This window comes from Stutzerimonas stutzeri, from assembly GCF_002909485.1.
In the GTDB taxonomy this organism is placed as follows: domain Bacteria; phylum Pseudomonadota; class Gammaproteobacteria; order Pseudomonadales; family Pseudomonadaceae; genus Stutzerimonas; species Stutzerimonas stutzeri_AH.
In genome coordinates this window covers 55,245-283,996 of record NZ_PPXG01000002.1, presented here as the reverse complement: position 1 = coordinate 283,996, position 228,752 = coordinate 55,245, and the positions used below count along the sequence as shown (strand labels likewise).

214 protein-coding genes and 1 riboswitch (2 of these 215 cut by a window edge) are annotated in these 228,752 nt (G+C 62.9%); of the genes, 93 read left to right on the top strand and 121 right to left on the bottom strand.

The features are described 5' to 3' along the window. From CXK91_RS04905 to CXK91_RS04885, 5 genes are all read left to right on the top strand, one after another. Window positions 1–1,139, top strand: the 3' portion of a protein-coding gene (locus CXK91_RS04905) for an RNA polymerase factor sigma-54 (protein ID WP_103455203.1). Its footprint begins 370 nt before the window's first position; the window shows 1,139 of its 1,509 coding nt (coding positions 371–1,509); its start codon lies beyond the left edge, outside the window; its stop codon occupies window positions 1,137–1,139. Between the two features lie 74 nt (window positions 1,140–1,213). Further along, the gene (gene hpf / locus CXK91_RS04900; protein WP_003281235.1) at window positions 1,214–1,522 is read left to right on the top strand and encodes a ribosome hibernation-promoting factor, HPF/YfiA family; all 309 of its coding nucleotides are present in this window, start codon (window positions 1,214–1,216) and stop codon (window positions 1,520–1,522) included. A gap of 6 nt (window positions 1,523–1,528) precedes the next feature. Next, window positions 1,529–1,993: a PTS IIA-like nitrogen regulatory protein PtsN gene (gene ptsN / locus CXK91_RS04895; RefSeq protein WP_003281236.1), complete on the top strand. Its 465-nt coding sequence runs from the start codon at window positions 1,529–1,531 to the stop codon at window positions 1,991–1,993. 15 nt (window positions 1,994–2,008) lie between these two features. Further along, window positions 2,009–2,866 carry an RNase adapter RapZ gene (rapZ, locus tag CXK91_RS04890; RefSeq protein ID WP_003281238.1) on the top strand — a complete coding sequence of 286 codons (858 nt, stop codon included), beginning with the start codon at window positions 2,009–2,011 and terminating at the stop codon, window positions 2,864–2,866. Window positions 2,867–2,880: 14 nt separating this feature from the next. Continuing rightward, entirely contained in the window at window positions 2,881–3,153 is a 273-nt protein-coding gene (locus CXK91_RS04885) for an HPr family phosphocarrier protein (protein ID WP_003281240.1), read from the top strand. Window positions 3,154–3,205: 52 nt separating this feature from the next. Here CXK91_RS04885 and pmbA read toward each other — a convergent pair whose 3' ends face one another. After that, the gene (gene pmbA / locus CXK91_RS04880; RefSeq protein ID WP_103455202.1) at window positions 3,206–4,552 is read right to left on the bottom strand and encodes a metalloprotease PmbA; all 1,347 of its coding nucleotides are present in this window, start codon (window positions 4,550–4,552) and stop codon (window positions 3,206–3,208) included. A gap of 112 nt (window positions 4,553–4,664) precedes the next feature. Between pmbA and yjgA the strand changes: the two genes are divergently transcribed. Beyond that, the gene (gene yjgA, locus CXK91_RS04875; protein WP_003281243.1) at window positions 4,665–5,186 is read left to right on the top strand and encodes a ribosome biogenesis factor YjgA; all 522 of its coding nucleotides are present in this window, start codon (window positions 4,665–4,667) and stop codon (window positions 5,184–5,186) included. A gap of 84 nt (window positions 5,187–5,270) precedes the next feature. Here yjgA and tldD read toward each other — a convergent pair whose 3' ends face one another. The 9 genes from tldD to mreB all read right to left on the bottom strand — a co-directional run bounded on the left by tldD (window position 5,271) and on the right by mreB (window position 17,647). After that, window positions 5,271–6,713 (bottom strand): metalloprotease TldD, encoded by a 1,443-nt coding sequence (gene tldD / locus CXK91_RS04870; protein ID WP_003281244.1) that lies wholly within the window; start codon window positions 6,711–6,713, stop codon window positions 5,271–5,273. A 2-nt stretch (window positions 6,714–6,715) separates the two neighbouring features. Continuing rightward, the gene (locus tag CXK91_RS04865) at window positions 6,716–7,561 is read right to left on the bottom strand and encodes a carbon-nitrogen hydrolase family protein (protein ID WP_103455201.1); all 846 of its coding nucleotides are present in this window, start codon (window positions 7,559–7,561) and stop codon (window positions 6,716–6,718) included. A gap of 44 nt (window positions 7,562–7,605) precedes the next feature. Continuing rightward, window positions 7,606–11,409: a YhdP family protein gene (locus CXK91_RS04860; RefSeq protein WP_103455200.1), complete on the bottom strand. Its 3,804-nt coding sequence runs from the start codon at window positions 11,407–11,409 to the stop codon at window positions 7,606–7,608. A gap of 49 nt (window positions 11,410–11,458) precedes the next feature. Further along, window positions 11,459–12,916, bottom strand: a complete 1,458-nt coding sequence (gene rng / locus CXK91_RS04855; protein ID WP_003281248.1) for a ribonuclease G — start codon at window positions 12,914–12,916, stop codon at window positions 11,459–11,461. An 86-nt stretch (window positions 12,917–13,002) separates the two neighbouring features. Then, the gene (locus CXK91_RS04850) at window positions 13,003–13,593 is read right to left on the bottom strand and encodes a Maf family protein (protein ID WP_003281250.1); all 591 of its coding nucleotides are present in this window, start codon (window positions 13,591–13,593) and stop codon (window positions 13,003–13,005) included. A 98-nt stretch (window positions 13,594–13,691) separates the two neighbouring features. Next, window positions 13,692–14,837: a PEGA domain-containing protein gene (locus tag CXK91_RS04845; RefSeq protein WP_103455199.1), complete on the bottom strand. Its 1,146-nt coding sequence runs from the start codon at window positions 14,835–14,837 to the stop codon at window positions 13,692–13,694. Between the two features lie 194 nt (window positions 14,838–15,031). Further along, window positions 15,032–15,520 carry a rod shape-determining protein MreD gene (gene mreD, locus CXK91_RS04840; protein ID WP_003281254.1) on the bottom strand — a complete coding sequence of 163 codons (489 nt, stop codon included), beginning with the start codon at window positions 15,518–15,520 and terminating at the stop codon, window positions 15,032–15,034. Continuing rightward, a complete protein-coding gene (mreC, locus tag CXK91_RS04835) occupies window positions 15,517–16,509 on the bottom strand; it encodes a rod shape-determining protein MreC (RefSeq protein ID WP_103455198.1) in 993 nt (330 codons plus the stop codon). Before mreC ends, mreD begins: the two co-directional genes overlap by 4 nt. Window positions 16,510–16,609: 100 nt before the next feature. Beyond that, window positions 16,610–17,647, bottom strand: a complete 1,038-nt coding sequence (gene mreB / locus CXK91_RS04830) for a rod shape-determining protein MreB (RefSeq protein ID WP_003281256.1) — start codon at window positions 17,645–17,647, stop codon at window positions 16,610–16,612. Between the two features lie 315 nt (window positions 17,648–17,962). Between mreB and gatC the strand changes: the two genes are divergently transcribed. The 6 genes from gatC (at window position 17,963) to CXK91_RS04800 (ending at window position 23,991) form a co-directional block, all read left to right on the top strand. After that, entirely contained in the window at window positions 17,963–18,250 is a 288-nt protein-coding gene (gene gatC / locus CXK91_RS04825; protein ID WP_003281258.1) for an Asp-tRNA(Asn)/Glu-tRNA(Gln) amidotransferase subunit GatC, read from the top strand. Window positions 18,251–18,264: 14 nt separating this feature from the next. Further along, window positions 18,265–19,716, top strand: coding sequence for an Asp-tRNA(Asn)/Glu-tRNA(Gln) amidotransferase subunit GatA (gene gatA, locus CXK91_RS04820; protein ID WP_103455528.1), 1,452 nt, complete (start codon window positions 18,265–18,267; stop codon window positions 19,714–19,716). 11 nt (window positions 19,717–19,727) lie between these two features. Further along, complete coding sequence (gatB, locus tag CXK91_RS04815) at window positions 19,728–21,173, top strand: Asp-tRNA(Asn)/Glu-tRNA(Gln) amidotransferase subunit GatB (protein WP_103455197.1); 1,446 nt, start codon at window positions 19,728–19,730, stop codon at window positions 21,171–21,173. A gap of 141 nt (window positions 21,174–21,314) precedes the next feature. Continuing rightward, window positions 21,315–21,719, top strand: a complete 405-nt coding sequence (locus tag CXK91_RS04810) for a septal ring lytic transglycosylase RlpA family protein (protein WP_103455196.1) — start codon at window positions 21,315–21,317, stop codon at window positions 21,717–21,719. Window positions 21,720–21,782: 63 nt separating this feature from the next. Continuing rightward, window positions 21,783–22,868, top strand: coding sequence for a calcium/sodium antiporter (locus tag CXK91_RS04805; protein WP_103455195.1), 1,086 nt, complete (start codon window positions 21,783–21,785; stop codon window positions 22,866–22,868). Window positions 22,869–22,905: 37 nt separating this feature from the next. Further along, entirely contained in the window at window positions 22,906–23,991 is a 1,086-nt protein-coding gene (locus CXK91_RS04800) for a calcium/sodium antiporter (protein ID WP_103455194.1), read from the top strand. 39 nt (window positions 23,992–24,030) lie between these two features. Here the strand turns inward: CXK91_RS04800 and CXK91_RS04795 are convergent, their stop codons facing one another. The 6 genes from CXK91_RS04795 to CXK91_RS04770 all read right to left on the bottom strand — a co-directional run bounded on the left by CXK91_RS04795 (window position 24,031) and on the right by CXK91_RS04770 (window position 28,886). After that, window positions 24,031–24,456 (bottom strand): bactofilin family protein, encoded by a 426-nt coding sequence (locus tag CXK91_RS04795; protein WP_103455193.1) that lies wholly within the window; start codon window positions 24,454–24,456, stop codon window positions 24,031–24,033. Between the two features lie 16 nt (window positions 24,457–24,472). Further along, window positions 24,473–24,829: a hypothetical protein gene (locus CXK91_RS04790; RefSeq protein ID WP_103455192.1), complete on the bottom strand. Its 357-nt coding sequence runs from the start codon at window positions 24,827–24,829 to the stop codon at window positions 24,473–24,475. Further along, on the bottom strand, window positions 24,810–25,793 hold the full coding sequence (locus tag CXK91_RS04785) for a M23 family metallopeptidase (RefSeq protein ID WP_103455191.1): 984 nt from the start codon (window positions 25,791–25,793) through the stop codon (window positions 24,810–24,812). The genes CXK91_RS04790 and CXK91_RS04785 overlap by 20 nt, the downstream gene beginning before the upstream one ends. Window positions 25,794–25,988: 195 nt before the next feature. Then, window positions 25,989–26,930, bottom strand: coding sequence for an AEC family transporter (locus tag CXK91_RS04780; protein WP_103455190.1), 942 nt, complete (start codon window positions 26,928–26,930; stop codon window positions 25,989–25,991). 108 nt (window positions 26,931–27,038) lie between these two features. Further along, on the bottom strand, window positions 27,039–27,599 hold the full coding sequence (locus CXK91_RS04775; protein ID WP_014821408.1) for a response regulator transcription factor: 561 nt from the start codon (window positions 27,597–27,599) through the stop codon (window positions 27,039–27,041). Window positions 27,600–27,632: 33 nt separating this feature from the next. Then, entirely contained in the window at window positions 27,633–28,886 is a 1,254-nt protein-coding gene (locus tag CXK91_RS04770; protein ID WP_103455189.1) for an ATP-binding protein, read from the bottom strand. A gap of 156 nt (window positions 28,887–29,042) precedes the next feature. Between CXK91_RS04770 and CXK91_RS04765 the strand changes: the two genes are divergently transcribed. The 6 genes from CXK91_RS04765 to CXK91_RS04740 all read left to right on the top strand — a co-directional run bounded on the left by CXK91_RS04765 (window position 29,043) and on the right by CXK91_RS04740 (window position 35,994). Beyond that, the gene (locus CXK91_RS04765) at window positions 29,043–29,747 is read left to right on the top strand and encodes an SIMPL domain-containing protein (RefSeq protein WP_103455188.1); all 705 of its coding nucleotides are present in this window, start codon (window positions 29,043–29,045) and stop codon (window positions 29,745–29,747) included. A 203-nt stretch (window positions 29,748–29,950) separates the two neighbouring features. After that, on the top strand, window positions 29,951–32,182 hold the full coding sequence (locus tag CXK91_RS04760) for a TonB-dependent receptor domain-containing protein (RefSeq protein ID WP_103455187.1): 2,232 nt from the start codon (window positions 29,951–29,953) through the stop codon (window positions 32,180–32,182). A 161-nt stretch (window positions 32,183–32,343) separates the two neighbouring features. After that, a complete protein-coding gene (locus tag CXK91_RS04755; RefSeq protein ID WP_103455186.1) occupies window positions 32,344–32,937 on the top strand; it encodes a PepSY-associated TM helix domain-containing protein in 594 nt (197 codons plus the stop codon). A 9-nt stretch (window positions 32,938–32,946) separates the two neighbouring features. Continuing rightward, window positions 32,947–33,456, top strand: a complete 510-nt coding sequence (locus CXK91_RS04750) for a DUF2271 domain-containing protein (RefSeq protein WP_103455185.1) — start codon at window positions 32,947–32,949, stop codon at window positions 33,454–33,456. Window positions 33,457–33,470: 14 nt separating this feature from the next. After that, entirely contained in the window at window positions 33,471–34,343 is an 873-nt protein-coding gene (locus CXK91_RS04745; protein ID WP_103455184.1) for a DUF4198 domain-containing protein, read from the top strand. A gap of 88 nt (window positions 34,344–34,431) precedes the next feature. Further along, the gene (locus CXK91_RS04740) at window positions 34,432–35,994 is read left to right on the top strand and encodes a sulfite reductase subunit alpha (protein WP_103455183.1); all 1,563 of its coding nucleotides are present in this window, start codon (window positions 34,432–34,434) and stop codon (window positions 35,992–35,994) included. Window positions 35,995–36,096: 102 nt separating this feature from the next. Here CXK91_RS04740 and CXK91_RS04735 read toward each other — a convergent pair whose 3' ends face one another. The 7 genes from CXK91_RS04735 to CXK91_RS04705 all read right to left on the bottom strand — a co-directional run bounded on the left by CXK91_RS04735 (window position 36,097) and on the right by CXK91_RS04705 (window position 46,672). Beyond that, window positions 36,097–37,194: an alpha-hydroxy acid oxidase gene (locus CXK91_RS04735; protein ID WP_336439608.1), complete on the bottom strand. Its 1,098-nt coding sequence runs from the start codon at window positions 37,192–37,194 to the stop codon at window positions 36,097–36,099. 2 nt (window positions 37,195–37,196) lie between these two features. Beyond that, window positions 37,197–37,874 carry a Fe2+-dependent dioxygenase gene (locus CXK91_RS04730; RefSeq protein WP_103455182.1) on the bottom strand — a complete coding sequence of 226 codons (678 nt, stop codon included), beginning with the start codon at window positions 37,872–37,874 and terminating at the stop codon, window positions 37,197–37,199. Between the two features lie 68 nt (window positions 37,875–37,942). Next, the gene (locus tag CXK91_RS04725) at window positions 37,943–40,228 is read right to left on the bottom strand and encodes a catecholate siderophore receptor Fiu (RefSeq protein ID WP_103455181.1); all 2,286 of its coding nucleotides are present in this window, start codon (window positions 40,226–40,228) and stop codon (window positions 37,943–37,945) included. Window positions 40,229–40,699: 471 nt separating this feature from the next. Then, window positions 40,700–42,082, bottom strand: coding sequence for an efflux transporter outer membrane subunit (locus CXK91_RS04720; protein WP_103455180.1), 1,383 nt, complete (start codon window positions 42,080–42,082; stop codon window positions 40,700–40,702). Window positions 42,083–42,093: 11 nt separating this feature from the next. Then, window positions 42,094–44,031, bottom strand: coding sequence for a MacB family efflux pump subunit (locus CXK91_RS04715; protein ID WP_103455179.1), 1,938 nt, complete (start codon window positions 44,029–44,031; stop codon window positions 42,094–42,096). Window positions 44,032–44,041: 10 nt separating this feature from the next. After that, the gene (locus tag CXK91_RS04710; protein WP_103455178.1) at window positions 44,042–45,247 is read right to left on the bottom strand and encodes an efflux RND transporter periplasmic adaptor subunit; all 1,206 of its coding nucleotides are present in this window, start codon (window positions 45,245–45,247) and stop codon (window positions 44,042–44,044) included. Window positions 45,248–45,508: 261 nt separating this feature from the next. Next, on the bottom strand, window positions 45,509–46,672 hold the full coding sequence (locus CXK91_RS04705; protein ID WP_103455177.1) for a type III PLP-dependent enzyme: 1,164 nt from the start codon (window positions 46,670–46,672) through the stop codon (window positions 45,509–45,511). 405 nt (window positions 46,673–47,077) lie between these two features. On the opposite strand from CXK91_RS04705, the gene CXK91_RS04700 reads away from it, so the two are divergent. Then, window positions 47,078–48,661, top strand: a complete 1,584-nt coding sequence (locus tag CXK91_RS04700; protein WP_103455176.1) for a peptide chain release factor 3 — start codon at window positions 47,078–47,080, stop codon at window positions 48,659–48,661. Between the two features lie 117 nt (window positions 48,662–48,778). Then, the gene (locus tag CXK91_RS04695) at window positions 48,779–49,174 is read left to right on the top strand and encodes an endonuclease domain-containing protein (RefSeq protein ID WP_103455175.1); all 396 of its coding nucleotides are present in this window, start codon (window positions 48,779–48,781) and stop codon (window positions 49,172–49,174) included. 252 nt (window positions 49,175–49,426) lie between these two features. On the opposite strand, the gene CXK91_RS04690 is transcribed toward CXK91_RS04695, so the two are convergent. The 4 genes from CXK91_RS04690 to ptsP all read right to left on the bottom strand — a co-directional run bounded on the left by CXK91_RS04690 (window position 49,427) and on the right by ptsP (window position 57,527). Next, the gene (locus tag CXK91_RS04690; protein WP_103455174.1) at window positions 49,427–51,820 is read right to left on the bottom strand and encodes a membrane-bound PQQ-dependent dehydrogenase, glucose/quinate/shikimate family; all 2,394 of its coding nucleotides are present in this window, start codon (window positions 51,818–51,820) and stop codon (window positions 49,427–49,429) included. A gap of 129 nt (window positions 51,821–51,949) precedes the next feature. Then, window positions 51,950–53,689 (bottom strand): PTS fructose-like transporter subunit IIB, encoded by a 1,740-nt coding sequence (locus CXK91_RS04685; RefSeq protein WP_103455173.1) that lies wholly within the window; start codon window positions 53,687–53,689, stop codon window positions 51,950–51,952. 20 nt (window positions 53,690–53,709) lie between these two features. Further along, window positions 53,710–54,648: a 1-phosphofructokinase gene (gene pfkB, locus CXK91_RS04680; RefSeq protein ID WP_103455172.1), complete on the bottom strand. Its 939-nt coding sequence runs from the start codon at window positions 54,646–54,648 to the stop codon at window positions 53,710–53,712. Next, a complete protein-coding gene (ptsP, locus tag CXK91_RS04675) occupies window positions 54,648–57,527 on the bottom strand; it encodes a phosphoenolpyruvate--protein phosphotransferase (protein ID WP_103455171.1) in 2,880 nt (959 codons plus the stop codon). Before ptsP ends, pfkB begins: the two co-directional genes overlap by 1 nt. 194 nt (window positions 57,528–57,721) lie before the next feature. Here ptsP and cra point away from each other — a divergent pair, with 194 nt between their 5' ends. The 6 genes from cra to CXK91_RS04645 all read left to right on the top strand — a co-directional run bounded on the left by cra (window position 57,722) and on the right by CXK91_RS04645 (window position 61,626). Continuing rightward, the gene (gene cra, locus CXK91_RS04670) at window positions 57,722–58,711 is read left to right on the top strand and encodes a catabolite repressor/activator (protein ID WP_103455170.1); all 990 of its coding nucleotides are present in this window, start codon (window positions 57,722–57,724) and stop codon (window positions 58,709–58,711) included. Window positions 58,712–58,777: 66 nt separating this feature from the next. Then, window positions 58,778–59,083 carry a nucleotide pyrophosphohydrolase gene (locus CXK91_RS04665; protein ID WP_003302193.1) on the top strand — a complete coding sequence of 102 codons (306 nt, stop codon included), beginning with the start codon at window positions 58,778–58,780 and terminating at the stop codon, window positions 59,081–59,083. Continuing rightward, entirely contained in the window at window positions 59,080–59,829 is a 750-nt protein-coding gene (locus CXK91_RS04660; protein ID WP_103455169.1) for a methyltransferase domain-containing protein, read from the top strand. The genes CXK91_RS04665 and CXK91_RS04660 overlap by 4 nt, the downstream gene beginning before the upstream one ends. 20 nt (window positions 59,830–59,849) lie before the next feature. Then, a complete protein-coding gene (locus CXK91_RS04655) occupies window positions 59,850–60,458 on the top strand; it encodes a DUF4136 domain-containing protein (protein WP_103455168.1) in 609 nt (202 codons plus the stop codon). A 73-nt stretch (window positions 60,459–60,531) separates the two neighbouring features. Further along, window positions 60,532–61,089 (top strand): DUF4136 domain-containing protein, encoded by a 558-nt coding sequence (locus CXK91_RS04650; RefSeq protein ID WP_103455167.1) that lies wholly within the window; start codon window positions 60,532–60,534, stop codon window positions 61,087–61,089. A gap of 87 nt (window positions 61,090–61,176) precedes the next feature. Next, complete coding sequence (locus tag CXK91_RS04645) at window positions 61,177–61,626, top strand: DMT family transporter (protein WP_003281530.1); 450 nt, start codon at window positions 61,177–61,179, stop codon at window positions 61,624–61,626. 19 nt (window positions 61,627–61,645) lie between these two features. Here the strand turns inward: CXK91_RS04645 and CXK91_RS04640 are convergent, their stop codons facing one another. After that, on the bottom strand, window positions 61,646–62,578 hold the full coding sequence (locus tag CXK91_RS04640; protein ID WP_103455526.1) for an SdiA-regulated domain-containing protein: 933 nt from the start codon (window positions 62,576–62,578) through the stop codon (window positions 61,646–61,648). A gap of 230 nt (window positions 62,579–62,808) precedes the next feature. On the opposite strand from CXK91_RS04640, the gene CXK91_RS04635 reads away from it, so the two are divergent. The 3 genes from CXK91_RS04635 (at window position 62,809) to CXK91_RS04625 (ending at window position 65,054) form a co-directional block, all read left to right on the top strand. Then, the gene (locus CXK91_RS04635; protein WP_103455166.1) at window positions 62,809–63,102 is read left to right on the top strand and encodes a hypothetical protein; all 294 of its coding nucleotides are present in this window, start codon (window positions 62,809–62,811) and stop codon (window positions 63,100–63,102) included. Between the two features lie 114 nt (window positions 63,103–63,216). Next, window positions 63,217–64,593 carry an MATE family efflux transporter gene (locus CXK91_RS04630; RefSeq protein ID WP_103455165.1) on the top strand — a complete coding sequence of 459 codons (1,377 nt, stop codon included), beginning with the start codon at window positions 63,217–63,219 and terminating at the stop codon, window positions 64,591–64,593. Window positions 64,594–64,595: 2 nt separating this feature from the next. After that, window positions 64,596–65,054 carry a DUF2214 family protein gene (locus CXK91_RS04625; protein WP_103455164.1) on the top strand — a complete coding sequence of 153 codons (459 nt, stop codon included), beginning with the start codon at window positions 64,596–64,598 and terminating at the stop codon, window positions 65,052–65,054. Window positions 65,055–65,071: 17 nt separating this feature from the next. On the opposite strand, the gene speA is transcribed toward CXK91_RS04625, so the two are convergent. The 3 genes from speA to thiO form a co-directional block, all read right to left on the bottom strand. Then, window positions 65,072–66,985: an arginine decarboxylase gene (speA, locus tag CXK91_RS04620; RefSeq protein WP_103455163.1), complete on the bottom strand. Its 1,914-nt coding sequence runs from the start codon at window positions 66,983–66,985 to the stop codon at window positions 65,072–65,074. A gap of 123 nt (window positions 66,986–67,108) precedes the next feature. Then, complete coding sequence (locus CXK91_RS04615; RefSeq protein ID WP_103455162.1) at window positions 67,109–67,480, bottom strand: translation initiation factor Sui1; 372 nt, start codon at window positions 67,478–67,480, stop codon at window positions 67,109–67,111. A gap of 149 nt (window positions 67,481–67,629) precedes the next feature. Next, the gene (thiO, locus tag CXK91_RS04610; RefSeq protein WP_103455161.1) at window positions 67,630–68,739 is read right to left on the bottom strand and encodes a glycine oxidase ThiO; all 1,110 of its coding nucleotides are present in this window, start codon (window positions 68,737–68,739) and stop codon (window positions 67,630–67,632) included. A gap of 154 nt (window positions 68,740–68,893) precedes the next feature. Between thiO and CXK91_RS04605 the strand changes: the two genes are divergently transcribed. The 7 genes from CXK91_RS04605 (at window position 68,894) to CXK91_RS04575 (ending at window position 76,249) form a co-directional block, all read left to right on the top strand. After that, window positions 68,894–69,412, top strand: coding sequence for a GspH/FimT family pseudopilin (locus CXK91_RS04605; RefSeq protein WP_181003913.1), 519 nt, complete (start codon window positions 68,894–68,896; stop codon window positions 69,410–69,412). Window positions 69,413–69,511: 99 nt separating this feature from the next. After that, window positions 69,512–70,003 carry a GspH/FimT family pseudopilin gene (locus CXK91_RS04600; RefSeq protein ID WP_103455159.1) on the top strand — a complete coding sequence of 164 codons (492 nt, stop codon included), beginning with the start codon at window positions 69,512–69,514 and terminating at the stop codon, window positions 70,001–70,003. Continuing rightward, window positions 70,000–70,470 carry a type IV pilus modification protein PilV gene (gene pilV / locus CXK91_RS04595; RefSeq protein ID WP_103455158.1) on the top strand — a complete coding sequence of 157 codons (471 nt, stop codon included), beginning with the start codon at window positions 70,000–70,002 and terminating at the stop codon, window positions 70,468–70,470. The genes CXK91_RS04600 and pilV overlap by 4 nt, the downstream gene beginning before the upstream one ends. Beyond that, window positions 70,467–71,516, top strand: a complete 1,050-nt coding sequence (locus tag CXK91_RS04590; protein ID WP_103455157.1) for a PilW family protein — start codon at window positions 70,467–70,469, stop codon at window positions 71,514–71,516. Before pilV ends, CXK91_RS04590 begins: the two co-directional genes overlap by 4 nt. Further along, window positions 71,513–72,040: a pilus assembly PilX family protein gene (locus CXK91_RS04585; RefSeq protein WP_103455156.1), complete on the top strand. Its 528-nt coding sequence runs from the start codon at window positions 71,513–71,515 to the stop codon at window positions 72,038–72,040. The genes CXK91_RS04590 and CXK91_RS04585 overlap by 4 nt, the downstream gene beginning before the upstream one ends. Before the next feature lies 1 nt (window position 72,041). Then, a complete protein-coding gene (locus CXK91_RS22870; RefSeq protein WP_256055736.1) occupies window positions 72,042–75,806 on the top strand; it encodes a pilus assembly protein in 3,765 nt (1,254 codons plus the stop codon). Then, window positions 75,803–76,249 carry a type IV pilin protein gene (locus tag CXK91_RS04575; RefSeq protein WP_103455155.1) on the top strand — a complete coding sequence of 149 codons (447 nt, stop codon included), beginning with the start codon at window positions 75,803–75,805 and terminating at the stop codon, window positions 76,247–76,249. Before CXK91_RS22870 ends, CXK91_RS04575 begins: the two co-directional genes overlap by 4 nt. A gap of 56 nt (window positions 76,250–76,305) precedes the next feature. Here the strand turns inward: CXK91_RS04575 and ispH are convergent, their stop codons facing one another. The 6 genes from ispH to murJ all read right to left on the bottom strand — a co-directional run bounded on the left by ispH (window position 76,306) and on the right by murJ (window position 83,828). Continuing rightward, window positions 76,306–77,250 carry a 4-hydroxy-3-methylbut-2-enyl diphosphate reductase gene (ispH, locus tag CXK91_RS04570; protein ID WP_103455154.1) on the bottom strand — a complete coding sequence of 315 codons (945 nt, stop codon included), beginning with the start codon at window positions 77,248–77,250 and terminating at the stop codon, window positions 76,306–76,308. 108 nt (window positions 77,251–77,358) lie between these two features. After that, window positions 77,359–77,796 carry an FKBP-type peptidyl-prolyl cis-trans isomerase gene (locus CXK91_RS04565; RefSeq protein ID WP_103455153.1) on the bottom strand — a complete coding sequence of 146 codons (438 nt, stop codon included), beginning with the start codon at window positions 77,794–77,796 and terminating at the stop codon, window positions 77,359–77,361. Then, window positions 77,789–78,292 (bottom strand): signal peptidase II, encoded by a 504-nt coding sequence (gene lspA / locus CXK91_RS04560; RefSeq protein WP_103455152.1) that lies wholly within the window; start codon window positions 78,290–78,292, stop codon window positions 77,789–77,791. The genes CXK91_RS04565 and lspA overlap by 8 nt, the downstream gene beginning before the upstream one ends. A 117-nt stretch (window positions 78,293–78,409) precedes the next feature. Further along, window positions 78,410–81,244, bottom strand: coding sequence for an isoleucine--tRNA ligase (ileS, locus tag CXK91_RS04555; RefSeq protein WP_103455151.1), 2,835 nt, complete (start codon window positions 81,242–81,244; stop codon window positions 78,410–78,412). A gap of 1 nt (window position 81,245) precedes the next feature. Continuing rightward, entirely contained in the window at window positions 81,246–82,196 is a 951-nt protein-coding gene (ribF, locus tag CXK91_RS04550) for a bifunctional riboflavin kinase/FAD synthetase (protein WP_103455150.1), read from the bottom strand. A gap of 84 nt (window positions 82,197–82,280) precedes the next feature. Further along, window positions 82,281–83,828 (bottom strand): murein biosynthesis integral membrane protein MurJ, encoded by a 1,548-nt coding sequence (gene murJ, locus CXK91_RS04545; RefSeq protein WP_103455149.1) that lies wholly within the window; start codon window positions 83,826–83,828, stop codon window positions 82,281–82,283. Window positions 83,829–84,050: 222 nt separating this feature from the next. On the opposite strand from murJ, the gene rpsT reads away from it, so the two are divergent. Next, window positions 84,051–84,329 carry a 30S ribosomal protein S20 gene (gene rpsT, locus CXK91_RS04540; RefSeq protein WP_003281567.1) on the top strand — a complete coding sequence of 93 codons (279 nt, stop codon included), beginning with the start codon at window positions 84,051–84,053 and terminating at the stop codon, window positions 84,327–84,329. An 86-nt stretch (window positions 84,330–84,415) separates the two neighbouring features. Here rpsT and CXK91_RS04535 read toward each other — a convergent pair whose 3' ends face one another. The 5 genes from CXK91_RS04535 to rplU form a co-directional block, all read right to left on the bottom strand. Beyond that, window positions 84,416–84,880, bottom strand: a complete 465-nt coding sequence (locus CXK91_RS04535; RefSeq protein WP_103455524.1) for a CreA family protein — start codon at window positions 84,878–84,880, stop codon at window positions 84,416–84,418. A gap of 7 nt (window positions 84,881–84,887) precedes the next feature. Beyond that, on the bottom strand, window positions 84,888–86,006 hold the full coding sequence (proB, locus tag CXK91_RS04530; RefSeq protein WP_103455148.1) for a glutamate 5-kinase: 1,119 nt from the start codon (window positions 86,004–86,006) through the stop codon (window positions 84,888–84,890). 98 nt (window positions 86,007–86,104) lie between these two features. Beyond that, window positions 86,105–87,322, bottom strand: coding sequence for an Obg family GTPase CgtA (gene cgtA / locus CXK91_RS04525; protein WP_103455147.1), 1,218 nt, complete (start codon window positions 87,320–87,322; stop codon window positions 86,105–86,107). Window positions 87,323–87,492: 170 nt separating this feature from the next. Beyond that, on the bottom strand, window positions 87,493–87,750 hold the full coding sequence (gene rpmA, locus CXK91_RS04520) for a 50S ribosomal protein L27 (protein ID WP_003281574.1): 258 nt from the start codon (window positions 87,748–87,750) through the stop codon (window positions 87,493–87,495). Between the two features lie 36 nt (window positions 87,751–87,786). Next, complete coding sequence (rplU, locus tag CXK91_RS04515; RefSeq protein ID WP_003281576.1) at window positions 87,787–88,098, bottom strand: 50S ribosomal protein L21; 312 nt, start codon at window positions 88,096–88,098, stop codon at window positions 87,787–87,789. A 242-nt stretch (window positions 88,099–88,340) separates the two neighbouring features. On the opposite strand from rplU, the gene CXK91_RS04510 reads away from it, so the two are divergent. Next, the gene (locus CXK91_RS04510) at window positions 88,341–89,309 is read left to right on the top strand and encodes a polyprenyl synthetase family protein (protein WP_003281578.1); all 969 of its coding nucleotides are present in this window, start codon (window positions 88,341–88,343) and stop codon (window positions 89,307–89,309) included. 167 nt (window positions 89,310–89,476) lie between these two features. Beyond that, window positions 89,477–89,704 carry a hypothetical protein gene (locus tag CXK91_RS04505; RefSeq protein ID WP_003281581.1) on the top strand — a complete coding sequence of 76 codons (228 nt, stop codon included), beginning with the start codon at window positions 89,477–89,479 and terminating at the stop codon, window positions 89,702–89,704. A 43-nt stretch (window positions 89,705–89,747) separates the two neighbouring features. Here the strand turns inward: CXK91_RS04505 and CXK91_RS04500 are convergent, their stop codons facing one another. From CXK91_RS04500 to CXK91_RS04470, 7 genes are all read right to left on the bottom strand, one after another. After that, a complete protein-coding gene (locus CXK91_RS04500) occupies window positions 89,748–90,365 on the bottom strand; it encodes an FKBP-type peptidyl-prolyl cis-trans isomerase (protein WP_003281583.1) in 618 nt (205 codons plus the stop codon). Between the two features lie 77 nt (window positions 90,366–90,442). Then, window positions 90,443–90,607, bottom strand: a complete 165-nt coding sequence (locus tag CXK91_RS04495; RefSeq protein WP_102820550.1) for a DUF2256 domain-containing protein — start codon at window positions 90,605–90,607, stop codon at window positions 90,443–90,445. Further along, window positions 90,604–92,139: a cryptochrome/photolyase family protein gene (locus CXK91_RS04490; protein WP_103455146.1), complete on the bottom strand. Its 1,536-nt coding sequence runs from the start codon at window positions 92,137–92,139 to the stop codon at window positions 90,604–90,606. Before CXK91_RS04490 ends, CXK91_RS04495 begins: the two co-directional genes overlap by 4 nt. A gap of 49 nt (window positions 92,140–92,188) precedes the next feature. Continuing rightward, window positions 92,189–92,494, bottom strand: a complete 306-nt coding sequence (locus tag CXK91_RS04485; protein ID WP_058063828.1) for a DUF6482 family protein — start codon at window positions 92,492–92,494, stop codon at window positions 92,189–92,191. A 115-nt stretch (window positions 92,495–92,609) separates the two neighbouring features. Further along, entirely contained in the window at window positions 92,610–93,098 is a 489-nt protein-coding gene (locus CXK91_RS04480) for a TIGR00645 family protein (RefSeq protein WP_003281590.1), read from the bottom strand. Between the two features lie 164 nt (window positions 93,099–93,262). After that, window positions 93,263–93,598: a hypothetical protein gene (locus CXK91_RS04475; RefSeq protein WP_003281592.1), complete on the bottom strand. Its 336-nt coding sequence runs from the start codon at window positions 93,596–93,598 to the stop codon at window positions 93,263–93,265. 175 nt (window positions 93,599–93,773) lie between these two features. Next, a complete protein-coding gene (locus CXK91_RS04470) occupies window positions 93,774–96,215 on the bottom strand; it encodes a Lon protease family protein (RefSeq protein WP_103455145.1) in 2,442 nt (813 codons plus the stop codon). A gap of 281 nt (window positions 96,216–96,496) precedes the next feature. On the opposite strand from CXK91_RS04470, the gene CXK91_RS04465 reads away from it, so the two are divergent. Next, a complete protein-coding gene (locus CXK91_RS04465) occupies window positions 96,497–97,525 on the top strand; it encodes a cytochrome-c peroxidase (RefSeq protein WP_103455144.1) in 1,029 nt (342 codons plus the stop codon). 63 nt (window positions 97,526–97,588) lie between these two features. Here CXK91_RS04465 and mscL read toward each other — a convergent pair whose 3' ends face one another. Continuing rightward, a complete protein-coding gene (gene mscL, locus CXK91_RS04460) occupies window positions 97,589–97,999 on the bottom strand; it encodes a large-conductance mechanosensitive channel protein MscL (RefSeq protein ID WP_003281598.1) in 411 nt (136 codons plus the stop codon). A gap of 222 nt (window positions 98,000–98,221) precedes the next feature. On the opposite strand from mscL, the gene CXK91_RS04455 reads away from it, so the two are divergent. Beyond that, window positions 98,222–98,491 (top strand): YdcH family protein, encoded by a 270-nt coding sequence (locus CXK91_RS04455; RefSeq protein WP_102821049.1) that lies wholly within the window; start codon window positions 98,222–98,224, stop codon window positions 98,489–98,491. A gap of 56 nt (window positions 98,492–98,547) precedes the next feature. On the opposite strand, the gene CXK91_RS04450 is transcribed toward CXK91_RS04455, so the two are convergent. Then, entirely contained in the window at window positions 98,548–98,982 is a 435-nt protein-coding gene (locus CXK91_RS04450) for a CopD family protein (RefSeq protein ID WP_102821050.1), read from the bottom strand. Window positions 98,983–99,098: 116 nt separating this feature from the next. Here CXK91_RS04450 and radA point away from each other — a divergent pair, with 116 nt between their 5' ends. After that, window positions 99,099–100,460 (top strand): DNA repair protein RadA, encoded by a 1,362-nt coding sequence (gene radA, locus CXK91_RS04445; protein WP_103455143.1) that lies wholly within the window; start codon window positions 99,099–99,101, stop codon window positions 100,458–100,460. Between the two features lie 3 nt (window positions 100,461–100,463). On the opposite strand, the gene CXK91_RS04440 is transcribed toward radA, so the two are convergent. The 3 genes from CXK91_RS04440 to glyA form a co-directional block, all read right to left on the bottom strand. Continuing rightward, entirely contained in the window at window positions 100,464–100,832 is a 369-nt protein-coding gene (locus CXK91_RS04440) for a PilZ domain-containing protein (protein WP_003281609.1), read from the bottom strand. Between the two features lie 57 nt (window positions 100,833–100,889). Then, complete coding sequence (locus CXK91_RS04435) at window positions 100,890–101,351, bottom strand: methyltransferase family protein (RefSeq protein ID WP_103455142.1); 462 nt, start codon at window positions 101,349–101,351, stop codon at window positions 100,890–100,892. Window positions 101,352–101,494: 143 nt separating this feature from the next. Further along, on the bottom strand, window positions 101,495–102,748 hold the full coding sequence (gene glyA / locus CXK91_RS04430) for a serine hydroxymethyltransferase (RefSeq protein WP_058063825.1): 1,254 nt from the start codon (window positions 102,746–102,748) through the stop codon (window positions 101,495–101,497). Between the two features lie 251 nt (window positions 102,749–102,999). On the opposite strand from glyA, the gene ettA reads away from it, so the two are divergent. From ettA to gdhA, 6 genes are all read left to right on the top strand, one after another. Beyond that, complete coding sequence (gene ettA / locus CXK91_RS04420; RefSeq protein WP_003281615.1) at window positions 103,000–104,664, top strand: energy-dependent translational throttle protein EttA; 1,665 nt, start codon at window positions 103,000–103,002, stop codon at window positions 104,662–104,664. A 159-nt stretch (window positions 104,665–104,823) separates the two neighbouring features. After that, complete coding sequence (gene siaA, locus CXK91_RS04415; RefSeq protein WP_103455141.1) at window positions 104,824–106,815, top strand: biofilm regulation protein phosphatase SiaA; 1,992 nt, start codon at window positions 104,824–104,826, stop codon at window positions 106,813–106,815. A 15-nt stretch (window positions 106,816–106,830) separates the two neighbouring features. Further along, on the top strand, window positions 106,831–107,373 hold the full coding sequence (siaB, locus tag CXK91_RS04410) for a biofilm regulation protein kinase SiaB (RefSeq protein WP_103455140.1): 543 nt from the start codon (window positions 106,831–106,833) through the stop codon (window positions 107,371–107,373). Between the two features lie 16 nt (window positions 107,374–107,389). Further along, entirely contained in the window at window positions 107,390–107,767 is a 378-nt protein-coding gene (gene siaC, locus CXK91_RS04405; RefSeq protein ID WP_103455139.1) for a biofilm regulation phosphoprotein SiaC, read from the top strand. 12 nt (window positions 107,768–107,779) lie between these two features. After that, window positions 107,780–108,565 carry a biofilm regulation diguanylate cyclase SiaD gene (siaD, locus tag CXK91_RS04400; RefSeq protein ID WP_103455138.1) on the top strand — a complete coding sequence of 262 codons (786 nt, stop codon included), beginning with the start codon at window positions 107,780–107,782 and terminating at the stop codon, window positions 108,563–108,565. Between the two features lie 278 nt (window positions 108,566–108,843). Then, window positions 108,844–110,181: an NADP-specific glutamate dehydrogenase gene (gdhA, locus tag CXK91_RS04395; RefSeq protein ID WP_103455137.1), complete on the top strand. Its 1,338-nt coding sequence runs from the start codon at window positions 108,844–108,846 to the stop codon at window positions 110,179–110,181. 278 nt (window positions 110,182–110,459) lie between these two features. Here gdhA and CXK91_RS04390 read toward each other — a convergent pair whose 3' ends face one another. Then, window positions 110,460–111,236, bottom strand: a complete 777-nt coding sequence (locus tag CXK91_RS04390; RefSeq protein ID WP_103455136.1) for a ferredoxin--NADP reductase — start codon at window positions 111,234–111,236, stop codon at window positions 110,460–110,462. Between the two features lie 97 nt (window positions 111,237–111,333). On the opposite strand from CXK91_RS04390, the gene CXK91_RS04385 reads away from it, so the two are divergent. From CXK91_RS04385 to CXK91_RS04375, 3 genes are read left to right on the top strand one after another with little or no spacing between them, the layout of a single operon-like run. Further along, entirely contained in the window at window positions 111,334–112,461 is a 1,128-nt protein-coding gene (locus CXK91_RS04385) for a methyltransferase (RefSeq protein ID WP_103455135.1), read from the top strand. After that, a complete protein-coding gene (locus CXK91_RS04380) occupies window positions 112,458–112,835 on the top strand; it encodes a MerR family transcriptional regulator (protein ID WP_103455134.1) in 378 nt (125 codons plus the stop codon). The genes CXK91_RS04385 and CXK91_RS04380 overlap by 4 nt, the downstream gene beginning before the upstream one ends. A gap of 56 nt (window positions 112,836–112,891) precedes the next feature. Then, entirely contained in the window at window positions 112,892–113,308 is a 417-nt protein-coding gene (locus CXK91_RS04375) for a carboxymuconolactone decarboxylase family protein (protein WP_103455133.1), read from the top strand. Between the two features lie 62 nt (window positions 113,309–113,370). On the opposite strand, the gene CXK91_RS04370 is transcribed toward CXK91_RS04375, so the two are convergent. Together CXK91_RS04370 and CXK91_RS04365 are read right to left on the bottom strand one after the other, a co-directional pair. Beyond that, complete coding sequence (locus tag CXK91_RS04370; protein ID WP_181003911.1) at window positions 113,371–114,423, bottom strand: serine hydrolase; 1,053 nt, start codon at window positions 114,421–114,423, stop codon at window positions 113,371–113,373. Further along, window positions 114,420–115,508 (bottom strand): serine hydrolase, encoded by a 1,089-nt coding sequence (locus CXK91_RS04365; RefSeq protein ID WP_103455132.1) that lies wholly within the window; start codon window positions 115,506–115,508, stop codon window positions 114,420–114,422. Before CXK91_RS04365 ends, CXK91_RS04370 begins: the two co-directional genes overlap by 4 nt. A 163-nt stretch (window positions 115,509–115,671) precedes the next feature. Here CXK91_RS04365 and CXK91_RS04360 point away from each other — a divergent pair, with 163 nt between their 5' ends. Then, complete coding sequence (locus tag CXK91_RS04360; RefSeq protein WP_103455131.1) at window positions 115,672–116,910, top strand: acyltransferase family protein; 1,239 nt, start codon at window positions 115,672–115,674, stop codon at window positions 116,908–116,910. Window positions 116,911–117,077: 167 nt separating this feature from the next. On the opposite strand, the gene CXK91_RS04355 is transcribed toward CXK91_RS04360, so the two are convergent. The 11 genes from CXK91_RS04355 to CXK91_RS04305 all read right to left on the bottom strand — a co-directional run bounded on the left by CXK91_RS04355 (window position 117,078) and on the right by CXK91_RS04305 (window position 128,604). Beyond that, window positions 117,078–117,830: an ABC transporter permease gene (locus CXK91_RS04355; protein WP_103455130.1), complete on the bottom strand. Its 753-nt coding sequence runs from the start codon at window positions 117,828–117,830 to the stop codon at window positions 117,078–117,080. Further along, window positions 117,830–119,032 (bottom strand): ABC transporter substrate-binding protein, encoded by a 1,203-nt coding sequence (locus tag CXK91_RS04350; protein ID WP_103455129.1) that lies wholly within the window; start codon window positions 119,030–119,032, stop codon window positions 117,830–117,832. The genes CXK91_RS04355 and CXK91_RS04350 overlap by 1 nt, the downstream gene beginning before the upstream one ends. A gap of 15 nt (window positions 119,033–119,047) precedes the next feature. Continuing rightward, the gene (locus tag CXK91_RS04345) at window positions 119,048–119,839 is read right to left on the bottom strand and encodes an ABC transporter ATP-binding protein (protein ID WP_103455128.1); all 792 of its coding nucleotides are present in this window, start codon (window positions 119,837–119,839) and stop codon (window positions 119,048–119,050) included. After that, window positions 119,836–120,906: an acyl-CoA dehydrogenase family protein gene (locus tag CXK91_RS04340; RefSeq protein ID WP_103455127.1), complete on the bottom strand. Its 1,071-nt coding sequence runs from the start codon at window positions 120,904–120,906 to the stop codon at window positions 119,836–119,838. The genes CXK91_RS04345 and CXK91_RS04340 overlap by 4 nt, the downstream gene beginning before the upstream one ends. Before the next feature lie 229 nt (window positions 120,907–121,135). After that, entirely contained in the window at window positions 121,136–122,140 is a 1,005-nt protein-coding gene (locus tag CXK91_RS04335) for an alpha/beta hydrolase (RefSeq protein WP_103455126.1), read from the bottom strand. 373 nt (window positions 122,141–122,513) lie between these two features. Continuing rightward, window positions 122,514–124,715, bottom strand: a complete 2,202-nt coding sequence (locus tag CXK91_RS04330; RefSeq protein ID WP_103455125.1) for a xanthine dehydrogenase family protein molybdopterin-binding subunit — start codon at window positions 124,713–124,715, stop codon at window positions 122,514–122,516. Further along, the gene (locus CXK91_RS04325; RefSeq protein ID WP_103455124.1) at window positions 124,712–125,698 is read right to left on the bottom strand and encodes an FAD binding domain-containing protein; all 987 of its coding nucleotides are present in this window, start codon (window positions 125,696–125,698) and stop codon (window positions 124,712–124,714) included. Before CXK91_RS04325 ends, CXK91_RS04330 begins: the two co-directional genes overlap by 4 nt. Next, window positions 125,695–126,207, bottom strand: coding sequence for a (2Fe-2S)-binding protein (locus CXK91_RS04320; protein ID WP_042927739.1), 513 nt, complete (start codon window positions 126,205–126,207; stop codon window positions 125,695–125,697). Before CXK91_RS04320 ends, CXK91_RS04325 begins: the two co-directional genes overlap by 4 nt. Before the next feature lie 197 nt (window positions 126,208–126,404). Next, on the bottom strand, window positions 126,405–126,995 hold the full coding sequence (locus CXK91_RS04315; RefSeq protein WP_103455123.1) for a nucleotidyltransferase family protein: 591 nt from the start codon (window positions 126,993–126,995) through the stop codon (window positions 126,405–126,407). After that, a complete protein-coding gene (locus tag CXK91_RS04310; RefSeq protein WP_103455122.1) occupies window positions 126,988–127,965 on the bottom strand; it encodes an XdhC family protein in 978 nt (325 codons plus the stop codon). Before CXK91_RS04310 ends, CXK91_RS04315 begins: the two co-directional genes overlap by 8 nt. 72 nt (window positions 127,966–128,037) lie before the next feature. Then, on the bottom strand, window positions 128,038–128,604 hold the full coding sequence (locus CXK91_RS04305) for a DJ-1 family glyoxalase III (RefSeq protein WP_015278160.1): 567 nt from the start codon (window positions 128,602–128,604) through the stop codon (window positions 128,038–128,040). A 131-nt stretch (window positions 128,605–128,735) separates the two neighbouring features. Here CXK91_RS04305 and CXK91_RS04300 point away from each other — a divergent pair, with 131 nt between their 5' ends. Continuing rightward, entirely contained in the window at window positions 128,736–130,031 is a 1,296-nt protein-coding gene (locus CXK91_RS04300) for an NCS2 family permease (RefSeq protein WP_103455121.1), read from the top strand. 122 nt (window positions 130,032–130,153) lie between these two features. Next, entirely contained in the window at window positions 130,154–131,242 is a 1,089-nt protein-coding gene (gene trmA, locus CXK91_RS04295; protein WP_103455120.1) for a tRNA (uridine(54)-C5)-methyltransferase TrmA, read from the top strand. A gap of 177 nt (window positions 131,243–131,419) precedes the next feature. On the opposite strand, the gene CXK91_RS04290 is transcribed toward trmA, so the two are convergent. After that, window positions 131,420–133,018 carry a 2Fe-2S iron-sulfur cluster-binding protein gene (locus CXK91_RS04290; RefSeq protein ID WP_103455119.1) on the bottom strand — a complete coding sequence of 533 codons (1,599 nt, stop codon included), beginning with the start codon at window positions 133,016–133,018 and terminating at the stop codon, window positions 131,420–131,422. Window positions 133,019–133,158: 140 nt separating this feature from the next. Here CXK91_RS04290 and CXK91_RS04285 point away from each other — a divergent pair, with 140 nt between their 5' ends. The 6 genes from CXK91_RS04285 to CXK91_RS04260 all read left to right on the top strand — a co-directional run bounded on the left by CXK91_RS04285 (window position 133,159) and on the right by CXK91_RS04260 (window position 136,268). Beyond that, window positions 133,159–133,566, top strand: coding sequence for a DUF1924 domain-containing protein (locus CXK91_RS04285; protein WP_103455118.1), 408 nt, complete (start codon window positions 133,159–133,161; stop codon window positions 133,564–133,566). Between the two features lie 10 nt (window positions 133,567–133,576). Continuing rightward, window positions 133,577–134,101, top strand: coding sequence for a diheme cytochrome c (locus CXK91_RS04280; protein WP_103455117.1), 525 nt, complete (start codon window positions 133,577–133,579; stop codon window positions 134,099–134,101). Window positions 134,102–134,250: 149 nt separating this feature from the next. Continuing rightward, window positions 134,251–134,811, top strand: coding sequence for an RNA polymerase sigma factor (locus CXK91_RS04275; RefSeq protein WP_103455116.1), 561 nt, complete (start codon window positions 134,251–134,253; stop codon window positions 134,809–134,811). After that, window positions 134,804–135,232, top strand: a complete 429-nt coding sequence (locus CXK91_RS04270) for an anti-sigma factor family protein (RefSeq protein WP_103455115.1) — start codon at window positions 134,804–134,806, stop codon at window positions 135,230–135,232. Before CXK91_RS04275 ends, CXK91_RS04270 begins: the two co-directional genes overlap by 8 nt. Next, complete coding sequence (locus CXK91_RS04265) at window positions 135,229–135,693, top strand: periplasmic heavy metal sensor (RefSeq protein WP_064481056.1); 465 nt, start codon at window positions 135,229–135,231, stop codon at window positions 135,691–135,693. The genes CXK91_RS04270 and CXK91_RS04265 overlap by 4 nt, the downstream gene beginning before the upstream one ends. Window positions 135,694–135,785: 92 nt before the next feature. Next, window positions 135,786–136,268 carry a hypothetical protein gene (locus CXK91_RS04260; RefSeq protein WP_034064863.1) on the top strand — a complete coding sequence of 161 codons (483 nt, stop codon included), beginning with the start codon at window positions 135,786–135,788 and terminating at the stop codon, window positions 136,266–136,268. Between the two features lie 13 nt (window positions 136,269–136,281). Here CXK91_RS04260 and CXK91_RS04255 read toward each other — a convergent pair whose 3' ends face one another. From CXK91_RS04255 to CXK91_RS04230, 6 genes are all read right to left on the bottom strand, one after another. After that, window positions 136,282–138,432, bottom strand: a complete 2,151-nt coding sequence (locus CXK91_RS04255) for an LTA synthase family protein (protein ID WP_103455114.1) — start codon at window positions 138,430–138,432, stop codon at window positions 136,282–136,284. A gap of 10 nt (window positions 138,433–138,442) precedes the next feature. Next, window positions 138,443–138,871 (bottom strand): diacylglycerol kinase, encoded by a 429-nt coding sequence (locus CXK91_RS04250; protein WP_256055734.1) that lies wholly within the window; start codon window positions 138,869–138,871, stop codon window positions 138,443–138,445. Beyond that, the gene (locus tag CXK91_RS04245; protein WP_103455113.1) at window positions 138,861–139,580 is read right to left on the bottom strand and encodes a lipopolysaccharide kinase InaA family protein; all 720 of its coding nucleotides are present in this window, start codon (window positions 139,578–139,580) and stop codon (window positions 138,861–138,863) included. The genes CXK91_RS04250 and CXK91_RS04245 overlap by 11 nt, the downstream gene beginning before the upstream one ends. A 2-nt stretch (window positions 139,581–139,582) precedes the next feature. After that, complete coding sequence (locus CXK91_RS04240) at window positions 139,583–140,260, bottom strand: class I SAM-dependent methyltransferase (RefSeq protein ID WP_103455112.1); 678 nt, start codon at window positions 140,258–140,260, stop codon at window positions 139,583–139,585. A gap of 81 nt (window positions 140,261–140,341) precedes the next feature. Beyond that, window positions 140,342–141,619 carry a sensor histidine kinase gene (locus CXK91_RS04235; RefSeq protein WP_103455111.1) on the bottom strand — a complete coding sequence of 426 codons (1,278 nt, stop codon included), beginning with the start codon at window positions 141,617–141,619 and terminating at the stop codon, window positions 140,342–140,344. Then, window positions 141,609–142,292 carry a response regulator transcription factor gene (locus tag CXK91_RS04230; RefSeq protein WP_003302056.1) on the bottom strand — a complete coding sequence of 228 codons (684 nt, stop codon included), beginning with the start codon at window positions 142,290–142,292 and terminating at the stop codon, window positions 141,609–141,611. The genes CXK91_RS04235 and CXK91_RS04230 overlap by 11 nt, the downstream gene beginning before the upstream one ends. A 192-nt stretch (window positions 142,293–142,484) precedes the next feature. Between CXK91_RS04230 and CXK91_RS04225 the strand changes: the two genes are divergently transcribed. The 8 genes from CXK91_RS04225 (at window position 142,485) to CXK91_RS04190 (ending at window position 149,570) form a co-directional block, all read left to right on the top strand. Beyond that, window positions 142,485–143,174, top strand: coding sequence for a thermostable hemolysin (locus tag CXK91_RS04225; protein WP_103455110.1), 690 nt, complete (start codon window positions 142,485–142,487; stop codon window positions 143,172–143,174). After that, entirely contained in the window at window positions 143,158–144,603 is a 1,446-nt protein-coding gene (locus CXK91_RS04220) for an AMP-binding protein (protein WP_103455109.1), read from the top strand. The genes CXK91_RS04225 and CXK91_RS04220 overlap by 17 nt, the downstream gene beginning before the upstream one ends. Window positions 144,604–144,618: 15 nt before the next feature. Further along, window positions 144,619–145,290, top strand: coding sequence for a TenA family transcriptional regulator (locus CXK91_RS04215; protein WP_014821500.1), 672 nt, complete (start codon window positions 144,619–144,621; stop codon window positions 145,288–145,290). Further along, the gene (locus CXK91_RS04210; RefSeq protein ID WP_103455108.1) at window positions 145,277–146,113 is read left to right on the top strand and encodes an SDR family oxidoreductase; all 837 of its coding nucleotides are present in this window, start codon (window positions 145,277–145,279) and stop codon (window positions 146,111–146,113) included. The genes CXK91_RS04215 and CXK91_RS04210 overlap by 14 nt, the downstream gene beginning before the upstream one ends. After that, a complete protein-coding gene (locus CXK91_RS04205) occupies window positions 146,110–146,760 on the top strand; it encodes a tetratricopeptide repeat protein (protein WP_103455107.1) in 651 nt (216 codons plus the stop codon). The genes CXK91_RS04210 and CXK91_RS04205 overlap by 4 nt, the downstream gene beginning before the upstream one ends. A 62-nt stretch (window positions 146,761–146,822) precedes the next feature. Continuing rightward, window positions 146,823–147,482, top strand: coding sequence for a response regulator (locus CXK91_RS04200; protein WP_103455106.1), 660 nt, complete (start codon window positions 146,823–146,825; stop codon window positions 147,480–147,482). Beyond that, window positions 147,476–148,897, top strand: coding sequence for an ATP-binding protein (locus tag CXK91_RS04195; protein WP_065983052.1), 1,422 nt, complete (start codon window positions 147,476–147,478; stop codon window positions 148,895–148,897). The genes CXK91_RS04200 and CXK91_RS04195 overlap by 7 nt, the downstream gene beginning before the upstream one ends. 121 nt (window positions 148,898–149,018) lie before the next feature. Further along, on the top strand, window positions 149,019–149,570 hold the full coding sequence (locus tag CXK91_RS04190) for a cytochrome b (RefSeq protein ID WP_023445707.1): 552 nt from the start codon (window positions 149,019–149,021) through the stop codon (window positions 149,568–149,570). A gap of 55 nt (window positions 149,571–149,625) precedes the next feature. Here CXK91_RS04190 and glp read toward each other — a convergent pair whose 3' ends face one another. The 11 genes from glp to CXK91_RS04135 all read right to left on the bottom strand — a co-directional run bounded on the left by glp (window position 149,626) and on the right by CXK91_RS04135 (window position 164,312). After that, window positions 149,626–150,858, bottom strand: coding sequence for a gephyrin-like molybdotransferase Glp (gene glp, locus CXK91_RS04185; RefSeq protein WP_103455105.1), 1,233 nt, complete (start codon window positions 150,856–150,858; stop codon window positions 149,626–149,628). After that, window positions 150,855–151,400 carry a molybdenum cofactor biosynthesis protein B gene (gene moaB, locus CXK91_RS04180; RefSeq protein ID WP_014821507.1) on the bottom strand — a complete coding sequence of 182 codons (546 nt, stop codon included), beginning with the start codon at window positions 151,398–151,400 and terminating at the stop codon, window positions 150,855–150,857. The genes glp and moaB overlap by 4 nt, the downstream gene beginning before the upstream one ends. Before the next feature lie 244 nt (window positions 151,401–151,644). Next, the gene (gene moaA / locus CXK91_RS04175; RefSeq protein ID WP_041015009.1) at window positions 151,645–152,634 is read right to left on the bottom strand and encodes a GTP 3',8-cyclase MoaA; all 990 of its coding nucleotides are present in this window, start codon (window positions 152,632–152,634) and stop codon (window positions 151,645–151,647) included. 108 nt (window positions 152,635–152,742) lie between these two features. Next, a complete protein-coding gene (locus CXK91_RS04170) occupies window positions 152,743–153,702 on the bottom strand; it encodes a peptidylprolyl isomerase (protein ID WP_103455104.1) in 960 nt (319 codons plus the stop codon). An 81-nt stretch (window positions 153,703–153,783) separates the two neighbouring features. After that, window positions 153,784–154,575, bottom strand: a complete 792-nt coding sequence (narI, locus tag CXK91_RS04165; RefSeq protein ID WP_003281657.1) for a respiratory nitrate reductase subunit gamma — start codon at window positions 154,573–154,575, stop codon at window positions 153,784–153,786. After that, window positions 154,568–155,323 carry a nitrate reductase molybdenum cofactor assembly chaperone gene (narJ, locus tag CXK91_RS04160; protein WP_041014930.1) on the bottom strand — a complete coding sequence of 252 codons (756 nt, stop codon included), beginning with the start codon at window positions 155,321–155,323 and terminating at the stop codon, window positions 154,568–154,570. The genes narI and narJ overlap by 8 nt, the downstream gene beginning before the upstream one ends. A 3-nt stretch (window positions 155,324–155,326) precedes the next feature. Further along, on the bottom strand, window positions 155,327–156,865 hold the full coding sequence (gene narH / locus CXK91_RS04155; RefSeq protein ID WP_103455103.1) for a nitrate reductase subunit beta: 1,539 nt from the start codon (window positions 156,863–156,865) through the stop codon (window positions 155,327–155,329). 10 nt (window positions 156,866–156,875) lie between these two features. Beyond that, complete coding sequence (locus CXK91_RS04150) at window positions 156,876–160,631, bottom strand: nitrate reductase subunit alpha (protein WP_103455102.1); 3,756 nt, start codon at window positions 160,629–160,631, stop codon at window positions 156,876–156,878. 104 nt (window positions 160,632–160,735) lie between these two features. After that, on the bottom strand, window positions 160,736–162,223 hold the full coding sequence (locus CXK91_RS04145; RefSeq protein WP_103455101.1) for an MFS transporter: 1,488 nt from the start codon (window positions 162,221–162,223) through the stop codon (window positions 160,736–160,738). Window positions 162,224–162,237: 14 nt separating this feature from the next. Then, window positions 162,238–162,696, bottom strand: coding sequence for a universal stress protein (locus CXK91_RS04140; protein ID WP_003281670.1), 459 nt, complete (start codon window positions 162,694–162,696; stop codon window positions 162,238–162,240). 14 nt (window positions 162,697–162,710) lie between these two features. Further along, complete coding sequence (locus tag CXK91_RS04135) at window positions 162,711–164,312, bottom strand: NarK/NasA family nitrate transporter (RefSeq protein ID WP_103455100.1); 1,602 nt, start codon at window positions 164,310–164,312, stop codon at window positions 162,711–162,713. Between the two features lie 326 nt (window positions 164,313–164,638). Between CXK91_RS04135 and CXK91_RS04130 the strand changes: the two genes are divergently transcribed. The 4 genes from CXK91_RS04130 (at window position 164,639) to CXK91_RS04115 (ending at window position 168,880) form a co-directional block, all read left to right on the top strand. Continuing rightward, window positions 164,639–166,558 (top strand): ATP-binding protein, encoded by a 1,920-nt coding sequence (locus CXK91_RS04130; protein ID WP_256055733.1) that lies wholly within the window; start codon window positions 164,639–164,641, stop codon window positions 166,556–166,558. Next, entirely contained in the window at window positions 166,536–167,144 is a 609-nt protein-coding gene (narL, locus tag CXK91_RS04125; RefSeq protein ID WP_256055738.1) for a two-component system response regulator NarL, read from the top strand. The genes CXK91_RS04130 and narL overlap by 23 nt, the downstream gene beginning before the upstream one ends. Before the next feature lie 174 nt (window positions 167,145–167,318). After that, complete coding sequence (locus tag CXK91_RS04120) at window positions 167,319–168,104, top strand: type IV pili methyl-accepting chemotaxis transducer N-terminal domain-containing protein (RefSeq protein WP_103455097.1); 786 nt, start codon at window positions 167,319–167,321, stop codon at window positions 168,102–168,104. 80 nt (window positions 168,105–168,184) lie between these two features. Beyond that, window positions 168,185–168,880, top strand: a complete 696-nt coding sequence (locus CXK91_RS04115) for a Crp/Fnr family transcriptional regulator (RefSeq protein ID WP_103455096.1) — start codon at window positions 168,185–168,187, stop codon at window positions 168,878–168,880. A gap of 6 nt (window positions 168,881–168,886) precedes the next feature. On the opposite strand, the gene CXK91_RS04110 is transcribed toward CXK91_RS04115, so the two are convergent. After that, window positions 168,887–169,426 carry a DUF4345 domain-containing protein gene (locus CXK91_RS04110; RefSeq protein WP_103455095.1) on the bottom strand — a complete coding sequence of 180 codons (540 nt, stop codon included), beginning with the start codon at window positions 169,424–169,426 and terminating at the stop codon, window positions 168,887–168,889. 192 nt (window positions 169,427–169,618) lie between these two features. On the opposite strand from CXK91_RS04110, the gene CXK91_RS04105 reads away from it, so the two are divergent. Both CXK91_RS04105 and ypfJ read left to right on the top strand, forming a co-directional pair. Continuing rightward, window positions 169,619–170,053: a DUF411 domain-containing protein gene (locus CXK91_RS04105; protein ID WP_103455094.1), complete on the top strand. Its 435-nt coding sequence runs from the start codon at window positions 169,619–169,621 to the stop codon at window positions 170,051–170,053. Between the two features lie 119 nt (window positions 170,054–170,172). Continuing rightward, the gene (ypfJ, locus tag CXK91_RS04100) at window positions 170,173–171,030 is read left to right on the top strand and encodes a KPN_02809 family neutral zinc metallopeptidase (RefSeq protein ID WP_103455093.1); all 858 of its coding nucleotides are present in this window, start codon (window positions 170,173–170,175) and stop codon (window positions 171,028–171,030) included. Between the two features lie 147 nt (window positions 171,031–171,177). Here ypfJ and CXK91_RS04095 read toward each other — a convergent pair whose 3' ends face one another. From CXK91_RS04095 to CXK91_RS04085, 3 genes are all read right to left on the bottom strand, one after another. After that, window positions 171,178–171,768 carry an HAD family hydrolase gene (locus CXK91_RS04095; RefSeq protein ID WP_103455092.1) on the bottom strand — a complete coding sequence of 197 codons (591 nt, stop codon included), beginning with the start codon at window positions 171,766–171,768 and terminating at the stop codon, window positions 171,178–171,180. Further along, window positions 171,765–172,634, bottom strand: a complete 870-nt coding sequence (tesB, locus tag CXK91_RS04090; RefSeq protein WP_103455091.1) for an acyl-CoA thioesterase II — start codon at window positions 172,632–172,634, stop codon at window positions 171,765–171,767. The genes CXK91_RS04095 and tesB overlap by 4 nt, the downstream gene beginning before the upstream one ends. Window positions 172,635–172,709: 75 nt before the next feature. After that, window positions 172,710–173,264: a GNAT family N-acetyltransferase gene (locus tag CXK91_RS04085; protein ID WP_103455090.1), complete on the bottom strand. Its 555-nt coding sequence runs from the start codon at window positions 173,262–173,264 to the stop codon at window positions 172,710–172,712. 71 nt (window positions 173,265–173,335) lie between these two features. On the opposite strand from CXK91_RS04085, the gene CXK91_RS04080 reads away from it, so the two are divergent. After that, a complete protein-coding gene (locus CXK91_RS04080; protein WP_103455089.1) occupies window positions 173,336–174,256 on the top strand; it encodes a histone deacetylase family protein in 921 nt (306 codons plus the stop codon). 53 nt (window positions 174,257–174,309) lie between these two features. Then, window positions 174,310–175,563, top strand: coding sequence for a TIGR03862 family flavoprotein (locus tag CXK91_RS04075; RefSeq protein WP_103455088.1), 1,254 nt, complete (start codon window positions 174,310–174,312; stop codon window positions 175,561–175,563). A 43-nt stretch (window positions 175,564–175,606) separates the two neighbouring features. On the opposite strand, the gene adhP is transcribed toward CXK91_RS04075, so the two are convergent. From adhP to CXK91_RS04060, 3 genes are all read right to left on the bottom strand, one after another. Next, window positions 175,607–176,629: an alcohol dehydrogenase AdhP gene (gene adhP / locus CXK91_RS04070; RefSeq protein WP_103455087.1), complete on the bottom strand. Its 1,023-nt coding sequence runs from the start codon at window positions 176,627–176,629 to the stop codon at window positions 175,607–175,609. 280 nt (window positions 176,630–176,909) lie between these two features. Next, on the bottom strand, window positions 176,910–177,215 hold the full coding sequence (locus CXK91_RS04065; protein ID WP_102856731.1) for a DUF2845 domain-containing protein: 306 nt from the start codon (window positions 177,213–177,215) through the stop codon (window positions 176,910–176,912). Window positions 177,216–177,285: 70 nt separating this feature from the next. After that, on the bottom strand, window positions 177,286–178,611 hold the full coding sequence (locus CXK91_RS04060; protein WP_103455086.1) for a DEAD/DEAH box helicase: 1,326 nt from the start codon (window positions 178,609–178,611) through the stop codon (window positions 177,286–177,288). Window positions 178,612–178,823: 212 nt separating this feature from the next. Between CXK91_RS04060 and CXK91_RS04055 the strand changes: the two genes are divergently transcribed. Together CXK91_RS04055 and CXK91_RS04050 are read left to right on the top strand one after the other, a co-directional pair. Continuing rightward, window positions 178,824–180,512, top strand: a complete 1,689-nt coding sequence (locus CXK91_RS04055) for a cation:proton antiporter (RefSeq protein WP_103455085.1) — start codon at window positions 178,824–178,826, stop codon at window positions 180,510–180,512. A 99-nt stretch (window positions 180,513–180,611) separates the two neighbouring features. After that, on the top strand, window positions 180,612–181,424 hold the full coding sequence (locus tag CXK91_RS04050) for an EAL domain-containing protein (RefSeq protein ID WP_103455084.1): 813 nt from the start codon (window positions 180,612–180,614) through the stop codon (window positions 181,422–181,424). 5 nt (window positions 181,425–181,429) lie between these two features. On the opposite strand, the gene CXK91_RS04045 is transcribed toward CXK91_RS04050, so the two are convergent. From CXK91_RS04045 to CXK91_RS04000, 10 genes are all read right to left on the bottom strand, one after another. Further along, window positions 181,430–182,113, bottom strand: a complete 684-nt coding sequence (locus CXK91_RS04045) for a type 1 glutamine amidotransferase domain-containing protein (RefSeq protein ID WP_103455083.1) — start codon at window positions 182,111–182,113, stop codon at window positions 181,430–181,432. A 122-nt stretch (window positions 182,114–182,235) separates the two neighbouring features. After that, entirely contained in the window at window positions 182,236–184,125 is a 1,890-nt protein-coding gene (locus CXK91_RS04040) for a methyl-accepting chemotaxis protein (protein ID WP_103455082.1), read from the bottom strand. A 186-nt stretch (window positions 184,126–184,311) separates the two neighbouring features. After that, on the bottom strand, window positions 184,312–185,772 hold the full coding sequence (locus CXK91_RS04035) for a sodium-dependent transporter (RefSeq protein ID WP_103455081.1): 1,461 nt from the start codon (window positions 185,770–185,772) through the stop codon (window positions 184,312–184,314). 82 nt (window positions 185,773–185,854) lie between these two features. Beyond that, window positions 185,855–186,514, bottom strand: coding sequence for a maleylacetoacetate isomerase (gene maiA / locus CXK91_RS04030; RefSeq protein ID WP_103455080.1), 660 nt, complete (start codon window positions 186,512–186,514; stop codon window positions 185,855–185,857). Further along, on the bottom strand, window positions 186,504–187,487 hold the full coding sequence (locus tag CXK91_RS04025; RefSeq protein WP_103455079.1) for a fumarylacetoacetate hydrolase family protein: 984 nt from the start codon (window positions 187,485–187,487) through the stop codon (window positions 186,504–186,506). Before CXK91_RS04025 ends, maiA begins: the two co-directional genes overlap by 11 nt. Continuing rightward, on the bottom strand, window positions 187,487–188,626 hold the full coding sequence (locus CXK91_RS04020) for a homogentisate 1,2-dioxygenase (protein ID WP_103455078.1): 1,140 nt from the start codon (window positions 188,624–188,626) through the stop codon (window positions 187,487–187,489). Before CXK91_RS04020 ends, CXK91_RS04025 begins: the two co-directional genes overlap by 1 nt. 206 nt (window positions 188,627–188,832) lie before the next feature. Then, window positions 188,833–189,918 (bottom strand): 4-hydroxyphenylpyruvate dioxygenase, encoded by a 1,086-nt coding sequence (gene hppD / locus CXK91_RS04015; protein WP_103455077.1) that lies wholly within the window; start codon window positions 189,916–189,918, stop codon window positions 188,833–188,835. A gap of 412 nt (window positions 189,919–190,330) precedes the next feature. Then, entirely contained in the window at window positions 190,331–191,740 is a 1,410-nt protein-coding gene (locus tag CXK91_RS04010; RefSeq protein ID WP_103455076.1) for a sodium-dependent transporter, read from the bottom strand. 128 nt (window positions 191,741–191,868) lie between these two features. Next, window positions 191,869–192,963 (bottom strand): Glu/Leu/Phe/Val dehydrogenase dimerization domain-containing protein, encoded by a 1,095-nt coding sequence (locus CXK91_RS04005; protein WP_103455075.1) that lies wholly within the window; start codon window positions 192,961–192,963, stop codon window positions 191,869–191,871. Between the two features lie 273 nt (window positions 192,964–193,236). Then, window positions 193,237–196,707 (bottom strand): indolepyruvate ferredoxin oxidoreductase family protein, encoded by a 3,471-nt coding sequence (locus tag CXK91_RS04000; RefSeq protein ID WP_103455074.1) that lies wholly within the window; start codon window positions 196,705–196,707, stop codon window positions 193,237–193,239. Window positions 196,708–196,949: 242 nt separating this feature from the next. Here CXK91_RS04000 and CXK91_RS03995 point away from each other — a divergent pair, with 242 nt between their 5' ends. Next, a complete protein-coding gene (locus CXK91_RS03995; RefSeq protein WP_003281718.1) occupies window positions 196,950–197,420 on the top strand; it encodes an Lrp/AsnC family transcriptional regulator in 471 nt (156 codons plus the stop codon). Between the two features lie 972 nt (window positions 197,421–198,392). Here CXK91_RS03995 and CXK91_RS03990 read toward each other — a convergent pair. Beyond that, a complete protein-coding gene (locus tag CXK91_RS03990) occupies window positions 198,393–198,809 on the bottom strand; it encodes a DUF192 domain-containing protein (protein WP_103455073.1) in 417 nt (138 codons plus the stop codon). Between the two features lie 112 nt (window positions 198,810–198,921). Between CXK91_RS03990 and CXK91_RS03985 the strand changes: the two genes are divergently transcribed. The 3 genes from CXK91_RS03985 (at window position 198,922) to CXK91_RS03975 (ending at window position 202,812) form a co-directional block, all read left to right on the top strand. Continuing rightward, entirely contained in the window at window positions 198,922–200,262 is a 1,341-nt protein-coding gene (locus CXK91_RS03985) for a short-chain fatty acid transporter (RefSeq protein ID WP_103455072.1), read from the top strand. A gap of 272 nt (window positions 200,263–200,534) precedes the next feature. Beyond that, window positions 200,535–201,926 carry a GntP family permease gene (locus tag CXK91_RS03980; protein ID WP_044314918.1) on the top strand — a complete coding sequence of 464 codons (1,392 nt, stop codon included), beginning with the start codon at window positions 200,535–200,537 and terminating at the stop codon, window positions 201,924–201,926. Between the two features lie 115 nt (window positions 201,927–202,041). Then, the gene (locus CXK91_RS03975; protein ID WP_103455071.1) at window positions 202,042–202,812 is read left to right on the top strand and encodes a 3-hydroxybutyrate dehydrogenase; all 771 of its coding nucleotides are present in this window, start codon (window positions 202,042–202,044) and stop codon (window positions 202,810–202,812) included. A gap of 198 nt (window positions 202,813–203,010) precedes the next feature. Here the strand turns inward: CXK91_RS03975 and CXK91_RS03970 are convergent, their stop codons facing one another. The 4 genes from CXK91_RS03970 to CXK91_RS03955 form a co-directional block, all read right to left on the bottom strand. Further along, on the bottom strand, window positions 203,011–203,793 hold the full coding sequence (locus tag CXK91_RS03970; RefSeq protein WP_103455070.1) for a DNA-formamidopyrimidine glycosylase family protein: 783 nt from the start codon (window positions 203,791–203,793) through the stop codon (window positions 203,011–203,013). Between the two features lie 66 nt (window positions 203,794–203,859). Beyond that, complete coding sequence (locus tag CXK91_RS03965) at window positions 203,860–204,744, bottom strand: RluA family pseudouridine synthase (RefSeq protein WP_103455069.1); 885 nt, start codon at window positions 204,742–204,744, stop codon at window positions 203,860–203,862. A gap of 158 nt (window positions 204,745–204,902) precedes the next feature. Further along, window positions 204,903–205,166 (bottom strand): PepSY domain-containing protein, encoded by a 264-nt coding sequence (locus CXK91_RS03960; RefSeq protein WP_103455068.1) that lies wholly within the window; start codon window positions 205,164–205,166, stop codon window positions 204,903–204,905. A 113-nt stretch (window positions 205,167–205,279) separates the two neighbouring features. Continuing rightward, window positions 205,280–205,636, bottom strand: coding sequence for a copper-binding protein (locus CXK91_RS03955; protein WP_103455067.1), 357 nt, complete (start codon window positions 205,634–205,636; stop codon window positions 205,280–205,282). A gap of 171 nt (window positions 205,637–205,807) precedes the next feature. On the opposite strand from CXK91_RS03955, the gene CXK91_RS03950 reads away from it, so the two are divergent. Genes CXK91_RS03950 through CXK91_RS03935 form a run of 4 tightly spaced genes read left to right on the top strand, consistent with a single transcriptional unit; the run spans window position 205,808 to window position 208,408 of the window. Beyond that, window positions 205,808–206,116, top strand: coding sequence for a PepSY domain-containing protein (locus tag CXK91_RS03950; RefSeq protein WP_103455066.1), 309 nt, complete (start codon window positions 205,808–205,810; stop codon window positions 206,114–206,116). Window positions 206,117–206,124: 8 nt separating this feature from the next. Next, window positions 206,125–206,430, top strand: coding sequence for a PepSY domain-containing protein (locus tag CXK91_RS03945; RefSeq protein ID WP_103455065.1), 306 nt, complete (start codon window positions 206,125–206,127; stop codon window positions 206,428–206,430). Beyond that, entirely contained in the window at window positions 206,430–207,095 is a 666-nt protein-coding gene (locus CXK91_RS03940; protein ID WP_103455064.1) for a response regulator transcription factor, read from the top strand. Before CXK91_RS03945 ends, CXK91_RS03940 begins: the two co-directional genes overlap by 1 nt. Further along, entirely contained in the window at window positions 207,092–208,408 is a 1,317-nt protein-coding gene (locus CXK91_RS03935; RefSeq protein ID WP_103455063.1) for a sensor histidine kinase, read from the top strand. The genes CXK91_RS03940 and CXK91_RS03935 overlap by 4 nt, the downstream gene beginning before the upstream one ends. A gap of 3 nt (window positions 208,409–208,411) precedes the next feature. Here the strand turns inward: CXK91_RS03935 and CXK91_RS03930 are convergent, their stop codons facing one another. Next, window positions 208,412–208,627: a hypothetical protein gene (locus tag CXK91_RS03930; RefSeq protein WP_103455062.1), complete on the bottom strand. Its 216-nt coding sequence runs from the start codon at window positions 208,625–208,627 to the stop codon at window positions 208,412–208,414. 325 nt (window positions 208,628–208,952) lie between these two features. On the opposite strand from CXK91_RS03930, the gene CXK91_RS03925 reads away from it, so the two are divergent. The 4 genes from CXK91_RS03925 to CXK91_RS03905 all read left to right on the top strand — a co-directional run bounded on the left by CXK91_RS03925 (window position 208,953) and on the right by CXK91_RS03905 (window position 218,256). Then, window positions 208,953–209,825 carry a helix-turn-helix transcriptional regulator gene (locus CXK91_RS03925; RefSeq protein ID WP_103455061.1) on the top strand — a complete coding sequence of 291 codons (873 nt, stop codon included), beginning with the start codon at window positions 208,953–208,955 and terminating at the stop codon, window positions 209,823–209,825. 1,041 nt (window positions 209,826–210,866) lie between these two features. Beyond that, window positions 210,867–212,102, top strand: a complete 1,236-nt coding sequence (locus tag CXK91_RS03915; RefSeq protein ID WP_103455059.1) for an exonuclease SbcCD subunit D C-terminal domain-containing protein — start codon at window positions 210,867–210,869, stop codon at window positions 212,100–212,102. Then, a complete protein-coding gene (locus CXK91_RS03910) occupies window positions 212,099–215,752 on the top strand; it encodes an AAA family ATPase (protein ID WP_103455058.1) in 3,654 nt (1,217 codons plus the stop codon). The genes CXK91_RS03915 and CXK91_RS03910 overlap by 4 nt, the downstream gene beginning before the upstream one ends. A 340-nt stretch (window positions 215,753–216,092) precedes the next feature. Then, window positions 216,093–216,308: riboswitch (cobalamin riboswitch) on the top strand. Between the two features lie 97 nt (window positions 216,309–216,405). Next, window positions 216,406–218,256 carry a TonB-dependent receptor domain-containing protein gene (locus CXK91_RS03905; RefSeq protein ID WP_103455057.1) on the top strand — a complete coding sequence of 617 codons (1,851 nt, stop codon included), beginning with the start codon at window positions 216,406–216,408 and terminating at the stop codon, window positions 218,254–218,256. 22 nt (window positions 218,257–218,278) lie between these two features. Here the strand turns inward: CXK91_RS03905 and CXK91_RS03900 are convergent, their stop codons facing one another. From CXK91_RS03900 to nrdR, 12 genes are all read right to left on the bottom strand, one after another. Next, entirely contained in the window at window positions 218,279–219,079 is an 801-nt protein-coding gene (locus tag CXK91_RS03900; RefSeq protein ID WP_103455056.1) for a cobalamin-binding protein, read from the bottom strand. Beyond that, window positions 219,079–219,486, bottom strand: a complete 408-nt coding sequence (locus CXK91_RS03895) for a hypothetical protein (protein WP_103455055.1) — start codon at window positions 219,484–219,486, stop codon at window positions 219,079–219,081. The genes CXK91_RS03900 and CXK91_RS03895 overlap by 1 nt, the downstream gene beginning before the upstream one ends. Then, on the bottom strand, window positions 219,483–220,100 hold the full coding sequence (gene ribA, locus CXK91_RS03890) for a GTP cyclohydrolase II (protein WP_103455054.1): 618 nt from the start codon (window positions 220,098–220,100) through the stop codon (window positions 219,483–219,485). Before ribA ends, CXK91_RS03895 begins: the two co-directional genes overlap by 4 nt. A 114-nt stretch (window positions 220,101–220,214) precedes the next feature. After that, window positions 220,215–220,859 (bottom strand): retropepsin-like aspartic protease family protein, encoded by a 645-nt coding sequence (locus tag CXK91_RS03885; RefSeq protein ID WP_103455521.1) that lies wholly within the window; start codon window positions 220,857–220,859, stop codon window positions 220,215–220,217. Between the two features lie 89 nt (window positions 220,860–220,948). Continuing rightward, entirely contained in the window at window positions 220,949–221,446 is a 498-nt protein-coding gene (locus CXK91_RS03880) for a phosphatidylglycerophosphatase A family protein (RefSeq protein WP_103455053.1), read from the bottom strand. Window positions 221,447–221,496: 50 nt separating this feature from the next. Continuing rightward, window positions 221,497–222,459 carry a thiamine-phosphate kinase gene (thiL, locus tag CXK91_RS03875; RefSeq protein WP_103455052.1) on the bottom strand — a complete coding sequence of 321 codons (963 nt, stop codon included), beginning with the start codon at window positions 222,457–222,459 and terminating at the stop codon, window positions 221,497–221,499. A 12-nt stretch (window positions 222,460–222,471) separates the two neighbouring features. After that, window positions 222,472–222,957: a transcription antitermination factor NusB gene (gene nusB, locus CXK91_RS03870; protein WP_003281759.1), complete on the bottom strand. Its 486-nt coding sequence runs from the start codon at window positions 222,955–222,957 to the stop codon at window positions 222,472–222,474. Beyond that, window positions 222,954–223,430: a 6,7-dimethyl-8-ribityllumazine synthase gene (gene ribE, locus CXK91_RS03865; protein ID WP_003289143.1), complete on the bottom strand. Its 477-nt coding sequence runs from the start codon at window positions 223,428–223,430 to the stop codon at window positions 222,954–222,956. The genes nusB and ribE overlap by 4 nt, the downstream gene beginning before the upstream one ends. Window positions 223,431–223,489: 59 nt before the next feature. Next, window positions 223,490–224,569 carry a bifunctional 3,4-dihydroxy-2-butanone-4-phosphate synthase/GTP cyclohydrolase II gene (ribBA, locus tag CXK91_RS03860; protein WP_103455051.1) on the bottom strand — a complete coding sequence of 360 codons (1,080 nt, stop codon included), beginning with the start codon at window positions 224,567–224,569 and terminating at the stop codon, window positions 223,490–223,492. Between the two features lie 11 nt (window positions 224,570–224,580). After that, window positions 224,581–225,243, bottom strand: coding sequence for a riboflavin synthase (locus CXK91_RS03855; RefSeq protein WP_103455050.1), 663 nt, complete (start codon window positions 225,241–225,243; stop codon window positions 224,581–224,583). A 522-nt stretch (window positions 225,244–225,765) separates the two neighbouring features. Continuing rightward, window positions 225,766–226,866, bottom strand: coding sequence for a bifunctional diaminohydroxyphosphoribosylaminopyrimidine deaminase/5-amino-6-(5-phosphoribosylamino)uracil reductase RibD (gene ribD / locus CXK91_RS03850; protein WP_103455049.1), 1,101 nt, complete (start codon window positions 226,864–226,866; stop codon window positions 225,766–225,768). Next, entirely contained in the window at window positions 226,863–227,330 is a 468-nt protein-coding gene (gene nrdR / locus CXK91_RS03845) for a transcriptional regulator NrdR (RefSeq protein ID WP_103455048.1), read from the bottom strand. The genes ribD and nrdR overlap by 4 nt, the downstream gene beginning before the upstream one ends. A 114-nt stretch (window positions 227,331–227,444) precedes the next feature. Between nrdR and CXK91_RS03840 the strand changes: the two genes are divergently transcribed. The 3 genes in view from CXK91_RS03840 to thpR are tightly spaced (at most 16 nt apart) and all read left to right on the top strand, a layout consistent with a single transcriptional unit that may run on beyond the window. Further along, window positions 227,445–227,870: a YbaY family lipoprotein gene (locus CXK91_RS03840; protein WP_103455047.1), complete on the top strand. Its 426-nt coding sequence runs from the start codon at window positions 227,445–227,447 to the stop codon at window positions 227,868–227,870. Beyond that, on the top strand, window positions 227,867–228,520 hold the full coding sequence (locus CXK91_RS03835; protein WP_103455046.1) for a class I SAM-dependent methyltransferase: 654 nt from the start codon (window positions 227,867–227,869) through the stop codon (window positions 228,518–228,520). The genes CXK91_RS03840 and CXK91_RS03835 overlap by 4 nt, the downstream gene beginning before the upstream one ends. A gap of 16 nt (window positions 228,521–228,536) precedes the next feature. After that, window positions 228,537–228,752, top strand: partial view of an RNA 2',3'-cyclic phosphodiesterase gene (gene thpR / locus CXK91_RS03830; RefSeq protein ID WP_103455045.1) — the start only. The gene runs 306 nt beyond the window's last position; the window shows 216 of its 522 coding nt (coding positions 1–216); the start codon lies at window positions 228,537–228,539; its stop codon lies beyond the right edge, outside the window.

The window sequence follows — 228,752 nt, the reverse complement described above, 5'->3', positions numbered from 1 at the left end:
TACCCAGCAACGATGACGACGAGTGGGACTTCACCAGCCGCACGTCGACTGGCATCAGCCTGCAAAGCCACCTGCTGTGGCAGCTCAACCTCGCGCCAATGAGCGATACCGACCGCCTGATCGCGGCCACCCTGATCGACTGCATCAACGATCAGGGCTATCTCGAAGAGACACTGCAGGAAATCGTCGACTCCTTCGACCCGGAGCTGGAAATCGAGCTCGACGAGGTCGAGGTCGTCTTGCGGCGCATTCAGCAGTTCGAACCAGCCGGCATCGGCGCGCGCGACCTGCGCGAGTGCCTGCTGCTGCAACTGCGTCAGCTCCCCGAGCGAACCGCCTGGTTGAGCGAGGCGCAGCGGCTGGTCAGTGATCATCTGGACATACTCGGCAGCCGTGACTACGGCCTGCTGATGCGCCGAATGAAGATCAAGGAAGACGAGCTGCGCCAGGTCATCGAGCTGATTCAGAGCCTGAACCCCCGCCCCGGCTCGCAGATCGAGGCGAGCGAACCGGAATACGTGGTGCCCGATGTGATCGTGCGCAAGCACAATGATCGTTGGCTAGTTGAGCTGAATCAGGAGGCGATGCCGAAACTACGCGTCAATGCGCAGTACGCCGGCTTCGTCAAACGCGCCGACTCCAGCGCCGACAACACCTTCATGCGCAACCAGCTGCAGGAAGCGCGCTGGTTCATCAAAAGCCTGCTCAGCCGCAACGAAACGCTGATGAAGGTCGCCACCCAGATCGTCGAGCACCAGCGCGCATTCCTCGAGCACGGCGACGAGGCGATGAAGCCGCTGGTGCTGCATGACATCGCCGAGGCGGTGGGTATGCACGAGTCGACCATTTCTCGCGTGACTACGCAGAAATACATGCACACGCCGCGCGGTATCTACGAACTCAAGTACTTCTTTTCCAGCCACGTCAGCACCGCCGAAGGTGGCGAGTGTTCATCTACTGCGATTCGCGCAATCATCAAGAAGCTGGTCGCCGCGGAAAACCAGAAAAAGCCGTTGAGCGACAGCAAGATCGCTGGTTTACTGGAAGCGCAGGGCATCCAGGTGGCCCGTCGTACCGTTGCAAAGTATCGGGAGTCACTCGGTATCGCACCGTCCAGCGAGCGCAAACGATTGCTGTGATCGGCCACTGGTCCAACTGTCCCGGCGGCAGGCCTACCAACCTGCTCTTCGCACTAGGCAAAGGAGATAGCAGTATGCAAGTCAAGATCAGCGGTGTTCATCTGGAAGTAACCGACGCCCTGCGTGACTACATCGAGGAGAAATTCGAGCGTCTTGCCCGTCATTTCGACCGCATCATCAGTGTCCAGGTGATTCTCCAGGTCGAGAAGCTCAAGCAGAAAGCCGAAGCAACCCTGCACGTCGCCGGCCGCGAAGTAGTGGCCATCGCCGAACACGAAGACATGTACGCTGCCATCGACCTGCTCGCCGACAAGCTTGATCGTCAGCTGATCAAGCACAAGGAAAAGCAGCTCGACCACACTCAGGGCGCCGTCACCCGCTGACTCACTATGATCCGACTCGAAAACATCCTGACCCCCGGACGTTCACTGGTGAACGTCCCGGGCGGTAGCAAGAAACGCGTCCTGGAGCAGATCGCCAAGGTGATCGCCCAGGACCTCATCGACCTCGATTCCCAGACCATCTTCGAAAGCCTGATTGCCCGCGAGAAGCTCGGTTCCACCGGCTTCGGCAACGGCATTGCCATCCCGCACTGCCGCATGGTCGGCTGCAACGCACCGCTGAGCGCCGTCCTGCGTCTGGAAACCCCGGTGGATTTCGATGCCATCGACGGCGCGCCGGTGGATTTGCTATTCGTGCTGCTGGTCCCAGAGGCAGCTACAGACGAGCACCTCGAACTGCTACGCCAGATCGCCAGCATGCTCGACCGCGAAGACGTACGCCAACGGCTGCGCCAGGCGACGAGCAATCAGCACCTCTACCAGGTAGTGGTTGACGTGCAGAATGGGGCTTAGCGCAATGGGCACCAGATGCGGCTGATCATCGTCAGTGGACGCTCGGGCTCAGGCAAAAGCACCGCGCTGAACGTGCTCGAGGACAATGGCTTCTATTGCATCGATAACCTGCCCGCCGGGTTGCTACCCGAGCTCGCCGAACGCGCCCTGCTGCATACCGAGTTATTGCACCCGCAGGTCGCCGTATCGATCGATGCGCGCAACCTTCCCAGCCAGCTGCAGCGATTCCCGGAACTACTCGCGGAGGTGCGTGCGAAGCACATCCTGTGCGACGTGCTTTATCTGGACGCCGACGACGAAACCTTGCTCAAGCGTTTTTCGGAAACCCGCCGGCGCCACCCGCTGACCAACGAGAACCGCTCTCTGGCCGAAGCGATCCATGACGAAGAGTTGTTGCTGGCGACGATCATCGATCATGCCGACTTGAAGATCGATACCACGCACCTGAACCTGTATCAGCTTCGCGACATGCTAAAGCTGCGCCTGCTCAACAAGCCCGAACCGGGCACAGCCTTTCTCATCGAGTCGTTCGGCTTCAAACGAGGCATGCCTGTGGACGCCGACCTGGTATTCGACGTGCGCTGTCTGCCGAATCCGTACTGGAAGGCCGAGCTGCGCGACTTCTCCGGGCTCGACCAGCCTGTCGTCGACTATCTGGCTGCTCAGCCTGACGTGGAGGAGATGTTTCAGGACATCCACGGCTATCTAAGCAAATGGTTGCCGCGCTTTGCCGCCAGCAACCGGGCCTACGTCACCATCGCCATCGGCTGCACCGGGGGCCATCATCGCTCGGTCTACCTGGCTGAACGCCTGGGTCAGGCGCTAAAAGAGCCGCTGAAGAACTTGCAGGTCCGCCACCGGGACCTCGCTTAGGAATACCTGCACCCATGCCCGCCCGCGAAGTCACCATCATCAATAAACTCGGCCTGCACGCCCGCGCAGCCGCCAAGTTCGTCGGTGTCGCCAATCAGTACCCGTGCACCATCCGCGTAGGTCGCTGCCCGGCGACGCTGGTGGACGGCAAGAGCATCATGGCCGTCATGATGCTGGCTGCGAGCAAAGGCAGCACGGTGCATCTACACACAGAAGGTGAGCAGGAAGACGATGCACTCAATGCATTGGTCGCGCTGATCGACGATTACTTCGAAGAAGGCGAGTAAGCACCTCACCACGCCGGCGCAGACCGTCTCCGGTCGCGCCGCGCGGTATGCGTCACTTGCCCGCGACCATCATCCGCTCGATCAGCACCGAGCCGGTACGCACGTTGCTGCGCGTCTCGATATCACAGCCGACAGCGACAATCTGGCGGAACATGTCGCGCAGGTTGCCGGCGATGGTCACCTCCTGCACCGGGAACTGGATTTCGCCGTTTTCTACCCAGTAGCCGCCAGCACCGCGGGAGTAATCACCAGTCACCAAATTCAACCCCTGCCCCATCAACTCGGTGACCAGCAACCCCCGCCCCATGCGACGAATCAGAGCAGCCTGATCCTCATCGCCATGGCTGACGTGCAGGTTGTGTACCCCCCCGGCATTGGCCGTACTCGGCATGCCCAACTTGCGCCCCGAATAGGTCGATAGCACATAGGACAGCAAACGGCCGTTCTCCACGAACGGCTTGGCATAGGTCGCCAGGCCGTCTCCGTCATAGCCAGCGCTACCAAGTGCACGAGGAATGTGCGGACGCTCGTCCAGGCTTAGCCATTCAGGAAATAGCGTCTGCCCAAGGGCGTCCTCCAGGTAGGAGGATTTACGGTATAGGTTGCCGCCGGATATGGCCGCAATGAAATGACCGAACAGGCCAGTCGCAAGCTCGGAGGCAAAAAGCACCGGCACGTCGCAGGTAGGTATCGGGCGTGCGCCCAAGCGCCGCACGGCACGTTCGGCCGCGCGGCGACCGATAGCCTGGGGATCAAGCAGCGCCTCACCGATTCGATTCACGTCATAGAAGTAATCGCGCTGCATCTGGCCATCGCTCTCGGCAATCATCACGCAACTCAAGCTATGCCGGCTGCTGCTGTAGCCACCGATGAATCCGTTGCTGTTGCCATAGGCGCGACAGCCTTGATGTGTATTGAGGCTGGTACCATCGGCATTACGGATACGCTGATCGACCTCGAAGGCGGCGCTTTCACAGCTAAGCGCCTGCTCGATCGCCTGCTCGGGCGTGATGGCCCAGGGGTGGTAGAGGTCCAGATCGGGCAGTTCGCGAGCCATCAGGGCCGCATCGGCAAGCCCCGCGAACTCGTCTTCTGAGGCGTGCTTGGCAATGGCCAGCGCCGCTGCCACGGTTTCACGTATGGCATCGTCGCCGCTGCCTGTCGTGCTCGCCGTTCCTTTGCTCTGACCGACATAGAGCGTGATGCCAAATCCCTGGTCGCGGTTGAACTCGACAGTCTCCACCTCGCCTTGGCGCACCGTGGTCGACAATCCCTGCTCCATGGAGACCGAAACCTCACTGGCGCTGGCGCCCTGCCGACGCGCTTCCTCGATGATGCGCTCGACCTTCTCGCGCAAACCGGGCAGCGCGTGCGGGCCGATGCCCTCTACTTCACTCATAAGCACTCCCAAACCACTGCAATCGAATCAAGTTGCAACCTGGCGCCGCTCCTCTGGAGCCTGCTGCCAGGGCTGCTGTTATCATGGCGGCATCTCCTAGTGGACCACCCCCATGTCTGAACACTCCGACGCCGAAGATTTCGACGAAAAAAGCAAAACCCAGGTCAAGCGCGAGCTGCATGCTCTACAGGAGCTCGGTGAGCGCCTGACCACGCTCAAGCCTGACCTGATTGCCCGCCTGCCGCTGAGCGATGCGCTGCAAAAAGCATTGGCCGACGCGCCGAAGCACAAGGCACACATCGCCCGCAAACGACACATCCAGTACATCGGCAAGCTGATGCGCGACCAGGATGTCGATGCCATCCTGGCGCTGGTCGATCAGCTCGACGCATCGACACGCCAGTACAACGAACGCTTCCACGCACTAGAACGCTGGCGCGACCGCCTCATCGGAGGCGACGACGCCACCCTCGAAGCTTTCGTTGCCGAATACTCCGAGACCGACCGCCAGCACCTACGCGGGCTGATCCGTCACGCCCAGCACGAGGCGGCACGTAACAAACCGCCAGCTGCGAGCCGCAAAATCTTCAAGTACATCCGCGAGCTGGACGAAGCCAAACGCGGACTGCGCTGACGCTAACGCCGCCACAAGCTACAAGAGTGAATAAGGATCCCCCTGCTTCCTCTTGGCGCTTGCGGCCTGGCGTCTGCCGATGCTTCAAGCACCCGTTCCGCCTACGGTAATCTCGTCGATCTTCAGCGTTGGCTGGCCAACACCAACCGGCACTGACTGCCCATCCTTGCCGCAGGTACCGACACCGCTATCCAGGGCGAGGTCGTTACCGACCATCGAGACCCGGTTCATCACCTCGGGCCCGTTACCGATCAGCGTCGCCCCTTTGACCGGCGCAGTGATCTTGCCATCCTCGATCAGATACGCCTCGCTGGTGGAAAACACGAACTTGCCGCTGGTGATATCGACCTGACCACCACCTAGGCTGGCGCAGTAGATGCCCTTTTTCACCGAACGAATGATTTCTTGCGGATCGCTTTCGCCGGCCAGCATGTAAGTGTTGGTCATGCGCGGCATCGGTAGATGCGCGTAAGACTCGCGGCGGCCGTTACCGGTCGGCGCGACGCCCATCAGCCGGGCGTTTAGCTTGTCTTGGATGTAACCCTTGAGAATGCCGTTCTCGATTAGCGTGGTGCATTGGGTCGGTGTGCCTTCGTCATCGACGCTGAGCGAGCCCCGTCGATCCGCCAGGGTGCCATCATCAACAATAGTGCAAAGCTTGGACGCCACTTGCTGGCCTATCTGTCCACTGTAAGCCGAGCTGCCCTTGCGATTGAAATCGCCTTCCAGGCCATGGCCAACTGCCTCGTGCAGCAATACACCGGACCAACCGGGGCCGAGCACCACAGGCAAGGAGCCTGCAGGCGCGGGGACCGCCTCGAGATTGACCAGCGCCTGGCGCAGCGCCTCGCGCGCATAGCCCATCGCCCGGTCTTCGCTGAGAAAGTGCTGATAGCCAGTACGACCACCGCCACCATGCCCGCCGCGCTCACGCCGACCGTTCTGCTCGACGATCACGCTGACGTTGAAGCGCACCAGCGGACGGATATCTGTCGCCATGCCGCCATCCATACCGGCAACCAGAATGTGTTCCCAGACGCCGGCCAGGCTCACAGTGACTTGTTTTATGCGAGGGTCCAACGCGCGCGTGGCAACGTCGATGCGCTTTAGCAGCTCGACCTTTTCGGCACGGGTTAACCCGTCGAGCGGATTATCCTGGCTATACAGCGGCGCGAACGCCGCTCTGGACAGCACCTTGACCTCGCCTTGCTGACCACTGCGCGCGATCGAGCGCGCAGCCTGGGCCGCCTGGCGCAACGCATCGGCAGTGATGGCATTGCTATAGGCGAAGCCGGTCTTCTCGCCGGACAGCGCGCGAACACCGACGCCCTGCTCCAGGTGGAAGCCACCTTCCTTGACGATGCCATCTTCCAGCACCCAGGACTCGGAGACCTGATCCTGAAAGTACAGGTCCGCCGCATCTACGCCGGGGCCAGCCAGTTCTCCCAGCAGGCCAGGTAGATCATCGATACCCAGGCCGCCGGGGGTCAGCAGTCGCTCGGTGACGGGTAACAACAGTTCACTCATATTCACTCCAAACGGTCCGTGACCAGGCACGGTACGGAAAATCGGCGGTGACGCTGCACCGGCATGCGCTGCCGGATGGCAGCCTGTTCGTCCGCATCTCGCAGTGCAACCAAGCTCGCTTCGCCGGTTGCCTGCTCACATAACAACCGACCCCATGGGTCCACGATAGACGAATGGCCGTAGGTGAGGCGACTGCCGGGATGCTCGCCGCCCTGTGCGGCGGCCAGGATATAGCATTGTGTCTCGATGGCACGGGCACGAATCAGGATCTCCCAATGCGCTTCACCGGTCACCGTGGTGAACGCCGACGGCACGCTGATCAACTCTGCACCCGCTGTGCGTAGCGCCGTATATAGCTCGGCGAAGCGCAGGTCATAGCACACGGTCAGACCGAGTCGACCGACCGGTGTGTCGGCTACAACCAATTGCTGCCCCGCCGCATAGTCATCGGACTCGCGGTAATGGGCGCGGCTGTCGGCTACGTCCGCATCGAACAGATGCAACTTGTCATAACGCGCGACCCGCTGCCCTTGATCATCGAACAGCAGCGAGCAGGCATTCGGCCTGCCCTGCGGATTGTCTTCGGGCGGTAACGGGATGGTGCCGGCGACTATCCATAACCTGAGGTCACGGGCAGTGCGTTTCAACCAAGGCAGAATCGGTCCCTCGCCTGTCGCCTCAGTGCGCCCGAGTAGCGCCGGATCTTTATGGCCAATTGCAGCAAAGTTTTCTGGCAGCACGGCCAACCGTGCGCCTGTCTCTGCGGCCTGCTCGAGCAGGTGCCGTGCACGGCGCAAGTTAAGTGCAACATCAGTCTGACTGACCATCTGGATCACGGCTAAGGACATGCAATCCCCACTGGTAAAAGGCAAGGTCCGAGGACAATCATGGATCAGTTGGGCTTCTCGAATGGCTTGTCGAAGCTGATCTTTGGCGACTGCCATGGGCCCTTGACGTCGTACTGCACGGTAGCGAAACGCGCTACTCGGTCGCCAAGCAGCTTATCCGCAATGAACAGCGCCCCACCGATGGCGGGTGCACCGACGATCAGGGCTGCCAGAGGCAGGTTGTTGCTGATTGGCAGTGTCACAAGCAACTTGGCGTCGACCTCGTCGCGCGCCATATCCAGCTTGCCATTGAGCTCCAGATTGCTGGACGGCCCGCTGACGGTAATCGGCTCACCTGTTATGAATACGCCAGCATTGCCCTTCAGGCTCCCATCCAGCCGGTCATAGCTGAAGCCCTTGCTGAACAGATCGGAAAAATCCAGCCGCAAGCGGCGCCCGATCGAATTGAAATTCAGCACGCCGAACACGCGCAGGGCCTGGCTGCTACCATCGATCTCGACGAACTGCCCCTTGCGCAACCGTGGCTGCATGCTGCCGGTATAGCGTGCCATGGCGAACGAGGCCGGCGAACCTGGCCACCGCCCATCCACGTCCAAGCGGAAGCTATCGCTGGTGACCGATGGTGCGAAGCCCCATGCAAGCAACACGTCCGCCAGGTTGCGGCCCTCCAGGCGGCCCTTGTACCAGGTTGAGCCGTCCTGCCAGCCGCCGTTGCCGCCGACCTTCAGCCCCTTGAGGTCGAGTGCAATATCGCGGAACTCCACACCCGCACTGGTTGGGCGTAGCTTTAACGCCCCTGCACCGAGAAGGTCGTCGCCCCGGAAGACTTGCCTGATAGCGATATCCATCGATGGCAGACTCTGCGGGTCCACATCGGCCAGTGGATCGACATGCGCAGATGGCGCTGCTTCGCCGGCCTTCGCAGCAGGCAAGCGCAGCAGCGCCAGATCCGCGACGATGGTAGCGCCTGCAGCGTCTGGCAGACGCACCGCACCATTGATGGTCGTACTGCGCAAGCCCAGTTCCCAGGCACCAGTGATGCGCTGCAGATTTACGCCCAGATCAGCAACGCGGGTGCCGAAACCATTGAAACGGTCGATATCGACTTGCACCTGGCGCAGTAAGGATCCAGTGGCCTGCTGTGGGTCGCCGCTGCCGTACCGGTCCAGCACTGCCTGCCAGGCTTTCCAGTCGAGTTCAGGCAGACGCCCCCTCACATACAATCCCGCACGCCCGGGAAGATTGGCCGCGCCGCCTCCAAGACGTAGCTCACCGCGCCCTTGCGCCATGGCCCCTGGAGGCGCCGCGAAAGCTAGAGCGGCAAGCTCACCGTGCCTGACGCCATAGCGCCGCTCCGTACCCTGCAGGGACATGCGCAATGTGGTGTCACGGCGTACGCTGGCCGCCTTGCCGAACGGTGCGGGCAGATCGATACGCAGCCCCTGTAACGAGGAGTCGATCTGCAGCTGACTGCTCTCACCCGCCAGATCCAGGCGCAGCTGATAGGGCAGCTCGCCGCTGGCAGGCAAAGGCTGCTCAGCCTCCAGCCACTCAACCAGGCGCTTTAGCCCCACGGCGCCGCGCGCTTCTATGCGTGAGGCCGGCTTGCCTGCCGACCCCGTCGCCACGGCCTTGCCTCTCACGGGACGGCCGAACAGGCGTCCCTGAATATCCTCTGCACTCAACCCTCGCGCAGTGTCGTAGCGAAATTTACCGCTGAGCCCTTCCAGATCGAGCAACGGCTCCAGGATCCGCAGCGATGCGCCGTCGCTGGAGAAATCCACTGCCACTCGCGGCGTGCCCTTGCCCAGCGGAATCTGTAGATCCAGCGCGCCCTGCAGACTCCCCTGCCCCTGCCAGCCGGCAAAGATTTCATCGGTGCCTATAGGCGCTTCCTGCAACAGCTTCAGCGCGTCGGCAAGGCTGCTAGAGACCTGCCCTTTCACCGCCAATATCGGCACCTTGTCGCTACCTGCACGGGGGATGTCCGCAGTCGCGTCATATACGCGGCTATCCAGAATCCGACCCTCGGCAAGTCGTACGCGAACGCCGCTGTCCTCAATCAAGACCTCGCCGCGCCCCTGCCGCAGCACCGGCCAGCCTGGCTGGAAGGCCAACTCGGCATCACGCACTTTGAAGTACAGGCTCAGGCTGCGCGCGCTGTCTGAAGCGTTCTTGTTCAGTGCTCCCTGGTACTGGAAGTAACCCTGTTCGACGGTACCGCCGCGAATCGCCTCTTTTAGCCAGGTAGTCAGCGCGGGGCTCAAAGCCGGCGAGCGTGTCGGCAGGTATTTTTCGGTGTAGCGTGCATCACCCTCGCTCAAGCCGACGCGCAGGTCCATATAGTCTTCTGCCGTCGGATCACGCGGCAGGCGGATCAGGAAATCCCCTGCGATCCGGCCTTCCTCGCCATCGACGCGCAGATAGGGCGCTGCCAAGGTGAAGGCCTGCTCGTCAAGCTTCCAGGTCAGGCGACCTGCACCGTGCCGATATTGCCAGGGCTCGGGATACAACGGCGCCAGCTGCAGGCTGAAATCCTTGCTGTCCAAGCGTAGTTCGCCACTGCCCAGATCGCCCTGAATGCTGCCACTGGCATTGCCTACCGCCGGAATCCAGTTGTGTGCCCCGAAGCTGATGCGATCCAGATTGGCCGCAAACTGCAGTTGCTGAGGCGATGCCATCTCGCGGTAGTAGTCCAACCGAAGATTGCGCACTGTTCCGCTGGGCCGCAGTGCCGCCAGCGCCTCGCCTGCTGCCGGCGGTAGCGGCGCAAGCGCACGAACGAGCGTGGCGATCGGCGCGACACCCAACCGGTCAGCCTGCAATTGCCAGTGTTGCCGGGCCTGATCCTGCTGCAACTGAATTCGCGCATCGCCCCAGCGCTCGCCATCAAGATCGAAGGCCAGCCCATCGAACAGCAATCGGTAGCCTTGCTCGGCATGATCGACGTACGCCTCGACTGCCAGATCCTCGACCTGTAAAGGGGCGCGATCGGCATAGGTCGCGCTTAACAGCGGAGCGTTCAAACGCAGCACGGCGCGCTCAAGCCGCTGTTTGCTCCAGCGCCCCCAAACCTCGCCGCCCATTTGCAACGTTTGCAAATGCCAGTCGGCCGTCAACCGTCGCGGCAACCATGCAGCCCAATCACTCTGCGGCAGACTGAGGTAAATCTGCGCCTCGGCCTGCTGCCAATGCCGCGGCTGCACACGGACCTGCATACGACCAGCCAACGGCTGTCCATCGGGTAGCACACTGCGCCCATCAAGCCTCAGTCGCTCGCCGTCAACGCGCAGATTCAGATTGGTGTAGCTCAGGGTCAGCGGCGTCTCAGCAAAGGGTTCCAAAGTGATCTGACTATCATGCAAAGCCAGCCCCCGCACCTGTTGCAGTGCGGCAAGAATCTTCTGCGGATCGGGCGGCGGTTGTTCGGCTCGCTCCGGCAGCCCCTTCACCCGCCATTTGCCTTCTGCGTCCTCGACCAGCGACAGATGCACACCGCCGAACTCGAGCGAGTCCAGCCGCAGCTCACGGGCCCAGAGGCTGGCGGCAAGATCGGGCTTGAGCGCGATCTGGTCCAGTCGCATTGCGCTATCGCCCTCACCGAGCAATACATCGTGCGCCAGCAGGCGCGGGGCAAAGCCCTGCCATTCGCCTTCGAGGCGGCCCAGAGTCACTGGCATATCGAGAGCCTGACGCGCCTTGTCCTCGACGTCTGCACGGTACTCGGCAACCAGAGGTACCAATTGCCGCCCTAGGCTGACGTACAACGCGGCTAAAATCAGCCCAAGCGCGCCCATCCAGAGCAACTGGCGCGACAGCGTAACGAGGAAGGCAGCGAGACGATTCATGTGGAGGCGCTCCGGTCATCCCGGCACTTGCGGCCTGGTCTACCTCTGTTCAGAGCAACACCACGTCGTACTGTTCCTGCGAGTACATGCTTTCCACCTGAAACTTGATCGAGCGACCGATGAAGGCCTCCAGATCCGCGACGTTGCCCGACTCCTCGTCCAGCAGACGATCGATCACTTTCTGGTTCGCCAGCACCCGATAGCCCTCAGCCTGATAAGCCCGGGCCTCGCGCAGGATTTCCCGGAAGATCTCGTAGCAAACGGTTTCCGGAGTCTTCAGTTTGCCCCGCCCCTGGCAGCACATGCACGGCTCGCACAGTATCTGTTCAAGGCTCTCGCGGGTGCGCTTGCGGGTCATCTGCACCAGACCGAGTTCGGTGATGCCGATGATATTGGTCTTGGCGTGATCGCGTTCGAGCTGCTTTTCCAGCGTGCGCAGGACCTGCCGACGGTGCTCTTCGTCTTCCATGTCGATGAAGTCGATGATGATGATACCGCCCAGATTGCGCAGCCTGAGCTGCCGGGCAATGGCGGTGGCCGACTCGAGGTTGGTCTTGAAAATGGTTTCTTCCAGCGTGCGGTGGCCGACGAAAGCACCGGTGTTGACGTCGATGGTGGTCATCGCCTCGGCCGGGTCGATGATCAGATACCCGCCCGACTTGAGCATGACCTTGCGATCAAGGGCCTTTTGAATCTCATCCTCGACGCCATAGAGATCGAAGATCGGGCGCTCGCCCGGATAGTGCTCCAGGCGATCGCCCAGCTCCGGCATGAGTTCGCCGACAAACTGCGTGACCTTCTGGAAATTCTCACGTGAATCGATGCGGATCTTCTCGATTCGTGGGTTGACCAGATCGCGCAAGGTGCGCATCGCCAACGACAAGTCTTCGTAGATTACCGTCGGCGCTGCGACAGTCTTTATCTGGCTCGCGATCTGTTCCCACAAACGGCGCAGATAGCGGATATCCATGAGAATTTCATCGCTACCAGCGCCCTCTGCCGCGGTACGCAGAATAAAACCACCGGCTTCCTGGATGCCTTCTGCCGCCACGCATTCGGCCACTACCTGCTTGAGTCGCTCGCGCTCGGCTTCATCCTCGATACGCAGGGAGATTCCGACATGGCTGGTGCGCGGCATGTAGACCAGGTAGCGCGACGGGATCGACAGCTGTGTAGTCAGCCGCGCGCCCTTGGTGCCGATGGGGTCTTTGGTGACTTGTACCACCAGGCTTTGCCCTTCATGCACCAGGGCGTTGATCGGCTCGACGGCATTGCCTTCGCGGGAAGAAATCTCCGAAGCATGGATAAACGCAGCGCGATCCAGCCCGATATCGACGAACGCCGCTTGCATACCGGGCAGCACCCTGACCACCTTGCCTTTGTAAATGTTGCCGACGATGCCGCGGCGCTGCGTACGCTCGACGTGCACCTCCTGCAGAACACCGTTCTCCACCACCGCCACCCGCGACTCCATGGGGGTGATGTTCATCAGGATTTCTTCGCTCATTATTGTTCTCGGCGGTGGCTTGATGTGCAGCGCTAGCTGATCGTTGGGGTCGATTCTAACCGGCAAGCGTGCCGAAGCCACAGGCTCTAGCGTGAGCCTTTGGTCCAACGCGGCAGGCCGAACGCGTCGACGAGCTGCGCTGTTTCACACAGCGGCAGGCCAACCACTGCCGAATAGCTGCCGTGTAACTGGCTGACGAACACCGCGCCCCAGCCCTGAATGGCGTAACCGCCCGCCTTGTCCTGCGGCTCGCCACTGTCCCAATAACGTTCTGCCTCGGCCTCTTCGATGGTGCGGAACGTCACTTCGCTGATGACCACGCGCACCTCGCACGCCGTCCGGCTAGCCAGCGCTACTGCAGTCATGACTCGATGCGTACGTCCGGACAAGGCAGCCAGCATGGCCAATCCATCTGCACGATCCACCGGCTTGCCAAGAATGCGCTGGTCCAGCACCACGCTGGTATCGGCGCCCAGCACATAACTGTCGCCCTCGCCTATGCCCGCCAGACCAGCAAGTGCCTTGTCCCGGGCAACGCGCTCGACGTATGCCTCAGGGGACTCGGTCGGCGACGGCGTCTCGTCGACTGATACGTCAAGCAGGGAAAAAGGGACGCCTATCTGCGCAAGCAGTTCGCGGCGACGGGGTGAAGCCGAGGCAAGAAACAATGCGCCCATGGCCGATCCTCAACGAAAAATAAACGACAGCGTCGCATATCCGGGCACGTCGAGGAAGGCACAAAGGTCGGGCGCGCAAGAGACGCCAGACCATAGGATCAGAACTTGAAGTTGAGCACCTGGTCACCCTTGAGCGACAGCGTACGCTTCTGCGTCACGCCACCGGAGGTGACCTGAATATCGTAAACGCCGCTATCGAGCACCAGCGACACCGGCGTTGCACCGTGCTCCTGGTCATTGATGCGGACCTGATCGTCGTACTTGTTGCTGCGCACGATCAGCGAATGCGTCTTGCTGTCGCATTGCTCATAGGGCACATCGAGAATCGCGCACGGCATCATCTTTTTCGCGGTGATGGTGGCTTCGACATTCATCTGCGCGTTTACGGTGCCATCCAGGCTCATGCTGGCCTGCGCGAAGTCTGTGCGGGTTCGGAAACGGTACCAAGCGGTATCCAGCGCAAGATCGGCAACCTGCTCACGAATATCCTCGGCCAGCTCGCGCTGGTAGTTGTCCAGCACCCATTGCGACATCTGCCCCTGACTACCGTGCTCGGCCAGACAAGCTGCAAGGCTCTTGCTGGCCGAGCAACGGAACGAGATGGCCTGCTCGAAGCGGATGGTCTTGTCCAACTTGCGGGCAATGGCCTGGATTTTCTTGCTGTTGCTCTCGCGAATCTCGGCAGCCAGTTGAGACTTGAGGCGCTCGACATCGCGAGCGGCGAGCGAGAACTTCAAGTGCTGACTACCCAAGTCCTTTTCCAGTACATCGACACGCTCGCTGACGGCTGCGGCGGCATCGGCGCTGCGCTTGTGCTCATCCAGCAGATCATCGAGTCGCTTGCGCTCGGCACTCTGTCCGAGAAAGTCGTCGACTTCCAGCCGAATCAGTTTCTTGGTGTTTGCAAGCTGTAACTCAATGGCAGCCAGCTCGCTCTTCTCAACACGCAATGCATCCTCAAGCTTGTGCTTCTCCAGAAGAATGGCATCGAGCTCAGCGATCTTGTTTGCCAGTTGTTCGGCGCGAGGCGAATCGACAGGCGCTTCTGCAGCCCCGGAAGTGGCGAGCGGGTCGGGAGACGATAATTTAGCCAGCCGAGGTGTTTGGGGAGCGCTATCAGCCTGTGAATAGGCACTACCGATGAGCAGCGTTACCAACAACGATCCGAGGGCGCCAGCAGCTACCACTGCCCGAGCACTACGAGAGCCTTGCGGCGTGGAAAAAATCGAGATGCCAGCTTCCATACTCATCGCCCGTGCTGTTGTGCTTATCGTTTTCTGAAACAGAAACCAGTAATGGCTGAAGGCCATGCTGGCAACATGATTTCAGAAACAGCTCGGAGCATCAAGGCGCAAGCCGTGCCGGGCCACACAAAACCACACTAGCGAAAAGGTCTTATAGACGAAATTTAGAGGGCGACACGCTGGCCGAAAAAAGCTCAGTAAACGGCGAATCGCTGGCGCAGCCCCTGCAGCGCAACGAATACCCATGGCCAAAGCAGGGCACTGACAGGAACCGGCACCAGAAAAAGCAGCGTCGGCGGCCGATTGCCGGTCAAGGTATTGAGCCAAAGCTGAACCAGCTGCGCGAGGCCGAGAATCACCAGCAGCACCATGCTCTGTTGCCACAATGGAAACATGCGCAGACGCTGCTGCAGGCTCAACACCAGGAAGGCAATCAGGATCAAAGGCAGAGCGCTCTGGCCGAACAACGTACCGGCAAGTACGTCCTGAGCGAGCCCGAAACAAAAGGCAGCGCCTAAGCCACCCCGATGCGGGAGCGAAAGGGACCAGAACGCAATGACCAAGCCCAGCCACAGCGGACGAGCGAGCTCCGCATTGCCGGGCATTGGCGCAACGCTGAGCAGCAAGGCAACCGTCAGGCTGAACCAGATAACCCAACCATTGTTCGAGCGACCGCTGATCATTGCACCACCTCCGAGGTCGGCGCTTGCGGCGCGACAGCGGGCGACTGACCCGCGTCATCGACTTCAGCCCCAGCAGGCGGCGTGGTCACGCCTGTGCCCTCTGAAGCAGCCTTCTGATCCGCATCGGCCTGCGCTTCTGCTGCTGCAGCCGCCCGCTCTTCCGGCGTCCGCGAGTCGCTGAACACCAACATCAGATAACGGCTGCGATTGAGCATGGCCGTCGGCACCGCGCGAACAATGGCAAACGGCTGCCCGGAGCCATGTACCACTTCGGTCACTTGAGCGACCGGATAACCGCTGGGGAAACGCTGACCGAGTCCGGAGCTGACCAGCAGGTCGCCGGCCTTGACGTCGGCGGTTTCAGCAACGTGGCGCAGCTCCAGATAATCCGGATTCCCGGTACCCACGGCGATCGCGCGCAGGCCATTACGCGTGACCTGGACCGGAATGCTATGGGTGACGTCGGTCAGCAGCAGCACGCGGGCAGCGTAAGGCAACACCTCGACCACCTGCCCCATCAAACCGCTGGCATCTAGCACCGGCTGCCCCATGAAAACGCCGTCCTTTTCGCCCTTATCGATCAGGATGCGATGGGTGAAAGGATTCGGATCCAGGCCGATCAGCTCAGAGACGATCACCTTATCGTCGACCAGAGCCGCCGAATTGAGCAGCTCGCGCAACCGTACGTTCTGCTCGGTAAGCATGGCGAGACGCTGTAAGCGGCGCTGCATCAAAAGCGCCTCGGCCTTTAGCTTCTCGTTTTCAGCCATCAAGCTGTTGCTGCTGGCGATCTGCTCGGTCGCCATTCTCCATATGCGCCCTGGCATCTCGCCCACCAAGTAGAAGGGGGTCAGCACCAGGCCCATCTGGCTGCGTACCGTCTTCAGCGCCTCGAAACGCGCATCCACCACCATCAGCACGACACAAAGCACGACGAACACCAACAGGCGAACACCGAGTAAAGGTCCTTTGGCAAATAGCGGCTTGATTGCAACGTCCTCACGACTGAAAGCTACAGACTAAACGCGACAAGCCGAAAGCCGGCGCTACCGGATCTTTCGGCTTGTGATGAGCACTTGAGCGTCACGCTCACTCTGTGGACAGCAAGTCCATCGCATGACGATCCATCATTTCCAGAGCACGGCCGCCACCACGGGCGACACAGGTCAGCGGCTCTTCGGCAACGATAACCGGCAGGCCTGTTTCCTGTGCCAGCAGCTTATCCAGATCGCGCAAAAGCGCGCCGCCCCCGGTCAGCACCAGGCCACGCTCAGCGATATCGGAGGCCAGCTCCGGCGGCGATTGCTCCAGCGCGCTCTTGACCGCCTGAACGATGGTCGCCAGCGATTCCTGCAGCGCTTCCAGCACCTCGTTGGAGTTCAACGTGAACGCACGAGGCACGCCTTCGGCCAGGTTACGACCGCGGACATCCACCTCACGAATTTCGCCACCAGGGAACGCGGTGCCGATTTCCTGCTTGATGCGCTCAGCGGTGGACTCACCGATCAGGCTGCCATAGTTGCGGCGCACGTAGGTCACGATGGACTCATCGAAGCGATCGCCACCCACCCGCACGGATTCGGCGTAGACAACCCCATTGAGAGAAATCAGCGCGATCTCGGTGGTACCACCGCCGATGTCCACCACCATCGAACCACGCGCTTCGTCGACCGGCAGGCCGGCACCGATTGCGGCGGCCATTGGCTCTTCGATCAAAAACACTTCGCGAGCACCAGCACCTAAGGCGGATTCACGAATGGCGCGGCGCTCGACCTGCGTCGACTTGCAAGGCACGCAGATCAGCACTCGCGGGCTGGGCTGCAGAAAGCTGTTTTCGTGCACCTTGTTGATGAAGTACTGCAGCATCTTCTCGCAGACGCTGAAATCGGCGATCACACCGTCCTTCATGGGACGAATGGCGTTGATGTTGCCTGGAGTACGGCCCAGCATGCGCTTGGCCTCGGTGCCTACAGCGACAACACTTTTCTGATTGCCGTGGGTACGAATGGCAACAACCGAAGGTTCGTCGAGGACAATGCCGCGATCGCGCACATAAATAAGGGTATTGGCAGTGCCCAGGTCGATCGACAGATCACTGGAAAACATGCCACGCAGTTTCTTGAACATGGGAAAAGGGCCCTGGGGCAAACGCGTGGGGAAAAAAGTGCCGCAAACTCTAACAATGGTGCGAAGTTAGGGCAAGGCGCGAGTCCGCCCGCGTAGCGCCAGACGTGAGCCATTACGCGTCAGGCCGGAATACAAGCCAACTCCGAGCAGAGGCACGCGGGCCGCGTGTACGCTACCGATTAACGCTTCGGGCATGTAAGATTGGCGGCTTTTCCGGGCTCTAATGCCCATTGCCACGGCTCGTCCCGTGTCGCCATGTGCCCCCGTCCAGTCGACGGAAGGTGCAACCGATTCGCTTTCCGCTGGAGATACCCGATGGCGCTTGAACGCACCGAGGTGGAAAAGATCGCTCACCTGGCCCGCCTGGGCCTGTCTGAAGCCGACCTGCCCCGCACTACCGAGACCCTCAACAATATCCTCGGCTTGATCGATCGCATGCAAGCGGTCGACACCACCGGCATCGAGCCGCTGGCTCACCCGCTGGAAACCACCCAGCGCCTGCGCGCCGACGTGGTCACCGAAACCAACCAGCGCGAAGCCTTCCAGGCCATCGCACCCGCCGTGGAAGAAGGCCTTTATCTGGTCCCGCGAGTGATCGAGTGATGAAGGACAACGACATGCACAACCTGACGCTTGCCGAGATCGCCCGCAACCTTGCCGAAAAGCGTTTCTCCGCCGAGGAACTGACGCGCACCCTGCTGACTCGCATCGCGCAGCTCGACCCGCAGCTCAACGCCTTCATCAGCGTCACCGATGAACTCGCCATCGAGCAGGCCAAAGCAGCCGACGCACGTCGTGCCGCTGGCGAGAACGGCGCGTTACTCGGTGCACCTATCGGCCACAAGGACCTGTTCTGCACCCAGGGCATTCGCACCAGCTGCGGCTCGAAAATTCTCGACAGCTTCAAAGCCCCGTACGACGCAACCGTGGTTGAAAAGCTCGGCGCCGCCGGCATGGTCACCCTGGGCAAGTTGAACATGGACGAATTCGCCATGGGCTCGGCCAACGAGTCGAGCTATTACGGCCCAGTGAAGAACCCCTGGGACCTGTCCCGCGTACCCGGCGGTTCCTCCGGTGGTTCCGCCGCAGCCATCGCCGCACGACTGCTGCCTGCCGCGACCGGCACCGACACTGGCGGCTCGATCCGCCAGCCTGCCGCGCTGACCAACCTCACCGGCCTCAAGCCCACCTACGGCCGCGTATCGCGCTGGGGCATGGTGGCCTACGCCTCGAGTCTCGATCAGGGCGGCCCGATGGCACGCACGGCCGAAGACTGCGCGCTGCTGCTGTCGGCAATGGCCGGCTTCGATGCCAAGGACTCCACCAGCGTCGACCAGCCGCTGGACGACTACCTCACCGCCCTTAGCCAACCGCTCACTGGCCTGCGCATCGGTCTGCCGAAGGAGTATTTCGGCGCCGGCCTCGATCCGAAGATCGCTGACGCCGTCATGGCATCCGTCGAGGAGCTGAAGAAGCTCGGCGCCACGGTCAAGGAAATCAGCCTGCCGAACATGCAGCATGCGATCCCTTCCTATTACGTGATCGCGCCGGCCGAGGCCTCTTCCAACCTCTCGCGTTTCGATGGCGTGCGCTTCGGCTATCGCTGCGAGAACCCGGTCGACCTCACCGATCTCTACAAGCGCTCGCGGGCCGAAGGCTTCGGCGACGAGGTCAAGCGACGCATCATGGTGGGCACCTATGCGCTGTCGGCCGGCTACTACGATGCCTACTATCTGAAGGCGCAGAAAATCCGTCGCCTGATCAAGCAGGACTTCGTCGCGGCCTTCGAGCAGGTCGACGTGATCCTCGGCCCGACCACGCCGAACCTGGCCTGGAAGCTGGGCGAGAAGAACGCCGATCCGGTTTCCGCCTACCTGGAAGACATCTACACCATCACCGCCAACCTGGCGGGCATTCCGGGCCTGTCGATGCCGGCCGGCTTCATCGATGGCCTGCCGGTGGGCGTGCAACTGTTGGCGCCGTACTTCCAGGAAGCGCGCCTGCTCAATGTGGCGCACCAGTATCAACAAGTCACCGATTGGCACATGCGCGCCCCGACCGGATTCTGAGGAGATTGAAGATGCAATGGGAAACCGTGATCGGGCTGGAGATTCACGCACAGCTCGCGACCCAGTCGAAGATCTTTTCCGGCAGCGCCACCACCTTTGGTGCCGAGCCCAACACCCAGGCCAGCCTGGTCGACCTCGGCATGCCCGGCACCCTGCCGGTGCTCAACGCCGAAGCCGTTCGGATGGCCTGCAAGTTCGGCCTGGCGATCGACGCCGAGATCGCGCCGAAGAACGTCTTCGCGCGCAAGAACTACTTCTACCCTGACCTGCCCAAGGGTTACCAGACCAGCCAGATGGATCATCCCATCGTCGGCAAGGGTCATCTGGACATCACCCTGGAAGATGGCAGCACCCGCCGCATCGGCATCACCCGCGCGCACCTGGAAGAGGACGCCGGCAAGAGCCTGCACGAAGACTTCCACGGCATGAGCGGTATCGACCTGAACCGCGCCGGCACCCCGCTGCTGGAGATCGTCTCCGAGCCGGACATCCGCTCGGCCAAGGAAGCGGTCGCCTACGTCAAGGCGGTCCACGCCCTGGTGCGCTACCTCGGCATCTGCGACGGCAACATGGCCGAAGGCTCGTTGCGCTGCGACTGCAACGTCTCGGTGCGGCCGAAAGGCCAGGCGGAGTTTGGTACCCGTGCCGAGATCAAGAACGTCAACTCGTTCCGCTTCATCGAAAAGGCGATCAACCATGAGGTACAGCGGCAGATCGAGCTGATCGAAGATGGCGGCAAAGTGGTACAGGAAACGCGTCTGTACGACCCGAACAAGGACGAGACGCGCTCCATGCGCAGCAAGGAAGAAGCCAACGACTATCGCTACTTCCCCTGCCCTGACCTGCTGCCGGTGGTGATCGAGCAGAGCTTCCTCGACGAAGTGCGCGCCAGCCTGTCGGAGCTGCCGGTACAGAAGCGCGAACGCTTCGAGCGCGAGTTCGGCCTGTCGGCCTATGACGCCACGGTGCTGGCCGCCAGTCGCGAGATGGCCGACTACTTCGAACAGGTCAATGCCACCTGCGGCGATGCCAAGCTGGCCGCCAACTGGGTAATGGGCGAGCTGTCCAGCCTGCTCAACAAGGAAGGGCTGGAAATCGAACAGTCGCCGGTGTCTGCCGAGCAGCTGGGCGGCATGATCCTGCGCATCAAGGACGACACCATCAGCGGCAAGATCGCCAAGATGGTCTTCGAGGCCATGGCCGCTGGTGAAGGCTCTGCCGACGAGATCATTGAGCAGAAAGGCCTCAAGCAGGTCACCGACTCCGGCGCCATCGAGGCAATGCTGGACGAAGTGCTGGCAGCGAATGCCGAGCAAGTCGAACAGTATCGTGCCAGCGACGAAGCCAAACGCGGCAAGATGTTCGGCTTCTTCGTCGGCCAGGCGATGAAGGCGTCCAAGGGCAAGGCCAACCCCGGCCAGGTGAACCAACTGCTGAAGAAAAAGCTCGAAGGCTAAGCTGAACGATGGCCCTGCGCGGTTGCAGATTACTGCAACCGCGAACATCGCCACTCCACTGCTCTCGGCACTGCCAGAACTGCGCAACCTCTGCCGCGGGCCATCGCCGACTCAGCGATCGACCCAACGGAAGGATTGTTCATGCGCCTGACACGCCTCACTGCCCTGCTGTTTCTGACCCTTATCGTCAGCGGCTGCGCCGATCGCCAAGCGACGCAGCCAACCAAGGCACCTCCTACCACTCAGGATCGTTTCAGTCAGAGCGGCAAGGCTTCCTATTACGCGCGAATGCACCACGGCCAACGCACCGCAAATGGCGAAACCCATGATCAGAACGCGCTGGTCGCAGCCCATCGCAGCCTGCCATTCGGTACCCGTGTTCGGGTAACCAACGAGCAAAATGGCAAGCAAGTGGTGGTACGAATCAACGACCGGGGGCCATTTCGTCGCGGTCGTATCATCGATCTCTCCCGCGCAGCGGCGGCACAACTGGACATGCTCCAGAGTGGCGTGGCCCGGGTACGAATTGAAACCCTCCATGAATGAGCAGGCACCAACAGTGAAGGCCCGAGTCGCGCGCGGCGCTACAGCACCAACAGGATCGCCCGCATGTCGCTGATTACGTTCGCCTACCTTATCGGCGGCCTGGTTTTACTCGTCGTCGGTGCCGAAGCGCTGGTGCGCGGTGCCGCTAAACTGGCCAGCCGCTTCGGTATCCCACCCCTGATCATCGGGCTGACGGTGGTCGCCTTCGGCACCAGCGCACCGGAAACAGCCGTCAGCGTGCAGGCGTCGCTGAATGGCAGCGGTGACATAGCTGTTGGTAATGTGATCGGCAGCAACATTGCCAATATCCTGCTGATCCTCGGCCTTTCCGCGCTTATCGCACCACTGGTGGTATCCCGACAGCTGATACGCCTGGACGTCCCGGTAATGATTGGTGCCGGCCTACTGTGCTACGGCCTGGCCTGGAATGGCAGTATCAGCCGACTGGACGGCATCCTGTTGCTTGTCGCCCTGCTTGGCTACACGCTGTTTCTGGTAATCGCCAGCAAGCGCGAACAACCGGGGCCAGGTGTCGACGAGTTCGATACCGAGTTCGGACCGGACCCTGCCGCCAAGCCCTATGCCTGGGTGCTTCAGCTGTTGCTGATCGTACTGGGCCTAGGCCTTTTGGTTGGCGGCTCAAACCTGCTGATCGAAGGTGCGGTTGGCCTGGCCCGAGCACTGGGACTGTCAGAGCTGGTTATCGGCCTTACAGTGGTAGCGATCGGCACTTCGATGCCGGAGCTGGCGACCTCGGTTCTAGCCGTGATCAGGGGCGAGCGCGACATTGCGGTCGGCAACATCGTCGGCAGCTGTATATTCAATCTACTGCTCGTTTTGGGGGCAGGTGCCGCGGTGGCTGCGGAGGGGCTGTCCATCTCGCCGAACGCCCAGTCTTTCGACTTCCCGGTGATGTTGGCCGTGTTCGTCGCCTGCCTGCCGATTTTCTTTTCCGGCTACTGCATTCAACGCTGGGAAGGCCTGCTGTTCTTCGCCTACTACCTGGCCTACACACTGTATCTGGTGATGTTCGCCACAGGGCTGGGCGCCATCGAGTTGCTGCGCGACGCAATGCTCTGGTTCGCGTTCCCCTTGACGGCTGTCACGCTTTTGGTGATCTTCCTGCGCGCCTGGCAACGCCAGCGCTAACCACCCCCTATTACTCCCCCTTCCGGAGCGACACATCGTGACCCTGATGACATTCGTTTACCTCATTGCCGGCCTTGTGCTACTCGTCGCTGGTGCGGAGGTGCTGGTGCGCGGCGCGGGCAAGCTAGCGGCCCAGTTTGGTATCTCGCCTCTGGTCATCGGCCTTACCGTAGTCGCCTTCGGTACCAGCGCGCCGGAAACAGCGGTCAGCGTACAGGCCTCGCTTAATGGCAGCGGCGACATCGCAATTGGCAACGTGCTGGGTAGCAACATCGCCAACGTGCTGCTGATTCTCGGCATGACGGCGCTGGTTGCACCCCTGGTGGTGTCGCGTCAGCTGATCCGCCTGGACGTGCCGATCATGATCGGCGCCAGCCTGGTCACCTTTGCGCTGGCCTGGGACGGCGAGCTAAGCCGCTTCGATGGCGCATTGCTGTTCACGGCTGTAGTGGTCTACACGCTGTTTCTGATCATCAGCAGCCGCCGTGAGAAAGCGGCCGATGCTGACGACGAATTCGCCAAGGAGTTCGGCCTGAACGAGCCCGCCAAGCCGTATGCAGGGCTGATCAATGCCGGGCTAGTGCTAGGCGGCCTCGTGCTGCTGGTGGTGGGCTCCAACTTCCTTGTCGAGGGCGCTGTATCATTGGCCCGCGCGCTCGGCCTGTCGGAGCTGGTCATTGGTCTGACCGTTATCGCTATCGGCACATCACTGCCGGAATTGGCCACCTCGATCATGGCGGCGTTTCGTGGCGAGCGCGACATCGCCGTGGGCAATATCGTCGGCAGCAACATTTTCAACCTGCTCTGCGTACTTGGCCTGGCTTCGCTCGTATCACCGCAGGCTATCGCCATATCGCCCAATGCACTGGCATTCGACTTCCCAGTGATGATTGCAGTGGCGTTTGCCTGCCTGCCGATCTTCTTCGCCGGCTACAGCATCAATCGTTGGGAAGGCGCACTGTTCGTGGCCTATTACGTGGCGTATACGCTTTACCTCGTGCTCGCCAGCACCGGTCGACCATTCGCCGAAACCTTCGGCGACGCGATGCTGGGCTACGCGCTGCCGCTTACCGCAATCACGCTGTTGGTCATTACCGGTAGCGCCTGGAAAACTCAGCGCTAAGTGACTCAGGGGCGGGCCTTACTGGCTCCCCCCTGCACTTCAGCCCTCGCACACCTGCGGGCGTGGCAACTCGAACACCTGGGCGGTCTCTTCTTCGTCACTCATACGATTGAGGGCGCCGTCGACCACTGCGCCATTTTCCATGCTTAGTTGGCGATAGCGGATATTGCCGCGCACGCGCGCATTGGAATGCAGCTCAAGAAGGTGTTCGACCACCAGATCCCCAACGATGGTGCCGTCGATCAGCGCATCGTAGCTGGTGACATTTCCTTCGATCCTTCCCTCGGCACTCAGCGCTAGCAGGCTGTGAGTGCCTGGCTTGTGGCAGACGTTGCCGCACACTTCGCCGCTGACCTTGAGCCCTTCCTCGAAGGTGACATCCCCCACCAGCGACAGATTTCCGGAGATCAAGCTGGAAAACTGATCGATGGTGACGCCAGACACCTGCTTCTTCTTGTTGAACATCATCTACTCCAAAAAATTAACGGGCTTTCTTCTGCTGCCGGAAGAAGGCCAGGTCGGTCTGCAGCCGCTCGACTTGTGCTGAAAGCGTGGCGATACGCCTGAGCAACTGCTCCTCAGTGGCCTGGGTTTCCTGACGCTGCAGGCGGCTGTGCTCCAATGCAGCCTTGAGCGTCGATGTCTCGCGAGCCATTGCTTCGAGCCGCTGCACATGATCACTGCGCTCGTGGTCGCGCAGATAAAGCAGTGCACCAATCACACAGAGCAGCCCCACGATGATCCAGTGTCCAGTGCGTGCACGGCGGCCAGCTTGCAAGCGGTGTTCGGCGCGAACCAGCTCACGGGTGGAGGGGCGCTTAGTCCTCAGCCAAGTCATCGCCGACGCGCTCCAGATCCCCCAGGGCGAGGAAGCGCTGCGGGTCGACGAAACGCCCCTTGTGCAGCACTTCGAAATGCAGATGTGGCCCGGTGGACCGCCCCGTGGAGCCCACTGTCCCGATCCGCTGCTCCGGCGTCACCACGTCGCCCTGGCGCACATCCAGTCGCGACAGGTGTGCGTAGCGGGTGACCAGACGATTGCCGTGATCGATTTCCACCAGATTGCCGTAGGCACCGCGGTAGCCGGCAAAACGCACCCGGCCTCCCGCTGCAGCGACAACATCCGAGCCACTCTTCAGCGCGAAGTCGACTCCCGAATGGAACGCTAGCTGCTTACGAAACGGATCGATGCGGTTGCCAAATGCCGACCCCAGCCGAGCCTCGCCCACGGGCCGCCGGGAGGGGATCGCCATGAGCGCCGCATTACGCTCGGCGACTCGCTGCATCAAACTATCCAGCATCACGCGCATGCAGCGCGCTGAGCTCTCGCTATGCTGCAGGTCTGCAAGTGTCGCAGACCCGGCGTCTACCAACAGCTCCCCCGAACACCCTCTGGGCGGCAACAGGGCGCCGCCCTGCCCCGCACCAGTGCGTGCAACCCGGTCTGGCGCCAGGACCGGCAGCAGCGTTGGATCCAGCGCTGACAGCTGGCCATGCAGGACGCGCTGGTCGTCCATCATCTGTTGTAGCGCGAGCAAATCGGACTCAAGGGATTTCAAGCGACCTACCACCTCACCAACGCGAGCGATGGCAAACCGGCCCTCTTCTTCAAACGCCGTTGCGTCCTCATGGGTAGCTGTAGGCTGGCCACGCAGATCGCTACCGACCCAGACACCCCCAGCGAAACTACCCAAACTCAGTACCAGCACCAGAGCAAAACCCGGCGCCGCGAGCCGACGCAGGTTGACGACGCGAATGTCGTCACGCGTCAGCGAGCGGCTCGAAGGTGTGAAAAATGCCATGAGTGATTCCCTAGAACACAGAGCGGCTGCCTCACAGGCAAGCCGTTGATCGTCCAGGGCAATGTGACCGAAACGGACTTTTTTTTCTGAGGCCTGATGACCGATTACGACCATCGCGCTCCCATTCTTAAGCCGCAAAGCCGATTTCGATCACATTGGCGACGAACGGCAGGGACCTGCTAGCAGCCCCCTGAGCTAGATCCAGCCCAACCAACCCAGCAGGAACAGGCCGGCGTTGATGCTCAGTGCCGCCATCAGCGTGGTGATGACGATGATTGTGGCGGCAAGCTGATGGTTTGAATTGACCGCACGCGCCATGACGAAGCTAGCAGCGGCCGTTGGGCTGGCAAAGTAGAGAAAGAGAATACCCAACTCTGCATCCCGAAAGCCGAAAGCCCAAGCCCCCAGAGTCGCGAGGGCGGGCAACCAGACCATCTTCATCAGGCTAGAACTTAGCGCGCTGCCACTGCTCTTGCGCAACGCATCCAGTGATAGCGTGGCGCCGATGCAAATCAGCGCCAGCGGCAGGGTCATTTGCGCGAAGTACTGACCCGAGGTCATCAGCCAACCCGGCAAGGCGATTTCCCAGTAGGCAAATGGCACAGCCGCCACAACACCGATGATCAACGGATTGCGCAAAATGCTGAGCAGAATGTCCTTCGCTCCAACCTGTCCATCTGGACTGTAGATGGCGAGCACCATTGCCGACAGGCTGTTGTAGACCAGAATCACCACGCCCGCGAGCACACCGCCAACCGACAGACCGTAGTCACCGTAGAGGCTGGTGGCCAGCGCCAGACCGACGATTCCGTTATTGCCACGAAAAGCGCCCTGAACATACACGCCGCGGTCGGATGCCGGGCAGCGCCATAGGGACCAGAGCCAGGCCACGATGAAGGTTGCTATCGTGGCAAGAACGAAATAGAGCAGCAGCGCAGGTTGCAGGGCCGTAGTCAGGTCGGCCTTGATGATGGAGATGAACAGCAGCGTGGGCATGGTGCCCTTGAACACTAGCGATGAGGCAGTGTGGACGAACGCCGAGTCGATCCAGCGTAGGCGCATGAGCGCAACGCCGAGAAAAAGCATGGCAAACACTGGCGCGGTCACGCTCAGGGTCTGCAGTACTAGGGGGAGCATGAAAAAACGCCTGCAACTACGGGAGACGCAAGCATAAAGCATGAGCCGCGCGAGGGCTCAACCGCCGTGTCAGTACGGCGCTCGGCCCCGCGAAACCATACCGCAGCCCTAGCGTCTTACCGGACGTTTCTGCAGCTTGCGCTGCAACGTCCGCCGGTGCATGCCCAGGGCACGCGCGGTAGCGGAAATGTTGCCATCGTGCTCGCTGAGCACCCGCTGGATGTGTTCCCACTGCAGGCGATCGACAGACATCGGATTTTCCGGCACCAGGCTGTCAAGATCGGCATGCTGCGACAGCAGCGCCGCCAGCACATCATCGGCGTCAGCAGGCTTGCACAGGTAATTGCAAGCACCACGCTTGATCGCTTCCACCGCGGTGGCGATGCTGGAGTAGCCGGTCAGGATCAACACGCGCATCTCCGGATCCAGTTCAAGCAGCTTGGGCAGCAGCACCAGGCCCGAGTCACCCTCCATTTTAAGATCAAGCACTGCATAGTCGGGGATATCCTGCTTGGCCAGGGCCAGGCCCTCCTCGGCCGAACCGGCGATGCTGACCTGCAGGCCACGGCGGCTCATGGCACGAGCCATCACCCGGGTGAACGTCGGATCGTCATCCACCAACAGCAGATGAGGTTGTTCTTCGCCCTCTTGCTGCAACTCGTCGGTCATCTGTGCATTTCCTCGCATTGTTCACGATCGGGATCAGGGGCGCACCGAGCCATGCGGCAGGCGCAGTTCGGTCAGTGTGCCACCTTCTTCGTGATTGTAGAGCTTCACTGTGCCACCAGCGCGCGTGACGCTGGCTTGACTGAGAAACAGACCAAGGCCGAAACCTTTGCCTTTGGTGGTGATGAAGGGTCTGCCGATCTGTTCGGCAATGGCCAGCGGCACCCCAGCCCCGTGGTCGCGAATGGTCAGCCTGATCCACTGCGCGTCCCAGTCGAGGCGTATATCCAGATCCTCGGGACTGGCGTCGGTGGCATTGTTCAACAGGTTGAGCAACGACTGACTGAGGTCAGCTGGCGGCATCAAACGGGGCGGGCTACCTAAACCGACGCAATGAAAACGGAAAGTCGCCTCCGGGCGCATCAGGTGCCAGCGCTGCAGCACCGAGTCGACCCACTCGCGAGCAGTCTGCTCGACCACCGCTTGGCGACGATCAGCCTCGGCAGCGCGGACCAGCTGTCGCAAGCTCTCCTTGCACAGCTGGACCTGCGACTGCAACAGGCCGAGATCCTCGCTCAGCTGCGGATCCTTGTATTCCTGGCGCAACTCCTTGAGCAGCACACTCATGGTTGCCAACGGAGTACCCAGCTCATGCGCGGCGCCGGCAGCTTGCGTAGCCACGGCGAGCAGTTGCTGATCGCGCATGCTTTCCTCGCGGCGCTGGGCCTGCTGCTGTTCCTGACGGCGCAGCTGTTCGGCCATGCGCGCGACGAAGAACGTGATCAGCGCGGCCGCCAGCGCGAAACTCAGCCACATGCCGTAGACCTGCAGCGTCGCTCGCTCGAAGGGCGGCAGAGTAAGTGGGTCGTACCAGACCAGCATCAGCGTGTAACCCAGTAGCGCCAAGCCGGAGAGCACGATGGAATACAGCCACGGAAGGGTTGCTGCGGCGATGGTGAGCGGCACGAGGTAATAGGAGACGAAGGGGTTGGTCGAGCCACCCGAGTAATACAGCAGCGCGCTGTGGATCATCAGATCGCAGCCCAAATGGACGGCATACTCAAGCTCGGTAACGGGCCAAGGGCCACGCAACCGCAACGCGGTGCCCAGACAAAGCACAGCCGAAACGGCCAGCGTAATGCCCAGCGCGAGCCACGGCAGCGTCAACAACTTGGTTGCATAAGCCACGCCCACGGCGCCGGACTGCGCAGCCAGCACCACGATGCGTATAAGAGTCAGAAGCCGAAGGTTCTGCCGGCTGGCAGACAACAGCGGGACGGATGCGTACATGGAGTCTCCAACAATTCGGCGGAGTATAACCAAGCCGTTTGCCGACCTGCCTGAAATGCGGCAACTCGACGCACAGACAGCTGCACACATTCGCCGTCGCGATGTAGAGTCTTGCGCTATCGCACCGTACCGGTGCCGTCGCCAAGGACCTCCTTTATGCAGCACTCTTTCTTCCGCAGCGCCGCCTTTCTGGTAATTGCTGCGAGCCTCACCAGCCTGAACGCCCTCGCCGAGGATGCCCGCTACAACCAGGTCGCCCTGCGCGCCGAGGTCAGCACCGAAGTTGCCCATGACCGGATGCACGTCACGCTTTATAGCGAAGCACAGCACAGCGACCCTTCCCAGCTCGCAGCACAGACGACCAACACACTGAACCAGGCGCTGCAAAGCGCCCGCCAGAACAAGGACGTGATCATCAGCCAGGGCAGCCGCAACAGCTATCCGGTCTATGACGATAAAGGCCAGCAGATCACCGGCTGGCGAGAGCGCGCCGAATTGCGCCTCGAAAGCAGCAACTTCGCCAGCCTGTCGAAGCTCACCGCCGAGCTGATGAAAAGCCTGAAAATGAGCAGCATGCATTTCAGCGTCTCCGATCCGATCCGCAAACAGAACGAGGACGCCTTGCTCAAGGAAGCAGTCGCTGCATTCCAGGCTCGCGCCCAGCTTGCTACCGAAGCGCTTGGCGGCAGCGGCTACAAGCTGGTGAGCCTGAACCTCAACGGCGGCGGCTTTCAGCCCGTCATGCGTCAAAGCGCGATGAAAATGGACATGATGGAATCGGCACCCATTCCGGAAATCGAGGCCGGCAGCCGCCAGGTTACGATCAGCGCCGATGGCGTCATCGAAGTGCAGATGCGCTGATCTAGCTATTTGGGGCCGTAGCGGCTGCAAATCGCAGCTGCGCACGGCCTTGAAATATATTCTTACAACACCGCGAGCCAAGCGGCATAAGGCCTTGCGCCCATTTCACCTGACGATATGAGAAGCAACTGAAGAGAAACATAAATTCTCGTTTACGAATGATTATCATGCGGGCGCCAACGAGACGGCCACAAGGAGCCCGCATGTCTATCCCCTTCGCACGTACCGCACTGTCCTGCGCCATGATTGGCTGCAGTTTTACGGCTTTCGCTCAGACTGAACCGGTCGCACTTCAGAACATGGTCGTCAGTGCCTCTGGCTTCGAACAGAAGATCACCGAGGCGCCTGCCAGCATCAGTGTCATCAGCCAGCAGGATATGCAGCAGAAGCGCTATAGCAATCTGGCGCAGGCATTGGACGACGTGGAAGGCATCGATATCCGCCAGGGCACAGGCAAGACCGGCGGGCTGAATATCAGCATTCGTGGCATGCCTAGCGACTATACATTGATCCTGATTGACGGGCGTCGGCAGAACACCGCTGGCAACGTCACCCCTAACGGCTTCAACGAAACGTCCACGAGTTTCATGCCCCCGATGTCGGCCATTGAACGGATCGAAGTAATCCGCGGCCCAATGTCGACCCTCTACGGGTCGGATGCGATGGGCGGCGTGGTCAATATCATTACCAAGAAAGTCGCGAAAGAATGGGGCGCGTCGGTCAGCCTGGACCATACTTTCCAGGAAAATCGAGATTACGGCGACACCAGCAACACTAGCCTTTATGCCAGCGGCCCTCTCATTGACAACTTGCTCGGACTCGCTGTTCGGGGCAGTTTGTATGATCGCGCCGAGTCTGATTTGTCTTTCGATAATGACAGCCCTGTCAGCAAGCGTGGGGCCTCACCTGTAGAGGGGCGCAACCATGTGCTCGGCGCCCGCCTAACGCTTACCCCTGACGAAGCGCATGACATCTCCCTGGATTTCGAGCGCGGCCGTCAGGTTTACAATAACGACGACTGTCAGTTAGGAAATCTCGACGGTAAAAACGGCGGCAGCGCCACTGATGGCTGCACCGTAGACGCACCGACCAAAGCCAACGGATATGCTGACGAACTGCGCTTCGAGCGCGACCAGTTTGCCCTTAGCCACACGGGGCGCTTCAGTTTCGGCACTCTGGATAGCAGCCTGACGCACACCACCACCGAAACCATCGGCCGCACGATTCCTGGTACGCCTATCGGCAACTCCTACACCGGCTACCCATCGATCGTCATCGGCGATGACCGCGAGCTGAAATCCACCGACCTGATCCTCGATACCAAACTGGTCAGCCCGGTTGGGGAGTCGCACATACTCACTGTTGGGGGGCAATACTGGGATGCCAAGGTCACGGACGGCATTGCCGACGACGATTTCCAGCAGAAGTCCTGGGCGATGTTCGTCGAAGACGAGTGGCGTCTACGTCATGACCTGGCTTTGACGCTGGGCGCTCGCTATGAAGACCATGAGGCGTTCGGTGGCCACATCAGTCCACGCGCTTATCTGGTCTGGAATACCAATGACAATTGGACGATGAAAGGTGGCGTCAGCCGCGGATACAAAACGCCAACGCTGAATCAGCTTCACGACGGTATCAGCGGCGTCACCAGCCAGGGCGCGGTCATCACGGTTGGCAGCCCGGATCTGGATCCGGAAATCACCACCAATACCGAACTCGGCGTCTACTTCGACAACCTCAGCGGCTTCAGTGCAAACGCGACCGTGTTCCATAACAAGTTCGACGACAAGATCGATGATGGAACGCCGATCGCTAACTGCTTCTCTGCAACCAATCCCAACCAGCCGGGTTGCGTCAGCTTCGGCAGCGGTTTTACGCAAGATTCCTTCGCCCAAAGCGTAAATGTCGACGAAGCCGTTACCCAAGGCCTTGAACTGGCGGGGCGCTGGGAGTTCGCACCGGCCTGGGCGCTGGCCATGAACTACACCTACACCGATAGCGAACAAAAGAGTGGTGCAAACAAAGGCGCCCCGCTGACAAACACACCAGAACATATGCTTCATGCACGGCTCAGCTGGCAGACCACAGACCGTCTGAACCTATGGTTCAAGGGTGAGTACCGGGACGAGCGGACGCGCTTCACTGATCGCTACGAAAACCTGACGGCAGCAAACCAGGCACTTTATGACGCTGCAGGAGATTTGAAAGCGTACGAAGTGTTCCACCTTGGCGGCTCATTCAAAGCCTCGGAAAACGTCACCTTCAACGCAACTATCTACAACCTTTTCGACAAGGACTTTACCGAGGGCACTTACTACACCACCAACACAGGCACGACGGGGTGGGCCTCCGACTACATCCAGTCGGCGGCTGCCACCAGCGGCACCCTGGAAGAAGGTCGTCGCCTCTGGCTCTCCGCCAACTTCACCTTCTAATCCGTAGGCGCCCAAACGAGCCGGGAGTATCCCGGCTTCGTTGTTTCTCGCACATTGCGGATCGCGAGCAAAACGCGAATGTATGCTGTTTGTAAATCTTTAGCATCGCCGCCGTCAGGCACCCTAGAATTCGCCCACCCCACAGCACGACAAGGACCACCATGCATTTCTGGCTCGGCACTCTGCGCCAATGGCACTGGATCAGTTCTGCCCTGTGCCTGGTCGGCATGCTGTTGTTCTCGGTAACCGGCATCACGCTCAACCATGCTGGGCAGATCGAAAGCAAACCGCTGGTGGAAACCCGCGGCGGACAGTTGCCCGAGTCGTTGCTCAGCCGTTTGCAGGCCGACGCCCCAGAGGACGGCTTGCCTGCCGAGCTGCAGCAATGGCTGGAACATACCCTGGACCAACGACTGGCCGGTCGTGACGCCGAGTGGAGCGATGGCGAACTCTATGTCGCCCTGCCCCGTCCCGGCGGCGACGCCTGGCTGAGCCTGAGCCTGGAAAGCGGCGAGTTGGAATACGAATCGACCGACCGCGGGTGGATCGCCTATTTCAACGACCTGCACAAAGGCCGCCATACCGGCGAAGCCTGGAGCTGGTTCATCGACTTCTTTGCCGTTGCCTGTGTGGTGTTCAGCCTCACCGGTCTGCTGCTTCTGCATCGTCACGCCAGCAATCGTCCCACTACCTGGCCGCTGGTTGGCCTGGGGCTGGTGATTCCGCTGCTGCTGGCGCTGCTTTTCATTCATTAAGGACTGCCCATGCGTAAACGCCTGTTGTTGCCCCTCACCCTGCTTAGCGCCCCGCTATACGCGGCGGACATGCAGCTGGATGTGGAAATTCCCCGTTTGGATGTCGCCGAGTACCACCGCCCCTACGTCGCCATCTGGCTGGAGCGCCCGGATCAGAGCCATGTTGCCAACCTGGCGGTGTGGTACGACACCAAGCTCAAGGACAAGGAAGGTGAGAAATGGCTCAAGGACCTGCGCCAATGGTGGCGCCGTAGCGGCCGCAGCCTGGAAATGCCGGTCGATGGCGTCAGCGGCGCCACCCGCGCTGTAGGCAGCCACTCGCTGAAGTTCTCGGATCAGCAGGCGCCCCTGAAGACGCTGGAAGCTGGCGAATACCGCCTGGTGGTCGAAGCGGCCCGCGAAGTCGGCGGCCGCGAGCTGCTGCGCGTTCCGTTCAGCTGGCCTCCCACGCAGAACACCAACCATCAAGCCCAGGGCAAGAGTGAGCTGGGCGCAATCACCCTCACCCTGACCCAATGAACAGGAAGCACGCCATGAAACCCGTCATCAAATGGACCGCACTGGCCCTCGCCGTCTGCCTGCCGCTTTCGGCTCAGGCCCACCGCGCCTGGATGCTGCCCTCGGCAACGGTGCTATCCGGTGAAGAGCCTTGGATCACCGTCGACGCCGCCGTCTCCAACGACTTGTTCTACTTCGAGCACGTTCCGATGCGCCTCAAGGGCATCGGCGAAGCGGCTCAGGCACCTGCGGGCGGCCCGCCAGGCATGCGCCGCCCAACGCCGGAGTTGCAGATCATCGCGCCGGACGGCTCGAAGGCATCCGCCCAGAACGGCGCTGTTGGCCGTTACCGCAGCACCTTCGACGTGCAGCTGAGCCAGAAGGGAACGTACAAGCTGGCGGTCGCAAACAGCGGTCTGTTTGCCAGCTGGAAGGAAAAGGGCGAGACACGCCGCTGGATGGGTTCCGCCGAAAGCTTTGCCAAGGACGTCCCGGCCAAGGCAGAAGGTCTCAAGGTCAGCCAGACCAACAGCCGCATGGAAGTATTCGTGACCTCCGGCGCGCCCACTACCGAAGTCCTCGCACCGACCGGCGTGGGTCTGGAGCTCAAGCCTGTCACCCACCCCAACGACCTGTTTGCGGGTGAGGCGGCCGAGTTCATTTTCCTGCTCGACGGCAAACCGGCTGCGGATATCGAGATCAGCGTCATCCCGGGCGGCAACCGCTATCGCGACGAACTGGGCGAGATCAACGCCAAGACCGATGCCGACGGCAAGGTCAGCATCACCTGGCCTGAAGCCGGCATGTACTGGCTGGAGGCCGAACTGACTACCGACAAGGGCGTGAGCAAGCCGGCCACCGAGCGCCGCGCAAGCTACAGCGCCACTCTGGAAGTGCTGGCACCCTGAGCCTTGCACCTGTAACTCGATGCAGTCTGGAGATGGTCGTCGCGACCATTCCGGACTGCATCCGAGCTACAGCTGATTGCTGGATACCATGACACCCTCACCCACCCCACTCTTTCAGCGCTACTGGCCCGTGCTCGCCTGCCTGGTGCTGGCTGGCGCGCTGCTGTGGCTGCAACCTCCACGGGAGATCAGCGCTGGCCTGACCGTACTCGCCTGGCTGGGCGTCTGCTTTCTCAGTCGCAAGCCACGTGCGGACTTCAGCCAAACCGGCGAACTCTGGGTCGCTTACGCCAGCCAGGGCGGCCAGGCGCGCGAAATCGCCGAACGCAGCGCGGGCCAGCTCCGCATGGCAGGTATTGAAGCCCAGGCCGTGCCAATCGACACACTGACGTCGGAGCGACTCGCCAAGCGCCAGCGCTTGTTGTTGGTGGCCAGCACCTATGGAGAAGGCGAAGCGCCAGACCATGCCGCCCGCTTCCAACGCTGGCTGGACGGCGTTCGCATTGATCTGGGCCAGATCGACTACGCCCTGCTGGGTCTAGGCGACAGCCATTACCCGCAGTTCTGCGGTTTCGCCCATCGCCTGGACAGCCAGCTGCAGCGTCTCGGCGCTCGACCGCTGTTCGACCGCCTCGAGGCCGACCGTTGCGATCCCACCGTACTGCGCCAGTGGCAGCAGCAGCTCGGCCTGTTGGCGGGTCAGCGAGACTTCGCCGATTGGCAGGCGCCGGCCTACCAGAGCTGGCGCCTGGAGGCACGGCATTGCCTGAACCCCGGCAGTCAGGGGCGCCCGGCTTTCCACCTGCAGCTGCGCCCCCCGGCCGATGTGCCACTGCCCAACTGGCAGGCCGGCGATATCGCGGAAATAGGCCCCTGCCAGCCGCCTGAGAAGGTCGCCGCGCTGCTACGAGCGCTCGAACTGGAAGGCCAACAAATCCTCAGCGAGGGTCAATCGCTGATCGAGCAGCTGGCGCGCTGCCGGCTACCGGATGATCCGGGGCCCCTGCACGGGCTGAACGCCGATGCCCTTCTGCAAGCGCTGCCGCGCCTGCCCCATCGCGACTATTCGATCGCCTCGCTACCCGCGGACGGCGCGCTTGAGCTACTGGTACGCCTGCAGCAGGATGCCGTGGGCAATCTCGGTCTGGGTTCCGGCTGGCTTTGCCAGCACGCGACGCTGGGTGCTGCTATTGACCTGCGCATCCGCGCCAACCCGGCCTTTCGCCTGGAGGCCGACAGTGGTCCACTGATCCTGATCGGTAACGGCACCGGTCTGGCCGGCCTGCGCGCCCACCTGCACGAGCGCCAGCAGTTGGGGCAGCATGGCCACTGGCTGCTGTTCGGCGAACGCAGTGCCGCCTGTGACATGTTCTTCGAGAGCGAACTATGCGCCTGGCAGCGTAGCGGCCATCTGGCCCGCCTCGACCTGGCCTTTTCCCGAGATCAGGCTCAGCCTGTCTACGTGCAGCATCTGCTACGCGACGCGGCCGATGAGTTGCGCAGTTGGATCGAGGGGGGAGCAAGCCTGCTTGTATGCGGTAGCCTCAAGGGCATGGGTGAGGACGTCGACGCGCTACTGCACGGCCTGCTCGGTCAAAAGCAGGTCGCCGCGCTGCGTGAAGCCGGCCGCTACCGGCGCGATCTATATTGAGCCGCGTGCCCATCCACCACCGCTAATGATCGCGGCTGTGTGGAATCCTCGAGCGCTCCAGCGCGCCGCAATGGGTATTACACAGCCCCGCTGGAGGCATGCCTATACTCGCCGCAGCGCCTCCGGGGTGACGCTGGCGAGATCTCGGCACCCGCATAGCGCCATGGTCACTTCCAACTCCTCACGCAGCAGCCTGAGCAGGTGCGCCACGCCGAGCGCGCCGGCCGTGGCCAGTGCGTGGACGTAGGGTCGCCCGATCAATACCGCATCAGCTCCAAGGGCCAACGCCTTGAACACATCACTGCCACGGCGAATGCCGCCATCCACCAACACAGGTACGTCCGCGCCCAACTCGGCGCGGATCGCCGTTAGCGACTTGATCGCCGGCCAGTTCGAGTCCAGCACGCGACCGCCATGATTTGAGACGATCACTCCGGTCGCTCCGGCTTGCACCGCCAGACGTGCATCCTCGACATGCAGAATGCCCTTGAGCACCACAGGCAGGCGGCTGCGCTCGCACAGCCAGGCGACGTCCTCCCACCTCGGCGCCACGGCCATCAACCCATCGAACACCGCACTGCCGCCATCTGCCACCGAGGGCAAGTGCACCGCCGGCTCGACATTGATCGCGCGGATTTCTGCCGGCAACCGGAACCCCGCCCGCTGCTCGCGATTACGTACCCCGGAAACCGGCGCGTCCACGGTCAGCACCAGCGCTCGGTAACCGACCGCTTCGGCACGCTGCGCCAACGCCAGGGTATCCGGGCCGTTGCCCTGCCAGTAGAGCTGGAACCACAACGGCCCCTGCCCCACCTCAGCCACATCTTCCAGGCGACTGGAGGCGAAGGAGCTGAGCACTGCCGCGCCGCCCATCACGCCAGCGGCCAACGCACTGGCTCGCTCGCCTTCATCGTGGAACAGGTGCTGGTAGGCAATCGGCGCCAGCACAATGGGGTGCTGCAACAAGTCGCCGAGTAGCTGGCAACGGGTATGACCACCGCGCAGGTCGCGCAGCATCCGGGGAATCAGCGCCCAGTCCTGCCATGCCTGCAAGTTGGCCTGGCAGGTCAGCTCATCGGCGGCGCCGCCCTGCAGGTAGGCCAGGGCATTGGCATCCAACCGGGACTCGGCATAGCGCTGGTAATCGCAAGCTGCGACCAGATCGGCAGGTATTTCGCTCAGCGGCGGCAGGCGCATCATGCTCACTCGCTCCATTGACGCAGCAGATTGTGATAGGTGCTGGTCAGGCCGAGAACCTCCTCGCTATCACCCAGCTGGGTGCGCAACTTGAGGATGTTCATGTCCAGTTCGAACAACAGCTTACGTTGCCAGGCGTCGCGCACCCAGCTCTGCGTCCAAAGAAACGAAGCGATACGCGCGCCCTGGGTGACCGGCTCAACGCGGTGCAGACTGGTGGCCGGATAGACGATGGCATCGCCGGCCGCAAGCTTCACCTCGTGTTCGCCATAGGTGTCCTCGACGATCAGCTCACCGCCTTCGTATTCCTCCGGCTCACTGAGGAATACCGTCGTAGAAACGTCCGTGCGCACCTGTAAGCCGCTGAAACGATCGCGCTGCAGGGCGTTGTCGACGTGATTACCGTAGCGTCCGCCGGCGCTGTAGCAATTGAACATCGGCGGAAGTACGTGGCGCGGCAGCACCGCCGAGACGAACAACGGATGGCGGCCCAAGGCACCAGCGACGCGCTGGGAGAGTCCGGCGAACGCAGGTGACTCGACAGGGAACTGTAAGTTGTCCTTTAAGGCTGCGGCCTGCGCGCCAGAGCTTTGCCCGCCATCGACCCAGTCGTGAGCCGCGAGCTCGGCACGTAACGCAGCGACTTCCTGCTTGCTCAATACTTGCGGGATATGCAGCAACATCTGAAATCTCCTGCGTTGAACGCAAGAAGCCCGCGCAATGCGCAGGCCTCCGGCGACACGGATGCAGATTAGAAGGTGAACTCTGTGGTGAGCATCGCCGAACGCGGCGTACCGAGGCGAGCGCGGGCACCACTGTTGTTCAGGGATTCGATGTACTCCTTGTCGAACAGGTTGTACACGTTCAGCCGTAGATTGACGTTCTTGTTCAGACGGTATGCGGCCATGGCGTCCGCCACCCAGTAGGACGGGATTTCCGGCATGTTCTGGGTATTGCGATCAACCCCAGAGGCGATTACCCGATCCTGCTCGGAGACATAGCGTGCACCGCCACCCAAAGTGAGATCGCCCAGCGTATAGGAGGTCCAGAGGGTTGCAGTCAGGTCAGGCGACCAGCGCACGCCGGTGTTCTCGGTCACTCCGTTGGTAGCACTGAAGCTGGCCTGATCGATCTGCTTGGTTTTCATATGGGCGATGCCAGCGGAAACCTGCCAGAAATTGCTCAACTGGCCGACTACGCCCAGCTCTATGCCGTCAACTCGGGTTTTGCCTTCCTGAAAATATTGGGCAGTGAAGGAGTCGTAGCTGACCTGGTTTTCGTTCTCGGTGCGATAGGCTGCCAGAGTCAGTGCCAGACGCTGATCGAGCAGATCCCATTTGGTGCCAAGTTCAACGTGGCGTGTTTCCTGCGGCTCCAGGCCGACCTGCTCGTTGGACGACGAGGTCGCTGTATTGGCGACCAGGTTGAAGTTGCCACTACCCGGCGGCGTCATCGAGTTGGCGTAGGACAGATAGATACTGCCGTTTTCAAGTGGCTTAAACACTACTCCGGTGTTCCAGCTGGTCAGGTCGCCCGACTCGTAACCGTTGCCCGGCACGCGGGAGCCGGCGGTGATGGCGACGCTGTCGGTCTCGGTACGGAAGTGTTCGAAACGCACACCGCCGTTGAGCGCCCATTGCTGGTTCAGGTGCAGGGTGTCGAAGACATACAGTGCTGCCGTCTTGGTCTGGCCATCGGTATAAGCCCCAGTCTTGTATGGATCACCCAATGCGTCGTGGGCGCTCGGATCGTACAGATTCGCCGGTGGGACCGGCACGGCCGGATACGCCACACCATCGATAGTCTGGGCGGCGGTAGCGTAGCTACGATTGAGCTGCTTTTCGCTCATCAGCTCAAGCCCCGCAGCCAGCTCGTTGCGTAAGCCAAAAGTATCGAACTCGGCGTTCAGGCTAGTCTGGTTGGCGAGAATCTCGTTTTCCTGATCGATCACCTGACGCGAGCGAGACACCGTCCAGCTGCCTGGATCGGCTGTGGGCGCAGCCATGGCATTGATACCGGTAAGGACGCGATCATTGTTGCTGCGTCCCCAACGCGACAGGTTGCGTACGGTCAGAGCGTCGTTGACGTCGTGCTCGATCTTGATGGTGAACATGTCGCCATCGATACGCTCATAGTCGCCCTTGGCGCCGTAGTAGTTCTCGCTATCTACCTTGCCGCCAGCGTTCAGCCGCGCGGCCTGGGTAGCGTTGGAAAGGGTGCTGTGGAAGCCGTTCATGCCAATGGTCGGGATCCCGCCATCCGGCGTGTTGTCCTGGCGCACGTGCTGCGAGTAAAGATATACGCGAGTAGGTGTATCGAGGCCGAAAGCCAGCGAGGGCGCCACGCCATAGCTGCTGTTATCCACATAGTCCCGGCCGTCCACATCGCCGTCGCGGCGCATCAGGTTCAGCCGGAAGGCCGAGCTGTCGCCCAACTGTCGGTTGATGTCGGCGGTAAGGTTGCTCTTGTCCGACGTACCGTAGCCGACAGTGGCGAATATTTCGTCGGTCAGTGTCGGCAGCTTGGAGATGAGATTGATGTAGCCGGAGGAAGCACCACGACCGATGTCGGAGCCGGCCGCGCCCTTGACTACCTCGACCTGCTCCAGATTGAACACATCGCGGCTCACTGCCCCCAGGTCACGCACGCCATCGACGAAGGTCGACTGCTGAGTGGAAAAGCCGCGCATCATGAAGGTGTCGCCGGCGGCGGTATTGCCGTTTTCACCGAGCTGCATGGTGATGCCGGGGGTATTGCGCAACGCCTCCATCAGGCTATTGGCACCCTGCTCGCGCAGCATCTCCTTCTTGATCACTTGTACCGTCTTGGGCGTATCCAGCAGCGGCTGGGTCAGTTTGGTGTTGGCGCTCTTGCTGGCCTTGTAGGGCGCTTCGGCTTTGGACGTCACGACCATTTCAGGAAGATCCACCCCCTTTTCGCCCTCGCTCGCTTGCGCAACGGCCAATGCCGGTAGGGTCGCCGCGATCAACGCGGCCAGATGATTGACGTGATGGTGCTTGCGACTACGAATTGTCATTGTTATCCCCAAGTAAGAAAGCTCGCGTCCATTAGCGCGCAGCACGCAACAGAACGTTACACATGCAAAGCGGCGCGGATGCTAATCATTCTTATACGCAATAGCAATAAGATGTCTTTACATCTTTTACACCACCTTGGCCGCCCGCTTTCTCCGAGCACTGGTGGGCCCGTGAAGATGCCCGTTTTTGCAGCTCCATCGCGCTCCACGGCACGACCAAGCCCCCGCTGCGATGACCCGGCCTAAATGCAAAAACCCGCTCAGGGCGGGTCTCGGGTATCAAACACATCGGTACGGTAAGGAAGGCGTTGAACGCACCCGCAGGCAGCGCGTTCAACGATTGCTGGCAGCACGCTACCTGAACATCGCATACGGGCCTTCTGCTACGCGGCGCCGTGTCTGTTCCTGCACCCAGCAACCCCCATCAGCCATGACAAGCCTGCGGGTATGCCAGTAATTGATCCGGCCGTTTCATCCAGCCCCGAAGCCGCCACCAAGCACCTTGTACAGCTGCACATGGTTTTGCAGTTGCGTCGAACGGCTCTGCTGCAGCGAATCACGGGCAGAGAAGAAGCTCTGCTGAGCGCTGAGTACGGTGAGAATGTCCGCGGCGCCAGCACGATACTGCGCCTCGGCAAGTTGGAATGCCCGCTCGGCATGAGCCAGCACCCGCGCCTGGCTTTCACTCTGCTGTTGGCCCTCGCGCACGGCAATCAGCGCATCCTCGACCTCTCGCAGGGCAATCAACACCGTCAACCGATAGCTTTCCGTCAATTCCTGATAGCGCGCCTCGCTAAGCTGAACCTGCCCGCGCAGGGCGCCGCCACGGAAGATCGGCTGCAACAGCGAGGCACCGACCGAATTGGCCAGATTGCTGGAGGAGAACAGGTTGGAGAAAACGTCCGCGCTGTAGCCGCTGGAGCCACTCAGCGACAAGCTCGGCAACAGCGCTGCACGGGCCACGCCGATATCGGCATTGGCTGCTCGCAAGCGCGACTCGCTGACGCGGATATCCGGGCGACGCAGTAGTAGCTCGCTTGGCAGGCCGGTCACGATGGCCTCGGGTAGTTGCAAGGGATCCAGGCTGGTGCCCTGAATCTGCGCGGCGAAGCCCTGTGGCGCCTCACCGAGTAGCAACGCCAGGGCATTTTCCGCGGTTTGGCGCTGCTGTCGCAGGCCAGGTATGGCCGCTCGACGCTGTTCGACCAGGGTCAGCTGCTGCAATAAATCGAGTTCGCTGCCAGCACCCAGGCGCACCCGCGCTTCAACCACCTGCAACACCTCTTCCGCGTTGGCCAGGTTGTCGACGGCAATGCGCTCACGCTCGCGTAGTTCCAGCAGTTTGAAGTAGCTGGTCGCCACCGCACCCGATAAGGTCAGGGCCACGCCGTCGCGGTCATAGGCAGTGGCCACCGCCCCCAGCTCAGCACTTTCTACGCTGTTGCGCTTGCTCCCCCAGATATCCAACTCGTAGCTGATCGACAGGCCGGATGAGAAGCCTTGGCTAACGCCACCACCGGCAGCGTCAGCGGCGAAGTTGCGGTTGCCGCCAAGACTGGCATTGACCGTTGGTAACAACGGCGCGCCGGCGATACGTGCCTGTATATCGGCCTGACGCACTCGGCTCATAGCCATCGCCAGATCCAGATTGCCGGACTCGGCACGCTGGACTAGCGTCGTCAATTCTGCGCTGCCGAACACTTGCCACCAGTCGGCGGCGGGCCATTGCCCGACGGTCTGGGCCTGTTCCCAGGCATCCGGAAGGTCGCCCTGAGGGGGCTGGTAATGTGGCGCCAGGCTGCAACCGCTGAGCAACAGCGCTGCACCCACAAGCAGGTAAAGGTTCTTGTGCATGACGGTTTGCCTCAATCGGATGCCAGGGCGATTACGGGGTCCAGATGTGCCGCCTTGCGCGCCGGCATAAGGCCGAACAGCAAACCGGTAGCGAAGGCGCAACCAAAGGCCAGCAGCACCGGGGCCAGGGTGAACTGCACAGAAGTGCCCAGCGCCTGGATCAGCCAGGCTGCGGCCAACCCGAGCAGCACGCCGAGCAGTCCGCCGATGGCCGACACTACCAGTGCCTCGGTGATGAACTGTTGAAGGATATTGCCGGTACGCGCCCCGGTGGCCATGCGAATGCCGATCTCTCGGGTACGCTCGGTCACGTTGACCAGCATGATATTCATCACCCCTATGCCACCCACCAATAGAGAGATCGCGGCGATAGAGCCAAGTAACACGGTCAGGGTGTCCTGGGTTGCGGTCATAGCATCGAGCAAGGATGCCGTGTTACGAATCTGGAAATCCTCCACACCGTTATGTCGATCGAGCAACAATTGGCGAATGGTGGCTTCGGTCTCGTCGATGCGACCGATATCGTCGATATAGGCGGTAATGCTCTGCACGTAGCGCTGCCCGAACAACCGCAGGCTGCCCGTGGGGAACGGCACCAGCGCGACGTCATCCTGATCCTGGCCCCAGGGCGTGGCGCCCTTGGCAGCCATCACGCCGATGACCTGGAACGGTACGTTCTGGATAAGCAGGTAGCGCCCCACCGGGTTCTCACCGGGGAAGAGGTTCTTCGCCACGGTTTGGCCGATCACTGTCACGGGCTGGTACGACCGCTCGTCCTCAGCGGTGAAGAATGCTCCCTGAGCCACGGGCCATTCGCGCACTTGGGGCATGCCGGCATTGGTAGCGGTGACACTGGTCTTGTAGTCGATATTGCCGCTGCGCAGGGTGACGCTGCCCTGCAGTTCACCCAGGGCGTCGCGTACGTTGTCCAGCTCAGCCAGCGCCCCGGCGTCTTCGGCGGTCAAGGTGGCGGTCACCCCATCGGCCGAGCGCGGCATGTTCGGCGCGCCGGGACGAATCGAAAGCAGGTTGGTGCCCATGGCGCTGATACGCTCGACCACATCCTGGCGGGCGCCATTGCCTACGGCCAGCATGGCAACCACCGACGCCACACCAATGACGATGCCGAGCAGCGTCAGCACGGTTCGGAACAGGTTGGCCCGCAGCGCCCGTCCGGCCATGCGTACGGCCTCTCCGACATCCGCCAGCCAAGCCCTCGGCGGGGTGGTGTCGGCTCTGACAACCAGGGGTTCTCCGCGGCTCGCGCAGGCACCGCTGTCGGCGACGATACGTCCGTCGCGAATTTCGACCAGACGCTCGGCGTGTGCCGCCACATCGCGGTCGTGGGTAATGATGATCACCGTCTTGCCGGCAGCGCTGAGCTCCTTGAGCAGCTCCAACACCTCGCGCCCACTCTTGCTGTCGAGCGCCCCTGTGGGTTCGTCGGCAAGGATCACCTCGGCGTCGTTCATCAGCGCTCGGGCAATCGATACCCGCTGCTGCTGGCCACCGGATAACTGGCTGGGACGATTGCGCAAACGCTCGCCAAGGCCCAGGCGCGTCAGCAAGGCTGCAGCGCGGGCATGCCGCTCGGCGCTTGGCGTACCGGCGTAGATGGCGGGGATTTCTACGTTCTCCAAGGCATTGGCATTGGCGATCAGGTTGTAGCTCTGGAACACGAAGCCGAATGCCTCGCGGCGCAGAGCAGCGAGTTCATCGGTGCCCAACTCGTCCACGGCCCGTCCGGCAAAACGGTAATCACCACTGCTCGGCCGATCCAGACAGCCAAGAATGTTCATCAGGGTGGTCTTGCCGGAGCCGGAGGCGCCCATGATGGCGACGAACTCGCCACGCTGGATGTTCAGCGACACTCCATGCAGCACCTGAATCGCCAGCTCCCCACTGTTGTAGGAGCGACAGATATCGCGCAACTCGATCAACGCACTCATGTCGGCATCCTCAGAACCGTGGCCCGCCCGCAGGCCCCATACGCCGCGGTCCCTGTCCAGTGCCCTGTTGCCCTTGGGCGTTGGCCGGCCGGGACGGCGCAACAGCAGAAACAAGCCGATCCCCCTCGCTCAACCCGTCGAGTACCTGAGCGCTGACCCGGTCACGCAATCCGATCAGCACTTCGCGCTCCTCTGGCTTGCCATTGGCCAGCACCTGCAGGCGGAACAGCCGCCCCTCATCTGCGGGACGACCACGCATGCCCTGCAACAGACTGGCCGGCACAGTCAGCACGTTGTCGGCCTTGGCGTTGACGAAGAACACCTGAGCCGTCATTTGCGTCATCAGGGCGCCGTCGGGGTTGTCCACATCGAATTGGGCGTTGTACAGCACCACGTTATTGGTCACCGTCGGCGTCGGCAGGATCTGGCGCAGACTCGCCTGCCAGCGCTGCTCATGCCCCAGGGTGGTGAAATACACCGGCATGCCGGCACGCAGACGCCCGACATCGGCCTCGGAAACCTGGGTGTCGACGGTCATCCGGCTCAAGTTGGCAACCTGCACGATTACCGGAGCCTGCTGGTTGGCGTTGAGGGTTTGCCCCTGCTTGGCCGATTGCGATACCACGGTGCCGCTCATTGGCGCGTAGATCTTGGTGTATTCGAGATTGGTTCGATCTTCCTCAAGGCTCGCCTCGGTCTGCGCGATCTGCGCCTGCAGCGCCTCAATCTGCGCCTCACGCACCTGCACTTCGGCCTCGGCGCTCTGCAGCGCTTCCTCACTGGTGGCCTTCTCGCGGAACAGGGCCTGTTGCCTGCGGTACTGCAGCTGGGCAAGACGCAGCTGGGCCTGAGCCTGCTTGAGCTGGGCGCGCTGATTGGTCAGTTGTGCTTCGCTGGCCAGCACCTTGGCCTGAAACAGGCGCGGGTCTATCTCTGCGAGCAGCTGCCCCTCTTCCACCTCGTCTCCCAGCGCCACGTGCAGCTTGAGCAGTTGCCCGGAAACCTGAGTGCCGACATCCACGTAGTCGAGTGGCTGCAAAGTCCCAAGGGCCGTGATGCTGTCCTCGATGTTGCCGTAACCGACCGTAAGCGCAGATACACTGCTGGCCGCACGCGCATCCTGCTGCTGCAGCCAGTAGGCACTGCCGCCTCCCGCCAAGATCAACAGCAGAGCGATGGGAATGATGCGACGTTTACGGAAGAACGGAGCTGGCATTACGGATGACTCGCATGAGCAAGGGGTTCAGGACGCTCATGCTAGGTAGCCATCATTCAGGGAAAAAGCAGGTAGAGGGTAAAGGTCCGGTAAAGACCTTGAGCTGCGCAGCTTTCGAATATTTTTCCGGCCAATCGCCGCCCGATCACAACAATCCAAAGGCCATTGCCACATCCGGCTCACCACGTTGCATCCAATATCAGCCCGCCCAAAAACGCAAAAAACCCGCCGGAAAGGCGGGTTTCTTGAATGACGCGAGGCTTAGATGTAGTAAGCCTTCAGCGGCGGGAAGCCGTTGAACTCCACTGCGCTGTAGCTGGTGGTGTAAGCACCGGTGGACAGCCAGTACAGGCGGTCACCAATGGCCAGGTTCAGCGGCAGGCCGTACTTGTAGTTCTCGTACATGATGTCCGCGCTGTCGCAGGTCGGACCCGCGATTACCACTTCCTCCACTTCGCCCTTCTTCTCGGAGTAGATCGGGAACTTGATGGACTCATCCATGGTTTCGATCAGGCCACTGAACTTGCCCACATCGACATACACCCAGCGCTCAACGGCGGTGCGCGACTTACGCGCCACCAGCACCACTTCGCTGACCAAGATGCCGGCGTTAGCGATCAGCGAACGGCCTGGCTCGAGAATGATTTCTGGCAGCTCATCACCGAAGTCTTCCTTGAGGAAGCGAATGATTTCTTCAGCATAGGTTTCAAGGCTGTTGGTGCGGGTGATGTAATTGGCCGGGAAGCCGCCACCCATGTTGATCATCTTCAGCTCGATGCCGTCTTCTTCCTTCAGACGCTCGAAGATCACCTTGACCTTGGCGATGGCTGCGTCCCATACGGAAATGTCGCGCTGCTGCGAGCCGACGTGGAACGAGATGCCGTAGGGTTCCAGCTTCAGCTGACGGGCGAGGATCAACAGATCCATGGCCATGTCGGTCTGGCAGCCGAACTTGCGCGACAGCGGCCAGTCGGCGGTGGTCGAGCCTTCGGTCAGGATCCGTACATAGACTTTCGAGCCCGGAGCAGCCTTGGCGATATTGCGCAGGTCAGCCTCGGAGTCGGTGGCGAACATGCGCACGCCCTTCTCGTAGAAGTAGCGAATGTCTTTGGATTTCTTGATGGTGTTGCCGTAGCTGATGCGCTCCGGACCGACGCCACGGGACATGACCTTGTCCAGCTCGTAGATCGAGGCGATGTCGAAGTTCGAGCCCTTGTCACGCAGCAGGTCGATGATTTCCACCGCAGGGTTGGCCTTGACGGCGTAGTACACGCTGGCAAATTCGAAACCGGCACGCAGGTCGTCGTAGGCCTTGCTGATGGTTTCGGTATCGATCACCACGAAGGGAGTTTCGTGCTGGTCGGCGAACGCCTTCATCTTCTGGAAGGTGGCGCGGGGGTAATAGTCTTCGATCTTGACCGTCATGCGTGGGACTCCAAAAAACGGGAAACAAAAGTCGGATGAGGGATGGAGGGCATCAGCCCTGACAAGAACGCCTGATCAGTTTCCCCACTTTGGTTCGCCTACTTCCCAAGGCATGTCGCCGAGTATCACGGGGATCTCTCGTCGTCAGTACTTGAGCCGGATGGATCGTTGCCAGCATGGACGTTCGGGCGCGAACTTTAGGACCAAGGGGGGCATAGATCAATCAAAAAAACGTCCCTGGGTTGCATCCGTTTCGAGATGTTGTCGATTCAAAACAAAGCGTCACGGAAACTGCACAAATCGGCGATTTCCGCTGCCGTGCGAGCCGCAGCGAAATTCATTTACCGCTATAATCGCCGCCTTTTTTGACAGACCGACTACTCGTCGACGGGTTCCTTAATTCCGATGACCACTCAGGCCGCCGAAGTCGCGAAGCGCCGTACCTTCGCCATCATCTCGCACCCCGATGCGGGCAAGACCACCATCACCGAGAAGCTGCTGCTGATGGGTAAGGCGATCGCGATCGCCGGCACCGTGAAGTCGCGAAAATCCGACCGCCATGCCACCTCCGACTGGATGGAAATGGAGAAGCAGCGCGGCATCTCCATCACCACCTCGGTGATGCAGTTCCCCTACCGCGATCATATGATCAACCTGCTCGACACTCCCGGCCACGAAGACTTCTCGGAAGACACCTACCGCACCCTGACCGCGGTGGACAGTGCACTGATGGTGCTCGACGGCGGCAAGGGTGTCGAACCGCGAACCATCGCGCTGATGGACGTCTGCCGCCTGCGCGACACGCCCATCGTCAGCTTTATCAACAAGCTCGACCGCGACATCCGCGATCCTATCGAACTGCTCGACGAAATCGAGGCGGTGCTCAAGATCAAGGCCGCGCCGATCACCTGGCCGATCGGCTGCTACCGCGATTTCAAAGGCGTATACCACCTCAAGGATGACTACATCATCGTCTACACGCCGGGCCACGGGCATGAGCGCACCGACGTCAAGATCATCCAGAATCTGGATTCCGACGAAGCACGCCTGCACATCGGCGACGACTACGACCGCTTCGTCGAGCAGCTGGAGCTGGTCCAGGGCGCCTGCCATGAGTTCGACCAGGACGAATTCCTCAGCGGTCAGCTGACCCCCGTGTTCTTCGGTACCGCACTTGGCAACTTTGGCGTGGATCATGTGCTCGACGCCGTCGTCGACTGGGCGCCGCGTCCGCTGGCGCGTGCAGCCAACGAGCGGGTGGTCGAGCCGGTCGAGGAAAAATTCACCGGCTTCGTGTTCAAGATCCAGGCGAACATGGACCCCAAGCACCGCGACCGCATCGCCTTCATGCGCATCTGCTCGGGCAAGTATGAGAAAGGCATGAAGCTTCGCCATGCGCGCATCGGCAAAGACATCCGCATCGCCGACGCCCTGACCTTCTTCTCCAGCGAGCGCGAGATGCTGGAGGAAGCCTACGCCGGCGACATCATCGGCCTGCACAACCACGGCACCATCCAGATCGGCGACACCTTCACCGAAGGCGAGAACCTCGGTTTTACCGGTATCCCGCACTTCGCCCCGGAGCTGTTCCGCCGCGTGCGATTGAAGGACCCGCTGAAGTCCAAGCAGCTGCGCCAGGGTCTGCAGGAACTCGCCGAGGAAGGCGCGACCCAGGTGTTCTTCCCCGAGCGCAACAACGACATCATTCTCGGCGCGGTCGGCGTGCTGCAGTTCGACGTCGTCGCCAGCCGCCTGAAAGAGGAATACAAGGTCGAGTGTGCCTATGAGGCGATCAACGTCTGGTCGGCGCGCTGGATCGAGTGCGATGACAAGAAGAAACTCGAAGACTTCACCAACAAAGCCTACGAGAACCTCGCCATCGACGGCGGCGGCCACCTGACTTACCTGGCGCCGACCCGGGTGAACCTGAGCCTGATGGAAGAGCGCTGGCCGGATGTGAAATTCAGGGCGACGCGCGAGCATCACTAATGCCGGAAATGCGGCTGCTGCGTATAGCGGGCGCATTTGATAGGGCACCGCCGCGAGGCTGCGCCCACTGGACCTCTTGCAAGGATGCGAGAGCCCCGCTTTCCACAAGGAAGTGATATGCCCACCGAACGCCGCTCTGCGCAACAGCTCCAGTTCGCCAGAAGTCTTCGAGGCCAACTCACTGATTGCGAGCGCCTGCTGTGGCGACGGCTGCGCAATCGGGGTTTAGCCGGATTCAAATTTCGCCGGCAGCATCCGTGCCCACCCTATGTCCTGGACTTCTACTGTGCAGAGTTGCGGCTTGTAGTTGAACTCGATGGCGGTCAGCACTTCGACGAAGCTGGCCTGGCGAAGGACCGTTTGCGCACGGCCTACCTGCAGCACCACGGGCTGGAGGTTCTACGCTTCAGCAATCTGGATGTGATACGGAATCTAGAGGGTGTCCTGGCTGAAATCTTGAGCTGGATTGAGACCCATACCCCTCTCCCCAATGGGGAGAGGGAGCCGGATTGAGGCGGCCGGATCACTTGTATTCATGCAGACGTTGCAGAGCAAGCGAGGGGCGTGAGCACGGGCTGCCCATCAAGCAGTTGCAACAACCCTCAGCACGCTCTCATCCCAGCGCCCAATCCTGGCGTTAGCCGATCCACCAAGCTGAAATCCAACCCGGTCCAGTCCCCTCTCCCCTCTGGGGAGAGGGCTAGGGTGAGGGGCTGGTGGCTATGTCGAGCGCCGCGGTCGACGTCGCCACCTGCCCCGCTTCACCTACTCCTCAAGCGTCCACGCCATCAGTGAATCACCGAGCTTGGTGCCGAACGAACCATGCCCACCGGCCATCTGCACCACGTACTGCTTGCCGCTTTTCTCGGACACGTAGGTCATCGGTGTGGCCTGGCCACCCGCGGGCAGGCGCCCCTTCCAGAGCTCCTTACCGGTCTGCAGGTCATAGGCGCGCAGGTAGTAATCCAGCGTACCGCTCATGAAGCCTACGCCACCGGCCGTGATGATCGGGCCGCCCAACGCTGGCGTGCCAACCGGGAACGGAATGCCCAGTGGGGCACTGTCGCGGCTGGTGCCATTCTTGTGCATCCAGACCTTTTTCATGCTGCGCAGATCCAGCGCGGTGACGAAGCCCCATGGCGGCGTCTGGCATGGCAGGCCGAGAACAGACATGAACGGCTCCAGCCGTACCATATACGGCGCCCCGAGGTTTGGCTGCAGCCCGGTCTCGCCACCGCCGGTACGCTCATCGGGGTCAACGTCGCTGCGCTTCACCATGGTCGAGACGAATGCCAGGTAATTCGGCGCACCAAACAGCAGCTGCCGGCTCGGATCGACCGCTACCGATGGCCAGTTGAACGTGCCGACGTTGCCCGGATAGATCAACGAACCCTGCTCGGACGGTGGCGTGAAGTCACCGTCGTAACGCAGCTTGCGGAACTGGATGCGGCACATCATCTGGTCGAGCGGTGTACCACCCCACATGTCGCGTTCGCGCAGCGGCGCTTCCGGCGCATAGCTCACAGCGGATGCGGGCTGGGTCGGTGCGGTGAATTCGCCGTAGTCCGTGCCCTGGGGTACGGGCACCTCTTCGACCGGCACGATAGGCTCACCGGTGCGACGGTCGAGCACATAGAGGTCGCCACGCTTTGTGGGCTGGATGATGGCCGGTACCTTGCCCTGCGGCCCGTTGATGTCGACCAACGTCGGTTGCGAGGGCAGGTCGCGATCCCAGAGGTCGTGGTGCACGGTCTGGAATTCCCAGCGCACCTTGCCGGTCGCCAGGTCCAGCGCTACCAGCGTGTCGGTGAAGCGTTCCGACTCAGGCGTGCGCGGTTCCGCCCACTGGTCCGGGGTCTGGTTGCCCGTGGGAATGTAAACCAGGCCAAGCGATTCGTCGGCAGTGGCGATGGTCCAGGAATTCGGCGTACTGCGTACGTAGGTCTCACCGGGCGATAACGGCTCAGTTGCGTCCGGATTGCCTGGATCGAAATTCCACACCAACTCGCCGCTGCGTACGTCATAGGCGCGGATTACGCCGCCAGGTGAGTCCACCGCACCGTTATCAGTGATGGAGCCGCCGACAATGACCAGCTTCTCGGTCACTACCGGTGGTGAAGTCGGCAAGTAGACACCTAGCGCACCCTCGCCCAGGCCGGTCTTCAGGTCCACCACGCCGGCATCACCGAACTCCTCGCAGGGCTTGCCGTCCTCGACATCCAGCGCGACCAGGGTGCCGTCGTTGGTCGGTAGAAACAGGCGGCGCTCGCAGCGCGCAACGGGCCGCTCGGACGGCGCCGTCGCTGCGGGGCCGTAGGCCGTGGCGTCATGGAACGCCAAGCCGCGGCAGGTCATGTGCTGGTAGTACTCGGCATCGCGATTGATGCTCGGGTCGAAACGCCAGCGCTCTTCACCGCTGTCGGCATCGACAGCGATGGCGATGCTGTGCGGCGTGCAGATGAACAGATTGTCGCCAACCTTCAACGGCGTCACCTGATAAGTGATCTCGCCAGGGTCACCCTCGCCGGAAAGATCACCGGTGTGAAACTCCCAGGCTTTCTTCAGCTTGCCAACATTCTCTGGAGTGATCAGATCAGCCGTCGAGTAGCGATCGCCGCGGGCGGAGCCGCCATAGGCTCTCCATTCGCTGGCAACCTGGCCGGCCTGCCCTTCAGGGTTCAGGCCCTGCATCTGCGCGTCGCTGAATTCGCCCGTGATTGAGTGGTAATCCTGGGTCAGCGAGTAGCCTGCGATCAGCGCGCCGGCCAGCAGCCCCAAGCCAAGCAGGCCGCTGGCGCCATCACGCCAGACCAGCCGATCGCCGACGTTGCGATTGACGAAAGGCAGAATCAGCCAGAGCCCAAGGATGCACCAGAGATCGATCCGCGGCGCCAACTGCCACCAGTCGAAGCTGACTTCGTACAGCGTCCAGGCCAGCGTTGCCAGCAGCAGCACCGCGTATAGCCAGATCGCGGCGCGGCGCCGAGCGAATAACAGCCCGGCCACGACCAGCAACCCGATGCCTGCCAGCAGGTAATACCAGGAGCCACCCAATGTCGCGAGGTAGCCGCCGCCGATCGCCATCAGCACCCCCAGCAGCAGAACCACCGCGGCAGTCAGGGTAATTCGCATGGGCCGCGGCCCGTAATCGATACTCATGCAACGCTCTCCAGCCGGTTCATACAAAAACAAAAAGCAAAAAAGCCGGCGAAACTTCCTGACACAAAGTCTCGCCAGCTATCAATGGATACGATGGATGGGGCTTAGTTCAGCCGTTTCGGCTAACCGTTACGCCGTCGCCCCAACACTGAGTGGCTGTGTCTCGGGCCGCTTGATCACTGCGTAGATCACCCCCGTCACCAGGCTGCCGGCGAGGATCGCCAGCAGATACAGCAGCGCGTGATTGATGGCGTTAGGAATCAGCAGCACGAACAGCCCGCCGTGGGGCGCCAGCAGCTTTGCACCGAAGGCCATGGACAGCGCGCCGGTCAGCGCACCACCGGCGATGCTGGCCGGAATCACCCGCAGCGGGTCTTTCGCGGCAAAAGGAATCGCCCCTTCTGAGATGAAGCAGCAGCCCAGCACCAGCGCTGCCTTGCCGGCTTCACGCTCGGTCTGGGCGAACTTGCGCCGGGCGATGAGCGTGGCAATGCCCATGCCGATTGGCGGCACCATCCCCGCCGCCATGGTGGCGGCCATCGGCGCATAGCTCTGTGACGCGAGCAGCCCGACGGAGAAGGCATAAGCGGCCTTATTGACCGGCCCGCCAAGGTCGACGCACATCATGGTGCCGAGCAGCAGCCCGAGCAGGATGGCGTTGGATGTGCCCATGGTGTCGAGGAATTCCGTAAGCCCAGCAAGCATCTTCGCCACCGGCGTGCCGACCACGTAGATCATCACCAGTCCAGTGACCAGGCTCGCCAACAGCGGAATGATCAGGATCGGCTTGAGCGATTCGATACTCGCTGGCAGGGGAATCCAGCGACTGACCGCCTTGGCTGCGTAACCGGCGACGAAACCGGCGATGATGCCGCCGATGAAGCCCGCACCGAGGGTGCCGGCGAGCAGGCCGCCGATCATGCCCGGTGCCAAACCAGGACGGTCCGCAATGGAATAGGCGATGTAGCCGGCCAGTAGAGGCACCATCAGCTGAAAGGCCGTTTCGCCGCCGATCTTCATTAAGGCAGCGGCTAGCGTGCCCTCTTCCTTGAACGCCTCAATGCCGAATACGAATGACAGCGCGATCAGCAAACCGCCGGCCACCACCATCGGCAGCATGTAGGACACGCCGGTCAGCAGATGCTTGTAGACGCCGGTCTTCTCGCCCTTCTGCTCACCGCCACCCGTGCTGGCAGCGGCGCCTCCAGCTAGCACCGCGCCCTCTTCCAGCGCGCGATCCAGCGTCGCATCAGGCTGCTTGAGCGCAACGCCGGTGCCGCAGCGGAAGACGCGCTTACCGGCGAAGCGGGCCACATCCACCTCGATGTCTGCAGCCAATAGCACCACGTCGGCCGCGGCGATGGCGCCCGCTTCCAGCACATTGCGCGCGCCCACCGATCCGCGGGTTTCAACCTGCAGGTCGTAGCCCTTACGAACCGCAGCCTGCTGCAGCGCTTCGGCCGCCATAAAGGTGTGTGCTACACCGGTCGGGCAAGCGGTGATGGCGACAAGTTTGGGCTTGCCGCTGGTATGCGCGGCGTCCGCTTCGTCAGCCTGCTGCAGCTCGCTGGCGCTGTCCGCGGCATTGCGCAGGAAGCCTTCCGGGTCGAGCAGCGCTTCGGATGGCGTTGATTGCGCGACGCGTTTGCCAATGAAGCGCTGCAATGACAGCGGCCCGGTTTTCACCACGATCACCAGGTCAGCATTGGCGATCTGTGCAGGCGTCAGCGGCGAGCCAATGGCCTTGGGGTCGTGGACTTCCACGGCAGTCGACCAGCCCAGACGATGGGCCGCCGCTTCAAGCAGGCGTGACGTCAGCACGCTGGTGACCATTCCGTTGGGGCAGGCCGTAACGATGAGAAGATTCATTCCTTCACCTCTTATTCGAGTTATTGGCTCAGCGGCTGGAGACGCACTGCGGCCTGGAGTTCGGCCAGTTGCGCCGTATCAGTGATGCCAAAGCCGACCTGCCCAACCGCCTGCGCGGCGATGGCGGTGGCGTGTGTGAGGGTCCGCTCGGCCGGCCAGCCTTCCAGCAGACCGTGGAGCATGCCGGCCAGCAGTGAGTCGCCCGCACCGACGGTGCTGACGACCTGAACCTTGGGCGGCTGGGCATGCAGCGCCGCGCTCGGCGAGAACCAGCTGACGCCATTGGCGCCCTGCGAAACCACCACGTGCTCGATGCCTTCGGCTTGCAGTCGTCGCGCTTCGGCCAGCAGCGCCGAAGAACCGGTGAGATCAACGCCACGGGCCTCGGCCAGCTCCTCCTCGTTGGGCTTGATCAGCCACGGCCGGGTCGCCAGCCCGTCACGCAACGCGGCGCCGCTGGTATCCAGCGCCACCCGCACGCCGAGCTCTTTGAGCGAGTTCAGCAGCTGGACGAACCACTGACTGTCGATGCCACGCGGCAGGCTGCCGGCTACGACCACGAGGTCATGAGCAGGCGCCAGCCGCTGGAGCCGAGCCAGCAGCTCATCGCACTGCCCCTCGCTCACGGCGAGCCCCGGGCCATTGATATCGGTGACCCGCCCATCCGTCTCGGCCAGCTTGAGGTTGCTGCGGGTTTCACCGGCGACACGGACGAACTCATCAGTGAAGTCCCGCGCGGCGAACAGCTGTTCGAAGGCTTGCGGATTAGATTCCCCAAGAAAACCGGTGACGGTCAGCTGATGGCCGAGATCGGCCAGCACCTGCGCGACGTTCAGCCCCTTACCGGCGGCATGCACCTGCAGGCTTTCACTGCGATTGACCTCGCCCATGCGCAGCGACGGCAGCTGCACGGTCAGGTCCAGGGCCGGGTTGAGGGTGACGGTCAGCACGCGAGCCATCAGCAGTGCTCCCCGACGAAGGCGCGGACTTCATGGGCGCCAGGCAGCATCAAGGCTTGTTGAGCCAGTCGTTGGCAGGTGGCGAAATCCAGCTCGCGGACGCGCGCCTTCACCAGTGCAATGCTGCGCGCCGACACGCTCAGCTCATCCACGCCCAGTCCCACCAGCATCGGCACCGCCAGCGCGTCGGCAGCCAGCTCGCCACAGACACCGACCCACTTGCCATGGGCGTGGGCCGCCTCGACCGTCATGCCGATCAGGCGCAACACCGCCGGATGCAGCCCGTCGGCCTGGCCGGAAAGCGTCGGGTGGCCGCGGTCGATGGCCAGGGTGTACTGGGTCAGGTCGTTGGTGCCGATACTGAAGAAGTCGACTTCCTGCGCCAGCACTGGCGCGATCAAAGCTGCTGAGGGGATCTCGATCATGATGCCGACCTGCAGATCGGCCACCGGCAGCTCCACGCGCAGGCGGTCGACCATGGCCTTGGCGGTGCGCCACTCGTCGATATTGCCGACCATGGGGAACATGATCCTCAGCGGGCGGCCATCAGCCGAAGCGAGCAAGGCACGCAGCTGGGTTTCGAGGATGTCCGGGCGTTGCAGGCTCAGGCGAATCCCGCGCACGCCAAGAAACGGGTTTTCCTCGGCTGGCATCGGCCAGTACGGCAGCGGCTTGTCACCACCGACGTCCAAAGTGCGCACCACCAGCGGCCGGCCGTCGAGGGCTTCCAGCACTCGGCGGTACTCGGCCTCCTGGGTTGCCTGATCCGGCGCCTGGGAATGGTTCATGAACACCAGCTCAGTGCGCAGCAGGCCGATGCCTTCGGCGCCCATCGCCACTGCTTCCGGGGTTTCGCCGGCCGCGCCGATATTGGCGGCGATCTCGACATGATGACCGTCACGAGTGATGGCCGGCTCCAGGCGACGCTCATTTGCCAGGCGCTTGCGTTCTTCGCGACTGGTACGTTCGCTGCGAGCCTGTTCCAGCTGCGCCTCGGTCGGCGACACCAGCAGCTCACCGCGCTCGCCGTCGAGCAGCAGCAGTGTGTTTGGCGCCAGCCCGAGCACACCCGGCCCGGCACCGACGATGGCCGGGATACCCAACGCACGGGCGATGATGGCGCTGTGCGAAGTGGCGCCGCCGCCAGCGGTAAGAATCCCCGCGACACGTTGGGCGTTCAGCGTGGCGACGTCCGAAGGCGCCACCTCGTCCATCACCAGGATGTAGGGTTCATCCGGAGCCTGATCGGCTTCGACACCGGCCAGGCAGGCCAGCACGCGGTGACCCACGTCACGCAGGTCGGCGGCCCGCTCGGCCAGCAGCTTGTCGTGCAAGGCCTCCTGCTGCTGCGCCGCGGTTTCGATTTCCTCCATCCAGGCTGCTTCGGCGCTCAATCCTTTTTGCAGACGCGCCTGGACTTCCTCGCGCAGCGCCGGGTCACGCAGCATGGCCTGATGGGTAGTAAAGATGTCGCGGATGCTGGCGACCTGACTCGCTTCGATCAGCTTGCCTATCTCGCCGTGCACGCTGTTCAGCGCGGCATCCAGCCGTTGCAGCTCCGCTGCAGGCGACTCGCCGCGCTTGGGGTAGTCGATCACCTGTGGTTTGCGCACCAGCACCGGACCGATGGCGATGCCGGGAGAAGCAGCAATGCCATTCACCTGATCGCCTGCGCGCAGGGCGGCTTGCTTGATGGCCGACTCATCGGGTTGCGTGGCTGTGACGGGTTGCTCCGTCTCACCCAGGGCCGGCAACGGCTCGACTTCTTCGCCCAACCCCTCTTCCACCGCACGCACCAGCGCCGGCAACGCATCGTCGGCAATGGCAGGTTCGGCCATAAATTCCAGCACCTGACCACGATGCGCACCCATGGCCAGCAGCTTGCTCAAGCTCTTGACCGATACCCCGGAGCTCTCGCTGCCAGCCAGCCGCACGCGGATATCGCCTTCGAACGCCTGGGCGATTTCGGTCAGCACCTTGGCCGGCCGCGCATGCAAACCATGGGCGTTGGCCAGCGGCACCTGGGCACTCGGCCAGTCTGCAGCCACTTCTCCGCCCAGCGCTTCGAGCACCGTGCGGCTGGAAGTCGCCTGACTCAGCTCCTGCCCGCGACCTTCGATCAGCAGATTGCATAGGCGCTCAAGCATCGCCCGATGCGCTTCGCCCAGGCTGGCGAGCACGAAAAGACCATTGAGGGGCTGGCCCTGGTGTTCAAGATTCGACGCGGGCGTGACGAACGCCAATCCAGGGCGCTGCACCGATTGCTCGCTGCTGAGCCACCAGAGGCCGTCACCCAGCGAAAGTGCCTGGCCAAGCGGCAGACTGGCATTGAAACCGGGCTCCACGCACTGGGCGCGCTTGAGCAACTTGACGCCCTGCCAGGCCAGCTCGTCGAAATCATCAGCGGTGACACCCAACGACACCAGTTCGCCGTCCAGTGCCAGCGCCTGCGGCGCGCCCTGCAGCAGGTCGATGATCGCTTCGGGGCTTTCGGCCTTCTGCAGCGCCTCGCTCAGATCACCCTCGCCGAGGGCTCGGGTCAGCAGTTGCAACAGGCGTAGATGTTCGTCCGAACGCGCAGCGATACCGATGGCGAGATAAACCAGTTGGCCATTGCCCCAATCGACCCCGGCTGGGAAATGCAACAGCCGTACGCCGGTGGTGAACACCTGATCTCGGGTTTCCGGCGTGCCGTGGGGAATCGCGATGCCCTGCCCGAGGAAGGTCGAGCCCTGCGCTTCGCGTGCGCACAGGCCGTCGTGATAACCGGGCGCCACCAGCCCATCGGCAACCAGTACCTCGCCAAGCAGGGCGAGGGCCGCGGGCTTGTCCGCCGCGTGCTGACGCATGTGGATGTGCTGGGCATTCAACTCAAGCATGGAGAACTCCTTGCGGGCTCGCGATTGTTTTTATACCGGCGGCGTGCGAACGACAGCACGCCGGCATGACCCGAATCCTGGGCTGGCGCTTATGACCGAACAGCTGCTGAAACGTTTCACCTAAGACTGGCACATTACGCAATATTGGGTAATTCTAGAAGCCCGAGTTCAAACCACCCGTCCAGGACCTGTAGTTGAAACTGACCGACATCGCCCGCCTCGCCAACGTATCGGTAACCACCGCCAGCTATGTCCTTAACGGCAAAGCCACTCAGCGGCGCATCAGCCAGGCCACGGTCGAGCGGGTGATGGCCGTAGCCGAACAGCAGGGCTTTCAGCTCGATCAGCAAGCGGCCGGGCTACGCCGCGGGCAGTCGCGAACCCTTGGATTCATCGTTCCGGATCTGGAAAACCCCAGCTACGCCCGCCTGGCCAAACTGCTGGAACAGCGCGCCCGCTTGCGCGGCTATCAATTGCTGATCGCAGGTTCCGATGACGAGCCGGACACCGAGCGTCAGGTCATCCAGGTGCTGCGCTCGCGCCGCTGCGATGCGCTGATCGTTGCCAGTTGCCTGCCGGCGGATGACCCCAGCTACCGCAAGCTCCAGGCGAGCGGCACCCCGGTGATCGCACTCGACCGGGCGCTGGATGCCGAGCATTTCTGTTCGGTGGTCAGCGATGACCGCGAAGCAGCCGCGCAGCTGACCCGCTCACTGGACGCGCCCACCGAAGCGAGCATCGCCCTGATCAGCGCACGGCCAGCCTTGCGCATCAGCCAGCAACGCGAAGAGGGCTTCCGTCAGGCGCTCGCCCAGCATCAGGGCCAGGTCAGCGTGCTGCAGGCCGAACAGTTCAGCCGTGCCTGTGGCCGCGAACAGATGCTCGCCCTGCTCGACCGCGGCCCACTGCCCGATGCGCTGATCACCACAGCCTACGTGTTGCTCGAAGGCGTCTTCGATGCGCTGCGCGAACGTGATCTGCTGTGGCCAGAGCAGCTGCGGCTGGCGACCTTTGGTGACGCGCAACTGCTGGATTTCCTGCCGATCCGGGTCAATGCGATTTCCCAACAGCACGAGCAGATCGCCGAGCAAACCCTGGAACAGGCAATCCGCGCCATTGAGCAGGGCGATTACCGTCCCGGCGTGATCGCCATCGAGCGTGAGCTGAAAGTGCGGCGTCTCTGATCCGCCCCTTGCGGGCGCCGCCGTGCTGACGGAAGCTTGTCGCCCCAACGAGCCCGCCCGTCCCAGATGAACATCGAACAGATCACCCAACGCCTGCATGCAATCCGCGACCAGAATGACTGGCAGCGCTTTCACAGTCCCAAGAATCTCGCCATGGCCGCCAGCGTGGAAATGGCCGAGCTGGTGGAAATCTTCCAGTGGCAGACCGAAGACGAGTCGCGCCAGCTTTCGGCCGACAAGCTCGAGCATGCCGGCCAGGAAGTCGGCGACATCCTCATGTACCTGCTGCTGATGTGCAGCGAGCTTGGCATCGACATGGAACAGGCGCTGCTGGCCAAGCTGGCCGACAACGAGCGGCGGTTTGCCCGATGAGCGATCGCCATTTCGACGAGCTGGCGACACGCTTCGCCGAGAAAATCTACGGTGGCGCCAAGGGTGCGATCCGGCTCGCGGTACTGCAGGCCGATCTCGCCGAGATTCTGCCGCAACGCCCACTGAGGGTGCTGGACATTGGCGCCGGTCTCGGCCATATGAGCCTGTGGCTGGCGCAGCAGGGTCATCAGGTCACGCTAGCCGAACCCGCCGAACCCATGCTCGAAGGCGCTCGCAAGCAGTTCGCCGAAGCCGGCCAGCAGGCCACCTTCATCCAGGCGCCCTGGCAGGCCGTCGAGAGCCAGGTCGAAGGCCGCTTCGATCTGGTGATCTGCCATGCCTTGCTGGAATGGCTGGCCGAGCCCCAGGCGATCCTGCCAGTGCTGCATCGCCTGGTTGCCGAGGATGGCTGGCTGTCGCTGGCGTTCTACAACCGCGATGCGCTGATCTATCGCAACCTGCTCAAGGGCCATTTCAAGAAACTGCGCAGCCAGAGCTATGCCGGCGAGCGCCAGAGCCTGACGCCACAGCAACCGCTCGACCCCCGAGAGCTGGCCGCGCAACTCGCGCCGCACTGGCAGGTCGAATCAACCAGTGGCGTGCGCGTATTCCACGATTACATGCCCGCCGATTTCCAGGCCCGTACCGAGCCTGCCGACCTGATCGAGATGGAACTGGCCTACCGCCGCCATCCCGCATTCGCCGGTCTCGGGCGTTACCTGCACTGGTTGTGTCGGCCCCGCTGAATGCCGGCCGGGAGGTATCCATGTCGATCCGCGCTTTTTTGCCTTTGCTCTGCCTGAGCCTGGTGGCTTGCCAGAGCAAGAACCCGTACACCGAGGACTCGGCCCCCATCCCGCCAGCTCCGCCGATCGAGCAAATCCAGTCACCGACATACCCGGCGGCTCCGCGCGACTTCTCCAGCTACCAGAGCTGGAGCTGGCGAACTCCACCCGCCGGCACCGCTTCGATCAGCGGCGAGGAACTGCAGGAAATGGTGACGGGCGCTCTAGATCAGCGCGGTTTGCGGCCTGCCGCTGGCAACGGCAAGGGCGATGTGCTGGTTGCGGCCAGCGCCAGCAAGGAAACGAGGTTGAGGCAAACCTACGACGACTATGGCACGCGCGTTGGTGTAGGCCGCTACGGTGGCGGTTACGGGTATGGCTCCGGATATGGCGTCGGTACCAGCGTGCCCATCGTGCGCAATTACGAAGAAGAGGTGTTTGCGGTACGAATCGAGATGTTCGACGCGGCTTCCGGCCAGTCCGTCTGGAGCAATCGGGCCGAAGCACGCAGCGGCGGCAATCGAGCCAAGCAGCAGGACGCGGTGCGCCAGGCAGTACAACGCGCGCTCGAAGACTATCCACCGCGTTGAGCGCGACAACATGGTCTAGGTCCCGGGCTGCATCAGGCCTAGACTGGGCAGATTCCACTTCGGGAGAACGATCATGTTCCGCCGCCTGTTGCTGATTCCCCTCCTCCTCGTTCTGACAGCCTGCCAAGGCCCACAAGTACAGCGCGATTTCGATCCAACGCGGGACTTCTCAGCCTATCGTGCCTGGAGCTGGAAAGAGCCGGCCCTGCAGTATCGGCCAGACGATCCACGTATCAAGAGTGACCTTACCGAGCAGCGCATCCGCGACGCTGTTGCCGAACAGCTCGACCAGCGAGGCCTGCGCCCAGCCACCGCTGGCAGCGCAGCGGGCGTCAATGTCCAAGCCTGGTACATCGTCGATCAGCGCACCCAGCAATACAGCACTACATCCGGAGCGTGGGGCAACCCCTGGTACGGCTATTGGGGTGGGCCGATGTTCACCGATACCCGCACCATCAACTACCAGGTCGGCACACTGCAGATCGACTTTTATGACGCCACCGACGGCAAGCTGGTCTGGCGGGGCAGCGCCGAGCAAGTGCTCAGTAGCCGCCAGGGAACGCCCGACGAGCGCGCCGGCACCCTGCGTGAACTCGTGACGAAGGTGCTTTCGCAATACCCACCGCGCTGAGCGACTCGCCGCCTGGGCAACCCACAACGCTGGCGAGGCGTTCCCTCGCGCACCATAATGTCGCGCCCCTGACCCTGGAGACCCGACATGCCTGCCGTTGCCTGGTGGTTACTCACCCTGCCCTTCATTGCCGGCGCCCTGCTGCCGCTGCAAGCCGGAATCAATGGCCAGGTAGCACGCCACCTGGGCAACGTGATGGGTGCGGCGCTGCTCTCGTTCGCCGTAGGGACCCTGGCGCTGCTCGTTATTGTATTGATCCAGCGCGATATGCCGGCGCTGCAGACGCTCAAAAGCCTGAATTGGTGGCATTGGTCTGGCGGCTTGCTCGGCGCGTTCTTTATCGCCACCGCCGCCTTCGCCGCGCCACGCACCGGGGCGCTGCTATTCATGGCCCTATTGCTCGCCGGCCAGTTGTTCGTCGCCCTGCTACTGGATCACTTCGGCTGGGCCGGATTTCGCCAGTCTTCCATAAGCGTGGGCAAAGTGGCCGGCCTGCTGCTGGTTTTTGCTGGCGTCTGGCTGATTCAGCGCGGCTAGCAGACCGGCAAAGACAGGGTCAGTCGTGCTCGAAGGCGTAGAACAGGTTGGGTTCGCTGACCAGGTAGAGGTTGCCGCGCGCATCGAGGGTCATGCCCTCGGCCTGCGGGACGCTACGCTCGAGGCCGGCAAAACCGCTCCAGAGCGAGCGGAAGCTGACCAGTTCGCCCTTCGCATTCAGCTCCAGCATCATTTTTGCCTCGTCGCTGAGCAACACCAGATGTCCAGTTCGCTCATCGAAATGTACCGATGAGAGATCACTGGCCATATCCAACTTCTCGATCCAGGCCTCGCGGTCGATGATCTTGACGTCCAAGTTGCCCGCAAGGCTGCGCTTGAGGCCTTGGATCTCGTAGAGCTTGCGTGGTGAGTGTTCCTTGACCACGAACAGGCGATCACCGGCCCGGTCGTAGCCAAGCCCCTCGAAACCCGAGTTCTCCTCGTCAAACAAACGAAGCGTCAGTGCCTGATAGTCGCTTCGCTTCAATGGGCGGACAGTGTCGGGAATCTGCACAATAACCAACGACTGCTTACGCTCCTCGGCCAGCACCAGCAGGCCATCGCCGAGATAGGTCACGCCCTCTACATCCTCGAACTCTTCGAGCGGATAGCGCGCAATGAAGCCGCCGTTGCGATCCAGGGCAACCAGCTCCTCCGGATTGTTGACCACGGCCCAAAGGTGATCACGATGCTCGTCGTAGGTCAGCCCGGAAAGATTGTCCTCCACCGACGCTACCGGCAATGCATCAATTTTCACCCGGTACTCCGGCAACCACAGGCTACGCCGCTCCCAGGTGTCTTCATGCCAGGTGGTTTTCAACGCGTAGAATAGGCGCTCATCCAGATGAATAGAGGATGCGGCATAGAGCAGGCTAAAAAGAACGCAGCCATACCACCATGCAGGGCGCAGCGTCGCGAATCGTCCCAGCTGCGCTCTGGCAAGGGCTCGCATCATTAAAGTTCTCGTTCAGGAAATCGTAGACAGGCTGCCTGGAGCTTGTTGCAGTTGCATGAAGGCTAATGCCAACCTGGTTGGCCCAGGCAGCAACGCTGAGACCTCCTTCCCTGGCCAGTGGTTCCAGGCTGGCAGCAGCGATGCTTGGAACTCTCGGGCCTGCTCGACAGCCCAATGCCCAAGGCTGCGCTCGCGCGCCGCAATCGAACGTTTCAGGAGAGTGATACATGCGGGTAGAAGGATTCTTCGAATGGCTGGGACAGGCGCTGGGTTCGGTCATACGCTTCATCGTCGAGGCGCTGGGCGATTTTTTCGGCCTGTTTGCTCGAGCCGGGCATAACTTCCTCGAGGGTCTGTCGCGCACCCTGGGGATGGACCGCTCGCTGATCAGCCTGGTGGCGTTGGCGATCGGCCTGTTGTTGCTGGTCGCCGCGGTCCGCTCGTTCTTCCGCGGCTCGATCATCGGAGGACTGGTCTGGCTGTTCCTGGGGCTGTGGCTGCTGAGCTGGCTGATTCACTGACTCGCACCAGGGCGTTGCCACGCTCCTTTGACATCCGGAAACACCCACCAAGACCCGGCTTTTCCCCTTTCACTGAACGCCACGTATAGTGCCGGGCCGTCCCGGAGGCCCGTAATGTTTAGCCTGCTTGTCGCCTGGCGCCATACCCCCACCCACAACAAAGTGTGGGCGCTGGCGGCGCCGATGATCCTCTCCAATCTATCCGTTCCACTGGTCGCATTGGTGGACAGCAGCGTGATCGGCCATCTGCCACACGCGCATCAATTGGGCGCCGTGGCAGTTGGCGGCAGCCTTTATACGCTGCTGGTCTGGGTGATGGGCTTTCTACGCATGGGCACGACGGGCTTCGCCGCCCAGGCGGCCGGCCGCAATGACGGCGGCGCTTTGCGCCAGATACTGCTGCAAGGGCTGCTGCTGGCGCTAGGCTTCGCGCTATTGCTAGGGGTAATAGGCGTCCCACTGAAGGGCGTAGCCCTGCAATTCATGCAGCCCTCGGCTGAACTGGACGAGCTGACCCGCGACTATTTCCACACACGTCTGTTCGGTCTACCTGCCGCACTGGCCAGCTATGCGCTGATCGGCTGGTTTCTCGGCACACAGAACGCGCGAGCACCGTTGGCCATTCTGCTGACCACCAATCTGATCAATGTGGCGCTCGACTTGTGGTTCGTACTCGGCCTCGACTGGGGCGTGGCAGGCGCCGCGCGCGCCTCGGTGATCGCCGAATGGAGCGGCGCACTGCTTGGTCTGGCCCTGACCCGCAATGCCCTGCTCCGCTACCCTGGTCGCCTCAATGCTGCAGCACTGCGCCGCTGGATAAGCTGGCGGCCACTGATGGCCGTCAACCGCGACATTTTCCTGCGCTCACTGGCGCTGCAACTGGTGTTCTTTATGGTAACGGTGCAGGGTGCGCGACTAGGCGATGCGACGGTTGCTGCCAATGCCCTTTTGCTCAATGGCCTGCTGTTGACCGCTCATGCGCTCGATGGGCTTGCACACGCGGTGGAGGCGCTGAGTGGGCACGCCATAGGTGCAGGCGATCGCAAGACGCTGCAGCGCGTGATGGTCGTCGCGGGCGGTTGGTCACTGCTGGCCAGCGTTGTCTTTGGCCTGTTCTTCCTTCTTGCCGGCCATCTATTCATCCAACTGCAAACCGACATCCCCGAAGTTCGCCGGACCGCTCTGATCTATCTGCCCTATCTGGCGGCCCTGCCTCTGATCGCAGTGTGGAGTTATCTGCTCGATGGGCTGTTCATTGGCGCCACCCGTGCGCGGGAAATGCGCAACAGCATGCTGTTGGCCGTAGGCCTGACGTTGCCGTTGGGCTGGCTGCTGCAGGGCCTTGGCAATCACGGCTTGTGGCTGGCCTTTCTGAGCTTCATGCTGATGCGCGGTATCTGCCTGGGCGTACTCGCTCAGCGCCTGCAGCACCGCGGAGCCTGGTTTACCATGGACGCGCAGACCACCGCACACCCCACCGAAGGAAGCTGAACATGGCCTACGCCATCGCTGCCTATCTGCATTTTCTGGCGATATTCCTGCTCTTTGCGCTATTGCTGCTGGAACATCAGCTGTTCCGCCAGCCGATGACGCTGGAACGTGCGCGCAGCCTGTTCCGTATCGATATCGCCTTTGGCATCACTGCGGCGGCGGTACTGGCAAGCGGAGCAGCGCGGGCGATTTTCTATGGCAAAGGTCTGGACTATTACCTGAAGAACAGCCTGTTTCACGCCAAGGTCGGCCTGTTCGTGGTGATCGCGATCCTGTCGATCTACCCCACCCTGACCTTCCTGCGCTGGCGCCCGGCATTGTCCATAGGACAGACGCCTGATGTATCGAACAGCACTGCGCGATGGGTCAAGCTGACCATCCGCGTTGAGCTGCTCCTGCTCCTGATGATTCCGTTGCTGGCTGCATTGATGGCACGCGGTATCGGCGTCATAACCGGCTGATACCGCGTCCAGCTTCATCAAGGCGTGAGGTAGGAAGAGCGCGTCAGCCCCAAACGCAAGGCATCGATGTACTGGGTGCGCTCCTTGGCACTCAACTTGGCGCTGGCAACCTTGTCGCGGTAATAGGTCATCAGTTCCTCGGGCGACAGGTGCACGTAGCGCAGCATGTCCTCGATGGTGTCGTGGGTCTCGATGCCGGCGTGGTAGTAGCTGCCGCCCTCACGCTGATAGACGTTCACCGAGTCGGTATCGCCGAACAGGTTGTGCATGTCGCCGAGAATCTCCTGATAGGCGCCCACCAGGAACACGCCGAGGAAATACTCTTCCCCAGGCGCGACCTCATGTACCGGCATGCTGCTCTCGATGCTCTGCTCGTCGACGTAGTGCTTGATCTTGCCGTCCGAGTCGCAGGTCAGATCCTGCAGCACGGCGCGCCGCACCGGCTCTTCGCTCAAGCGCTGCAGCGGCACGATCGGCAGAATCTGATCAATCGCCCAGGTATCCGGCAGACTCTGGAACACCGAGAAATTGCAGATGTACTTGTCCGCGAGCTTGTCGTTGAGCTCGTCGAGCACCGCACGATGCGAGCGCTGGCGGGCCTTGAGCTGGTTGTACAGGCGACGGCAGATGGCGTAGTAACTCTGCTCGGCCAATGCCTTCTGCGCCAGGGTCAGCTTTCCAGAGGCGTACTGCGCACTGGACTCGCTCATATAGTGGGTAGCGCGCCAGTAGGTCTCGGTGACCATTTCCGGATCGGTCGGCCCGAGCAGATCGGCCAGCGAGCGGATGATCTCCGGCAGCTCGTCGTAGTTGTCGATCACCGGCAGTTCGTCGTTGTGCCGCTCGACATCGGTGACCTGCATGACCAGCACCGCATGATGCGCCGTCATGGCACGCCCGCTTTCGGAGAAGATGTTCGGGTGTGGCAGCCCCTGTGCCTCACAGAACTCTTTCAACATGCCCACCACGGTGCCGGCGTACTCATCCATGTCGTAGTTGATCGAGCTGGCGTTGCGCGAATGAGTACCGTCGTAATCGACCCCGAGGCCGCCACCGACATCGATGTAATCCACCGGCAGGTTCAGCGCGCGCAGCTCGGCGTAGTAACGGATCGCCTCACGGAAGCCCTGACGGTAGTCGGCCAGATTGGCGATCTGCGACCCCATGTGGAAGTGCAGCAAGCGAATGCCCTGGTCCATGCCCACAGAGCGAAAGCGCTCGATCACCGATAGCAGCTGAGCTGCAGACAAGCCGAACTTGGAGCGCTCGCCGCCGGTATCGGCCCACTTGGACGAAGCCAGGGACGACAGACGAACACGCAGGCCGACCTGCGGTGTCAACTTCAGCTCGTTCGCCTCCTCGATCACCAGCCCGACCTCGGACTCCTTTTCGATGACGATAAACACATTGTGCCCGAGCTTCTGCCCCATCAACGCCAGGCGGATGAACTCGCGGTCCTTGTAGCCATTGCAAACGATGGTGCCGCCCTTGGGGGCGAGCGCCAGCACGGCCATCAGCTCCGGCTTGGAGCCCGCCTCCAGACCGATGGAAACGTTTTGCGTGGCGATGATGTTCTCAACCACCGCTTCCTGCTGGTTGACCTTGATCGGGTACAGCGCGGTGTACTTGCCGGTGTACTCCATGCGCTCGATGTTGGCATCAAAGGCGCCGGTCAGGCGCCGCACGCGGTCCTGCAGAATGCCGGGGAAGCGCACCAGCAGAGGCAGCGAAAGCCCCGCCTCGCGCAATTGCTCAATCAGCCCGCTGAACTCGATCGGCTCCCCATTTGGGCCTTGCGGGCGCACTTCTACATTGCCCTGATCGTTGATCGCGAAATACCCAGCGCCCCAGTGGCGGATGCCGTAGATGCTGCGGCTATCGGCTGCGGTCCACTGGCTACCGTCGTCTTTACGTGTACGTCGTACAGGCATCGAGGCCTCCCGGAAGAAATTGACTATTTCGCAGCGAGCAGAAGCTCCCGGCGAAGGCTATGCGGCTTCGACAGCCGATATGCAGAAAATGGTGAAAATTGGTGAGAGGTATCACACCGGCGCTCAGCCGCCAGACTTCTTGGCCTTGAAGCCACGCTTGGTGAGTTCCTCGATCAGCAGCTGCACGTGATCGCCCTGAATCTCGATGACGCCTTCTTTCAGCGCACCGCCCGTTCCGCAGCGGCGTTTCAACGCACTGGCCAAGTCCTTGAGTTCGTTCTCGGCCAGCGGCACACCGCTCACGGTAGTGACCGTCTTACCACCCCGGCCCTTGCTCTCGCGGCGAACGCGCGCGATGCCATCACCTTCGGGCAAGACGTTTTGTTTGCAGACACAACTACCCAGCGGCTGACTGCATTCAGGGCAATGCCGACCGGCATCGGTGGAGTAGACCAGGCCGCTCAGGCCGGCTAGAGAAGTGGTTTTTTTCGCCACGCATACCTCACTCGCAAATCTGGCTCTGCCTGGCAGAACCGAAGTGCCGGCTAATTTACCAGCAATGCGAGTCGGCTAGCAGCGTTGAGTCCGGGCAACGACTAACGAAACCCGAACCGCCCGCGAAGTTGGACTGCAGCACAGGGCGATCAGCCAGCCTGATCAACAATACGACCAGTCGGCGCATAGGGCGCCGGATCCACGATAGGCGTCTGCTCAAGCATCAGATCGACCAGCAGCTGACAGGACGCCGGTGCGAGCACCAGTCCGTTGCGGAAGTGCCCGCAGTTCAACCACAGCCCATCGAAGCCCGTGACCGGCCCTATATAAGGCACACCATCCGGCGAACCCGGACGCAACCCGGCCCAGTGCTTGACCACTTGAGCGTCGGCCAGCGCCGGCAGCAGTTCGATCGCCGTCGCCCTGAGGCTTTCCAGCGCGTCTTCCGTCGGCGTCTTGTCGAAGCCGACATCTTCCAGGGTGCTGCCGACCAGAATATGACCGTCGCGACGCGGAATCGCATAACGCCGCTTGGCCAACACCATGCTCGGCAGGAAATCCTCGGCGCACTTGAAGAGGATCATCTGCCCCTTCATCGGCTTGACCGGAATCTCCAGCCCCAGCGTCGCTAGCAGTCGCGCACTCCAGGCACCCGCCGCCACGACCACCTGATCCGCCCGCATCTCGCCCTGCCCCGTCCTCACGCCTGTTACGCGTGCGCCGTCGTGCAAGAATCCCTCGACCGGGCAATGCTCAACTACGGTCACGTTCGGCAACTGACGCAGTGCCTCACTCAGAGCGCGGAGCAGACGAGGATTACGGATGTTTGCAACCCCCTCCATGTAAACGGCACGCCCATAACCGTCGCCCAATGAAGGCACTGCCTGGTGCACCGCCTCCATCGCCACCGACGCCAGTGGCCGACCATGGCGCTCGGCCCAGTCCAGCGCCTCGGCCTCATCGGGCAGATCCAGCCAGTAGAGGCCGGTTACATGAACCTCCGGGTCCACGCCCGTTTCCTCCAGCAACCGCTCACCGAGCTGCGGATAGAAATCCTGCGACCAATGCGCAAGCGCGGTGACGGCCGGGCTGTAGCGCCACGGATACAACGGCGAAACGATCCCGCCGCCGGCCCAAGAGGCCTCGCTACCGACAGCCCCTGACTCCAGCAACGACACGACCTTGCCTGCCTCCGCCAGCCGATAGGCCGACAACAGACCAATCACCCCCCCGCCGACAACGATGACTTCTTGATTCACACGCCTCTCCAACCATCTGGTTCACATTTCTGCCCGTCCTCGCTTGGACTGACGGGCAGGCTGCTTTAAAAAGAGCGCCTGTGTATCTCGCAAACGCCAATACACAAACAGCAGCCAGGACGGCTGAGCATCATACGTGCAAAGGAACCGCACTATGGCGAACCGAAATCAAGGCTTCACGCTTATAGAGTTACTGACGACGCTTGCAGTGCTCTCAATTGTGCTCATCGTGGCGTTACCAACCTTCGCATCAGCTATTGATTCAGTTCGAGAACGAACGCAGGTCAATAAGCTCGTTGCGGATATCCATTTCGCACGAACCAGGGCAATTACCACACGGCGACCGGTGAGCATCTGCGCAGGAGAAACTGCTTGTAGCGGCCACGCGAAGTGGAGCGGTCCGCTATCCGTATTCGATGACATCAATGGAAACGGGACACTTGATGATAAGGACACGCCGATACGGGTCTCGACGGTGGCAACTAACTACCATTGGAACTGGAGAAACTTCAGAAAGCAACCGCACTTGACCTTCAAACCCAACGGCACCACCCACAGTCTCAACGGCTCCTTCATTCTGTGCCGAGAAGACACCGCCCTGAAGAAGGTTGTGATCAACATCACAGGCAGAGTGAAACTTGAATCACTCTCTGCCGATGACCGCTGCACCTGACATGCCGCACGGCCGTCGAAACTGACCGGACGTCCGGGGAGAATGGGAAGCGAAGCGGCAAATCGGGATGATTCAATAACCCTAAAATCGAGAAAAACCATGCGGTATTCCCGAGGCTTCACCCTTATCGAGCTGATAGTGACGCTGGCGATTCTGGCCATTCTGCTGGCATTCGCCGTGCCCTCGTTTCAAGGCACGATCCAAAGCAATCGAACACAGACCATTACCAATGACCTGACCACTGCGTTGCAGTTCGCACGCTCCGAAGCCGTCAAGCGCGGAGCCAAGGTGGACATCTGCCGGCGCGACGGAGAGGTCTGCGCGAATGCCGCTGACTGGGGCAATGGCTGGCTGGTGAAGGTAAACGGTGGTGACGTGCTGCGTGTCTGGGAAGCAGTCAGCGGCCAGGACACCGTTACTGGGCCCAACGAGACACTCACCTACCGGCCAAACGGTTTGCTGACCAAGGTAAACGACGCTGCCCACACGACTTTCACTGTGGCATTTGCCAACTGCTCCGGCAAAACGCAGCACACGGTTACCCTCACGGCGACCGGACGAGTCACGAGCACAAAAGGGACGTGCCCATGAAACATGGTTTAAAGATGACCAATTACCAGCGAGGCGCGACCCTCATTGAGGTACTTGTCGCCATGCTGATCTTGTCTGTGGGGCTGCTAGGGCTGGCGAGCATGCAAATGACCGCCCTGCAGAGCAACCAGAGCGCTTATTACCGATCCCAGGCTACGGTGCTGGCTTACGACATCATCGACCGTATGCGCGCCAACCGCGCCGATGCGCTCAACGGTGTTTATGACATTGCCATTCAGAACCAAGCCTGCGAACCGGATCTTGAACCGAGTGGAACCCTTGCAAAGCGGGATGTCGCCGAATGGCTGAATTCCCTTTCCTGCCTGCTATCTGCCGATGCCCGCGGCAGCGTCGTACGAGACGGTCGCCTGTTCACCATTTCCATCGAGTGGAATGACAACCGCGGTCGCATCGACGAGGCCAAGGATAACGATCGAGAAACCTTTGTTTACCGGACCCAACTATGAAAACAGCCCCTTGCAATCGACAGATGGGCCTTTCGCTCATCGAGTTAATGGTCGCCATGCTGATCAGCCTGATTTTGCTGGGCGGCGTTCTTCAGGTCTTTTTGTCCAGCAAGGACATGTACCGCACTAACACGGCGGTAGCTCGAGTGCAGGAGGCTGGCCGATTTGCTACGGAATTCATCGCCTTTGACGTTCGGCAGGCAGGTTATAAAGGTGAATGCTTGAGCGATCCGTTCAACCAGCTTGACCTCTCCTCAGCTACAACTGATCAAAAAAACGCTTACAGCACGACCCCCGCAATTCAAGGTTGGGATAATAGCAAGCCGGTTTTTTTCACCGCTTCAGATCCAGTACGTGCTGACACCGACTCTTTTATTGTGAAATACGCCGGTGACGGAATAGAGTTCGAGACTGACGGAAGCAACTCCGCCAACCCCACAGATCTCAAAGTTAAGGGTGAAACTGGTGCCTACGACGGCCAAATAGTATTAGTAGCAAATTCAACTGGCTGTGACATATTTCAGAACACCAACAATGGAACAGAATCCAAGCTTACAACAAGTAACGCGAGCGGAATGAGTCAAACCTATAACGGAAAGTTCACTGCACACATTCTACGCAGCCATACATATTTTATCCGCAACAATGACGGTCGTCTTCCTTCACTATGGCGCAGGGTGCTAAGCCCAACTCCGGCAACTGAAGAGCTAGTCGAAGGAATCATTGACATGCAAGTTACCTACGGCATCGATAAAAACGGTGACCGTCTGGCAGACGAGTATGTAAAAGCGGGAGAAGATAACCTAACCTCAAGTGGTGTTGGCGACTGGAACAAAGTTGTATCGGCTCGGATATCCGTACTCGCAGTCAGCCCCGAAATAAATGTTCTTGACGAGCCCCAGACATTTATCTTTCCCGCCATCGCCGGCATCGACCGAGACGATGAATATGCGCTATATAAAGACGACGGCACCGTGATAATCAAAAATAACCGCGTTGCTCAGGTATATACCGCCACTGTTGCCATTCGGAATCGTCTGCCATGAATAGAGGATCTTTCGGCCCTTCGAAACAACGCGGCGCTGTTCTCTTGGTTTCGCTCATTATGCTCTTACTGCTGACCATCATCGGGGCTGCAGCTATGCGCGACACCAACCTGCAAGAACGCATGGCTGGAAACATGCGTGACCACAGCTTGGCCTTCCAGGCCGCCGAAGCGGCACTGCGTTTTGCCGAACAAGAAGTAAAAGTTGACTACGCCAACCTAGTAAACGACAGCCTATATCCCGTTGATGAACAGGTCCCGGCAGCAAACGAAGACCCTTTTGAGTTCTCTGGGTTTACCGGAGATGTTTACACCAAACCCACCTACACCATCACCCGGCTTCCCCACCCCGGACCACTCGACATGCAGAACATGGTCAACCCTACGACCGCAGGGGGCGACTCGCTCGCAGCGGGGGAGTCGCTGATTCTTGACTTCGTTCTAGTACGCATCGAAGCGACCGGCACCGGTGCTAGCCCGGATTCGAAGGTCACCCTTCGGTCCCTGTATTTCGTAGAGGAGTGACATGATGCCGCTCAACAATTGCGACATGCCCACAAACGGATTTCGCGCCAAGCTACGCCCGCTGATAGTTGCAGGCCTTACATTACTCTGGACCCTCAGCGCCAGTCAGGCTGTGGCAGATGTGTCACAAACGCCGCTGCTGCTCGGTGGCGGTAACGTGCCGGGCAACCTTGCACTGGTGCCTTCGGTGGAACACCCGACCGTGATCAGCGTGGCTAATCTTGGCAATTACAATAACACCTCCATCTACACCGGTTATTTCGACTCCGGAAAATGCTATAACTTTATCGAGGAAGAGTTTAACCACGTTTTTTTCGGAACTATTTCTACAGCTAACGGCGGTGGTTACTTCACTCCCGTATCGGAAATGAATAGCGCGCGTGATTGTTCCGGGAACAGCAGCGCAAAATGGAGCGGCAACTATCTGAATTGGGCGACCACTCAGACAATCGATCCATTTCGCAAAGCCCTGACTGGTGGCTATCGGGTGGTTGACACCACTTCGATGACTATTCTCGAGAAAGCCACTCGAGGGAATAGCAGCAATTACTTCGGGAACCGCTCGATTGATGCGACAAATGCCAATAAAACAACACCATTCGGCAGTGTTTCGCTCACCAGCTCCGTCACCAGCGGCAGCAATGACTTTCAGAAAAACAAAACAGTACGCTTCACCTACACTGGGAGCGATAAAAAGACAGTAACCAAGCACTTCACTGTAAGGGTAGAAGTTTGTAAAAAAGGGCTCCTAGAAAGCAATTGCACTAAATACGGAGAAAACCTTTGGAAACCGGAGGGCTTGATTCAGCAATATTCAAAGGACATTCGCTACAGCGTATTTAGTTATCTCAATGAGAACGGCAACACACGTAATGGCGGCGTAATGCGGGCCCCTCAGGGCTACGTAGGCCAAACAAAGCGCCAACCGGGAACACCGAACGAATTGCCGAACGAACTTAAAGAGTGGTCAGAAGAGACCGGCATTTTCTATGTAAACCCTCAAAGCGACAGCATAGGAAATAGCGGGGTAATTAATTACATAAATAAATTTGGCGAGCTCACCAACCGTCACAAGTCCAACGACCCTGTAAGCGAACTGTACTATGCCGCGCTTCGGTATTTCCGCAACCTCGGGGACGTTGCAGCTTATTCAAATATCACTGACGAGTCACAACGAGACAAGTTTCCGGTAATCACCAACTGGGCAGACCCGATCCAGTATTCTTGCCAAAAAAACGTAATCCTTGGAATCGGCGACGTTAACACCCACGAAGACCGAGATGTGCCAGTAACAGGCGACCCACTAAAGGTACAAGAATTCACTCAAAAAGTTTTTGATCTAGAAGGTATCATTAAGAACGCATCGAGCGAATTCACCGGCCGAGGCAACTCAGCACATATTGCTGGTCTAGCGTATTACGCCAACACCACCGACTTGCGTGAAGACCGTGCAGGAAAGCAGACGATTTCAACTCACTGGGTCGACGTCAGGGAAAACGAACAACTTTTTGAAAAAGCGAGAAACCAATACTGGCTCGCCGCAAAATACGGCGGTTTTCAGGTCCCCGATGACTATAAGTTCGGCGACGCCATCAATGAGTCTTGGTGGTGGACCAATGGTGAAACACTTACGACAAAAGATAAGCGTCCTGACAACTTCTATGTTGCGAGTGACGCAACCCGAATGATCGAGAGTTTAAAAACTGCATTTGCCAAGATTGCAAATGATGTGCGTAGCACCACTGCCGCACTTTCGACTAACTCCACCAAGCTCGAAACGGACACCGCGGTTTTTCAGTCGATGCTAGACAGCGCAAACTGGAGTGGTGACTTATTGGCGAAGGCTGTGGCCACCGACGGTAAGGTCAGCGCTACCCCTAGCTGGAAGGCCGCGCAGAAGCTCGACGCACTGACAAATGCTCAAATGGCCGATCGTACGATTCTGACCTCCACACCGCCAACCGACGACACCACGACAGGAGCGCTCAGGTCTACTACAGGGCGTACTTTCCTCTGGGGGCAGCTGAGTTCGACTCAGCAAGATGCACTTAGGATGACTGCAGGGGGATCACTGACGACCGACCAGGTTGGTCAAAACCGACTGGCCTTCATTCGCGGCGACCGCAGCATGGAGCGCACCGACGCAGCGCCTAACAACCCCTTCAGGCAGCGTGGTAGCCGTCTTGGCGATATCGCGAACTCGGATCCGCAGTATGTGCATAAGCCAAACTTCGGTTACTCGCAACTTCCCGAAACCGCAGGCTTTACTGCTGCTGCAAAAAGCGCCTACACCGCCTTCCGAGCATCCGACACATACCAGAACCGTCCACCAGTCGTAGTGGTTGGTGCGAATGACGGGATGCTGCATGGCTTTAACGCTAGCCTGGACAACGCCGGAGGAACGGAGCTTTTCGCCTACGTACCGAACGATCTAATCGACGACCTGTATCAGCTGACCGAGCCAACCTATTCACATCGTTACTATGTCGACGGTACGCCACGTATAGGCGACGCCTGGGTCGATAATGCATGGAAAACGTTGGCGGTCGGCTCGTCCGGCGCAGGTGGCAGAAGTATCTTTGCTCTGGACATTTCCAACCCTAGTGATATGTCCGCAAGCAGCGTTCTCTGGGAGTTTACCCATCCAGAAATGGGCTACACCCTTGGACGACCCAGCCTGGTTCCACTCTATAACGGCAAATTTGGCGTAGTGGTCACTAGCGGCTACGACCGTCCCACCAGCACGACAAGCGGCTATGTATGGATTCTCGACGCCGCCGACGGTAGCGTCTTGAAGCGCTTCGAGCTACCAAACAGCGGCGATCTGGGATCTCCGTTGGCCGTCGATCTGGACAACGACCGCGTCGTCGATCGCATCTATGTCGCTGACACCAACGGCAATGTTTGGCGACTGGACACTAACAGCACAACCATTGGTGAATGGGACGCTCCTGCCAGCTTGAAGGCCGGCGGCAGCATTGCACCCTTGTTCATCGCAAAGGACAGCAGCGGGGACCGTCAGCCCATTACAGCCCCTCTGGATGCGGCTTACACAAAGGACCGTAAGGTCATGCTGGTATTCGGCACGGGTAGTTTCTATCAGGTCACGGATAACGAAATCCCCGAATCTCCGCAGGTCCAATCCTTCTACGGCATTATCGACAGCGGGTCGCCGATCGATGGCCGAAGCAGATTGTTGGAACAGGAAATCCTGAAGGAAGTCACGGGTGGTGACCTGAGCGCCCGCGCAGTCAGCCAGAACACGCTTCAAGACAGCCACCTCGGCTGGTATCTGGACCTGCAGTGGAAGGAGTCGAATAAAGGCCCTGGCCCTAAGGGAGAGCGCGTCATTTCCCAGGCTCAGCTGGGCGGCAACAGGGTCACCTTCAGCACCCTGATCCCCTCAGCGGACCCCTGCGATGCAGGCGGAACAAGCTGGATCATGAGCCTCGACCTAGCCACCGGTAGCCGTCTCGCCTACTCCTATTTCGATTACAACGGAGACGGGAAGATAGACGAAAATGACTACATTGAACTCGACGACGGCACCAAGGTACCAGTCAGTGGCGTGGCCGACCCGGACGAGGGCGCAGTAAAGGGCACCATTGGGCTGAATGATCAGAAAAGCGGAAAGCGGTACCTTTGTTACGCAAGCTCGGCAGCCAGCACTAGCTCAGACGGCGTGACCCCGGTCTGCATCGAGGTCATGGGAGACAACAATGACTCTAATCGCCTGTCCTGGCATGAAGTGAGGGATAACCTTTGAAACTGTCCAGACCTAATCGGAGCCTGAGCCGCGGCTTCACGCTGATCGAGCTAATGATCGTGGTCGCGATCATCGGCATCATTGCCGCCATCGCTTATCCGAGTTATCAGGAGTACGTTCGTAGCGCCAAGCGTGCTGATGCGCAAACGGCACTCATGGGGCTTGGGCACTTCATGGAGCGGTACTACACCGCAAATGGCCGCTATGTCGATGGCGATGGCGACGCCCCTGACCTGCCGTTCACTCAGGCCCCCAAAGATGGCGGCCCCAAGGCCTACGATCTCGACTTCGCTGAAGGCAACCCCGAAGCATCGACGTACGTTCTCGAAGCTGTGCCTACCGGAAGCATGGCAGACGACAAGTGCGGAACCTTGACCATCTCCAATACCGGCGCTAAAGGGCAAAAAGAAGGAATGACTACAGCGCAATGCTGGAAGCGTTAGCAGAGAAGCGAAAAATCAAAAAGCCCGGCTATGCCGGGCTTTTTGGTTAACGGACTTTAAACAGCCCTCACCCTCAACTCCTTCGGCATGGAGAACGTCACGTTCTCCGGTCGCCCTTCCAGCTCGTCCATCCCACTGGCTCCCCACTCTTTGAGCCGCTCGATCACCCCGCGCACCAGCACCTCTGGGGCTGACGCACCGGCGGTGATGCCGATGCGCTCGATGTTCTCGAACCATTCACGCTTGAGGTCTTCGGCACCGTCTATGAGATAAGCGGGTGTACTCATCCGCTCCGCAAGCTCGCGCAGGCGATTCGAGTTGGAGCTGTTAGGGCTACCAACGACCAGCACTACATCGCACTCGTCAGCCAGCTGCTTGACCGCATCCTGGCGATTCTGGGTGGCGTAGCAGATGTCATCCTTACGGGGGCCGCCGATGCTTGGAAACTTGCTACGAAGCGCGTCAATGACACGACTGGTGTCGTCCATCGACAGCGTCGTTTGAGTAACGAAAGCCAATGCCTCAGGGTTGCGTACCTGCAGCTGCGCGACATCCTCCTCGTCCTCCACCAGGTAGATCGAGCCGCCGTTGCGCGAATCGTATTGCCCCATGGTGCCTTCAACTTCCGGGTGGCCCTGATGCCCGATGAGGATACATTCGCGCCCATCACGGCTGTACTTGGCGACTTCCAGATGCACCTTGGTCACCAGCGGACAGGTGGCATCGAAGACCTTCAATCCGCGCTTCTCCGCTTCGAGCCGCACAGCCTGGGAAACGCCGTGGGCACTGAAGATGACGATTACGTCGTCCGGCACCTGATCCAGCTCTTCGACGAAGATCGCCCCGCGCGCGCGCAGGTCCTCCACCACGAACTTGTTGTGCACCACTTCATGTCGTACATAGATCGGCGGACCGAACACTTCGAGGGCTCGATTGACGATCTCGATGGCGCGATCGACGCCAGCGCAGAAGCCGCGGGGATTGGCGAGTTTGATTTGCATGATGGGTCTCGGCACGCGGAAACTTGAAGACGAAGGAGTGTAACGCGATACAGGCTACAGCGCAGATAGCGCCCAAAGGCCAGCGGTATTCGCTGGCCTACAGCCGAACTAGGCGGGTTTGACGTCGATGATCTCGACTTCGAAGGTAAGGGTCTTGCCAGCCAATGGATGGTTGAAATCGACGGTGACCTGACTATCGTCGAACGCCTTCACCACACCCGGCAGCTCGGTACGCGCAGCATCCTGAAAACTGACCATCAGCCCTTCGGAAAGCTCCATTCCGGCGAACTGACTGCGTGGCATGACCTGTACGTTCTGCGGGTTGACCTGACCGAAGCCCTGCTCCGGCGCAATCTGCAGAGTGCGCTTGTCACCTGCCTTGAGCCCGTAGAGTTGCTGCTCGAAGCCCGGTAGCAAATTGCCGTCGCCAACCTTGAAGGTGGCAGGCTTCTTGTCGAACGTGCTGTCGACCAGCTCACCCGTTTCCAGGCCAAGCGCGAAATGCAGGGTGACTTCCTGGTCCGGCCCAATGCGCTGTTCAGTCATGTGCGGCTTCTCCGGTCTTGTTGCCCTTGAACATATCAAGCGCCAGCATCACGGCGCCGACGGTAATGGCGCTATCGGCGATATTGAACGCGGGGAAATACCAGCGACTCTGCCAATGCACCAGAATGAAATCGACCACATGGCCCAGAACCACGCGGTCGTACAGATTGCCAATGGCACCGCCCAGAACCAGTGCCAGCGCGACTGCCAGCCAGGTTTCGCTCGGCTTCAGACGCTTGAGCCAAACCACCAGCACAGCGCTTACGCCGATTGCGATCACTGCAAACAGCCAGCGCTGCCACCCACCGTGATCAGCCAGGAAGCTGAACGCCGCACCCGTGTTGTAGGCCAGCGTCCAGGCGAAGTAGCCGGGGATCACGTCAACCTTCTGATACAGGCTGAAATTGGCCTCGAAGTAGTGTTTGGTAGCCTGATCGAAGGCGATCACCAATACACTGAGCCACAGCCAGGCGAGCCTGCCGAAACGCGCACTCATGCCGATGCCTCCGCTAGAACACCGCGCGGCAAGGTGGTCGTGGCCTTTGCCCCGCCGAAGCGCAAGGCCACGTCGTAATTGTGGGCTGAAGCCCACCTTACGGCAGTAAGCACAGGGTCACGCATAATGGCGGACCTCACCAGGACCTTCCATATTCTCGATGCAGCGGCCGCAGATCTCCGGATGCTCGGTATGAGTGCCAACATCTGGGAGGTGATGCCAGCAACGCCCGCACTTACTGTGTTCGGTCTTTTTAACCACCAGTTTGAGGCCTGCCAGTTCGCTTTCCACGGCCTCGGCGGGCGCTTGAGCCAGCGGTGAGATGTCGACGGCAGAGGTGATCAGCACGAAGCGCAGCTCGTTGCCCAGCTTGGCCAACTCAGCGGCCAGTGCATCTTCGGCATACAGGGTGACTTCCGCCTGCAGGTTGCCGCCAATGGTCTTGGCCGCACGCTGGTTTTCCAGTTCCTTGTTCACTGCGGCCTTGACCGCCATGACCTTGTCCCAGAACGCGCGGTCCAGCTCGGCGTCTTGTGGCAGCTCGGTCAGGCCGGTGTACCAGGTGTTGAGCATCACCGACTCGTTGCGCTCGCCCGGCAGGTACTGCCAGATTTCCTCGGCGGTGAAGGCCAGAATCGGTGCAATCCAGCGCACTAGCGCTTCTGCGATGTGATACAGCGCGGTCTGGCAGGAGCGACGCGGCAGGCTGTCGGCACCGGTGGTGTACTGACGATCCTTGATGATGTCGAGGTAGAAGCCGCCCAGCTCCTGCACGCAGAAGTTGTGCACCTTCTGGTAGACGTTCCAGAAGCGGTAGCTGGTGTAGGCCTCTTCGATCTCGCGCTGCAGCAGCAGGGCGCGGTCCATTGCCCAACGGTCCAGGGCCAGCATGTCTTCGGGGGCCAGCAGATGCTGCGCTGGATCGAAGCCACTGAGGTTGGAGAGCAGGAAGCGTGCAGTGTTGCGGATGCGTCGGTAAGCATCGGCGCTGCGCTGCAGGATCTGGTCGGAGACGGCCATCTCACCCGAATAATCGGTGGAGGCAACCCACAGGCGCAAAATATCGGCGCCCAGGCTGTCGATGACCTTCTGCGGTGCAACCACGTTACCTAGAGACTTGGACTGCTTGCGGCCCTGCTCGTCGACGGTGAAACCGTGGGTCAGCAGTTCCTTGTAGGGCGCGTGGCCGTCAATGGCGCAGCCGGTCAGCAAGGACGAGTGGAACCAGCCGCGGTGTTGGTCGGAGCCTTCCAGATAGAGGTCGGCAGCCGGGCCGTTCGGGTGCGCCAGCTCGGCATGGGAGCCGCGCAGCACGTGCCAGTGGGTGGTGCCCGAGTCGAACCAGACATCCAGAGTATCGCGGCTTTTGTCATACTGGCTGGCTTCGTCACCCAGCAGCTCGGCGGGGTCGAGCTTGAACCAGGCTTCGATGCCTTCCTGCTCGACGCGCTGTGCCACCTGCTCCATCAGCTCGGCGGTGCGCGGGTGTAGCTCACCGGTTTCCTTGTGGGTGAAGAACGGGATCGGCACGCCCCAGTTGCGCTGCCGCGAGATGCACCAGTCAGGGCGACCGGCGATCATGCTGTGCAGACGCGCCTGGCCCCAGGCCGGCACGAACTGGGTTTCTTCAATGGCCGCCAGCGAGCGCTCACGCAGGGTATTGCCCTCGTTCGGCTGCTTATCCATACCGATGAACCACTGCGCGGTGGCGCGGTAGATCAGCGGCGTCTTGTGGCGCCAGCAGTGCATGTAACTGTGGCTGATCGTCTCGTGCTTGAGCAGCGCACCGACTTCTTCGAGCTTGGCGACGATGGCCGGGTTGGCCTTCCAGATGAACTGGCCGCCGAAGAACGGTAGCGAATCGACGTACACGCCGTTGCTCTGCACGGGGTTGAGGATGTCGTCGTTGCTCATGCCGTAGCGCTTGCAACTGTAGAAGTCGTCCTCACCATAGGCGGGCGCGGAGTGCACCACGCCGGTGCCGGCGCCCAGTTCGACGTAGTCGGCCAGGTACAGCGGCGACAGGCGCTCGTAGAACGGGTGACGGAAGTTGATCAGCTCCAGCGCCGCGCCCGCCGCAGTGGCGACGACCTCGCCTTGCAGGCCGTAGCGTTGCAGGCTGCTCTCGACCATTTCTTCGGCCAGCAACAGCAGGCGATCACCGACATCAACCAGCGCGTAGTTGAACTCCGGGTGCACGTTCAGCGCCTGGTTGGCCGGGATGGTCCAGGGCGTGGTGGTCCAGATGACGATGCTGGTCGGCTTGCTCAGGCTGGCCAGGCCGAACGCGGCGGCCAGCTTGTCGGCGTCTTCGACGGGGAAGGCGACGTCGATGGCTTCGGACTTCTTGTCCTGGTACTCAACCTCCGCCTCGGCCAGGGCCGAGCCGCAATCAAAGCAGAAGTTGACCGGCTTCAGGCCCTTGAACACGAAGCCCTTCTTGACGATCTCGGCCAGGGCGCGGATTTCCCCGGCTTCGTTGGCGAAGTTCATGGTCAGGTAGGGGTTGTCCCACTCGCCCAGCACGCCAAGGCGGATGAAGTTGCCCTTCTGCTCCTCGACCTGCTCGGCCGCGTAGGTGCGGCAGCGCTCACGGGTCAGGTCGGCCGGCTGATTCTTGCCAAAGGTGGTTTCAACCTTGTGCTCGATCGGCAGCCCATGGCAGTCCCAGCCTGGTACATAAGGCGCATCGAATCCGGCGATGGTCTTGGAGCGGGTGATGATGTCCTTGAGAATCTTGTTCAGCGCGTGACCGATATGAATGCTGCCGTTGGCATACGGCGGACCATCATGCAGGACGAATTTCGGGCGACCTTCGCCGATCTGCCGCAGCTTCCGGTACAGGTCAATGCTGTTCCAGCGCTGCAGAATCTCCGGCTCGCGCTGTGGCAGACCGGCCTTCATCGGAAATGCCGTGGACGGCAGATTGAGGGTCGCTTTGTAATCGGTCATTTCAGTCCTGACTCGTGATAAGGGTTGAAGCCCGCCAGTAATCGCGGGCTGCGGCGATATCCGCATCAATCGCCGTTTTAAGCGCCTCCAGCGAGGCAAAGCGCTGCTCGTCGCGCAGCTTGCGATGGAAGGTCACATGCACTACCTGGCCGTAAAGGTCGCCCTGATAGTCAAGCAGATGCACCTCCAGATGAGGCTTGCCGTCACTCTCGACCGACGGCCGCATGCCGATGTTGGCCACGCCAGCCAGCGACTTGCCACTGAGCTCGAGAGTGACAAAGAACACGCCGCTAAGTGGCGTATTGCGGCGCTTGAGCTGCACATTGGCAGTCGGCGCGCCGAGCTGCCGACCAAGTTTCTGCCCATGCATGACTCGGCCAGTGATGCCGAACGGCCTTCCCAGCAACGCCTCAGCGCAAACCAAGTCGCCATCCGCCAGCACCTGACGCAGCCGCGTGCTGCTGACCCGCTCACCGTCCACCTCAATGGTGGTCGCGGCTTCTACGGTAAAACCTTCAGCAGCACCGGCCTTTAGCAGAAAGTCGAAATCGCCAGCACGATCACAGCCAAAACGGAAATCGTCACCGACTTCCAAATGCTGCACCCCCAATCCCTCCACCAAGGTGACGTGAACGAACTCGGCCGCACTCAGCTCCCGCAGCCGACGATTGAAGGCCAGGCACAACACCAGATCAACACCCTGCTCGCTCAGCAACTGCAGTTTCTCACGTAGCCGAGTGAGACGTGCGGGCGCCTTGTCTGGTGAGAAGAACTCGCGCGGTTGCGGCTCGAAGATCACCACGCAGCTAGGCAGCCCCAGTTCGGCCGCACGCTCACGCAGCCGTGCCAGGATAGCCTGATGCCCCCGGTGCACGCCGTCGAAATTGCCGATGGTGGCGACGCAACCCCGATGCCGGGGTCGCAGATTGTGAAGACCTCGAACCAGCTGCATACCGCACTTCTTGCTTGAAAAGTGGCCGATTATACGCATGTGCCGAGCGTCCCGGACAGGTTTGCAGCGGCCGCGAGCCGTCGATCAATGCCGCAAATGCCGAGGCCGCAACCCCGTCACCAACAGCCCGCCGGCAAATGCCGCAAGCCCAGCGCAAACCAGCACGCCCAGTCGTAGCGCCCTCTGCTGCCAATCCCAGGCGAACCACTCCTGCGCCGGGACATTGAGCCACCACACCACCGCCACCATTGCGGCGCAAGCAGCCGCCAGACGAAGCCCGAACGGCCACCACCCAGGCGCAGGACGATAAACGCCAACCTTGTACAACCCCCAGAACAGCAGCACGGCATTGAGCATCGAAGACAACGACGTCGCGAGCGCCAGCCCGACATGCTGGAGCGGCCAGATCAGAATCAGATTCATCACCATGTTCGCAACCATGCAGATAACCGCGACCCGTACCGGCGTCTTCAGGTCTTGCCGCGCGAAGAAACCCGGTGCCAGCACCTTGATCAGCATGAACGCCAGCACCCCTAGCGAATAGGCCTGCAGCGCTCTGGCCGACTGCACCACCGCCTCCTCACTCATGGCGCCGTAATAGAAAAGGCTGGCGATCATTGGCTCGGCGAGGATGCCCAGCGCCAGCGCAGCGGGAACACCGACCAGCAACACCATGCGCAATGCCCAATCGAGTGTCGCGGAAAAAGCCTTCGGGTCTTCCCCGGCGTGCTGCCGCGACAGGCTCGGCAAGATCACCGTGCCTATGGCGATACCGAATGCGCCCAATGGCAACTCGGACAGCCGATCGGCGTAGTACAGCCAGGACACGCTGCCGGTCTGGAGAAACGATGCCAGCACCGTATCGAGCAACAGATTGATCTGACTTACCGACACCCCGAACAGCGCCGGCACCATCAATAGCATGATGCGCCGCACGCCTTCATCGCCCCTCTTGACCCTCGGCCTAGGCAGCAAGCCCAGCTTGGCCACGTACGGAAGCTGAAAGGCCAACTGGGCGAAACCGGCAATGAACACGCCCCAAGCCAGCGCCATGATCGGCTGATCGAAATAGGGCGTAAGAAACAACGCCGACGCGATCATGCACACATTGAGCAGTACAGGCGTGAAGCCTGGCACCGCAAAATGCCCGTAGCTATTGAGCACACCGGACGTAAACGCCGTCAGGGAAATCAGCATCAAATAGGGGAAGGTAATACGTAGCAGCTCGCCAGCCAGCTGCATCTTCGCCGGATCGTCATGAAAGCCCGGAGCGAAGACCATCACCACATAGGGCGCAAACAGCACACCCAACGCGGTCAGCCCGGCCAGAATGAGCCCGAGCATGCCGGCGGTGCGGTCCACCAACAGCTTGACGTCAGCCAGCGTGCGCTTGGCGCGATACTCCGATAGCACCGGCACAAAGGCTTGGGCGAAGGCACCCTCGGCGAACAGTCGGCGCAAAAAGTTGGGAATCTTGAACGCAATGAAGAAGGCGTCGGCGGCAGCTCCCGAACCGAAGTAGCTGGCGACGACCATATCGCGTACCATACCCAGCACGCGCGACAGCAGGGTCATGACACTGACCACGGCGCTGGAACGCAACAATCCGCCCTTGCCGGTTTTTTCGGACATTTGTCTTCCTAGAATTGCAGCGAGATTGATCGACCGTGCGCCTGGCGCCGGCCGGATCGATGGCCAGTTACGACACGAAAAGAGGCGGCGAGTTTAGCCGCCCCCCTTCTGTCCGACCAGCTTCTCAAGCCATTCGACCAGACTTGACAAGCGCCCCTCGCGTCGGCATGATTCGCGGCCTTATTTGCTTTGCAATCCCCCAAGTTTTCGAGGAGTTCGACGGTGGCCAACAGCCCTTCCGCCAAAAAACGCGCAATTCAGGCTGAGAAGCGTCGCAGCCACAATGCCAGCTTGCGCTCCATGGTTCGTACCTACATCAAGAATGTGGTCAAGGCCATTGATGCCAAAGACCTGGACAAGGCTCGCACAGCCTACACTGCTGCCGTGCCGGTCATTGACCGCATGGCCGACAAAGGCATCATCCACAAGAACAAAGCTGCTCGTCACAAGAGCCGCCTGAACGGCCACATCAAGGCCCTCGGCGAAGCTGCTGCAGCCTAACTGCAGGTTCTTGAAAAAAACCGGCCTAGCGCCGGTTTTTTTATGCCTCGTTTTTACCCACCACCATCGCAGGCAAAGCGTTCAGGTTACGGCGCGACCGACCAAGGCAGAATCGGAATAGCCGTAACTGCATTTTGTGGGCTACCTTCGATGACCCGGTCACTGTAGACGAGATAGACCAGCGTATTGCGCGACTCGTCGAAGAAGCGCACCACCTGCATGGTCTTGAACACCAGCGAAGTGCGCTCCTTGAACACCACATCACCATCCTTGAGCTTACCGTTAATACGGATCGGCCCGACCTGCCGACAGGCGATGGACGCCTCAGCCCGATCTTCGGCAAGCCCCAGACCACCCTTGATACCGCCAGTCTTTCCGCGAGACAGATAGCACGTTACGCCATCGACCAAAGGATCATCGAAAGCCTCGACAACGATCCGATGATTAGGCCCGAGCCACTTGAATACGGTATCCACCTCACCGATCCGCTCGGCAAGTGCGAACTGTGGCATCGCAAGGCCAAGCGCCAATATCAGAGCTGCAAGACGCATCATCACCTCAAACCAGAATCATGTTGTCGCGATGGATCAGCTCCGGCTCATCGACATAGCCGAGCAGCTTCTCGATTTCGTCCGACGGCCGCCCGAGAATGCGCTGCGCCTCGGCTGCACTGTAGTTAACCAAGCCGCGAGCAATCTCCGAACCCTGCGGCCCAACACAGATCACCATCTCACCACGCCGAAACGCCCCCTGCACAGCCCTCACCCCAACCGGCAACAGACTACGATTCCCCTTACGCAATGCATGCACGGCACCGTCGTCCAGCGTCAGCGTGCCACGGGTCTGCAGGTGTCCCGCAAGCCACTGCTTGCGCGCCGCATGTCGACTGCACTCCGGCGCCAGCAGCGTACCCAGGCGCTCGCCCGTTTTGAGGCGCGCCAGCACCTGCTCAATGCGCCCACCCACGATCACCGTATGCGCACCAGACCGAGCAGCCAGACGCGCTGCGCGCAACTTGGTCTGCATACCACCACGCCCCAGCGCCCCGCCTGTACCGCCGGCCACCGCATCGAGCGCAGGATCATCGGCCCGCGCCTCACTAATGAGATTGGCATCAGGATTGATACGAGGATCGGCATCGAACATGCCATCCCGATCAGTGAGGATGACTAACAGATCAGCCTCGACGAGATTGGCAACCAGGGCTGCGAGCGTATCGTTGTCGCCAAAGCGAATCTCATCGGTAACGACGGTGTCGTTTTCGTTGATAACCGGCACCACACCGAGATCAATCAATGTGCGCAGGGTGCTACGCGCATTGAGGTAGCGCTTGCGGTCCGACAGGTCGTCATGGGTAACCAGAATTTGCGCCGTCTGCTGATCGCAGCGAGCAAAGCTCGACTCCCAGGCGCGAATCAGCCCCATCTGCCCAACAGCGGCAGCGGCCTGCAGCTCATGCACCGCCTTGGGCCGGGAAGTCCAGCCGAGACGACTCATACCTGCCGCAACCGCGCCTGACGAGACGAGCACAAGCTCGACACCCGCCTCGCGCAACGCAACCATCTGATCAACCCAAACGGCCATCGCCGCCTGATCAAGCCCGCGACCGTCGGCGGTCAGCAGCGCACTGCCGATCTTCACCACCCAGCGCCGCGCACCGCTCACCTTGTCCCGCATCGCTCCCGCCTTCTATACGGCCAAAACATTTCCAGATCAGGCTGCGCACGAGCCAGCCATCAGTTGCCTGAACCGGACCGTTAGGGCCCGGCATTCGGCTAGCGTACGTAGATGATCTCAGCGCCACCTTCGTCATCATCATCGTCGTCGAAGTCGTCATCCTCGACCTCATCGGCCGCCTTGACGCCAGCACGACGCAGCGCGCGCTGATCGTCGAGCTCCTGCAACCGGGCGCGCGCCTCATCTTCGATCTGCTGATCGAGCTCAGCCAACGCCTCGGCATAGGCTGGCTCTTCAGCAATACGCACAGCGCGCTCGTCCAGATAGCGCATGATTGCCTGACTCAGCGCCTCAGTACCCTCGCTCTCCAGTGCAGAAATGACGAACACCGGACCCTTCCAATCCAGGCGCTCGACAACATGCCGCACGCGCTCCTCGCGCTCATCCTCGAGCAACTGATCCGCCTTGTTCAGCACTAGCCAGCGATCACGCTGAGTCAGTGCGGGACTGAACTTCTCCAGCTCGTGCAGGATGACTTCCGCAGCGTCAGCCGGATCACCGCCATCCAGCGGCGCCATGTCCACCAGATGCAGCAACAGCCGAGTACGCGCCAGGTGCTTGAGAAAGCGAATACCCAGGCCCGCACCCTCGGCCGCACCCTCGATGAGCCCCGGAATGTCGGCGATCACGAAGCTCTTGTAGCGCCCAACGCTGACCACACCCAGATTCGGCACCAGCGTAGTAAACGGATAATCGGCAACCTTCGGCTTGGCCGCCGACACCGAACGAATAAAGGTACTCTTGCCGGCATTCGGCAGGCCCAGCAGACCAACATCAGCGAGGACCTTCAATTCCAGCTTGAGGTCACGAGCATCACCCGGCTTGCCCGGCGTGGTCTGCCTTGGTGCCCGATTGGTACTGGACTTGAATCGAGTATTACCCAACCCGTGCCAGCCACCCTGAGCCACCAGCAGACGCTGCCCGGCCTTGGTCAGATCACCCATGATCTCCTGGGTAGCCGCATCAATGATGGTGGTACCAACCGGCACCGGCAGGACAAGATCCTCGCCCTTGGCACCCGTGCAATCGGTACTGCCACCCTTCTGCCCGTTCTGCGCATTGAAGCGACGGGTATAACGGTAGTCCACCAGCGTATTGAGGTTCTCGTCAGCCACCAAATACACCGAGCCGCCGTCGCCACCATCACCACCGTTGGGACCACCTTTTTCGATGAACTTTTCACGACGAAAACTCATCATGCCGTTGCCGCCGTCGCCGGCCTTTACAAAAATCGATACTTCATCGACGAATTTCATGGGAACGCCTCCCGTCGCAGGACGGGCTTAAGTAACAAGAAACATAAGGGTCTTGCAAAAAAACCCAGCGAAAACTGATTGAGCACCGAGCAGTTCTTTGCAAGAGCCTCACAGGATACAGAAACAAAAAAGCCCCGTCGCATGACAGGGCTTTTCCAGCAACGGCGCAGTTAGGCTGCGACGACGCTCACGTAGCGACGGCCAAAAGCGCCCTTCACTTCGAATTTGATCACGCCTTCGACTTTCGCGAACAGGGTGTGATCCTTGCCCATACCAACGCCGTAACCGGCATGGAACTGGGTGCCGCGCTGACGCACGATGATGTTACCGGCCTTGATGGCCTGGCCGCCGTACATCTTCACGCCAAGGCGTTTGGCTTCTGAGTCGCGACCGTTGCGGGTAGAACCGCCAGCTTTTTTGTGTGCCATGAGTTCAATACTCCTATAAGGGGATTCAGGCCCTAATTAGCCCTGAATACCGGTGATTTTGACCTCAGTGAACCACTGACGGTGGCCCTGACGCTTCATGTGGTGCTTACGACGGCGGAACTTGATGATGGTGACTTTGTCGTGACGACCTTGGGCGATCACTTCAGCAGTAACCTTGGCACCATCGACCACCGGAGCGCCGATTTTCACATCTTCGCCGTTGCCGATCAGCAGAACGCGGTCAAAAGTGACAGCTTCGCCAGTCGCAACTTCGAGTTTTTCAATCTTGAGGTATTCGCCTTCGGCAACCTTGTATTGCTTGCCGCCGGTTACGATAACTGCGTACATCTGTGTATCTCCGTTGATCCTGCTCACCCAGCGCTTAGAAATAATGGTTAGTGGCTGGCATGGCTGCATGGGGCCGGAAGTTGACGCCCGTGCAATTGCGTAAGGCAGGGAAATGCCCAGGGGGAAGTTCAGGGTCCGCGATTGTACGCATGCGATACACCCCGCGCAATAGCCAACTGGAGTTGCCTTGACAGTACTAGACCCGCCCCCTAGCATGCCGCGCAATCTGCGAGGAGTCCCCGATGCAACCCCAGCCTTTCTATCAAGTTGTGGCGGACGATTTTGCCGCTGTCGACGGCATCATCCGCAAGCAACTGACTTCGCGCGTTCCTCTAGTGGAAAAGATCGGGGACTACATCACCTCGGCCGGGGGCAAGCGCCTGCGCCCTCTACTGGTGCTGCTCAGTGGCAGTGCGCTCGGGCATCAGGGCGATCAACTGCGCCTACTGGCCGCCATCATCGAATTCCTGCACACCTCCACGCTGCTGCATGACGATGTCGTCGACATGTCAGGCATGCGCCGCGGCCGCTCCACTGCTAATGCCTTGTGGGGTAACGCCCCTAGCGTGCTGGTTGGTGACTTTCTATATGCACGCTCGTTCGAAATGATGGTGGAACTGGACTCCATGCCGGTGATGCGCATCATCTCCCAGGCAACCAGAGTCATCGCCGAAGGCGAAGTGCTGCAACTGTCGAAGGTTCGTGACGCCAGCACCACCGAAGAAATCTACATGGAAGTCATCCGCGGCAAGACTGCCATGCTCTTCGAAGCCTCGACCCACAGCGCGGCGACACTGGCCGGCGCCAATGAGGAGCAGCGTGAAGCGTTGCGCACCTTTGGCGATCACCTTGGCATCGCCTTCCAGCTGGTCGACGATCTGCTCGACTACCAGGGTGACGCGGAAACCCTTGGCAAGAATGTCGGTGACGACCTTGCCGAAGGCAAGCCCACGCTCCCGCTGATCTATACCATGCGCGAAGGTACGACTGAACAGGCTGCACTGGTGCGCAAAGCCATCCAGAAAGGCGGCCTGGAAGACCTCGAGAGTATTCGTGCCGCTGTTGAGGCATCAGGCGCATTGGATTACACCGCAAAGCTTGCGCGCGACTATGCCGAACGCGCCATTGCCTGCCTAGAAGTCATTCCCGCCAACCAGTATCGCGACGCCCTGGTCGAGCTGTGCCGCTTTGCCGTAGCTCGCACACACTGACCACCAAGAACCTCCGATGCTGCGCCGTGCAGGGCGCAGCAGCCAAACGCCACCCACGATCGCTTAATCACCAGCCCTCTTTACCCGCCGGGCAGAATAGGTCTTTTGCGCTTGCATCTTTGTAAATAACAATTATTCTCATTACGAGAATCAATTGGAGATGCCGCATGACTTACTTGATAGATGCTTGGCTGGACCGACCGCAGCCCTACCTGCGCATACTCGACCGCAACACCGGCGCGGTGTGTGTTTCACTAGAAGGCGAGGCGCTGGAAGAGTTGCGCGAGCAAGGTGACCTCGACCTGCAGGAGCTGAGCACGAACGAGCCCTGCGTGCTGAAGGAACAGATCCGCAATCTGTTCCTCTTCAGCTATGCCCGGGCGCTGCGGCCTTGAGGCGCTTTCAGGCTTCAGGCGTGGCTTGAAGCCTGCTGCCCTTTTAGAGCACGTCCAGCAACTCGACGTCGAACACCAGCGTGCTGTGCGGCGGGATGCTGCCTACGCCCTGGGCGCCGTAGGCCAATTCGCTCGGCACATACAGCCGCCACTTACTGCCGGCGTTCATCAGCTGGAGTGCCTCGGTCCAACCCGCAATTACACCGCCAACCGGAAACTCGGCTGGCTGGCCGCGCTGATAGGAACTGTCGAACACACTGCCGTCGATCAGCGTGCCGTGGTAATGCGTACGTACACTATCCTCGCGGGACGGCTTGGCGCCATCACCGGTAGTCAGCACTTCGTACTGCAGGCCCGACTGCAGCACAACCACGCCTTCGCGCTTGGCATTTTCGACGAGGAAGGCGCGACCTTCAGCAGCGGCCGCTTCGGCCTTCTGCTGAGCCTCTGCCTGCATGCGCTCGCGAATCACCGCGAAACTGGCATTCAGCGCCTCTGGGCTGACCTGGCTGGCCACACCGGCGAATGCGTCGCGAATGCCGGCAATCACTGCATCAAGGCTGACACCAGGCGGAGGGTTGTCACGCAACTGGTCGCCCAATTGACGGCCAATGCCGTAGCTTACGCGGGTTTCGTCAGTGGAGAAGTTGAGTTCGGTCATGCCGGGCTCCGAGAGCAAAAAAGGTCGGCCAGCCTAGCACAGCTGCGGCGACCGGGGCGGCAGCCAGTGCTCTGCCGTCACGTGCCGCTACCCGCCCTAGGGGCCGCCCCGCTCCTGTTACGCCGACAGCGTTCAGAGCAATACCGCACCTCATCCCAGCAGCGTGCCCATTTCTTTCGCCAGGTAAAGGGTAGTCCGCACACCACGCAGTTTTTTACCGGCAGGTCAGCTTTCTGTCTCACAACGCGTCACCAGCATCCAGACGCTCCAACAATGCCTCGCCGCGCCGCCATACTCCCTCCCGCTTGCTCTCGTCCATACGTGCGAGGTTGCGGTAGATCATCGTCATTCGAGGATTACTTTGCAGCCGCTCGCGGTGACGCATAAGAAAGTGCCAATAAAGGGCATTGAAAGGACAGGCATCGTCCGTCGTACTCTCACCCACCTTGTAGGCGCAGCCGTGACAGTAGTCGGACATGCGCTTGATGTACTGGCCGCTGGCACAGTAAGGCTTGGAGCCGAGATAGCCACCGTCGGCGTGCAGCACCATGCCAAGCACATTCGGCAGCTCTACCCAGTCGAATGCGTCCATGTACACCGCCAGATACCAGTCGCACAACGCCGGTGGAGCGATGCCTGCCAGTAGCGCGAAATTGCCTGTCACCATCAGCCGCTGGATATGGTGAGCATAGGCATGGTCCAGCGTCTGCCCTATGACCTGGCGCATACAGTTCATACGTGTCTGACCAGTCCAGTAGAACTCCGGCAGCGGCCTGGTGTTACCGAATGCGTTGCGCCGGGCGTAATCGGGCATCTGCAACCAGTAGATGCCACGCACATACTCACGCCAGCCGATCAGTTGGCGAATGAAACCTTCCGCGGCATTCAATGCGACGCGCCCTTGCCGATAGGCTGTCTCCACGTCCCCACACAGTCGCCGTACGTCAAGCAGGCCAACATTGAGCGCCGCACCGATACGCGCATGAAACAGGAACGGTTCGCCGCTCGCCATGGCGTCCTGATAGTCACCGAAAGCCGCCAGGCCGAAATCCAGAAAGTGCTGCCAGAGTTGCTCGGCTTCGGCGTGGGTCACCGGGTAATCGAACCTCTCCAGGCTACCGTAGTGATGGGCGAAGCGCGCCTCGACCAGCTCCAGCACATCGCGCGTGATGTCGTCAGCGACGAAGCGCAACGTGATCGGGCCGTGTAGTCCTCGCGGCAGAGGCTTGCGGTTGTCGGCATCGAGATTCCAGACTCCACCTTCCGGCGCCCCATCCAGATCCAGCAGAAGACCTGCTCGGAGTCGCATCTCGCGGTAGAAGAACTCCATTCGCAGCTGCTTTTTACCGCTCGCCCAGCAAGCGAACTGGGCCCGCGAACAGAGAAAGCGCTGATCGGCGTGCCATGTGATCGGCAGGCCACTGCTTTTCAGCGCCTGCTCGACTCGCCAGTCGCCAGCTTCGGTGACGTGGATATCGGCGGGTCGATACTTTGCGGCAAAGCGCGCCAGCTCTCCGGCTAGCGAACCACTGTTGGCAGGGTCATCGAGCGCCACATAGTCCACGGCCACACCGCGCTCGCGCAGGGCCTGGGCGAAGTGGCGCATCGCACTGAAGATAAAGGCAATCTTCTGCGGATGGTGCGGCACATGGTTGGCCTCATCGGCCACTTCAGCAAGCAAAACCCGATCATGAACCGGGTCCAGCCCATCCAGGACAGACAGATCGAAGCTCAGCTGATCGCCGAGCACCAACCGTAGCGCGGTGATGCTCATCACCAGCCCTCCTCACACCAGCAGGGCAGGACACAACAGCGGCGAGATCTCACCACTGAGACCGCATACCAAGCGGCACACGCAGCGGTTCGCGAACGCCCTCGGCCAAACCGCACATTTCGTCGTAGGGCGATTGCTGCACGAGGTGGAACGGCAGTTCGGGCAATTCCCGCAAGATGTCGCGGGCATGCTCCACCGAACGCAGGTGCCAGACCTTCCCGCGATCATCAGTCAAACTGTGCCGCTGGCCTTGAAGATAGATGTCGAGAAGGTAGATCCCACCCTCGAGTGAAATCAGCTCCAGAGCGTCGACGCGTCCGGCGACGGCATGAGTCGCAAGGTCCTGAAGGTACATGGCGAATCCCCGTGAAAAACCGCTACAGAATATTCGACAAAATAATAATTCTGTAGAGCTTTTTATCAGATACCACAGGGACTTCCGCCTGCCCGCGACGGCAGGGTGCCGGCAATCAGTGTTTGGTGATTTTATCCATGTAGCCCATGGCGAAGGCCGATACCACGAACGTCAGGTGGATGATCACATACCACATCAGTTTTTCACTCTCGATCTGCTGCACATCCATGAACATACGCAGCAGATGAATCGACGAAATCGCCACGATCGAAGCCGCGACCTTGAGCTTTAGCGAACTGGAATCCATCTTGCCAAGCCAGTCCAACTTCTCCTTGCCCTCGTCCACGTCCAGCTGCGAAACGAAGTTCTCGTAGCCGGAGATCATGACCATCACCAACAGACCGCCGACCAGCGCCATATCGATCAGCGACAGCAACGTCAGCACCAGATCCGCTTCGCTGATCGACAAGATCATCGGGAGGATGTGGAAGACCTCCTGAAAGAACTTGATTGCCAGCGCCAGCAGCGCAAATGCCAGACCGAAGTAGATGGGGGCCAGCAGCCAGCGAGCGGCGTACATGGCATTTTCGAGAATGCGCTCCATGAGGTCTCACAGTGGGAAATGAAGACGCGCGAGTATACGCAGCCGTACCGAGCGCACCAAGACAAGCCAACGGTGCACATTCCGCATGTGGATAAAAATCCGGCTGGCGCAGGCAAAAGAAAGAACGAGCCTGTCAGCCAGCACCAGGTGTGTGCGGAGCGGACTTAGGGTCGCGACTCCCAGCCGCGTAGAAAACGCGCCTGATTGGCGTTAACTCGGCGCAATTCGGCTTGCATGTGCAGTTGCCAGATCGAAGGGGCGTCCGACTCGCAGTAGCCCTGGCCAATTAGGTTATCGGCGATTGCGGCAAGCACCGATTCGGCCATTGCAGGCCCGTGGAATGGGCCCTGGACCTTGATTGCAGTCGGTTGCCCGTCTGCCAGACCAGCCGCGCAGAGCAGCGTCCACAGCCCGTTGCCGCCGGCAAGAGGGCGTATGGCGCATTCGATTCGGGTAACCAGGCCCAGGCACTGGCGATTCAGACAAAGATTGTGCGACATAGTGGCGATCCTCGCGTCGGGCCGACGCGGGAACATCCTTCACGGATGTAGCGCGAGAGCCTGTTTATCCCCTGAAGCTGTGGATAATCCTGTGGATGAAGGGTGGATGCCCTCCTCCACTGCAGACCCGCCGCGCGCGCTATCGTTCCGTTCAAAAACCGTACAGCGGTGAGGCCTAGTTATCTTCGTCCGACTTGGCCGCTTGTTGCTCAGTTGAATCTGCAGCCTCGCCCTTGCCTTCCTCTTCCAGCTCGATTTCGGCAATGTCACGCAAGCGCTCAACCACCCTGGCGTTGACGCTTCCCTTGGGGAAATGTCCCTGCTCATCGGCCGCGCCCACATCCTCGCCCACCAAGAGCGACAGCGCCTCATCTACCTGCCTTACGGCATAAACGTGGAAGCGCTGCTGACGAACCGCATCCAGCACGCGCTCGTCGAGCATCAGCGTAGTGACATTGGCGAACGGGATGATCACCCCTTGCTCGCCTGTCAGTCCGCGCGCTTCGCAAAGACGGAAGAAACCCTCGATCTTCTCGTTCACGCCGCCGACCGCCTGAACTTCACCAAACTGGTTGATCGAGCCGGTGATGGCGAAGCACTGTTTGAGCGGCGTACGCGATAGACCTGAGATCAGCGCGCAGCACTCGCCGAGTGACGCGCTATCGCCGTCGACATAGCCATAGGACTGCTCCAACGCGATGCTTGCCGATATTTCCAGCGGAAACTCCTGGGCATAACGGCTGCCCAGATAGCCAGTGAGAATCATCACCCCTTTGGAGTGAATTGGCTGACCGAGGTTAACCTCGCGCTCGATATCGACAATCCCCGAGCCGCCGGGATAAACGGTGGCAGAGATGCGGGCCGGCATACCGAATGCCGAGTCGCCAACCTCTAGCACGGTCAGCCCATTGCACTTGCCGATGGCAGCACCTTCGCTGTCGATCAGAATAACGCCGGCGAGGATGTCTTCGAGAATCCGCGCCGAGACGCGACCAGTGCGGGTGGCCTTGGCCTTGAGCGCACGCTCGATGTGACCGACATCGGTTACTTCATCCTTGGCCAGCTGGCGGATGAAATCGGCTTCGCTGACCAGTTGAAACAAATCGCCGATGCGTGCGGACAAACGCCCCTGATGCTCGGCCAGACGCGCGCTGTAGGTAGCCAGGCGCGCTACGGCTGCAGCAGTAAGCGGCGCCATGCCCTCTTCCGAAGTACGGGTCTTCATTAGTTGGGCGAACTGTTCGAGGCTGTCCTCGGCCAGCGGGATGTCCTCGTCGAAGTCCACCAGTACGCGGAACATCTCCTGAAAATCCGGATCCAGGTCCTGCAGCGTGTAATAGAGCTGACGCGAGCCGATGATGATCACCTTCACATGCAGCGGAATTACCTGTGGTGTCAGCGTCACGGTGGCCAGCCGCCCCAATTCGGCCAGCGGGGATTCCATCTTCAGCTTGCGCGACTGCAGGGCACGCTTGAGCGCCTCCCAGACGAAAGGCTCACTGAGCAGCTTCTCCGCCTCCAGCATGAGGAAACCACCATTGGCGCGGTGCAGCGCGCCCGGTCGCAGCTGTCGGTAACTGGTATAGAGCGCGCCCTGATCCGTGTTGTATTCGATGCGACCGAACAGGTTGTCATAGGTCGGATGCGGTTCGAACACCACCGGCGCCCCGCCGTCGAGCGGATGACCGACTACCAGGCTCGGGCTGTACTGCTCTTCGAGCAGCACGCGGTTCTGCGCTTCCGGGCGGTTTTCATCCACCAACTGCTCAACGACTGTCTTCAGCAGATTGACCTGCACTGCCTGCAAATAGGCCTCGATGCCGGCGTTCTCGGCATACTTTTCCGACAGGGGCGCCAGCAGCGGCTGCAATGCCTGGCTAATGGTCTCATCGTTCAGCTGGCGCAGCTGGTTGGTCGACTCCCGCTTCCACTGCGGCAGGCTCGCCAGCTCCTCGTTCAGGCGTACTTCCAGTGCCGAAATGTCTTCGTGATAGCGCTCTCGCTCGGCTTCAGGCAGCTGGGCAAATTCGGTCTCGTCGAGCGCTTTGCCCTCCTTCATAGGAGTGAAGGCGATGTTGTTGCTGTCGCGGTAAAGGGCAATCTCCTTTTCCAGCGCGAGCTTCTCGATCACGTCCAACGCCCTGTCGTATCGCTGGTTGAAGCCGCGGTCGATGGCACTCTTCTTCTGCTGAAAGCTGGGATGCTCGAATACCGCCGGAAAGGTCGCCAGAAGATTGTCGATCAACTGGTTGATATCGGCGATGAACGTCGCCGCGCCACCGTTGGGCAACTCCAGCACTCGCGGTTCGCGGGGCTCGTCGAAGTTATTGACGTAAACCCAGTCCGACGGCGTATCCAGTCGCTTGCCTTCAGCCCTGAGGTAGCGGCGAACGAAGGAGAAGCGTCCGGTGCCCGGCTCGCCCATCACATACACGTTATAACCGGGGCGTGGCATTGCCACGCCGAACTGCAACGCCTCGACCGCGCGTTCCTGGCCGAGCACACCGAGAAAAGGCTCCAGTTCGGCGGTGGTCTTGAAATTGAATTGGCTGGGCTCGAAGGGACGGGTCAGCGCATCGGGTGCCAGGCGCAAGCCGGCAGCGACAGGTTCAGGCATCGGGAATCCTTGCTGGGGTGGCGCACGCGGCCACAATTGATGGCGCCATTCTGGCGTTGCCTCGGCCGCGCCGCAAGGCTCGCCGAGCCCGTGCAACTTGGTGGGGCATTCTTCCTGAAATCGTTCACAGAACAATACGGCGTCTGGAGCGAAGTCGTGCAGAGACACAACTGGATACAGTTAGTTGCGCCCGCTCTGCCCCGTCACCTTGATACAGATCAAACGATGACTTGACGAAAAAGCGCCTCCTAGCGTTAGCCAACACAAAAGGAGCTTCCGTGATGCGCCCTTCCCTCACCCTATTGCTTAGCAGCCTACTGTTTACCAGCGCAGCGAACGCTGATGAACTGCGCGAACGAGCCAATGCCATTTTCAAACCTATCCCCGACAAAGTCACCGAAGTCCGCGGCCAGAAGGTCAGCGAAGACCAAGCTGTACTCGGTCACAAACTCTGGTTTGACCCGCGCCTGTCCAGCAGCCACGTCATCAGCTGCAACACTTGCCACAACCTGAGCATCGGCGGCAGCGACAACGTGCCGACCTCGATCGGTCACGGCTGGCAAAAAGGCCCGCGCAACTCACCCACCGTGCTGAACGCAGTGTTCAACGCCGCGCAGTTCTGGGACGGTCGTGCCAAGGACCTGCAGGAGCAGGCCAAAGGCCCGGTGCAGGCGAGCGTGGAAATGAACAGCACACCAGAGCGCGTCGTCTCCACGCTCAAGAGCATTCCGGCGTACGCCGCCGAGTTCAAGAAAGCCTTTCCCAAGGACAAGGATCCGGTCAGCTTCGACAACATGGCCTACGCCCTGGAAGCCTTCGAGGTCACGCTGACTACGCCAAACTCGCCGTTCGACCGTTTCCTCAAGGGTGAGGACAAGGCGCTGGACGACAAGCAGAAACAAGGCCTGGCGTTATTCATGGATGCTGGATGCTCTGCCTGCCACAACGGGGTAAACCTCGGTGGTCAGGGTTACTTCCCCTTCGGTGTGATCAAGAGGCCAGGAGCCGAGGTGCTGCCAGTAGGCGACAAGGGGCGCTTCGCAGTAACCAACACGGCAAGCGACGAATACGTGTTCCGCGCCGCACCGTTGCGCAACGTCGCGCTGACCCCACCCTACTTCCACAGCGGCGAGGTCTGGGAGCTTGAAGAAGCGGTTGCGATCATGGGCGACAGCCAACTGGGTCGTCAGCTCAACAAGGATGAAGTCAGCGCCATCACTGCATTCCTGCACAGCGTAACCGGCGAACAGCCACAAGTGGACTACCCGATCCTTCCTGCCAGCACAGCGACCACTCCAAAGCCTGAGTGATCGTTCCTGTTACCCGGCGCCAGTCGCCGGGTAACTTCCCCATGACGCTCAGTAAACGCCCGCTCAGTTACTCTTCTGCTCCCTGAGCAAGTCCCGAATCTCGGTCAGCAGCAGCTCTTCCTTAGAAGGCGCAGGCGGTGCGGATGGCGCTTCTGCCTCCTTGCGCTTCAGATGATTGATGGCTTTGATCGCCATGAAGATGGCGAAGGCAATGATCAGGAAGTCCACCACCGTTTGAATGAACGACCCATAGCGAAGTAGCACCGCCGGCGCATCACCTACCGCATCCTTGAGCACTATTGCCAGATCGGAAAAGTCCACGCCACCAATGAGCAAGCCCAGTGGAGGCATGATCACGCCATCGACGAACGACGAGACGATCTTGCCGAACGCAGCGCCGATGACGATTCCCACGGCCATGTCGACGACATTTCCCCGCACGGCAAACGCCTTGAATTCGTTGATCAGACTCATACGCAGATTTCCTTTAGTGGGTGTACGGGCCATTCGCAATGACCCCGCGGTCATGGCGGTGAGCGCCGTGGTAGAGCATAGCCGGGCTTGCCGGCGCAGGCCACGGCAGAACGCCTTTCATCGACCGGTTATTGCGAATGAGGTTCGCTTGATCGCCGTCAACCGGTTCTGCCGGGACGGCGACTATGGTATAGCCCTACCAGACAAACCGGAGCGGTTTCCATGCACGTCGAACACCACCCACTGATCAAGGACTTCCCTGAGAAACGCGAGCAGTTGCAGAAACTGCGTCAGGAAGATCCGGCCTTCGCCCGAAAGGCGGACGAATACGAAGCGCTGGACAAGCGCATCTGCCGCGTCGAAGACGGTGTCGAAACCCTCGACGACACCGCACTCAACGCGCTCAAGCAGGAGCGTGTGGCCATGAAAGATGACATCGCCCGCGACCTCAAGCGTGCATCGGGCAGCTGCTGCGGTGGTTGCTGCGGCTGATAGCACCACCAGTAAAAAGAAGCCCGCCATGCGCGGGCTTCTTTCTGTCTAACCCGCTAGAACAAGCCACCGAAACGGAACCCCGAGCCGACCCAGACGAAGGCAATGGCCGTCAGGGTGATCAGCACGATATGCAGGCCCAGTTGCGGCAAGCGTTGCGCATCCAGCTTCGGGATCAGCGCCAATCGAGCGTGAACCCCGAGCAGCGCAGTCGCGCCGAGCAGTACCAGCTTGGCCTGTACCAGGTGAGCCATGGGAGATGAATCGAACCACTGGGCGTGCGGCAACCACAGGCTGGCAAGCCAGAACCCGCTGACGATCTGCACCAGCAGCGCAGGAATCCCGACGCGCTCGTAAAGTTGTTCGAACTGGCGTACCGGCTGGACATCGCGACGCCGCAGCGCACCCGGCAGCACACTGAATAGCAGTACCAGATGCCCGCCCACCCAGACACTGGCGCCTAGCAGGTGCAGAAACAACAGATGTCGCATGGCGCTCACTCCTGTTCGATTTGTTTACAGTCTGGGCGCTCCCTCGCCGCTTGTGGCTGATGACGATCAAGTCAGCCGTTATCATGCGACACCACTTACCCGACCCGGAGTTTCCCATGGCCAAGGCCAAGCGCATGTATGGCTGCACCGAATGCGGCTCGACCTTTCCGAAATGGGCCGGCCAGTGCGGTGATTGCGGTGCCTGGAACACACTGGTGGAAACCATCATCGAGGGCGCGGCACCACCCTCCGGCCGCGCAGGCTGGGCAGGCGAGCAGGCCAACATCCGGACCTTGGCCGAAGTCAGCGTCGAAGAAGTACCGCGCTTTTCCACCGCTTCCGGCGAGCTGGACCGCGTACTCGGCGGGGGGCTAGTGGACGGATCGGTGGTGCTGATCGGCGGTGATCCAGGCATCGGCAAGTCGACCATCTTGCTGCAGACGCTTTGCGCCATCGCCCAGCAATACCCGGCGCTCTACGTGACCGGCGAGGAATCCCAGCAGCAGGTGGCCATGCGTGCGCGCCGCCTTGACCTGCCGCAGGACAAGCTCAAGGTGATGACCGAGACCTGCATCGAATCAATCATCGCCACCGCGCGACTGGAAAAGCCCAAGGTGATGGTGATCGACTCGATCCAGACCATCTTCACCGAGCAGCTGCAATCGGCGCCGGGAGGTGTCGCCCAAGTGCGCGAGAGCGCCGCGCTGCTGGTTCGCTTCGCCAAGCAGAGCGGCACGGCCATCTTCCTGGTCGGCCACGTCACCAAGGAAGGCGCCCTCGCCGGCCCGCGCGTGCTCGAACACATGGTCGACACGGTGCTGTATTTCGAGGGTGAATCGGATGGCCGCCTGCGCCTGCTGCGTGCGGTGAAGAACCGCTTCGGTGCGGTCAATGAGCTGGGCGTGTTCGGCATGACCGACAAGGGCCTGAAGGAAGTCACCAACCCCTCGGCGATCTTCCTCACCCGCGCTCAGGAAGCGGTGCCCGGCAGCGTGGTCATGGCTACATGGGAAGGCACACGGCCGATGCTGGTGGAGGTGCAGGCGCTGGTCGACACCAGCCACCTGGCCAATCCCCGGCGCGTGACCCTGGGCCTGGATCAGAACCGTCTGGCCATGCTGCTGGCCGTGCTGCATCGGCATGGCAGCATTCCGACCTACGATCAGGACGTGTTCATCAACGTGGTCGGCGGAGTGAAGGTACTGGAAACCGCCGCGGACCTGGCGCTGATGGCGGCGGTGATATCGAGTCTGCGCAATCGGCCGCTCGATACCGACCTGCTGGTATTCGGCGAGGTGGGGCTGTCCGGCGAGATCCGCCCAGTGCCGAGTGGTCAGGAACGCCTGAAGGAAGCCGCCAAGCACGGCTTCAAGCGCGCCATCGTACCCAAGGGCAATGCGCCAAAAGAGGCGCCTGCGGGTTTGCAGGTCATTGCTGTAACACGCCTTGAGCAGGCGCTCGACGCGCTGTTCGAGTGACCGCTATTCGCCGCCCAGTGCCGCCAGCTCGCGCTCCAGCAGTGCTTCGTCGCCCAAGTTGAGCTCGACCAGGCGCCGCAGGTGGGCAATTGAGTCGAGATCGATGTGCTGGCAGACGAAACCGATCAGATCGCCCTCTTCGTGGGCCATCGCCACCTCCATGCGTACCTCGGCATCGTCGGCCAGGCGCACCTGGGCTGCGAACGGTTGCGACGCATCGGCATCCCAGCCGTCGGGGCGACGAACCAGCAGGCCTTTCAGCGACAAATCATGCAGCTCGACCGGCCAGCGACGGTCGCCCTGGACCAGCTCGGTGGCAGCATCGAACTCGATGCGCTGGAAGCGCCTGCGATCACTTGGGGTATCACTCATCGAAATCACTCCGCGAAGTCTGGTTTCACTATAGGACAAGAACACTCGACAGCGACGTCACAACCAGCGGCGGACTCGCCCACAGTAACGGCGATAGTCATCACCGAACAGCTGCGTAAGCAGGCGCTCTTCATGCACGATTACGCCACGCTGCATGCTGAAGACCACGGCCGGCAGCAGCAGCCACGGCCACAGCGATCCCCACAGCAGAGCGATGCCGCAGTAGATCAGACTGTCCGCCAGATAGATCGGGTTGCGCGAGATACGGAACGGCCCCTCTTCCAACAGCCTTGCGGGCTTGCCATAAGGGTTGACTGTTGTTTTGCGCCAGAGCATCAGCAATCCGGCCCAGAGCATCAGCAATACGCCGGCATCGATCAGCCCCCAACCGATGTAATGGGTCCAGAGGTTCTGCGGTAGCGCGATGGGTATAAGCCACTCAAGCAACCACGCGGCTGCGAGGAACAACACATAGATGACGGGCGGAGGCAAAATCACGCCGGTGGCACGCTTGAACATGAAAAGAACTCCAGAAGAGCAGATGATCGCAGTCTAGCGCGGCAACCCGAACCCGCGATGGCCGAGATCAAGAAGGGGCGTTTCCGGCACCAGATAGCAGAAAGCCCGCTTTCGCGGGCTCTCTGGATGAAGCAGTTGAGTGCTTAGTTGCCGTATACCGGGAACTTGGCGCAGACCGCTTCGACCTTGCCACGGACCGCGTCGATCACCGACTCGTCGCCCATGTTGTCGAGGATGTCGCAGATCCAGCCGGCCAGATCACGGCACTCGGTTTCGCCGAAGCCGCGAGTGGTGACAGCCGGGGTGCCAATGCGCAGACCGGAAGTCACGAACGGCGAACGCGGGTCGTTCGGCACGCTGTTCTTGTTCACGGTGATGTGCGCGTTGCCCAGGGCAGCATCCGCATCCTTACCGGTGATGTCCTGTTTGATCAGGCTGAGCAGGAACAGGTGGTTTTTGGTGCCGCCGGAAACCACGTCGAAGCCGCGCTGGATGAACACTTCGGCCATGGCCTGTGCGTTCTTCACGACCTGCTGCTGGTAGGCCTTGAACTCGGGCTGCAGCGCTTCCTTGAAGCACACGGCCTTGGCGGCAATGACATGCTCCAGCGGGCCACCCTGGGCACCGGGGAAAACGGCAGAGTTGAGTTTCTTCTCGATCTCGGCGTTGGCACGCGCCAGGATCAGGCCGCCGCGCGGACCGCGCAGGGTCTTGTGGGTCGTGGTGGTGACGACGTCGGCAAACGGTACCGGGTTCGGGTATACGCCAGCGGCAACCAGACCAGCCACGTGGGCCATATCGACGAACAGGTAGGCACCTACCTTGTCGGCGATCTCACGGAAACGGGCGAAGTCCAGCAGCTGGGAGTAAGCGGAGAAACCGGCAACGATCATCTTCGGCTTGTGCTCGACGGCCAGACGCTCGACTTCGTCGTAATCGATCAGGCCTTGATCGTTGATGCCGTACTGCACGGCGTTGTACAGCTTGCCGGACGAGGAAACGCTGGCGCCGTGGGTCAGGTGACCACCGTGGGCCAGGCTCATGCCGAGAATGGTATCGCCAGCCTGCAACAGCGCCAGGTAAACAGCGGCGTTGGCCTGGGAGCCGGCATGCGGCTGAACGTTGGCGTAATCGGCGCCGAACAGTTCCTTGGCGCGATCGATGGCCAGTTGCTCGACCACGTCGACGTATTCGCAACCGCCGTAGTAGCGCTTGCCCGGGTAGCCTTCGGCATACTTGTTGGTCAGTACCGATCCCTGAGCTTCCATCACCGCTGGGCTGGTGTAGTTCTCCGAGGCGATCAGCTCGATGTGGTCTTCCTGACGCTTGGCTTCCTGCTCCATGGCAGCGAAGAGATCGGCGTCGAAACGGGCGAGGGTCAAATCACGGCTGAACATGGCAGTCCTCTGAGATCAGCTGGCGGTAAAAGAGAGCCGCGGATTCTACCTCATCCGCCGTCGCTGCGGGTATGAGCGCTGGTCATACAGAGCATGAACCAGCTGCCAGCCAGACGAGCAACCGGGCCACGCCGACGGTTTGCCCTGACCGGTGCATTCGGGTAGCTTTGCGCCCTTTACCTGCCCCCTATTTTTAGCCCCGACCTCGCGGTCTGGGCCGGGCATCCTTCACCATACGGGCATTCATTTCCATGGCTCAATACGTCTACACCATGCACCGGCTGAGCAAGGTCGTTCCGCCGAAGCGCGAGATCCTCAAGAACATTTCCCTGTCGTTCTTCCCAGGCGCCAAGATCGGTGTGCTCGGTCTGAACGGCGCCGGTAAATCCACCCTGCTGCGCATCATGGCCGGCGTCGACACCGAGTTCGACGGCGAGGCCCGCGCCATGCCGGGCATCAATGTCGGCTACCTGCCGCAGGAGCCGCAGCTCGATCCGGAAAAGACCGTGCGCGAAATCGTCGAGGAGGCGGTTGGTGTGATCAAGGACGCCCAGGCCCGCCTGGATGCCGTCTACGCCGCCTACGCCGAGCCGGATGCCGACTTCGATGCGCTGGCTGCCGAGCAGGCCAAGCTCGAAGCGATCCTGCAGGCATCCGACGGCCATAACCTGGAACGCCAGCTGGAAGTCGCCGCCGATGCACTGCGTCTGCCGGCCTGGGATGCCAAGGTCGCGCACCTGTCTGGCGGAGAGAAGCGCCGCGTCGCCCTGTGCCGCCTGCTGCTGTCCGCACCGGACATGCTGCTGCTGGACGAACCGACCAACCACCTGGACGCCGACTCGGTGGCCTGGCTGGAGCGCTTCCTCCATGACTTCCCGGGCACCGTGGTAGCGATCACCCACGACCGTTACTTCCTCGACAACGTCGCCGGCTGGATTCTCGAGCTCGACCGCGGCGCGGGCATCCCGTACGAAGGCAACTATTCCGGCTGGCTGGAGGCCAAATCGGCCCGTCTGGCTCAGGAATCCAAGCAGCAGTCGGCTCATGAAAAGGCCATGAAAGAAGAACTGGAGTGGGTGCGCAAAGGCGCCAAGGCCCGCCAGTCCAAGTCCAAGGCTCGCCTGCAGCGCTTCGAGGAAATGCAGTCGCAGGAATTTCAGAAACGCGCCGAGACCAACGAGATCTACATCCCAGCCGGCCCGCGTCTGGGTGACAAGGTCATTGAATTCAAGAACGTCACCAAAGGCTACGGCGACCGCGTATTGGTCGAAGGCCTGTCATTCAGCGTGCCGAAAGGCGCCATCGTGGGCGTGATCGGTGGTAACGGTGCCGGTAAGTCGACCCTGTTCCGCATGCTGATGGGCAAGGAAACACCGGATTCCGGCAGCATCGAAATCGGCGACACCGTGCAGTTGGCCTGCGTGGACCAGAGCCGCGACGACCTGGACGGAGGCAAGACCGTATGGGAAGCCGTCTCCGACGGTCTAGACCAGATTCGCATTGGCAACTACGAGGTGCCATCGCGCGGTTACGTCGGCCGCTTCAACTTCAAGGGCGCCGACCAGCAGAAGTTCGTCAAGGACCTTTCCGGTGGTGAACGTGGACGCCTGCACCTGGCGCTTACCCTCAAGCAGGGCGCCAACGTATTGCTGCTCGACGAACCGTCCAACGACCTCGACGTGGAAACCCTGCGTTCGCTGGAAGAAGCGCTGCTGGACTTCCCCGGCTCAGCCATCGTGATCTCCCACGACCGCTGGTTCCTCGACCGCGTTGCCACCCACATCCTGTCCTACGAGGACGACGGCGTGGTGTTCTTCGAAGGCAACTACACCGAGTACGAAGCCGACCGCAAGAAGCGCCTCGGCGAGGCTGCCTCCCAGCCGCACCGCGTTAAGTACAAAAAGCTGGCGCAGTAATTGCTGCCATGAACGGAGCCCAGGCGGCTCCGTTCTTGTGTCAAAAAGACGGCCCGCAGCTAGTAGCACAACGCCTTATGCCGGATAATCGACGCCATTTCGCTCCTGGCCGACAATTATCAACCGCGCCTCCACCCCGCGACTGAAAGGGAACTTCGCATGGCTGCATTAGGACTGCGCGGAAAATCACTGCTGGCATTGCTACTCAGCTGCCTGCTCGCATTCATCTTCGCCGGCTTCATCGGTCGTGAAGCGTTGCTTGGTGTGCAAAATCGCTTTGGTGAGGCCTATGCGCGCAACGTAGTGCAGCTTAACCGTGAGCGCTTGTTCGCCCCGGCCTCGCGCGAGCTCGCGTTAGCGCAACGGCTTGCAGCCTCACAACTGACCCTCGCCTGGCTGGACGATGAGCAGAACCCGGTCAAACGCGAAACCTTTTTCAAGGAAGCGGCTGGCTACCAGCAAGCCTTCGGCGACCACGCGTATTTCGCGGCATCGGCGCGCAGCAATGGCTATTACTCCAACGGGCCTGACCAGGCAATCAGTGACACCCCTCGCTATGTGATGAGCTCGGATAACCCGCGTGACGAGTGGTTCTTCCAGACGCTGCAAACCGACACCCCCTACGCTATCAACGTCGACCGCTCCGTGGTTACCGGAGAGCTCAAGGTATGGTTCAACGTGCAGGTGCGCGATGGAGAACGACGCCTTGGACTGGTTGGCTTAGGAATCGCACTCAAGGCATTTCTTGAGGACTTCATCGAAGCCAACAAGGTCGGCGTCGAATCGATGGTGCTCGATGCCTATGGCTCTATCCTGGTTCACCCGAATCAGAATCTGGTCACCCTCAACGCCGAAACCGCACGGGGTCGCTCGCTGTCGACCAGCGTCCTGGGCCTGCTCGACGACCTGAGCGCCGCCACCGCGTTGCGTCAGGCCATGGCCGATAGCCGCGAGACGCCGGGGTCGGTGGCGACGCTACGTGTCACGCTGGACGGCGCCCCCAGACTACTCGCGCTGAGTTGGATACCCGAGCTGCAGTGGTTCGTCGCCAGTTCCGTGGATCTCGGAACCGCCCAGGTCGTCGAGGTACGCCCGCTTCTGCCAGCCATTGGGCTGTTTCTGGTGCTGTTCCTGTTGCTGATCGGCGGCGGCGCCTGGCTCGTGGAAAAACGCGTACTCAAACCGCTGCGCCAGTTGCGTCGCAGCGCCCAGGCGCTGGCGGCAGGGCAATACGATGCACCACTGCCGCTTGGCCGGCAGGACGAAATTGGTGAGCTGAGTGCTGCCTTTGGAGCGATGGCGCAGAAGGTGCGCAGCCACACCAGCGAGCTGGAAAACCGTGTACGAGAACGCACCCGCGATCTGGAGCAGGCCAATCTGGAAATGGCCGCTGCGCACAAGAAAATCGACGACTCGATCGACTACGCCAGCCTGATCCAGCGCTCGATCCTGCCGAATCGGCAGCTGGTTACCGCCATGGGTGATCGTCATGCGGTGCTCTGGCGTCCTCGGGATGTCGTTGGCGGCGACTTCTACGTCTACCGCGCCGACGAGCATGGTTGCCTGTTCGGTATCGTCGATTGCGCGGGCCACGGCGTGCCTGGGGCGTTGATGACGATGCTCGCCCATGCGGCCATTAACCAGGCCCTCGACACTACCGGCCTGGGCGATCCAGCCGCCACGCTGTCACGTACTGATGCGATCGTTCGCAGCATGCTTCGCGATGAAAACGACTCGCACGCCCTCGCCACCAACATGGACATCGGCCTGGCCTATGTCGATCTTCGGCAACGCAAGGTGCATTATTCCGGGGCGAAAATTGCGCTGTACTACTGTGATGGCGAAGAGGTGCATGAGATCAAGGCGGCGCGGCGCGCTATCGGTGACAAGCGGATCGGTGAGTACCACAACACCAGCATCGAGCTGCAACCGGGTCGGACGTTCTACATGACCACCGACGGTTTCCTCGATCAGGCTGGCGGCGACCAGGGTTACGGCTTCGGCAACAGTCGCTTCGCCAACATGATCCGCGAGCACGCACAGCTTCCTTTGGCCGATCAGGGCGAGGCCTTCAGCCTCGCTCTGGCACGCTATCAGGGTGAATTTCCGCAGCGCGACGACATCACGATGTTATGTTTTCGTTTCGATTGAGACAGGGAGTTGGCCATGGCCCCCATTGATATGTTCGCGATGCGCGAATCCTACAACCAGCAACAGATCATGCTGTGCTTCAACGGCCCTATCTCACGCAGCCTGATCGAAGAAATCGGCAACGCGCTGCGCAACTACATGAGTGAGGAGCAGGCACATCCGTCCTCGGCTATGGATGTGTTCGCCGTGTACATCGAGATGACGCAGAACATCCGCCATTACACCCGCGAAAAGAACTGGTCCGATCAGCAGGCTGGCGCAACGGTCGTGGTTGCCCGTGATGACATGGGTCGGTACGTGGTCTCGGCCGGAAACCTTATTGAAACTGCCGACGGCCAACTACTGCTCACTGCAGTCGCTGACCTGGCGAAAAAGGACAAGGCCGGGCTGAAGGCTCTGTACAAGGAGCAGCTGCGCAAACCTCGCGACGAGCATGTGACCTCCGGCGCCGGCCTTGGCCTGATCGATATCGCGCGCAAGTCCAGCGAGCCACTCAAGGCTTCACTGCAACCGGTTTCCGACGAGCTTTCCTTCATCAGCCTGAGCGCCGTCATCTGAACTCAAGAGCATCCACATGAACGACTTTTCTATTCCCGGCAGCCAGTCCACTCCCACCATCCAGTCCGACTGGGCGAAAGGCATCGTCTCGATGCAGGGCGACTCCTACCCCGAAAACTCTTATGAGCTGTTCCATCAGGTTTATGAGTGGATCGAGCGCTTTCTTGGCGAAGCCGTGCACCCGCTCAACCTCGAACTCCGCTTGCTGTACCTGAACACCAGCAGCATCAAAGCGATGATGGACATTTTCGACCTGCTTGAAGCGGCCTATCAGGAAGGTCGGCAGGTAGCGGTCAATTGGTACTACGACATCCGCAACGAGCGGGTGGTAGAACTTGCCGAAGAGTTCAAGGAAGACTGCACCTTCCCGTTCTCCATCCTGAGTCACGACTGACGGAAGATCGATATGCGTGGGCCATCGCCGCTAGAGCACGAAGTTGCAAGCCTCCTGACTGACCCTGAGTTCGAGGGTCATCCGCTGAAGGAAGCGCTGAGCCAGCTATGGGGGGCGCACCACGATCTGCTCGGCCGCATCGAGCGAATCGCCCGCGTATCCGACGGTTATCAGAGCATCGCCCGCGAACGCGAGCTGAGCCTGGCAGCGCGCTTCGACAAGCAGCTACGGCAGCTGGAAAAGATCGCACGCATTTCCGACCGCTACCAGATGATGATGCACGACCTGAACGCCTCGCTACGCGAAGCTTCGACCCTGGACTCGCTGACCGGCATTGCCAATCGCCGACTGCTGACCGAGCGCCTGCGCGAGGAAAGCGAACGGGCCAAGCGCTACACGCGGCCACTTACGCTGGTCATGCTGGATATCGACCGTTTCAAGGTCATCAATGACGAACATGGTCACGAGGTCGGCGATCGCGTGCTGATCGAGGTGGTTCGGGTGATGGAGGCGGAGATTCGCGAGCAGGACTTGTGTGGCCGCTGGGGCGGTGAAGAATTCCTCATCGTAATGCCCGAGTGCACGGCGCCAACGGCCTGGGCGGTCATGCGCCGGCTGGGAGATAGCATCGCAGCACTTGGTGTTCGGGTGAACGACGAGCTTCTCGGTGTGACCGCCAGCATGGGTGTTGCAGAGCTGCGCCTGGACGAGACCTACTCAAGCACCATAAACCGCGCCGACGTCGCGCTATTGAGAGCCAAGCGCAGCGGGCGGAATCGCTGCGAGCTGTCCGAGTAATATCAACCCCGCCAGTTCCGCACAAAAAGAATGCATCGAATGCGACATTTCGGCGCACCGAGATTCATCGATCCGCTAATTCGTTGCCCACAGCAGCCTAAACGCCAGCCTTAAAGGCTTGCCGTTTATCAATGGTGCGTCAGTTCCAACGGTGGCTACGCACCACCGAAAGGCATCATCGACCCATGTCGCACTTCCGCGGTGCAAATCAGGTTTGTTACAGTCGCCGGCCAAAAATTATTAATGACTGCCGACAAGCGGTCGCCGAGGGCTTACTGATGATCGAAACCGTTGATGCCTTTCTCGCCCGACTGAAGCAACGCGACCCCCATCAACCCGAGTTCCACCAAGCTGTGGAAGAAGTTGTTCGCAGCCTCTGGCCCTTCCTCGAAGCCCATCCGCATTACATGCAGGCCGGTATTATCGAGCGCATGGTCGAGCCGGAACGCTCGATCATCTTCCGCGTTCCCTGGGTCGACGATCAGGGTCGTGTGCAGGTCAACCGTGGTTTCCGCATCCAGATGAACAGCGCCATTGGCCCGTACAAGGGTGGTCTGCGCTTCCATCCGTCGGTGAACATCGGCGTCCTCAAGTTCCTCGCTTTCGAACAGGTCTTCAAGAACTCTCTCACCTCGTTGCCCATGGGCGGCGGCAAGGGCGGCTCGGACTTCAATCCGAAGGGCAAGAGCGACAATGAAGTCATGCGCTTCTGCCAGTCTTTCATGAGTGAACTGTACCGCCACATTGGCGCCGATCTGGACGTGCCGGCCGGTGACATCGGTGTCGGCGGTCGTGAAATCGGCTACCTGTTCGGCCAGTACAAGCGCCTGTCGAACCAGTTCACATCGGTACTGACCGGCAAGGGTCTGGCATATGGCGGCAGCCTGATACGTCTGGAAGCCACCGGCTACGGCTGTGTGTACTTCGCTGAGGAAATGCTCAAGAACACCCACAGCAGCTTCGAGGGCAAGCGCGTCTCGATCTCCGGCTCCGGCAACGTGGCGCAGTACGCTGCACAGAAGGTCATGGAGCTGGGCGGCCGGGTCGTCTCACTGTCCGACTCTGGCGGCACCCTGCACTTCCCGGACGGGCTGACCGAAGAGCAGTGGCAATACCTGATGGACCTGAAAAACGTTCGTCGCGGGCGTCTCGAGGAGATGGGCAAGTACTTCGGCGTCACTTTCCTCGCCGACAAGCGCCCGTGGAGCCTGCCGTGCGACATCGCCCTTCCATGCGCCACACAGAACGAGCTGGACGGCGAAGATGCCCGTACGCTGCTGAATAACGGCTGTGTCTGCGTCGCCGAAGGCGCCAACATGCCGTCGACGTTGGAGGCCGTAGACCTGTTCCTCGAGGCAGGCATTCTCTATGCACCGGGCAAGGCATCCAACGCCGGCGGCGTGGCCTGTAGCGGTCTGGAGATGAGCCAGAACGCCATGCGCCTGCACTGGACCGCCGGCGAAGTGGACACCAAGCTGCACAGCATCATGCAATCGATCCATCACGCTTGCGTCGCCCATGGCGATGAGAATGGCCGGATCAACTACGTCAAAGGCGCCAACATCGCCGGCTTCGTAAAGGTCGCCGACGCCATGCTGGCGCAAGGCGTGGTGTAAACGCCCACGGCAAGCGGCAAGCGATAAGAAAAGCCCCTACCGGAACGTCCGGCAGGGGCTTTTTGTTTGGGAGAGCCGACCGCTCAACTCGTAGCGATGGGCTTCATCAGCATATCAAGGGTGCTGATTGCACCACTCGCAGGGTGAGCTTCAGCCCACCGAGCCAACCACCGGCCAACGTGGTGGGCTAAAGCCACGCGACAACGCACTGCAGGGCGCGGCGGATGACCGCGACTGGCGATCACAGAACCCCTTCTGCAGGCTTCTGCCTCATACAACTACCAGTAGTTCTCCACCGCCACCTGGCCGGGCCGGCGCGTCAACGCCAGGTTCAGGTCGCGCGCCTTCAACACCATTCGGGTGTCCTCGATCATTTGCGGATTGCCGCAGAGCATGATCCGCGAATGCTCGGGCGTCAGTTGAAGATCAGCAGCGCGCTCCAGCTCACCGTTTTCGATCAACGTGGTGATGCGACCGTGCAACGCGCCCGGGATCTCCTCGCGCGTTACCACCGGCAGGTAGAGCAGCTTGGAACCCAGGCCTTCCAGATACTCGCGCTGCGGAAGTTCGGTGATCAGCTGCTGATAGGCCAGCTCACGCGCCTCACGCACGCTGTAAACCAGGATGATCCGTTCAAAACGCTGCCAGGCGTCGAAGCCCTGCAGGATCGATAGGAACGGCGCGATGCCAGTGCCTGTCGCCAGCAGCCAAAGGTCGCGACCATCGGGAAAGCGATCGAGGGTGAGAAAGCCGAAGGCCTGTTTATCCACCAGCAGCTCGTCGCCGACCGAGAGCCGGCTCAGCTCGCTGGTGAATTCGCCGTCCGGCACGACAATGGAAAAGAAATCGAGAAACTCGTCGTGCGGCGCCGAGACCATCGAATAGGCGCGCCAGACGATGCAGCCGCTCGGCTTGCGCACCCCGAGGCGGGCGAACTGCCCGGCGGTGAAACGAAAGCTGGGGTCGCGGCTGGTACGCAGGGTGAACAGGTTGGGCGTCAGCGTTTGCACCTCTAGCAGGCGCTGGCGGGTGAACTTCTCTTCGCTGGCGGTCATACTTCGCTCCCTCCGAGCATCTTCGGGCCCACTGCACGCAGCGCCCGCATGGGTCCTTGATACTCCTTTACGCAGCCGACAAACACCGCCAGTTCTCATGCCTATTCTCGATACCCCCTATGCAAGCCTCGATCTGATCCGCCAGCCGGAGCAGCCGAACGAGCCGTTGCAGGCCTTCGATGCCGCCGACGAATACCTGCTGACCCAGCTGCATGAGCAGGGGTTACCGGCGGCCACGCGGGTGCTGATCCTCAATGACAGCTTCGGCGCGCTGGCCTGCTCACTGGCCGCACACGTCGCGGTCACCAGCAGCGGCGACTCGCATCTCGCCCACCTGGCGTTGCAGAAGAACCTGGCACGCAACGAGCTGCCGGCCGACGTCGTGCGATTCGTACCTGCCAGCGAGATAGCCGAGGGGCCGTTCGACCTGGTACTGATCCGCGTACCGAAGACCCTCGCCCTGCTGGAGGAACAGCTGATCCGCCTGCATGGCCAGCTGGCGCCCGGCGCGCAGGTGATCGCCGCGGCGATGATCAAGCATTTGCCGCGCACCGCCGGCGACCTGCTAGAGCAGCACGTCGGCCCGGTGCAGGCCTCGCTGGCGGTGAAGAAGGCACGTCTGCTCAGCGCAACGCCGAGCGCGAAACCGGCGCCGCAATCGCCCTACCCGACTCGCTACCAGATCGATCAGCCAAAGCTGGTGCTGCTCAACCACGCCAACCTGTTCTGCCGCGAAGGCCTGGACATCGGCACCCGCGCCTTCCTGCCGCATCTGCCCAAGGCGCTGGGGGCACTGCGCGTGGCCGATGTTGGTTGTGGCAACGGCGTGCTGGGCATCGTCTATGCGCTAGGCAACCCACAGGCAGAACTGACGCTGGTGGACGAGAGCTACATGGCGGTGCAGTCGGCACAGGAGAATTGGCAGGCAATCCACGGCCAGCGCTCGGCCGAAATCCGCGCGGGCGATGGCCTGGCCGAGCAGTCGCCAGCCTCGCTGGATCTGGTGCTGTGCAATCCGCCGTTCCACCAGCAGCAGGTGGTCGGCGATTTCCTCGCCTGGCGCATGTTCACCCAGGCCAAGACGGCACTGGCCAAGGGCGGTGAGCTGTGGATCGTCGGCAATCGCCACCTCGGCTATCACCTCAAGCTCAAGCGCCTGTTCGGCAACGCCGAGCAGGTCGCCGCCACACCGAAGTTCGTCATTCTGCGCTCAATCAAAGCATGAGCGAGAAGCTGCTTCGCCTGAGCATCGGGGAGTTCGCCGCGCGCACCGGCCTCTCTGCCGACACACTGCGCTATTACGAAAAGATCGGCCTGCTGCGCAACGTCACTCGGGATGCGAGCGGTTTTCGCGTTTATGGCCGGCGGGATCTGGAGTGGATCGGCTTCATCCTGCGCCTGAAAGACACCGGCATGGCGCTAGACGACATCATCCGATACGCCGATCTGCGCGAGTGTGGCGACGCAACCCTCGCGGCACGTCAGGCGTTGCTCGAAACCCATGCCGCCACGTTGCAGGCACGTCTGCTGCGCGACCATGAACATCTCGACGCCTTGCAGGCGAAGATCGCGCTGTATCGGCAGCAAACTTCCGCTTGACCTGGAGTCCACTCCAACCCGCAGGCTTTCCTCTGACCTATCGAGAGGAACGCTCCATGTCTGTATCAGCCCGCTACACCGAAGGCCTGGCCAAGCTCGACGAGATCGACGGCGAGGCCGGGCGCAAGGTCATCGACAGCCTGCAAGCCATTGCCCCTGATCTGGCCCGCTACGTTATCGAATTTCCCTTCGGCGACATTTACCAGCGCCCCGGCCTGGAACTCCCTCAGCGCGAGTTGGCGACCGTGGCGGCGCTAACAGCACTCGGGCACTGCCAACCGCAACTGGCCGTGCATGTCCACGGTGCATTGAACGTCGGCTGCACTCCAGAGCAGATCGTCGAGGTAGTGATTCAGATGGCCGTATACGCGGGTTTCCCGGCCGCGCTGAACGGCATGCAAACCGTTAAAACGGTGTTCGCCGATAGGGGCCTGCTACCTGATGAGCCTCTCAACGACAACTCGGAGCAGTAACGGGCTTGCCCATCAGAATGGAATCAGACGCAACGCTGCGCATGTATCGAGCGCAACCGCTCTCAGTGCTGCCGAGCTTCCAATAGCGCCTCGCTGATCGCCTCCCCGACTTGCTCGAACAGGCGCCCGGCCTCTCTGCCCTCGTCCAGATCCTCGGCACAGGCCACGACGACGATGGCGCGGCTTTCGTCCCGCGGCTCGATAACGCCGACATGACAGGCGCGCTCGAGCTGCGTGCCAGTCTTCTGGATGAATGGCACATCCTCGGGCAGCCCGGCTTCGAGGCGGTAGTTGTCGTAGGAGTCGATTTTCATGTCGCCGTACAACAGCTCGCGGCTCTGCGCGGACAGCAGTTCGCCAAGCACCAGCTTTTCCAGCATCGCACCATAGGCCACCAAGCTGCTGGCATTGAGGTTGCGCGCGTAATAGCGCTCGTAAGCCTCTTCCATGCTCGCCGCTTTCAGCTCATCCGCCGACAGGTTAAGCACGCTGGTCAGCGCGTCATAGCGTGGTTTGCTGAACGGTGCCGAGGCCAGCTCCACCAGCTGCATGTTGTCCAGCCGGGCTGCATCCGGATGCACTTCGCCATACACATCCCGGCGTACCTGGGTGAAGGTGGTGATGGCCTCGAAATCGCTGCCCATGCTCTTGCGCGTGCGCGCATTAAGGTCGTCCTCGCCGACCAGCCGAATCAGCATGTTGGCCGCGGTATTGTCACTTTCGATCAGCATCTCATTGAGCAGGTCGCGCACTGCATAGTCGACACCCACGTCCTGCCAGACCAGGTCACCGGAGCCGTCCACCTTATCCTCGGCCTCCAGCGACAGCTGCTGATCGAGCCTGAAATCGCCGTCGTCCACGCCCTGCAACACGGCGATGGCGATCGGCACCTTTACCGCTGAGCCGAGGTACCAGAAACGCTCGGCCTCGTAGCGCAGCTCGGCATCCTCGCCCAGGTGCTTGATGTAGACGCCGAGTTTGCCCGGCGCTGCGTCGTCGATGCGCCGTAGCTCCTGCTCCAGCCCGTCCTTCCAGGTCGCCTCGGCATCTTCAGTGCAGGCAGTGATGCCCGCCAGCGGTAGCAATAGCGCGCCAACTGCTATCAACCTGTTCATCGTCGGATCAACCCCGCTGCGGTGACAGCCTCGCCGGTGCCGCGCAATGCGCGCTCGGCTTGGGCGGTGGAGGCCACCCCGCGAACGCAGGCGACTATGACCAGGCGTGTGGATAGAGCACTGTCCGAATCTGGCTGATCCACCAGCCCGGCATCGCAGATACGCGCCCGCTGGGTACCAGTCTTGTGGGCGAAGCCGGTGCCAGGCGGCAAGCCGGCCTTGATCCGCTGTTTGCCGGTCTCGACCCGGCGCATCACGCTCAGCAGGTACTCGGTGCTCGAGGGGCTAAGAGCAGTGCCGGTATCCAGTGTCGACAGCAGATCGCCGTAGGCTTTCAGCGTGCCGGAATTGAATGATGTGGCGTAGTAGCGTTCGTAGGCTTCACTCAGGCTGATGGACTGCAGAGCACGCCGCTCGATGCCCAGCAGCCGCGGCAGCAACGCCAGACGGCCGGCGTCGTTCGGCTGCTGCCTGAGGGCGAGGAAATCCTTGCCGGATAGGCGGCGGGCGGCAGGGTGCAATTCGCCATAGATTAGCCGTCGCACATCCGCCAACGATGTGATCGGCCCGAGTCCTTCGGGCGCCAGCTCCTGGGCGATGGCGTTGACCTGTTCGATGCCGACCAGGCGTATCAGCATGTCACTGGCGGTGTTGTCGCTGTGGATCAGCATCTGATCCATCAGAAAGCGCACGCTCAGGGCCTTGCCCGGCGCATGGCTGTTGGTCGGGCCTGCGCCATCGACGTAGTCGGACGCGAGCAGTGCCGCCGGACTATCCAGCGTCAGCTCACCCTGCTCAATCTGGCGCATCACCGCGATGGCAACCGGTACCTTGACGGTCGAAGCCAGGTACCAGGGCTCCTCGCCGTGATAGGACACCGATATCCCGGTCTGCATGTCCTTGACGTAGACGCCGAGCTGTCCCGGCGTCTGCCGGTCCACCTGCGCCAGCCGCGCGAGGAAGGGGCCGCTCCACTCAAAGGCCTCCTGTGCTACGGCTGTCTGGGCAGTGCCGCCGCACAGCAGTGCTGCCAGCAGCACGCGTGTGGCAACGGCGGGTAAACGAGGCAGCGATGGCAGATTCATGGTCCTCCGGCTTGTCGTCGTGCAGTTGCTGATACCCGTTCCGACCGCCGCTGCGCCCAGCCGTGCAGCACACCCGATCACCGGTGCAGCGAAACGGCAGGGGCGGATGCGAGTCCCATGCATAGGCGCCAGTTCGGCGCAGCCAACGACACGGGAGTAAGCGGTGCCGCGCAAGGAACATTTCATCGGACTGGAGTGGCTGCGCTTTCTGCTGGCCATCTACGTCGTGCTGTTCCACACCGTGCACGCCTACGTGGAAGGCGAGCCCTCCTGGCTCGCGGATCTGGCCGGCGTCGGGTTCTTCGCCACCAGCAGCTTCTTCATCCTCTCCGGCTTTCTGCTGGCTCACGTCTACTGCAGGCAGGGTGAACTGCGCGAGCCGGCGCGGCACTTCCTCGGCAAGCGCCTGGCCAATCTCTACCCGCTGCACCTGTTCTCGCTGCTGCTGACGGCCATCGTGCTGACGATCATTGCCAAGCTCGGCATCCCGCCGGACGATGCCAAGGCGAGCCTGCGCTACGTGGTCTACGACACCAACGAGGAGCTTGTCGGCGAAGCGCGCGACGCCCTCGAACACTTCATGAACAACCGCGAGCTGCTACTGAACTTCGTGCTGCAGCTGTTCATGCTACAAGCCTGGAACCCGCTCTACCTGACGTTCAACCCGCCACTGTGGTCGATCTCCACGCTGTTCTTCTTCTACCTGTGCTTCCCGCTGCTAGCACCGCGCCTGATGCGCCTGCGCCACAAGGGCTGGTGGCTGCTGGCAATCGGCGTGCTCTACCTGCTGCCGCCGCTGTGGGCGATCCAGCAGGATGCCTACGGCATTCCCGTCACCGGCATGCTGCACCGCATGCCGCTGCTGCGACTGCCGGAATTTCTCGCCGGCATCCTGCTCTGCGGACTGTTCCGCGAATGGCGCGCGGCCGGCGGGCAGCTCGGCATGGCCAGCCGACTGGCGCTTGCGGCGTTCGTACTGGCCAGCTTCCTGGCGACGGTGTGGCTGCTCAAGGGCGAACGCTACTGGTACTTCCTGCTGCACAACGGCCTGCTGCTGCCGGCGCAGCTGGCGCTGGTCTGGCTTTGCGCACTGATCGCCACGCCGCGCAGCGCCGCGGTGGTCGGCTGGTCACAGCGCCTGGGCGCGGCCTCCCTGCCGTTGTTCGTGCTGCATGTGCCGGTGTTCATCCTCTTCTCGCGCTCGGAGAAACTGCTCGGGGCGGTGTCGGCAGAGTGTCTGGAGGACTGGGCCGATTGCGTGGCACAGGCGGGGGAGCTGGCGCTGACGCCGGCGTTCTATCCGCTTTATCTGGGGTTGTGCATCGTGGTCTGCGTGTTGGCACAGGAGCGAGCGGTGGTGCCGGTGAGGCGGTTCTTGCTGAGGCGGGTTTTGAAGGTTTGACGGTCTTCAGAACAAAAGAAAATAGGGACGTACGGCGTAACCGCATACAGCGCCGCACAATGCAGGCGCCCTGGCCTGGGCGGAGCGCCTGGAAGCGACAAGCGCCGGCGGCTTGAAAACCTCAGCCTGTTCCAGCGGCTCAGCTCGAAGGGCGCGTGCCTGCGCTATCAGCCGTGCACCACCCGGCGGTAGAGCATCCGAGCGCCTGCGTCGAGAAAGAAACCCAGCACGCCGATCAGCAGAACCACCGCCATCAGCTCCGAATAGGCCAGGCGGTCGCGAGTGTCGAGGATGAAATAGCCCAGCCCGGCGCTGACACCGAGCATTTCACAGGGCACCAGCACGATCCAGAGGATGCCGATCGACAGCCGCACGCCGGTGAGCACGTGCCCGAGCACGCCAGGGATGATCACGTGGCGAAGCGTCTCCAACCGCGTGGCCGACAGGCTGCGGGTCAGCTGCAGCCAGCGCGGGTCGAGCGCTTTGACCCCAGCGGCGGTGTTGAGCATGATCGGCCACACCGCAGCGAAGGCCAGCAGGAAGTAGATGGGCGCATCGCCCACCCCGAGCAGCATCACCGCCAGCGGCATCCACGACAGCGGCGAGATCATCCGCAGGAACTGAAAGGCCGGCGTGGTCGTCAGCTCGATACGCTGAAAACTGCCCACCAAGAGGCCCGTGGGCACCCCGGCGAGCAGCGCCAAACCAAGCCCGACGAAGACCCGCTTAAGGCTCAGCAGCACGTGCTGCCACAGGTCGCTGCTGGCGAGCAGTTCCAGTAGCGTTTGCAGGGTCGGCCAGGGCGCGAACTGGCCGAGCAGCGGATCATCGGCGACCCGCCAGGCAGCCAGCGCCCACACGCCCAGTAGCGCGGCAAGCCCGGCCAGGCCGAAGCTCCAGGTGACGAGATGTTTGTTCATCAGGCGCTGATCACTTCGCTGCGGGTGTAGCTTTCCGGGAAACCGAAGGCTGTGAGGCCGCCAACTTTTTCCAGCGCCGCCTTGACGAAGCGGTCATCGACCAGATCCTGCGCGACGAACTGCGGATCGAGCCCCGGCAGAAAGTCGTTCTTGCCTTCGATCAGGGTGTTTTGTAGCAGCTTGACCAGCTCCTCGGTGTAGCTCGGGTACGGATAGGGCTGGAAGTCGATGCGCTTTTCGTTCCACTCATCCATGCGCCGCGCGGAGCCATCCCCTGCGTAGCGTGCCCAATCGTCGGCCTCGGGCGCCAGCACGCGGCGCAGCACCGGCTCGGGGAACGGCATGTACTTTTGCTCGCCGTCCTTGGAGAGGATGTGTGCAGTCTCTTCGCGGTTGTTCTGGCTCCACAGCTGCGCCTTGACCATGGCGTCCACCACCTTTTGCGACCACTCGGGCCGCTCGGCCAGGTCGCGCTCGTGCATGTACACCACACAGCAGGCGTGGTCGCGCCACATGTCGCCGGTAAAGCGCAGCACCCGTCCGACGTTCAGCGCCTCGCCTTGGGCATTGAAGGGTTCGGCGGCGGTAAAGCCGGAAATACGCTTGGAGGCCAGCGCCGGGATCATGTCGGCCGGCGCCATAACCACCAGATTGACTTCATTGGCCGCAGGCTTGCCGGTCGCGCCAAGGCTCACGGGCGTCAGGCCGTTTTCGCGCAGCAGGTATTGCAGCATCACGTTGTGGATGGAGTACCAGAACGGAATGGCAACGTGCTTGCCGGCCAGCTGCTTGGGTTCGAGGATGTCCGGCGACACGGTGATGCCGGAGCCCCCGACGTGGTTCCAGGCCACCACCTTGGCCGGCGCCTGACTGCCATAGCGGGCCCAGACGGTCATGGGCGACAAGAGGTGTACGACGTTGATCTGGCCCGAGAGAAAGGCCTCGATCAGCTGCGACCAGCTGCGCAGCAGCACGGGTTTCTCGGACTTCAGGCCCTCGGCCTCGAACATGCCCTTGGCGTGGGCCACCAGCAGTGGCGTCGCATCGGTGATCGGCAGGTAGCCGATGCGCACCGGCGCGTCCGGGTCGACGGCGGCGCGGGCCTTTTGCAGCGCCAGCAGCGGCGCCGCACCGGCGAGGCTGAACAGCGCGCCCAATTTGAGAAATTCGCGACGGCTGGGGATCAGGTTGTCCAGTTCCATGGGTGTGCTCCGGTATCAGGCGGTAATCGGTTCGCGGCTGGCCTGCCGCAGGGTCTTGAGGATTTCAATGCGCAGCGCGCCAAGCTCCTCAACGAGCTCTTCGCGTGGTTGCGGCAGGTCCAATTGCCATTGCCCGATCACCCGCCCTGGGCGACCGCCCAGGAGCAGGATGCGGTTGGATAGCAGCAGCGCTTCGTCGATGTCGTGGGTGATCAGCAGCGCGGCGGTGTCCCACTCGCCGACCAGACGCAGCAACAGGCGCTGCATGTCGGCGCGGGTCACTTCATCCAGCGCACCAAAAGGCTCGTCGAGCAACAACACCTCGGGCTCGCGCGCCAGGCAGCGAGCCAGCGCGGTGCGCTGCGCCATGCCGCCGGAAAGCGCCGCGGGATAACGCTCGCGGGCATGGGCCAGGCCCACGGACTCGATGGCCTGATCGACGCGGCCACGCCGCGTGTCTCGGTCGATGCGCGGCTGGCGGGCGAAATCCAGGCCAAAGGCGACGTTCTTTTCCAGGCTCAACCAGGGCAACAGGCTGGGGTCCTGAAACGCAACTGCCAGACGCGGATGCGGGCGAGTCAACGCCTCACCGTGCACGCTGACCGTGCCGCTGGCCGGTGGCTGCAATCCGGCCAGCACGCGCAGCAGGCTGGATTTGCCAACGCCGCTGGGGCCAAGAATGGTGACGATCTCACCGCGCGCCAGGTCCAGAGAGAAGTCTTCTAGCAGCGCGTGCCAGCCATTGGGGGTGGGATAACCGAGGGAAAGGTCGCGGGCCTGCAGCACGCCAAGTTGAGCGAAAGTCATTGGCAGGCCATCCGTTTTCGACCCAGTTCGCCCTTGAGCTGCACCAGGCTGGGCGTGATCACCGGCAGGAACGCGGCCTCACGCCAGCGCCTCGCGAAGTCGGTGTTGTATTCGCTGAGAAACGCGCGCCCGCCGCTGGCCTGCAGTTCCAGCTGCAGGGCTTGCTGGGCCAGTTCGACCAGGCGGATGCGCAGCTCGCAGAGGGTGACCGGATCTTCGCGGAAGCGCCCGTCACGCAGGCCGTCCAGCAGCATTGTGCGACGCTCTGCCAGCTCCACACCGGTAGCGGCCAGCGGCTCGCCCAACACCGCCTCGGCACCGCCCATGTTGGTTTCGGCCATCTGCAGGCAGCGCTGCGCCAGACCCAGCGCCAGGGCGCATTGCAGACCCAGGAAGTTGGGACGAACGCCCGGCAGATAGGCTGGCGCGGTGTCGTGCAGACGCCATGCCGGGTCCAGCCGCACACCATCCAGTTCTAGCCGCGCGGTATGACTGGCCTGCATGCCGAGCAATGCAAAGTCCGCCGAGCGTGACAGGCCCTCGGCATCGTGCGGCAGTACCCAGATCTGCGGCGGGCCACCTGCCGTATTGGCCATAGCGCAGGCGGCGGCAAAACCGCCACCGCGCAGATTGCTCACCCACGGCAGCACCCCGTCCAGGCGACAGCGGCCATCGGCTTCCAGCTGGCCGCGTACCTGTAGCGACTCCAGCCCGGAGACGAACTTCATCGCGTTCGAAAGCCCCGGTGCACCGGCCAGTCGTCCAGCCAGCAACTCGGGCAACAGGCGCTCGCGCAGGGCGGCATTGGGGGTCTGCAGCAGTAGTTCGATAAAGGCGCGTTGGCTCCAGGCCATGAATGCGGCGGTCAGTGAACGCTCGGCCAACGCGGCGATAGCACACAGGGCATCACCCAGATCGCCGCCCTGCCCGCCCATTGCGGTCGGTACGCCAACGCCGATCAAGCCATCACTGGCCAGCTGCGGGAGCAGCGCCTCGGCATCTGTGTCACAGGTGTCCAACGATTCGGCATGCGCGACAAGCCAGTCGTGCAGGCTGGATTCGGTCATCTCAGGTCTCTCTTTGCAGTCCGCCGTGTTCAAAAGACGGCAGGGCCGCAAGAATACCCCACGCATCAAAGGGATAGTACTCAGCATCCACCCAGGGGATGACTCGACGGCGATCGCTGCACTCACACCGCTAGTGCCGGTCCTCGAGCTGTGGGAGCCGTCTTGTCCGCAAGCCTCAAAGCAGCGCCGGGTTCAAGGACAGTGCCCTAGACCGGGTGGCGGCTTCGCCTCAATCAGACGCACCGCCGAGTCGACTCGATATCCACTCGCGGCTGTAGGCAAGCACGCTGGCCGCCGTGCGGGTCGGGAAATGGATGAACCCATGTGGGCAATGCGGCAAGATGTGCACTTCGGCAGGCGCGGCGTGGCTCCACCGCTCCGCCATCTCCAGCGTGTCATCCCTGAGCGGGTCGAGCCCTCCCGCAAACATCAGCGCCGGCGGCATGCCGCAGAGATCGCCATACAGCGGTGACAACGGTGGCTGCCGACGCTCGGCATCGCTCAGGCCCGGCGTCAGCATGCGCAAGGCTTCCACCATGCCTGGGCCGTCCAGCACCAGCGTCTCGGGAGGCGCTGCGCGAACGCTCGCAGTACCCGTCAAGTCGTAGACGCCGTAATACAGCACCGTACCGACCACGCGCTGCAGCAGCGCTGGCCAGCGTTTCAGCGAGAGCAAGGTGGCGCAGGCGAGATGCCCGCCTGCCGACTCACCCACGACGACTACCGGCAGGTCGACAAACTCTTCGCAGCCCCCACCCAGCAGCCAGCGTGCGGCAGACAGGCAGTCCTCCATCACCCCCTCAATCGGGGTCGACACCGCCAGCCGATAATCCACTGAGACGACCGCCACGTTGCCGTCGTTGACCATGGCAGCATTGAATCTGTCGTTCATTTGAGCGTTGCCGATCACCCACCCGCCGCCGTGGAAGTCCAGCACCACACCGCGGGGCTTCCCGCTCGGCCTTATGATCCGCACCGGCACCGAAGCGCCCGCCACCCCCACCACTCGGCTTTCAGCCTTGAGCCCATGCTTGCCAAGCCAGCCCACACTGCCCAGTTGGCCGAGCCGCAGCAGCCCCTGAATCAAACGGGGCGTCACTCGATTACGAATTCGAAACCGCGGCGCCCAGGCGAGCTTCTCGTTGAAGCGCTGCACCTGTGCGACGTCTCTCTCGGCAGACCAGCGTTCTTTGCTTTCCAAAACATGCTCCGTTGTCGCAACGGCTGTGTTCATTACAGACAACGTAGTGCGATCGGCTGCTAATTTACTTATCGATGGCGGCCCGTGGCCTGCCTGCCCTATTAGTTCGATGCGCAGCCCGTCCGCTCAACTTCGTCTACGAAGCGACAAGAGCAAGTGACTCGCTTAGCAGGGCGAAAACCAAGCCATCACGCAACTCGCTTTCCGCCTTTGCCACCCCCAGCAAACGTTCTGCTGCACTGGTGGGCTGAAGCCCACTACGGGCACCGCTGCCGTTCTAATGGTTCACACGCCCCGAACGCAGAGCGTCCACCATGGCATGCTCACGCAGCAGCGTGGGGACGATCAGCGGCTCAATCTGCCGCAGCCTCGCCGGTGGGCCGAAGCCCACCCTGCGCGCCGGCGACTACAGCAATTTATCCAGGGTAATCGGCAGGTCCCTCACCCGCTTACCCGTCGCGTTGTAGATCGCATTGGCCACCGCCGCCGCCACGCCGACGATGCCGATCTCCCCTACCCCCTTCGACCCCAGGTCATTGACGATCTCGTCGTGCTCCTCAACAAAGATCACGTCGACCTCCGGAATGTCCGCGTTCACCGGGATGTGGTACTCAGCGAGGTTGTGGTTCATGTAGCGGCCGAGCCGGTGGTCGATCAGCGTCTCCTCGTGGAGCGCCTGGCCGATGCCCCAGACCACGCCGCCGACGATCTGGTTGCCCGCGGTTTTCGGATTGACGATTCGTCCGGCAGCAATCGCGCTAACCACGCGGCTGACCTTGATCGTGCCGAGGTCCTCGTCTACCCGAACCTCTACGAACACCGCCGAATGGGTCCCGGTTGACCAGGCGTCGCGCTTCTCGTCGGGCTTGACGCTGGCCTCGGCTTCCAATGCGCCGCTGACCTGCACGATGTCGCGCAGCGGCACGGCATGCTCGCCGGATTTCAGCCGCAGTTGGCCATCGACAAACTCCACCGTCTCCAGATTCGCTCCGGTAAAGGGTGAAGCCGGCGACTGCTGTACGGCGTCCAGCAGCTTCTGCCGCAGGCCGGCGCATGCGCGTTGCACCGCACTACCGACCGAGGACACGGTGGCCGAGCCACCCTCCAGCGGTGCCTGCGGCAGGCTGGAATCGCCGAGGCGGAACTCCACCTCGGCCATCGACAGGCCCATGGCATCGGCGGCGATCTGGGTCATCGCGGTGTAGGTGCCGGTGCCGATATCGGCGGTGGCGCTGGTCACCAGCAGCCGGCCGTCGGCGTCGAGGCAGGCGCGAGCGGAGGCCGGCATCTGCATGGCTTCCCAGACGCCGGTGGCCATGCCCATGCCCACCAACTGATGACCGTCGCGCAGGCTGCGTGGCTGCGCCGGACGCCGCGACCAGCCGAAGCGCTCCGCACCCTGCTGGTAGCAGGCACGCAGCTCCTTGCTGGAATAGCGCTTGCCCTCGTTACCGTTGATGTCGGTGTAGTTGCGCAGGCGCAGCTCCAACGGATCGATACCGACTTCATGGGCCAGCTCGTCCATCGCGCACTCAAGCGCATAGACACCGATGGTCGCGCCCGGGGCGCGCATGTCCAGCGGGGTATAGACGTCCAGCGGCGCCAGGCGGTAGCCGAGGCGAACGTTGTCGCAGGCGTAGAGCATGCCGGACCACTCCACCTCGTGCTCGGTGAAGTCCTCGAAGCGCGAGGTCTGGCCAATGGCCTTGTGCTCGATGGCCCGCAGCCGTCCTTCGCCATCTGCCGCGAGCTTCAGCTGCTGAAAGGTGCGCGGGCGATAGCCGAAGGTGAACATCTGCTGTCGGGTCAGCTCGACGCGCACCGAGGCCTTCAGCTTGAGTGCGGCCATCACCGCCAGCGGCAGCTGGTACTGCGGGCGCAGGCCGGAGCCGAAGGCACCGCCAACAAAGGGCGCGAGCACGCGAATCTTGCCCTCCATGTCGAACACCTGTTCCAGATAGCGCTGGCAGTTCTGCACGCCCTGGGTCTTGTCATGGATCAGCAGCTCGCCGCCCGGCTGGTACTGGACGATGGAGGCATGCGGCTCCATTGGGTTGTGGTGCTCGACCGGGGTGCCGTATTCGCAATCGACGCGTTTTGCCGCCGCAGCGAACGCCGAGTCGAAATCGCCGCGCGGCTCCGGCAGCTCGGCCGGTGCTTCATGGGCCTGTTCGCGCGCCGCCTGCAGATCGGTCTGATGCGCTTCGACCTCGTATTCGATGCGCACGAGGCTCGCCCCGTGCCGCGCCAGCGCCTGGGTCTCGGCGACGACCAACGCCAGTGGCTGGCCGCTGTAGAGCACGCGGTCGTTGTACAGCGGGCGGAACGGCGAGCCGTCGGCGGCATCGTCGTCCTCGTAAGGCTCGTCGTAGCTTGCCACCGGCGGGCGGTTCTGGTGGGTCAGCACCAGTCGCACGCCGGACAGTGCCTCGGCCGCGACGGCATCGATACGCGTGATCCGGCCGCGGGCGATGCTGCTCGACACCACGGCGCCATACAGCAGCCCCGGCACATCGGCTTCGGCAGCGTAGCAGGCCTTACCGGTGACCTTGAGCGGACCGTCGACACGGTCCAGCGGCTTGCCCAGTGGAGAGTTGGCGCTGTTCATCGGACGGTTCCTCCGGCGGCTTCGGTCAGTGCACGCACGATGGCGCGCCGGGCCAGGTCGATCTTGAAAGCGTTGTCGGCGAGCGGTTGCGCGCCTTGCAGCAGGCGATCGGCCGCCGCGGCGAAACATTCGGGTTCGGCACGCTTGCCGCTGAGCAGTTCTTCGGCCTCCTCCAGGCGCCAGGGTTTGTGCGCCACGCCCCCGAGCGCGATACGCCCGCGGCGGATGATGTCGCCATCCATCTCCAGCGCCGCCGCGACGGACACCAGGGCGAAGGCGTAGGAGGCGCGGTCACGCACCTTGAGGTAGGCGCAGTGGCTGGCAAAACCTTCCACCGGCAGCTCGATGGCGGTGATCAGCTCGCCCTCGACGAGTACGTTGTCCTGCTGCGGCTGGTCGCCGGGCAGGCGGTGGAAGTCCACCAGTTCCAGGCGTCGCTTGCCGTGCGGCCCCTCCACATGCACCCGGGCATCCAGCGCCGCCAGCGCCACGCACATGTCCGACGGATGCACGGCGACGCAGTGTTCGCTGGCACCGAGAATCGCGTGGATGCGATTGCGCCCGTCACGCGCGCTGCAACCGGAGCCCGACTCGCGCTTGTTGCAGGGCGTGGCGGTGTCGTAGAAGTAGTAGCAACGGGTGCGCTGCAGCAGGTTGCCGCCGGTGCTGGCCATATTGCGCAGCTGCGGCGAAGCCCCGGCGAGAATCGCCTTGCTCAGCAGTGGGTAGCGCTGTTCGATTTGCGGGTGCCAGGCCAGGTCGGCGTTGCTCACCAGCGCACCGATGCGCAGCCCGCCCTCGGCGGTCTGCTCGATCTCGCGCAGCGGCAGGCCGTTGATGTCGATGAGCTGGCCGGGTTGCAGCACGTTCTCTTTCATTAGGTCGAGCAGGTTGGTGCCGCCGGCGATATAGCGGCTCTGCGGCCCGTGCAGGGCGATGGCCTGGTCGATGCGTTCGGGGCGCTGATAGCTGAACGGCGTCATTGCGCACCCTCCTGGCCGCGCAGCGTCGGCAGTGCGTCCTCAATGGCGGCGAGGATGTTGGGATACGCGCCGCAGCGGCAGAGGTTGCCGCTCATGTGTTCGCGAATCTCGTCGCGGCTGCTGGCACGGTTCTCCGCTGCTAGCCCGGCTGCCGAGCAGATCTGCCCCGGCGTGCAGTAGCCGCACTGGAAGGCATCGTGCTTGACGAACGCAGCCTGCAGCGGATGCAGCGTCGCATCGCTGGCCAGGCCTTCGATGGTGGTCAGGCTGGCGCCGTCGTGCATCACCGCCAGGGTCAGGCAGCTGTTGATACGCCGGCCGTCGAGCAGCACCGTGCAGGCACCGCACTGGCCGTGATCGCAGCCTTTCTTGGTGCCGGTCAGGCCGAGCTGGTCGCGCAGCAGGTCGAGCAAGGTGGTCCAGGGTTGCACCTGGAGCTCACGGCGTTCGCCGTTCAGCTCCAGGCTGATGGTGCAGGTCTGGCCTGCGGCTGAAGAATTTTCGCTCATGGCGGCCTCACGGTTTGGGCGTTGGTATGCGCTGTCCGTGCGTCTTGGGGTACGACTGGCGTGCCGCGAAAATCGTTCAGCCCTGCCGGTCGAGTGGCTGCGGCTGACTGAGGGTCATCTCGCCGCGAACGGCGTGGCGCTGCGCGGACCGGCCAATTGATTCGTGCAGGTTTTGGTAGTCGCTACGGCGATGGTCTTCAGGCCTGCCGGCGATCATTGGGATGGTCGATGTCCTGCAGTACACCGGGATCGTTCAGGGCGAGCTCCAGTACCGGGTGCGCCGCGAAAAGCACCTGGGCACCGCGATCACCATCCAGCTGCAGCAGCGCATCGCGATGGGCGCTGCCGATGCCGCGCGGATGGCCGGGGCGGCCGTCATAGGTCGGCACAACCAGGTTGTCTTTGCGGATTGCCGCCGCGATCTCGCGCAGGGTCCGCGGCTGCACATAGGGCATATCGGCCAGCGCCACCAGCCAGCCACGTCCTGCCGGCGCCTGGGCCACGGCCTGCGCAAGGCTGTGGCCGAGCCCGCGGGATTCCAGCGCAAGCACCTCGCAGTCGGCAGCGTTGGCGCTCAGCCAGTCGCGCAGAGGCAGATTGTCTGCACGGGTCACCACCAGCAGCCGTTCGGCGACACCACGAAGGTTGGCCAGCGTGGCCGCCAGCACCGGCGGCGACGACGCAGCAGCCAGGCTGGCCGCCAGCAGCTTGTCCGCCCCACCGGCCGCGCGATAACGGCTGCCCTGCCCCGCGGCGAGAACGATGGCGCAGACGCCCGGTTCAGGCACAGCGCTGTTGTTCCAGCAACGCCTGGCTGACCAGAGCGCCGTTTTTCAGCGCAACCACTTCGGCCATCAAGGACAGCGCGATTTCCGCCGGTGTACGGCTGCCGATGGGCAAGCCGATGGGGCCGTGCAACCGCTGCACCTGGCGCTCGCCGAGGCCCAGCGACAGCAGGCGCGCCTTGCGCTTTTCGCTGTTGGCCCGCGAGCCCAGAGCGCCGACGTAAAAGGCTTCGGACTGCAGCGCGGTAAGCAGTGCCATGTCGTCCAGCCGCGGGTCGTGGGTCAGCGCGACGATGGCGGTGTGCGCATCCGGTTCGATGGCCAGCACGGCATCGTCCGGCATGCCGGGGACGAAGCGCACCGTCGCCGCATCCCAGTCGTGGGCATAACCTTCGCGCGGGTCACAGATCAGTACTTCGAAGCCGAGGCCATGTGCCAGGTCGGCGACATAACGCGACAGCTGCCCCGCGCCGATCATCAGCAGGCGCCAGGCCGGGCCGAATGGTGCGCGCAGGGTATGCCCATCGAACTGCAGCGCGGCGTCGCGGCCGGCGGTTTGCAGCGTTACATCACCACTGGCGATATCCACACAGCGCAGCAGCCGTTCATGCCCGACGCAACGCCGCAGCAGCTCGTCGATCCATCCGGCATCGCGCAATGGCTCCTGCAGCAGGCGCAGGGTGCCACCACAGGGCAGACCGAAACGCGCGGACTCTTCCTTGCTCACGCCGTAGGTGATCAGCTGGCAAGCCTGCGGTGGCTCATCGGCCATGACCCGCGCGAGCAGATCGTCCTCGACGCAGCCGCCGGACACCGAGCCTTCAACGCGGCCATCGCCGCGCAGTGCCAGCAGCGAACCCACCGGACGTGGCGCGCTGCCCCAGGTTTCCAGCACCGTGTAGAGCACCACGGGATAGCCCTCACGCAACCAGTCGCGGGCCCGTCGCAGTACCGCCAGATCGACACTGTCCATTGATCTCCTCGGATTCAGCCCATTGCTGCCAGGACTCCCGGCAATGCAAGGAGTGACCGATCCGAGGCGAAATTAGTTCGTCGTTGCCGGCACCAGCATGGCGTCCGCCACCTCGCGGCGCTTGCCGCGACCGGCCAGACGCTCCACTAGGGTCAGGGCGAATTCCAGGGCGGTCGCCGGGCCCTGGCTGGTGATGCAGTTGCCGTCCACCACCACCGGCTGGTCGAGGAAATGTGTGCCGGTGAGGTTGTCGCTCATGCCTGGGTAGCAGGTCACCTGGCGGCCCTTGAGCACGCCGTAGGGATGCAGCGCCACTGCCGGCGCGGCGCAGATCGCGGCGAAATCGAGACCGGCACGAGCCTGCTGGCGAACACGCTCGGCCAGCGGCTCCAGCTCGCCGAGGGTCTTCGCCCCGGGCATGCCGCCGGGCAGCACGATCAGGTCAAAATCCTGCGCCAGCACGTCGAGCAGCATGGCGTCGGCGGTGATCCGGGTACCGCGCGCGCAGGTCAGCATGCGCCGCTCTTCGGCACTGGCGACCAACACCTCGAACTCGGCACGCCGCAGCACGTCGATCAGGGTGACGGCTTCCAGGTCTTCGGAACCGTCGGCGATCGGAATCAGGACTCGTTTGCTCATGGCGTTCACCTGCTCAATGGAAATTCAACCGCGCTGCCGGCCGGTGTAAGATGCGCGGCTTTTGCGACGACACGCGAATCGCCCGCCAGAGGCGACAGCCCTCACACTGACCGGCACATAGGGGATCGACCATGCTGGAAAAGCTATTTCAACTCAAGGCGCACAACACCACGCTGCGCACCGAGGTCCTGGCCGGTATCACCACCTTCCTGACGATGGCCTACATCCTCTTCGTCAACCCGAGCATCCTCGCCGAAACCGGTATGGATCACGGCGCGGTGTTTGTCGCCACCTGCCTGGCCGCAGCCATCGGTTCGGCGATCATGGGCCTGGTTGCCAACTACCCGATCGCACTGGCGCCGGGCATGGGTCTGAACGCCTTCTTCACCTACACCGTCGTGCTGACCATGGGCTACACCTGGCAGACCGCCCTCGGGGCGGTGTTCCTCTCGGGCGTGATCTTCTTTGGCCTGTCGATCTTCAAGATTCGCGAGTGGATCATCCACAGCATTCCGCTGGCCCTGCGTGCCGGCATTGCCGCGGGCATCGGCCTGTTCCTGGCGATCATCGCGCTGAAGAACGCCGGCATCGTGGTCGACCATCCGGCGACGCTGGTGGGTCTCGGCGACCTCAGTGCCGGCGGCCCGCTGCTGGCCTGCCTGGGCTTCTTCCTGATCGCCGCGCTGGCCTATCGCAAGGTTACCGGCGCGGTGATGATCGGCATTCTGGTGGTCACCGGGCTATCGATCCTGCTGGGCCTGTCGCAGCTCAACGGTGTGGTGTCGATGCCGCCGTCGCTGGCGCCGACCTTCATGCAGCTGGATATCATCGGCGCGCTGGACATCGGCCTGATCAGCGTGATCTTCGCCTTCCTCTTCGTCGACCTGTTCGACACCTCAGGGACGCTGATCGGCGTCGCGCAGAAAGCCGAGCTGCTCGACAAGGACGGCAAGCTGCCGCGCCTGGGCCGTGCATTGCTGGCCGACAGCACCGCCACCATGGCCGGCGCCGCACTGGGCACATCCACCACCACCAGCTATATCGAGTCCGCAGCCGGCACGGCTGCAGGCGGTCGCACCGGCCTGACCGCCTGTGTCGTGGCGCTGCTGTTCCTGCTCAGCCTGTTCTTTGCCCCGCTGGCCGGTGCCGTGCCGGCCTACGCCACCGCACCGGCGCTGCTGTTTGTCGCCGTGCTGATGATGAGCAGCCTGGCCGGCATCGACTGGGACGACATGACAGTCGCCGCACCTGTGGTGGTCACTGCCCTGGCCATGCCGCTGACCTTCTCCATCGCCAACGGTATCGCCTTCGGCTTCATCGCCTGGACTGCCGTCAAGCTGCTGGCCGGACGCTGGCGCGAACTGAGCCCGGCCATGTGGGTGCTCTCGGCGCTGTTCGTGGTCAAGCTGGGCTGGTTCGCCGGCTGACGTTCCGTAGGGTGGATGACGCTTTTTTTCATCCACCTTTGATACGGAGACGGTGGATGGATAAAGCGTCAGCTGCGCGCCCCGATCCACCCTACGATTTATCTACCATTCCAAGAGTCTTCATGAGCGCTCCGCAATTCGACCCCGCCACTTACGAAACCCAACTCGCCGAGAAAGCCGCCCGGCTGCGCGACCTGCTGGCGCCCTTCGACGCACCCGCGCCGGAAGTGTTCGACTCACCGGATGCGCACTATCGCCTGCGCACCGAATTCCGTCTGTGGTACGACCAGGGCCAGCGTCACTATGCGATGTTCGAGCCGGGCGACAACCACACGCCGATCCTGATCGATGACTTCCCCATCGCCAGCCGTCACATCAACGAACTGATGCCGCAACTGAAAGCCGGCTGGCAGGCCAGCGATGCCTTGGGCTTCAAGCTGTTCCAGGTGGAATTTCTGACCACCATGGCGGGCGACGCGCTGATCACTCTGGCCTATCACCGACCGCTGAACGAAGCCTGGCAAGCTGCAGCCGAACAGTTGGCGGCGAATCTGGGTGTGAGCATCGTCGGTCGTTCGCGCGGCAAGCGCATCGTCATCGGGCGCGACTATGTCGAGGAAGAACTCGTCGTGGCCGGGCGGACTTTCCGCTATCGCCAACCCGAGGGCGCCTTCACCCAGCCCAACGGCGAGGTCTGCCAGAAGATGCTGAACTGGGCCTTCGAGGCGCTCGGCGAGCGCGACGACGACCTGCTGGAGCTCTACTGCGGCAACGGCAACTTCACCCTGCCGCTGGCCAGCCGTGTACGCCGCGTACTGGCCACCGAGATCAGCAAGAGCTCGGTCAATGCCGCGCTGGCCAACCTGGCCGACAACGGCATCGACAACGTCACCCTGGTGCGTCTGTCCGCCGAGGAGCTGACCCAGGCGCTGAACGAGGTTCGCCCGTTCCGCCGCCTGGCCGGCATCGACTTGAAGAGTTATGACTTCGGCAGCGTCTTCGTCGACCCGCCGCGCGCCGGCATGGACCCCGATACCTGCGAGCTGACCCGCCGCTTCGAGCGCATCCTCTATATTTCGTGCAACCCGGAAACCCTGGCGCAGAACATCGCCCAGCTGCACGACACCCATCGCATCGAGCGCTGCGCACTGTTCGACCAGTTCCCCTATACCCATCACATGGAGTCCGGGGTGTTGCTGGTGCGCCGCTGAGGCAGTGATCGGGTTCTGTATGCGGATAGCCAGCGGGACATAGCCAGACTTTTCGTTTTAGCAGTCCTTCGGCCTGCATTCGCCGCGAGGGCGCGGCGCCCACGAGATGTGCGATGGGGCTTGGCTTCTTCGTGGGAGTACCGCCCTCGGGGCGAAGCGTTTAGCTCCGTACGCATATCAATATTCAACCTGCAGCTCGGCGCTGCGCGGTTCGGCCTGGCAGGCCAGCGCCCAGCCCTGGCGCACCTCGCTTTCGCTCAGCACCTGGTTGCTGCGCATGCTCACGCTGCCCTCCACCACCCGGCATTTGCAGGCGGCGCAGACACCCGAGCGGCAGGCGCTCGGCGGTTGCAGGCCGGCCTGTTCCATCGCCTCCAGCAGCACCTCGCCACGCGGTACGTCCAGTTCGTGACGGCGACCGTCGAGCGCGACCCGCAGGCGACTGCGGCGACCGCCCGTCTCACGGCCCGCCTCGCCACGCGGCGCCGCCCCAAAACGCTCCAGATGGATGCGCGCCGCCACCACCCCCAGCTCGCCCAGCGCCACGCTGGCGCCATCCATGAACGGCTGCGGGCCGCAGACAAAGGCCTCGGCAAGCGGCCAACCGGCCAGCTTCGCGGCGATGGCCGCAGCATTCGGCACACCCTGCTCGGCATCGAGCCAGATGCGCAGTTGCAGACGCTCGGGGTAACGCGCAGACCACTCGGCCAGCTCCTCGGCAAAGATCAGCGAGGCGGCATCGCGGCTGGCGTAGAACAGGAACACCCGCCCGCTGCCCTCGACCAGCGCCGCCTGCAGGATCGCCATCAACGGCGTGATGCCGCTGCCGGCACCGAGCAGCAGCAGATCGCCCTCCAGGCTGCGCGGCACGAACACCCCGGACGGCGGCAGCGCCTCGATGCAGTCGCCCGCCTGCAGATTGTCCAGCAGCCAGTTCGACGCGCGCCCGCCGGGCACCCGCTTGATAGTGATGCGCAGCGCGCCATCCGCCTGCGGCCGCTGCGACAGCGAGTAGCAGCGCAGCAGCGCCGGCTCGGCACCGGGCACCTTGAGTGTGAGGAACTGCCCCGGCTGCGTGGTAAAGCGTGCGCGCTTGGCGGCCGGCACCTGCAGGGTGAACGAACAGCTGTCGGCGGTTTCAGCCTGGCGTGAGGCGATGCGCAGGCGGGTGAATTCCCCCTCGACCGGCGACGGCGACGGCGACGGCGACGACGCGAGTGAAGTCGCTACCGGCGCCGAGGTCGAAGGTGCAGTCGAAGCCGGTCCCGACTTCGGTACGCCACGCAGCATCGGCCATACCGCCTTGCGGCGGAACAGCAGCACATAGCCGACATGCAGGCCGATCAGCCACAGCCCCAGGTTGGCGAAGAACTCGTGCACCTCTTCGGCGTCGCCCATCCAGCCGACGAATTCGATGTCGCTGGCGGCGCCGAAGACATCCGGCCCCACGCCCGGCAGGGCGGCCAGCACATCACCGTTGTCTACCATGCCCAGACCGACCACGCTGGCAATGGCGAAACTGCCCAGCGCGCCGACCGTCAGCCACTTGCCGACGCTCGACAGGCCCGGCTTGCTCCGCTGGCCCTTCGGCGGCAGCAACTGCGGGAAGCCGCGCAGGCGCAGCGGCACGATCAGCAGGCGCCACATCAACAGCGCCACCAGGCCATAGCCCAACCAGATATGCAGCGTCTCGGCGTCGTCACCGCTGAGGTAGGCGCCAAGAAAGAAACCGGCCAGCAGCCAGTGGAACAGACGGAAACGATTGAAAGCAGCCACGACGGCGATCCTCTTTGAATGGATGCCGCCTTTGTATTCCTGCGAGCTGAAACGAAACTGAACGGCACCGACCGCTGCGCTTCAGCTTGGCGTAAGGTAGCGCGCCTAGGCTGCGCTCATTCCCAACCGGAGAGCGCACCATGAAAGCCCGCTGGATCATCCTCCTGTCCTGCTGCCTGAGCCTGCCGGCCCTGGCCAAAACCGAACACCCACTGCTGGCCGGCTACGCCGCACAGGCGCGTCAGGAGAATCCGAACTTCACCAGTTTCTCCGCCGAGCGCGGCAAGGCACTGTACTTCGCCGAGGAGCAGCGCAACGGCAAGACCATGAGCTGCACCACCTGCCACACCGCCGACCCGCGTCAGCCCGGCAAGACGCCGGCGCACCGCAAGGTCGATCCGCTGGCGCCGGCAGCCAACCCCGAGCGCTTCACCGACCTGAAGAAGGTCGAGAAATGGTTCCGCCGCAACTGCGACGACGTCTACGCCCGTGAATGCACCGCGCAGGAAAAGGGTGACTTCATCAGCTGGATCGACAGCATCAAGTAAGGAGCCCGCCATGAAGATTGCACCCCTCGCTGCCGTCGCCGGGCTGGGCCTGACCCTGGTATTGGCCGGCCTCAGCTTCGCCGATGACGACGACCATCACGAGCGCAAGGGCTACAAGCGGCCCAAGCGCCTGTCGGTACCGAGCGATGCACCGCTGGTGTGGAAGGAAGAATGCGCGGCCTGCCACATGCTCTATTCTCCTGGCCTGATGCCTGCAGATGCCTGGCGCGAGCAGATGCGCACCCTGGGCGATCACTACGGCAGCAACGCGTCGCTGGACCCGGTGCAGGAAAAGGAAATCCTCGACTTCCTGGTCCGCGCCTCGGCCGTCAACCGCCTGCCGGTGGAGCCGTCACCCACCGCCGGCGAGCCGCCACGCATCAGCCAGACGCGCTGGTTCGAGCACAAACACGACGAGGTCAGCGAAGCCAAGTTCGCCCGCGAGTCGGTCGGCGGCCGCTTCAACTGCGTGGCCTGCCATCGCGACGCAGAAAAAGGCGACTTCGACGAGGACCGGGTGAAGATTCCGCGCTGAGACAAAAATAGCCGGAACATTTTGCCAACCGTTGCGTTATATCCCTGCGGCAACCCGGACGGCAGCGCATGGGCACTGCAAAAACTGAGGCGTTGGCAACGCAGCAGGTTTTAGCGGCGCCCTGCGCGGTCAGCCCAGACGAGCGCTTAATGAACGACAGCGAACAGGACCTCATCCAGCAGGCCGCGCGTGGTGATCGCCAGGCGTTCGGCACGCTGGTGCGCGTCCATCAGGCGCGGGTCTTCCACTTCCTCCGTCGCCTGCTCGGCAGCGCCGACGAGGCCGCGGACCTGACTCAGGAAACGTTCATCCGCGCCTTCCAGGCGCTGCCCAGGTGGCGCCCGGAAGCACGCTTGCAGACCTGGTTGCTGCAGATCGCACGCAATGCCGCGCTGGATGCGCTGCGCCAGCGGCAACGCCACGTCGACGTGGCGCCGGAGGAACTGGCCGAGCCGGTCGATCCGGCGCCATCGCCGCTGAGCCGGCTGCAGACCGGGCGCGATCTGGCATTGCTGGAACGCTTGCTAGCCCGCCTGCCCCACGAACAGCGCGAGATCCTGCTGCTGCGCGAGGTGGAGGGGCTGGCCTACGACGAACTGGCCGCCACGCTGCAGCTCGCCGCCGGCACCGTCAAGTCGCGCCTGGCACGCGCCCGCGAGGCGCTGCTGCACGGCTATCGCCAGGCCAACGGAGGCACCCTCGATGACTGAGCATCTGGACATGGCGATCCTGTCCGCCTACCTCGACAACGAACTCGACACCGCCGCACAGCGCCACGCCGCCGCCCACCTGGCGGTTTGTCCGCAGTGTCGCGCCACCCTGGCCGAACTCGACGGGCTCGGCCAGGGCTTGCGTGCGCTGGCCTGCCCGGAGTTGCCGGCCGAGTTGCAGGCGCGTCTGCAGCGGCCCTTCGCGCCGCCGCCCGTGCGCAGCTGGTGGGCCCGGCACTGGGCGCAGGGTATCGGCGCCGCGGCGTCGGTCCTGCTCGGCCTGCTGCTCGGCTATGCCCTGCCCGGCCAGCCGCCGGGCAGCTCACCCCGCCACGACCTGCTCGCCGTCCTCGGCAGCACCCCACCTGGCGCGCTCTGCGCGCGCCCCGAATTCTGCTACCTGAAGGTAAACCTGAAATGAGCAACACCACCCTGCGCAACGCCCTGGTCCTGTCCGTGCTGGTCAACGTCGGCGTGCTCGCTGGCCTCGGCTGGCAGAAACTCAGTCGCGATGGCCTGCCGATGCCCTCTGGCGCACCGACCGAGCTGTCGCGCGAGCTGCAACTGAGCGCCAGCCAGCTGCAGCGCTGGCACGATGCCGAGGCGCCGTTCCTGGCCTACCTGCGCGCCTCCAACGCCAGCCTCGGCGAACACCGCAACCGGCTGATCGAGGCGATCTTCGCTGAACAGGTAGACCGCGCGGTAATCGACGCCGAGCAGGCGAAGATCGCCGAACTGCAGAACGAACAGCAGCGCCTACTCATCGACCAGCTGCTGCAGGAGCGCGAGATCCTCGAACCGCAGCAGCGCGCGCGGCTCGCCCAGGTGCTCACGCAGCAGTCGTTCGGCGCCGACAGCATCGAGCAATTGCACCGCAAATGACGGATTGCACGGCGCGATGGAACAAAACCGTCGCGCCTGCGTTAGAACATCAGGAGCCGCACTTCGCCGGCTCGCTCAATGGAGTTCTATCGATGATCCGCAAACCCCACGCTCTCGCCCTCGCCATCATCCTCGCCGGCACCCTCGGCCACGCCGGCACCAGCCTCGCCGCCACCAGCCATGACCACGGCCACGGCGAAGGCGCGCCGGCGCTGCAACTCGATGCCGGCAAGCGCTGGGCCACCGACGCGCCGCTGCGCCAGGCAATGGGCACCATCAACAACGATATGCGCCAGGCGCTGCCGGCGATCCACGAAGACCGTCTGCCCGCCGCCCGCTACGGCGAACTGGCCGAGACGGTGCGCGGCCAGGTCGCCTACATGGTGGAGAACTGCAAGCTGAGCGCCGAGGCCGACGCGCAGCTGCACCTGATCATCGCCCAGCTAATCGCCGGTGCCGACGCCATGAGCGGCGCCCCGGCCGGTCAGCGCGACGGCGCGGTGACGGTGGTCGGCGCGCTGGGCGACTACGCCACTTACTTCGCCGACGACAGCTTCAAGCCGCTGGAACACTGATCGACCGCCGCGCTCAACCCTTGTCCGGCCGTGCCGGCGGGGCCGCTTTCACCGCGAGCGGCACCTCGGCGGCCACCGCTTCCGACTCGCCCTCGCCGCTGCGATCTCCGCTGGTGTTGGCCAGCAGGCTGGCGGTGGCGGTCTGCAGGTAGGCGTGCAGCTGGCGCAGCAGCTGCGGCTGATCCTCGGCAGCGGCGATCCGCTCGCCAGCCGGTTCACCGCCCAGGCGATAGCGATACAGCCGCGCCGGCTGCTCCTTGGGCTGTACCAGCACCCGATCACCGCGGATCAGCGCCACGGTCTGGTCGCTGCCCGACGGCTTGACGATGCCGAAACCCGGATCGTCCGCCGGCAGGCTGAGCAAATCGCGGCCCCAGCATTGATGACGCACCTCGCCACCGAGGCGGCCCATGATGGTCGGCACCACGTCCACCTGCGTACCGACCACCTCGCGACGGCTGCCGAAACGCTCGGTGACGCCCGGGGCGATCAGCAGCAGCGGCACGTGGAAGCGCAGCAGATCCATCTCGGTGACTTCCTCCGGCGCGCCGAACCCGTGGTCGCCGACCACGACGAACAAGGTCTGCTTGAACCAGGGCTGGTTACGCACCTTGTCGAAGAACTGCCCCAGCGCCCAGTCCGAATAACGCATCGCCGTCAGATGCTGGTCCAGCGCGCCATGCCCCTCGACAGCAGCGACCGGCAACTGCTCGGGTAGCGCATACGGCGTGTGGTTGGACAGCGTCTGCAGCAGCGCATAGAACGGCGCGCCGTTATCCAGCTTGCCCAGCTCCTCGGCGGCGCGGGTGAACATGTCCTGGTCGGAAACACCCCAGGTCGGGTCGGAAACCACCGGATTCACATAGTCGTTGCGGCCAACGAAGCGCTTCATGCCCTGGTTGCCGAAGAACCCCGCCTGGTTGTCCCAGGCGAAATCGCCGTTGTAGACGTAGACGTCGTCGAACGCCCGCGCACCGAGCAGCTGCGGCAGTCCGGAGAAGCGATGGCCGCCTTCTGGCGTCTGCATCAGGTACTCGAAGCCGGGCAGGTTGGGAAAGCAGGCCATGCTGGCGAACATGCCCTGGTGGGTGTGGGTGCCGTTGGCGAAGAAACGCTCGAACAACAGCCCCTCGCCGACCAGGCGGTCGAAGTTCGGCGTGATGCCGTCGGCACTGCCAAGCGCGCCGACATAGCGGCCGGCGAAGCTCTCCATGAGGATCACCACCACGTTGCGCACCGCCAGCTGGCCGTCCGCCGGCGGCTGGAAGTCACGGCGCACCGGCGCCAGCTCGGCATCCACCAGCCGGTCGTTGCCGGTCAGTAGCAGCTCGCGGGTGATCGCCTGCGCCTGCTCGGCCGGCAGCGTCGCCTTCCAACTGTTGTCGCGATGACTGGAGAAGCGGTGCTTCGCGGCGTCATACAGCGAGAGTGTCGCGTTCAGGCCGAGGTGATTGGCGAACATCGACTCGGTGGTAAAGGCATCGCCCCAGCGCAGCGGCGGTCCCTGGCGCAGCGTGCCGCGCGCGGCCACCACACTGACCAGCACCAGCAGCGTGAACACCGCCGTGCGGGTATACCAGGTCGAGCCACGGCGGCGTGCGCCGGCCTCGCGCACAGCCGGCGCGCCACGGGTCAGCCGCTCCAGCCAGCCGAACAGCGCGTACATCGCCGCGCTCGCCACACCCCAGCTCGCCAGCAGTTGCAGTACCGGGAAGCCATGCCAGAGCATGCTCAGCACGGTGGCCGGGTCTTCCTGCAGGTACTGGAACACCAGGCTATTGAGGCGCTGGTGAAACTCGCGATAGAAGTTCAGCTCGATCAGCCCGAGCAGGATCGTCAGGCTGGCACACACACTCAACCACAGCCGCAGCAGGCCCCGGGCGGCCATCACTCGCATGCTCAGCACCCCGAGCAGCAGTGGCAGCAGGATGTACACCGTCAGCCGCAGGTCGAAGCGCAGGCCGTTGCCGAACGCCTCGACGAAGCTGGCCAGCGGTGTACTGCCGATCAGCTCGCGGTTGAACAGCAGCAAGCCCAGCCGCAACAGCGCGAACAGCGCCAGCAGGGCCAGCGCACAGGCGAACGTGAAGCGCAGGTGGGCGGCCAGGCCATTGAAGCCGGACGCCGGGCGCTCTCGAGCAGAGCGTCGCAAAGAGGAAAGCATGGTACGTCCTTCAGGGGATGAGAATCACCGCCCAGACCAGACCGATCAGGCACAGCGCCAGCAATTGCGCGGCGCTGCCCATGTCCTTGGCCTGTTTGGCGAGCGGATGCAGTTCGAAAGAGATGCGGTCGACCGTCGCCTCGATGGCCGAGTTGAGCAGTTCGACGATCAGGCCGAGAAACACCACGGCAATCAGCACGGCGCGCTCGACGCGGCTGACGTCGAGCAGGAAGGCCAGCGGAATCAGCAGCAGGTTCAGCAGCACCAACTGGCGAAACGCCGCCTCGCCCCGATAGGCGGCCTTGAGGCCGGCGGCGGAGTAGCCGGCGGCATACCAGAGCCGCGTCAGACCGCTGCGCCCTTTCAGGGCCGCACCACCAACCGGCACGTCAACGCTGGCCACGGCATCGGTAGCCGCGCAGGTCGGCTCAGATGACATCGCAGCGCAACTCGCTGAAGGTGCGGTGGGCGGCCAGCAATCGTTGCCAGTCCTGTTCCGGCATGGCCTGGCGATGACGCTTGAGCTGGCGCAGGTCATGCCGTGCCGCGGCGCTGCGCCGCAGGCGGCGACGGCTCTTTTCCAGATCGAGCAGGGCGACCTCGACCCGGGCCGCGTCACCTTCGCCCTGAACCCTGAGGAAGATGTGCTTGGGATAGCAGCAGCCATGCTGCCAGCGGGCCTGATGAATGCGCGCCAGGGTGATCCCGACCGCCGCCAGCATGCGCTCCTGTACCGTCGGACCGAAGCGCTCCCCCAAGTCCTGTTGATACCAGTCCTCCAGGCTGACGAAGCCTTCCAGCTCCGCCGTCACCAGCAGTGCCTGCCACTGCCCGGCCTGCTGCCGCGTGCCGCAGTAGACCAGTTCCGGCACCCGCACTCCGAGCCGGGCGAAGGCCTGCAGTGCCCGCAGTTCGCGCAGCACCGTGGGCCGGCCGAACGGATGCAGCAGCGAGCGATACAGGTGACCGATCTGCCGTTTGCAGTACAGCAGCGACTGCTGCGGATCGCGCAGCCGTATCCGTTGCACACCGCTTTCGCCGGCGCGGCGCTGGTTGGGCTCCTCGACCCATTCGCCCTGGGTGTTCCACCAGCGCTGGAAGGTGCTGGTACGCGCTTCGCGGGCCGGCAGTACGAGTGGTCGGCTCATGTTCAGCCCCGCTTGCGCAGCACGTAGACCCGCCACATCGCGTAGCCCGGGAGAAAGTCATTACGGTCGAGGATGTCGAAGCCGGCCTCGGCGAATTCCTTCTCGATCACCGAGCGCGCGACGACGAAGCGGTTCTGGTTGTCCTTTGCCGGCCGGCGACGCTCCAGGCGCTTGCGCTTCCAGGCCTTGTAGTTGCCATCGACCCACAGCGAGACGATCAGCGTGTCACGGGTGACGCGGTGAAACTCACGCAGCATCGCCAGCCGGTGCGCCGGGTCGGCGATGTGGTGCAGCAGGCGCATGCAGAAGATGTTGTCTACCGCGTTGTCACCCATGTCGATGGCGAAGGCGGAGGTCTGGAAGCTCTCGACCCGATAAAGGATTTCCCGCGACTGCGCGGCCTCGGCGATCGCCAGCATGTCGGCCGAGTTGTCGGCAGCAAAGATCATCCGGCTCGGGTGCTCGGCCAGCAGCGGCCAGAAGCGCCCGGCGCCGCACGGCAAGTCCAGCACCAGATCAGGATCGCCGGCGATCTTCAGTGCGCGGCGCGCCATCTGCTCGTCACGCCAGTGCGACAGCCGCCGGGCCAGGCCATCCTGATGCTTGTGCAGGTATTCGTAGGCGTGCTGGCGATCGTACTTGCGCGAGAACTCCAGTTCGATAGGGCTCGATGTCGTCATGGCGGGCATTCCGGTTGGAAACGGAACGCCAAACTAACCAAGCAGACATCAAGGGCCCGTCAACGGGATGTGAAAAAAACGTCAAACAGCGCCGTCATGAAAGCGCACCTGAAAGCAGCTGCCCTGCGGTTGCCGCGGCACCACACCTACCTGCCAGCCCTGGTGCGCGCAGATCCGCTTGACCAGCGACAACCCCAGCCCCAGCCCTTCGCCGCGCCCCTCGGCACCCCGCACGAACGGCTGGAACATGCGCTCCTGCTCCGCCAGGGGAATGCCCACGCCGCTGTCCTCGACGCGAAAGCCACCTTCGTCGAGGACCAGCCGCACCGTGCCGCGGTCGGTGTAATGCAGTGCGTTGCGCAGCAGGTTGGACATCACCGTGCCGAGCAGGGTGTGGTTGTAGACGCCGCGGTCCTCGCCCTCCTCCAGCAGCTCGAAGGCCAGGCCCTTCTCCGCCAGCAACGGTGCCCAGCGCTCGCTCTGCTCGGTCGCCACGCTCCGCAAGCTGGCGTCGCCGGCCAAGGACGTCTGTTGCGGACGCGCCCGCGCCAGCATCAGGAAGGTTTCCACCAGCTCGTGCATTTCCCGCGCGGCGCGCTGGATGCGCGCCAGCGGTCGCTGTGCGGCTGGCGACAGCTCGGCCTGCTGCTCGAGCAGCTCGCAGGCGCCGAGCACCACCATCAGCGGCGTGCGCAGTTCATGGCTGACATCGGCGGTGAACAGCCGCTCACGCTCCAGGGTCTGGCGCAGCTGGCCGAGGGTGCTGTCGAACGCCGCAGCCAGATGACCGACCTCGTCATCGGGATACTGCAAGGCCAGCGGCGGCGCCAGCGGATGCAGCTGGTCGCGGTGGCGCACCTGGTTGGCCAGGCGGCTGACCGGTGCCAACACCCGGTTGGCCATCAGCCGCCCCAGCGCCCAGGCGCCGAGCACGCTGAGCAGAAAGCCGGCCAGCACGACGTTGAACAGCGCATCCTCGCGGGCCTCGAACTCGTGCTGCTCCTGCACCAGCACGTAGCGTTCAGCGCCGACCTTGCGCACATAGACGTAGTAGGCATCGTCCCCGCGAACCAGCTCGGTGAACCCCTCGCCGAGCCCGGCAAACGCCTTTGGCATCGGGTGCTCGGGCAGATGCGAGGCGAAGAAGTGGGTGCTGGTGTCCAGCTGCGGTGTCCGTCCGTTTGGCAGGTCCTCGTTGAGCACGATGTCCAGGTCGCGACTCAGCTCCTCGGTGACCAGCTGCTCTTCGATGAAGTGCACCACGCCGACGATGCCGAGGGCGAACGCACCGCTCACCACCAGCGTCATCAGCGTGAAGGCGATGACGATCCGCCGCGCCAGCGGCTGCTTAGCGAGCATCGCAGTCCTCCGCCAGGCGGAAGCCAAGGCCGTGCACGGTATGCAGCAACGGCTTGGCGAACGGCTTGTCGAGCACCTGGCGCAACTGGTGGATATGGCTGCGCAACGCATCGCTGTCCGGCACGTGATCACCCCAGACGGCATCTTCCAGCGCTTCGCGGCGCACCACCGCCGGGCTGCGCTGCATGAGGATCGCCAGCAGCTTGTGGCCGATGGGGTTGAGGCGAATCGGCTGGCCACCACGACTGGCTTCCAGGGTGTCCAGGTCGTAGCAGAGATCGGCCACCTGCAGCTGCCGGCGACGCGATCCCTGGCAGCGACGCAGGATCGCCTCGATACGGGCAACCAGCTCGGACAGCGCGAAGGGCTTGATCAGATAGTCGTCGGCACCGGCCTGCAGCCCCTTGATACGGTCAGGCAGGGCATCGCGGGCGGTGAGCATGATGATCGGCGTATCGCGCCCGGCATCGTCGCGCAGGCGCTTGCACACCTGCAGCCCGTCGATGCCCGGCAGCATCAGGTCCAGCACGATCAGGTCGTAGTCCTGGGTGGCGGCCAGGTGCAGGCCGCTGAGGCCATCCTGCGCGCAGTCGACCACGTAGCCCTTGAGCTCGAGGTAGTCCAGCACGTTGGCGAGAATGTCACGGTTATCTTCGATGACCAGGATGCGCATCGCTGGGGTACTCGCTAGAAGTTTCGGAACGGCAGACGCTGCTTATTACGCCTGCGCGCGGCGCAGAACATAGCCGAGACGATGTGAAAAAAACGTCGCCTCGCCAGCCCCGCATTTAGCCCTGCGCGGCTTAAGACTGCCTTAAGTTTGCGCCCCAACAATCCGGCCCAGGCTTCTTACCGAGGTTCCCCGATGGAACTGCCCTGGGTCGATCACACCGATGTACTGGCACGCATTGGCCGCGAGCCTTCGCTCTGCCTGCAACTGGCGCAGGCCGATGCAGGCGAGCGGCGCGCAGCACTGGAAGACTTCATCCGCCAGCGTTTCGCCGAGCACTATCAGGCGCAGGTGCGGCACTTCATGCCCTGCCTGCTCGGCCTGCATGGCGACAATGGCGAGGTGCAGGGCGCGGTTGGCCTGCGCAGCGCCCGGCGCCGGCCGCTGTTTCTCGAACGCTATCTGGACGAGCCCATCGAGCAGGCCGTGAGCCAGCGCCATGGGCGTACGGTGCCGCGCGAGGAGATCGTCGAGGTCGGCAACCTCGCCGCCTTCGGCAATGCCTCGGCGCGCCTGCTGATCGTCGCGCTGACCGATCTGCTGGTCGCTCAGGGCTTTCGCTGGGTGGTGTTCACCGGCACGCCGGCACTGCTTAACAGCTTCCAGCGCCTGGCGCTCGATCCGCTGCCGCTGGGCCTGGCCGATCCGGCGCGCATGGGCGAGGAGCTGGCCGACTGGGGCAGCTACTACGCCTGCCGGCCGCAGCTGATGGCTGGCGAGATCCTGCCCGGCCACCAGCGCCTGCTGCAGCTCGGCCTCTATGCGCGGCTCGGCTATCAGCCGCTGTTCGACACCACGGAGGCGCCCCATGCAGCCTGCAGCTGAACGCTTCTGGACGACACTCGACCAGCACGCCGGCATCGCGCTGAGCGAAGGGCCGCGCCAACTGAGCTACGCCGAACTGCGCCATGAGGTGGCCGCGCGCGCCAGCCATCTGCAACAGCTCGGCGTGCAGCGCGTCGCCTTGGCGCTGGATAACGGTCTGGAGTGGGCGCTGTGGGACCTGGCCCTGCTGCGCGCCGGGCTGGTCTGCGTGCCGCTGCCGGCATTCTTTTCCGCGGCGCAGCAGGAGCACGTGCTGCAGCACGCCGGCACCGACTGTCTGATCGGCGCCGTCAGCCCTTTCAGCGAGCGCTGCGGCTTTCGTCAGAGCGTCGGCGGCCTGCTACTGCGCCAGCCGGATTCCGTCACGCCGGTGCCCGACGGCACCCTGAAGATCACCTATACCTCCGGCACCACTGGCCAGCCCAAGGGCGTCTGCCTGGATGCCGAAGCGCAGCTGGCGGTGGCCGAGAGCCTGCGGCAGGCCAGCCTGCCGTGCGACGTGCGACAGCACCTGTGCGTGCTGCCGCTGGCGACGCTGCTGGAAAACATCGCCGGGCTCTATGCGCCGCTGCTGGCGGGCGCGCGGGTCGAACTGCGGCCGCTGGCCGAGATCGGCTTCAGCGGCGCGGCGGGCTTCGAGCTGCCGCGCCTGCTCGCCACGCTGAACGCGAGCCAGCCGCACAGCCTGATCCTGTTGCCTCAGCTGCTGCTGGCGCTGGTCAGCGCCGCTGAGCAAGGCGTGCCATTACCCGCATCGCTGCGCTTTATCGCGGTGGGTGGCGGTCGCGTGGCGCCGCAACTGCTGGAGCGCGCCGAACGCCTCGGGCTGCCGGTGTTCGAGGGCTACGGCTTGTCCGAATGCGCCTCGGTGGTCTGCCTGAACACACCCGAGGCGCGGCGCATCGGCACGGTCGGCCGGCCGCTGCCACATGTCGAGCTGCGCTTGGCCGACGATGGCGAGGTACTGGTGCGCGGCCCGCACATGCTCGGCTATCTCGGCGAGCCGGCGCTCGCTGGCGAGTGGTTGGCGACTGGCGATCTCGGCCATTTCGAGGACAGTTTCCTGGTCCTGCACGGACGCAAGAAGCATCAGTTCGTCACCGCCTACGGACGCAACGTCAATCCCGAGTGGGTGGAGGCAGAACTGGTACAGCAGGCAGCCATCGCTCAGGCCTGGCTGCATGGCGAAGCACTGGCGCAGAACGTCGCCGTGCTCGTACCTCGCCGCCCCGAGCTGAGCGATGCCGAGCTGCAGGCGGCGGTCGAGCGGGTCAACGCCGACTTGCCGGACTACGCCCGCGTGCACCACTGGCTGCGCGCCGCCGAGCCCTTCACCGCCGGCAACGGCCTGGCCACCGCCAACGGCCGGCTGCGTCGCAACGCCCTCTTCAACCATTACCAATCGGCGATCAACGCCCTTCTGTCCTGACTTTCGAGGCTCATCATGGATTTCTTCGACCAGCTGCAACACCAGACCAATGCCGAGCGCGAATACCTGCTTGGCGCGCCGATCATCCACGCCGCGCTCGCCGGCACCGCGACCCGCGCGCAGTACATCGCCTTCCTGACTCAGGCCTACCACCACGTCAAGCACACCGTGCCGCTGTTGATGGCCTGCGGCGCACGCCTGCCGGAGCGCCTGGAGTGGCTGCGCGAGGCGATCGCCGAATACATCGAGGAAGAAATCGGCCATCAGGAATGGATCCTCAACGACATCCGCGCCTGTGGCGGCGATGCCGAGGCGGTGCGCCATGGCCAGCCGGCACTGCCCACTGAGCTGATGGTCGCCTACGTTTACGACCGCATCGCGCGGCACAATCCGGCGAGTTTCTTCGGCATGGTCAACGTGCTGGAAGGCACCAGCATCGCGCTGGCGACCCAGGCCGCCGGCGTGCTGCAGGACAAACTTCAGCTGCCGGCCAAGGCGTTCAGCTACCTGACCTCGCATGGCAGCCTGGACCTGGAGCACATCGAATTCTTCAAGAGGCTGATGAACCGCCTCGACGACGAGGACGACAAGGCCGCCGTGGTGCACACCGCGCGCGTCGTCTACCGCCTCTACGGCGACATCTTCCGCAGCCTGAGCGCGCCGGAGCACGACCATGCAACTGCGTGACGCGCGCATCCTGCTGACCGGCGCCAGCGGCGGCATCGGCCAGGTGCTGGTCGAGCGGCTCTGCGCCGGCGGCGCCCGGCTGCTGCTGGTCGGCCGCGACAGCCTGGCGTTGGAAGCGCTGGCGCGCCGCTATCCGGGGCAGGTCAGCCTAGTCTGCGCCGACCTCGCCCAGCGCAGCGGCCGGCATACGGTGCTCGATGCGGCGCGGCGTTTCGGCGGCCTCAACTGCGTGATCAACGCCGCCGGAATCAACCAGTTCAGCCTGCTCGAACAGCAGGACGAGGACGCCATCGCCCGGCTGATCGGCGTCAACGTCACCGCCACGCTGCAGTTGACCCACCTGCTGCTGCCGCTGCTGCGCCAGCAACCGCAGGCGCTGCTGGTCAATCTCGGTTCAACCTTCGGCTCCATCGGCTACCCGGGTTTCGCCGCCTACTGCGCCAGCAAGTTCGCCCTGCGCGGTTTTTCCGAGGCGCTGCGCCGCGAGCTGGCCGACAGTCACGTCAAGGTGCTCTACATCGCGCCACGCGCCACCCGCACGGCGATGAACAGTGCCGACGTGGTGGCGATGAACGACGCGCTGAAGGTGGAGATGGACGATCCGCAAGAAGTCGCCCGACAGATCGTCCATGCCATCGCCACGGAGCGCGAAGAGCTTTACCTCGGCTGGCCGGAAAAACTCTTCGTGCGCCTCAACGGCCTGCTGCCACGGCTGGTCGACCAGGCCCTGCGCAAACAGTTGCCGGTGATCAAACGCTTCGCCCGTGCTGAACAGCCGCTGCCACCCGCCCACCAATCCAACTCAACCGGAGAACACCCATGAAGCGCCTGCTCGGCCTTTGCGCACTGATGCTGGCCCTGGCTAGCCAACCCTCCTTCGCCCTCAGCCCGGCCGGCGAATCGTCGCTGCGCCAAATCCAGGCGCGCTGGGCGGAAATCAACTACCAGCTGCCGGCGGCGCAGCGCGAAGCGGCCTTCGCCCGGCTCGCCTCGGAGGCCGAAAGCGCGGTGGTCGGCGAACCGCAGGCCGCCGAGCTGCATATCTGGCACGGCATCGTGCTCAGCACCTGGGCCGGCGCCAAGGGCGGGCTCGGCGCGCTGGGCCTGGTCAAGCAGGCCAAGGCCGCACTGGAAAAAGCCATCGAGCTCGACGCGCAGGCACTCGACGGCTCGGCCTATACCAGTCTGGCCAGCCTCTACTACCAGGTGCCCGGCTGGCCGATCGGTTTCGGTGACGAGGACAAGGCCGAGGCGCTGTTCAAGCAGGCGCTAGCGCTGAACCCGAACGGCATCGACCCGAACTACTTCCACGGTGATTTCCTGCTGCGTCAGAAACGCTACGGGGAAGCGCGCGCGGCGCTGGAAAAGGCACTCGCCGCGCCCGACCGCGCGGGTCGTGAAGTCGCCGATGCCGGTCGCCGCGACGAAGCCCGCGCGCTGCTCGCGCAGGTCAAGGAAAAGCTGGAATAACCGGGTGCGGCGGCGTTGAATGCACAGCAATGCCGCGAACCCTTCAGGACGACAGGAACGACATGCGCATTTTGCTGGTGGAAGACGATCGCGCCCTCGGCGAGGGCATCCGCACCGCACTCAAGCCCGAGGGCTACACGGTGGACTGGCTGCAGGACGGCGCCAGCGCGCTGCATGCGCTGAGCCACGAGAGCTTCGAGCTGGCCATCCTCGACCTCGGTCTGCCGCGTATGGACGGTCTGGAAGTGCTCAAGCGCCTGCGCGCCAGCGCCAACCCGATCCCGGTGCTGGTACTCACCGCGCGCGATGCCACCAGCGACCGCATCGCCGGGCTGGATGCCGGCGCCGACGACTACCTGGTCAAGCCGTTCGACGTCGCCGAACTCAAGGCCCGCCTGCGCGCTCTGCTCCGGCGCAGCTTCAATCGCCCTGAGCCGGTACTGGAGTACCGCGGCATCCTGCTCGACCCGGTCAATCAGCAGGTCAGTTACCAGGGCACCCCAATCAATCTGCCGCGCAAGGAGTTCGTCTTGCTGCATGAGCTGATCGCCCAGCCCGGCCGCGTACTGACCCGCGATCGGCTGCAGCAGGTGCTCTACGGCTGGGACGAAGAAGTCGAGAGCAACACGCTGGAGGTGCATATCCATCACCTGCGCAAGAAATTCTTCCCCGAACTGATCCGCACCGTACGTGGGGTCGGCTATCTGGTGGACAAATGCTGAGGCGCTCTATCCGCAACCGCACCCTGGTGCTGGTGCTCGGCATCCTGCTGCTGTCGCTGAGCCTGATTTCCTGGCGCAGTTATCGCGACGCGCGCCACGAGATCGAGGAGCTGTTCGACGCCCAACTGGCGCACAGTGCTCGACTGGTGCAGGGGCTGGTGATGCGCGACATGAATCCGCAGGCCCGCAATGCGCTGCAGCAGGCGCTGGACGCCGCGGTGAATGCGCGGCGCGATCAGGGCGTGCCGGGGCACGACTACGAAACCAAGCTGGGCTTTCAGGTCTACGCCACGGATGGCAGCAGCCTGTTGCAGTCAGCCGGCGCGCCGCACGGCGCCTTGCAGCGGCTGGCCGGCGCCGACTCCGCCTCACCCTTCAGCCATCTGAGCGGCGGCTATCACGACGTGCAGCTCGACGGCCATGCCTGGCGGCTGTTCCTGCTGCACGACCGCGAGGACGATCTGTGGATTCTGCTCAGCGAGCGCGGCGACGTACGCGGCGAGCTGGTCGGCAAGATCGCCCGGCGCAGCCTGCTGCCCGACCTCATCGGCCTGCCGCTGCTGGCACTGCTGATCTGGCTGGCGGTGGGCTGGGGTCTGCGCCCACTGGCGCACATGGCACAGCTGTTGAAGAGTCGCGATCCGGACAACCTCGCGCCACTGCTGCTCGCGCCGCTGCCGCAGGAGCTGGAGCCGGTGGCCGCCTCGCTGAATCGCCTGCTGCAGCAGGTCAATCAACTGGTCGAGCGGGAAAAACGCTTCATCGCCGACGCCGCCCATGAGCTGCGCACGCCCCTGGCCGTACTGCGCATCCATGCGCAGAACGCGCAACAGGCCGAGCAGCCGGAGGACCGTGAAGCCGCGCTGCAGCAACTGCTGACCGGCGTCGATCGCACCACCCGCGTGGTCACCCAGCTGCTCACGCTCGCTCGCCTGGAACCCAATGCGCAGCCGCGGCATCCACAGCAGCTGGACCTGCTGCCGCTGTGCCGCGAATGCCTCGCCGAGCTGACGCCCCTGGCCCTGGCGCGCGATCAGGAACTGACGCTGGAAGCTGACGACGTGGCCGATCACAGGCTTCCCGGCGATGCCGCCGCGCTCGCCACGCTGCTGCAGAATCTGGTCGGCAATGCCCTGCAGTACACGCCCGATGGCGGGCAGATTCAGGTCAGCCTCCAGACCATGGAAAACGGCGTCAGCCTGCGCGTAGATGACAGCGGTCCGGGCGTGCCGGCAGCGCAGCGCGACAAACTGTTCGAGCGCTTCTATCGCCAGGGCGACGGCCAGGGCGCGGGGCTCGGCCTGGCCATCGTCGCACGCATCGCCGAACTGCACGGCGCGACCATCGAACTGGCGGACTCACCGCTCGGCGGGCTGCAGGTCGCCGTGCACCTGCCCCGCCAGCCACACCACTAGCCCAGACCGACCCGCGGCGAGCTGCCGCGACCGCCCGCCGCAGACGCAACGGGCATTCGCTAAGGTTCGCTTAAGGCTGGCGCCCTAGACTGCCGACATTCCCCTACTCGGAGTGTGTGAAATGACTGCATCGAACCCTCTGGCACGCTACGGTCGCCTGAGCATTGCCCTGCACTGGCTGATGCTGCTGTTGATCGCAGCGGTCTACGCGACCATCGAACTCAAGGGCAATTTCGCCAAGGGCAGTGAACCGCGCGAACTGCTCAAACACTGGCATTTCATGCTCGGCCTAACGGTTTTTGCACTGGTCTGGCTGCGCCTGGTTGCGCGCTGGCTGCATCCCGCACCCAAAGCGGTCGCTGGGGCCGGCTGGGAACGCGCGCTGGCCAAGCTGATGCACCTGGCGCTGTACGGACTGATGATTGGCCTGCCGCTGCTCGGCTGGCTGACCCTGAGCGCGGCGGACAAGCCGATTCCCTTCTTCGGCCTTGAGCTGCCGGCGCTGATCGGCGCCAACAAGGAGCTGGCCGGCGAGTTCAAGGAGCTGCATGAAACACTGGCGGTGGCCGGCTACTGGCTGATCGGCCTGCACGCGGCGGCGGCCTTGTTCCACCAATACGTGCGCCGCGACGGCACCCTGTTGCGCATGCTGCCGCAGCGCCACCAGGCCTGAGACGCAGACACGACAACGCCCGGTCGACTCATCATCGACCGGGCGTTTTCATGGGTCAGCCGAGCAGTTCGCTGAACGGCAGATACTCCACCATCTCACCCTCTTCCAGCGTGCGGTTGCGCTCGACGATGGCCAGGCCTTCGGCCCAGCTCGCTGAGGTCAGCATCGCCGAGCCCTGCCGTGGGTGCAGGCACACGCGCATCTCGCCATCGACCTGCTCCAGCCGCGCGCGCAGGTACTGGCGGCGGTTGTTCGGCTTGCGCCAGGCGAAGCCCGCAGTCAGGCGCAGCGGCTTGGGCAGCACCTCGGTGCAACCCTGGGCACTGAGCAGGAACGGCCGCGCCACCACCAGCGAGGTGATCAGCGCCGCAGCCGGATTGCCGGGCAGGCCGATCCACGGTTTGCCATTGACCTCGCCAAACGCCAGCGGCTTGCCCGGCTGGATCGCCAGACGCCACATGTGCAGCTCGCCCAGTTCGCGAATGGCCTGCTTGAGATGATCCTCCTCGCCGACCGAGACGCCACCGGAGGTGATCAGCATGTCCCATTCGGAGGCGGCCAACGCCAGGGCGTCACGGCTGGCGGCCAGTTCGTCGACGAGGATTTCGTAGTCGTGAACCTCCATTCCGAGGCTGCGCAGCACGCTGAGCAGACAGTAGCGATTGGAGTTGTAGATCTGCCCGGGCGCCAGCGGCTCGCCGGGTTCGCGCAATTCGTTGCCGCTGGAGAGCAAACCGATGCGCAGGCGCCGATAGACCGCGACGCGGGCCACGCCAAAGCTCGCCAGCAGGCCGATCTCCTGCGGGCGCAGACGCTTGCCGGCCTGCAGCACGGGGGCGCCAGCCTGTAGTTCCTCGCCCTGACGGCGTACGTGGGCACCCTGGGTGACACCGGGGAAATGCACGCGGTCAGCCTCGATCTGGCAATCCTCCTGCGCCACCACGGTATCGGCGCCCGGCGGCAGCGGTGCGCCGGTGAAGATGCGCACGGCGTGGCCGGCAGGCAGTTGCTGGTCGGCGGCATCACCAGCGGCGATGCGCCCGGCCAGCGGCAGCCAGCCGCCTTCCGCCGGCAGATCGGCAGCGCGCAGGGCGTAGCCGTCCATCGCGCTGTTGTCCCAGGCCGGCACCGGGAAGGGTGCGTCGAGCGATTCGGCCAGCACCCGGCCAAGAGCATCGGACAAGGCGACGTGTTCCACCGGCGGCAGCGCCGGCACCCGCGCCAGCAGTTCGCCGATGGCCTCGTCGACCGGCTTCAGGCCGCTGGTGTCGCAGCCACAGGCGCTCATGAGCGTGGCCCGCAGTATTCGACCGCGGAAGCCTTGAGGTGCGGCACGAAGTTGCAGGGCTTGGTGCGGCTGTCCAGCTGTTCGACGAGGATCTTGTTCCAGGCGGTACGGCAGGCGTTGGTCGAGCCCGGCAGGCAGCAGACCAGGGTGCCGTTGCTCATGCCGGCCAGCGCGCGGGACTGCACGGTGGAGGTGCCGATCTCGCCCAGCGAAACGTAGCGGAACAGCTCGCCGAAGCCGTCGACGTCTTTGTCCAGCAGCGGCTGTACCGCCTGAGGAGTGTTGTCGCGGGCGGTGAAACCAGTGCCGCCGGTGATCAGCACCACCTGCACATTTTCGCTGGCAATCCAGCTGCAGACGCGGGCGCGGATCTGCCAGATATCGTCCTTGACGATGGCCCGTTCGGCCAGGGTATGGCCGGCGCTCTGCAGGCCGTCGATCAGCGCCTGGCCGGAGGTATCGGAATCGATGTTGCGGGTGTCGCTCACCGTGAGCACCGCAATGCTCAGGGGTTGGAATTCGGTGTTGGACAGGTGAGCCATGGCTCGAAACTCCCTTGAAGATGTGTGCGCAGGCTGCACCGGCGCCGTATGCGAACCCATTCCCCATTGGAGGTATGTCCGCGCGGCACGGGTGCCATGAGGTCTGACAACGCTGCAGGCAATTGCGCGACCTGGCTCTGCGACAAGGCCCGGCTGCGGCAGCTGGGCATGTGGGTCAAACCGGCGATGCCGGTCGATGGTAGCGAATTAGACGGTTGACTCGTAGCCCATGCCGGCACCCGCCTCAACCGCCGCTGGCATTCATGAAGCGCAACACCTGAACCTCGCCGCTGCTGGAGAATTCATGGCGCAGCGGTTTGCGTTGCAGCGCGGCGTGGATGGCGTCGATCACCGGCTGGTCGCTGGTCGGATGGCGGCGCAGCAACGCACGCAGGTCGATGGAGTTCTCGTGACCCAGGCACAGCAGCAGGCGCCCTTCCACCGTCAGCCGCACGCGGTTGCAGGTAGCGCAAAAGTTGTGGGAATGCGGTGAGATGAAGCCAATGCGCGTCTGCGGATGCTCAGGCAGGCGCACGTAACGCGCCGGGCCGCCACTCTGCTCGGCCGAATCGATCAGCGCATGGCGCTCAGCGATCAGCGCCTTGACCTCGTCACTGGAGCAGAAACTCTCGCCGCGCGAACGACCGACGTCGCCCAGCGGCATTTCCTCGATGAAGCTCAGGTCGAGCCCACCGGCGATGGCGAAGTCCACCAGGTCGGCGACTTCCTCGGCGTTGCGGCCCTTCATCACCACGGCATTGAGCTTGATCCGCTCGAAGCCGGCATCGCGCGCCGCGTCGATGCCGTCGAGCACCTGCTGCAGCTGACCGGTGCGGGTGATGGCGTGGAATTTGGCGGCATCCAGGCTATCCAGGCTGATGTTCAACCGCTTGACCCCAGCGCGCGCCAGCGGTGCTGCAAGCTTGACCAGCTGCGAGCCATTGGTGGTCATCACCAGTTCGCGCAGGCCGGGCAAGGCCGCGATGCGCTCGCAGAGACCGACGATGCCCTGGCGTACCAGCGGCTCGCCACCGGTGAGGCGAATCTTCTTCACCCCCAAGCCGACGAAGATGCGCGCGATGCGCTCCAACTCCTCCAGACCGAGCACCTGCTGGCGCGGCAGGAAGGTCATGTCCTCGGCCATGCAGTAGACGCAGCGGAAGTCGCAACGGTCGGTCACCGACATGCGCAGGTAGTCGATCTGGCGGTTGTGGGCATCGCGTAATTGAGTCATCGATAACACCTCTGAAGCCTCGTAGGGTGGATGACGTTTTTCATCCACCATGGCCCTGCTCGGTGGATGGGTGAAGCGTCATCCACGCGACGCAGAGCCAAGCCGCCGTTATTGCATCAGTGGCGTTTCGGCGCCCTGCATGAGGATGCCTTCGATGTTCGCCGCACCCACCATGTTCTGCAGGTACTGGCTGACGCCAATCTGCCAGACACGCTGGTTGAGCTCGGCACGAATCGAACCGGCGACCACCTCGTAGGGCAGCTGCTCGCCTTCGATGCGCTGGTCGACGAACACCAGGTGGTAGCCGTAGCGGCTCTCCAGCGGTTGCTGGCACAGGCCGACCGGCAGGCGGAACAGCTGGCGCTCGAACTCCGGCACCGTCTGACCCTTGCTGATCTGGCCCAGCGCACCGCCCTGTGCTTTCGACGGGCAGGCCGAATGCTGCAGCGCCAGCTCGGCGAAGCGTTGCGGGGCGGCCTGCAGTTGGCCGATCAACTGCAGCGCCTGTTCGCGCGCCAGGCTGCGCGCCTCGGCATCATCCGCCGGGCAGGCCAGCAGAATGTGCCGCGCGGCCAGCAACGGCGCGCTGAAGAAGCGCTGCTGATTGCCGCTGTAGTACTGCCGGCAGGCCGCCTCGTCCGCCAGCGGCAGCGGCACTTCCTGCTCGATCAGCGTGCGGGTGGCCGCCTCTTCCTCGCTTTCGCCCGCCTCGGCGCGCACCACCAGCCCCAGTTCACCAATGCGCTGCTGCAGCAGCTCGCGCAGCACCAGCGCCTGGGTCGCCAGGTAGACGGCCTCTTCGCGGCTTTCCGCCGGGTGGTACTGCAATTCCTGAGCGATGGCCTGGGAGGCAATCGCCACCCCATTGACCCGCACCCGCGGCCATTCCTGTTCGCTGCTGGCAATCAGCAGCGGTTCACCGGACGCCTGCTCGGCAGCCGGCTCGCGGTCTTCCTCGTGCGGCAGCTCCTCGAACAGAGGGGCATCTACCGGCACTTCGATTTCCGGACGCGCGCCGCCACCGCAGCCGCCGCTTCCACCTGTGCTACCACCGCATCCACAACCCATGATGATTACCTCGATAAGACGCTTGAACCTTCGATCCGATCGGCCAGGACGGCTGACGCACGGGGCGTCAGCCGGCAAGGGTCATACCGGGGTCTTGCTCTTTGCCGTGGCAGGCACAGCGGTCGGCACTGCGGTTTCGCGGGCCGGGGCTTCGTAGGTGCGCGGGCGCTGCGGGCGCGGCACGCTCGGCTTGACGCCCTTCTGGCGGACGATCTGGTAGCGCCGGCCCAGGTACCACACCGGCGCACTGACGATGTGCACCAGGCGGGTGAAGGGGAACAGCACGAACAGGGTCATACCGAGGAACACGTGCAGCTTGTAGATCACGCTGACCGACTCGATGGCGCCTGCGGCCTTGACCGGCTGCAGGGTGACCAGGCTCTGCGCCCATGTGCCCAGCAACACCATCACCGAGCCGTCCAGGTGGCCAGTGGAGGCGACGATGGTCAGCAGCCCCAGCACCAGCTGCGCCAGCAGCACGAAGAGGATCATGATGTCGCTGGTGTTGGACGTGGCACGCACACGAGCGTCGGTCAGACGACGATGGATCAGCATCACCAGGCCGATCAGGCAGAGGATGCCGAAGAAGCCGCCGGACACCATCGCCACGATCTGCTTCTGGCCGCTGGTGATGAACGAGTGGTACAGCGCCTCGGGCATCAGCAGGCCGACGAAGTGACCGGCCAGGATGAAGATGATGCCGACGTGGAACAGGTTGCTCGCCAGGCGCATGCGGTTGTTCGACAGCATCTGGCTGGAACCGGCCTTCCAGCTGTACTGCGACAGGTCGAAGCGCGCCCAGCTACCGATCAGGCAGATGGCCAGCGCGATGTAGGGGTAGACCCCGAACAGCAGGAAATTGAAGTTAGACATTGCGCACCTCCTGGGCGAGCGCGGCGGCCTGCCCGTCATGCTTGAAATCGGTCCAGTGCAGCGGCACCGGGCTTTCCTCGCGAGCCTTGCCCGGCCCGCTCGGCATGGATGGGCAGCGATCCTGCTGCTCGGCCTGGAGGAAGTTGACCTGTTCCTCCTCCCAGATCTTGTCCAGCGCTTCCAGCGAGTCGTCGCGTTCCTCGGCGGCGACCTGCTCCTGCAGGCCGGCCAGGGTTTCCTGCACCGGCTCGCCGGCGATCTGCAGCAGCGCACGGAAGCACGCGGCATGTGGGCTTTCGCGTTCCTGCAGACGCGCCGCCAGCAGGGCCAGCAGGTGCGACACGTCGGCCAGCCCCTCGCGGGCCTCGAGGTCATCGCGGGTGGCGAGGTACTCGAGGTACAGCGGGATGTAGTCCGGCAGCTCGCGTACGCCGATGTCGAAACCGGCCTCGGTGTACTGCGCCATCAGGTCGACCATGGCCTGGCCGCGGTCGCGGGACTCGCCATGCACGTGTTCGAACAGGAGCAGCGACAGTGAACGACCGCGGTCGAACAGGTCGGTGTAACGCTCCTGCACGTCCATCAGGTCGTCTTCGGTCAGCTCGTCGAGCAGGCGGCGCAGCGCGATGCGCTGCTCCGGGCTGATCTCGCGGGCCGCGCCGATGGCCTGGGCCAGTTCGGCATGGCCGTCGCGTAGGTGCTGGTCGGGGTAGTCCAGCAGCAGGGATATCACTTTAAGGATGCGCATGGCTCAGTCCTCCCACAGCTGGACGGTCTTGATGATGTCGCGGCGGTTGGCCTTCTTCGCGCCAAACATGTTGGTGTCCGAGGCGCCCGAGCAGCCGCTGCCGAAGCTGAAGCCGCAACCGGAACGCTCGGCGAAGGCGTCGCTCATGGCCTCTTCGCGGTGCGCGGTCGGGATCACATAGCGGTCTTCGTAGTTGGCAATGGCCAGGTAGCGGTACATGTCCTCCACCTGAGCCACCGACAGACCGACGCTCTCCAGCACCTTGAGGTCCTGCACGCCATCGACCTGCTCGGCGCGCTTGTAGGCACGCATGGCGAGCATGCGCTTGAGCGCCAGCTTGACCGGCTCCTCGTCACCTGCAGTGAGCAGGTTGGCCAGGTAACGCAGCGGGATGCGCAGGCTGTCGACGTCCGGCAGCACGCCGTCCATGCTGACGTGTCCGGCGCTGGCGGCGTTCTGGATCGGCGACAGCGGCGGCACGTACCACACCATCGGCAGCGTGCGGTATTCCGGGTGCAGCGGCAGCGCCAGCTTCCAGTCCACCGCCATCTTGTAGACCGGCGACTTCTGCGCGGCTTCGATCACCGACATCGGTACGCCGTCGTTGAGCGCCTGCTCGATGACCTTCGGATCGAACGGATCGAGGAAGATCTCCAGCTGCTTGGCGTACAGGTCCTGCTCGTTGACGGTGCTGGCCACTTCATGGATGCGGTCGGCGTCGTACAGCAGCACGCCGAGGTAGCGGATGCGGCCCACGCAGGTCTCGGCGCAGACGGTCGGCATGCCGGCCTCGATGCGCGGGAAGCAGAAGATGCACTTCTCGGATTTGCCGCTCTTCCAGTTGAAGTAGATCTTCTTGTACGGGCAGCCGCTGATGCACATGCGCCAGCCGCGGCACTTCTCCTGGTCGATGAGGACGATGCCGTCCTCCTCGCGCTTGTAGATCGCACCGCTCGGGCAGGACGCCGCGCAGGTCGGGTTCAGGCAGTGCTCGCACAGGCGCGGCAGGTACATCATGAAGGTGTTTTCGTACTGCCCGTAGATGTCCGCCTGGATCTTGTCGAAGTTCTTGTCCTTGCGACGCTTGGCGAACTCGGTACCGAGAATTTCTTCCCAGTTCGGGCCCCACTCGATCTTCTCCATGCGCTGGCCGGAGATCAGCGAGCGCGGGCGTGCCACCGGCTGGTGCTCGGAGATCGGCGCGGTATGCAGGTTCTGGTAGTCGAAGTCGAACGGCTCGTAGTAGTCGTCGATGGTCGGCAGGTCCGGGTTGGCGAAGATGTTCGCCAACACGCGGAATTTGCCACCGATGCGCGGGTTGATGGTGCCGTCGCCGTTGCGCACCCAGCCGCCCTTCCACTTGTCCTGGTTCTCCCACTCTTTCGGGTAGCCGATGCCAGGCTTGCTCTCGACGTTGTTGAACCAGGCGTATTCCATGCCTTCGCGGCTGGTCCAGACGTTCTTGCAGGTGATCGAGCAGGTGTGGCAGCCGATGCACTTGTCCAGGTTCAGGACCATGCCCACTTGTGAACGAATCTTCATGGCCTATTCCTCAGATGTCTTGCGGCAGGGGTTGCGGCAGGTCGTTGCCGTTCGGGCCGTCGAGCCAGTCGACCTTGGCCATCTTGCGTACCACGACGAACTCGTCGCGGTTGCAACCCACGGTGCCGTAGTAGTTGAAGCCATACGCCTGTTGGGCATAGCCGCCGATCATGTGGGTGGGCTTGAGCACCACGCGGGTCACCGAGTTGTGGTGGCCGCCGCGAGTTTTGGTGGTCTCGCTGCCGGGCACGTTCACGATGCGTTCCTGGGCGTGGTACATCATCACCATGCCTTCCATCACGCGCTGGCTGACCACCGCACGGGCAGTCAGGGCGCCGTTGGCGTTGAAGCACTCGATCCAGTCGTTGTCCTCGATGCCGGCCTTCTTGGCGTCGACTTCGGACATCCACACGATCGGGCCGCCGCGGCTCAGGGTGAGCATGATCAGGTTGTCCGAGTAGGTGCTGTGGATGCCCCACTTCTGGTGCGGAGTGATCCAGTTGAGGACGATCTCGGTATTGCCGTTGCTCTTCTTGCCCTTCACGTAATCGATGGTGCGGGTGTTGATCGGCGGCCGGTAGCTCATCATCTGCTCACCGAAGGCCTGCATCCACGGGTGATCCTGGAAGAACTGCTGGCGACCGGTGATGGTGCGCCATGGGATGAACTCGTGGACGTTGGTGTAGCCGGCGTTGTACGACACATGCTCGTCTTCCAGGCCTGACCAGGTCGGGCTGGAGATGATCTTGCGCGGCTGGGCCTGGATATCACGGAAGCGGATCGCCTCGTGCTCCTTGGGCAGCGCCAGGTGGCTGTGATCGCGGCCGGTGAACTCGGACAACGCAGCCCAAGCCTTGAGCGCCACATGGCCATTGGTTTCCGGGGCCAGGCTGAGAATCACCTCGCAGGCATCGATGGCCGACTCGATCTGCGGACGCCCCTTGCTGACGCCCTCGTCGCGCACCTTGTAGTTCAGCTCGCCAAGGAAATCGACTTCATCCTGGGTGTTCCAGTTGATGCCCTTGCCACCATTGCCGAGCTTGTCGAGCAGCGGGCCGAGGGAGCTGAACTTCTTGTAGGTGGCCGGATAGTCACGCTCGACCACCGTCATGTTCGGGCAGTTCTTGCCCGGTTGCGGATCTGTGCCTGCGGTTTTCCAGTCGGTGCCGCCGAACGGCTGGGCCAGTTCGCCGGGGCTGTCGTGGAGCAGCGGCACGGTGACCAGATCTTTTTCCACACCCAGATGACCTTCAGCCATCTTCGAAAAGGCCTTGGCGATGCCCTTGTAGATTTCCCAGTCGGAGCGCGATTCCCAGGCCGGGTCGATAGCCGCGGACAGGGGGTGGATGAAGGGGTGCATGTCCGAGGTGTTCATGTCGTCCTTCTCGTACCAGGTCGCGGTCGGCAGAACGATGTCGGAATACACGCAGGTCGAGGACATGCGGAAGTCGAGGGTGGTGACCAAGTCGAGCTTGCCGATGGCGCCGTCGTCCTGCCATTCGGCTTCGAGCGGCTTGAAGCCGTCGCGCTTGCCGAGGTCCTCGTTCATCACGCCGTTCTTGGTACCCAGCAGGTACTTGAGCATGTACTCGTGGCCCTTGCCCGAGCTGCCCAGCAGGTTGGAGCGCCAGATGAACATGTTGCGCGGGAAGTTATCCGGATTGTCCGGCTGCTCGCAGGCGAATTTCAGCGACCCGTCCTTGAGCGATTGGGTGACGTAGTCAACCGGCGACATGCCAGCCGCTTCGGCATCGCGGCAGACTTGCAGCGGGTTACGGTTGAGTTGCGGCGCGCTCGGCAGCCAGCCGGCACGTTCGGCGCGGATGTTGTAGTCGAGCATGTGCTCGGGGAACTGCGACTTGTCGGCCAACGGCGAGAGCACTTCGTGAATGCTCATCTTCTCGTGGCGCCACTGCGAACTGTGGTTGTAGAAGAAGCTGGTGCCGTTCATCTGGCGCGGCGGACGGCTCCAGTCGAGGCCGAAGGCCAGTGGCAGCCAGCCGCACTGCGGACGCAGCTTTTCCTGACCGACGTAGTGAGCCCAGCCGCCACCGGTCTGACCTACGCAACCGCACAACATCAGCATGTTGATCAGGCCGCGGTAGTTCATGTCCATGTGGTACCAGTGGTTCATCGCCGCACCGACGATGATCATGGAACGGCCATGGGTCTTGTCGGCGTTGTCGGCGAATTCACGGGCGATCTGGATCGCCTTCTCGCGGGACACGCCGGTGATGATTTCCTGCCAAGCCGGGGTGCCGGGCACGCTGGCGTCGTCGTAGCTGGAGGCGACGTTGGCGCCACCCAGACCACGGTCGATACCGAAGTTGGCCGCCATCAGGTCGAATACAGTGGCGACCTTGGTGGTGCTGCCATCGGCCAGGGTGATGGTGCGCACTGGTACACGGCGCAGCTGGATGCTCTCGCCTTCTGCGTGCTGGAAGTGTTCGTGGAGGATGCCGCCAAAGTACGGGAAGGCGACCTCGGCAGTCTCGCCACCATCGATCTGGGTCAGGCTCAGGTCAACATCGCGGCCGTCACGGCCTTCGCGGGCTTCGATGTTCCACTTGCCCTTCTCGCCCCAGCGATAGCCAATCGAGCCCAGCGGCGAGACCAGCTCGCCCGTGCTGCCGTCGACGGCGATGGTTTTCCACTCGGGGTTGTTTTCCTGGCCAAGGTTGTCAGCCAGGTCCGAGGCACGCAGGAAGCGATCGGCGATGTAGCTGCCATCCTTCTCGTTCAGGCGCACCAGTACCGGCAGATCGGTGTAGCGCTTGGCGTAGTCGCGGAAGTAAGCGCTGGGCTTCTCGAGGTGGAATTCCTTGAAGATGACGTGACCGAAGGCCTGGGCCAGCGCGGCATCGGTGCCCTGCTTGGGGTTGAGCCAGAGGTCGGTGAGTTTGGCGACTTCGGCGTAGTCCGGGGTGATGGCGACAGTCTTGGTGCCCTTGTAGCGGACTTCGGTGAAGAAGTGCGCATCGGGGGTACGGGTCTGCGGGACGTTGGAGCCCCAGGCGATGATGTAGTTGGAGTTGTACCAGTCGGCCGACTCCGGCACGTCGGTCTGCTCGCCCCACACTTGCGGAGATGCGGGAGGCAGGTCGCAGTACCAGTCGTAGAACGACAGACACACGCCACCGATCAGCGACAGGTAACGGCTACCGGCAGCGTAGGAAACCATGGACATGGCCGGGATCGGCGAGAAGCCCACGACACGGTCCGGGCCGTACTGCTTGACGGTGTAAACGTTGGCTGCAGCGATGATCTCGTTGACTTCTTCCCAGCTGGAACGGATGAAGCCGCCCATGCCGCGCTTGCTCTTGTAGGACTCGGCCTTGGCCTTGTCCTCGACGATGCTGGCCCAGGCGTCCACGGGGCTCATGCTGCGCCGCGCATCTCGCCACAGCTTGAGCAGCGGCTTGCGCACCTTCGGGTATTTCAGACGGTTGGCGCTATAGATGTACCAGCTGTAGCTGGCGCCACGCGGGCAGCCACGCGGCTCGTGGTTGGGCAGGTCGTTGCGGGTACGCGGGTAGTCGGTCTGCTGGGTTTCCCAGGTGATCAGGCCGTTCTTGACGTAGATTTTCCAGGAGCAGGAACCGGTGCAATTCACCCCGTGGGTGGACCGCACGATCTTGTCGTACTGCCAACGGGAGCGGTACACGTTCTCCCAGTCGCGGGATTCGATGCGGGTTTCGCCATGACCATCGGCGAACTCGCCTTGCTTCCTGTTGAAGAAGCGCAGTTGATCGAGCAAGTGGCTCATTGTTTTCTCTCCTCACTCCGGTTGCGAACCACTGGCCCGACCGGTCGGCTTATCAATTTCGGCTTGCGCCAGCCGATGTGGCTGGCGCATTCATTCGTTGAACGTCAGGACGCGAGCTTCTGGCGGGCCTCCAGCTCCCGGTCGACGCTGGACACGTAGTACTCATCGGAGAACGCCCCTTCGGGCTCCTTCAGCCAGAGCAGGCAGAGCCCGAAGCTGACGAACGCACCGACGGCAATCACCATGAAGAACTGCGAGGGGGTGACGAATGTGTAGAGGGTCAGGTAGCAGACGGCGCCAACGTTGCCGTAGGCCCCGGCCATGCCGGAGATCTGCCCGGTCACCCGGCGCTTGATCGAAGGGATGATCCCGAAGGTCGCGCCCTCGGCACCCTGGACGAACACCGAGCAGAGCACGGTGATCGCCACGGCGACGATCAGCGGCCACTTGGAGTTCATCAGCCCCATCAGCAGGAAGCCCACGGAGATGCCGAGCATGTACGCCAGCATTACGAAGCGGCGGTTGCCGAAGCGGTCGGAGACCAGGCCACCCATGGGGCGAGCCACCAGGTTCACGAACGCAAAGGAAGCGGCAATGATGCCGGCGGTAGTCGGAGTCAGGCCCCAGGTCTGCTCGAAGAACATCGGCAGCATCGATACCACCGCCAGCTCCGCACCGAAGTTGGCGAAGTAGGTGGAGTTCAGTGCAGCCACGGTGTTGAAGGGGTACTTGTCGTCTTCCGGCACGCCCTTCTTCAGAATCGGAACGTTGACCCGCAGGATCTGCACCACCTGGAACACAACCACCAGAACGATCGCCGCGTAGCAGATCATCGCGCCGGTGGAGCCCAGATAACCCAGACCCTCGATACGCCAGACCAGAATGCCGAGCACGCCGACCATGGGGATGGTCCAGGCGATCAACTTGAACATGTCGGCCCAGGTGCTGACTTCCAGCGCGCTGGCCTTGTGCGGCTTGCGGTGGATGGTGCCGACCGGGCCGTCGGTGAGGGCGAACCAGTAGTACACACCGTAGAGAGCCATGATGATCGCCGAACTGGCGATCGCCCAACGCCAGCCGTCCGGACCGCCGAAAGCGTGGATGGCAATGGCTGGCAGGCTCATCGCTGCCGCAGCGGAACCGAAGTTGCCCCAGCCTGCGTAGAAGCCCTCGGCGAAACCGATGTCCTTGGGCTTGAACCACATGGCGGTCATATGAATGCCGACCACGAAGCTGGCGCCGATGGAGCTGAGGATCAGCCGCGATACCAGCAGCTGGGTGCGGCTGTCACCGAAGGCGAAGAACAGCGCCGGAGCGGCCATCACCACCAGTAGTACCGAGAACACCCGGCGCGGGCCCCAATGGTCGAGCGCCATGCCGACCAAAATCCGCGCAGGAATGGTCAGCGCGACGTTGGCGATAGCGAACAGCTTGAGGTCCTCGGGCGTCAGCCAGTTCACGCTTTTCAGCATGCTCGAGGCCAGCGGCGCCATGCCGAACCAGACGAAGAAACAGATGTAGAAGGCAATCCAGGTCAGATGCAGAGCACGGACTTCGGGGCGCTTCCATTCGAACAGCGTAGAAACTCTCATGTTGAGCTCCTCACTCAGGGGCAGGCTTGAATCAGGACCGGGCAAGGCGCCCGGCGGGCCAGGAAAGCGCTCACGCTGCCGAAGGTCATGTAGTCGAGCTCGTCGACCAGCAGATTCAGCGAGCGGGAAATGAAGCCGCCGTCCGGTTCGTTTGAATGCCGCGCAATCACCAGCAGGTCGGGCTTCTTGTGCTCGGCCGCCTTGAGAATCATCTTGCGGGCGTCGCCTTCGGCGAGAATCACGTCGGCGTCCAGGCCGAAGGCGCTGACCTTGTCAGCCGCCTCCTGCAGGAAACCGCGGAACTCGTTGCGCTCGCGCTCGTAAAGCTCGACGGCCGAATCGCTGGTGTCACGGGTCTCTTCCACCACCCCGACCAGCATGATCAGCGGCTTGAGCGGGCCGAACATGTCGAGGGTGGCGTCCAGGGCTTTCCTGGCGTTACGCGAGTTGTCGTAGGCAATCATGATCTTCATAACGCACTCCAGACTCAGGGGTTCTTCACGTAGGCGTTGGGGCGCAGGTAGAACCACCAGTTGAGGATCAGGCACAGCGCGCAGAAGACCGCGAAACCGTACATGGCCACTTCGGGAGTACCGGCCTTGACCTGTTCGCCGATCACGATCGGGGCGACGAAGGAGCCGTAGGCGGCAACGGCGGAGGTCCAGCCGAGTACCGGGCCGGCCTTCTCGCGGTCGTAAATCACGCCGATGGTGCGGAAGGTGGAACCGTTGCCGATGCCGCTGGCAGCGAACAGCACCAGGAACAGCACCAGGAAGAGGAAGAAGAACTCTTCAGGCTGGGTCGAGCCGTAGGCTTGCTGCATGACATAGCCGGCCGCGACCGAGGCGATCACCATCACCACCGAGACGATCTGAGTGACGATGGAGCCGCCGACCTTGTCGGAAATCCAGCCGCCCAGCGGACGAATCAGGGCGCCGATGAACGGGCCGATCCAGGCGTAAGTCAGGGCGCTAGGCGCATTCGGATTGACGACGCGGGTGACGGTGCCGTCCGCGGCCACTTCGTTCATGAAGCCGAAGATCACGGTGATCGACAGCGGCAGCGCCATCGAGAAGCCGATGAAGGAGCCGAACGTCAGGATGTAAAGGATGCTCATCGACCAGGTGTGCTTGTCGCGGAAGATCGCGAACTGACGCTTGATGTTCGGGCTGATGCTGCCTGGCAGCATGCGCAGCATGCCGAGGGTCAGGCCGATGGTGAGCAGCATTACTCCCCACATGTTCAGCACGCCAAGGCCTACAGGTGCCGGCAGGTAGAGGTACAGGCCAACCGCAGCGGCAGCGAAGGCCACGGCGTAGAGGCCAATAATCTTGCCGAAAGCGTTCAGCGGATAACCCGGTGTCGGCGAAATCACCAGCAGGTTGTTCATGCCCTTCCAGCCAGCGAAGGCCAGCGGAATCAGGAACAACAGCCACACCCAACCGGCGTTCTGAATCCAGGTTTCAGTACCGGCGGGGATCTTGCCAATCAGCGTACCGCTGTCCTTGAGCAGCTCCATCGGCGCACCGGCGAAGACTCCGAACACGCCGGCGGTCATCACCAGCGGAATCAGGATCTGCATGGTGGTAACGCCGAAGTTGCCCAGGCCGGCGTTCAGACCTAGAGCCAGGCCCTGCTGATTCTTCGGAAAGAAGGTGCTGATGTTGCTCATGGAGCAGGCGAAGTTGCCGCCGCCGATTCCGGAGAGGAAAGCCAGCAGCTGGAACACCCACAGCGGCGTGTCCTGGCTCTGCAGCGCGATGCCCGCACCAGCAGCCGGAATCATCAGCAGTGCGGTGGTCAGGAAGATGGTGTTGCGTCCGCCGGCGATGCGGATCATGAACGAAGCCGGAATACGCAGGGTGGCGCCCGTGAGGCCAGCGATGGCGGTCAGGGTGAACAGCTCAGCAGGTGCAAAGGGAAAACCCAGGTTGAGCATCTGCACCGTGACGATGCCCCACATCAACCAGATGGCGAACCCCATCAGCAGGCTCGGGATGGAAATCCAGAGATTGCGATTGGCGATCCGCTTGCCGGTGGTATCCCAGAACGTCTGGTCCTCCACATCCCACTTTTCGATATTGCTCATGGTCGATCCTCTTGGCGCCAGGACCCCTGCTTGCAAAGGCAGCGGGATCAGGAATGGCTCGCACGCTAAGCGGGAGGGATCGATCCGAATTTGACCCAGATCAATACACGACTAGTGGCCTTTTGCTTGGAAACACATTTATACCTCCTGCGAGGTACCTCCCATATATCAATTAAAGTTGTTAATTATCAGTATGTTAACGACATAACCGGAGCATGCATTCACCTCGTTAAATTGGCTGAAATGCATTGTGAGTACATCCCCCACCATGGCCAGCGGTTGCCACAAAGCGCAGAATGAGGCACCGCCCGACCGACGATTCGACCATGCCCCTTTCCGAAAGCGAGCAGCTCTCAACCCGCCACTCGATCGTGTTCAACACCTTGGTGGCCTTCGTGGTGATCATCGGTTTTTCGCTGGTCAGCATGCTCGCCAGCCTGTACCTGGCCGACGCCCTGGAAGGTGATGCCGAGGCGATCAATCAGGCCGGCAGCCTGCGCATGCAGGCCTACCGACTGGCCTTCACCGCAGAGCACGGCCCGCAGGAGCAGCTCAAAGAGCGCATTGAAATGCTGGAGCGCACTCTGCGCTCGTCGTCGCTGCGTTCGGCCCTGCACCGCCATGGCAATACACCTCTGCCGATGCTGCATGCCGGCGTGCTGCAGCACTGGTTGGAACGCATGCGGCCGCTACTCGACACGCAACCTCCGCAGCTCGAGGACTATCGCCGAGAGGCACCGGAGTTCGTCAGCGAACTGGACGACTTCGTGCGCACCCTGCAGGAGGCTTCCGAAGGCAAGCTTGGCGTCATCCGCGCGCTGCAGGCCGGCACGCTATTCATCATCGTGCTGATCGCCTTCGTGCTGATCTATGGGCTGCACAACAATCTGGCGTCACCGCTGCGAAGCCTGACCAAGATGGCTCGCGACATCGGCAAGGGCGACTTCAGCGGCCAGGTAAAGATTCCCGGCGACACCGAGCTGAGCCTGCTGGCACGCACGCTGAACCAGATGAGCAGGGAGCTGGCCGGGCTCTACGCGGAGATGGAGCAGAAGGTCGATGACAAGACAGCCGCGCTGACGCGCAGCAACGCCACCCTGCAACTGCTGTTCAACAGTGCCCGGATGCTCTACAGCCAGCCGGACGATCCCTCGCAAATGATGGGCTCGCTGCTTGCCAAGGTGCAGCAGATCCTTGGCACAGGGCCGATCTCGCTGTGCCTGAATCGCTCGGCGGAGGCCGGCAGCCACACAGCGATGACCTCGCGCGATCTGCAACCGCCGGAGTACTGCAAGCTGCCGCAGTGCGATGTTTGCCCGGTCAACCAGACGGGCCGGCTGCCGAGCGGTGAAGAGCTGATGACCTTCGAGCTGCGCTCCGGCCAGGACGATCTTGGCTCCCTGCGCGTCGCGCATACGGCAGGCGAACCGCTGGAGTCCTGGCAGACGCTGCTGCTGACGACCCTGGCAGACCTCTTCGCCGCGTCGCTGAGCCTGGCACAGCTGGGCCAGAAGCAGGCGCGTCTGGCGCTGATGGAAGAGCGCGCGGTGATCGCTCGCGAACTGCACGATTCCCTCGCCCAGGCGCTGTCCGCACAGAAGCTGCAGCTGGCTCGCCTCAAACGGCTGATGCAGAAGGAGAGCAGCCAGGCGCAGCTGGACGACAGCGTGCAGCAGATCGATCAGGGCCTGAATGCGGCCTACCGACAGTTACGCGAGTTGCTGACCACCTTCCGCATCAAGGTCAACGAACCGGGATTCAAACCTGCGCTGCTGGCGACGATCAAGGAATTCAGCGCCAACTCCGGCCTGCAGATCGAGAACGACTACCACCTCGATCACTGCCCGCTGACGCCAAACGAAGAAGTGCATTGCCTGCAGATCATTCGCGAAGCACTGAGTAACGTGGTCAAGCATGCCGAAGCGGACCACTGCTGGTTGCGCCTGACGCAGGACAGCACCGGCACCATTCACGTCAATATCGAAGATAACGGCATCGGCATCCGCCCCGAAGAACAGCGCACCGGCCACTACGGCCTGATCATCTTGCAGGAACGCGCTAGCAGCCTGAACGGCAATATCAGTATTGGCCTGCGTCCCGCTGGCGGCACTCAGGTACACCTGAGATTCCCGCCCGCGTACCGCCACATTCCCCTGAAACAGGAGCCTGTCACGCATGAGCGAAGGGACAACCACACGAATCCTGCTGGTCGACGACCACCCCATGATGCGTCGGGGTCTGCGTGACCTGCTGGATCTGGAAGACGATCTGGAGATGGTCGGCGAGGCGGGCAACGGCGAAGACGCCATCCGGCTGGCACTGCAGATAGAGCCCGACCTGATCCTGATGGATCTCAACATGCCGGGCATCGACGGCCTGGAAACCACCCGGCGCATGCGCGACGCAGATATCGATGCCCGCATCATCATGTTCACCGTTTCCGACGAGCAGAGCCATGTACTCGAGGCACTGCGCAACGGCGCAGATGGCTACCTGCTCAAGGACATGGACGCCGAGCAGTTGATCGAACAGATCCGCCTCGCCGCAACCGGGCGCATGGCACTGAGCCCCGAGCTCACGCAGGTACTTGCCGAAGCGATCCGAGTGCGCCCGAAACCCACTGGCCAAGTGCTTTTTTCCAACCTGACGAAGCGCGAAAAGGAGGTGCTGCGACTGATCGCCAAGGGCCAGAGCAACAAGATGATTGCGCGCAAACTGGGCATCACCGAAGGCACCGTCAAGGTCCACGTGAAGAACCTGCTGCACAAGCTGGGGTTGCGCTCACGGGTCGAGGCGGCGGTCTGGGTGCTGGAAAACGAAGCGAAGGGCTGACGGAGAACGACTCGGCTGCGCCAGCGATTCTGTGCGCAATCGCCCAACCTGGAACACTGCTTCGACGACCTTGACGATCATCAATGCCATCGCTGCGAAGCGCTCTATCGTCTCGACCTCGCCGAGCTGACCGAACGGTCAGCATCGTGCCCGCCCGGACGTAAGGAGCGCCCCATGTTCAAGATTCTGCTACCCACCTCGCTGCTGCTTGCCCTGCTGGCTACCAGTCTTCCCGGCCAGGCCGCTATCAGCGACGCCGAAGCAGTCAACCGTGCAGGCATGCAGCGCATGCTCGGCCAGCGCATCGCCAAGAGCTACCTGATGATCGGCACCGACACCCGTGTCGACATCGCCGCCGGCCAGCTCGACAGCAGCATTGCCACTGTCGAGGAAAACGCCCAGCTGCTCGACGACTATGCCCCCAACGATGGCATTCGCAAGGCACTGAGCGAGGCAACGCAGACCTGGAACCAGTATCGCCAGGTAGCCCTCACGCGCCCTGACCGCGAACAGTCAGCCGAAGTGTTGCGCCTGGCCGAACGCTTTCTCGGCCAGAGCGAAGCCCTGGTCCAGGAGATCGAGCGTCATAGCGGCAACCAGGCAGCACGCCTGGTCAACCGCAGCGGGCGCCAGCGCATGCTCAGCCAGCGTATTGCCATGCTCTATCTGGCCATGACCTGGAAGCTGCCGGAGCAACGCCTGCGTGGTGACTTCGACGCAGCGGTAGTAGAGTTCGAACGCGGTCTGGAGGAGCTGAACAAGGCGCCGCAGAACACCGAGCAGATCAACCGCCAGCTCGATCAGATCGGCGCGCAATGGCGTTTCGCCCGAGCCGGCTTCAGCCTGGCCGACGACGCACGCTACGTACCGACAGTAATCGTCACCACCAGCGATTCGCTGCTGCGCAAGATCGAGCAGCTGACGCTGGACTATGAGCGCCTGGCCGGAAGCAGCCGCTGACCCACTACCTACCCTGCCCAGAAAGAGGTATGGCCTGGCAGCGCGGCGCAACCTAGCATGCCCCTATCAAAAGGAAGGGGATGGTCATGCTGACAGGCTCTGCAGTGCTCAATACGTTGCGCCGTCATCATCTATTCAGCGGGCTGGCCGAGGCGGCCCTGCAGGACATAGCCACGCACACCACGGTCAAGCGTCTACCGGCTGGCTGTACGCTGTTCCATCAGGGCGCTGTCGCCGAACACTTTCATGTACTGATCAGCGGTCAGGTCAAACTGCACCGGGTCACCTGTGATGGCCAGGAAAAGGTTATCGAAGTGGTCCGTCCGGGCGAAGCCTTCGCCGAAGCGATGCTATTCAACAAACTTCCCGAACATCCGCTGAGCGCTACCACCCTCAAGGAAAGCCTGGTGCTCAACGTGCAAAACAGTCACTACCTGCGCTTGCTCGAAACCCAGCCGCAGCTGTGCATGCAGTTGCTCAGCAGCCTTAGCGCACGGCTGAACCAGCGACTGCACCAGATCGACAGCCTGACCTCATCGAATGTCAGCCAACGCGTGGTGCGTTACCTGTTTCAGGAACTGCAAGCGGCGCGCAGCGGTGTGATTGATCTGGATATGCCCAAGCGCCTGATCGCTTCACAACTGGGCATTCAGCCGGAAACGCTGTCTCGTATCCTGCATCGACTGACCGACGCCGGACTAATCGCAGTCCAGCGGCGACGGATAGAAATTCTCGACCACCTGAGCCTCTCGGCCTACCTCGACGCGGCAGCCTGACCACCATCAAGCGTTCGGATCACCGCGACGAAATGGCTCCGGTGCAACCTCCGCTGGCGCGGGCTCGATTGGCGGCGGCACATCGCCCAGCTTGAAGGGTTTCGGTGGCTCGCTGGCCAGCCTTCGGGCGGCAGGTGCAATGCGCTCCGGTTCAGGTTCCGGCCGCTCGCGAATAGCTCGCCAGGCTATCCCTGCGAGCACCGCGGCCAGCACTCGGTAGATCAGCGAGGCCAGGTCGAAGCCGACCAGCTCGCCGCCGTCCAGCCAGAGCGATACCAGTCTGCCCAGCACCAGCGCCGACATGGTAATCATCAGCATCATCAGCGCCGGGCGGGCTCGCTCGGGGGCACGAGCGGCCCAGATCAGGAACAACGCCAAGCCCAGTTGCAGGCCACCGTAGTAGACCCGCATGTGACTGACAGACGCGCCCTCCATCAGCAGCATGCCGTTCAGATTGGCCATCTCGTAGGGTCGCAACCAGTAGGCCAAGCTCAGGCTGGCCATCACCAGCGCCTGCACAAGCAGAACGAAACGGGCAAAACGCATCGAAAACTCTCCTGATGAACGACTCGCTATACCGGTTGGCATGGGACTGTCGTTGCGACGGTTTTGTTCTGTGCTACCTGAGCCAACCGACCGTCTGAAAGCCGCCGCCACTAAGACAAACGCATAACAACCGTGCCTTGGGCGCAGCCGCGAGCCGGCGTACTCTAAAACTCTCGCCTGTTGGAGATTGCCATGCGCCGCCTTCTGCTTGCTCCCTTTCTTTTCGCCGGCCTGACCCACGCTGCCGAACCCATCGCCATCGACGTCTATCGCGACCCCAACTGCGGGTGCTGCGAGGAGTGGATCGACCATCTGCAGGACAACGGCTTCGTGGTGACCGATCACGTGGTCAACGACATGACTTCGGTAAAGATGGAACACGGCGTTCCGCACCGCCTCGGGTCGTGCCATACCGGCGTGATCGACGGCAAATTCGTCGAAGGCCACGTGCCGGCGGCCGACATACTCAAGCTGCGCGCGCGCCCCGACCTGATGGGTGCCGCCGTGCCTGGCATGCCGATCGGCTCGCCAGGCATGGAAATGGGCGAGCGCAGGGATGCCTTCAAGGTCATCGGCGTCAGCAAGCAAGGTGAGGAAAGCGTACTCACCGAATACCCGGGCAACTGACGAGTCGCCTCATTGCGAGCCGGCTGCAGCTTTTTCGTGCGCAGCGGGTCTTAACAGAGGGCAGCGGCCGCTTGGTTGCCGCTACCACTCATCCTGCCAACCGTTCAAAGGGATAATTCATGCGATGGAATCGAGGCCGACGCAGCGACAACGTAGTGGATGCCAGAGGCCGCAGCGGCATGCGCCTGGGTGGCGGCCTGGGGCTGGGCGGCATCGCCATCGTCGTAATCATCGGCCTGCTCTCCGGCCAGGACCCCATGCAGATCATCGGCCAGCTAGCCAACCAGAGCGGACCCGCCGTTTCCCAGCAAGGCCAACGCCCGGCGGGCGACGATCCGCAGGTCGAGTTCGTACGTGCCGTACTCGGTGATACCGAAGACACCTGGCGCGCCCTCTTCCAACAGAACGGCGCGCAGTATCGCGACCCAACGCTCGTGCTGTTTCGCGGCGGCGTGAACTCAGCGTGCGGCTTCGCCAGCTCCGCAGTAGGCCCGTTCTATTGCCCAGGCGATCAGCAGGTCTATCTCGATCTGCAGTTTTTCGACGAGATGGCCCGGCGCTTCTCTGCTAGCGGCGACTTCGCACAGGCCTACGTAATTGCCCATGAAGTCGGCCATCACGTGCAGACTCTGCTCGGGGTGTCACAGCAGATGCAGAACGCCCGCCAGCGCGGTGCAAAAATGGAGGGCGACAACGGCCTGCTGGTTCGCCAGGAACTGCAGGCCGATTGTTTCGCCGGTGTCTGGGCACACCATGCGCAGCAGCGACATGACTGGCTGGAAGAAGGTGATCTGGAGGAGGCGCTGAACGCTGCCAATGCCATCGGCGACGACAACCTGCAGAAGCGCAGTCAGGGCCGTGTAGTCCCGGACGCCTTCACCCACGGCACGTCCGCGCAGCGGGTACGCTGGTTCCGCGATGGCTTCGAGCATGGCGAGCCGGCCCGCTGCGACACCTTCAAGGCCGCACGTCTATAGGCAGTAGCATCGGTGGGCTAAAGCACCCCTTACCTCCGTCTAGAGCGTAGGTTATGCGCGGTTTTAACGGTGAGGGTGGCTTTGCCCGCAAGAGGTGGCAGCTCCGTCAGCGGATGCTGCCTTTACCATCCTGCTATCAAACCGGCCTCAAGCAAGCAGCTCGTGCAGCACCCGGCAATCGCGCGCATACAGGTCGGTGAGCTCCGGCCACTCATTGTGCGGCATGTTGACCAGTACCCCGCGCGCTCCGGCTGCCCTGGCGCATTCCAGGTCGAAGCGGTAGTCGCCAACCATGAGCATCGCCGAAGGGGCCACGCCCCAGCGCTCGGCTAGCTGCAGCAGTCCGCCCGGGTGCGGTTTGGGCGGCGCCTCGTCGCGACCGAGAATGTCCTCGGGTAGAAAGCAATCGCCCATTCCGACCGCTTCCAGCGTCACCCTGGCCAGTTCCTGGGCATTGCGGGTCAGCACACCGAGTCGGCAGCCGCGTTCACGCAGTGCCTGCAACAGCTCGCGGGCACCCTCTGCCGGCCGCGCCGCATAGGCCAGTTCACGCTCGTGCTCAAGCAACCAGGCATGCTTCGCCGCAGCCTGGTCCGTCGGCAACGCCGCCAGGTGGTGCAGGATGTCGTCCTCTTCGGGAATATCCAGTGCACGCCGGATGGCGGCAAAATCGTGCACGGCGATGGTCAGGGTGCCGTCCATGTCGAACACCCAGTGACGAACGTCTGCGACTTTCACATCCAGTCCTCGCGCACACGGATCAGGCCTTCCTGGGCCACCGAAGCAACCAGTTCGCCCTGGCGGTTGAAGATGCTGCCACGAGCGAACCCCCGCGCATTGCCTGCCCACGGGCTGTCGATGGAGTACAGCAGCCAGTCATCCAGCTTCACCTCACGATGGAACCAGATCGCGTGGTCGAGGCTGGCAAGCTGGATGAACTTGCTCCACGAGCTGACGCCGTGCGGTTGCAGAGCGGTGCCAATGAAACTGAAGTCCGACGCATAGGCCAGCAGATACTTGTGCAGCGCCGGGCTGTCAGGCAACGAACCATCGGCGCGGAACCAGAGGTGGCGAACCGGCTCGATGGGCTGCGGATTGGCCGGATCGATCAGCGTCACCGGGCGAATCTCGATGGGTTTTGGTCTGCGCAGCTTCTCCATCACCCGGTCCGGGACCATCGGCGAGAGTTTGTGCAGCAGCTCCCACTCACTGGGCAGGTCGTCCGGCCCGACCACGTCCGGCATTGGCAACTGGTGCTCGTAGCCGCTTTCCTGGGCCTGAAACGAGGCGATGCCGGTAAAGATGGTCTGCCCCTTCTGGATCGCACTGACCCGACGCGTCGTGAAGCTGCCGCCGTCACGCACGCGGTCGACGTCGTAGACTACGGGCTGGTGCGAGTCGCCGGGACGCAGGAAATAACCGTGCAGCGAATGCACATGGCGTTCCGGTGTGACCGTCTGGCTTGCGGCGGAGATGACCTGACCGAGCACCTGACCACCGAACAGCTGGGGAAACCCAAGGTCCTGACTGGCGCCACGGAACAGGTTTTCCTCGATACGTTCCAGAGTCAGCAGGTTGACCAGGGCGTCGAGTATCTGGGTCATTTCGGGGTCCTTGAGGGGCTGGCGTAGGGGCGCGCCATGTTACGGATTTCGCCGCCAACGCTCCAGCAACCGTGCTCATCGCCGCCAATCGTCACGCGGCAACCGATAAAGCACTTGAGCGTGCAGCGGATGTTCGGGCGGCAGGTCTGGATGGCCGAACGACGGGGTGGGCTCCGGGTGCATGCCAAGCTCCTCCAGCAGCTGTCTGGCCGGCTCGTTGAGTCGAGCTGCGCAGGCCACTACTTCATCCAGTCGCAGTGCGCCGAACGCGCATTTCAGTACCGTCTCTGCGGCCTCATGGATCAGGCCCCGCCCCCAATGCTCGCACGCCATGGCCCAGCGTAGTTCAACCGTCGGCTTCGGCAACGGCACGTTGGACCAGACCAGGCCGCAATAGCCGATGAAGCCGCCAGTGTCCTTGCGCTCCAGCGCCCACAAGCCAAAGCCGTTGCGCAGCAAATGCAGCCTGCCCTGCACCATCAGTGCCGCGCATTCGTCACGGGACATCAGTGTCGGGTTGTAGCGCATCACTTCTGGATCGGCGCAGAGCCGCGCCAACGGCCCGAGGTCTTCGTCATGCCAGTTGCGCAGCCGTAGGCGCGTACTTTCGAGTGCGAGTCGTTCAACCATCCGTGCTCCCTTGAGCGCTCCGACGGCCAGCCTGCATACTGCGCCGCACATCCATCGAACACGCGTGGTTCATGTCGCTTCCCCTGGTATTTCATGACGATTACAGCCCGCCACTGCCGCCGGGCCATCGCTTTCCCATGGAGAAGTTCCGTCTGCTGCGCGACCATCTGGTCGCTTTGGGTTTGACCACAGACGAGGCGCTATTGCGCCCGGAGTTGTGTAGTCGGGAGATTCTGGCCCTGGCCCATGCCCCCGATTACGTCGCGCGCTACTGCAGCGGAGCGATGAGTCGCGACGAGCTGCGTCGCCTCGGTCTACCCTGGAGCCCGGAGCTTGCGCAGCGCACCGTGCGCGCGGTGGGAGGGTCGCTGCTGGCGGCCGAGCAAGCGCTTCAACATGGCCTGGCTTGCCATCTGGCCGGCGGCACGCACCATGCCCACCACGACCACGCGTCGGGCTTCTGCATCTTCAACGACCTGGCGGTGATCGCTCTGTATCTGCTGGAAAGCGGACAGGCGGGACGCGTGCTGATCTTCGATTGCGACGTGCATCAAGGCGACGGCACGGCGCGCATCCTGGAGAACGTGCCCGATGCGGTCACCGTCTCGCTGCACTGCGAGAAGAACTTCCCTACGCGCAAGGCCCGCAGCGACTGGGACATCCCGCTGCCGCCCGGGATGGGCGACGAGGCCTATCTGAAGGTGGTGCACGATACGCTGAACTACCTGCTGCCCATCTATCAGCCGGACCTGGTGCTCTACGACGCCGGGGTCGACGTGCATCGCGACGACGCCCTGGGCCTGCTTTCGCTCACCGATGCGGGACTCGCCGCGCGGGACAGCGCCGTACTGGATCACTGCCTGGGCCGCGATATCCCGGTGGTCGGCCTGATCGGCGGCGGTTACGACAAGGACCGCGCCCTGCTCGCCCGTCGTCACGCCACCCTGCACATCAGCGCAGCGGCGGCCTGGCAACGTCACGGGCTCGGCTGAGCATCCGCCAGCGGCTACAATGCCCGCCCCGTCATGTTCGCCAGGCCGCCGCCATGTCCCCGCCCGCCCCCACTTATCGTGTCGCCATCATCGGCGGCGGCCCCGCCGGCCTGATGGCCGCCGAGGTGCTCAGCGGGGCAGGTGTCGCCGTTGACCTGTACGACGCCATGCCTTCGGTGGGCCGCAAATTCCTCCTGGCCGGGGTCGGCGGCATGAACATCACCCACGCCGAGGATTACAGCGCTTTCGTTGGCCGCTACGGCGAGCGCGCCGAGCGCCTGCGGCCATTGCTCGATGCCTTCAACCCAGGGGCCTTGCGCGAATGGATTCATGGGCTTGGCATTGACACCTTCGTCGGCAGCTCGGGCCGGGTGTTCCCCACCGACATGAAGGCCGCGCCGCTGCTGCGTGCCTGGCTCAAGCGACTGCGTGAGAATGGCGTACGCATTCATACCCGCCAGCGCTGGCTGGGCTGGGACGACCACGGCGCGCTGCGTATCGCCGGTCCGGAAGGCGAAACCCGAGTCGACGCGCACGCCACCCTGCTCGCCCTCGGCGGCGGCAGTTGGGCGCGCCTGGGCTCGGATGGCGCCTGGGTGCCGTTGCTCGCGGCCCGCGGCGTTGCGATCGCGCCGCTGCAGCCGGCCAACTGTGGCTTCGAAGTAGCAGGCTGGAGCGCCCATCTCAGGGAAAAATTCGCTGGCGCGCCGCTGAAGACGGTCAGTCTCGCCCTGCCCGGCGTTACGCCGCGCAAAGGCGAATTCGTGCTCACCGCAACGGGAATCGAGGGCAGCCTGGTCTATGCGCTCTCGGCGCAGATCCGCGACACGATCAACCGCGATGGCGTCGCCACCGTGCTGCTCGACCTGCTGCCGGATCGCACGCAGTCGCAGATTGCCAGCGCCCTGGCCAAACCGCGGGGCTCGCAGTCGATGGCCAAGCATCTACATCGCCAGCTTAAGCTCGATGGGGTCAAGGCCGCGCTACTGCGTGAGCTGGCCGATGCCGAGACTTTCCAGGACCCGCAGGCCCTGGCCACGGCGATCAAGGCCATGCCCATCCGCCTGCTCCGCCCGCGCCCGCTGGACGAAGCGATCAGCAGCGCCGGCGGCGTACCGTTCGACGCGCTGGATGACAATCTGATGCTGCAGCGGCTGCCCGGCGTGTTCTGCTCAGGAGAGATGCTCGACTGGGAGGCGCCGACCGGCGGCTATCTGTTGACCGCCTGCTTCGCCAGCGGAAGGTACGCAGCCGAGGGAATGCTGCGCTGGCTGCAGACCGAAGAGCCCACAGCCACACAGGGTTGAAGGAGGGAAAGTGGCGGCCGAACGAGCCGGCCGCGCGTGGGGTTTACATCTTCATCACGATACGGCCTTCAATGCGCCCGGCACGCATGTCATCGAGGATCTGATTGATATTGTCGAGACTGTCGGTATGGATGGTCGATTTGACCAACCCTTCGCCAGCGAAGTCCAGCGCCTCCTGCAGATCGGCGCGGGTGCCGACGATGGAGCCGGTGATGCTGATCGCTTTGAGCACCACATCGAAGATCGGCGTCGGGAAATCACCCGGCGGCAGGCCAACCAGGGCCACGGTGCCACGTCGGCGGGCCATACCGATGGCCTGGCCGAAGGCGCTGTTGGACACCGCAGTGACCAGCACGCCGTGCGCCCCACCGATGTCGCGCTGCACCACCTCCACGGGGTTTTCCGTGCGTGCGTTGATGGTCAGGTTGGCGCCCAGGCGCTTGGCCAGTTCGAGCTTGGCATCATCTACATCCACCGCCACCACGTGCAGCCCCATGGCCTTGGCGTACTGCACGGCGACGTGGCCAAGGCCGCCGATACCGGATATCACCACCCATTGCCCGGGTCGGGCGCCAGTGACTTTAAGACCCTTGTAGACGGTGACCCCGGCACAGAGGATCGGCGCAATCTCGTCGAATTCGACATTCTTCGGCAGGATGCCCACATAGTTCGGGTCAGCCAGCACGTATTCGGCGTAACCGCCGTTCACCGAGTAACCGGTGTTCTGCTGGCCCTCGCAGAGGGTTTCCCACCCGGTCATACAGTGCTCGCAGCAGCCGCAGGCGGTATACAGCCAGGGTACGCCGACGCGATCGCCCTCTTTCACGCGCGTGACGCCGGCGCCGACGGCGGAGACATGGCCCACACCTTCATGGCCAGGGATGAATGGCAACGCCGGCTTGACCGGCCAGTCGCCCTCTGCGGCGTGGAGGTCGGTGTGGCATACACCGGAGGCGGCGATCTTCACCAGGATCTGTCCTGGGCCGGGCATCGGCACCTTGACTTCCTCGAGGCGCAGCGGCTCGCCGAAGGCGTGAACCACTGCTGCTTTCATGGTTTGGGTCATGGGCTTGCTCCTTGATTCGGGACGTTCGAGTCTGCAATGGGCAGACCGGAGCAAGCCTAGACCCAGATCAATCATCACGCGACGCTCTAGACCGCCCGTCGAGCGGTTATTGGCCGCATATCCGACGGCCGCGACCCGGAGCAGTACCGATTGCTGGCGACCGCCTAACTGGTGAACTCGAATATGTGGATAGTGATCGGCGCCGACGCACAAGCAGGCCCGGCCTGGGCTACGCCGTAACCGGCAGATTCACGTGTAGTCAGCTCAGCGTATCCGCGCCCTACGGGTTACGCTCCATCCGGATTTCAACCAAGCTGCCGTCAATGAAGCGCAGATGGTAGTGCGCGCCGTTTCGCGGGCCGTAGGCCCAGCGGTCGATCCTGACGGCACCCGGTTGTACGACGCCGTCGCTGCGCAGCGACGGCCCTTCGAAGGTTTGGCTATCGGCGGGCCCGCACTTGGCCTCGACCTGCTCACGTGTATCACCCAGGTGAACCAAGCGGGTGCCACACCTCATGGAAGCCTCTGCAGCCGCGCCAAACAGCGCGCCAGCCAGCAGTATGAGTGCGGTCGTCTTGCTGCCCATGCATCGTTATCCCCGCATGCAGCGCCTTAGCGCCTGGTTCGAAAGAGCTTAGCCCGTGCCTCTAAGATTCTCAGCGCTTCTTTGCAGGCTTGCCACCACCCAGGCTAGGCACCTTGCGGATGGGCTTGGCGTTTGGCTTTTCACTCTCGTCGAACCAGTTGCCGAGATGGATCTTGCCCTTGCCACTCCCCTCCTTGGGCTTTTTCGGTTTCTTCGGTTTCGTGATGATTTGCCCGCCGAGGGTGGTGGTCGGGACGCGATGATCGGGCACGAAACCCAATTCGTCGTGGCGCGGCAGCACCTGCTTGATCAGGGTTTCGATGGCCGCCAGCTGATCGACTTCATCGGCGCTGACCAACGATACCGCCTCGCCCGTGGCACCTGCCCGGCCGGTGCGACCGATGCGGTGCACGTAGTCCTCGGCAACGATCGGCAGGTCGAAGTTGACCACTTGCGGCAGGTCGTGGATATCCAAACCGCGCGCGGCGACATCGGTCGCCACCAGGACCTGCACCTCACCTGCCTTGAAGCGTTCCAGCGCGCGCAAGCGCGAGGCCTGCGGCTTGTCACCGTGGATCGCATCGCTGGAAATGCCGGCAGCCTGCAGCTCCTCCACCAGCTGGTCGACACCCTTGCGCGTCTTGACGAACACCAGCACTTGGCCCCAGCGCTTCTCCGCCAGCAGATGCAGGAACAGCTCGGACTTGCGCTTCTTGTCCACCGGCACCAGCCATTGCTTGACCGTCTTCGCCGCGGCATTGCGTGGGCTGACCTCGACCGACAGCGGGTCGCGCAGCAGCTCGCGGGCCATCTGCCGGATCGGCTCGGAGAAGGTCGCGGAAAACAGCAGGGTCTGGCGCTTTTTCGGCAGGGCGGAAAACAGCGCGTCCAGCTCTTCGGCGAAACCCAGATCGAGCATGCGGTCGGCTTCGTCGAGCACCAGCGCCTGCAGCTGGGCGAAGCCCACGGCGTTCTGCCGGTAGAGGTCGAGCAGGCGACCGGGCGTGGCCACCAGCACGTCGATGCCCTTGCGTAGCGCCATCATCTGCGGATTGATGCTGACCCCACCGTACACCGCGTAGGTACGCAGCGGCAGGTTCTGGCCGTAGACACGAAAGCTCTCGTGAACCTGCTCGGCCAGCTCGCGGGTTGGCACCAGCACCAGCGCACGCACCGAATTGCTCGCCACCTTGGCGCCTCCCATGGTCAGGCGCTGCAGCAAAGGCAAGGCAAAACCCGCGGTCTTGCCGGTGCCGGTCTGCGCCGCGGCCATCAGGTCGCGGCCCTTGAGCACGGCGGGAATGGCCTCGGTCTGCACCGGCGTCGGCTTGCGGTAGTCGAGGGTTTCCAGGGTCCGCAGCAGCGGATCGATCAGGCCCAGAGAGGCGAAGGTCATGGCAGGCTCGCAGCGCCGATTCGGCAGTATGAAAAAGGGCGGATTCTAGCAGCTGCCCGGTACGGCCCGCTCGATTGGCGCTCACCGGAAGCGCCGCGACGACAAGTGCGCTTTTCCAACTTTCCCCTCACCGGACAGTAGCGGCGAGCAGCGCGCTGCCGCAGGATAGACGCAGCGCTACGGCGCCGAATATCACTTGTACGGAGTCAACGATGGAAGCGCTGATCGCCCACGGCCCATTTGCCGAATTCGCCATGCTATTGATCATCTCCGCGGTGGTCGGGGCGATTGCGGTGAGCCTGCGCCAGCCGCTGCTGATCTCTTATATCGTGGTCGGCATCCTGCTGGGCCCGGCATTGTTCGGCCCGGTCAATGCGGCTGAGCAGATCCACCTGCTGGCCGAGATCGGGGTTGCCGTGCTGCTGTTCGTCGTCGGCCTCAAGCTCGACCTCGCGCATATCCGCAACATCGGCCCGGTGGCATTGGCCACGGGGCTCGGACAGCTGACCTTCACCATTGTCTTCGGCTTCGCGCTGACACTGCTGATGGGCAAGAGCACCATGGAGGCAATCTACATCGCCGTGGCGCTGACCTTTTCCAGCACCATCATCATCGTCAAGCTGCTCTCGGACAAACACGAGCTGGACTCGCTGCATGGGCGCATCGCGGTCGGCTTTCTGATCGTTCAGGACCTTGCCGTGGTGCTGGCGATGATGACCATGAGCGCCCTGCGCGGGGCCGGCGATGCCGGTTGGGTCGAGGTTTCCGGCTCGCTGCTACTGCGCCTGGCTGGCGCGGCCATCGTGATGTACGTGCTGATGCGCTACATCCTGCCGAAGCTGGTCAGCCGCATGGCGCGCTCGCAGGAGCTGCTGCTGATCTTCGCCATTGCCTGGGGTACCGGACTTGCCGCGCTGGGCGACTACGTTGGTTTCAGCAAGGAGGCCGGGGCATTCGTCGCCGGTTTTTCGCTGGCCTCGACCGCCTATCGCGAAGCGATGAACGCACGCCTGACCGGTATCCGCGATTTCATGCTGCTGTTCTTCTTCATCGACTTGGGCGGCAGGCTGGATTTCTCCACCCTCGGCAACGAGATCCTGCCGGCCGTCGTGCTGGCGTTGTTCGTGCTGATCGGCAATCCGCTGATCGTCATGGCGATCATGGGCTACATGGGTTATCGCAAGCGCACCGGTTTTCTCGCCGGGCTGACGGTGGCGCAGATCAGCGAGTTCTCCATCGTCTTCGTCGCCATGGGCATCACCCTCGGTCATGTCGGGCCAGAAGCGCTGGGGCTGACCACGCTGGTCGGCCTGGTCACCATCATGCTCTCGACCTACATGATCCTGTTCTCGCACCCGCTCTATGAACGCCTGGCACCATGGCTCGGAGTGTTCGAACGCAAGCGTCCGTACCGCGAACTGGAAGTGGAGGCGCAAGGCCGGCCGGACGGGCACCCGCGCATCATCGTCTTCGGCCTCGGCCGTTACGGCTCGCGCCTGCTGCAGCAGCTGGCCGATGCGCGCATGCCCGTCCTCGGCGTGGACTTCGACCCGGAGGCGGTGCGGACACTGCGCCGCTGCAAGCTGCCGGTGCGCTTCGGCGATGGCGAGGACCCCAGCTTTCTCGAGTCGCTGCCCTTGCAGCATGCTGAATGGGTAGTCACCAGTTTTCCGCAGTGGGAAGCCAACCGCGCCTTTCTGCATGCGCTCAAGCACGCCGGTTTCCGGGGCAAGATCGCCGGCGTGGTGCGCGATGACCAGCATGGCAAGGCGCTGGATGCAGCAGGCGTCGCTCGCGTGCTCAATCCCTTCACCGATGCCGCGGACTTTGCCGCGCGCAGCCTGATCGAGGAGCTAGGGGCCAAGACCAAGCCGGCGACGCACCCAGTCGCGAAGCACTGAAGGCTGTCATGCGTGCCGCGCTGGCAGACCAGCGGCCTTCAGTGATCCGCCGCACAGCCGCTAACCTGCTATTAGCCCGGCTCAAAGTTGAGTGCGCCCATGACATCAAGCAACACCAGTGTTAATCCAACCCCCGACGGCTACGCCTGCCATGGCCCGAGCGAGCACGGCGCCTGCCCCAGCTGCGCCAGTGGCGAGCGCCTGGGCTTCGGCTTCAGCTATGCCTTTCAGCCGATCATCGACCTGCGCGCCCGACAGATCTTCGCCCATGAAGCGCTGGTTCGCGGCGTCGGCGGCGAACCAGCGCCCACAGTGCTATCGCAAGTCACCGAGCAGAATCGCTTCCGCTTCGATCAGGCCGGACGGGTCAAAGCGATCAAGACGGCGTCCCGCCTGGGCATGCAGAGCAAGCTGTCTATCAATTTCATGCCCAACGCGATCTATCGTCCCGAGCTGTGCATCCGCTCGACGCTGGAAGCCGCCCGTGCCCACGATTTTCCCATCGAGCAAATCATCTTCGAGACCGTCGAAGGCGAGCGCATCAACGACGGCAAGTGGCTGACCGAGGTGTTCCGCGAATACCAGCGCATCGGCTTTCTCACCGCCATCGACGACTTCGGTGCGGGCTTCGCCGGGCTCAACCTGCTGGCCGACTTCCAGCCGGACATCATCAAGCTGGACATGGACCTGATCCGCGGCATCGACCAGAGCCGCACGCGCCAGGCCATTGTCCGGGCGACAGTGGGAATGTGCGAGGAGTTGGGTATTCAGGTGATCGGCGAGGGCGTCGAAACCGCGGACGAATGCAGCGCGCTGTTCGATCTGGGCATTCATCTGATGCAGGGCTATCTGTTCAGCCGGCCGCTGTTCGAAGCCTGCGGCCAGGCGGAACAGCTCGCCTGGCCGCAGTAATTCCATCAGTCGGTGCGTAACAGCTTGAGCAGCTCCTGCGCCGCCGCTTCCGATGAGGCCGGGTTCTGCCCGGTCACCAACAGGCCGTCCACCTGCACATAGGGCGCCCAGTCCGCACCCTTGCTGTACTGGCCGCCGCGCTCGCGCAAACGGTCTTCGAGCAGGAACGGCACTACGTCGGTCAACTCCACGCCCGCCTCCTCGCCATTGGTGAAGCCGGTAACGCGCTTGCCCTTGAGCAAATATTCGCCATCCTTGCCGCGCACTTCGGTCAGTGCCGCCGGCGCGTGGCACACAGCAGCCACAGGCTTGTCGGCCCGGACGAAGGACTCGATCAGGGCGATGGAAGTCGGGTTATCCACCAGGTCCCACATCGGGCCGTGCCCACCGGGGTAGAACACCGCGTCGAAATCCTCGGCCGAGACCTGATCCAGGCGATAGGTGTTGGCCAGCAGCGTCTGGGCCTCACCGTCACCGTTGAAGCGTTCGGTAGCCGCAGTCTGGGCGTCGGGCTCGTCGCTCTTCGGGTCGAGCGGCGGTTCGCCACCCTCGGGCGACGCGAGCACCACCTGCGCGCCGGCATCCAGAAAGGCGTAGTACGGCGCGGCGAATTCCTCCAGCCAGAAGCCGGTCTGTTTGCCGGTATCACCCAGCTGGTCGTGGGACGTGAGCACGATGAGAATTTTCATGGAGCCTCCTTGGGGATACGCGACGTGAACAGTTCAGACTGCCATCACCGGCACATTGCTCCGCTGCCATATCACATCCATGAAAAAGGGCGCCGCAGCGCCCTCGAAAACCACCGTTCAGGTCAGATGCGGAAGCTGTCCACCAGCTGCTTGAGGCGGCGGGCCTGCTGATCCAGATCGCCACAGGCGCTCAGCGTAGACTGCAGGTTTTCCACGCCTTGCTGGTTCAGCGTGTTGATCTCGGTGATGTCCATGTTCAACGACTCGATCACCGCGGTTTGCTCCTCGGTCGCCGCAGCCACCGATTGGTTCATACCATCGATCTCGCCGATGCGTTGCGTCACTTCGCCAAGCCGTTCGCCAGCGCGATCGGCGATGGAGACGCTGGATTCGCTTTGCCGCTGACTCTCGGTCATGGTCTGCACCGAGGCGCCGGCACCGATCTGCAGCTGCTCGATCATCTGCTGGACTTCCTGCGCCGAGCTTTGCGTGCGATGGGCCAGGTTGCGCACCTCGTCGGCGACCACGGCGAACCCGCGACCCGCCTCGCCAGCGCGCGCCGCCTCGATGGCGGCGTTTAGCGCCAGCAGGTTGGTCTGCTCGGAAATACCCTTGATCACTTCGAGAATCTGCCCGATGTCCACGGTCTTGGCATTCAGCGTCTCTATCTGCGTACAAGACGCGCTGATTTTGGCCGAAAGCTCGCGCATGGCACTGATGTTCTGCTCGACTACCTGACGGCCGTCTTCGGCCTGGTGCCTTGCACCGCTGGCCTGCTGCGAGGCATCCGCGGCGTTACGGGCGATTTCCTGAGCCGCCGCGCCGAGCTCATTGATCGCAGCAGCGACGCTGTTGGTTCGGCTGGCCTGCTCATCGGAGTTGGCCATGGACGAGTTGGACGCCGCCAGCACCCGCGCTGCCACTTCGTTGACCTGCTGCGTGGTAGAGGACACCTCGCGGATAGACGTATGGATACGCTCGACGAAGCGGTTGAAAGCCGAGGCCAGTTCGCCGAACTCGTCTTTCGACTGCACCGCGAGGCGCCGGGTCAGGTCGCCCTCGCCTTCGGCGATGTTGGCCATCGCACGGCCCATGTCGGTAAGCGGACGCATCAGCACGCGAATCAGCATCCCCAGCAGCAGCATGACCACCACCACGGCAATCAACGCAGCGAACACCGCCGATGTGCGGAAACTGGTGAGGCTGGCATACGCCTTGTCACGGTCCAGCGATATGCCGACGTACCACTGCACCGAAGGCAACCCCTTGACCGGGCTGAAGCTGAGGATGCGGTTGGAATCGTCACGCTGCACTTCGACATAGCGGCTATCGAGCGATGGCGTGTTCTGTGGGTAGATGTCGCGCAGCGATTGCATCACTCGTTGGCTGTCCGGGTGAACCAGCACCTTGCCGTCACCGCTGACCAGGAAGGCGTAGCCCATGCCGTCGAAGTCGAGCGCGTTGATGATTTCCACCAGCACCTTCAGCCCCAGGTCGCCACCGACGACGCCGAGATTCTGTCCTCGCTGCACGGCGGGGGTGGCGATGGAGATGATCAGCTCGCCGCTCGCCGCATCCACATAGGGTTCGGTCAGCGTCGAACCACCCGCCGCAATGGCGTCTTTGTACCAGGGGCGCGAGCGTGGATCGTAGTCGGCTGGCATCTCCTCGGCGGGACGCATGAGGAAACTGCCATCCTGCCCCCCGAGGTAGCTGAACATGAACGTCTCAGCCAGCGCCCTTTGCTCGAGCAGCGTAGCCACTCGCGCTTCGGCGCTGTCACTGCCGATGTTCTGTGCAACGCTTTCCACCAACAGGATACGGCCGGAGAGCCAGTTCTGGATGTTGTGCGCCGTCACCTCGCCCATTTCATCGAGATAGCTCTCGAGGTTGGCGCGGATGGCGTTACGTTGTAGGTAGTCGTTGAACAGGGTGAACAACGAGAAGGTCGCGATCACGATCAGCGATGCGGCCAGAAGAATCTTGTGGCTGAACTTGAGACTGTTGGGCATGGCAGCGTGTCCGGATCGGTTCGGGCAAGCGAGCATCCCTGTTCCGTGCGCCTCCCTGGCTGTCACCCTAAATTGTCGGCCACGTCCAGCAGAACTTTACGCATAGATGACGACGATCAAGCGGGGGATCGCCTTTCCGACCGGAGACAAGCGTGGCGCCTTTTTACGGGCGCCACGTTCGGCCAATCAACGTCCGGCCAGTGCCGGCACAACCCGCGGCCGCAGCAGCTCGCCGATCACGGTGAGCGCTCCGATAGCACCGGCGATCCAGTACCAACGCTGCAGCGGGTCAAAACCCAACCAGCCGAGGGCGTGCAGGAACACCATCAGGATCAGCACCGGGCAGACGTAACGCACCATGAACAGCCACAGCGCGTAGCCCAGCGGCGGCAGGTTCAGCTCGTCACGCATGATCTCGCTGCGCAGCGCGTAGCCAGCCAGTAGCACGGTGAAGATCCCGCCCAGCGGCATCATCCAGCGCGAAGTCAGGTAATCCAGCCAGTCGAAGAAGTTTTTGCCCATTGGCGTCCAGCCGGACAGCACGTTGAACGAGAGCATCGCCAGCATGCTGATCACCAGCAGCACGGAGCCCGAAACCATCGCCGCTTTCAGGCGCGAGATACCGTATTTCTCGTTTAGGTAGGCAACGGTGGCTTCGATCATCGAGATCGCCGAGGTCAGCGCCGCGATCGACACCATGGCAAAGAACAGCACGCCGAACGCGGTGCCGAACGGCATCTGCTGGAAAGCCAGCGGCAGGCTCATGAAGATCAACCCTGGGCCGGCGGTCGGGTCCATGCCGTTGGCAAAGATGATCGGGAAGATCGCCAGCCCGGCCATCAGCGCGACGCAAGTGTCGGCGAGCGCAACCATGAAGGTGGTGCGGGCGATGGACTGGTCGTCCGGGATATACGAGCCGTAGGTAAGGATCGCGCCAGCCGCCAGACTCAGGGTGAAAAACGCATGGCCAAGGGCGGCCAGTAGCGCTTCACCGGTGATCTTCGAGGTGTCGAAGCTGAACAGGAAGGCGAAGCCCTGATCGAAACCGCCGCTGGTGTAGGCGTAGCCGACCAGGATCAGCAGCATCACGGCGAGGCCAGGCATCATCCAGCGCACCGCATTCTCGATGCCCTTCTGTACGCCCTTGGCGACGATCCATAGCGTCAGTAGCGCCACCAACAGGCTCCAGCCGCCGAGCTGCCAGGGGTTGGCGTTGTGCGCCTCGAACACGCCGCCAAGCGCCTCGACGCTGGTAGCAGCCAGCGAGCCATCGAGCATCTTCACCGTGTAGGCGAATGCCCAACCGGCAACAACCACGTAGAAGCAGAGGATCAAAAAGCCGGCCGTCATGGACATCACGCCGACGCCCTTCCACAGCGGGTTGCCATTGTTCTCGCGAACGACCCGGCCGACAGCGTCGATGGGGCTACCACGGCCGCGGCGGCCGAGGGCTATCTCGCACATCATCACCGGCACGCCGATGGCCAGGATGCACAGCAGGTACATCAATACGAAAGCACCACCGCCGAACTCGCCGGTGATGTAGGGGAATTTCCAGATGTTGCCCAGCCCTACGGCGGAGCCTGTTGCCGCGAGGATGAAGCCCCAGCGCGACAGCCAGAGGTTCTTCGGTTTTTCACGAGTCATACGTCACCTGTTTGTTGTTATCTGTGACGGGATCGGAACCGCCGCGCTCAGGCGCAGCAGCGTGCAAGGCGGATTCAGTCGTTCATTGAGCGTCGGGCTGCACCTCCGGCACGGCCTGCTGGAAGGCCGGAAGCGTCTCGCAGCGTGCGACGATCTCGAGAATGCGTGGATACGCCGCGAGGTCACAGGCAAAACGGCGCGCATTGTATACCTGCGGCACCAGACATGCCTCCAGATAACCTGGCCGGTCGTTCAGGTAAAGCTTGTCACCAAAGGTTTCCAGACCCTGTTCCACAGCCTCCAGCCCCTGGCTGACCCAGTGCCGGTACCAGGCGTTCTTCGCCTCGTCGTCGACGCCCAGTTCGGCGCTGAGGTACTGCAGCACGCGCAGGTTGTTCAGCGGATGGATCTCGCAGGCGATGTGCATGGCCAGCGAGCGCACCTGGGCGCGCTCGACCGGATCGGCCGGCAGCAGTGCAGGCACCGGGAACACCTCTTCGAGGTACTCCAGGATCGCCAGTGACTGGCTGATGCGCGCTCCACCGTTGGCCTCGTCCACCAGCAGCGGCACCAGCTGCTGTGGGTTGAGCGTGCGGTAATCAGCCGCACGCTGCTGGCCGCCATCCTTGACCAGATGCACCGGCACCTGCCGATAAGCCAGCCCCTTAAGGTTCAGCGCGATGCGCACCCGATAGGCAGCGCTGGAGCGCCAGTAGCCATAGAGCGTCAGCTCAGTGCTCATAGCGCTCGACCTGCTGATCGATGGCACCAAAGATGCTCTGCCCGTTGGCGTCGAACATCTCGATGCGCACCCGGTCGCCAAACTTGAGGAATGGCGTTTTCGCTTCACCGTGCTCGACCACTTCGAGCATGCGCTTCTCGGCCAGGCAGGACGAGCCAGCGCTGCGGTCGTAGTTCGACACCGTGCCCGAGCCGATGATGGTGCCGGCGCCCAGCGGACGGGTGCGCGCGGCATGGGCGACCAGGGTCGGGAAGTTGAAGGTCATGTCGATGCCGGCATCCGGCTGGCCGAACAGCTCGCCGTTGATGTGCGAAACCAGCGGGCGATGCACCTTGCCGTCGCGCCAGGTTTCGCCGAGTTCGTCCGGCGTCACCGCCACCGGCGAGAAGCTCGACGACGGCTTGCTCTGGTAGAAGCCGAAGCCCTTGGCTAGCTCGCCGGGGATCAGGTTGCGCAGCGACACGTCGTTGACCAGCATCAGCAGCTGGATGTGCGACGCGGCCTCGGCCGGCGTCGCGCCCATGGGCACGTCGTCGGTGATCACCGCCAGCTCGCCTTCCAAGTCGATGCCCCAGGCCTCGTCGGCCAGCCGGATCGGGCTGTGCGGCGGGATAAAGGCATCGCCGCCGCCCTGATACATCAGCGGGTCGTGCCAGAAGGATTCCGGCATCTCCGCGCCACGGGCCTTGCGCACCAGCTCGACGTGATTGACGTAGGCGCTGCCATCGGCCCAGTGATAGGCACGCGGCAACGGGCTGTGACAAGAGGCTTGATCGAAGGCGAAAGCGCCCTCCGCCACCCCGTCATTGAGGCGCTGGTAGACAGCTTCGAGTTTGGGCTTGCTGTAGTTCCAGTCATCCAGCGCGGCCTGCAGTGTGGCGGCGATCTGCGGCACTTTCACCGCCTGGGCGAGATCACGGGAGACGACGACGAGCACGCCGTCGCGGCCCTGGTTGAGGGTTGCGAGTTTCATCAGGATTCCTTGCCCGGCGCACGCCAGGAGTTGACGTATTCGGGAACATCGACGGCTGCGGCGGCTTCGCCGACTTCCAGCGCGCGGCGGGTATCGATCATCACCGCCACCTCGTCGGCAAAGGTCGCCGGGTCGTCCTGCGCCTTCTTCAGCGCCTTCGGATGCGGCCCGTGGGGAAAGCCGCAGGGATGGAAGGTCACCATGCCCTGCTCGATGTTGTCGCGGCTGAAGAAGTTGCCGCGGTGGTAGAACAGCACTTCGTCGTAGTCGTCGTTGTTGTGGAAGAACGGCACCTTCAGCGCGCCCGGATCGGATTCCACCGGCCGCGGCGTGAAGGTGCAGACCACGAAACCGTTGGCGACGAAGGTGGTGTGAGCAGATGGCGGCAAGTGATAACGATGGCTCATCAGCGGGCGGATGTCGCGCCAGTTGAGCCGTACCGCGGTGTTGTCGCCGTGCCAGCCGACCACGTCCAGCGGGTTGTACGGGTAAGTCACGGTAGTGATCTGGTCTCGCCGCTTGATGCGGATCTGCCAGGGGTTCTCGTCCTGCTGCGCGCGAAAGGCATCATCCAGGCGCGGATGGTCGAGCACCGCGGCGTCGAAGATGGCGTGGGGGCCGACCAGGCCTTTTTCCGGCAGCTGGTAGGCGCCGTCGGTGTTCTCGATCAAGAGCATGAACACCGGCTGCGTCGCCTCGATGCGCCAGGCGGTGCCGCGCGGGATCATCAAGTAGTCGCCGTCGCGAAATTCCAAGTGCCCGAAGTCGCAGTAGAGATGCCCGGCGCCCTCGTGGATGAACAGCAGTTCGTCACCATCACCGTTGCGCACCAGATGGCGCATGGCGCCGTTGGTCTTCCACAGGCGCAACTTGACGTCGGCGTTGTGCAGCGCCAGCGGCGCCTGCAGCGGGCAGTCGCCTTCGCTGGGGATGTGATTGAAGTTGAAGGCGTGCGGGCGCAGCGGGCCTTCCCAGTCGATCCAGCCGGTCGGCGGATGCTTGTGATGCAGGTGCGAAGCCGGGCCGAAAAAGCCTTCGCGGCCCATTTCGCGCTCGTAGGTGCCCTGCGGAAAATCGCAGTGCGCCTGACGCGAACTCTCACCCTCGCGGATGGGGAAACTGATCCATTTACGGCTCATGTGTCTCTCCTTCGTGATACCGCGTGATCTGAATGGCGGTGCGGTGAGTGCCGATGCGTAGGGTGGATGTCGCGTAGGGTGGAAGACTGCGAAGCATCTTCCACGCGGCTGAACCGGGTCGGCCCCACGCGGGCCCGTTGTTCCCGCCATACGCGTGGATGTGCTTCGCGACATCCACCCTACGCAACCCCACCCCGGCGCTGAACTTACTCGTCCGCCTTGATCACGCCGCGGCGCAGCTGGTCTTCCTCGATGGATTCGAACAGTGCCTTGAAGTTGCCTTCGCCGAAGCCCTGGTTGCCTTTGCGCTGGATGATCTCGAAGAAGATCGGGCCGATCACCGTGTTGGTGAAGATCTGCAGGAGGATGCCGTCATCCCCCGGCGCGCCGTCGATCAGCAGGTTCAGCTCGCGCAGCACATCGGTTGGCTCGCCGTGGCCGGCAACGCGCGTATCGACCTTCTCGTAATAGGTGCCCGGTGTGGTCATGAAGTCCACGCCGTTGGCACGCAGGCGGCGCACGGTCTCGTAGATGTCGTCGGTGGACAGCGCGATGTGCTGGATGCCCTCGCCGTGGTATTCGCGGATGAATTCCTCGATCTGCGATTTGTCGTCGGCCGACTCATTGATCGGGATGCGGATCTTGCCGCAGGGCGCGGTCATGGCACGTGAGAACAGGCCGGTCAGCTTGCCCTCAATGTCGAAGTAGCGAATCTCGCGGAAGTTGGCGATGCGCTCGTAGAAACCGGACCAGACATCCATCTGCCCACGCATGACGTTGTGGGTCAGGTGGTCGATGCACATCAGGCCGACGGCGTTGTCATTCGGCGTGCGCCCTTCGATGTACTCGAAGTCGACGTCGTAGATACTCTTGTCACCGTAGCGGTCAACGAGATACAGCAGCGAGCCGCCGATGCCTTCGACGCAGGGGATGTTCAGCTCGCCGAAGTTGGCGTGGCTGCCGACCAGCTTGGCGCCCTGGGATTCGACGTAGGCGGCGGCCTGCGCGGCATTCTTCACCCGGAAGGCCATGGCGCAGGCGCTCGGGCCGTGCTTCTCGCCGAAGGCGCGCACATGTCCGGTGGGGCTGCCGTTGAGCACGATGTTGATGTCGTGCTGCTGAAACAGCCAGACCTCCTTGGAGCGGTGCTTGGCGGTTTCGGTAAAGCCCATCTGGGTGAACAGCGTACGCAGCTGTTCGATACCCTCGGCATTCGGCGCGGTGAATTCGACGAACTCGAAGCCGTCGGTGCCGATGGGGTTGTGCTGTTCAATCTTGTTCACGGCGTTCATATCGCCTCCTGATTATTGTTGTGAGGACGGCCGTTGCACGGCTTGGCTGGCCCCATCACACCCCAGGCCAGGGCGGCGAACAATGCTGTTTACGGGCACGGAAAGCGGCAGGTGCCATCCCCGCTGTCAGGTTTTCCTTACAGCGCCTTTTTTGCTGAAAAGCCTGGCCCGGCGGCTTGCCAGGCGTAACGAAAAGCTGACAGAGCGGTGCGACAACCTGCCGCACATATCATCCCGTGCATGGCGTCGCGCATAAAAAAGGTGGGCTGAAGCCCACCCCACCAAGGCCTGTGTCGGCCTTCGATGGGATGGACCTGAGCCCACCAAAAGGACTTCCTGAGAAGCCCGCAGCATTCTTGCGGGGTGGGCTTTCAGCCCACCGACGCGTTCTGCACGGACAACCGTGGTCGCGCTAGATCAGCCCGAGCAGGTTGAGGAATACCAGCACGATGGCCACCGGCGTGCCGTAGCGCAGCAGGTTCCACCAAGCCTGGAACAGCCCGGCGTTGCGAATGCCGATGGCCTCGCTGACCACGTGACGCTGCAGCACCCAGCCGGTGAACAGCACCGTGCCCAGCCCGCCCAGCGGCATCAGCCAATTGGTGGTGAGGTAGTCCAGGGTGTCGAAGAAGGTCTTGCCGAACAGCTGGTAGTCCGCCCAGTGGTTGAAGGAGAACACGCTGCCCAGGCTCAGCAGCCAGAGCACCAGACCGCTGCCCAGCACCGCCTTGGTCCGGCTGATGCCGAAGCGCTCGGTGAGCCACGCGATGCTCGGCTCGGAGAGCGAGATGGCCGAGGTCAGCGCGGCGATCACCAGCATCACGAAGAACAGCCCGCCCACGACCTGCCCCAGTGGCATCTGGCCGAAGGCGATCGGCAGGGTGACGAAGATCAGTCCCGGCCCGGCCCCTGGCTCCAGGCCGTTGCCGAACACCAGCGGGAAGATCGCCAGGCCGGCCAGCAGCGCCACCGCGGTATCGGCCAGCGCCACCAGAATCGAGGTCTTGGCGATCGAGGTGCCTTCCGGCAGATAGGAGCCGTAGACCATCATCGCGCCGCAACCGAGGCTCAGGGTGAAGAAGGCATGGCCAAGGGCGACCAGCACGCTCTGCGCAGTCAGCGCGGAGAAGTCCGGCACGAAGAGAAACTGCAGCGCCTGGGCGAATTCGCCTTCGATGGCGGCATAAACAACCAGCACCAGCATCAGCACGAATAGTCCGGGCATCAGAAAGCGCAGCGAACGCTCCAGCCCACCGCGCACGCCGAAACCGACGATCAGCATGGTCGCGGCCAGCACCAGCGTGGCGCAAACCACCAGGCGCAGCGGGTCCGCCAGCAGCGCGCCGAACAGCTCGCCACTGGCCTCACCGCTGACCCCGGTGAAACCGCCGCTGAAAGTCGCCGGCACATAGGCCAGCGCCCAGCCAGCCACCACCAGATAGAAACTCAGAATGAGAAAGCCGGTCAGCCCGCCGAGCCAGCCGACCACGCGCCAGCGCGAACTGGCGCCGGCTTCGCGAGCCAGCCGGGCCACGGCGCCATCAGGATTCGCCCGACCGCGACGGCCAATCATCACTTCGGTCATCAGCAGCGGAATGCCGATCAAGAGGATGCAGGCGAGATAGACCAGAACGAAGGCGCCGCCGCCGTTCTGCCCGGTCACGTAAGGGAATTTCCAGATGTTGCCCAGGCCCACCGCCGAGCCGGTGGCGGCGAGGAAGAACACCCAGCGAGAGGACCACAGGCCTCGGCTGGCGTTGTCTTGGATACGTGCGCGGGCGCCAGCGAGGGCGCCGGCCGCGAGGCTGCTTTTATCGGTCATTGCGGATTCCTGCTTGTTGTTTTTGTCAGGGATAAAGCGAACGAACGGAGCGGGCACGGCGCTGGCGATCGCCGCCCGCCGTCTCGCTCAGTGAAGGCCGGCACGCTCAGGCGGCCGGTCTGGATTACTCACGAAGCCTGGCGCTTGAGTGCCTCGGCCTGCGGTACGCCACCAGCGTGCAAGCGCTCCAACGCAAGGCGATCGGCTATCACCGAGGTCGGCTCGCCGCTGGCGGCGGAGCGGGCGAATATCTCGCCCAGCGTCTCGCCGATGGCTTTTACATGGGCGTCGATCTGCGCGGCGCTGCCGCCGGTGCGCTGGTAGTAGACGTCGATGATGCCGCCGGCGTTGATCGCGTAGTCCGGCGCATACAGCTGGTTGCGCCGCTGCAGTTCGACGCCGATCTCCGCGGTGGCCAGCTGGTTGTTCGCCGCGCCGGCGATCACCGGCGCACGCAGCACTTCCAGGGTCTGCTCGCTGAGAATGCCGCCCATGGCGCAGGGCGCGAAAACGTCCACGTCCAGGCCGTAAATGTCCTGTGGACGGACCACATTGGCGCCCAGTTCATCCATCGCCTGCTTGACGTTGGCGTCGAAGATGTCCGCCACCCAGAGTTCGGCACCGGCTGCCTTGAGGTGCCGCGCCAGTCCCAGGCCGACATGGCCGACACCCTGGATCGCCACCTTCAGCCCGGCCAGGTCATCGCGGCCGAGGCGCTGGCGCACCGCTTCCTTGAGGCCGACGAACACGCCGTAGGCCGTGGATGGCGACGGGTCACCGCTGGCGATGCTGCCATCCAGGGTGGTGCGTGGCGTGGCGCCGACGACATGACGGGTGCGCTGGGCGAAGGCCTGCATTTCGGCATCTCCGGTGCCGGAGTCGGCGGCGGTGATGTAACGGCCGCCGAGGCTGTCGACGAAGTCGCCCATGGCGTGCAGCAGCGCCTGGCTCTTGCCGGTATGCGGATCGCCGATGATCACCGCCTTGCCGCCGCCGAGCTTGAGCCCGGCCAGCGAGGATTTCAGCGTCATCCCGCGCGACAGGCGCAGCACATCGCGCAGGGCGTCATCGTCATTGGCGTAGGGGAACACCCGGCAGCCACCCAGCGCCGGACCGAGGCGCGTGTCGTGGATGGCGATGATGGCTTTCAGACCCGACGCCTGGTCATGGCAGAAAACCACCTGTTCGTGGCGATCGAAGTCGGGGTGAGCGAAGACGGACATTTGGGTTACCTCTTTCATTGTTATTGGATTCGGGGCCTTGCTGTCGGGCCCGTCTGAAAACGGTTCTGGCGGAAAGCATCGCCCCGAGGGCGGGCCTCCCGCAAAAGCGGCCGGTGCACACCGAGCCCTGTAGGAGGCGCGACCTCGCGGCGACTGCGAGGGAGGGCCTCTCACAAAAGTGGCCGGCACATACCGAAGCCTGTGGGAGGCGCGCCCCCGCGGCGACTGCAGGCCGCAGGGCTGCCCGAGGCCAATCCACCAGCGGACGTCTCATCACGCCGCCGGCTGGAACAGCCGCACGCTCTGCACCTCGTCGCCCTTGGCCAGCTGCTCGCGCAGCAACTTCTCCTGCTGGCGGGCCTTGGCGATGGAGCGCTCCTTCACCGGGCCGTAGCCGCGGATCTGTTCCGGCAGCGCGGCGATGGCCACGGCGGTGCGGTAGTTGGTCGGCTTGAGCTGGGCCAGCAGCTCATCCACGGTCTTCTCGTACTCGCTGATCAACTGGCGTTCGACGCGGCGGTCGTGGCCATAGCCGAACGGATCGAGCGGCGTGCCACGCAGGAAGCGGAACTTGGCCAGCACGCCAAACACGTTCAGCACCCACGGCCCCAGCTCGCGCTTGCGCGGCTCGCCGGTGACGGGGTCACGCTTGGCCAGCCAGGCCGGGGCGAGGTGGAACTGCAGCTTGTAATCGCCCTCGAACTGCGCCTCGAGCTGCTGGCGGAATTCCGGCTCGCTGTAGAGGCGCGCCACCTCGTACTCGTCCTTGTAGGCCAGGAGCTTGAAGTAGTAGCGCGCGACGGCCTTGGACAGCGCCAGATCATCGGCGCTATCGGCGCCGCGCACGCGCTCGACCAGCTGGCGATAGCGGCGCGCCAGCCCGGCGCCCTGGTAGCGGGTGAGGAAATCCACGCGCCAGTCGACGATCTCTTCCAGGGTTTTACAGATTGGTTCGGCGACCTCGACTGGGCGCGCCAGCCCTTCCACCGCTTCGCGTTCGAGCACGGCGCGGCGGCCCCAGCGGAAGGCCTGCAGATTCAGCTTGGCGGCAACGCCATTGAGCTCGATGGCCTTCTCGATGGCCTCGGCGCTGATCGGCAGCAGCCCCTGCTGATAGGCGAAGCCGAGCAGGAACAGGTTGGTGGCGATGCTATCGCCGAGCAGTCGCGTGGCCAGGCGGGTGGCGTCGACGAAGTGGGTCTTCTCGGCGCCGACCGCATCGCTGATAGCCTGGCGCATGGCAGCGCCGGGCACCTGGGCATCGGGGTTGCGGGTGAATTCGGCGGTGGCCGATTCGTGGCTGTTCACCACGGCGTTGCTGATCTGCTCGTTCAGGCGGGTCAGCGATTCATCGCCCGCCGCGACGATCAGGTCGCAGCCCAGCAGCAGGTCGGCTTCACCGGCGGCAATACGCACCGCGTAGATGTCGCTCTGCTTAGCGGCGATGCGCACGTGGGTGGTCACCGGGCCGAACTTCTGCGCCAGGCCGGCCTGGTCGAGCACCGTGCAGCCCTTGCCTTCCAAATGCGCGGCCATGCCGAGCAGCGCGCCAATGGTGGTCACACCACTGCCACCGACGCCAGGAATCAGCACATTCCACGGCCGCTCCAGCGACGGATGCTGCGGCTCGGGCAATGTCGCCGCCTCGATACCACCGGCCACCGCTTCCGGCTTGCGCAGCCCGCCGCCATGCACGGTGACGAAGCTCGGGCAGAAGCCCTCGACGCAGGAGAAGTCCTTGTTGCAGGCGTTCTGGTCGATCTCGCGCTTGCGGCCCAGTTCGGTTTCCAGCGGCAGCACCGCCAGACAGTTGGACTTCTCGCCGCAGTCGCCGCAACCCTCGCACACCGCCGGGTTGATGAAGGCGCGCTTGGCCGGATCTTCCATCTTGCCGCGCTTGCGCCGACGACGTTTCTCGGTGGCACAGGTCTGGTCATAGATGATCACCGAGACGCCCTTGAACTCGCGCAGCTCGCGCTGCACCGCATCCAGTTCGCGGCGGTGGTGGAAGCTGGTGATCGGCGCGAAGCTGTCGCGGGTCGGGTACTTGTCCGGCTCGTCGCTGACCAGGGCGATGCGCTTGACGCCCTCGTGGAAGATCTGCCGGCTGAGCTGATCGACGCGCAACTCGCCGTCGATGGGCTGGCCGCCAGTCATGGCCACGGCATCGTTGTAGAGAATCTTGTACGTGACGTTGACACCTGCTGCGACGGCGGCGCGAACAGCCAGGCTGCCGGAGTGGAAATAGGTGCCGTCACCCAGATTCTGGAACATGTGCGGGGTGTCGGTGAACGGCGCCTGGCCGATCCAGTTGACGCCCTCGCCGCCCATCTGGGTGAAGGTCTCGGTGCGCCGGTCCATCCACTGCACCATGTAGTGACAGCCGATACCGGCCGAGGCGCGGCTGCCCTCGGGCACCTTGGTGGAGGTGTTGTGCGGGCAGCCGGAGCAGTAGTGCGGCGTGCGCACGGTGCTGTAGCTGCGCGCGGCCAGGGCCTTTTCCTTGGCGGCTAGGAAGGCCAGCCGCGCCTGGATGCTGTCGCTGGTGTAGATCGGCGCGAGGCGCTTGGCGATCACCCGGGCGATCATCGCCGGGGTCAGCTCGGAGAGGTTCGGCAGCAGCGAGTTGCCCTGCTCGTCGAACTCGCCGACCACCCGCGGACGCTTGCTGACGGGCCAGTTGTAGAGCTGCCCGGTGAGCTGGTCCTCGATGATGCTGCGCTTCTCCTCGACCACCAGAATCTCATCTAGCCCCTGGGCGAACTCGTGCACCGAGACCGGCTCCAGCGGCCAACTCATGCCGACCTTGAGCACGCGCAGGCCGACCGAGGCACACAGCGCTTCGTCCAGGCCCAGGTCATCCAGCGCCTGACGCACGTCGAGATAGGACTTGCCGGTCGTGATGATGCCAAGTCGCGGATTCGGCGAATCGAGCATCACCCGGTTGAGGTTGTTGGCGCGGGCGAAGGCGCGGGCGGCGTAGATCTTGTACAGGTTGAGGCGTTTTTCCTGGACCAGTGGCGGGTCCGGCCAGCGGATGTGCACACCGTCTTCGGGCAGTTCGAAATCGTCCGGAATACGTGTCTGCATGCGCAGCGGATCAACTTCCACCACGGCGGAAGAGTCGACGTTCTCGGCGATGGTCTTCAGCGCCACCCAGCAACCGGAGTAGCGCGACAGCTCCCAGCCGATGATGCCGTAGTCGAGGATTTCCTGGACGTTGGCCGGGTTCAACACCGGGATCGAGGCGGCGATGAAGGCATGCTCGCTCTGGTGCGGCAGCGTCGAGGACTTGCAGCCATGGTCGTCACCCGCCAGCAGCAGCACGCCGCCATGAGGCGAGACCCCAGCCGCATTGGCATGTTTGAACACATCACCGGCGCGGTCGACGCCCGGGCCCTTGCCGTACCACATGGCGAATACGCCGTCGTACTTGGCACCGGGGAACAGGTTGGTCTGCTGGCTGCCCCACACCGCGGTAGCGGCCAACTCTTCGTTGACGCCGGGCTGGAAGTGGATGGCGTGTTGCTTGAGGTAGTCGCGGGCTTCCCAGAGGCTCTTGTCCAGCCCGCCGAGTGGCGAGCCGCGATAGCCGGAGATGAAGCCACCGGTATTCAAACCACGGGCCTGATCACGCTGATGCTGCAGCATCGGCAAGCGGGTCAGCGCCTGGGTGCCGGTGAGATACAGATGACCGGTTGCAAGCCGGTACTTGTCGTCCAGACGGATCTCGGCCAGAGACATGGGGCGCTCCTAATTTGTTGTTATCGGAGTCAGGGCAGCGTTGTTCGCTTACCCGCCTGACGCAGTCATGAAGAAACCGCACGGTTGTCTCTTCATGCCGGCAATCGGCAGGGGATCACCCCACCGTCGCGTGTCGATTAACAGTCTGGCCGTGACGAAGAGAGATTTTCTTTCTACTTTTGCGGTAGAACAGCGCTTCTGTGCATGACCCATTCGCTAACAACAAGAAAACAGGCACGACCATGCAGACTTCGCCTCTAAGCAGCATTGATCGCAAGATCCTGCTGTTGCTGCAACACAACGCCGACCTATCCGCAGCGGAAATCGCCGAGAAGGTCGAACTGTCGCAATCGCCCTGCTGGCGACGCATCCACCGTATGCAGGAAGAAGGGCTGATCGAGCGCAAGGTGGCGCTGCTCAACCCCAAAAAGCTCGGACTGAACATGACGGTGTTCGTCAACATCAAGCTCTCCGCCCACGGGCGCAGCAACCTCGACGAATTCGAACGGGCGGTGGTGGGTTACCCCGAAGTGCTGGAGTGCCACACCATGGCTGGCGAATCGGATTACCTGCTCAAGGTGGTGGCCAGGGACATCGACAGCTACGAACGCTTCCTGCGCGACCAGCTCCTGCAGCGGCCGCATGTGCAGGAGGCGCACTCGCATATCGCCATGAGCGAAGTGAAGCGGACCACGGAGTTGCCGCTGGATTGAGCGTTCGGGCTGGCGCGGGATTCACGGCAGGCGGTGGATAAGGCGGAGCCGTTATCCACCCTACTGGCTTTGGCAGGCTTGCAGCCTGCTTTCGCCGCGAGGGCGCACCTCCTACGGGCGTTGTGCACGTTCTGCTTTGTGGGAGGCCCGACCTCGGGCGAAGCTTTTGGTTTTTGGGCAGGCTTGCAGTCTGAATTCGCCGCGGGGGCGCACCTCCTACGGGCGCTGTGCACGTTCTGCTTTGTGGGAGGCCCGACCTCGGGGCGAAGCTTTTGGCTTTTGGGCAGGCTTGCAGTCTGCTTTCGCCGCGAGGGCGCGCCTCCTACGGGCGTTGTGCACGTTCTGCTTTTGTGGGAGGCCCGACCTCGGGGCGAAGCATTTGGCTTTTGGGCAGGCTTGCAGTCTGAATTCGCCGCGAGGGCGCGCCTCCTACGGGCGTTGTGCACTTCTGCTTTTGTGGAGGCCCGACCTCGGGGCGAAGCTTTTGGCTTTTGGGCAGGCTTGCAGCCTGCTTTCGCCGCGAGAGCGCACCTCCTACGGGCGTTGTGCACTTCTGCTTTTGTGGGAGGCCCGACCTCAGGGCGGAGCTTTTGGCTTTTGGGCAGGCTTGCAGCCTGCTTTCGCCGCGAGGGCGCACCTCCTACGGGCGTTGTGCACGTTCTGCTTTGTGGGAGGGCCCGACCTCGGGGCGAAGATTTTGGCTTTTGGGCAGGCTTGCAGTCTGGATTCGCCGCGGGGGCGCGCCTCCTACGGGCGCTGTGCACTTCTGCTTTTGTGGGAGGCCCGACCTCGGGGCGAAGCTTTTGGCTTTGGGCAGGCTTGCAGCGAATTCGCCGCGGGGCGTGCCTCCCACAATAGCCAAGAGCGTAGGGTGGAAAACGGCCAGCGCCTTTTCCACGCGTTCAACGGACCATGCACAGGCTATCGCCGCCTCGATTGGCGGTTTTTATCGCTCGTGTAGGGGAGTCGCCCCTACTCCTCAGGTATCCCTTCCAACCGCGCGCCACGCCTAATTCCCCGCTCAGCGAACCAGCCCTGATCCATCTCCAGCGCATAACGCGCCGGCCGCTTCGAACAACGAATCTGGGTATTGAACGGCTCCAGATCGATCACATCGACCAGAAGCCCATCCTCATCGAAGAACGCCGCCGACAAGTGCAGCGGCGTGTCCTTCATCCACAGGCAGTGGCGGCGCACTTCATCAAAGCGGAACAGCATGCCGCTGTCGGCGGCGAGTTCGCTACGCCCCATCAGGCCACGCTCACGCTCGGCCGGGGTCTGCGCGTATTCGGCGTGCAGCTCATGTCTACCCAGGCGCAACCGCAACGGTTCGGCCGCCTGAACGGTGCTCAAGAGCACCAGCAGCGGCAGCAAAAACGCAATGCGCATCGACCAACCTCCTGAAACGCAGCGCAACGGGAACAGCCGGCCCCGGACGCACTCATAAGCGAAGCACCGCACCCGCGCGGCGCACATAACGACAACAAGGGAGAACCCCATCGTGCTCAACAGAATAACCGCCGCCAGCGTCTATCTGGTGCAACGCTTCCTCCCCTCACCCTTCGTATTCGCCATCCTGCTCACGCTGATCGTGCTGATAGCGGCCATGCTCAGCACCGGTCAGGGCCTGCCGGCGATGGCGCAGCACTGGGGCAACGGCTTCTGGAACCTGCTGGCCTTCACCATGCAGATGTCGCTGATCCTGGTCACCGGTCATGCCCTGGCACGGGCGCCGGCGATCAACCGCCTGCTCGACCGCATGGCCCGCATCCCGCAGTCGCCGGGCCAGGCCATCATCCTGGTCACGCTGGTAGCGCTGGCCGGTTCCTGGATCAACTGGGGCTTTGGCCTGGTGATTGGCGCAGTGTTCGCCCGCGCGCTGGCGCGGCAGGTGCGCGGCGTCGACTACCCGCTGCTGGTGGCCTCGGCCTACTCCGGCTTTCTGATCTGGCACGGCGGCTTCTCCGGCTCAATTCCACTGTCGCTGGCCAGCGGCGGTGCCGATCTTGACAAGATGAGCGGTGGCGTGCTGAGCGAAGCCATCGGCGTTGGCCAGACGCTGTTCGCCTCCTACAATCTGATCATCATCGCCGTCCTGGTGGTCGGCCTGCCGCTGCTGAACTGGGCCATGCAGCCGAAGACGCCGAAAGTGGTCGACCCGGCGCTGTTGGAGGAACCCCAGCCGAGCGACATCCCGCGGGAAACCGGCACCCAGCGCCTGGACGACAGCCGCATTCTCGGCCTGATCATGGTCGCGCTGGCGGTGCTGTTCTTCTACCGGCACTTCAGCGAGAACGGTCTGGCGTTGAGCCTGAACATCGTGATCTCGATCTTTCTCTTCGCCGGCCTGCTGATGCATGGCACGCCGGAGCGCTACATGCGCGCCATCGAGGAGAGCATTCGCGGCATCGCCGGCATCGTCGTGCAGTTCCCCTTCTACGCCGGGATCATGGGGATGATGGTCGGCGCCAATGCGGCCGGCGTATCGCTCGGCCGGCAGGTCACCGACACTTTCATCGCCTGGTCGTCGGCCGAGAGCTTCCCGGTGCTGGCCTTTCTCAGCGCCGGGCTGGTCAACGTCTTCGTGCCCTCCGGCGGCGGACAATGGGCGGTGCAGGGGCCGATCATGCTGCCGGCCGGCGCGGCGCTGGGCGTGGCGCCGGAAGTCACGGCCATGGCGATCGCCTGGGGCGACGCCTGGACCAACATGATCCAGCCGTTCTGGGCCCTGCCGCTGCTGGGCATCGCCGGGCTCGGCGCGCGGGACATCATGGGCTATTGCCTGCTCAGCCTAGTGTTCTCCGGCGTGGTGATCGCTGGCGGACTGTACTTCCTGACCTGATACGCCGCTGCATTCCGGACGGCCTCGCTGTCCGGAATGCTGGACGGCACTGTCCAGCATTCAGGACATATACGCCATCCGAAATTCTGGACACCTTCGATAAATTCCTTTTGATTCAGATAGTTGCATATCTGGCACGGAACTCGCTAACTCACCGTGCGGCCTGTCCGCAGCCGAAACAAGAAAAACAATGCGCCTGCCGTGCAGCAGCGAGTCCCCGAATGCCTTCGGCAGTGTTCGGTCGTGCCGCGCGGGGCCAGGAGATCGTCCCGATGAGCGTCGTCATCGCCCTTGCTGCATTGGCCCTGCTGATGCTCGCCGCCTACCGCGGCTACAGCGTCATTCTGTTTGCTCCTATCGCCGCCATGGGTGCGGTGCTGCTCACCGACCCGTCCGCCGTTGCGCCGGCGTTCACCGGCATCTTCATGGAGAAGATGGTCGGCTTCATCAAGCTCTATTTTCCGGTGTTCCTGCTCGGTGCGGTGTTCGGCAAGCTGATCGAAATGTCCGGCTTCTCGCGCTCCATCGTCGCCGCGGCGATTCGCCTGCTCGGCACCAGCCAGGCGATGCTGGTGATCGTGCTGGTCTGCGCGCTGCTGACCTACGGCGGCGTGTCGCTGTTCGTCGTGGTGTTCGCGGTGTACCCGTTCGCCGCCGAGATGTTCCGCCAGAGCAACATGCCCAAGCGGCTGATCCCGGCGACCATCGCCCTCGGCGCGTTCACCTTCACCATGACCGCCATTCCCGGCACGCCGCAGATCCAGAACATCATTCCCACCACCTTCTTCAACACCACCACCTGGGCAGCGCCCTGGCTCGGCCTGATCGGTACGATTTTCGTGTTTGGCCTGGGCATGCTCTATCTGAAGTGGCAGCTCGGCAAGGCAATGGCCGCTGGCGAAGGCTACGGCACCAACCTGCGCAATGAGCCGGAAACGCCCGCCGACATCGCCCTGCCCAACCCCTGGCTGGCGCTGTCGCCGCTGATTCTGGTGCTGGTGGCCAACCTCCTGTTCACCCGCTGGATTCCCGAGTTCTACGGCACCAGCCACAGCCTGCAGTTGCCGGGCATGAGCGCACCGCTGGTCACCGAGGTGGGCAAGCTCACGGCGATCTGGGCGGTGGAGGCCGCGCTCCTGCTGGGCATCGCCCTGGTACTGGCGACCAGCTTCGGCACCCTGCGCGGCAAGCTCGCCGAGGGCAGCCGCACCGCGGTCGGCGGCTCGCTGTTGGCGGCGATGAATACCGCGTCGGAATTCGGCTTCGGCGCGGTGATCGCCTCGCTGCCGGGCTTCATCGTGGTGGCCGACGCGCTGTCGGCGATTCCCAATCCGCTGATCAACGAGGCGATCACCGTCAACCTGCTGGCCGGCATCACCGGCTCGGCCTCCGGCGGCATGAGCATCGCCCTGGCGGCGATGGCCGACAGTTTCGTCGCTGCGGCGAATGCCGCGCAGATTCCGCTGGAAGTGCTGCACCGGGTCGCCTCGATGGCCTCCGGCGGGCTCGATACCCTGCCGCACAACGGCGCGGTGATCACGCTACTGGCGGTCACCGGGCTGACCCACCGCGAATCCTACAAGGACATCTTCGCCATCACCCTGATCGCCACGGCCGCGGCCTTCTTCGTGATCGGCGTGTACTACGCTACCGGCATCGTCTGATGGTGGCGGCCGCTCGCCGTTATCGGCGAAGCGCCGCGCCATCAGCGATTGCCTTCCGACAACAAAAAAAGCAAAGGCGCCGTCCTCGAGCGGTCGCCGCCAAGCGGGAGAAACCATGAACCTCACAGGCAAGACCGCACTGGTCACCGGATCCACCAGCGGGATCGGCCTTGGTATCGCACTGAAGCTGGCCGAAGCTGGCGCCGACCTGATCCTCAACGGTTTCGGCGATGCCTCGGCTGCGCTGGCCGAAGTCGGCCGGCATGGCCGCAAGGTCGGGCACCACGGCGCGGACGTATCCGATCCGGCGCAGATCGCCGAGCTGTTCACCTATGCCGAGCGCGACTTCGGTGGCGTCGATATCCTGGTCAACAACGCCGGCATCCAGCACGTGGCGCCGGTAGAGGAATTTCCGGTGGAGCGCTGGGACGCCATCATCGCCATCAACCTGTCCTCGGCGTTTCACACCACACGCCTGGCCCTGCCCGGCATGCGTCAGCGCGGCTGGGGGCGGATCATCAATATCGCCTCGGTGCACGGGCTGGTGGGCTCCGAGCAGAAGGCCGCCTATGTCGCCGCCAAGCACGGGTTGGTCGGGCTGACCAAAGTGGTGGCACTGGAAACCGCCACCACGCCGATCACCTGCAACGCCATCTGCCCCGGTTGGGTGCTGACCCCGCTGGTACAGCAGCAGATCGACGAGCGCGCGCGGGAGAGCGGCGATGAACAGCAAGCCCGCCACGACCTCCTCGCCGAGAAGCAACCCTCGCTGGACTTCGTCACCCCTGCACAGCTGGGTGCCATGGCGCTGTTTCTCTGCAGCGAAGCCGGCGACCAGGTTCGCGGCGCGGCGTGGAATATGGACGGTGGTTGGGCGGCACGCTGAACGCGCTTGCCACTGGCGAATCGACCAGACATCACCGCGCGGGTGTCTGTATTTGCGTCACGCGGATTCCTCGTCCGCCGCGTCTGCATCGTCCATCACGCCAGGCTCATCGAGTTCGACTTGTACTGAGTGCTTCGGGCAACAAGGGTGGGCTAAAGCCCATCCTACGCAAGCAATTACCGCCACCCATGCGCGCCGCTACGCCTCATCAACCGCGCTCGGATCATCGGTCGCGATTTGCGTGGAATCGCCATAGCGCTTCTGGCAGTGCTCGCAGAAGAATGCCCGGCGCTGGCTGCGCCCCATCTCCTTCACCTTGATCAACGGAATCCGGCACCGCTCACATGTGGTCTTGCCGTGGGCCAGCCAGTGCGCCTTGAGCACGCCGGCCCGCTTCCATTCGAGAAACTCGAAGCTGTAGGTACGCGCTTCACGCACCAGCTCGCGCAGCTTGGGTGCAGGCAGGTCGCCGATCAGCGACAGCGGATGCACGCGGATACGGTAGAGCACCTCGTTCTTGATGATGTTGCCGGAGCCGGCGAACAGCGTCTGGTCGAGTAGCGCATCGCAGGCCAACAGTCGCGGCCTTTCGCGCAAGCGCTTGAGCGTTGTCCGCGGGTGCCAGGCATCGCCCATCACATCAGCACTCCAGTCGTAAGCCGCATCCAGCGGCCCCTCGATGTACTGCACCGAACAGGCGTAGAAGTTCAGCTCGCCGTTGGCAAAGCCCAGGCTCAGCCTAGCGGTGGCGTCCTTGCGCTCGTCGATGCGGTAACTGCCGAACAGCAGCAGGTGGATGCGAACGGAGACATCCTCCAACTCGATCAGGAAATGCTTGCCCCAGCTGTGAAAGCCGCGCACCACCTGGCCAACCAGCCGGGACTTGTCGATCTTGGCGCTGCCTTCGGCACGTTCGATGGCGCACCCGGCGAATACCGCGACTTCTTCACGCAGGATGACGATGGAAGGACCTTCGGGCATGGCTGTACCGGTGGCTGGCCTATCTTCGACTTGAGACTCGCCAACGCCGCGAAGGTGCGCCCGCCGTTACCACTCCAGCTGCAGGGTGCTCTCGAACTCGCGAAGTTCACCAGTCAGCGGATCGCGAAACTGCAACCCGCGCGCCAACAGCTTGAGCGGCCGCGCGTAGTCGTCGGCCTCACGCTCGCTGCGCTCGAGCAGGTCGGGGTAGAAAGGGTCGTTACAGATGCCTGCGCCGAGGGTGGCCATGTGCAGGCGCAGCTGGTGCTTTTTTCCGCTGACGGGTGAAAGCCCGTAGCGCCAGAGGTCGCCGCGCCGTTCGAGCACCTCGATCAGTGTCTCGCTGTTCGGTTCGCCCTCGCCTTCGCGCATCAGGAAGAACGGCTCTCCCGGCACCATGCACAGGCGTCGGCGCATGGGGAATTCAAGCCCAGGCAGCGCCGGGCAGATCGCCTCGTAGCGCTTGCTGATCTCCCGCTCACGGAACAGCGCCTGGTAGGCACCGCGGCTTTCCCGGCTGGCCGAGAACAGCACCAGCCCGGCGGTGAGTCGATCTATACGATGAATCGGCACCAGATCGGCGTTATCCAGCCGCTTGCTGAGCCGCGCCAGCAGAGTTTCGTTGACGTATTCGCCAGCCGGCATCACCGAGAGAAAGTGGGGCTTGTCCGCCACCACCAGATGCTCGTCGACGTGCAGAATGCGTTCTTCGAACGGCACCGGCGTCTCGTTCGGCACTTCGCGATAGTAGTGAATACGCATGCCGATGCGAAAAGGCAGTTGGGCGTCGATCGGCTGCATGTCGGCATTCAGGACCCGACCGCGGGCCATGCGCTCGAGCCAGGTGGCACGGCTGATCGCCGGAAAATGCTCGCACAGGCAATCGAGCACGGTAGCCCAGTCGCCTTGTGGCAGATGCAGGGTACTTGGGCGGGGGTTGGAAGCGGACATGAATGCAGCTACGCGGCGCGACGGGGGGTGTGGATGATACCCGCTCTGCCAGTGGCTGCCTCCCCTTGCGGGAGTGCCGGTACGAGTAAGGGCTGAGCGCAGCGCCGCTGTGGAGCAGGCGGTGCGTGCGCTCAACGCAGACGTGAGAGGCGCGCCCCTCAGTCTTGCTTGTCCTTGGTCACTTCACCGGTGCGGCCATCGATCTTGAACTCGTACTTCTTGCCGTCCTGCTTCATGCCCTCGCCTTCCCAACCGTTGCCATCGGCTTCGATGCCGTGCAGCTCGGTGTAGCCGGCGGCCTTGGCCTTCTCTACGGCTTGCTCGAGGGTGATCCAGTCGGCACCGGGCTTGTCGGCGGCAAAAGCAGCGCCAGAGCTCAGGATGGCAACGGCGAACGCGGCGGTCAGTGTCTTGTTATACATGTCGTTTTTCCTTCTTCGAACGGAACCAGATGGGCCATACGGATGGCCCCTGCCTAAATTACGAGCGCAACGGCAGGCGCTAAGTTCAACCAGTCGCCCGTACCTATCCCTGTCTACTGCCGTCGAATGAAGACGATCTGCGGGTCCATTTCACCGTCGGTGAAGCGAAACTCCACCGCATCGCCAACCGCCAGGCCATTGAGCTGCGCAGCATTCACCTTGAACGGCATGACCATCGCGGGCCACTTCAGCCTGGGCACTGGCCCATGGGCAATAGTCACGCTGCCCTGCTGAACATCAATGCCGCGGATTACACCTTCGGCCTCGTAAGCGGGTTCAGCCTCCAAGCCATTGTCAGCCGAGACTTCATCGATCGGCGGGGGCGTGGTAGAGGGTTTGAGCAGGTCCTCGGCGGCGGCGTTGCCGCTCAGCCAGAACCCCACAAGCAGCGCGAGAAACACGATTTTCATGAAGACTCACCCCGACCGATCGGTTGTGGCAACTGCTGCAAGCGTAGTCCCCATGGCGCGGTTCGCCCTCGCCCGAACGGTGCATTCGCGGCCACACGCCGGCATTCAGTTTCGTTTAAGCAAGCCCTCGTAACCTGTGAATCGTCGAAACCAACCACAGGAATCAAAACGATGAAAACACTGACTACGCTGCTCACCGCCGCCACACTCGCCTTCGGTGCCAACCTGGCCATGGCCAAGGACATCGGCCCCGACGAAGCACTGCGTCTGCGTGACGCCGGTACCATCCAGTCGTTCGAGAAGCTCAACGAAGCGGCCTTGGCCAAGCACCCCGGCGCCACCATCGAGGAGTCCGAGCTGGAAGAAGAATACGGCCGCTACGTCTACCAGCTTGAATTGCGCGACGACAAAGGTGTGCAATGGGATCTCGAACTCGACGCCAAGACCGGCGAAGTGCTGAAGGACCATCAGGACGACTGAGGCCATCCATGCGTGCCCCTTTACTCGTAGTGTTTCCACTCGCACTGCTGCTCGCTGCCACCCCGGCGGCGAGCCGTGACTTGGATCAGGACGAAGCCCTGCGGCTACGTCGTGAGGGCCTGATCCTGCCGCTGGAAACACTGATCCAGCGCGCGATGGAGCGTTATCCCGGGGCACGTCTGCTGGAGGCGGAACTGGAAGAGGAAGACGACATCTACGTCTATGAAATCGAATTACTGACAACCCAGGGCGTCGCCCGCGAGCTGGAATTCGATGCCCGCGACGGGCGCCTGATCAAGGATGAAGAAGACTGATGCGCCTGCTACTGGTCGAAGACAATGTGCCGCTGGCCGATGAACTGGTGGCCAGTCTCAGCCGCAACGGCTATGCAGTCGACTGGCTCACCGATGGCCGCGACGCCGAATACCAGGGCGTAAGCGAGCCCTACGATCTGATCATTCTCGACCTCGGTTTGCCTGGCAAACCGGGGCTTGAGGTGTTGCGTGACTGGCGCGCCGGCGGCCTCACTACGCCAGTGCTGATCCTCACCGCGCGCGGTTCCTGGGCCGAGCGCATCGACGGTCTCAAAGCCGGCGCCGATGATTACCTGACCAAACCTTTCCACCCAGAAGAGTTGTTGCTGCGCATCCAGGCACTGTTGCGCCGTGCCCACGGCCTGGCCAACCAGCCAATGCTGCAGGCCGGTGGCGTGGAGCTGGACGAATCGCGCCAGTGCTGCCGCAAGGACGGCGAGGACATTGAACTCACCGCCGGTGAATTCCGCCTGTTACGCTATTTCATGCTGCACCCTGGCCAGCTGCTCTCCAAAACGCAGCTGACCGAACACCTCTATGACGGCGAAACCGAGCGCGACTCCAATGTCATCGAAGTGCATGTCAACCGATTGCGCGGCAAGCTCGGGCGCGAGCTAATCGAAACGCGCCGCGGGCAGGGCTATCGCTTCGGCGGCCAGCCGTGAAATCCATTCAGCGCAGCCTTAGCCTGGCGCTGATCGCCACCCTGCTGTTGGTCGCCCTGGTGCTGGTGCAGACTAGTTTGTGGTTGTTCGAATCAGGGCTCAGACGCAGCCTGGAAACCGACCTGCGTGAGGAAACCGAGGGCCTGCTGATCGCGCTGGTCAAGGGGCCGAACGGTGATCAGCTGGATATACAACGCCTCAATCCGCGTTATCAGCGTCCTTTTTCCGGTCATTACTTCAAGATCGATCTGCCCGGGCGCACCTGGCGCTCACGCTCGCTGTGGGACGCAGCGCCACAATGGCCAGAACGCGCAGGCCTCGCGGATGAACTGCTCGACGGCCCGCAGGGCCAGCGGCTGTTGGGTTACCGCGCCGAATACCGCCGTGAGGGGCAACCGATCATCATCAGCGTGGCGCAGGACTACACGCCGGTCCTCGACAGTTTCGCCCGAGTGAGACTGAGCGGGCTGGGACTGGTCGCTTTTGCGCTGCTCGCCCTGCTGCTGCTACAGCGCTATGCCATGAGCCTGGCGCTTCGGCCGCTGGAGCGCGCGCGCCTGCAGATCGCCCAATTGCAGCAGGGTCAGCGTCAGCAACTGGATCAGCAGGCGCCACGCGAACTGCAACCGCTGGTGGAGCAGATCAATCATCTGCTCGCCCAAACCGAAGACACTCTGCAGCGCTCGCGCCATGCCCTGGGCAATCTCGGGCATGCATTGAAGACGCCACTGGCGGTGCTTGGCAGCCTGGTGCAGCGCGAAGAACTCGCGGCCTACCCCGAACTGCGCACCAGCCTGCAGGAGCAGTTGAGCCAGATCCAGCAACGGGTCAGCCGCGAACTGGGGCGTGCACGGCTATCGGTCGACGTGTTGCCTGGGGCTCATTTCGATTGCGACGCCGAACTGCCGGCGCTGTTCGAGACACTGGCAATGATTCACCGTACCAACCTCGACTTACGCTGGCATGCCCCCAGCGGCTGCCGTCTACCGCGTGATCGCGAGGACATGCTGGAGCTGCTCGGCAATCTGCTGGATAACGCCTGCAAGTGGGCCAACAGCCGCGTCGAGCTGAGCATCGAGCGCAACGGCGATGGCTTCGTCCTGCTGGTGGACGACGACGGGCCGGGCATTCCGGCGCCACAACGGGAACAGGTGATCAACCGGGGCGTCCGACTGGACGAGGCGGCAGAGGGTCACGGCCTGGGACTGGGAATAGTCAGCGACATCCTGACGGCATGGCGGGGTGAATGGTCGTTGGAAGATAGCCCGCTGGGCGGTTTACGGGTACGCATTGCCCTGCCTAGAGCGCGCTAGGCGTTATTGCGGGCGGGCCAGTTCGTTGCGCATGTCTTCGAGAATGGTTTCGACCAATAGCGTGTTCTGCACCTGATGCCCCGCCATGATGCGCGTGGCGTGGGTGCCATTGATCGGATAGCCGACATGTACCACCAGGCGACCGTCAGCTTGCGGCTCGACGCGCGTGCGGTACTGCGAAGTGAAGGTTTCAGCCAGGTAGCGGGACAGAGTCTTCATGGAACATCTCTAGCAATAAGCCTGAGACAAAGACCCTGTTCGGTGCTCGGAGATTCATGCCGTCCATCGGGAAGTCGACGTTCTTCATAGAACTGTAACCGTCATCACCCTTTTCGGCCCCCTTCACCATAGGCCAACCACGCCAGAAACAGCATCGAAACGAACGCCACGCATGACATCAGCAACGCATTGATCATCAGGCTCATGTTGGGTCACCTCATCCACTCGGATCGAGTTGAAACATACCGCGAATATATGTAGCTTTGCGCGACACGTCGACCTGCTCGACATACGCATGTAAATCTTTGGCACAGGTGCAGAGGCGATGAAACGCAAGCAATCGATCAGTCAGATTCGCTGGGACCTGGCGCTGCGCTACCGCCTGATCGAGACCATCGTATGGTGGGAAGGTCGCCTGACCACGGGGCACCTGATGCAGAGCTTCGGCATCAGCCGCCAACAGGCATCGAAGGACATCAACACCTACCTGAACGAACATGCGCCCAAAAACCTGACATATGACCGCCACCTGAAGGGCTACAAGCCGACCAAAGGCTTTCAGCCGCTGTTCATCGACGGCAGCGCCAGCGCCTACCTGCACCTGCTCGACCAGAATCGCGTGCGCGCGCCGCACATTGAAGGCCTGGCGCTCGCCTATGCGCACACCGAAGTGCTCCAGGTACCGGACCGCAGCATCCGCCCGGAGGTGCTGCGGCCGATCCTGCAGGCCTGCCGCGAAGGGCTGCGGCTGGAGAGCGAGTACGTCTCGCTGGCCAACCCCGAGGTGGAAATCCGCGTGATGGCGCCGCATACCCTGGTGTTCACCGGCATGCGCTGGCACGTGCGCGCCTACTGCGAGAAAAACCGCGAATACCGCGACTTCGTACTCAGCCGCTTTCGCGGCGAGCCGGACCTGATGGACACCAGCGAACACACCCGCGAACAGGACGAGGCATGGAACACGCCGGTGACCGTGCTGATCGAGCCGGACGCGCGATTGAGCCCGGCGCAGAAGTCGATCATCGAGGTCGACTTCGGCATGGTCGACGGCCAACTGCCGGTCGAGACCCGCGGCGCACTGGTGCAGTACGTGCTGCAGCGCTTTGGCATCGATCCGAATACCGTACAGGCGAATGCGGCAGCGCAGCAGTTGCAGGTGGGGAATCTGCAGGCGTTGAAGGGGTGGTTGTACTCGTGAGGGCTTGTGGGGGCGGTTTTGACCGCGAAGAGCGTCGGCACGGATTTTGGTATGTGAGCGCCGCGCTTTCATCGGCATTTGGCTCAGGTTTCGCCCTGCTGGGCGACTCACTTTTCTTTGCACGCGCAAAGAAAAGTAAGCAAAAGAAAGCGCGCCCCTACATCCGGCCCTGCGCTACGCGCAGGGTTCGTTCGCTCCATCGCCGCTCCAGGGGTCGGCTTACAAGGGCCATCCATGGCCCTTTAAGCCTTTCGCCGCATCCATGCGGCTCACCCCCTTGCACAACGATTCCGCTCTCCCTACTGAAGGGGAATCTGGTGCTGCCTGTCAGGCCGCGCATGGAAACGCACAAAGCAAAGTCAACTGCGAAGCAAAGCGAAGTCAGCCTTCGATCCATCAGGCGGCCTGGACTGGAATCCTCTACAGGAAGCCGAACGCAGGCGTTGCGCAGGGGGACGCGAGGCGTTGACGCCGAGCGAGGAATGACGGAACAACGTCCCGTCATGACATGTCCCCAGAGCAGCGATGTAGGGTGGAAAACTGCGCAGCATTTTCCACCGCAGGCTTCAAGCAAGTTTTTGCCGGGCCACAGCGGGTTACTTTGCAAACAGGTAGGTAAGCTTCGCGTTACCCGCCCATCCCCAATTGCACAACCTTTCAGGCAACACCAAACGCCCCTTTCAGGAGGCCGAGCGCAGGTGGCGTGGAAAGGGTTGAGCGGCATGGATGCCGCGAGAGCTGCGATGGGCCAGGGATGGCCCTTCGCAGCGGACCCTTGGAACGTCACCGGAGCGAGGGAACCCCGGCGCAGCCGGGGCCGGATGCAGGGGCAAGACTTTTTGGTTCCTTTGGGCGGGGCCGGCCATCCGGCGACTGCCAAAAGGAACTCGCCCAGCAGGGCGAAACCAGCGCGTCAGAACAGCACGATAAGTGACTGCCACATCCAACCGCGCCCACAAGCCTTACATCCGACGCAACCACCCGCCGCACAAACCAAGCCAGCGGTTTGCCGCTGCGCCCGCAAACAAAGAGCCTGAGCCCATGCGCCTGATCCACACCTCCGACTGGCACCTCGGCCAGACCCTCCACGGCCAGGACCGCGACTACGAACACACACAATTCCTCGCCTGGCTGCTCGACCAACTGATCACCCACCGCGCCGATGCCCTGCTCATCGCCGGCGACGTATTCGACACCGTGAACCCGCCGCTCAAGGCTCAGGAACGCCTCTACGACTTCATCGTCCGCGCCCACGAAAAACTCCCGCAGCTGGACATCGTGATGATCGCCGGCAACCACGACTCGGGCGGGCGCATCGAGCTGCCGGCGCCGCTGATGAAGCGCCTCAATGCCCATGCCGTCGGTCGTATCAGCTGGATCGCCGAGGGCCAGCTGGATCACCAGCGCCTGCTGGTGCCGCTGCACGACGCCAATGGCAACACCGCCGCTTGGTGTCTCACCCTGCCCTTCCTGCGCCCGGCCGAAGTCACCGGTATGGAGCTGGGCGACAACTACATGGCCGGCATCCGTCAGGTGCATGAACGCCTCATCGACGCCGCCGAAACCGCACGCCAGCCCGGCCAGGCACTGGTCGCCATGAGCCATGCGCACATGGCCGGCGGCGCGGTGTCGGAGGAATCCGAGCGCAACATCGTCATCGGCAACGCCGAGGCACTGCCGGCCTGCCTGTTTCCGGAGTCCGTCGCCTACGTCGCCCTTGGCCATCTGCACAAGCCGCAGCAGGTCGCCGGGCAGACGCGCATCCGTTACAGCGGTTCGCCGCTGCCGCTGTCCTTCGCCGAGGTCAATTACCCCCATCAGGTGTTGCTGATCGAACTCGACGGCGAGCAGCTGGCGCAGGTCGAAAGCCTGCCGGTGCCGCGCGCGGTGGAGATGATCCGCATCGGCCGCGCGCCGCTGGCCGAGGTGATCGCCGCACTGGAGGCGCTGCCGCCCACCGGGCTGTTCGACGAACACCTGCCCTGGCTGGAGGTACGCGTGCTGCTCGACGAACCACTGCCGGATCTGCGCCAGCGCATCGAAACCGCGATAACCGCCAAGGCCTGCCGGCTGGTGCGCATCGCCAGCGAATACGCCGGCAAACGCGGCGAGACGAAATCGGAAGTGCTGCTCGGCCTCGACCAGATCACCCCGCAGGAGCTGTTCGCCCGCGCCTGGGAAGCCGAGTACGGCAACCCGGCAGACGAGCAGGCGCTGGACGATTTCGCCACGCTGCTGCAACGGGTCGAGTTCGCCCATGCGGAGGACGACCAATGAAAATCCTCGCCATCCGCCTGAAGAACCTGGCCTCGTTGGCCGGCGAGCAAATCATCGACTTCACCGCCGAACCCCTGGCCAGCGCCGGCCTGTTCGCCATCACCGGGCCCACCGGCGCCGGCAAGAGCACCATTCTCGATGCCTTGTGCCTGGCGCTGTTCGGCAGCACGCCGCGGCTCGACAGCGTCTCACCGCTGAACAAGGTCCCCGACGTCGAAGCCGAAATCGGCGGTGGCGACGAGCGCAATCTGCTGCGCCGTGGCTGTGGCAGCGGCTACGCCGAGGTCGATTTCGTCGGCGTTGACGGCCACCGCTACCGCGCACGCTGGGAGGTCAAGCGCGCCCGCGAGAAGATCGACGGCCGCCTGCAGGCCAGCAGCCAGAGCCTTACGGATCTCGACAGCGGCACGCTCCTCGCCAGCGGCAAGAAACGCGAATTCAAGGAACTGCTCGAAGCCCGTCTGGGCCTGACCCTGGCGCAATTCACCCGCGCCGTATTGCTGGCGCAGAGCGAGTTTTCCGCCTTTCTCAAGGCCGACGACAACGAGCGCGGCACCCTCTTGGAAAAGCTCACGGATACCGGGCTCTACAGCCGGCTCGGCCAGGCCGCGTTCGAGGCCGCCAAGCAGGCCAAGGAAAGCCTGACTCGCCTTGAACAACAGGCCGGCGGCTTGCAGCCGCTGGAGCCCGAGCAGCGCGCCGTACTGGAGCGCGACCATCAAACCCAGCTGGAACAACTGAAACAGCTGCAACAACAGCTCAAGGAACTGGAAGCCCAGCGGCAATGGCTCAGCGAACTGCAGCGCCTGGAAAACGAGCGCGAAGCGGCACGCCAGCAACTGCAGGACGCCGAAGACGAGCGTGAAAGCCTGACCGAGGCCCGGCGCATTCTTGAGCTGTTCGAACTGCTCGCGCCACAGCGCCATCGTTTTCTGCGCCAACAGGAACTCGAACCGCTTCTGGGCAAGGCCGCCGACAGCCTGGCGCGCCTGCAGCATGAGGAACAGGCCGTGCAGCAGCGCCTGGCCGAGCTGCAGAGCCAATGCAGCGCCGCCAGCGAGCAACTGCGTTCGGCCGAACAGGCGCGCCAGGACGCCGAGCCGCGGCTGGCCCAGGCACGCCGCGAAGAGGAGCGCCTCAGCCACCTGAACACCGACCTCGTCTCGATCCGCGAAGAAAGCGTCCAGGCCGATGCCGCGGCGAGCGCCGGCGAGGCAACGCTCAAGCAGCTCGGTGAGCAGCAACAGCGCGCCGCCGAACAGCTAGCAACGCTGACGCAGCAACTCGAGACGAGCGCAGCGCTGCAACCACTCTGTGCAGCCTGGGGCGGTTACCGTCCGCGCCTGCAACAGACCGTCCAGCTGGCGGCACGCTTGCAGCAAGGTCGCAGCGAACTCCCGGCACTGGAAGCGCAGGCCAAGGCTGCCGAAGCCCAGCAAAACCTGGCGCGCGAGGCACTGGACAATCTGCAACGCGAGCGCGACAGCGAGGTCGGGCTGGCCGAACAGCTGGCCCAGATGCATCGAAAGCTCGACGAATGGCGCCAGGCCGAGCGCGAAACCGATGCGCTGCAACAGCTCTGGTTGCAGCAGCTCACGCTCACCGCCAGCCAGCGCGAGCTGGCCAGCGCCCACATCCGCCAGCAGACCGAGCTGGACAGCTTGGTGCCGCTGGGCAAGCAGGTCCGCATCGATCGAGATGCTGCCGAGCAGGCGCTCAAGGTCACCCTCGCCCTGCTCGAACGCCAACGCCTGGCGCGCAGCGAGAATGTCGAAGCGCTGCGCGCGGCGCTGGTTCCCGGCGAGCCCTGCCCGGTCTGCGGCAGCGATGAACATCCCTGGCAGCAGACCGAGGCGCTGGTTGCCAGCCTTGATCGGCACGACGACAGCGAGGCCGCCCGTGCGCAGCAGGCGTTACAGGAACAGGACCAGCGCCTGCAGGAACTGCGCGATCGCCATGTCGCGCTCAGCACGCAATTGCGCCAGACGCAGCAACGCCAGAGCGAAGTCGACGCGCAGCTGCAGACCTTGGCACCGCGCCTGCTCGCCCTGCCTGCGCACGCACAATTGCTTGAGCAGCCGGAAGCCGAGCGTTCGCCATGGCTGGAAGCGCAACTGACGACACTCAAAGATCAGATCGCCAGCGCCAGTCAGCATCAGCAACAACTGCTCGCTCTACAACAGCGCAGCGAAACCCTGCAGCAAGCCTGGCAGGCCGCGCGCGAGGCCTGTGTCGGGGCGACTCAGCAACTCGCCCGCCAACGCGATGCCCTGGCCCGCGACAGCCAACAGCTCGACGAGGAACTGCTGGCATTTTCTGAGCTGCTGCCCGCAGAACAGCTGCAGCGCTGGCGCGAAAATCCGGCGCAGACCTTTATGCAGTTGGACGCCAGCATCGCCACGCGGCTGCAGCAACTGCAGGCGCAGACCGAGCTGGCCGATGAGCTGCGCCGGTGCGAGCAGCGCCGCAGCGACGAGCAGTTGCAACAACGCCATCGCCAGGAGAAACAGGAAAGCTGCAGCGCACGACTGACCGAGCGCGAGAAACTGCTGCTGGCCTGCCAGCAGGCGTTGCGTACCAGCCTTGGCAAACAGACCAGCGCCAGCGCCTGGCAACAGCAGCTGGACACGGCAATCCACACCGCCCGCCAGGCCCAAGCCGAGATCGATCAGCAGCTCAACGAGAGCAAGCTTGGCCTGACGCGCTTGCACAGCGAGCAACAGAACTGTCGCCAGCGCCACGCCGAACTGGAACACGAACGCGATGCACTGAATGCCGAACTGGCAGCCTGGCGCGCCGACCATCCGCAGTTGGACGACGCCACCCTCGCCCAACTGCTGCACATGGACGACCAGCTGATTACCGAGGCGCGCCAGCGCCTGCAGCAAAACTCCGAAACCCTGACCCGCTGCCGCGAACGACTCGACGGCTGCCTCAGCCGTCTGACGGCACATGAACAGCAGCAGCCCGAAGCGCCGGATGCCGAACAGCTGCAACTGCGCCACGCGGAGCAATTGCAGCAGTGCGAGCAGGCCGATCAGCGCTGCGCGGAAACCCGTGCCCAACTGATCGACGACGACAAACGCCGCAGCCAGAGCCAGGCGTTGCTCGCGCAGATCGACGCGGCGCGGGCCGAGCATCAGCGCTGGGGGCGCATCGCCGCATTGATCGGCTCGAGCGACGGCGGCGCCTTCCGCAAGATCGCCCAGGCCTACAACCTTGACCTGCTGGTGCAGCACGCCAACGTGCAACTGCGCCAACTGGCGCGGCGTTATCGGCTCAAGCGCGGCGGCAGTCCGTTGGGGTTGCTGGTGATGGATACCGAGATGGGTGACGAGCTGCGCTCGGTGCATTCGCTGTCCGGCGGCGAGACCTTCCTCGTCTCGTTGGCCCTGGCCCTCGGCCTGGCCTCGATGGCATCAAGCAAGCTGAAGATCGAGTCGCTATTCATTGATGAGGGCTTCGGCAGTCTCGACCCCGAGTCACTGCAGATCGCCATGGACGCGCTGGATTCGCTGCAGGCCCAGGGCCGCAAGGTGGCGGTGATCTCCCATGTGGCGGAAATGCACGAACGTATTCCGGTGCAGATTCAGGTGCAGCGCCAGGGCAACGGCCAGAGCGCGCTGCGCATCGTCGGAGGGCTGTCATAGGAGCCGTCGCCGTTTTTTCGGACAGGCCTGCAGGCTGCTTCGCCGCGAGGGCGCGCCTCGGTGTGCACGGGCCTGCTTTTGTGGGAGGCCCGCCCTCGGGGGCGAAGCTTTTGACTTTGAGCAGGCGTGCAGCCTGCATTCGCCGCGGGCGCGCGCCCCTACTGGTTCGGCGTGCACTGGCTCGCTTTTGTGGGAGGCCCGCCCTCGGGGCGAAGCTTTTGACTTTGAGCAGGCGTGCAGCCTGCATTCGCCGCGGGCGCGCGCCCCTACTGGTTCGGCGTGCACTGGCTCGCTTTTGCATCACCCGCTTGTGTTTCCCCACTGCCAGCCGTAAGGTTCGCGCGTTTCTTATCCGCCCAGGTGTGCACGACCGCCAGGTCCGCATTAAACGGGAAGCCGGTGCGCTCGATGAGCAAGGCCGGCGCTGCCCCCGCAACGGTAATCGACCGCGATCCTCGGGATCGCCGTCCGCTCGAAAGCCACTGTGTTCCGACATGGGAAGGTGAGCGTGATGCGCGTCGAAAGCCCGGAGACCGGCCTGACGGATTCGACTGGTGTTGCGGAGGGCAGCACCGTCAAGCGCTGCTGCCCGTCATCCCCGCGCTTGTTCCTGCCCTCCTCAAAAGTCTGCGATCTTTTGAGGAATTCCAAGAATGAAACTGTCCCGACTTGCCCTGGCTGTGGCGTTGCTGCCTGGCATGCAGGTGTTTGCTGCTGAGCAGGAGCTGCCGAGCATGCTCATCACCTCCGCCCGCCAGGCCGAACCCCGCGCCCAGGCCACTGCAGCCAATACCGTTTTCACCCGATCCGATATCGAGCGCCTACAGGCACGCAGCGTGCCCGAACTGTTGCGGCGCGTGCCAGGCGTACAGGTGGGCAGCGCGGGCGGCGTGCCGTCGCTTTCGCTGCGTGGCACCGGAACCGCGCAAACACTGGTACTAGTCGACGGCCAACGCATTGCTTCAGCCACCAGCGGCTTCGCCCGTCTCGACTATCTGGCCATCGACAACATCGAGCGTGTAGAAGTGATCCGCGGTCCACGCTCCTCGCTGTATGGCGCCGACGCCATCGGCGGCGTCATCCAGATATTCACCCGCGGCGGCAAGCCGGGCCTGCACCCCGAAGTCCGCCTGGCCGCCGGCAGCGACCAGACCTTTCAGCGCAGCCTGAGCCTCGCAGCCGGAACGGAGAAGACTCGTGTCCACCTTGGCGCCAGCCTCGACGAGCGCGACGGCTTCGATATCACCCGCGACAATCGTGGCGCCGATCGGGACAACGATGGCCAGCGTAATAAAGCGCTGCACCTGAAGCTGGATCACCAGTTCGACGCGCACTGGAAGGCCGGCCTTAGCTTTAACGATCAGCGTGGCAAGAATGAGTATGACGATGCGTACGAGTTCGCTCCCGGCACGCCGCAGGACGAGTTTCGCGTCAGCAGCTACAGCGGTTATCTGGATGGTCAGCTGACTAGGATCTGGAACAGTCGTCTGGAGCTCGGCCGCAGTTTTGATCGTAACCGCGCCGTCGGCTCCAATTACAACGACGGCCTGCTGGAAACCACCCGCCACTCAGCTGCCTGGATCAATCGCCTGCAACTCAGCGAGCATCAGCAACTAAGCCTTGGCAGCGACTGGTACGAGGACCGTCTAGATGCCACGACCGTCTATCAGGAAGACAGCCGTGACAACCACGCCTTTTATGCCCAGCACAGCTTCCAAGGCGAGCAGTTCGGCACCGAACTGGGGCTGCGCCACGACGACAATCAGCAGTTCGGTAGCCATAACAGCTGGAACGCCGCGTTCAGCTTGCCGGTGGGGGAGTCGCAACGCTGGATTCTGAGTTACGGCGAGGGCTTCCGCGCGCCGACGTTCACCGATCTGTATGCACCAGCAGCCTGGGGTCCCAACCCGGAGCTGAAACCGGAAAACTCGAAGACTTACGAATTGCAATGGCGCGCCGAGCTTGACGACACCCAACTCGAAGCCGCGCTCTACCGCACCGACATAGAAGACATGATCGCCTGGGGTGGAACCCGGATGGAAAACGTCAGCCATGCACGGATCAACGGCTTCGAAGTCAGTGCGGCGCGTGAGCTACTGGGTTGGCAGGTGGGTGTTGGTGTGAGCATCATCGATCCTCGCGATCGGGATACCGGCCATACTCTGGCACGCCGCGCAAAACGCACGCTTAGCGTCGACCTCGATCGCACCTTCGGCACGCTGTCGGCTGGTGCCGGCTGGCACGTTTCCAGCGCGCGCTACGACAATGCCGCGAACACCCGCGAGCTGTCCGGCTATGGCGTCTTCGACCTCAGAGCAGCCTGGCAGAGCCATTCCGAATTGCGCTGGGAGGCGAAGGTCAACAACCTGTTCGACCGCGACTACGCGCTGGCGACCTACGACCGTCCAGACGGAGCTAACTGGTGGGATCCGTCGCAGAGTTATGGCTATCGCGAGGCGGGGCGCACCCTGCTATTCGCCGTCACCTGGACGCCCTCGCTCTAATCGCATTTACAGGCGCGCCCGCTCAGGGCGCTGCCGCCATCACTTCGCAGAGCTTCCCGATCGCACCCAGCATCTGGAAGCTCGGCCGCTCCAGGCCCTTGTCGGGCACTTCAAGCAGCCGACCGCTGCGCACGGCACTGAGCTGTGGCCAGGCCTTCCATTCATCCAACTGCGCGCCGCTGCCGGCCAAGATGACTTCAGGATCGCGTGCGAGCACGGCCTCGATACTGACCTGCGGCGCCGACAGGGTCAGATCGGCAAAGACGTTGCGGCCGCCGCAGACTTCAATGGCTTCGCTGATGATCTGCTGCCCGCCGAGGGTATACAGAGGGCGGTTCCAGATCTGATAGAAAACTCGCACCGGCTGTTCACGGGCATAGCTCCTGCGTAGCGCAACCAGGCCCTGGCGAAAATGCTCGGCCAAGCGCTCACCTTGTTCAGCGCGACCCACGGCTTTACCCACCACAACGAACTGTTCGGCCAATCCCTCTAGACGGGTTTGTTCGACAACTAGAATGGGAATACCGAACTGTTGCAGCTGCTCGCGCTGGCTACGCGGCACGCTGTCCGGCCAGAGCAGTACGAGGTCCGGGCGCAGGCTGAGCAGGGTTTCCATCTCTACCTGGCCATAACGACCTACCGAGGGTACGGACTGCAGCGCAGTGGGGCGGTCGCCGCCATCCAGCACACCGACCAACCGGTCGGCAGCATCGAGTTCGAGCATGATCTCGCTGAGCGATGGCGCCAGACTCACCACCCGCTCGGCAGCCAACGCAGGCAATGACGCCAGGGAAATCAGCGCGGCGAGTAGTAGACGTCGCATCAATGCAATTGCCGCGGAATGCGGTAGAGCACCAGCAAGACCAGGCTGCCAAATACCAGTAACAGGCGAGCAACGGGCTCCATGCCCAGCAGCGCGCCCGCGGCGGCAAACCAGGCCGGTAACGAGGCGATCAGCAGGCCGCGACGGCGCACGCGACGCAGATGGCTCCAGGCGTCGGGCTCTGCCGGGCCGTTCAGCGCCTGCTCGGCGGCGATCAATGCATGTTTGAATCGGGTGAAGGCCCGCAGGCTGAAGAACAGCGAAACCAGGCCAGCAGCGAAGAGTGGCAACCCCCAGTCGGCCAACACGACCGATGCGCGCCCAAGAATCAGCACCGGCAGCACCATCAGCAGCGTATGCAGCCAGCCGTCGCGCGCAAGCTGGCGGCGGGCGGCGGCTCGCGTCATGACTGATCGGCTTCGCCCTGGTGAATCTCGCCGAGCATGTGACCAAGCTTGCCGGCCTTGGTGGCGAGATATTTGCGGTTATGCGGGTTGTGGGCGATCTGCAGCGGCATACGCTCGGCCACGCGAATGCCGAACCCCTGCAGCGCCTTGACCTTACGCGGGTTGTTGGTCATCAGCTTGATTTCGGCAATGCCCAAATGTTCGAGCATCGGCAGACAGATGGCGTAATCGCGCATGTCCGGCGCGAAGCCGAGGCGCTCGTTGGCCTCGACGGTATCGGCGCCGGCGTCCTGCAATTCATAGGCGCGGATCTTGTTCAGCAGACCAATACCCCGACCTTCCTGCCGCAGATAGAGCAGCACGCCGCGGCCCTCATCGGAAATCGCGCGCAGTGCCGCTTCCAGCTGAAAGCCGCAGTCACAGCGCAGGCTGAACAGGGCATCACCGGTCAGGCACTCGGAATGCAGACGGCCCAGCACCGGCTTGCCATCGGCCACATCGCCCAGGGTCAGCGCGACATGCTCCTTGCCGGTGTCCTGGTCGAGAAAACCATGCATGGTGAACACGCCGAACGGCGTCGGCAGTAGGGAAGCGGCGACGAACACGACAGACACGGGCGGAAATCCCAGAAGGCAGAAAAGCGAACATTGTAACACCAACCAAAAGCTGCAAGCGTGGCTGCTGACGCCCGAACTCCGTCATGCTCTCCTGCAGCTTATAGCTGTTTTTTACGTTTTCGACTCCAGCACCAACATGCCCTGCTCCTCGCGCCAGCTGACGCGGCCGAGGAAACTCATGCCGAGCAGCGCCTCGGTGGGCGAGCCACCTTCGACGACAACCGCTTCCACCCCAATGACCTCGATTGCCCCAACCTTGACGCTGTTGAGGTGCACGCGCCAGGCCTTCGCCGTGCCGCTGGCCGTGTTCACCACCATTGGCCGCCCGTTGACCCGATAGTCGATGCCGAGTCGGCGTGCCTGGTGCTCGTTGATCGCCACCGATGTGGCGCCGGTATCCACGAGAAACTGTATTGACTGGCCGTTGATCGTACCGGCAATCCAGTAATGGCCGCCGGTGCCTTTGGCGACGCTCAGCTGGGTCTTGCTTGGTGTGGCGTAGGCGCCGCTGTATTCGCGGCTCAGGCTGTAGTGACGCTCGACGCCGTCGACCCGCAGCACCGCGCCGCTGGCATCGGCACTGACCACCTGAACGCCGCCCGGCCCGGTCTGGCCGACCTTGACCAGCTTGCGCTGGCCGTCGACATTGACCACCGCGGCCCCCGGGAATAGCCCGACCACCTGCACCATGGATGCTGCTTGCGTCAGAGCGGGCAGCAGCAGAAGGCTGGCACACAGAACGTGGATGTTACGCATGGCTACTTTTTCCTCGAAACCAGGCCGTTCGGACCGGAGCGGCCGATCATCCATGAACAGCCGGTACGCTGCAGCGACCAGACGCACAATCAAACCAATAGCGCCACCAGCCCCTGCATGACGGCCCAGGCCGCGACGCCGGCAAGGATGTCATCGAGCATGATCCCGATACCGCCGTGGATGTGGCGATCGACCCAGCTGATCGGCCAGGGTTTGACGATATCCATCACACGGAAGATGACGAAGCCGAGCAGCATCCAATACCAGCCTTCCGGCACCAGCCAGAAGGTGATCCAGATGCCGACGAACTCATCCCAGACGATGCCCTCATGGTCATGTACACCGAGTTCGCGCGCCACCTTGCCGCACAGCCAGACGCCGAACAGCATGGTCAGGCCGAGCATCAGCAGATAACCCCAGCCTGGCAGCAGTTGCCACAGTGGCACGAACGGCAGTGCAACCAGCGAACCCCAGGTTCCCGGCGCCTTGGGCATCAGCCCGGAACCGAAGCCGAACGCCAGGTTGTGCCAGGGATTGGTCCAGACCAGGGTTTGCGGCTTGGCCGCGACCGGCGAGGAATCAGTCAAAACAGCGTTCCTTATCGGATCGGAGGCAAGCGGCTGCTCCGCAGCGGCGCTTACGCATTGAAATGGTTGTAGCCGCGTTCGGAGACGGGCAGTTCGTTGCCCGCCGCATCGAACAGCTGCACGCCCTGCCCCGCCGCCACTCGGCCAATGACATGCACCGGCCAACCGGCGTCGCGCAACGCGGGTAGTTCAACGGGCGGCAGCGTAAAGGCGAGCAGATAGTCATCGCCGCCGGCCAGCGCACAGCGCAACGCTTCCGCCTCACCAGCAAAACGCCGCAAAGGTTCGGATAGCGGCAGGCGATCACACTCGATCTGCAGCGCGACGCCCGAAGCCTTGGCAATATGCCCGCAATCGGCCAGCAGCCCGTCGGAGATATCCAGCGCTGCCGTGGCCTTGCCTCGTAGCACCTCGCCCAGGGCCAGCTGCGGTTGCGGCGACCAGTAACGCGCCAGCAGGTGTTCGGCGACATCCGCATCGGCTTCGGCCTGCCGCAACACCAGCGGCAACGCGCCGGCCGCCTCGCCCGGCGCGCCGCCAACGCAGAGCAGATCGCCGACCTGCGCGCCGGACCGAACCAGCGCCTGCCCTGCCGGGACGCGACCGAACACCGTGACGGTCAGGCTCAGCGGGCCTCGGGTGGTGTCGCCGCCAATCAGACGCAGGCTGCAGTCGAGCGCCATCACGTCCAGCCCACGGGCAAGCTCCGCCAGCCAGAGTGGATCTCCAGCAGGCAGAGTCAGGGCAAGGGTGAAGCCGATGGGCGTGGCGCCCATGGCGGCAAGGTCACTGGCGGCCACGGCCAACGCGCGCTGGCCGAGCAGGAAGGGATCGCAAGGGTCGGGGAAATGCACCCCGGCAACGAGGGTATCGGTGGACACGGCGAGTTGCTCGCCGCCGGGAATCTGCAACAGGGCACAATCGTCGCCAATGCCGAGAACGACTTCGCCGCCAGCCCTGGCACAAGCGGCGGCGGCGAAGTAGTGACGAATCAGCTCGAACTCACCCAGCAAGGCGAGCCGCCCTCAGCGCTTGTGGTTGCGCACTTCGGCGCTGCGCAGCGTGGGGGCCAGCTTGTCCAGCACGCCGTTGACGAACTTGTGTCCGTCGGTGGCGCCATAGACCTTGGCCAGCTCGATGCCTTCGTTGATGACCACGCGGTAAGGCACGTCGATGCGCTGCATCAGCTCGTAGGTGGACAGCCGCAGAATTGCCAGTTCAACCGGATCGAGCTCGTCCAGCGGACGGTCGAGATTCGGCGCGATGGCGCCGTCGACTTCGCTCTTGCTGCGCGCGACACCGGTCAGCAGCTCATGGAAGTAGCTGCCATCCACGCCGGAGAAATCGTTGTCGACGCGAAACTGCGCCTCGATCTCGTTCAGACTCTGGCCAGCCATGTGCCACTGATACAGCGCCTGCATCGCCAGGCTGCGGGCAACCCGGCGCGTGGCGATCTTGCCCTTTGCCTTGGGCTGTGGAGCGTCCTGGCTGTCGTCGTGATTCAGGCTCACTTCGCCTCCAGCTGCGACAGCAGGCTCACCATTTCCAGTGCGGAGAGTGCGGCTTCGGCGCCCTTGTTGCCGGCCTTGGTGCCGGAGCGCTCGATGGCCTGTTCGATGGAATCGACGGTCAGCACGCCAAAGGCGACCGGTACACCGAACTCCATGGAAACCTGGGCCAGGCCCTTGGTGCATTCACCGGCGACGTATTCGAAGTGCGGCGTGCCGCCACGAATGACCGCGCCGAGGGCGACGATGGCGTCGTATTCACCCTGCTGGGCGACCTTTTGCGCGACCAGGGGAATCTCGAAGGCACCCGGTGCGCGGATGATGGTGATGTCGTTCTCGCTGACGCCGTGGCGAACCAGCGCGTCGACCGCGCCGCTGACCAGGCTTTCGACGACGAAGCTGTTGAAGCGGCCTACGACCAGGGCGTACTTGCCCTGCGGGGCGATGAAGGTTCCTTCGATGGTCTTCAGGGGCATGGGTGCTTTCTCATCTCTTTAAAGAACGAAGGCGCCGCGGACTGCGCGGCGCCTCTGATTTATTCGGCCGGGAGGTATTCTACAACTTCCAGATCAAAGCCGGATATCGCGTTGAACTTCATCGGCGCGCTCATCAGGCGCATCTTGCGCACGCCCAGGTCACGCAGGATCTGCGAACCGGCGCCGACGGTGCTGTAGGTGGCCGGAGTCGGCGGTTGCTGACGGGTCAGCTGCGCCAGCAGCTGCGGGCCGGTCAGCGGGTTGCCGAGCAGCAGCACCACGCCACTGCCCGCCTTGGCGACTTCGCTCATCGCCGCACGCAGGCTCCAGCGACCCGGCACGGTGACCAGCAGCAGATCACGCAACGGCTCCATGTTGTGCACGCGCACCAGCGTGGGTTCCTCCGGGGAGATTTCGCCGCGGGTCAGCGCCATGTGCACGGTGTCCTCGACGCCGTCGCGATAGGTGACCAGCTTGAACTGGCCCAGCTCGGTTTCCAGCGGCTGTTCGGAAACCCGCTCGACCGTGCGCTCGTGGATCATGCGGTAGTGGATCAGGTCGGCTATGGTGCCGATCTTCAGCCCGTGCTGCTCGGCGAAAAGCTCCAGCTCCGGGCGACGGGCCATGGTGCCGTCGTCGTTCATGATTTCGCAGATCACGCCGCTGGCCTCGAAACCGGCCATGCGCGCCAGGTCGCAGGCTGCCTCGGTGTGGCCGGCACGCGCCAGTACGCCACCCGGCTGGGCCATCAACGGGAAGATATGGCCAGGGCTGACGATGTCTTCGGCTTTCGCACCACGCGCCACCGCGGCCTGCACGGTCCGTGCGCGGTCGGCGGCAGAGATGCCGGTGGTCACGCCTTCAGCCGCCTCGATGGAGACGGTGAACTTGGTGCCAAAGCCCGAGCCGTTGCGCGGAGCCATGAGCGGTAGTTTGAGCAGCTCGCAGCGTTCGCGAGTCATCGGCATGCAGATCAGGCCGCGGGCGAAGCGCGCCATGAAGTTGATGTGCTCGGCGGTCACGCATTCGGAAGCGACGATGATGTCGCCCTCGTTCTCGCGGTCCTCGTCATCCATGAGGATGACCATCTTGCCGGCGCGGATGTCTTCGATCAGTTCTTCAGCGGTATTGAGCGCCATCGGGCGTCTCCTCAATTCTTCAGGTAGCCGTGCTCGGCGAGAAAACCTTCGGTGAGCCCCGAGGCCTTGGGTTCGGCGGCCTTGTCGCCCATCATCAGGCGCTCCAGGTAACGCGCCAGCAGGTCGACTTCCAGGTTCACCTGCCGCCCGGGGCGGTAGTCGGCCATGATGGTTTCGCCGAGGGTGTGCGGCACGATGGTCAGCTCGAATTCGGCGCCATTGACCGCGTTGACCGTGAGACTAGTGCCGTCGACGGTGATTGAGCCTTTCAGCGCGATGTACTTGGCCAGCTCGCGCGGGGCACGGATGCGGAACTGCACCGCACGTGCATTATCTTCCCGGGAGACGACCTCGCCGACACCGTCGACATGACCGCTGACCAGATGGCCGCCGAGGCGGCTGGTAGGGGTCAGGGCCTTTTCCAGGTTGACCCGGCTGCCGGCCTTGAGGTCGATGAAGGCGGTGCGTGCGAGGGTTTCGCGACTGACGTCGGCCCAGAAGCCGTTGCCCGGCAGCTCGACCGCCGTCAGGCAGACGCCGTTGACCGCGATGCTATCGCCCAGCTTGACGTCGCCCAGATCCAGCTTGCCGGTGTCGACCAGCACGCGGACGTCGCCGCCCTTCGGCGTGAGCGCACGAATGGTGCCGATGGCTTCGATTATTCCGGTGAACATGTGGCCTCCCGTGGAAGGCGGGTAAAACGTTGCATACGACGAACTCCTGTTTTTGAAAAACAGGGCGCTACGGATCGATAGGGATGCATGACGGGCGCACGGACGGCGTCCATCGGGATATCCCGCTCTCTCTCATCCGGACTATACCGTCGGCCCCGGAATCACACCGGGTCTGCTGACCTTGCCGAAGCAAGCGCTCGCGGGCTAGACGCGATTGAAAGCTACTGCGCACAGAGCATGCTGCGTTGTGGTCCTCCTCGAAGTACTCATTTACCAGGGTAAACTCCGCCTTCTCGTCGAATCACGCCTTGCCTGCTCAGCGCTCGCTACGCTTTCATCCTTGTAACTGCGCCATTACCGCCGGTGGGGAATCGCACCCCGCCCTGAGAACGTTGGGCCGCTTGCGGCCCGGCAGCGTTTTTAACACAAATAGCGGCGCGGGGCAGCCCGATATCGCCAGATAGCAGCTATGAGGGTGCAAGACGAAGGCTATCGGCCGACGCAGCCGGCATGCCTTGCCGATCAGCTGGCCGGGCGCGCCACGATCTTCCAGTCGTCACCCACCGAGCGAATGTCGACAATCTTCAGCTCGCGCGCCTCGCTCATGCGTTCCAGAGGCAGCTCCAGCAGCGGGCGCGCCGTGGAGCCGAGAAACTTGGCCGCCATGAACACTTGGTATTCGTCGATCAGGCCGAGACTGGCGAACGCACCGACCAGCCGAGGTCCGGCCTCGACCAGCACCTCGTTGGCACCACGGGCAGCCAGCTCACGCAGCAGCGCGGTCAGGTCGACCCGTTCCCGGCCCAGCACCAGCAGCTCATGCCCCGCACCAGCGAACGCACCCTCATGGCCAACGACAGTGGTCGCGACCAGCGCTGGACCAGCCTGAAAGAACGGCGCATCCAGCGGAACACGCAAGCGGCCATCGACCAGCACACGCAGCGGCGGGCGCTGTAGCGCCAGCGCGGTGGTTTCCGCATCCAGCCCCAGTTCGGCGCTGCGTACGGTCAGCCGCGCGGCATCCATCAGCACGGTGTCGGCGCCGGTCAGCACCACGCTGGAACGGGCACGCAAGCGCTGCACCTCGGCCCGAGCCGCCGGGCCAGTGATCCACTGGCTTTCGCCGCTGGCCATCGCGGTGCGCCCATCCAGGCTCATCGCCAACTTGGCGCGAACGAATGGCAGGCCACTTTCCATGCGCTTGATAAAGCCGCAATTGAGTTCGCGTGCCTCGGCTTCCAACACACCGCTGGCGACTTCGATACCCGCGCTGCGCAGCAGCTGCAGACCACGCCCGGCGACCTGCGGATTGGGATCTTGCATCGCCGCCACCACCCGGCCGACACCAGCCTTGACCAGCGCTTCGGCACAGGGCGGCGTACGTCCGTAGTGGCTGCAGGGTTCGAGGGTTACGTAGGCGGTAGCGCCGCGCGCACGCTCACCGGCTTGGCGCAACGCGTGGACTTCGGCATGCGGCTCACCGGCCCGTACGTGCCAGCCTTCACCGACCAGTTCGTCGCCAGCGACGATGGCGCAACCAACCCGCGGGTTCGGATGAGTCGAATACAGCCCCTTGCGCGCCAGCTGCAGCGCGTGGGCCATCCAGGCGTGATCGGTGTTCATTCGGGCTTCGACGGCTCGCGGGATAGCCGCTCGATTTCCTCGCGGAACTCGTTGAGGTCCTGGAAACGTCGATACACCGAGGCGAAGCGGATATAGGCGACCTCGTCGAGCTTCTGCAGCTCGGCCATCACCAACTCGCCGAGCACGCGTGACTTGATCTCGCGCTCACCGGTGGCACGCAACTGATGCTTGATGTGGGCAATGGCCGCTTCAAGGCGCTCGACGCTAACCGGTCGCTTCTCCAGCGCACGCTGCATGCCGGCGCGCAGCTTCTGCTCGTCGAACGGCTGTCGACTGCCGTCGGACTTGATCAGGCGCGGCATCACCAGCTCGGCGGTTTCGAAGGTCGTGAAGCGCTCGCCACAGGCCAGACACTCGCGGCGACGGCGCACCTGATCGCCTTCGGCAACCAGGCGGGAATCGATGACCTTGGTATCGTTGGCAGCACAGAAGGGACAATGCATGGGGCTGAAATCGGTCGTACGTCGGGACGGCCATGGTAGCGCATCCGACCGGCAAGACAAGGCGACGGCTTTGCTGCTATACAAGCCCGCACCCCGTCTTTCAGGAGCCTTTCCGTGCTGCCACGTCTACTCGTTCTGCCCGCCCTGCTGGCCCTGCTTGGGGGCTGCAGCAGTCAGCCCAGTGAACCGCCATCGGCACCTGTCGAGTTGAGCAGCGCACCGCACTCCAAGCTGCTCAATGAGCTGAGCGGCAGCCTCATCGGCGCGCCGACTGGCAGCGACGTGGAGTTGGCGCTGCTGGAAGTCGATCGCCGCGATCAGCCGGATCGCCTGCTCAGCAACGTCCAGCTAAAGGGCCGTGGCAGCGAGCTGCCATTCATCCTGCAATTCAACCCCGACGCCTTCCCCACCGGCCAGCGCGTGGAGCTGCGCGGCCGTGTTACCCAGGCTGGCCAGCTGATCATGAAACTACCATCGCGCACGATTGCCAGCCCCGCCAGCCAGGCACTCGGCCCACTGCAGCTGGTCCCGGCGCCGTGACGGCACCTGCAACATTACAGGCGGCGCTGAACGAACTACTGGGCGACGCGCGCCTGGCATCCGAACCGCTGCCGGGAACCGATTTAAAGTTATGGCTGATAGACGCCGCCAATATGGACCGCGCTTTCAGCCCGGAAGAAACCCGCCGGATTCTCGAAGACCCTCCGTACTGGAGCTTTTGCTGGGCCAGCGGCCTGGTGCTGGCCCGCTGGTTTGCCGAACGGCCGGAGTGGGTGCGCGGCAAGCGCGTGCTGGATTTCGGTGCCGGCTCAGGTGTCGCGGCCATCGCCGCCGCCAAGGCAGGCGCGGCCGAAGTGGTGGCCTGCGATCTCGACCCGCTGGCGCTCGCCGCCTGCCAGGCCAACGCCGCGCTCAATGACGTCGAGCTACGCTATTCCCAAGACTTCTTCGGCGAGGCGGATCGCTACGATCTGATCGTCGTGGCCGATGTGCTCTACGACCGCGCCAACCTGCCGCTGTTGGATCACTTCCTCAGCCGCGGGCGCGAAGCGCTGGTGGCCGACTCGCGGGTGCGCGATTTCGCTCATCCGCTGTACCAACGTCTTGATGTGCTGGATGCCTGCACCTGGCCGGATCTAGCCGAGCCGGCTGAGTTTCGCCGGGTCAGCCTCTATCACGCGACGCGCTAGTCGCACGGAGACCACCATGAGCGAGGAAAACCTGCGGCTGTTCTTCGCGCTGCCCTGCCCGCCCGAGCAGGCGGCCGCCATCTGTACGTGGCGTGACAACCAAGCCCTCGGCGGTCAACCCGTTTCGCGCGAGAACCTGCACCTGACTCTGGCATTTCTCGGCTCACAGCCGAAGGATCATCTCGACGCCCTGTTGCAGATGGCGACGACGGTGCGGACCGATTCATTCAGC

Coding starts and splice junctions, on each gene's coding strand:
- CXK91_RS04335 (WP_103455126.1), bottom strand. CDS start 122,140: ATGAACACAGCCGTTGCGACAACGGAGCATGTTTTGGAAAGCAAAGAA.
- trmA (WP_103455120.1), top strand. CDS start 130,154: ATGAGCGCTCCGCAATTCGACCCCGCCACTTACGAAACCCAACTCGCC.
- pmbA (WP_103455202.1), bottom strand. CDS start 4,552: ATGAGTGAAGTAGAGGGCATCGGCCCGCACGCGCTGCCCGGTTTGCGC.
- proB (WP_103455148.1), bottom strand. CDS start 86,006: ATGCGGGACAAGGTGAGCGGTGCGCGGCGCTGGGTGGTGAAGATCGGC.
- ettA (WP_003281615.1), top strand. CDS start 103,000: ATGGCTCAATACGTCTACACCATGCACCGGCTGAGCAAGGTCGTTCCG.
- CXK91_RS04885 (WP_003281240.1), top strand. CDS start 2,881: ATGCCCGCCCGCGAAGTCACCATCATCAATAAACTCGGCCTGCACGCC.
- CXK91_RS04475 (WP_003281592.1), bottom strand. CDS start 93,598: ATGTCGCACAATCTTTGTCTGAATCGCCAGTGCCTGGGCCTGGTTACC.
- CXK91_RS04310 (WP_103455122.1), bottom strand. CDS start 127,965: ATGGACAGTGTCGATCTGGCGGTACTGCGACGGGCCCGCGACTGGTTG.
- CXK91_RS04215 (WP_014821500.1), top strand. CDS start 144,619: ATGGATTTCTTCGACCAGCTGCAACACCAGACCAATGCCGAGCGCGAA.
- tesB (WP_103455091.1), bottom strand. CDS start 172,634: ATGACCCAGATACTCGACGCCCTGGTCAACCTGCTGACTCTGGAACGT.
- gdhA (WP_103455137.1), top strand. CDS start 108,844: ATGATCGAAACCGTTGATGCCTTTCTCGCCCGACTGAAGCAACGCGAC.
- CXK91_RS04200 (WP_103455106.1), top strand. CDS start 146,823: ATGCGCATTTTGCTGGTGGAAGACGATCGCGCCCTCGGCGAGGGCATC.
- CXK91_RS04740 (WP_103455183.1), top strand. CDS start 34,432: ATGACACCCTCACCCACCCCACTCTTTCAGCGCTACTGGCCCGTGCTC.
- CXK91_RS03945 (WP_103455065.1), top strand. CDS start 206,125: ATGCGTGCCCCTTTACTCGTAGTGTTTCCACTCGCACTGCTGCTCGCT.
- CXK91_RS04115 (WP_103455096.1), top strand. CDS start 168,185: ATGGTCATGCTGACAGGCTCTGCAGTGCTCAATACGTTGCGCCGTCAT.
- CXK91_RS04325 (WP_103455124.1), bottom strand. CDS start 125,698: ATGACGCCGTTCAGCTATCAGCGCCCCGAACGCATCGACCAGGCCATC.
- CXK91_RS04730 (WP_103455182.1), bottom strand. CDS start 37,874: ATGTTGCTGCATATCCCGCAAGTATTGAGCAAGCAGGAAGTCGCTGCG.
- siaB (WP_103455140.1), top strand. CDS start 106,831: ATGGCCCCCATTGATATGTTCGCGATGCGCGAATCCTACAACCAGCAA.
- CXK91_RS04320 (WP_042927739.1), bottom strand. CDS start 126,207: ATGAGCGAAAATTCTTCAGCCGCAGGCCAGACCTGCACCATCAGCCTG.
- CXK91_RS04635 (WP_103455166.1), top strand. CDS start 62,809: ATGCGGGTAGAAGGATTCTTCGAATGGCTGGGACAGGCGCTGGGTTCG.
- CXK91_RS04240 (WP_103455112.1), bottom strand. CDS start 140,260: ATGACGACATCGAGCCCTATCGAACTGGAGTTCTCGCGCAAGTACGAT.
- moaA (WP_041015009.1), bottom strand. CDS start 152,634: ATGACTCAATTACGCGATGCCCACAACCGCCAGATCGACTACCTGCGC.
- CXK91_RS04785 (WP_103455191.1), bottom strand. CDS start 25,793: ATGGCATTTTTCACACCTTCGAGCCGCTCGCTGACGCGTGACGACATT.
- CXK91_RS04685 (WP_103455173.1), bottom strand. CDS start 53,689: ATGAATCTTCTCATCGTTACGGCCTGCCCCAACGGAATGGTCACCAGC.
- CXK91_RS04710 (WP_103455178.1), bottom strand. CDS start 45,247: ATGCCAGCTCCGTTCTTCCGTAAACGTCGCATCATTCCCATCGCTCTG.
- CXK91_RS04485 (WP_058063828.1), bottom strand. CDS start 92,494: ATGTACCTTCAGGACCTTGCGACTCATGCCGTCGCCGGACGCGTCGAC.
- ypfJ (WP_103455093.1), top strand. CDS start 170,173: ATGCGATGGAATCGAGGCCGACGCAGCGACAACGTAGTGGATGCCAGA.
- CXK91_RS04060 (WP_103455086.1), bottom strand. CDS start 178,611: ATGACCTTCGCCTCTCTGGGCCTGATCGATCCGCTGCTGCGGACCCTG.
- CXK91_RS04660 (WP_103455169.1), top strand. CDS start 59,080: ATGAGCGATCGCCATTTCGACGAGCTGGCGACACGCTTCGCCGAGAAA.
- CXK91_RS04780 (WP_103455190.1), bottom strand. CDS start 26,930: ATGCTCCCCCTAGTACTGCAGACCCTGAGCGTGACCGCGCCAGTGTTT.
- rapZ (WP_003281238.1), top strand. CDS start 2,009: ATGCGGCTGATCATCGTCAGTGGACGCTCGGGCTCAGGCAAAAGCACC.
- CXK91_RS04440 (WP_003281609.1), bottom strand. CDS start 100,832: ATGAGTGATACCCCAAGTGATCGCAGGCGCTTCCAGCGCATCGAGTTC.
- CXK91_RS04695 (WP_103455175.1), top strand. CDS start 48,779: ATGCCCACCGAACGCCGCTCTGCGCAACAGCTCCAGTTCGCCAGAAGT.
- narH (WP_103455103.1), bottom strand. CDS start 156,865: ATGAAGATTCGTTCACAAGTGGGCATGGTCCTGAACCTGGACAAGTGC.
- CXK91_RS04480 (WP_003281590.1), bottom strand. CDS start 93,098: ATGGAGCGCATTCTCGAAAATGCCATGTACGCCGCTCGCTGGCTGCTG.
- CXK91_RS03995 (WP_003281718.1), top strand. CDS start 196,950: ATGCAGACTTCGCCTCTAAGCAGCATTGATCGCAAGATCCTGCTGTTG.
- CXK91_RS04230 (WP_003302056.1), bottom strand. CDS start 142,292: ATGCGCATCCTGGTCATCGAAGATAACCGTGACATTCTCGCCAACGTG.
- CXK91_RS03950 (WP_103455066.1), top strand. CDS start 205,808: ATGAAAACACTGACTACGCTGCTCACCGCCGCCACACTCGCCTTCGGT.
- CXK91_RS03930 (WP_103455062.1), bottom strand. CDS start 208,627: ATGAAGACTCTGTCCCGCTACCTGGCTGAAACCTTCACTTCGCAGTAC.
- CXK91_RS04050 (WP_103455084.1), top strand. CDS start 180,612: ATGACATCAAGCAACACCAGTGTTAATCCAACCCCCGACGGCTACGCC.
- CXK91_RS03975 (WP_103455071.1), top strand. CDS start 202,042: ATGAACCTCACAGGCAAGACCGCACTGGTCACCGGATCCACCAGCGGG.
- CXK91_RS04590 (WP_103455157.1), top strand. CDS start 70,467: ATGAAAACAGCCCCTTGCAATCGACAGATGGGCCTTTCGCTCATCGAG.
- CXK91_RS03955 (WP_103455067.1), bottom strand. CDS start 205,636: ATGAAAATCGTGTTTCTCGCGCTGCTTGTGGGGTTCTGGCTGAGCGGC.
- CXK91_RS04150 (WP_103455102.1), bottom strand. CDS start 160,631: ATGAGCCACTTGCTCGATCAACTGCGCTTCTTCAACAGGAAGCAAGGC.
- pfkB (WP_103455172.1), bottom strand. CDS start 54,648: ATGGCTCGCGTGCTGACCGTCACCCTCAACCCGGCCCTGGACCTGACC.
- CXK91_RS04145 (WP_103455101.1), bottom strand. CDS start 162,223: ATGAGAGTTTCTACGCTGTTCGAATGGAAGCGCCCCGAAGTCCGTGCT.
- CXK91_RS22870 (WP_256055736.1), top strand. CDS start 72,042: ATGATGCCGCTCAACAATTGCGACATGCCCACAAACGGATTTCGCGCC.
- CXK91_RS04755 (WP_103455186.1), top strand. CDS start 32,344: ATGCATTTCTGGCTCGGCACTCTGCGCCAATGGCACTGGATCAGTTCT.
- CXK91_RS04375 (WP_103455133.1), top strand. CDS start 112,892: ATGTCTGTATCAGCCCGCTACACCGAAGGCCTGGCCAAGCTCGACGAG.
- CXK91_RS03895 (WP_103455055.1), bottom strand. CDS start 219,486: ATGACGCGAGCCGCCGCCCGCCGCCAGCTTGCGCGCGACGGCTGGCTG.
- CXK91_RS03940 (WP_103455064.1), top strand. CDS start 206,430: ATGCGCCTGCTACTGGTCGAAGACAATGTGCCGCTGGCCGATGAACTG.
- CXK91_RS04210 (WP_103455108.1), top strand. CDS start 145,277: ATGCAACTGCGTGACGCGCGCATCCTGCTGACCGGCGCCAGCGGCGGC.
- CXK91_RS04045 (WP_103455083.1), bottom strand. CDS start 182,113: ATGAAAATTCTCATCGTGCTCACGTCCCACGACCAGCTGGGTGATACC.
- CXK91_RS04010 (WP_103455076.1), bottom strand. CDS start 191,740: ATGACCGATAAAAGCAGCCTCGCGGCCGGCGCCCTCGCTGGCGCCCGC.
- CXK91_RS03970 (WP_103455070.1), bottom strand. CDS start 203,793: ATGCCCGAAGGTCCTTCCATCGTCATCCTGCGTGAAGAAGTCGCGGTA.
- gatB (WP_103455197.1), top strand. CDS start 19,728: ATGCAATGGGAAACCGTGATCGGGCTGGAGATTCACGCACAGCTCGCG.
- CXK91_RS04505 (WP_003281581.1), top strand. CDS start 89,477: ATGACTTACTTGATAGATGCTTGGCTGGACCGACCGCAGCCCTACCTG.
- ribE (WP_003289143.1), bottom strand. CDS start 223,430: ATGCCCCTGAAGACCATCGAAGGAACCTTCATCGCCCCGCAGGGCAAG.
- glyA (WP_058063825.1), bottom strand. CDS start 102,748: ATGTTCAGCCGTGATTTGACCCTCGCCCGTTTCGACGCCGATCTCTTC.
- ptsN (WP_003281236.1), top strand. CDS start 1,529: ATGATCCGACTCGAAAACATCCTGACCCCCGGACGTTCACTGGTGAAC.
- adhP (WP_103455087.1), bottom strand. CDS start 176,629: ATGACCCAAACCATGAAAGCAGCAGTGGTTCACGCCTTCGGCGAGCCG.
- CXK91_RS04285 (WP_103455118.1), top strand. CDS start 133,159: ATGAAAGCCCGCTGGATCATCCTCCTGTCCTGCTGCCTGAGCCTGCCG.
- CXK91_RS04055 (WP_103455085.1), top strand. CDS start 178,824: ATGGAAGCGCTGATCGCCCACGGCCCATTTGCCGAATTCGCCATGCTA.
- CXK91_RS04245 (WP_103455113.1), bottom strand. CDS start 139,580: ATGAGCCGACCACTCGTACTGCCGGCCCGCGAAGCGCGTACCAGCACC.
- CXK91_RS04845 (WP_103455199.1), bottom strand. CDS start 14,837: ATGGAAGCTGGCATCTCGATTTTTTCCACGCCGCAAGGCTCTCGTAGT.
- narI (WP_003281657.1), bottom strand. CDS start 154,575: ATGTCTAACTTCAATTTCCTGCTGTTCGGGGTCTACCCCTACATCGCG.
- CXK91_RS04605 (WP_181003913.1), top strand. CDS start 68,894: ATGGCGAACCGAAATCAAGGCTTCACGCTTATAGAGTTACTGACGACG.
- siaD (WP_103455138.1), top strand. CDS start 107,780: ATGCGTGGGCCATCGCCGCTAGAGCACGAAGTTGCAAGCCTCCTGACT.
- CXK91_RS04080 (WP_103455089.1), top strand. CDS start 173,336: ATGTCGCTTCCCCTGGTATTTCATGACGATTACAGCCCGCCACTGCCG.
- CXK91_RS04535 (WP_103455524.1), bottom strand. CDS start 84,880: ATGCGTCTTGCAGCTCTGATATTGGCGCTTGGCCTTGCGATGCCACAG.
- CXK91_RS03915 (WP_103455059.1), top strand. CDS start 210,867: ATGCGCCTGATCCACACCTCCGACTGGCACCTCGGCCAGACCCTCCAC.
- ribF (WP_103455150.1), bottom strand. CDS start 82,196: ATGCAGCTGGTTCGAGGTCTTCACAATCTGCGACCCCGGCATCGGGGT.
- CXK91_RS04720 (WP_103455180.1), bottom strand. CDS start 42,082: ATGCACAAGAACCTTTACCTGCTTGTGGGTGCAGCGCTGTTGCTCAGC.
- CXK91_RS03965 (WP_103455069.1), bottom strand. CDS start 204,744: ATGTCCGCTTCCAACCCCCGCCCAAGTACCCTGCATCTGCCACAAGGC.
- CXK91_RS04640 (WP_103455526.1), bottom strand. CDS start 62,578: ATGCGAGCCCTTGCCAGAGCGCAGCTGGGACGATTCGCGACGCTGCGC.
- CXK91_RS04865 (WP_103455201.1), bottom strand. CDS start 7,561: ATGTCCTTAGCCGTGATCCAGATGGTCAGTCAGACTGATGTTGCACTT.
- CXK91_RS04645 (WP_003281530.1), top strand. CDS start 61,177: ATGCCTGCCGTTGCCTGGTGGTTACTCACCCTGCCCTTCATTGCCGGC.
- CXK91_RS04040 (WP_103455082.1), bottom strand. CDS start 184,125: ATGCCCAACAGTCTCAAGTTCAGCCACAAGATTCTTCTGGCCGCATCG.
- CXK91_RS04380 (WP_103455134.1), top strand. CDS start 112,458: ATGAGCGAGAAGCTGCTTCGCCTGAGCATCGGGGAGTTCGCCGCGCGC.
- CXK91_RS04490 (WP_103455146.1), bottom strand. CDS start 92,139: ATGAGCATCACCGCGCTACGGTTGGTGCTCGGCGATCAGCTGAGCTTC.
- CXK91_RS04195 (WP_065983052.1), top strand. CDS start 147,476: ATGCTGAGGCGCTCTATCCGCAACCGCACCCTGGTGCTGGTGCTCGGC.
- CXK91_RS03905 (WP_103455057.1), top strand. CDS start 216,406: ATGAAACTGTCCCGACTTGCCCTGGCTGTGGCGTTGCTGCCTGGCATG.
- gatA (WP_103455528.1), top strand. CDS start 18,265: ATGCACAACCTGACGCTTGCCGAGATCGCCCGCAACCTTGCCGAAAAG.
- murJ (WP_103455149.1), bottom strand. CDS start 83,828: ATGTCCGAAAAAACCGGCAAGGGCGGATTGTTGCGTTCCAGCGCCGTG.
- CXK91_RS04725 (WP_103455181.1), bottom strand. CDS start 40,228: ATGACAATTCGTAGTCGCAAGCACCATCACGTCAATCATCTGGCCGCG.
- CXK91_RS04465 (WP_103455144.1), top strand. CDS start 96,497: ATGCGCCCTTCCCTCACCCTATTGCTTAGCAGCCTACTGTTTACCAGC.
- CXK91_RS04510 (WP_003281578.1), top strand. CDS start 88,341: ATGCAACCCCAGCCTTTCTATCAAGTTGTGGCGGACGATTTTGCCGCT.
- moaB (WP_014821507.1), bottom strand. CDS start 151,400: ATGGCTCACCTGTCCAACACCGAATTCCAACCCCTGAGCATTGCGGTG.
- maiA (WP_103455080.1), bottom strand. CDS start 186,514: ATGAGCACTGAGCTGACGCTCTATGGCTACTGGCGCTCCAGCGCTGCC.
- CXK91_RS04255 (WP_103455114.1), bottom strand. CDS start 138,432: ATGCTTTCCTCTTTGCGACGCTCTGCTCGAGAGCGCCCGGCGTCCGGC.
- CXK91_RS04745 (WP_103455184.1), top strand. CDS start 33,471: ATGAAACCCGTCATCAAATGGACCGCACTGGCCCTCGCCGTCTGCCTG.
- lspA (WP_103455152.1), bottom strand. CDS start 78,292: ATGAGTGCGCGTTTCGGCAGGCTCGCCTGGCTGTGGCTCAGTGTATTG.
- CXK91_RS04735 (WP_336439608.1), bottom strand. CDS start 37,194: ATGATGCGCCTGCCGCCGCTGAGCGAAATACCTGCCGATCTGGTCGCA.
- CXK91_RS04650 (WP_103455167.1), top strand. CDS start 60,532: ATGTTCCGCCGCCTGTTGCTGATTCCCCTCCTCCTCGTTCTGACAGCC.
- pilV (WP_103455158.1), top strand. CDS start 70,000: ATGAAACATGGTTTAAAGATGACCAATTACCAGCGAGGCGCGACCCTC.
- speA (WP_103455163.1), bottom strand. CDS start 66,985: ATGCCTGTACGACGTACACGTAAAGACGACGGTAGCCAGTGGACCGCA.
- CXK91_RS04275 (WP_103455116.1), top strand. CDS start 134,251: ATGAACGACAGCGAACAGGACCTCATCCAGCAGGCCGCGCGTGGTGAT.
- CXK91_RS03990 (WP_103455073.1), bottom strand. CDS start 198,809: ATGCGCATTGCGTTTTTGCTGCCGCTGCTGGTGCTCTTGAGCACCGTT.
- CXK91_RS04810 (WP_103455196.1), top strand. CDS start 21,315: ATGCGCCTGACACGCCTCACTGCCCTGCTGTTTCTGACCCTTATCGTC.
- CXK91_RS04760 (WP_103455187.1), top strand. CDS start 29,951: ATGTCTATCCCCTTCGCACGTACCGCACTGTCCTGCGCCATGATTGGC.
- CXK91_RS04120 (WP_103455097.1), top strand. CDS start 167,319: ATGTTCAAGATTCTGCTACCCACCTCGCTGCTGCTTGCCCTGCTGGCT.
- CXK91_RS04470 (WP_103455145.1), bottom strand. CDS start 96,215: ATGCCTGAACCTGTCGCTGCCGGCTTGCGCCTGGCACCCGATGCGCTG.
- CXK91_RS04075 (WP_103455088.1), top strand. CDS start 174,310: ATGTCCCCGCCCGCCCCCACTTATCGTGTCGCCATCATCGGCGGCGGC.
- nrdR (WP_103455048.1), bottom strand. CDS start 227,330: ATGCATTGTCCCTTCTGTGCTGCCAACGATACCAAGGTCATCGATTCC.
- CXK91_RS04265 (WP_064481056.1), top strand. CDS start 135,229: ATGAGCAACACCACCCTGCGCAACGCCCTGGTCCTGTCCGTGCTGGTC.
- CXK91_RS04135 (WP_103455100.1), bottom strand. CDS start 164,312: ATGAGCAATATCGAAAAGTGGGATGTGGAGGACCAGACGTTCTGGGAT.
- CXK91_RS04020 (WP_103455078.1), bottom strand. CDS start 188,626: ATGAGCCGTAAATGGATCAGTTTCCCCATCCGCGAGGGTGAGAGTTCG.
- CXK91_RS04250 (WP_256055734.1), bottom strand. CDS start 138,871: ATGTCATCTGAGCCGACCTGCGCGGCTACCGATGCCGTGGCCAGCGTT.
- ileS (WP_103455151.1), bottom strand. CDS start 81,244: ATGACCGATTACAAAGCGACCCTCAATCTGCCGTCCACGGCATTTCCG.
- CXK91_RS03885 (WP_103455521.1), bottom strand. CDS start 220,859: ATGCGTAACATCCACGTTCTGTGTGCCAGCCTTCTGCTGCTGCCCGCT.
- hppD (WP_103455077.1), bottom strand. CDS start 189,918: ATGAACGCCGTGAACAAGATTGAACAGCACAACCCCATCGGCACCGAC.
- glp (WP_103455105.1), bottom strand. CDS start 150,858: ATGAGCGCCTGTGGCTGCGACACCAGCGGCCTGAAGCCGGTCGACGAG.
- CXK91_RS04665 (WP_003302193.1), top strand. CDS start 58,778: ATGAACATCGAACAGATCACCCAACGCCTGCATGCAATCCGCGACCAG.
- rpmA (WP_003281574.1), bottom strand. CDS start 87,750: ATGGCACACAAAAAAGCTGGCGGTTCTACCCGCAACGGTCGCGACTCA.
- CXK91_RS04600 (WP_103455159.1), top strand. CDS start 69,512: ATGCGGTATTCCCGAGGCTTCACCCTTATCGAGCTGATAGTGACGCTG.
- CXK91_RS04850 (WP_003281250.1), bottom strand. CDS start 13,593: ATGGGCGCATTGTTTCTTGCCTCGGCTTCACCCCGTCGCCGCGAACTG.
- CXK91_RS04170 (WP_103455104.1), bottom strand. CDS start 153,702: ATGGGTTGTGGATGCGGTGGTAGCACAGGTGGAAGCGGCGGCTGCGGT.
- CXK91_RS04220 (WP_103455109.1), top strand. CDS start 143,158: ATGCAGCCTGCAGCTGAACGCTTCTGGACGACACTCGACCAGCACGCC.
- CXK91_RS04625 (WP_103455164.1), top strand. CDS start 64,596: ATGGCCTACGCCATCGCTGCCTATCTGCATTTTCTGGCGATATTCCTG.
- CXK91_RS04700 (WP_103455176.1), top strand. CDS start 47,078: ATGACCACTCAGGCCGCCGAAGTCGCGAAGCGCCGTACCTTCGCCATC.
- CXK91_RS04455 (WP_102821049.1), top strand. CDS start 98,222: ATGCACGTCGAACACCACCCACTGATCAAGGACTTCCCTGAGAAACGC.
- CXK91_RS04340 (WP_103455127.1), bottom strand. CDS start 120,906: ATGACCGAATCCAGCCTGCACGACTGGCTTGTCGCGCATGCCGAATCG.
- gatC (WP_003281258.1), top strand. CDS start 17,963: ATGGCGCTTGAACGCACCGAGGTGGAAAAGATCGCTCACCTGGCCCGC.
- CXK91_RS04770 (WP_103455189.1), bottom strand. CDS start 28,886: ATGTACGCATCCGTCCCGCTGTTGTCTGCCAGCCGGCAGAACCTTCGG.
- CXK91_RS03910 (WP_103455058.1), top strand. CDS start 212,099: ATGAAAATCCTCGCCATCCGCCTGAAGAACCTGGCCTCGTTGGCCGGC.
- ribD (WP_103455049.1), bottom strand. CDS start 226,866: ATGAACACCGATCACGCCTGGATGGCCCACGCGCTGCAGCTGGCGCGC.
- CXK91_RS04190 (WP_023445707.1), top strand. CDS start 149,019: ATGACTGCATCGAACCCTCTGGCACGCTACGGTCGCCTGAGCATTGCC.
- CXK91_RS04105 (WP_103455094.1), top strand. CDS start 169,619: ATGCGCCGCCTTCTGCTTGCTCCCTTTCTTTTCGCCGGCCTGACCCAC.
- CXK91_RS04805 (WP_103455195.1), top strand. CDS start 21,783: ATGTCGCTGATTACGTTCGCCTACCTTATCGGCGGCCTGGTTTTACTC.
- CXK91_RS04705 (WP_103455177.1), bottom strand. CDS start 46,672: ATGACGGTCAAGATCGAAGACTATTACCCCCGCGCCACCTTCCAGAAG.
- siaA (WP_103455141.1), top strand. CDS start 104,824: ATGGCTGCATTAGGACTGCGCGGAAAATCACTGCTGGCATTGCTACTC.
- CXK91_RS04330 (WP_103455125.1), bottom strand. CDS start 124,715: ATGAACAGCGCCAACTCTCCACTGGGCAAGCCGCTGGACCGTGTCGAC.
- CXK91_RS04860 (WP_103455200.1), bottom strand. CDS start 11,409: ATGAATCGTCTCGCTGCCTTCCTCGTTACGCTGTCGCGCCAGTTGCTC.
- CXK91_RS04300 (WP_103455121.1), top strand. CDS start 128,736: ATGCTGGAAAAGCTATTTCAACTCAAGGCGCACAACACCACGCTGCGC.
- ptsP (WP_103455171.1), bottom strand. CDS start 57,527: ATGCTTGAGTTGAATGCCCAGCACATCCACATGCGTCAGCACGCGGCG.
- CXK91_RS04370 (WP_181003911.1), bottom strand. CDS start 114,423: ATGAACAGGTTGATAGCAGTTGGCGCGCTATTGCTACCGCTGGCGGGC.
- CXK91_RS04750 (WP_103455185.1), top strand. CDS start 32,947: ATGCGTAAACGCCTGTTGTTGCCCCTCACCCTGCTTAGCGCCCCGCTA.
- CXK91_RS04140 (WP_003281670.1), bottom strand. CDS start 162,696: ATGAAGATCATGATTGCCTACGACAACTCGCGTAACGCCAGGAAAGCC.
- CXK91_RS04390 (WP_103455136.1), bottom strand. CDS start 111,236: ATGACCGCCAGCGAAGAGAAGTTCACCCGCCAGCGCCTGCTAGAGGTG.
- CXK91_RS04305 (WP_015278160.1), bottom strand. CDS start 128,604: ATGAGCAAACGAGTCCTGATTCCGATCGCCGACGGTTCCGAAGACCTG.
- CXK91_RS04585 (WP_103455156.1), top strand. CDS start 71,513: ATGAATAGAGGATCTTTCGGCCCTTCGAAACAACGCGGCGCTGTTCTC.
- CXK91_RS04205 (WP_103455107.1), top strand. CDS start 146,110: ATGAAGCGCCTGCTCGGCCTTTGCGCACTGATGCTGGCCCTGGCTAGC.
- CXK91_RS03900 (WP_103455056.1), bottom strand. CDS start 219,079: ATGCGACGTCTACTACTCGCCGCGCTGATTTCCCTGGCGTCATTGCCT.
- narJ (WP_041014930.1), bottom strand. CDS start 155,323: ATGCGCATCCTTAAAGTGATATCCCTGCTGCTGGACTACCCCGACCAG.
- yjgA (WP_003281243.1), top strand. CDS start 4,665: ATGTCTGAACACTCCGACGCCGAAGATTTCGACGAAAAAAGCAAAACC.
- CXK91_RS04385 (WP_103455135.1), top strand. CDS start 111,334: ATGCCTATTCTCGATACCCCCTATGCAAGCCTCGATCTGATCCGCCAG.
- CXK91_RS04795 (WP_103455193.1), bottom strand. CDS start 24,456: ATGTTCAACAAGAAGAAGCAGGTGTCTGGCGTCACCATCGATCAGTTT.
- rng (WP_003281248.1), bottom strand. CDS start 12,916: ATGAGCGAAGAAATCCTGATGAACATCACCCCCATGGAGTCGCGGGTG.
- CXK91_RS04225 (WP_103455110.1), top strand. CDS start 142,485: ATGGAACTGCCCTGGGTCGATCACACCGATGTACTGGCACGCATTGGC.
- mreD (WP_003281254.1), bottom strand. CDS start 15,520: ATGATCAGCGGTCGCTCGAACAATGGTTGGGTTATCTGGTTCAGCCTG.
- tldD (WP_003281244.1), bottom strand. CDS start 6,713: ATGAGTGAACTGTTGTTACCCGTCACCGAGCGACTGCTGACCCCCGGC.
- CXK91_RS04435 (WP_103455142.1), bottom strand. CDS start 101,351: ATGTTCAAGCGTGCCACCGGCGTGATTTTGCCTCCGCCCGTCATCTAT.
- rplU (WP_003281576.1), bottom strand. CDS start 88,098: ATGTACGCAGTTATCGTAACCGGCGGCAAGCAATACAAGGTTGCCGAA.
- hpf (WP_003281235.1), top strand. CDS start 1,214: ATGCAAGTCAAGATCAGCGGTGTTCATCTGGAAGTAACCGACGCCCTG.
- CXK91_RS04005 (WP_103455075.1), bottom strand. CDS start 192,963: ATGTCCGTCTTCGCTCACCCCGACTTCGATCGCCACGAACAGGTGGTT.
- CXK91_RS04270 (WP_103455115.1), top strand. CDS start 134,804: ATGACTGAGCATCTGGACATGGCGATCCTGTCCGCCTACCTCGACAAC.
- ispH (WP_103455154.1), bottom strand. CDS start 77,250: ATGCAAATCAAACTCGCCAATCCCCGCGGCTTCTGCGCTGGCGTCGAT.
- CXK91_RS04235 (WP_103455111.1), bottom strand. CDS start 141,619: ATGCTCGCTAAGCAGCCGCTGGCGCGGCGGATCGTCATCGCCTTCACG.
- CXK91_RS04130 (WP_256055733.1), top strand. CDS start 164,639: ATGCCCCTTTCCGAAAGCGAGCAGCTCTCAACCCGCCACTCGATCGTG.
- siaC (WP_103455139.1), top strand. CDS start 107,390: ATGAACGACTTTTCTATTCCCGGCAGCCAGTCCACTCCCACCATCCAG.
- CXK91_RS04280 (WP_103455117.1), top strand. CDS start 133,577: ATGAAGATTGCACCCCTCGCTGCCGTCGCCGGGCTGGGCCTGACCCTG.
- CXK91_RS04690 (WP_103455174.1), bottom strand. CDS start 51,820: ATGAGTATCGATTACGGGCCGCGGCCCATGCGAATTACCCTGACTGCC.
- CXK91_RS04350 (WP_103455129.1), bottom strand. CDS start 119,032: ATGGAACTGGACAACCTGATCCCCAGCCGTCGCGAATTTCTCAAATTG.
- mscL (WP_003281598.1), bottom strand. CDS start 97,999: ATGAGTCTGATCAACGAATTCAAGGCGTTTGCCGTGCGGGGAAATGTC.
- CXK91_RS03855 (WP_103455050.1), bottom strand. CDS start 225,243: ATGTTCACCGGAATAATCGAAGCCATCGGCACCATTCGTGCGCTCACG.
- CXK91_RS04000 (WP_103455074.1), bottom strand. CDS start 196,707: ATGTCTCTGGCCGAGATCCGTCTGGACGACAAGTACCGGCTTGCAACC.
- CXK91_RS04655 (WP_103455168.1), top strand. CDS start 59,850: ATGTCGATCCGCGCTTTTTTGCCTTTGCTCTGCCTGAGCCTGGTGGCT.
- CXK91_RS04345 (WP_103455128.1), bottom strand. CDS start 119,839: ATGACTTTCGCTCAACTTGGCGTGCTGCAGGCCCGCGACCTTTCCCTC.
- CXK91_RS04715 (WP_103455179.1), bottom strand. CDS start 44,031: ATGAGTGCGTTGATCGAGTTGCGCGATATCTGTCGCTCCTACAACAGT.
- CXK91_RS04260 (WP_034064863.1), top strand. CDS start 135,786: ATGATCCGCAAACCCCACGCTCTCGCCCTCGCCATCATCCTCGCCGGC.
- CXK91_RS04630 (WP_103455165.1), top strand. CDS start 63,217: ATGTTTAGCCTGCTTGTCGCCTGGCGCCATACCCCCACCCACAACAAA.
- CXK91_RS03925 (WP_103455061.1), top strand. CDS start 208,953: ATGAAACGCAAGCAATCGATCAGTCAGATTCGCTGGGACCTGGCGCTG.
- CXK91_RS04775 (WP_014821408.1), bottom strand. CDS start 27,599: ATGACCGACGAGTTGCAGCAAGAGGGCGAAGAACAACCTCATCTGCTG.
- CXK91_RS04790 (WP_103455192.1), bottom strand. CDS start 24,829: ATGACTTGGCTGAGGACTAAGCGCCCCTCCACCCGTGAGCTGGTTCGC.
- CXK91_RS04355 (WP_103455130.1), bottom strand. CDS start 117,830: ATGAACAAACATCTCGTCACCTGGAGCTTCGGCCTGGCCGGGCTTGCC.
- CXK91_RS04365 (WP_103455132.1), bottom strand. CDS start 115,508: ATGAATCTGCCATCGCTGCCTCGTTTACCCGCCGTTGCCACACGCGTG.
- cgtA (WP_103455147.1), bottom strand. CDS start 87,322: ATGAAATTCGTCGATGAAGTATCGATTTTTGTAAAGGCCGGCGACGGC.
- ribBA (WP_103455051.1), bottom strand. CDS start 224,569: ATGGCGCTCAATACCGCTGAAGAACTGATCGAAGACATCCGCGCCGGC.
- CXK91_RS04765 (WP_103455188.1), top strand. CDS start 29,043: ATGCAGCACTCTTTCTTCCGCAGCGCCGCCTTTCTGGTAATTGCTGCG.
- radA (WP_103455143.1), top strand. CDS start 99,099: ATGGCCAAGGCCAAGCGCATGTATGGCTGCACCGAATGCGGCTCGACC.
- CXK91_RS04110 (WP_103455095.1), bottom strand. CDS start 169,426: ATGCGTTTTGCCCGTTTCGTTCTGCTTGTGCAGGCGCTGGTGATGGCC.
- CXK91_RS03980 (WP_044314918.1), top strand. CDS start 200,535: ATGAGCGTCGTCATCGCCCTTGCTGCATTGGCCCTGCTGATGCTCGCC.
- mreB (WP_003281256.1), bottom strand. CDS start 17,647: ATGTTCAAGAAACTGCGTGGCATGTTTTCCAGTGATCTGTCGATCGAC.
- CXK91_RS04450 (WP_102821050.1), bottom strand. CDS start 98,982: ATGCGACATCTGTTGTTTCTGCACCTGCTAGGCGCCAGTGTCTGGGTG.
- CXK91_RS03960 (WP_103455068.1), bottom strand. CDS start 205,166: ATGTATAACAAGACACTGACCGCCGCGTTCGCCGTTGCCATCCTGAGC.
- CXK91_RS04565 (WP_103455153.1), bottom strand. CDS start 77,796: ATGACTGAACAGCGCATTGGGCCGGACCAGGAAGTCACCCTGCATTTC.
- CXK91_RS04035 (WP_103455081.1), bottom strand. CDS start 185,772: ATGACTCGTGAAAAACCGAAGAACCTCTGGCTGTCGCGCTGGGGCTTC.
- CXK91_RS04500 (WP_003281583.1), bottom strand. CDS start 90,365: ATGACCGAACTCAACTTCTCCACTGACGAAACCCGCGTAAGCTACGGC.
- CXK91_RS04025 (WP_103455079.1), bottom strand. CDS start 187,487: ATGAAACTCGCAACCCTCAACCAGGGCCGCGACGGCGTGCTCGTCGTC.
- narL (WP_256055738.1), top strand. CDS start 166,536: ATGATGCGTCGGGGTCTGCGTGACCTGCTGGATCTGGAAGACGATCTG.
- CXK91_RS04065 (WP_102856731.1), bottom strand. CDS start 177,215: ATGGGCAGCAAGACGACCGCACTCATACTGCTGGCTGGCGCGCTGTTT.
- CXK91_RS04085 (WP_103455090.1), bottom strand. CDS start 173,264: ATGGTTGAACGACTCGCACTCGAAAGTACGCGCCTACGGCTGCGCAAC.